225 protein-coding genes, 3 tRNA genes, 1 other RNA gene and 1 pseudogene (2 of these 230 cut by a window edge) are annotated in these 230,686 nt (G+C 53.7%); 96 read left to right on the plus strand and 134 right to left on the minus strand.

Translation table 11 applies throughout. From position 1 onward, the window contains the following. The 6 genes from MTHE_RS00635 to MTHE_RS00660 all read left to right on the plus strand — a co-directional run. Positions 1-369, plus strand: partial view of a DHHA1 domain-containing protein gene (locus MTHE_RS00635; RefSeq protein WP_011695320.1) — the 3' end only. Its footprint begins 915 nt before the window's first position; 369 of the gene's 1,284 nt are visible here — the last part of the coding sequence; its start codon lies off the left edge, out of view; it ends in the stop codon at positions 367-369. Next, positions 366-584 (plus strand): KEOPS complex subunit Pcc1, encoded by a 219-nt coding sequence (locus MTHE_RS00640; protein ID WP_011695321.1) that lies wholly within the window; start codon positions 366-368, stop codon positions 582-584. Before MTHE_RS00635 ends, MTHE_RS00640 begins: the two co-directional genes overlap by 4 nt. Position 585: 1 nt before the next feature. After that, positions 586-2,088, plus strand: coding sequence for a serine--tRNA ligase (locus MTHE_RS00645; RefSeq protein WP_011695322.1), 1,503 nt, complete (start codon positions 586-588; stop codon positions 2,086-2,088). Positions 2,089-2,414: 326 nt separating this feature from the next. After that, positions 2,415-3,023 carry a TIGR00296 family protein gene (locus MTHE_RS00650; RefSeq protein WP_175265644.1) on the plus strand — a complete coding sequence of 203 codons (609 nt, stop codon included), beginning with the start codon at positions 2,415-2,417 and terminating at the stop codon, positions 3,021-3,023. A 14-nt stretch (positions 3,024-3,037) separates the two neighbouring features. Beyond that, positions 3,038-3,796, plus strand: a complete 759-nt coding sequence (locus tag MTHE_RS00655) for a DUF1614 domain-containing protein (RefSeq protein WP_011695324.1) — start codon at positions 3,038-3,040, stop codon at positions 3,794-3,796. Positions 3,797-4,089: 293 nt separating this feature from the next. Then, entirely contained in the window at positions 4,090-4,764 is a 675-nt protein-coding gene (locus MTHE_RS00660; RefSeq protein ID WP_175265645.1) for a DUF116 domain-containing protein, read from the plus strand. A gap of 78 nt (positions 4,765-4,842) precedes the next feature. Here MTHE_RS00660 and MTHE_RS00665 read toward each other — a convergent pair whose 3' ends face one another. The 5 genes from MTHE_RS00665 to MTHE_RS00685 form a co-directional block, all read right to left on the minus strand. Next, positions 4,843-5,967 carry a DUF373 family protein gene (locus MTHE_RS00665; protein ID WP_011695326.1) on the minus strand — a complete coding sequence of 375 codons (1,125 nt, stop codon included), beginning with the start codon at positions 5,965-5,967 and terminating at the stop codon, positions 4,843-4,845. A gap of 88 nt (positions 5,968-6,055) precedes the next feature. Further along, the gene (locus MTHE_RS00670; protein WP_011695327.1) at positions 6,056-6,865 is read right to left on the minus strand and encodes a VUT family protein; all 810 of its coding nucleotides are present in this window, start codon (positions 6,863-6,865) and stop codon (positions 6,056-6,058) included. Beyond that, positions 6,846-8,060, minus strand: a complete 1,215-nt coding sequence (tgt, locus tag MTHE_RS00675; protein WP_011695328.1) for a tRNA guanosine(34) transglycosylase Tgt — start codon at positions 8,058-8,060, stop codon at positions 6,846-6,848. The genes MTHE_RS00670 and tgt overlap by 20 nt, the downstream gene beginning before the upstream one ends. Positions 8,061-8,481: 421 nt before the next feature. Further along, positions 8,482-9,156: a flavodoxin family protein gene (locus tag MTHE_RS00680; RefSeq protein ID WP_011695329.1), complete on the minus strand. Its 675-nt coding sequence runs from the start codon at positions 9,154-9,156 to the stop codon at positions 8,482-8,484. A 10-nt stretch (positions 9,157-9,166) separates the two neighbouring features. Next, entirely contained in the window at positions 9,167-9,625 is a 459-nt protein-coding gene (locus MTHE_RS00685; RefSeq protein WP_175265646.1) for a hypothetical protein, read from the minus strand. A gap of 404 nt (positions 9,626-10,029) precedes the next feature. On the opposite strand from MTHE_RS00685, the gene MTHE_RS00690 reads away from it, so the two are divergent. The 3 genes from MTHE_RS00690 (at position 10,030) to MTHE_RS00700 (ending at position 11,985) form a co-directional block, all read left to right on the plus strand. Next, on the plus strand, positions 10,030-10,500 hold the full coding sequence (locus tag MTHE_RS00690; RefSeq protein ID WP_011695331.1) for a DUF2240 family protein: 471 nt from the start codon (positions 10,030-10,032) through the stop codon (positions 10,498-10,500). Positions 10,501-10,509: 9 nt separating this feature from the next. Next, positions 10,510-11,616, plus strand: coding sequence for an NAD(P)/FAD-dependent oxidoreductase (locus tag MTHE_RS00695; protein WP_011695332.1), 1,107 nt, complete (start codon positions 10,510-10,512; stop codon positions 11,614-11,616). Between the two features lie 66 nt (positions 11,617-11,682). Further along, positions 11,683-11,985 (plus strand): hypothetical protein, encoded by a 303-nt coding sequence (locus MTHE_RS00700; protein WP_011695333.1) that lies wholly within the window; start codon positions 11,683-11,685, stop codon positions 11,983-11,985. Positions 11,986-12,123: 138 nt separating this feature from the next. Here MTHE_RS00700 and MTHE_RS00705 read toward each other — a convergent pair whose 3' ends face one another. Further along, complete coding sequence (locus MTHE_RS00705) at positions 12,124-13,302, minus strand: KamA family radical SAM protein (RefSeq protein ID WP_011695334.1); 1,179 nt, start codon at positions 13,300-13,302, stop codon at positions 12,124-12,126. A 439-nt stretch (positions 13,303-13,741) separates the two neighbouring features. Here MTHE_RS00705 and MTHE_RS00710 point away from each other — a divergent pair, with 439 nt between their 5' ends. Then, the gene (locus MTHE_RS00710; RefSeq protein WP_011695335.1) at positions 13,742-14,674 is read left to right on the plus strand and encodes an SDR family oxidoreductase; all 933 of its coding nucleotides are present in this window, start codon (positions 13,742-13,744) and stop codon (positions 14,672-14,674) included. Between the two features lie 149 nt (positions 14,675-14,823). Here the strand turns inward: MTHE_RS00710 and MTHE_RS00715 are convergent, their stop codons facing one another. From MTHE_RS00715 to MTHE_RS00770, 12 genes are all read right to left on the minus strand, one after another. Beyond that, on the minus strand, positions 14,824-15,192 hold the full coding sequence (locus MTHE_RS00715) for a helix-turn-helix transcriptional regulator (RefSeq protein WP_011695336.1): 369 nt from the start codon (positions 15,190-15,192) through the stop codon (positions 14,824-14,826). 19 nt (positions 15,193-15,211) lie between these two features. Then, positions 15,212-15,436: an LSM domain-containing protein gene (locus tag MTHE_RS00720; protein ID WP_011695337.1), complete on the minus strand. Its 225-nt coding sequence runs from the start codon at positions 15,434-15,436 to the stop codon at positions 15,212-15,214. A 66-nt stretch (positions 15,437-15,502) separates the two neighbouring features. After that, positions 15,503-15,721 carry a NifU family protein gene (locus MTHE_RS00725; protein ID WP_175265650.1) on the minus strand — a complete coding sequence of 73 codons (219 nt, stop codon included), beginning with the start codon at positions 15,719-15,721 and terminating at the stop codon, positions 15,503-15,505. A 14-nt stretch (positions 15,722-15,735) separates the two neighbouring features. Next, positions 15,736-16,062, minus strand: a complete 327-nt coding sequence (locus MTHE_RS00730; protein WP_175265651.1) for an MJ1244 family protein — start codon at positions 16,060-16,062, stop codon at positions 15,736-15,738. Between the two features lie 460 nt (positions 16,063-16,522). Then, positions 16,523-17,098, minus strand: coding sequence for a cobalt-precorrin-7 (C(5))-methyltransferase (locus MTHE_RS00735; protein WP_175265652.1), 576 nt, complete (start codon positions 17,096-17,098; stop codon positions 16,523-16,525). Positions 17,099-17,202: 104 nt separating this feature from the next. Further along, positions 17,203-18,201: a cobalt-precorrin-5B (C(1))-methyltransferase gene (locus MTHE_RS00740; RefSeq protein WP_175265653.1), complete on the minus strand. Its 999-nt coding sequence runs from the start codon at positions 18,199-18,201 to the stop codon at positions 17,203-17,205. 123 nt (positions 18,202-18,324) lie between these two features. Continuing rightward, on the minus strand, positions 18,325-18,954 hold the full coding sequence (locus MTHE_RS00745) for a precorrin-8X methylmutase (RefSeq protein WP_011695342.1): 630 nt from the start codon (positions 18,952-18,954) through the stop codon (positions 18,325-18,327). A gap of 22 nt (positions 18,955-18,976) precedes the next feature. Next, entirely contained in the window at positions 18,977-20,371 is a 1,395-nt protein-coding gene (locus MTHE_RS00750; RefSeq protein WP_011695343.1) for an SAM-dependent methyltransferase, read from the minus strand. Then, on the minus strand, positions 20,355-21,236 hold the full coding sequence (gene cbiG, locus MTHE_RS00755; protein WP_175265982.1) for a cobalt-precorrin 5A hydrolase: 882 nt from the start codon (positions 21,234-21,236) through the stop codon (positions 20,355-20,357). Before cbiG ends, MTHE_RS00750 begins: the two co-directional genes overlap by 17 nt. Then, the gene (gene cobM, locus MTHE_RS00760) at positions 21,221-21,958 is read right to left on the minus strand and encodes a precorrin-4 C(11)-methyltransferase (protein WP_011695345.1); all 738 of its coding nucleotides are present in this window, start codon (positions 21,956-21,958) and stop codon (positions 21,221-21,223) included. The genes cbiG and cobM overlap by 16 nt, the downstream gene beginning before the upstream one ends. 145 nt (positions 21,959-22,103) lie before the next feature. After that, positions 22,104-22,712 (minus strand): cobalt-factor II C(20)-methyltransferase, encoded by a 609-nt coding sequence (locus MTHE_RS00765; RefSeq protein ID WP_011695346.1) that lies wholly within the window; start codon positions 22,710-22,712, stop codon positions 22,104-22,106. Beyond that, entirely contained in the window at positions 22,713-23,228 is a 516-nt protein-coding gene (locus tag MTHE_RS00770; protein ID WP_011695347.1) for a methyltransferase domain-containing protein, read from the minus strand. A 648-nt stretch (positions 23,229-23,876) separates the two neighbouring features. On the opposite strand from MTHE_RS00770, the gene MTHE_RS00775 reads away from it, so the two are divergent. Further along, positions 23,877-27,218: an S-layer protein domain-containing protein gene (locus tag MTHE_RS00775; protein WP_011695348.1), complete on the plus strand. Its 3,342-nt coding sequence runs from the start codon at positions 23,877-23,879 to the stop codon at positions 27,216-27,218. A 211-nt stretch (positions 27,219-27,429) separates the two neighbouring features. On the opposite strand, the gene MTHE_RS00780 is transcribed toward MTHE_RS00775, so the two are convergent. From MTHE_RS00780 to MTHE_RS00795, 4 genes are all read right to left on the minus strand, one after another. After that, positions 27,430-28,299: a hypothetical protein gene (locus tag MTHE_RS00780; protein ID WP_175265655.1), complete on the minus strand. Its 870-nt coding sequence runs from the start codon at positions 28,297-28,299 to the stop codon at positions 27,430-27,432. Between the two features lie 170 nt (positions 28,300-28,469). Then, positions 28,470-29,333, minus strand: coding sequence for a Vms1/Ankzf1 family peptidyl-tRNA hydrolase (locus MTHE_RS00785; RefSeq protein WP_175265656.1), 864 nt, complete (start codon positions 29,331-29,333; stop codon positions 28,470-28,472). A 158-nt stretch (positions 29,334-29,491) separates the two neighbouring features. After that, entirely contained in the window at positions 29,492-30,043 is a 552-nt protein-coding gene (locus MTHE_RS00790) for a TATA-box-binding protein (RefSeq protein WP_011695351.1), read from the minus strand. Positions 30,044-30,265: 222 nt separating this feature from the next. Further along, positions 30,266-30,353 (minus strand) — tRNA-Arg (locus tag MTHE_RS00795). Positions 30,354-30,598: 245 nt separating this feature from the next. Here MTHE_RS00795 and MTHE_RS00800 point away from each other — a divergent pair. The 7 genes from MTHE_RS00800 (at position 30,599) to cofC (ending at position 39,743) form a co-directional block, all read left to right on the plus strand. Then, a complete protein-coding gene (locus MTHE_RS00800; protein WP_011695352.1) occupies positions 30,599-33,016 on the plus strand; it encodes a U32 family peptidase in 2,418 nt (805 codons plus the stop codon). 199 nt (positions 33,017-33,215) lie between these two features. Next, on the plus strand, positions 33,216-33,764 hold the full coding sequence (locus tag MTHE_RS00805; protein ID WP_011695353.1) for a helix-turn-helix domain-containing protein: 549 nt from the start codon (positions 33,216-33,218) through the stop codon (positions 33,762-33,764). Positions 33,765-33,778: 14 nt separating this feature from the next. Then, positions 33,779-35,662 carry an AMP-binding protein gene (locus MTHE_RS00810; RefSeq protein ID WP_011695354.1) on the plus strand — a complete coding sequence of 628 codons (1,884 nt, stop codon included), beginning with the start codon at positions 33,779-33,781 and terminating at the stop codon, positions 35,660-35,662. 4 nt (positions 35,663-35,666) lie between these two features. Continuing rightward, entirely contained in the window at positions 35,667-36,710 is a 1,044-nt protein-coding gene (locus MTHE_RS00815; protein WP_011695355.1) for a 3-methyl-2-oxobutanoate dehydrogenase subunit VorB, read from the plus strand. After that, positions 36,707-38,119 carry a 2-oxoacid:acceptor oxidoreductase family protein gene (locus MTHE_RS00820; protein WP_011695356.1) on the plus strand — a complete coding sequence of 471 codons (1,413 nt, stop codon included), beginning with the start codon at positions 36,707-36,709 and terminating at the stop codon, positions 38,117-38,119. The genes MTHE_RS00815 and MTHE_RS00820 overlap by 4 nt, the downstream gene beginning before the upstream one ends. Next, positions 38,116-38,850 carry a coenzyme F420-0:L-glutamate ligase gene (locus tag MTHE_RS00825; RefSeq protein ID WP_011695357.1) on the plus strand — a complete coding sequence of 245 codons (735 nt, stop codon included), beginning with the start codon at positions 38,116-38,118 and terminating at the stop codon, positions 38,848-38,850. The genes MTHE_RS00820 and MTHE_RS00825 overlap by 4 nt, the downstream gene beginning before the upstream one ends. 227 nt (positions 38,851-39,077) lie before the next feature. Continuing rightward, positions 39,078-39,743: a 2-phospho-L-lactate guanylyltransferase gene (gene cofC / locus MTHE_RS00830; protein WP_011695358.1), complete on the plus strand. Its 666-nt coding sequence runs from the start codon at positions 39,078-39,080 to the stop codon at positions 39,741-39,743. Positions 39,744-39,891: 148 nt separating this feature from the next. Here the strand turns inward: cofC and MTHE_RS00835 are convergent, their stop codons facing one another. The 8 genes from MTHE_RS00835 to MTHE_RS00865 form a co-directional block, all read right to left on the minus strand. After that, complete coding sequence (locus tag MTHE_RS00835) at positions 39,892-41,652, minus strand: molybdopterin biosynthesis protein (protein ID WP_011695359.1); 1,761 nt, start codon at positions 41,650-41,652, stop codon at positions 39,892-39,894. A 4-nt stretch (positions 41,653-41,656) separates the two neighbouring features. Beyond that, on the minus strand, positions 41,657-42,775 hold the full coding sequence (aroC, locus tag MTHE_RS00840) for a chorismate synthase (protein ID WP_175265657.1): 1,119 nt from the start codon (positions 42,773-42,775) through the stop codon (positions 41,657-41,659). Further along, positions 42,775-43,218, minus strand: coding sequence for a ribonuclease HI (gene rnhA / locus MTHE_RS00845; RefSeq protein WP_232840866.1), 444 nt, complete (start codon positions 43,216-43,218; stop codon positions 42,775-42,777). Before rnhA ends, aroC begins: the two co-directional genes overlap by 1 nt. Continuing rightward, positions 43,200-43,787 carry a flavodoxin family protein gene (locus tag MTHE_RS00850; protein WP_011695362.1) on the minus strand — a complete coding sequence of 196 codons (588 nt, stop codon included), beginning with the start codon at positions 43,785-43,787 and terminating at the stop codon, positions 43,200-43,202. The genes rnhA and MTHE_RS00850 overlap by 19 nt, the downstream gene beginning before the upstream one ends. Before the next feature lie 17 nt (positions 43,788-43,804). Beyond that, the gene (locus tag MTHE_RS09355; RefSeq protein WP_327036611.1) at positions 43,805-44,008 is read right to left on the minus strand and encodes a zinc ribbon domain-containing protein; all 204 of its coding nucleotides are present in this window, start codon (positions 44,006-44,008) and stop codon (positions 43,805-43,807) included. Beyond that, the gene (locus MTHE_RS09360; protein ID WP_327036615.1) at positions 43,977-44,228 is read right to left on the minus strand and encodes a zinc ribbon domain-containing protein; all 252 of its coding nucleotides are present in this window, start codon (positions 44,226-44,228) and stop codon (positions 43,977-43,979) included. Before MTHE_RS09360 ends, MTHE_RS09355 begins: the two co-directional genes overlap by 32 nt. A gap of 403 nt (positions 44,229-44,631) precedes the next feature. After that, positions 44,632-45,234 carry a YkgJ family cysteine cluster protein gene (locus MTHE_RS00860; RefSeq protein WP_011695363.1) on the minus strand — a complete coding sequence of 201 codons (603 nt, stop codon included), beginning with the start codon at positions 45,232-45,234 and terminating at the stop codon, positions 44,632-44,634. Then, positions 45,231-45,776, minus strand: a complete 546-nt coding sequence (locus tag MTHE_RS00865) for a GMP synthase subunit A (RefSeq protein WP_011695364.1) — start codon at positions 45,774-45,776, stop codon at positions 45,231-45,233. The genes MTHE_RS00860 and MTHE_RS00865 overlap by 4 nt, the downstream gene beginning before the upstream one ends. Before the next feature lie 205 nt (positions 45,777-45,981). Here MTHE_RS00865 and gpmI point away from each other — a divergent pair, with 205 nt between their 5' ends. After that, a complete protein-coding gene (gene gpmI, locus MTHE_RS00870) occupies positions 45,982-47,499 on the plus strand; it encodes a 2,3-bisphosphoglycerate-independent phosphoglycerate mutase (RefSeq protein ID WP_011695365.1) in 1,518 nt (505 codons plus the stop codon). 3 nt (positions 47,500-47,502) lie between these two features. Here gpmI and MTHE_RS00875 read toward each other — a convergent pair whose 3' ends face one another. Next, a complete protein-coding gene (locus MTHE_RS00875) occupies positions 47,503-48,144 on the minus strand; it encodes a hypothetical protein (protein ID WP_011695366.1) in 642 nt (213 codons plus the stop codon). A 494-nt stretch (positions 48,145-48,638) separates the two neighbouring features. Between MTHE_RS00875 and eif1A the strand changes: the two genes are divergently transcribed. From eif1A to MTHE_RS00895, 4 genes are read left to right on the plus strand one after another with little or no spacing between them, the layout of a single operon-like run. Then, the gene (eif1A, locus tag MTHE_RS00880) at positions 48,639-48,950 is read left to right on the plus strand and encodes a translation initiation factor eIF-1A (RefSeq protein ID WP_175265983.1); all 312 of its coding nucleotides are present in this window, start codon (positions 48,639-48,641) and stop codon (positions 48,948-48,950) included. Beyond that, complete coding sequence (locus MTHE_RS00885) at positions 48,947-49,744, plus strand: serine protein kinase RIO (protein ID WP_011695368.1); 798 nt, start codon at positions 48,947-48,949, stop codon at positions 49,742-49,744. The genes eif1A and MTHE_RS00885 overlap by 4 nt, the downstream gene beginning before the upstream one ends. Next, complete coding sequence (locus MTHE_RS00890) at positions 49,745-50,269, plus strand: KH domain-containing protein (RefSeq protein WP_011695369.1); 525 nt, start codon at positions 49,745-49,747, stop codon at positions 50,267-50,269. Between the two features lies 1 nt (position 50,270). Next, the gene (locus MTHE_RS00895; RefSeq protein ID WP_011695370.1) at positions 50,271-51,827 is read left to right on the plus strand and encodes a site-2 protease family protein; all 1,557 of its coding nucleotides are present in this window, start codon (positions 50,271-50,273) and stop codon (positions 51,825-51,827) included. Here the strand turns inward: MTHE_RS00895 and MTHE_RS00900 are convergent. Then, on the minus strand, positions 51,774-52,781 hold the full coding sequence (locus MTHE_RS00900) for a hydantoinase/oxoprolinase family protein (protein WP_011695371.1): 1,008 nt from the start codon (positions 52,779-52,781) through the stop codon (positions 51,774-51,776). The two genes, MTHE_RS00895 and MTHE_RS00900, sit on opposite strands and share 54 nt — an antisense overlap. Positions 52,782-52,850: 69 nt before the next feature. On the opposite strand from MTHE_RS00900, the gene MTHE_RS00905 reads away from it, so the two are divergent. After that, the gene (locus MTHE_RS00905) at positions 52,851-53,939 is read left to right on the plus strand and encodes a Coenzyme F420 hydrogenase/dehydrogenase, beta subunit C-terminal domain (RefSeq protein ID WP_011695372.1); all 1,089 of its coding nucleotides are present in this window, start codon (positions 52,851-52,853) and stop codon (positions 53,937-53,939) included. Between the two features lie 53 nt (positions 53,940-53,992). Further along, positions 53,993-55,165 carry a redox-regulated ATPase YchF gene (locus MTHE_RS00910; RefSeq protein WP_011695373.1) on the plus strand — a complete coding sequence of 391 codons (1,173 nt, stop codon included), beginning with the start codon at positions 53,993-53,995 and terminating at the stop codon, positions 55,163-55,165. Positions 55,166-55,373: 208 nt separating this feature from the next. On the opposite strand, the gene gatB is transcribed toward MTHE_RS00910, so the two are convergent. From gatB to MTHE_RS00950, 8 genes are all read right to left on the minus strand, one after another. Then, entirely contained in the window at positions 55,374-56,792 is a 1,419-nt protein-coding gene (gene gatB, locus MTHE_RS00915; RefSeq protein ID WP_011695374.1) for an Asp-tRNA(Asn)/Glu-tRNA(Gln) amidotransferase subunit GatB, read from the minus strand. Then, the gene (gene gatA / locus MTHE_RS00920) at positions 56,792-58,207 is read right to left on the minus strand and encodes an Asp-tRNA(Asn)/Glu-tRNA(Gln) amidotransferase subunit GatA (RefSeq protein WP_011695375.1); all 1,416 of its coding nucleotides are present in this window, start codon (positions 58,205-58,207) and stop codon (positions 56,792-56,794) included. Before gatA ends, gatB begins: the two co-directional genes overlap by 1 nt. Before the next feature lie 2 nt (positions 58,208-58,209). Further along, positions 58,210-58,491, minus strand: coding sequence for an Asp-tRNA(Asn)/Glu-tRNA(Gln) amidotransferase subunit GatC (gene gatC, locus MTHE_RS00925; RefSeq protein WP_011695376.1), 282 nt, complete (start codon positions 58,489-58,491; stop codon positions 58,210-58,212). A 217-nt stretch (positions 58,492-58,708) separates the two neighbouring features. After that, the gene (locus tag MTHE_RS00930; RefSeq protein WP_011695377.1) at positions 58,709-58,942 is read right to left on the minus strand and encodes a hypothetical protein; all 234 of its coding nucleotides are present in this window, start codon (positions 58,940-58,942) and stop codon (positions 58,709-58,711) included. Further along, positions 58,939-59,565, minus strand: a complete 627-nt coding sequence (locus MTHE_RS00935) for a translation initiation factor IF-2 subunit beta (RefSeq protein WP_011695378.1) — start codon at positions 59,563-59,565, stop codon at positions 58,939-58,941. The genes MTHE_RS00930 and MTHE_RS00935 overlap by 4 nt, the downstream gene beginning before the upstream one ends. Before the next feature lie 13 nt (positions 59,566-59,578). Then, positions 59,579-60,076: a 50S ribosomal protein L16 gene (locus MTHE_RS00940; protein WP_175265658.1), complete on the minus strand. Its 498-nt coding sequence runs from the start codon at positions 60,074-60,076 to the stop codon at positions 59,579-59,581. Positions 60,077-60,384: 308 nt separating this feature from the next. Then, positions 60,385-64,707, minus strand: a complete 4,323-nt coding sequence (locus MTHE_RS00945; protein WP_011695380.1) for a C25 family cysteine peptidase — start codon at positions 64,705-64,707, stop codon at positions 60,385-60,387. Further along, complete coding sequence (locus tag MTHE_RS00950) at positions 64,707-66,266, minus strand: hypothetical protein (protein WP_011695381.1); 1,560 nt, start codon at positions 66,264-66,266, stop codon at positions 64,707-64,709. The genes MTHE_RS00945 and MTHE_RS00950 overlap by 1 nt, the downstream gene beginning before the upstream one ends. 301 nt (positions 66,267-66,567) lie before the next feature. Between MTHE_RS00950 and MTHE_RS00955 the strand changes: the two genes are divergently transcribed. From MTHE_RS00955 to MTHE_RS00970, 4 genes are all read left to right on the plus strand, one after another. Continuing rightward, on the plus strand, positions 66,568-67,638 hold the full coding sequence (locus MTHE_RS00955; protein ID WP_011695382.1) for a formate--phosphoribosylaminoimidazolecarboxamide ligase: 1,071 nt from the start codon (positions 66,568-66,570) through the stop codon (positions 67,636-67,638). 282 nt (positions 67,639-67,920) lie between these two features. Next, positions 67,921-69,114, plus strand: a complete 1,194-nt coding sequence (locus MTHE_RS00960; protein WP_011695383.1) for a phosphoheptose isomerase family protein — start codon at positions 67,921-67,923, stop codon at positions 69,112-69,114. Positions 69,115-69,155: 41 nt separating this feature from the next. Continuing rightward, positions 69,156-69,695 (plus strand): metallophosphoesterase, encoded by a 540-nt coding sequence (locus MTHE_RS00965; protein WP_011695384.1) that lies wholly within the window; start codon positions 69,156-69,158, stop codon positions 69,693-69,695. A gap of 411 nt (positions 69,696-70,106) precedes the next feature. Then, complete coding sequence (locus tag MTHE_RS00970) at positions 70,107-70,373, plus strand: winged helix-turn-helix domain-containing protein (RefSeq protein WP_011695385.1); 267 nt, start codon at positions 70,107-70,109, stop codon at positions 70,371-70,373. A 207-nt stretch (positions 70,374-70,580) separates the two neighbouring features. Here MTHE_RS00970 and MTHE_RS00975 read toward each other — a convergent pair whose 3' ends face one another. The 8 genes from MTHE_RS00975 to MTHE_RS01010 all read right to left on the minus strand — a co-directional run bounded on the left by MTHE_RS00975 (position 70,581) and on the right by MTHE_RS01010 (position 77,146). Further along, positions 70,581-71,261 (minus strand): 16S rRNA methyltransferase, encoded by a 681-nt coding sequence (locus MTHE_RS00975; RefSeq protein ID WP_011695386.1) that lies wholly within the window; start codon positions 71,259-71,261, stop codon positions 70,581-70,583. A 239-nt stretch (positions 71,262-71,500) separates the two neighbouring features. Further along, positions 71,501-72,238, minus strand: a complete 738-nt coding sequence (locus MTHE_RS00980; protein WP_011695387.1) for an MBL fold metallo-hydrolase — start codon at positions 72,236-72,238, stop codon at positions 71,501-71,503. Next, positions 72,235-73,512, minus strand: coding sequence for an ATP-binding protein (locus MTHE_RS00985; protein WP_011695388.1), 1,278 nt, complete (start codon positions 73,510-73,512; stop codon positions 72,235-72,237). The genes MTHE_RS00980 and MTHE_RS00985 overlap by 4 nt, the downstream gene beginning before the upstream one ends. Before the next feature lie 135 nt (positions 73,513-73,647). Beyond that, positions 73,648-74,253, minus strand: coding sequence for an SGNH/GDSL hydrolase family protein (locus MTHE_RS00990; RefSeq protein ID WP_011695389.1), 606 nt, complete (start codon positions 74,251-74,253; stop codon positions 73,648-73,650). After that, positions 74,250-75,053 (minus strand): tryptophan synthase subunit alpha, encoded by an 804-nt coding sequence (trpA, locus tag MTHE_RS00995; RefSeq protein ID WP_011695390.1) that lies wholly within the window; start codon positions 75,051-75,053, stop codon positions 74,250-74,252. The genes MTHE_RS00990 and trpA overlap by 4 nt, the downstream gene beginning before the upstream one ends. Beyond that, positions 75,040-76,224, minus strand: coding sequence for a tryptophan synthase subunit beta (gene trpB, locus MTHE_RS01000; RefSeq protein ID WP_011695391.1), 1,185 nt, complete (start codon positions 76,222-76,224; stop codon positions 75,040-75,042). Before trpB ends, trpA begins: the two co-directional genes overlap by 14 nt. Before the next feature lie 272 nt (positions 76,225-76,496). Next, on the minus strand, positions 76,497-76,778 hold the full coding sequence (locus MTHE_RS01005) for a SemiSWEET family sugar transporter (protein ID WP_175265659.1): 282 nt from the start codon (positions 76,776-76,778) through the stop codon (positions 76,497-76,499). Positions 76,779-76,795: 17 nt separating this feature from the next. Beyond that, positions 76,796-77,146, minus strand: coding sequence for a hypothetical protein (locus MTHE_RS01010; RefSeq protein WP_011695393.1), 351 nt, complete (start codon positions 77,144-77,146; stop codon positions 76,796-76,798). 171 nt (positions 77,147-77,317) lie between these two features. Here MTHE_RS01010 and MTHE_RS01015 point away from each other — a divergent pair, with 171 nt between their 5' ends. The 4 genes from MTHE_RS01015 (at position 77,318) to MTHE_RS01030 (ending at position 85,172) form a co-directional block, all read left to right on the plus strand. Then, complete coding sequence (locus tag MTHE_RS01015) at positions 77,318-78,187, plus strand: IS5-like element ISMth3 family transposase (protein WP_011695394.1); 870 nt, start codon at positions 77,318-77,320, stop codon at positions 78,185-78,187. Positions 78,188-78,351: 164 nt separating this feature from the next. Further along, a complete protein-coding gene (locus tag MTHE_RS01020; protein ID WP_175265660.1) occupies positions 78,352-80,652 on the plus strand; it encodes a vWA domain-containing protein in 2,301 nt (766 codons plus the stop codon). Positions 80,653-81,300: 648 nt separating this feature from the next. Beyond that, positions 81,301-83,889 (plus strand): ABC transporter substrate binding protein, encoded by a 2,589-nt coding sequence (locus tag MTHE_RS01025; protein WP_011695396.1) that lies wholly within the window; start codon positions 81,301-81,303, stop codon positions 83,887-83,889. A gap of 86 nt (positions 83,890-83,975) precedes the next feature. Further along, on the plus strand, positions 83,976-85,172 hold the full coding sequence (locus MTHE_RS01030) for an Nre family DNA repair protein (protein ID WP_011695397.1): 1,197 nt from the start codon (positions 83,976-83,978) through the stop codon (positions 85,170-85,172). Between the two features lie 223 nt (positions 85,173-85,395). Here MTHE_RS01030 and MTHE_RS01035 read toward each other — a convergent pair whose 3' ends face one another. From MTHE_RS01035 to MTHE_RS01045, 3 genes are all read right to left on the minus strand, one after another. Beyond that, the gene (locus MTHE_RS01035; RefSeq protein WP_175265661.1) at positions 85,396-85,683 is read right to left on the minus strand and encodes a hypothetical protein; all 288 of its coding nucleotides are present in this window, start codon (positions 85,681-85,683) and stop codon (positions 85,396-85,398) included. A 185-nt stretch (positions 85,684-85,868) separates the two neighbouring features. Further along, positions 85,869-87,323 (minus strand): B12-binding domain-containing radical SAM protein, encoded by a 1,455-nt coding sequence (locus tag MTHE_RS01040; protein ID WP_011695398.1) that lies wholly within the window; start codon positions 87,321-87,323, stop codon positions 85,869-85,871. A 13-nt stretch (positions 87,324-87,336) separates the two neighbouring features. Further along, on the minus strand, positions 87,337-88,701 hold the full coding sequence (locus tag MTHE_RS01045; RefSeq protein WP_011695399.1) for a B12-binding domain-containing radical SAM protein: 1,365 nt from the start codon (positions 88,699-88,701) through the stop codon (positions 87,337-87,339). Between the two features lie 552 nt (positions 88,702-89,253). On the opposite strand from MTHE_RS01045, the gene MTHE_RS01050 reads away from it, so the two are divergent. From MTHE_RS01050 to MTHE_RS01070, 6 genes are all read left to right on the plus strand, one after another. Beyond that, complete coding sequence (locus tag MTHE_RS01050) at positions 89,254-89,871, plus strand: DUF2284 domain-containing protein (protein WP_011695400.1); 618 nt, start codon at positions 89,254-89,256, stop codon at positions 89,869-89,871. A gap of 76 nt (positions 89,872-89,947) precedes the next feature. After that, positions 89,948-90,721: an SAM hydrolase/SAM-dependent halogenase family protein gene (locus MTHE_RS09105; protein ID WP_232840868.1), complete on the plus strand. Its 774-nt coding sequence runs from the start codon at positions 89,948-89,950 to the stop codon at positions 90,719-90,721. Continuing rightward, positions 90,709-91,665 carry a 5,10-methylenetetrahydromethanopterin reductase gene (mer, locus tag MTHE_RS01055; protein ID WP_011695402.1) on the plus strand — a complete coding sequence of 319 codons (957 nt, stop codon included), beginning with the start codon at positions 90,709-90,711 and terminating at the stop codon, positions 91,663-91,665. Before MTHE_RS09105 ends, mer begins: the two co-directional genes overlap by 13 nt. Next, on the plus strand, positions 91,662-92,174 hold the full coding sequence (locus tag MTHE_RS01060; RefSeq protein WP_011695403.1) for a nicotinamide-nucleotide adenylyltransferase: 513 nt from the start codon (positions 91,662-91,664) through the stop codon (positions 92,172-92,174). Before mer ends, MTHE_RS01060 begins: the two co-directional genes overlap by 4 nt. A 96-nt stretch (positions 92,175-92,270) precedes the next feature. Beyond that, the gene (locus MTHE_RS01065) at positions 92,271-93,431 is read left to right on the plus strand and encodes an aconitase X (RefSeq protein WP_011695404.1); all 1,161 of its coding nucleotides are present in this window, start codon (positions 92,271-92,273) and stop codon (positions 93,429-93,431) included. Beyond that, entirely contained in the window at positions 93,432-93,845 is a 414-nt protein-coding gene (locus MTHE_RS01070) for a DUF126 domain-containing protein (protein WP_011695405.1), read from the plus strand. 141 nt (positions 93,846-93,986) lie between these two features. Here MTHE_RS01070 and MTHE_RS01075 read toward each other — a convergent pair whose 3' ends face one another. From MTHE_RS01075 to argS, 8 genes are all read right to left on the minus strand, one after another. After that, on the minus strand, positions 93,987-94,283 hold the full coding sequence (locus tag MTHE_RS01075) for a hypothetical protein (RefSeq protein WP_011695406.1): 297 nt from the start codon (positions 94,281-94,283) through the stop codon (positions 93,987-93,989). Positions 94,284-94,292: 9 nt separating this feature from the next. Continuing rightward, a complete protein-coding gene (locus MTHE_RS01080; RefSeq protein ID WP_011695407.1) occupies positions 94,293-94,484 on the minus strand; it encodes a hypothetical protein in 192 nt (63 codons plus the stop codon). A 166-nt stretch (positions 94,485-94,650) separates the two neighbouring features. Continuing rightward, positions 94,651-95,445, minus strand: a complete 795-nt coding sequence (locus MTHE_RS01085) for a GltB/FmdC/FwdC-like GXGXG domain-containing protein (RefSeq protein ID WP_011695408.1) — start codon at positions 95,443-95,445, stop codon at positions 94,651-94,653. Positions 95,446-95,452: 7 nt separating this feature from the next. Beyond that, on the minus strand, positions 95,453-96,946 hold the full coding sequence (locus MTHE_RS01090) for a glutamate synthase-related protein (protein WP_011695409.1): 1,494 nt from the start codon (positions 96,944-96,946) through the stop codon (positions 95,453-95,455). Then, complete coding sequence (locus tag MTHE_RS01095) at positions 96,924-98,060, minus strand: class II glutamine amidotransferase (protein ID WP_011695410.1); 1,137 nt, start codon at positions 98,058-98,060, stop codon at positions 96,924-96,926. The genes MTHE_RS01090 and MTHE_RS01095 overlap by 23 nt, the downstream gene beginning before the upstream one ends. Before the next feature lie 1,336 nt (positions 98,061-99,396). Continuing rightward, the gene (locus tag MTHE_RS01100; protein ID WP_011695411.1) at positions 99,397-99,705 is read right to left on the minus strand and encodes a DUF5611 family protein; all 309 of its coding nucleotides are present in this window, start codon (positions 99,703-99,705) and stop codon (positions 99,397-99,399) included. A gap of 40 nt (positions 99,706-99,745) precedes the next feature. Next, positions 99,746-100,099, minus strand: coding sequence for a B-box zinc finger protein (locus MTHE_RS01105; protein WP_232840870.1), 354 nt, complete (start codon positions 100,097-100,099; stop codon positions 99,746-99,748). Between the two features lie 414 nt (positions 100,100-100,513). Further along, on the minus strand, positions 100,514-102,190 hold the full coding sequence (argS, locus tag MTHE_RS01110; RefSeq protein WP_011695413.1) for an arginine--tRNA ligase: 1,677 nt from the start codon (positions 102,188-102,190) through the stop codon (positions 100,514-100,516). Positions 102,191-102,565: 375 nt separating this feature from the next. Here argS and MTHE_RS01115 point away from each other — a divergent pair, with 375 nt between their 5' ends. From MTHE_RS01115 to cofG, 5 genes are all read left to right on the plus strand, one after another. Next, positions 102,566-103,759 (plus strand): DUF4139 domain-containing protein, encoded by a 1,194-nt coding sequence (locus MTHE_RS01115; protein WP_011695414.1) that lies wholly within the window; start codon positions 102,566-102,568, stop codon positions 103,757-103,759. Positions 103,760-104,056: 297 nt separating this feature from the next. Beyond that, positions 104,057-104,812, plus strand: coding sequence for an ABC transporter ATP-binding protein (locus MTHE_RS01120; protein ID WP_011695415.1), 756 nt, complete (start codon positions 104,057-104,059; stop codon positions 104,810-104,812). A 9-nt stretch (positions 104,813-104,821) separates the two neighbouring features. Beyond that, positions 104,822-105,886 (plus strand): NAD(P)-dependent glycerol-1-phosphate dehydrogenase, encoded by a 1,065-nt coding sequence (locus tag MTHE_RS01125; protein WP_011695416.1) that lies wholly within the window; start codon positions 104,822-104,824, stop codon positions 105,884-105,886. Positions 105,887-105,915: 29 nt separating this feature from the next. After that, positions 105,916-106,365, plus strand: coding sequence for a UPF0179 family protein (locus MTHE_RS01130; RefSeq protein WP_011695417.1), 450 nt, complete (start codon positions 105,916-105,918; stop codon positions 106,363-106,365). Further along, on the plus strand, positions 106,320-107,300 hold the full coding sequence (gene cofG / locus MTHE_RS01135; protein ID WP_011695418.1) for a 7,8-didemethyl-8-hydroxy-5-deazariboflavin synthase subunit CofG: 981 nt from the start codon (positions 106,320-106,322) through the stop codon (positions 107,298-107,300). Before MTHE_RS01130 ends, cofG begins: the two co-directional genes overlap by 46 nt. Before the next feature lie 481 nt (positions 107,301-107,781). Here cofG and MTHE_RS01140 read toward each other — a convergent pair whose 3' ends face one another. Then, positions 107,782-108,267, minus strand: a complete 486-nt coding sequence (locus tag MTHE_RS01140) for a nitroreductase/quinone reductase family protein (protein WP_011695419.1) — start codon at positions 108,265-108,267, stop codon at positions 107,782-107,784. 9 nt (positions 108,268-108,276) lie between these two features. After that, positions 108,277-110,085 carry a PINc/VapC family ATPase gene (locus tag MTHE_RS01145; protein ID WP_011695420.1) on the minus strand — a complete coding sequence of 603 codons (1,809 nt, stop codon included), beginning with the start codon at positions 110,083-110,085 and terminating at the stop codon, positions 108,277-108,279. Positions 110,086-110,451: 366 nt separating this feature from the next. Here MTHE_RS01145 and MTHE_RS01150 point away from each other — a divergent pair, with 366 nt between their 5' ends. Then, entirely contained in the window at positions 110,452-110,988 is a 537-nt protein-coding gene (locus MTHE_RS01150) for a hypothetical protein (protein WP_011695421.1), read from the plus strand. Positions 110,989-111,113: 125 nt separating this feature from the next. Then, positions 111,114-111,755, plus strand: coding sequence for an MBL fold metallo-hydrolase (locus MTHE_RS01155; RefSeq protein WP_011695422.1), 642 nt, complete (start codon positions 111,114-111,116; stop codon positions 111,753-111,755). 97 nt (positions 111,756-111,852) lie between these two features. Here the strand turns inward: MTHE_RS01155 and guaA are convergent, their stop codons facing one another. After that, entirely contained in the window at positions 111,853-112,761 is a 909-nt protein-coding gene (gene guaA, locus MTHE_RS01160; protein WP_011695423.1) for a glutamine-hydrolyzing GMP synthase, read from the minus strand. Between the two features lie 482 nt (positions 112,762-113,243). Between guaA and MTHE_RS01165 the strand changes: the two genes are divergently transcribed. Together MTHE_RS01165 and MTHE_RS01170 are read left to right on the plus strand one after the other, a co-directional pair. Then, positions 113,244-114,050, plus strand: coding sequence for a mechanosensitive ion channel family protein (locus tag MTHE_RS01165; RefSeq protein ID WP_011695424.1), 807 nt, complete (start codon positions 113,244-113,246; stop codon positions 114,048-114,050). Between the two features lie 348 nt (positions 114,051-114,398). Continuing rightward, positions 114,399-116,648 (plus strand): DEAD/DEAH box helicase, encoded by a 2,250-nt coding sequence (locus MTHE_RS01170; RefSeq protein WP_011695425.1) that lies wholly within the window; start codon positions 114,399-114,401, stop codon positions 116,646-116,648. Between the two features lie 491 nt (positions 116,649-117,139). On the opposite strand, the gene purF is transcribed toward MTHE_RS01170, so the two are convergent. Genes purF through MTHE_RS01185 form a run of 3 tightly spaced genes read right to left on the minus strand, consistent with a single transcriptional unit; the run spans position 117,140 to position 118,965 of the window. Continuing rightward, a complete protein-coding gene (purF, locus tag MTHE_RS01175) occupies positions 117,140-118,564 on the minus strand; it encodes an amidophosphoribosyltransferase (protein WP_175265663.1) in 1,425 nt (474 codons plus the stop codon). A gap of 3 nt (positions 118,565-118,567) precedes the next feature. Next, positions 118,568-118,738: a 50S ribosomal protein L37e gene (locus tag MTHE_RS01180; protein ID WP_011695428.1), complete on the minus strand. Its 171-nt coding sequence runs from the start codon at positions 118,736-118,738 to the stop codon at positions 118,568-118,570. A gap of 11 nt (positions 118,739-118,749) precedes the next feature. Further along, complete coding sequence (locus tag MTHE_RS01185) at positions 118,750-118,965, minus strand: LSm family protein (protein ID WP_011695429.1); 216 nt, start codon at positions 118,963-118,965, stop codon at positions 118,750-118,752. Between the two features lie 93 nt (positions 118,966-119,058). Between MTHE_RS01185 and MTHE_RS01190 the strand changes: the two genes are divergently transcribed. The 3 genes from MTHE_RS01190 (at position 119,059) to MTHE_RS01200 (ending at position 120,749) form a co-directional block, all read left to right on the plus strand. After that, the gene (locus MTHE_RS01190; RefSeq protein ID WP_175265664.1) at positions 119,059-119,538 is read left to right on the plus strand and encodes an RNA-binding protein; all 480 of its coding nucleotides are present in this window, start codon (positions 119,059-119,061) and stop codon (positions 119,536-119,538) included. Between the two features lie 405 nt (positions 119,539-119,943). Further along, the gene (locus MTHE_RS01195; protein ID WP_011695431.1) at positions 119,944-120,243 is read left to right on the plus strand and encodes a hypothetical protein; all 300 of its coding nucleotides are present in this window, start codon (positions 119,944-119,946) and stop codon (positions 120,241-120,243) included. 119 nt (positions 120,244-120,362) lie between these two features. Further along, on the plus strand, positions 120,363-120,749 hold the full coding sequence (locus MTHE_RS01200; RefSeq protein ID WP_011695432.1) for a hypothetical protein: 387 nt from the start codon (positions 120,363-120,365) through the stop codon (positions 120,747-120,749). A 250-nt stretch (positions 120,750-120,999) separates the two neighbouring features. Here MTHE_RS01200 and MTHE_RS01205 read toward each other — a convergent pair whose 3' ends face one another. Then, a complete protein-coding gene (locus MTHE_RS01205) occupies positions 121,000-121,935 on the minus strand; it encodes a manganese-dependent inorganic pyrophosphatase (RefSeq protein WP_011695433.1) in 936 nt (311 codons plus the stop codon). Positions 121,936-122,256: 321 nt separating this feature from the next. Here MTHE_RS01205 and MTHE_RS09160 point away from each other — a divergent pair, with 321 nt between their 5' ends. Then, positions 122,257-122,601 carry a deoxyribodipyrimidine photo-lyase gene (locus MTHE_RS09160; protein WP_011695434.1) on the plus strand — a complete coding sequence of 115 codons (345 nt, stop codon included), beginning with the start codon at positions 122,257-122,259 and terminating at the stop codon, positions 122,599-122,601. A gap of 210 nt (positions 122,602-122,811) precedes the next feature. Further along, on the plus strand, positions 122,812-123,063 hold the full coding sequence (locus MTHE_RS09165; protein WP_235619471.1) for a hypothetical protein: 252 nt from the start codon (positions 122,812-122,814) through the stop codon (positions 123,061-123,063). A 387-nt stretch (positions 123,064-123,450) separates the two neighbouring features. On the opposite strand, the gene MTHE_RS01215 is transcribed toward MTHE_RS09165, so the two are convergent. The 3 genes from MTHE_RS01215 to nadC form a co-directional block, all read right to left on the minus strand. Next, positions 123,451-124,554 (minus strand): FtsZ/tubulin family protein, encoded by a 1,104-nt coding sequence (locus tag MTHE_RS01215; RefSeq protein ID WP_011695435.1) that lies wholly within the window; start codon positions 124,552-124,554, stop codon positions 123,451-123,453. 78 nt (positions 124,555-124,632) lie between these two features. Then, positions 124,633-125,781, minus strand: a complete 1,149-nt coding sequence (locus tag MTHE_RS01220) for a COG1361 S-layer family protein (protein WP_011695436.1) — start codon at positions 125,779-125,781, stop codon at positions 124,633-124,635. 17 nt (positions 125,782-125,798) lie between these two features. Then, entirely contained in the window at positions 125,799-126,617 is an 819-nt protein-coding gene (gene nadC, locus MTHE_RS01225) for a carboxylating nicotinate-nucleotide diphosphorylase (protein ID WP_011695437.1), read from the minus strand. Positions 126,618-126,657: 40 nt separating this feature from the next. On the opposite strand from nadC, the gene MTHE_RS01230 reads away from it, so the two are divergent. From MTHE_RS01230 to afpA, 4 genes are all read left to right on the plus strand, one after another. Next, complete coding sequence (locus tag MTHE_RS01230; RefSeq protein WP_011695438.1) at positions 126,658-127,467, plus strand: aspartate dehydrogenase; 810 nt, start codon at positions 126,658-126,660, stop codon at positions 127,465-127,467. Between the two features lie 10 nt (positions 127,468-127,477). Further along, positions 127,478-127,936 (plus strand): DUF1890 domain-containing protein, encoded by a 459-nt coding sequence (locus MTHE_RS01235; RefSeq protein ID WP_011695439.1) that lies wholly within the window; start codon positions 127,478-127,480, stop codon positions 127,934-127,936. Beyond that, complete coding sequence (locus MTHE_RS01240) at positions 127,924-128,232, plus strand: DUF1894 domain-containing protein (RefSeq protein ID WP_011695440.1); 309 nt, start codon at positions 127,924-127,926, stop codon at positions 128,230-128,232. The genes MTHE_RS01235 and MTHE_RS01240 overlap by 13 nt, the downstream gene beginning before the upstream one ends. A 142-nt stretch (positions 128,233-128,374) precedes the next feature. After that, entirely contained in the window at positions 128,375-128,944 is a 570-nt protein-coding gene (afpA, locus tag MTHE_RS01245) for an archaeoflavoprotein AfpA (protein WP_011695441.1), read from the plus strand. 4 nt (positions 128,945-128,948) lie between these two features. Here the strand turns inward: afpA and MTHE_RS01250 are convergent, their stop codons facing one another. From MTHE_RS01250 to purD, 3 genes are all read right to left on the minus strand, one after another. After that, entirely contained in the window at positions 128,949-129,410 is a 462-nt protein-coding gene (locus MTHE_RS01250; protein WP_175265665.1) for a hypothetical protein, read from the minus strand. 109 nt (positions 129,411-129,519) lie between these two features. Further along, entirely contained in the window at positions 129,520-130,494 is a 975-nt protein-coding gene (locus tag MTHE_RS01255) for a bifunctional N(6)-L-threonylcarbamoyladenine synthase/serine/threonine protein kinase (RefSeq protein ID WP_011695443.1), read from the minus strand. A 142-nt stretch (positions 130,495-130,636) separates the two neighbouring features. Beyond that, positions 130,637-132,043 carry a phosphoribosylamine--glycine ligase gene (gene purD, locus MTHE_RS01260; protein WP_011695444.1) on the minus strand — a complete coding sequence of 469 codons (1,407 nt, stop codon included), beginning with the start codon at positions 132,041-132,043 and terminating at the stop codon, positions 130,637-130,639. Positions 132,044-132,172: 129 nt separating this feature from the next. Here purD and MTHE_RS01265 point away from each other — a divergent pair, with 129 nt between their 5' ends. After that, complete coding sequence (locus tag MTHE_RS01265; protein WP_175265666.1) at positions 132,173-133,510, plus strand: glutamine synthetase family protein; 1,338 nt, start codon at positions 132,173-132,175, stop codon at positions 133,508-133,510. A gap of 41 nt (positions 133,511-133,551) precedes the next feature. Here the strand turns inward: MTHE_RS01265 and MTHE_RS01270 are convergent, their stop codons facing one another. The 6 genes from MTHE_RS01270 to MTHE_RS01295 all read right to left on the minus strand — a co-directional run bounded on the left by MTHE_RS01270 (position 133,552) and on the right by MTHE_RS01295 (position 140,856). Continuing rightward, complete coding sequence (locus MTHE_RS01270) at positions 133,552-133,929, minus strand: arsenate reductase ArsC (RefSeq protein ID WP_175265667.1); 378 nt, start codon at positions 133,927-133,929, stop codon at positions 133,552-133,554. Positions 133,930-134,259: 330 nt separating this feature from the next. Beyond that, a complete protein-coding gene (locus MTHE_RS01275; RefSeq protein WP_011695447.1) occupies positions 134,260-135,378 on the minus strand; it encodes a radical SAM protein in 1,119 nt (372 codons plus the stop codon). Positions 135,379-135,606: 228 nt separating this feature from the next. Next, the gene (gene mch / locus MTHE_RS01280) at positions 135,607-136,569 is read right to left on the minus strand and encodes a methenyltetrahydromethanopterin cyclohydrolase (RefSeq protein ID WP_175265668.1); all 963 of its coding nucleotides are present in this window, start codon (positions 136,567-136,569) and stop codon (positions 135,607-135,609) included. Positions 136,570-136,699: 130 nt separating this feature from the next. Continuing rightward, complete coding sequence (locus MTHE_RS01285; RefSeq protein ID WP_011695449.1) at positions 136,700-137,401, minus strand: TIGR00266 family protein; 702 nt, start codon at positions 137,399-137,401, stop codon at positions 136,700-136,702. Between the two features lie 112 nt (positions 137,402-137,513). After that, positions 137,514-139,346, minus strand: coding sequence for an amylo-alpha-1,6-glucosidase (locus MTHE_RS01290; RefSeq protein ID WP_011695450.1), 1,833 nt, complete (start codon positions 139,344-139,346; stop codon positions 137,514-137,516). Between the two features lie 34 nt (positions 139,347-139,380). Further along, positions 139,381-140,856, minus strand: a complete 1,476-nt coding sequence (locus tag MTHE_RS01295; protein ID WP_175265669.1) for a glycoside hydrolase family 57 protein — start codon at positions 140,854-140,856, stop codon at positions 139,381-139,383. 670 nt (positions 140,857-141,526) lie between these two features. Between MTHE_RS01295 and MTHE_RS01300 the strand changes: the two genes are divergently transcribed. Together MTHE_RS01300 and MTHE_RS01305 are read left to right on the plus strand one after the other, a co-directional pair. Further along, positions 141,527-142,345: a UbiA family prenyltransferase gene (locus tag MTHE_RS01300; protein WP_175265670.1), complete on the plus strand. Its 819-nt coding sequence runs from the start codon at positions 141,527-141,529 to the stop codon at positions 142,343-142,345. A 400-nt stretch (positions 142,346-142,745) separates the two neighbouring features. Next, entirely contained in the window at positions 142,746-143,180 is a 435-nt protein-coding gene (locus MTHE_RS01305; protein WP_011695453.1) for a deoxycytidylate deaminase, read from the plus strand. Positions 143,181-143,253: 73 nt separating this feature from the next. Here MTHE_RS01305 and MTHE_RS01310 read toward each other — a convergent pair whose 3' ends face one another. Further along, positions 143,254-144,531 carry a sugar phosphate nucleotidyltransferase gene (locus MTHE_RS01310; protein ID WP_011695454.1) on the minus strand — a complete coding sequence of 426 codons (1,278 nt, stop codon included), beginning with the start codon at positions 144,529-144,531 and terminating at the stop codon, positions 143,254-143,256. A gap of 189 nt (positions 144,532-144,720) precedes the next feature. Beyond that, the gene (locus MTHE_RS01315) at positions 144,721-146,790 is read right to left on the minus strand and encodes a minichromosome maintenance protein MCM (RefSeq protein WP_011695455.1); all 2,070 of its coding nucleotides are present in this window, start codon (positions 146,788-146,790) and stop codon (positions 144,721-144,723) included. 318 nt (positions 146,791-147,108) lie between these two features. Here MTHE_RS01315 and MTHE_RS01320 point away from each other — a divergent pair, with 318 nt between their 5' ends. Then, positions 147,109-148,413, plus strand: a complete 1,305-nt coding sequence (locus tag MTHE_RS01320) for a phenylacetate--CoA ligase family protein (RefSeq protein WP_011695456.1) — start codon at positions 147,109-147,111, stop codon at positions 148,411-148,413. A gap of 13 nt (positions 148,414-148,426) precedes the next feature. Continuing rightward, complete coding sequence (locus tag MTHE_RS01325) at positions 148,427-148,861, plus strand: ACT domain-containing protein (RefSeq protein WP_011695457.1); 435 nt, start codon at positions 148,427-148,429, stop codon at positions 148,859-148,861. 152 nt (positions 148,862-149,013) lie between these two features. Here the strand turns inward: MTHE_RS01325 and MTHE_RS01330 are convergent, their stop codons facing one another. Together MTHE_RS01330 and MTHE_RS01335 are read right to left on the minus strand one after the other, a co-directional pair. Next, positions 149,014-149,985 carry a replication factor C small subunit gene (locus tag MTHE_RS01330; protein WP_175265987.1) on the minus strand — a complete coding sequence of 324 codons (972 nt, stop codon included), beginning with the start codon at positions 149,983-149,985 and terminating at the stop codon, positions 149,014-149,016. Positions 149,986-150,205: 220 nt separating this feature from the next. Continuing rightward, on the minus strand, positions 150,206-150,805 hold the full coding sequence (locus MTHE_RS01335; protein WP_011695459.1) for an acetate uptake transporter: 600 nt from the start codon (positions 150,803-150,805) through the stop codon (positions 150,206-150,208). Between the two features lie 598 nt (positions 150,806-151,403). On the opposite strand from MTHE_RS01335, the gene MTHE_RS01340 reads away from it, so the two are divergent. Then, positions 151,404-152,231: a UDP-2,3-diacylglucosamine diphosphatase gene (locus tag MTHE_RS01340; protein ID WP_011695460.1), complete on the plus strand. Its 828-nt coding sequence runs from the start codon at positions 151,404-151,406 to the stop codon at positions 152,229-152,231. Between the two features lie 172 nt (positions 152,232-152,403). Here MTHE_RS01340 and MTHE_RS01345 read toward each other — a convergent pair whose 3' ends face one another. Both MTHE_RS01345 and MTHE_RS01350 read right to left on the minus strand, forming a co-directional pair. Next, entirely contained in the window at positions 152,404-153,417 is a 1,014-nt protein-coding gene (locus tag MTHE_RS01345; RefSeq protein WP_011695461.1) for a transcription initiation factor IIB, read from the minus strand. Further along, positions 153,405-153,662 (minus strand): H/ACA ribonucleoprotein complex subunit GAR1, encoded by a 258-nt coding sequence (locus MTHE_RS01350; protein WP_011695462.1) that lies wholly within the window; start codon positions 153,660-153,662, stop codon positions 153,405-153,407. Before MTHE_RS01350 ends, MTHE_RS01345 begins: the two co-directional genes overlap by 13 nt. A 68-nt stretch (positions 153,663-153,730) precedes the next feature. On the opposite strand from MTHE_RS01350, the gene MTHE_RS01355 reads away from it, so the two are divergent. Then, positions 153,731-154,672, plus strand: coding sequence for an NOG1 family protein (locus MTHE_RS01355; protein ID WP_232840871.1), 942 nt, complete (start codon positions 153,731-153,733; stop codon positions 154,670-154,672). Here MTHE_RS01355 and MTHE_RS01360 read toward each other — a convergent pair. From MTHE_RS01360 to MTHE_RS01385, 6 genes are all read right to left on the minus strand, one after another. Beyond that, entirely contained in the window at positions 154,647-155,051 is a 405-nt protein-coding gene (locus MTHE_RS01360) for a DUF1699 family protein (RefSeq protein WP_011695464.1), read from the minus strand. The genes MTHE_RS01355 and MTHE_RS01360 overlap by 26 nt on opposite strands. Before the next feature lie 216 nt (positions 155,052-155,267). After that, the gene (locus MTHE_RS01365; RefSeq protein WP_011695465.1) at positions 155,268-156,713 is read right to left on the minus strand and encodes a pentapeptide repeat-containing protein; all 1,446 of its coding nucleotides are present in this window, start codon (positions 156,711-156,713) and stop codon (positions 155,268-155,270) included. 308 nt (positions 156,714-157,021) lie between these two features. Then, positions 157,022-157,654 carry a diacylglycerol/polyprenol kinase family protein gene (locus tag MTHE_RS01370; RefSeq protein WP_011695466.1) on the minus strand — a complete coding sequence of 211 codons (633 nt, stop codon included), beginning with the start codon at positions 157,652-157,654 and terminating at the stop codon, positions 157,022-157,024. Continuing rightward, positions 157,651-159,384, minus strand: coding sequence for a glycine--tRNA ligase (gene glyS, locus MTHE_RS01375; RefSeq protein WP_011695467.1), 1,734 nt, complete (start codon positions 159,382-159,384; stop codon positions 157,651-157,653). Before glyS ends, MTHE_RS01370 begins: the two co-directional genes overlap by 4 nt. Positions 159,385-159,438: 54 nt before the next feature. Then, entirely contained in the window at positions 159,439-159,840 is a 402-nt protein-coding gene (locus MTHE_RS01380; RefSeq protein ID WP_175265671.1) for a hypothetical protein, read from the minus strand. 152 nt (positions 159,841-159,992) lie between these two features. Beyond that, entirely contained in the window at positions 159,993-160,193 is a 201-nt protein-coding gene (locus MTHE_RS01385; RefSeq protein ID WP_175265672.1) for a hypothetical protein, read from the minus strand. A gap of 204 nt (positions 160,194-160,397) precedes the next feature. On the opposite strand from MTHE_RS01385, the gene MTHE_RS01390 reads away from it, so the two are divergent. Beyond that, on the plus strand, positions 160,398-160,679 hold the full coding sequence (locus MTHE_RS01390; RefSeq protein ID WP_175265673.1) for a signal recognition particle protein Srp19: 282 nt from the start codon (positions 160,398-160,400) through the stop codon (positions 160,677-160,679). On the opposite strand, the gene MTHE_RS01395 is transcribed toward MTHE_RS01390, so the two are convergent. The 3 genes from MTHE_RS01395 to MTHE_RS01405 form a co-directional block, all read right to left on the minus strand. Then, a complete protein-coding gene (locus tag MTHE_RS01395; protein WP_175265674.1) occupies positions 160,676-160,960 on the minus strand; it encodes a DUF211 domain-containing protein in 285 nt (94 codons plus the stop codon). The two genes, MTHE_RS01390 and MTHE_RS01395, sit on opposite strands and share 4 nt — an antisense overlap. 230 nt (positions 160,961-161,190) lie before the next feature. After that, on the minus strand, positions 161,191-162,300 hold the full coding sequence (locus tag MTHE_RS01400) for an inositol-3-phosphate synthase (protein ID WP_011695472.1): 1,110 nt from the start codon (positions 162,298-162,300) through the stop codon (positions 161,191-161,193). A 205-nt stretch (positions 162,301-162,505) separates the two neighbouring features. After that, a complete protein-coding gene (locus MTHE_RS01405; protein ID WP_011695473.1) occupies positions 162,506-163,366 on the minus strand; it encodes a hypothetical protein in 861 nt (286 codons plus the stop codon). A 127-nt stretch (positions 163,367-163,493) separates the two neighbouring features. On the opposite strand from MTHE_RS01405, the gene MTHE_RS01410 reads away from it, so the two are divergent. From MTHE_RS01410 to MTHE_RS01420, 3 genes are all read left to right on the plus strand, one after another. Then, positions 163,494-163,988: a M48 metallopeptidase family protein gene (locus tag MTHE_RS01410; protein WP_011695474.1), complete on the plus strand. Its 495-nt coding sequence runs from the start codon at positions 163,494-163,496 to the stop codon at positions 163,986-163,988. Positions 163,989-164,025: 37 nt separating this feature from the next. Continuing rightward, a complete protein-coding gene (locus MTHE_RS01415) occupies positions 164,026-164,610 on the plus strand; it encodes a HemK2/MTQ2 family protein methyltransferase (RefSeq protein ID WP_217417063.1) in 585 nt (194 codons plus the stop codon). A gap of 120 nt (positions 164,611-164,730) precedes the next feature. Beyond that, positions 164,731-165,690, plus strand: coding sequence for an NAD-dependent epimerase/dehydratase family protein (locus tag MTHE_RS01420; protein WP_011695476.1), 960 nt, complete (start codon positions 164,731-164,733; stop codon positions 165,688-165,690). Positions 165,691-165,796: 106 nt separating this feature from the next. Here MTHE_RS01420 and MTHE_RS01425 read toward each other — a convergent pair whose 3' ends face one another. Continuing rightward, positions 165,797-166,033, minus strand: a complete 237-nt coding sequence (locus MTHE_RS01425) for a hypothetical protein (RefSeq protein ID WP_011695477.1) — start codon at positions 166,031-166,033, stop codon at positions 165,797-165,799. A 256-nt stretch (positions 166,034-166,289) separates the two neighbouring features. Between MTHE_RS01425 and MTHE_RS01430 the strand changes: the two genes are divergently transcribed. Genes MTHE_RS01430 through cofH form a run of 3 tightly spaced genes read left to right on the plus strand, consistent with a single transcriptional unit; the run spans position 166,290 to position 168,733 of the window. Then, complete coding sequence (locus MTHE_RS01430) at positions 166,290-167,198, plus strand: RsmB/NOP family class I SAM-dependent RNA methyltransferase (RefSeq protein ID WP_011695478.1); 909 nt, start codon at positions 166,290-166,292, stop codon at positions 167,196-167,198. After that, positions 167,191-167,673, plus strand: coding sequence for a methyltransferase RsmF C-terminal domain-like protein (locus MTHE_RS01435; RefSeq protein WP_011695479.1), 483 nt, complete (start codon positions 167,191-167,193; stop codon positions 167,671-167,673). Before MTHE_RS01430 ends, MTHE_RS01435 begins: the two co-directional genes overlap by 8 nt. After that, complete coding sequence (gene cofH, locus MTHE_RS01440; protein WP_232840872.1) at positions 167,600-168,733, plus strand: 5-amino-6-(D-ribitylamino)uracil--L-tyrosine 4-hydroxyphenyl transferase CofH; 1,134 nt, start codon at positions 167,600-167,602, stop codon at positions 168,731-168,733. Before MTHE_RS01435 ends, cofH begins: the two co-directional genes overlap by 74 nt. A 482-nt stretch (positions 168,734-169,215) precedes the next feature. On the opposite strand, the gene MTHE_RS01445 is transcribed toward cofH, so the two are convergent. The 10 genes from MTHE_RS01445 to cdhA all read right to left on the minus strand — a co-directional run bounded on the left by MTHE_RS01445 (position 169,216) and on the right by cdhA (position 180,701). After that, positions 169,216-171,156, minus strand: coding sequence for an aconitate hydratase (locus MTHE_RS01445; protein ID WP_011695481.1), 1,941 nt, complete (start codon positions 171,154-171,156; stop codon positions 169,216-169,218). 460 nt (positions 171,157-171,616) lie between these two features. Further along, a complete protein-coding gene (locus MTHE_RS01450; protein ID WP_175265676.1) occupies positions 171,617-172,039 on the minus strand; it encodes a PaaI family thioesterase in 423 nt (140 codons plus the stop codon). 219 nt (positions 172,040-172,258) lie between these two features. After that, complete coding sequence (acsC, locus tag MTHE_RS01455; RefSeq protein WP_011695483.1) at positions 172,259-173,671, minus strand: acetyl-CoA decarbonylase/synthase complex subunit gamma; 1,413 nt, start codon at positions 173,669-173,671, stop codon at positions 172,259-172,261. 5 nt (positions 173,672-173,676) lie between these two features. Then, on the minus strand, positions 173,677-175,035 hold the full coding sequence (gene cdhD, locus MTHE_RS01460) for a CO dehydrogenase/acetyl-CoA synthase subunit delta (protein WP_011695484.1): 1,359 nt from the start codon (positions 175,033-175,035) through the stop codon (positions 173,677-173,679). A 12-nt stretch (positions 175,036-175,047) separates the two neighbouring features. Beyond that, the gene (locus tag MTHE_RS01465; protein ID WP_011695485.1) at positions 175,048-175,809 is read right to left on the minus strand and encodes an ATP-binding protein; all 762 of its coding nucleotides are present in this window, start codon (positions 175,807-175,809) and stop codon (positions 175,048-175,050) included. Positions 175,810-175,822: 13 nt separating this feature from the next. Then, positions 175,823-176,011 carry a hypothetical protein gene (locus MTHE_RS01470; RefSeq protein ID WP_175265623.1) on the minus strand — a complete coding sequence of 63 codons (189 nt, stop codon included), beginning with the start codon at positions 176,009-176,011 and terminating at the stop codon, positions 175,823-175,825. Between the two features lie 56 nt (positions 176,012-176,067). Next, a complete protein-coding gene (locus MTHE_RS01475; RefSeq protein ID WP_175265624.1) occupies positions 176,068-176,253 on the minus strand; it encodes a hypothetical protein in 186 nt (61 codons plus the stop codon). Between the two features lie 16 nt (positions 176,254-176,269). Continuing rightward, on the minus strand, positions 176,270-177,679 hold the full coding sequence (cdhC, locus tag MTHE_RS01480; protein WP_011695486.1) for a CO dehydrogenase/CO-methylating acetyl-CoA synthase complex subunit beta: 1,410 nt from the start codon (positions 177,677-177,679) through the stop codon (positions 176,270-176,272). A 50-nt stretch (positions 177,680-177,729) separates the two neighbouring features. After that, positions 177,730-178,278: a CO dehydrogenase/acetyl-CoA synthase complex subunit epsilon gene (cdhB, locus tag MTHE_RS01485; RefSeq protein WP_011695487.1), complete on the minus strand. Its 549-nt coding sequence runs from the start codon at positions 178,276-178,278 to the stop codon at positions 177,730-177,732. A 5-nt stretch (positions 178,279-178,283) separates the two neighbouring features. Next, positions 178,284-180,701 carry a CO dehydrogenase/acetyl-CoA synthase complex subunit alpha gene (gene cdhA, locus MTHE_RS01490; RefSeq protein ID WP_011695488.1) on the minus strand — a complete coding sequence of 806 codons (2,418 nt, stop codon included), beginning with the start codon at positions 180,699-180,701 and terminating at the stop codon, positions 178,284-178,286. Between the two features lie 426 nt (positions 180,702-181,127). On the opposite strand from cdhA, the gene cobD reads away from it, so the two are divergent. From cobD to MTHE_RS01505, 3 genes are read left to right on the plus strand one after another with little or no spacing between them, the layout of a single operon-like run. Next, the gene (gene cobD, locus MTHE_RS01495) at positions 181,128-182,222 is read left to right on the plus strand and encodes a threonine-phosphate decarboxylase CobD (RefSeq protein ID WP_175265677.1); all 1,095 of its coding nucleotides are present in this window, start codon (positions 181,128-181,130) and stop codon (positions 182,220-182,222) included. Then, complete coding sequence (locus MTHE_RS01500; RefSeq protein ID WP_175265678.1) at positions 182,219-182,455, plus strand: cysteine-rich small domain-containing protein; 237 nt, start codon at positions 182,219-182,221, stop codon at positions 182,453-182,455. Before cobD ends, MTHE_RS01500 begins: the two co-directional genes overlap by 4 nt. Next, entirely contained in the window at positions 182,452-183,402 is a 951-nt protein-coding gene (locus MTHE_RS01505) for a cobalamin biosynthesis protein (RefSeq protein ID WP_011695489.1), read from the plus strand. The genes MTHE_RS01500 and MTHE_RS01505 overlap by 4 nt, the downstream gene beginning before the upstream one ends. A 60-nt stretch (positions 183,403-183,462) precedes the next feature. On the opposite strand, the gene MTHE_RS01510 is transcribed toward MTHE_RS01505, so the two are convergent. Next, complete coding sequence (locus MTHE_RS01510; RefSeq protein ID WP_011695490.1) at positions 183,463-185,115, minus strand: right-handed parallel beta-helix repeat-containing protein; 1,653 nt, start codon at positions 185,113-185,115, stop codon at positions 183,463-183,465. 582 nt (positions 185,116-185,697) lie between these two features. Here MTHE_RS01510 and MTHE_RS01515 point away from each other — a divergent pair. Continuing rightward, positions 185,698-186,342, plus strand: a complete 645-nt coding sequence (locus MTHE_RS01515) for a hypothetical protein (RefSeq protein WP_011695491.1) — start codon at positions 185,698-185,700, stop codon at positions 186,340-186,342. 219 nt (positions 186,343-186,561) lie between these two features. On the opposite strand, the gene MTHE_RS01520 is transcribed toward MTHE_RS01515, so the two are convergent. The 9 genes from MTHE_RS01520 to MTHE_RS01560 all read right to left on the minus strand — a co-directional run bounded on the left by MTHE_RS01520 (position 186,562) and on the right by MTHE_RS01560 (position 194,506). Further along, positions 186,562-187,290, minus strand: coding sequence for a DNA alkylation repair protein (locus MTHE_RS01520; RefSeq protein ID WP_235619474.1), 729 nt, complete (start codon positions 187,288-187,290; stop codon positions 186,562-186,564). 68 nt (positions 187,291-187,358) lie between these two features. Further along, a complete protein-coding gene (locus MTHE_RS01525) occupies positions 187,359-188,591 on the minus strand; it encodes an ornithine cyclodeaminase (protein ID WP_011695493.1) in 1,233 nt (410 codons plus the stop codon). 26 nt (positions 188,592-188,617) lie between these two features. Then, positions 188,618-189,739: an RNA ligase gene (locus MTHE_RS01530; protein ID WP_011695494.1), complete on the minus strand. Its 1,122-nt coding sequence runs from the start codon at positions 189,737-189,739 to the stop codon at positions 188,618-188,620. An 86-nt stretch (positions 189,740-189,825) separates the two neighbouring features. Further along, entirely contained in the window at positions 189,826-190,614 is a 789-nt protein-coding gene (locus tag MTHE_RS01535; RefSeq protein WP_011695495.1) for a CBS domain-containing protein, read from the minus strand. 3 nt (positions 190,615-190,617) lie between these two features. Further along, positions 190,618-191,466 carry a CBS domain-containing protein gene (locus MTHE_RS01540; protein WP_011695496.1) on the minus strand — a complete coding sequence of 283 codons (849 nt, stop codon included), beginning with the start codon at positions 191,464-191,466 and terminating at the stop codon, positions 190,618-190,620. Beyond that, complete coding sequence (locus tag MTHE_RS01545) at positions 191,463-192,425, minus strand: CBS domain-containing protein (RefSeq protein ID WP_011695497.1); 963 nt, start codon at positions 192,423-192,425, stop codon at positions 191,463-191,465. Before MTHE_RS01545 ends, MTHE_RS01540 begins: the two co-directional genes overlap by 4 nt. Then, on the minus strand, positions 192,426-193,211 hold the full coding sequence (locus tag MTHE_RS01550; RefSeq protein WP_011695498.1) for a CBS domain-containing protein: 786 nt from the start codon (positions 193,209-193,211) through the stop codon (positions 192,426-192,428). 48 nt (positions 193,212-193,259) lie between these two features. Then, positions 193,260-193,817 carry a CBS domain-containing protein gene (locus MTHE_RS01555; RefSeq protein ID WP_011695499.1) on the minus strand — a complete coding sequence of 186 codons (558 nt, stop codon included), beginning with the start codon at positions 193,815-193,817 and terminating at the stop codon, positions 193,260-193,262. Between the two features lie 200 nt (positions 193,818-194,017). Further along, the gene (locus MTHE_RS01560; protein ID WP_011695500.1) at positions 194,018-194,506 is read right to left on the minus strand and encodes a MogA/MoaB family molybdenum cofactor biosynthesis protein; all 489 of its coding nucleotides are present in this window, start codon (positions 194,504-194,506) and stop codon (positions 194,018-194,020) included. Positions 194,507-194,833: 327 nt separating this feature from the next. Here MTHE_RS01560 and MTHE_RS01565 point away from each other — a divergent pair, with 327 nt between their 5' ends. Then, the gene (locus MTHE_RS01565; RefSeq protein ID WP_011695501.1) at positions 194,834-195,079 is read left to right on the plus strand and encodes a hypothetical protein; all 246 of its coding nucleotides are present in this window, start codon (positions 194,834-194,836) and stop codon (positions 195,077-195,079) included. 123 nt (positions 195,080-195,202) lie between these two features. Here MTHE_RS01565 and MTHE_RS01570 read toward each other — a convergent pair whose 3' ends face one another. From MTHE_RS01570 to MTHE_RS01605, 8 genes are all read right to left on the minus strand, one after another. Next, positions 195,203-195,499 (minus strand): MTH1187 family thiamine-binding protein, encoded by a 297-nt coding sequence (locus MTHE_RS01570; RefSeq protein WP_011695502.1) that lies wholly within the window; start codon positions 195,497-195,499, stop codon positions 195,203-195,205. Positions 195,500-195,563: 64 nt separating this feature from the next. Next, positions 195,564-195,637 (minus strand) — tRNA-Val (locus MTHE_RS01575). 34 nt (positions 195,638-195,671) lie between these two features. Further along, the gene (locus MTHE_RS01580; RefSeq protein ID WP_011695503.1) at positions 195,672-197,204 is read right to left on the minus strand and encodes a sodium:solute symporter family protein; all 1,533 of its coding nucleotides are present in this window, start codon (positions 197,202-197,204) and stop codon (positions 195,672-195,674) included. A gap of 609 nt (positions 197,205-197,813) precedes the next feature. Further along, on the minus strand, positions 197,814-198,422 hold the full coding sequence (locus tag MTHE_RS01585) for a CDP-alcohol phosphatidyltransferase family protein (RefSeq protein WP_232840873.1): 609 nt from the start codon (positions 198,420-198,422) through the stop codon (positions 197,814-197,816). Further along, a complete protein-coding gene (locus MTHE_RS01590; protein ID WP_011695505.1) occupies positions 198,415-198,936 on the minus strand; it encodes an adenylate kinase family protein in 522 nt (173 codons plus the stop codon). The genes MTHE_RS01585 and MTHE_RS01590 overlap by 8 nt, the downstream gene beginning before the upstream one ends. After that, entirely contained in the window at positions 198,927-199,985 is a 1,059-nt protein-coding gene (gene hisC, locus MTHE_RS01595; RefSeq protein WP_011695506.1) for a histidinol-phosphate transaminase, read from the minus strand. Before hisC ends, MTHE_RS01590 begins: the two co-directional genes overlap by 10 nt. Then, a complete protein-coding gene (locus tag MTHE_RS01600) occupies positions 199,969-201,111 on the minus strand; it encodes an acetylornithine transaminase (protein WP_011695507.1) in 1,143 nt (380 codons plus the stop codon). The genes hisC and MTHE_RS01600 overlap by 17 nt, the downstream gene beginning before the upstream one ends. Further along, a complete protein-coding gene (locus MTHE_RS01605; RefSeq protein WP_011695508.1) occupies positions 201,108-201,752 on the minus strand; it encodes an MBL fold metallo-hydrolase in 645 nt (214 codons plus the stop codon). The genes MTHE_RS01600 and MTHE_RS01605 overlap by 4 nt, the downstream gene beginning before the upstream one ends. 45 nt (positions 201,753-201,797) lie before the next feature. On the opposite strand from MTHE_RS01605, the gene thiC reads away from it, so the two are divergent. Then, a complete protein-coding gene (gene thiC / locus MTHE_RS01610; RefSeq protein WP_011695509.1) occupies positions 201,798-203,078 on the plus strand; it encodes a phosphomethylpyrimidine synthase ThiC in 1,281 nt (426 codons plus the stop codon). Continuing rightward, positions 203,056-204,078: a DNA double-strand break repair nuclease NurA gene (locus MTHE_RS01615; protein WP_011695510.1), complete on the plus strand. Its 1,023-nt coding sequence runs from the start codon at positions 203,056-203,058 to the stop codon at positions 204,076-204,078. Before thiC ends, MTHE_RS01615 begins: the two co-directional genes overlap by 23 nt. A gap of 84 nt (positions 204,079-204,162) precedes the next feature. Here MTHE_RS01615 and MTHE_RS01620 read toward each other — a convergent pair whose 3' ends face one another. The 4 genes from MTHE_RS01620 to MTHE_RS01635 all read right to left on the minus strand — a co-directional run bounded on the left by MTHE_RS01620 (position 204,163) and on the right by MTHE_RS01635 (position 208,661). Next, entirely contained in the window at positions 204,163-205,371 is a 1,209-nt protein-coding gene (locus tag MTHE_RS01620) for a TraB/GumN family protein (protein ID WP_011695511.1), read from the minus strand. Next, on the minus strand, positions 205,372-206,484 hold the full coding sequence (locus MTHE_RS01625; RefSeq protein WP_011695512.1) for a CBS domain-containing protein: 1,113 nt from the start codon (positions 206,482-206,484) through the stop codon (positions 205,372-205,374). It abuts the gene before it with no gap. 296 nt (positions 206,485-206,780) lie between these two features. Further along, positions 206,781-207,428 (minus strand): N-glycosylase/DNA lyase, encoded by a 648-nt coding sequence (locus tag MTHE_RS01630; protein ID WP_011695513.1) that lies wholly within the window; start codon positions 207,426-207,428, stop codon positions 206,781-206,783. Between the two features lie 66 nt (positions 207,429-207,494). Next, complete coding sequence (locus MTHE_RS01635) at positions 207,495-208,661, minus strand: FprA family A-type flavoprotein (RefSeq protein WP_011695514.1); 1,167 nt, start codon at positions 208,659-208,661, stop codon at positions 207,495-207,497. Positions 208,662-208,939: 278 nt separating this feature from the next. On the opposite strand from MTHE_RS01635, the gene MTHE_RS01640 reads away from it, so the two are divergent. Next, positions 208,940-210,880 carry a right-handed parallel beta-helix repeat-containing protein gene (locus tag MTHE_RS01640; RefSeq protein ID WP_175265679.1) on the plus strand — a complete coding sequence of 647 codons (1,941 nt, stop codon included), beginning with the start codon at positions 208,940-208,942 and terminating at the stop codon, positions 210,878-210,880. A 295-nt stretch (positions 210,881-211,175) separates the two neighbouring features. Here the strand turns inward: MTHE_RS01640 and MTHE_RS01645 are convergent, their stop codons facing one another. Beyond that, positions 211,176-212,594: an MFS transporter gene (locus tag MTHE_RS01645; RefSeq protein WP_011695517.1), complete on the minus strand. Its 1,419-nt coding sequence runs from the start codon at positions 212,592-212,594 to the stop codon at positions 211,176-211,178. A 726-nt stretch (positions 212,595-213,320) separates the two neighbouring features. On the opposite strand from MTHE_RS01645, the gene MTHE_RS01650 reads away from it, so the two are divergent. Both MTHE_RS01650 and mobB read left to right on the plus strand, forming a co-directional pair. Further along, positions 213,321-214,544 (plus strand): M20 family metallopeptidase, encoded by a 1,224-nt coding sequence (locus MTHE_RS01650; RefSeq protein ID WP_175265680.1) that lies wholly within the window; start codon positions 213,321-213,323, stop codon positions 214,542-214,544. An 83-nt stretch (positions 214,545-214,627) separates the two neighbouring features. Then, the gene (gene mobB / locus MTHE_RS01655) at positions 214,628-215,023 is read left to right on the plus strand and encodes a molybdopterin-guanine dinucleotide biosynthesis protein B (RefSeq protein WP_232840907.1); all 396 of its coding nucleotides are present in this window, start codon (positions 214,628-214,630) and stop codon (positions 215,021-215,023) included. A gap of 607 nt (positions 215,024-215,630) precedes the next feature. On the opposite strand, the gene MTHE_RS01660 is transcribed toward mobB, so the two are convergent. The 3 genes from MTHE_RS01660 to MTHE_RS01670 all read right to left on the minus strand — a co-directional run bounded on the left by MTHE_RS01660 (position 215,631) and on the right by MTHE_RS01670 (position 218,045). Next, positions 215,631-216,185, minus strand: coding sequence for a TMEM165/GDT1 family protein (locus MTHE_RS01660; protein ID WP_175265681.1), 555 nt, complete (start codon positions 216,183-216,185; stop codon positions 215,631-215,633). Between the two features lie 405 nt (positions 216,186-216,590). Beyond that, positions 216,591-217,487 (minus strand): cation diffusion facilitator family transporter, encoded by an 897-nt coding sequence (locus MTHE_RS01665; protein WP_011695521.1) that lies wholly within the window; start codon positions 217,485-217,487, stop codon positions 216,591-216,593. Positions 217,488-217,583: 96 nt separating this feature from the next. After that, on the minus strand, positions 217,584-218,045 hold the full coding sequence (locus tag MTHE_RS01670; RefSeq protein ID WP_175265682.1) for a hypothetical protein: 462 nt from the start codon (positions 218,043-218,045) through the stop codon (positions 217,584-217,586). 219 nt (positions 218,046-218,264) lie between these two features. On the opposite strand from MTHE_RS01670, the gene MTHE_RS01675 reads away from it, so the two are divergent. The 6 genes from MTHE_RS01675 to MTHE_RS01700 all read left to right on the plus strand — a co-directional run bounded on the left by MTHE_RS01675 (position 218,265) and on the right by MTHE_RS01700 (position 221,319). Then, positions 218,265-219,140 (plus strand): hypothetical protein, encoded by an 876-nt coding sequence (locus MTHE_RS01675; RefSeq protein WP_011695523.1) that lies wholly within the window; start codon positions 218,265-218,267, stop codon positions 219,138-219,140. A 106-nt stretch (positions 219,141-219,246) separates the two neighbouring features. Continuing rightward, the gene (rpl7ae, locus tag MTHE_RS01680; RefSeq protein ID WP_011695524.1) at positions 219,247-219,615 is read left to right on the plus strand and encodes a 50S ribosomal protein L7Ae; all 369 of its coding nucleotides are present in this window, start codon (positions 219,247-219,249) and stop codon (positions 219,613-219,615) included. Positions 219,616-219,625: 10 nt separating this feature from the next. Continuing rightward, positions 219,626-219,838: a 30S ribosomal protein S28e gene (locus tag MTHE_RS01685; RefSeq protein WP_011695525.1), complete on the plus strand. Its 213-nt coding sequence runs from the start codon at positions 219,626-219,628 to the stop codon at positions 219,836-219,838. 4 nt (positions 219,839-219,842) lie between these two features. After that, a complete protein-coding gene (locus MTHE_RS01690; RefSeq protein ID WP_011695526.1) occupies positions 219,843-220,013 on the plus strand; it encodes a 50S ribosomal protein L24e in 171 nt (56 codons plus the stop codon). A gap of 3 nt (positions 220,014-220,016) precedes the next feature. After that, positions 220,017-220,466: a nucleoside-diphosphate kinase gene (gene ndk, locus MTHE_RS01695; protein ID WP_175265990.1), complete on the plus strand. Its 450-nt coding sequence runs from the start codon at positions 220,017-220,019 to the stop codon at positions 220,464-220,466. A gap of 199 nt (positions 220,467-220,665) precedes the next feature. Next, entirely contained in the window at positions 220,666-221,319 is a 654-nt protein-coding gene (locus MTHE_RS01700) for an endonuclease dU (protein ID WP_011695528.1), read from the plus strand. On the opposite strand, the gene rnpB is transcribed toward MTHE_RS01700, so the two are convergent. Next, positions 221,305-221,605, minus strand: an RNA gene (gene rnpB, locus MTHE_RS01705) — RNase P RNA component. The genes MTHE_RS01700 and rnpB overlap by 15 nt on opposite strands. A gap of 212 nt (positions 221,606-221,817) precedes the next feature. Continuing rightward, positions 221,818-222,951: pseudogene (locus tag MTHE_RS01710) on the minus strand (homocitrate synthase/isopropylmalate synthase family protein); the annotation flags it as partial. 90 nt (positions 222,952-223,041) lie between these two features. Here MTHE_RS01710 and MTHE_RS01715 point away from each other — a divergent pair. Together MTHE_RS01715 and MTHE_RS01720 are read left to right on the plus strand one after the other, a co-directional pair. Further along, positions 223,042-223,404: a hypothetical protein gene (locus MTHE_RS01715; RefSeq protein WP_175265683.1), complete on the plus strand. Its 363-nt coding sequence runs from the start codon at positions 223,042-223,044 to the stop codon at positions 223,402-223,404. Between the two features lie 41 nt (positions 223,405-223,445). Continuing rightward, positions 223,446-223,799 (plus strand): transposase, encoded by a 354-nt coding sequence (locus MTHE_RS01720; protein WP_175265684.1) that lies wholly within the window; start codon positions 223,446-223,448, stop codon positions 223,797-223,799. Here the strand turns inward: MTHE_RS01720 and MTHE_RS01725 are convergent. After that, positions 223,786-223,983, minus strand: a complete 198-nt coding sequence (locus tag MTHE_RS01725) for a hypothetical protein (RefSeq protein WP_175265685.1) — start codon at positions 223,981-223,983, stop codon at positions 223,786-223,788. The two genes, MTHE_RS01720 and MTHE_RS01725, sit on opposite strands and share 14 nt — an antisense overlap. Before the next feature lie 745 nt (positions 223,984-224,728). Between MTHE_RS01725 and MTHE_RS01730 the strand changes: the two genes are divergently transcribed. The 4 genes from MTHE_RS01730 (at position 224,729) to MTHE_RS01745 (ending at position 227,008) form a co-directional block, all read left to right on the plus strand. After that, positions 224,729-225,301 (plus strand): CBM96 family carbohydrate-binding protein, encoded by a 573-nt coding sequence (locus MTHE_RS01730; protein ID WP_175265686.1) that lies wholly within the window; start codon positions 224,729-224,731, stop codon positions 225,299-225,301. Positions 225,302-225,649: 348 nt separating this feature from the next. After that, positions 225,650-226,315: a metallophosphoesterase family protein gene (locus MTHE_RS01735; protein ID WP_011695532.1), complete on the plus strand. Its 666-nt coding sequence runs from the start codon at positions 225,650-225,652 to the stop codon at positions 226,313-226,315. A 48-nt stretch (positions 226,316-226,363) separates the two neighbouring features. Further along, on the plus strand, positions 226,364-226,750 hold the full coding sequence (locus tag MTHE_RS01740) for a CBS domain-containing protein (RefSeq protein ID WP_232840874.1): 387 nt from the start codon (positions 226,364-226,366) through the stop codon (positions 226,748-226,750). A gap of 173 nt (positions 226,751-226,923) precedes the next feature. Then, positions 226,924-227,008, plus strand: a tRNA-Ser gene (locus tag MTHE_RS01745). A gap of 207 nt (positions 227,009-227,215) precedes the next feature. Here the strand turns inward: MTHE_RS01745 and MTHE_RS01750 are convergent. Then, positions 227,216-228,130 carry a UDP-2,3-diacylglucosamine diphosphatase gene (locus MTHE_RS01750; RefSeq protein ID WP_011695534.1) on the minus strand — a complete coding sequence of 305 codons (915 nt, stop codon included), beginning with the start codon at positions 228,128-228,130 and terminating at the stop codon, positions 227,216-227,218. 769 nt (positions 228,131-228,899) lie between these two features. Here MTHE_RS01750 and MTHE_RS01755 point away from each other — a divergent pair. The 3 genes from MTHE_RS01755 to MTHE_RS01765 all read left to right on the plus strand — a co-directional run. Further along, complete coding sequence (locus tag MTHE_RS01755) at positions 228,900-229,703, plus strand: ABC transporter substrate-binding protein (protein ID WP_011695535.1); 804 nt, start codon at positions 228,900-228,902, stop codon at positions 229,701-229,703. 25 nt (positions 229,704-229,728) lie between these two features. Continuing rightward, positions 229,729-230,598 (plus strand): IS5-like element ISMth3 family transposase, encoded by an 870-nt coding sequence (locus MTHE_RS01760; protein WP_011695394.1) that lies wholly within the window; start codon positions 229,729-229,731, stop codon positions 230,596-230,598. 71 nt (positions 230,599-230,669) lie between these two features. Beyond that, a protein-coding gene (locus MTHE_RS01765; RefSeq protein ID WP_011695536.1) for a TroA family protein crosses the window boundary here: on the plus strand, positions 230,670-230,686 show its beginning. It continues 238 nt past the right edge of the window; only the first 17 of its 255 coding nucleotides appear in the window; it begins with the start codon at positions 230,670-230,672; the stop codon falls past the right edge of the window.

Raw genomic sequence — 230,686 nt, forward strand, 5'->3', positions numbered from 1 at the left:
GAGATTCTCGCAGGCATAGATCTGCTTCGCAGGAACAGTACAGAGATGGAGAACATAAGGTACCTGATAGCAGAGAACCTCCACGGCGGAGGGGTCATAGCGGGTCTCGGCATAAGGTATCTGTACACCGATAAACCGCTCATAGTTCTGAATAACAAAGACGGCACCGTCAGGGTCTCTGCGAGAGGTAACAGGCCGCTCATAAGGAGAGGGCTGGACCTGTCCATAGCTTTGAGAGCGGCCGCGGAAAGCGTTGGCGGAAAGGGCGGCGGGCACAGCATAGCAAGCGGCGCCTCAATACCGCCCGGCACTGAGAAGCAGTTTCTCCTGAAGCTGAATGAGATCATCGGTGGTCAGCTGAAGCGATGATATATGTAAAGCTCATATTCTCGGGCAGTGATGTGCAGGAGATATCAAAGGCACTGGAGCCGGACAACCTTCCCAGCATGAACGTTTCCGTGCAGGATGATGAGCTGATCATAGAGCTCCGTGCTGAGAGAATCGGCACCGTGCTCTCCACGGTCGATGATCTGCTCATGAACATCAAGGTGGCTGAGGAGGCCATTGGCTCCTCGGAGGTTTGAGATGAAATTCCATTTAGAGGTAAGCCTGAAGCTTAGCGGCGATGCCGCAAATGCTGAGGGCGATCTCGCTGAGTTCTTCGAAAAGCAGGCTGTGGACCTCCTTAAGAAGGGGGCGCCTGAGGGCATGGGCGCGAAGGTCGCTGGCTGGAGGATCACGGGGGACCAACTGGAGATAAAGATAGAGAGCGATAGATATGTAAGGGCGCATGATGCCCTTCTCAGGCTGAGAAAACCGCTGGCGAACCTGCTTGGCAGAAAACACAGGCTGGGGATCAGGGGTATAAACGTCAGCAGATTCGAGATACAGATCGAGTCCAATCGCCAGATAACCCACAGGATTCCCTATGTCAGGGAGTCGAGATACGAGGATGGTCTCCTCACGCTGATCTTGGGCGTCGAGGATCCGAAGCGCGGATGGACATGGATGCTAGAGAACCGCATCCCGGACAGGATTGTCAACCTCCTTGAGGAAAAGCTCCAGAGCTACGGCGGAAAGGCCGAGCACTGGGAGTTGCTGTGGGAGAGCCCGCCGAGGGAGTTCAAGTTCAGTGGCGATCCCACGCAGGAGATGGTGAAGAGAGGATGGATAAAGCACGGATCTGCGAGAGGTCAGTGGATACACGGCCCGCAGTCAACGCATCTCTTCAGGACGTTCGAGAGGATCGTGCTCGAGGAGATTCTTGTGCCCCTCGGATACAGGGAGATGATATTTCCCAAGCTCGACACATGGGATGTGTGGAAGAGGAGCGGGCATGCGCAGGGGGTCTACCCTGAGATATACTACGTGTGCCCGCCCAAGAGCAGGGACCCGGCGTTCTGGGAGGAGGTCATTGATTATTATAAGGTGACACATGAGATCCCGCTCGATCTGATAAAGGAGAAGATCGACTACCCGATCGGAGGCATGTGCTATGCTCAGTGCCCCACATTCTGGGTCTTCCTCCAGGGCGCCACGCTCCCGAATGACGAGCTCCCGATAAAGGTCTTCGACAGGTCCGGGACGAGCCACAGATATGAGTCAGGTGGCATTCATGGCATAGAGCGCGTCGACGAGTTCCACAGGATAGAGATCGTCTGGCTCGGCACAAAGCAGCAGGTCATGGAGGAGGCGGAGCGGCTCAAGGAGAGGTACAAGCACATCTTCGAGGAGATACTGGAGCTGCGTTGGCGCATGGCCTGGGTCACTCCATGGTTCATGGCGCAGGAAGGCAGAACAGGCCTCGCCGAGATGGAGGGCGCCGGCACCATAGATTACGAGGCGCTGCTTCCATACAGCGGCAACTGGATCGAGTTCCAGAACCTCTCCGTGAACGGCGAGAAGTACCCGAAGGGGTTCTCTGTGAAGGCGCAGAGCGGCGAGAGCCTGTGGAGCGGATGCAGCGGGGTTGGTCTGGAGAGATGGACCAGCGTCTTTCTGGGACAGAAAGGTCTGGATCCCGATAACTGGCCTGACGAGTTCCGGAAGAGGTTCGGGGAGATGCCCAGAGGCATCAGGTTCCTCTGACCTCTCCGCCTTTGTATTTGCATTACATCGCTCTCCCCTAGATCGATCTCCACGCAATCGTTTGTGCCACATGGGCATGCATTATTCCCGCAGGACCTGTCCGAATAAGCAAAAAGTAATTGTGGCAAACAAGATCTCTAAGGCACATTATTTTTGGCTTCCGCATCTTATTCAGATATGTTCTTCCTGCAGGACGTGTCCGAATAAGAGCTTAAGCCAGAAGCCGGGCCTTACTGCTTTTGGATGTCTGAGACACTAATCCTCATTCGGACAGGTCCTTCCTGCAATTCACAAGATTTTAATCCGATATGCATCAATTCTTATTTATGCTCACACTGGAGGAAGGAAGAAGGGCGGTCAGGCTGGCCAGGGATGCGCTGACAGCTTACGTCCACAGGAAAGAGATCATAAATCCGCATGATCTCCCTGGAGTCTTCAACGAGAGGCGGGGCGTTTTTGTGACCCTGGAGAAGGATGGAGAGCTGCGTGGGTGTATAGGATATCCCAGAGCAGTCCTCCCGCTCGGAAAGGCGATTGTCGATTCCGCGATTAATGCCGGCACGCGAGATCCCAGGTTCCCCAGGGTCCGTCCGGAGGAGCTCGATGAAATAACGATAGAGGTGACGGTCCTCACCGAGCCTCAGGTGATGGATGGCGATAAAAAAACGCTGCCCGAGAGGGTTCAGATCGGCAGGCATGGGCTGATCGTCACCAGGGGAATGTGCTCCGGTCTGCTCCTCCCGCAGGTTGCACCGGAGTACGGCTTCGACTCAGTGGACTTTCTCTGTCAGACGTGCCTCAAGGCTGGGCTTCCGGTTGATGCATGGCTCGACGATGATACGGTGATCGAGTGCTTCGAGGCACAGATCTTCTCCGAAACCAGCCCGAATGGCGATGTGATCGAGAAAAAGCTGCCTGCATGCGAGACGCGATGAGTGGTGGATGAGATATGCTGGAGTTGATGATCCCCTTCTTCCTACTCCTTGTTATTCTGCTGCTGGCCCTCCCGCTGATATTCATATACCTCTTCATACGCATCACAGAGGAGGCATTCGAACAGATCGGCTTCGGCCACTGGCACGCGAGCCTTATGGTCTTCGGCTCGATAATTGGGAGCATGATAGATATCCCGCTGCACAGTGGGGTTATAACAACATATCCTGCGTTCATGGTCGATCTGATGGGGACCATGGACGTTCCTGTGAGCTTCCATCCGGTGCGCCTGCTGGTCAACGTCGGCGGATGCATTGTGCCGGTTCTCGTGAGCATAGATCTCCTCAGGCGGCACAGAGCGCCGGTCTCGACAGCCCTGCTTGGAGCAGTGGTCGTGGCAATCCTCACGTACACAATGGCGGAGCCGGTGCCGAATGTGGGCATAACCCTTCCCGTGTACATCCCTCCGGTATCGGCTGCACTGGTGGCGGTCGTCCTCTGCAGGGGATACAGAACCGCGCCGGCGATCGCGTACATCAGCGGTTCGATCGGCACCCTGCTAGGCGCGGATGTGATGAACCTGCTCACGCCAGGGGTCCTGCCAGCGCTTGCCCCTCCATCTGCGTATCCCCGACCCCTTGCACTCTCGATCGGCGGCGCCGGCATATTCGACGGTATATTCCTGACGGGGGTGATGGCAGTCCTCCTCGCGTCTCTGGTTGTGTGTCTGCTGGGAGGCGGGAGCTGCAGATCTAGGAGGATCTCAGTATCATAGAGCAGATCTCAAAAACAGCAACCACTTCGACAGGCGCTCCCCTATCCCATGCACTGCCGGATCTCCTGTCGCACTGATAACGCTGTTTTCATTTTTTTAGTGTCTCTTCAGTCGCATGCGGGTTTGGGATGAGTTCAGGGACAAAATGGCAAGCAAATTGAGCAAACACGGATGCTTGGAGTCAGCATGTGATCGCAGGCATGCGTGGAGGCATGGTGAACACGGTCTTGAGGCAGGTTCTCGGAAATCCGCTCGAAGTAAGATTAATATCATCTATATCAAAGACTCAACCGATGAATTACGTCGATCAGGTTTACCTGTTTGTTGGAAAGGTCGTGGTGCTCGCTCTTCTCATATCATTTCTCCTCTCTCTCATCATCGCGCTGCTCGTCGGCGTCTCCTTCAAGACTAGGAGGTATTTCCTGGCCAGGCCGATGCTCATAGGCATAAGCCTTCTGGAGAGCTTCGTCAAAGCGATATTTTGGCTGGCCCGCGCAGACGACAAGATCGTTGACGATGTCGGGATATCTCTGATGAACTACATCAACAGGGGCAAGTTCTATGCCACTCCTGTCGGGGACAGGTTCGTGTTCATGCCCCAGTGCCTGCGGTCTGTCGAGTGTCCCGCGAAGCTCACGCCCGAGGGGATAAAATGCGTGGGGTGTGGCAGATGCGGGATAGGGGAGGCGAAAAAAATCGCCGAGTCGCGGGGGTACAGGTTCTTTGTTGTTCCGGGATCGAGCTTTATAAAACGCATCATTCAGAGATACCATCCGAAGGGAATAGTCGGCGTCGGGTGCGAGATGGAGATAAAGGAGGGGCTCATACTCTGTCACAGCCACGGCATACCGGCCATAGGCGTCCCCCTATCCACAGCAGGCTGCGTCTCCACAACCCTCGAATGGGAGCGGCTGTACGATGTGCTTCTCCAGAGGTCCAGCAGGGAGCCTGAGAGACATCAGACTTAATGCAAAAAGGCGGGTTTTAGGAATCCTCAGGGGTTTGCGTCTTGCTATCACCTGGATGGGAGCGAAATGCCTCTCGCATCAGCACTTCGTCTGCACGCCCTCCTTTAGGAGCTCCCTGCCAGCTCCATTCCTCTTGGCTATGTAGCTCTTGAGCTTTATACCGAGTAGGGCTGTGGCCATGGCCCCCATGGCGCAGACCGCAAAGTACTGGATCGAGCTGAGGGGTGACATACTGAAGTCCTGTGTGAAGTTCGCTAATATAACTATGCTCGCGCCCCAGAATATGAGACCTGTTGCGAAGAGGAAGAATGGATATGAGTATGTCCTGGGATCCTTTATGCCCTCCAGGTGCATATCTATGAGCTTCCCCACGTTGGCGCAGATGCCTGCTGCGACGTACCACCAGACGCTTGCGTTTATGAAGAGCATCAGCAGTGTGAGGTAGCCGTACCATATCGGTCCTTTGTAAGAGTACCAAACATTCGCTATTCCCTGGATCGTGGCTATTATTATCAGCATCCCTGCAAGTATGTATGTGACGAATGATATCTTGCCTGCGTACAGCGATCCTCTCAGCGTCTTCTTCGTCTCGTCCAGGAAATCGTCAAGCCCCAGGCCTCTGAAGAGCAGGTAGAGCCCTACGGAGCCTGTTATCGCTATGATCGCCCCGTTCGGGTAGTTCAGCAGGTAGAATATGGAGAACATCAGTAGCGCCAGGCCGGGTGGGATGAATATCGTGTGGCTTATCTTCGGGTCTGTGAATACCTGCTTCAGCAGGTAGTATGTGCTCTCGATGCTGGGATTCTGCTTAACCAGTATGCGTCTAACACCGTCGACCTTTATCCTGGACTGTATGATCGGAAGGATCGCCTCATCCTCTGCGCCGTCCGATACAACAATGACTGACTTAGGGTCCAGACGCTCTATGAGCTGCTCGAGCTGCTCTGCAAGCTTCCTGTCCGCGCTGAGCCCAACCTTCTCGTCGCCGGTTATCGTCGCAATCTCAACAGATCTCTCAGCAGCGAGCTCGTCATAAATCTTCAGCCCGCCGAAGATCGTGTTGGTGTCGGACTCCTCCGGATCGGCAAGCCCGAGTGTGAGAGCCGCGTTCAGGTTCTCCTCCCTTCCAACCACCGGGCTCTTGATGCCGGCCTTCCGGCCCAGATCGTCATCGCGGTCAATGCAGAGCACCAGTACGTCCATGATTCCACTTTGGGTAGAAATCTACTTAAATTATTCTATGTTCTGGAAGCGCGCTATCGCATAGCACTAAAAAATATTACTCACAAAATCAAATCTGTTCTGCATCATATTCATGCTGCTCGAATATCGGCCTCTCAGGCACCAGGTATATCGTCCAGAATGATAGAAGCGTGACGATTGTCTTCACAGCGATATTCGTCTGGAACATCTGGATCATCGCATCGAACCCGATTATTCCGGTGAATGCTATCAGCGGAAATAAAATGCTGTCCACGGGTATCGATATCGCGTTAGAAATTGCAACCCGGGCCCACTGTGGCCTGTTCCTGCCCCAGCCGGTGACCCAGAGGTGGTAGATCTCTGTGTCGGTGAGCTCTGCTATGACCATGGTTATCACTGAGCCGAGGACGATCCTGAGCTGGAGGGAGAAGATCGACTGCCACCATGGTCCGCCGGATGTCTCGAATATCCCGAATAGGAACTGCCACGCAGCCTGCCCGCCGTTTGCAGCCCAGTCAGGCTCCGCCGGCATCAGAACCACTATCTGGAAGTAAAGTGCTGCCAGGAGGTTTATTAACGCGCTGAGCCAGATCGTGGTTATGGCAGCCCGCATCCCGAGCTGCTTGTGTATCAGGTCCCTCCACGTGAACGTCATGGAGTATATGAAGCCAGCATCCATGACGAGTCTCCCGAAGTAGGTGACCTTCGTCGCGGCTATGTTGCCGGCCAGTGAGAAGAATATGTAAAGCCCGCAGAGGATTATCGCGGCCTGTGTTTTATCAATACGGAACCTCCTGCGAGCAGCCCCTCCGCCTTGACTGTAGTGGGGAGATCTTCCATAAGCGCTGCGACTGTCTGCCTGATCGCCATCGGTTCGCTCATCCTGGAGCCTGCTCACCCTTCATCCACCTTCTCTTTAGCGCGCTGAACTTCCCAGATCTTATTGATTTTCTTATCGACTCCATCAGCCTTAGCATGAAGTATACATTATGTACTGTGGCGGCTCTGAAGTATGAGAGCTCGTTCGAGATGTAGAGGTGTCTGAGATACGCCCTGCTGTACATCCTGCATGTTGGGCACCCGCATCTCGGGTCCACGGGCCTCTTGTCGTCCTTGAAAACCGAGGACTTTATGCTTATCCTGAACTTGTTTTCCAGGCACCCTCCAGATGCGGGAGATATGTACAGGTTGCCCCTGCGTGCGATTCTCGTCGGATGGACGCAGTCGAAGGTGTCGATGCCCCTCTCGACGCACTCGAAGATGTCCGGGATCTCCCCGATTCCCAGGAGGTGTCTCGGCCGCGCGTCCAGCCTCGGCACCACCCACTCCAGAACCTGATGCATATCTGCCTTGCAGTTCCCGAGAGAGCCCCCGATCGCGATCCCATCGAACGGCAGCGACTTTATGAAATCAGCGCTCTCCCTGCGCAGATCCTCGAACCATCCTCCCTGGATGATGCCGTATATCGCCTGTCTCCTGTCGTGGTATCTCAACGACTGCACAGCCCAGCGGTGAGTCCTCTCCATCGCCTCCCTGGTGTAATCGTAATCTGAGAGAGGAGACGTGCATTCATCGAATGCCATGACGATATCAGATCCAAGCCTGCTCTGGATCCTCATAGCGCTCCTGGGATCGATAAAGTGCCATCCGCCATCGACGAGCGACTTGAAGGCGACGCCCTCATCCGTGATCCTTGTCAGGTTCTCTCTCCTCTCTGCAGATCGTCTTCCGTGAGGAAATATGCTTCCTATCTTGCTGATGTTGTGCTCCCGCCCGAGCCCGAGGGAGAATGCCTGGAAGCCGCCAGAGTCTGTGAAGATTGGCCCATCAAACGACATGAACCTGTGAAGCCCGCCCATCCTCCTGATGAGATCCTCTCCTGTCCTCAGATGGAGGTGATATGTGTTTGCGAATATCGCCTGCACACCCAGAGCCCTGAGATCATCGGATCCGAGGGCTCTGACAGATGCCACGGTGGCGACTGGGATGAACTGGGGTGTCTCTATAATCCCCCTGCGCGTCCTGATCACCCCAAGCCTCGCAAGCGTCGTCCTCGACCGCTTCAGAACCTCAAATGAGAAATGCTCTGCCATCTGCAGCTCTTCCCTGTTGCTGAATGGAGATTGTTATCAGCTATTTAGCACTTCGGTTTGTGTGCCTGAATGCCAGCAGTACATACAGATGAGGATTCCTAAAAACCCGCCATTTTGATATAAAATATTAATGATACAAATATGCAGCAACCTCTACAGATCTAAGAAAGGGGTTAATAGGAATCCTCAGATGAGCAGACAGCAACAAAAATACCGGAGATAGAAAAATACCGGAGATAGCGCCACACTCTGTGGCTCCAGCGGCCCTCGTGCGCAACCAGCGCCAGATAAACCGACTGCATTCACCGGCAGAGTTACACCTTGCATCCCCTAGAGTCGGACAGCCCCAGCCCTTCCGGCGATTGCTGCGACCCCGAGATTTTCAACATTCAGTAAAAGGCTTCCAGATCCCCCGCGAGGCTCATGCATTTTTTCTGGCTTCCTCCAGAAACTTCTCCCCTGCCTTCATGTACTCATCCTCGCTCATCAGCGGTCTGCTCACCGTTTTGAGAAGGCTCTCTGGTATTCGTCCCGTCTTCACGAGCTCTCTGCCAGCCTCCCTCGCGGCATTGATCACATCATCCATCGCACCTTCGGGCATGTACCTCATCGCCTCCGCGCCCGGGCGCAGGAGCGCCGCGATGAACTCTGCATCATCCCTTGAATATATCGCCCTCATCTGTACAATGATCGGATCGAACGCCTCGATCTCCCATGCGCCGCAGGATGAGACCAGAACCACCTTCTGCTTCTTCTTCGGCGTCGTGCCTGGAACATGAAGCGGGAGCTGCCTGTCCATCAGGTTCTTGAGCGGACCGGTGACACCTGAGAAGTATACAGGCGTGGCCCAGACTATCACATCAGCATCCTCGAACTTCGGATATAACATCTGCATGTCGTCGTTCTGGCCACATTTTCCTGAGTTCCTGAACCAGCAGCTCATATCGCCGTTGCACGGCCCGATCTTGAGCTTCCTGGTGTGGAACAGCTCCACATCGGCTCCCGCCTCACGCATGCCGTCCAGGAAGGGATTCAGTATGCGAGCTGTGTTCCCATCATCCATCTTGGGGCTTCCGTTTATTGCGAGCACTTTCATGATATCTCCCCTATGTGAAGAAGACTCCTAAAAAGTATTTAAAGACATCCGCACTCGCCAGAACGAGCGCAAGCTTGAGCCGTGTTGTGAGCTTGGTGGCCTCTATCTTCACCTCTCCTCTGTCTTTCGCGTCCTTGAATGCTGCCACAGGGTCGCTAGACGAGGCTACCCTCTGGATCGTGCTCTCCGATGTCTCTATGGTTATCGTCGGATCATCTATTCCGCCGGGGTAAGAAGCCACTATGCGCCCTTTGGATGTTTCCAGTCCGAGCATGTAGAGCGTGCCGTTATTGAGGAGTATGTTGATCTCAACCCTCTCGCTTCCAAGCAGCTCCCTCAGCGCCTGGGGCGCCTGATCGATATTGCTGTTGTACCTATCAATATACATCTGCGGTGAGGTATTCTGAAAAAGCGCATCTGCCGTGCCCAGCACCAGCAGACATGCCAAGAGAAACAGGACGTATCGCATGATATGAACTCTAATTGCTGGAATAAATGCCTTCCGAGCGAGAAGACGCACCCGCTCGATCTTGGAGATACTGCTGGAGTCGTGTGTATGTACACGCACTGTCATGGGATAAGAGAGGACGATTGCCTTTGATCAAATCATCGGGACCCCGTCCCGTGGGCAATAGAAACCCCACTCGGGATAAGAGAGGGCGACTGCCTTTGATCAAATCATCCCCGAATTCATTGTGATGTGAGCACGCCTGATCGCCATGACGTATGCATGAGCGTTGCGAGAGTGTTATATACATGGGAAAGAGTCCATGGAGCTGGTGATCGTAGAAATTCATGCTGTATTATAAATCACCGCTTGAAGCTGTAGATCCTCCACAATCCCGCCCGGGTCGAGGCATCGCTAAAAAGAGGGTGTTTCATTTGGATCAGGAGAAGAGGTACCTTGTGGCCCTGCCGTTCAAGAAGCGTGGGAAGAGCAGCCTGAAGATAAGCGACTTCATATTTGCACTCTCGCTGGACATGAAGTGGGGGCCTCCAGAGAAGGTCAGGGCCCTTCTCATGGAAGCAGAAAATGAGGGGCTGGTTCGCATCGATGGGGACGTGGTGTATTCCAACGCGGATATCGAGATACCCGTTGGATTTAAACCCGCTCCCGTCGAGGGCATATTCGAAAGAGCGGTCAGAATGATATCCTCGAAAACAGGGATGAGCAGGAAGGAGATCATAGCGATGATAAACGAGCGGCAGGACTCGCTCCAGAGGCTGGTGGAGCTGGATGTAGTGGCGCTTCTGGTGGCGAGGGAGCTCGAGATCGATGTCTCTGATATGGCCCGGGAGGCGTACCAGAGCCTGATATCCTCAGCCTCCAGGAAGGCTGCCTAGCTCCTGCATATGTACGACCTGATAGTGATTGGTGGAGGGCCGGCGGGCGCATCTGCTGCTCTTGAAGGCGCCGGGCTCGGCCTGAGTGTACTTCTCATAGAGAAGGAGAAATTCCCGCGCTACAAGCCGTGCGGTGGTGCTCTATCAGAGAAGGCGAGGTCATACCTGAGATTCAGGATTCCAGATGAGGTTATTGATGCAGAGGTCTCCCGGATAAGGATATTTTTCAGGGATCGGTGTGCTGAGATCTCAAGGCCCGAAAGGCTCTCAACACTTGTCACAAGGAGCGTGTTCGATGATATTCTCGTGAGAAGAGCAGCGGACGCTGGAGCAGAGGTTCTCTTTGGCAAAAAGGCCACAGGGATATCAGAAGAAGATGGCTGCGTCCGTATAATGGCAGGGGAGAGTTATAAGGGAAGGCTTCTGGTGCTGGCGGATGGTCACACGGGGATGCTGAGCAGGAAGATATGCCCAGGAGATGGAATGAGGGGGGTGTGTCTTGTCTCAGAAGTAGCGGCCGAAGAGACCAATGACTGCATGGAGATACACTTCGGGGAGGTGGATAGGGGCTACGCCTGGGTGTTCCCACACGGAAGCTACCTCTCCGTCGGCGCTGGCGGTCTTGGATCATCAAACATAAGAGTTATCATGGACAGACTCATGAGGGCAAGGGGATTTCGCGGCAGGATCCATGGCCACACGATCCCTCTCTCGGGACCATCCAGATATCTTGGAGGCAGGAGAACGATGCTATGCGGCGATTCTGCTGGCATGGTGGATCCATTCACAGGAGAGGGAATTGCCTACGCTGTGCGGTCCGGCCAGATCGCCGCGCAGGTCGCCTCTGAACATCTCAGTGATGGATGCGATCTTGTGGAGTATCAACACAGGTGCAAAAGAGAGATCGGAGACGATCTAAGGGCGTCATTCCTTCTGGCCCGTATCATGCACCGCTTTCCAGATCAGCTTTTCAACATGTTCATGGACGACAGATCGCTTCTGGAAAGATACATAGACATACATTCGCACGGGCTTAGCTACAGGAGCTTTTTAAAATGGCTCGCGCCGAGAGCTCCGGCGAAGCTCATGGCATCGAAGATCTCGAAGATGGTTTGAGCACACAGCTCCCGAACGACGCGGTTCCTGAGAAACCTGTACGTGCCCCGAGATGAGCATGGAGCCATGAAATGCCTGAGATGCGGATGCTGCTGCATCCATCTTGACGTCGCCATTCCGAACCCGGATGCGATAAGGCCAGATGGCACTCTCGACAAAACTCACAGGATGCCTGTCATGTTCAAAAGGGCTGGTGAACCATGCCCACATCTCACATTTGCAGATGGAATTGCTGTATGCAGGATACACGAGATGGAATGCTACAGAGGATCTCCGTGCGAGCTCTTCGAGCAGGTTGGTTCTCAGGATGATGTCTGCGTGCTGAATGCGTATTTCAGGTGTATGCGCTTGAGTGAGGATGAGAATTGAGCGTGCTGCCCAATTCCCGGTATCCAGTCCAACGGTTCCGCCCAATCGGAGAGACTGGTGGATGCATATAGTCGGCAGGACAACACCAAAAGCGTTGGAAGATGCCGTTCATTCAGTTCTCGCCCTTGTAGAGACCCTCTAATCCATCGTGGTCGCTGCGTGTAGTTCACCGCCATCGTCTGATTGTGATATGTAAACATCTCCAGCGGCTCTCGTCTCCTCCGCATCCAGACGATGGTGATCTACGGGATCTGAATAGTCATCGAACCAGAAAGCAGCGGGATTCCTTTCGAAGACCATGAACATACCTATATTCTCCGGATCTGCAGCCTGCGCGTACTTCATGTAAACATACCTGTCTGTGAGCCCGACGACCTCGATCTTCCCTGTCGCATGTGACATTACGAACTTGGCTCGCTTGGCCAGACCCGAACACATCGACTTAGCCTTTTCAACGATCGCGTAGCTCGTCTCAACAGGAACCTGGAAATGGTAGTTTCCGATAGACGGCCTGCATTGGAATACATAGTAAGGCGATACACCAATGAAAGAGAGCTTCTTGAAGAGCTGTGCCAGCGTTTCTGGATTGTCGTTCACACCTCTCAGAAGCGGTGTCTGGCTCACGGTTATTGCGCCTGCCTCCTGTAGCTGGCTGACAGCTTTCAGGGTCTCACTCGAGATCTCCTTCGGGTGGTTGAACTGAATCACGAAATATATCCTCCGGTTTTCATGACTGTAGCGCTTCACAATCTCGAGAAGCGACGGATCCTCTGTAATTCTGAATGGATTGTAGACCGGAAGCTTTGTGCCGATGCGTATGATCTGCACGTGGTCGATATCCCGCAGCCTCCTCACGATCTCCTCAAGTCTTTCTGTGGATAGCATGAGGGGATCTCCACCGCTGAGAAGGACGTTTGTTATCTCCCTGTGCTCTCTTATGTAATCCAGCGCTCTGGGAAGATCGATGGCGGTCTCGTGATGGCTGTCTATGAATATCCTCTTCCGGAAGCAGAACCTGCACAGAGATCCACATGCATTGCTGACGAGCATAAGTGCAGTCTGTCTGTACTTGTGCTGAAGCCCAGGCAAAACCGTATATGACCTCTCCCTGGATGGGTCCTTCGTGCCCCAGTTGTACATCTCATTTGCATCTGGAATCACAATTTTTCGGAGGGGATCTTGGGGATCATTCCAGTCTATCAGCGACAGGTAGTAGCTGCTGGCTCTGAATGCGAAGTTCTCCGTTACACTGGATAGGTCCTTTCTCTCATCCTCCTTCAGCTGCATGACATCCATTATGTCTGTCACATATCTCATGTTGCACCTCCTTTTGTTTTTGTACAAAATTTTATTTGTACAAAAAACTGAGTGCTTGGATGTTATATAAAGGCAACGTCAATTCATATTATTAAAAATTCTATAAATTTTGAAGAAAATGCATGAAACTCAGCCTGCTCTCACCTATCTGATAACTACTCCTGAAATCATGCGATGCGCTCCTGGCGAATTAATGCTGATCCGTCCCGGTGATTCTGCAATCTCACAGAGGGGATGTATTGCTGGTTGGCGTTGGCTGGAGTGTCAGAACATCTTTAAGCCCCCATGTCGTGCTTTTCTGGTAAACAGGGTCACAGGTTAGATCTGGGAGGAACACAATAATACGCAAGACAGGTATACGAATGAAGACCGTCAGGCAAAGATAATGTGCTCAAAGGAGCATGTTGCTGTACGACCAGTCTTGCGAGGAAGGATCTCTTTGAGGAACAAGAAAATAGCGGTAACCGGCGGTGCAGGATTCATAGGATCGAACATCGTCCGGGCTCTATGTGATGAGAATGATGTCACTGTCATCGATAATATGAGCACAGGACGGCGCGAGAACCTGCGCGGTTTGGAGGGGCGCATCAGGTTTGTGGAATGTGATATAAATGATATCAAGATGCTGAAAAGAGAGTTCGAGTCTGTGGACTACGTGCTCCATCAGGCCGCCCTTCCATCGGTTCAGCGATCGATAATGGATCCCATGGCGACAAACAGGAGCAACATCGATGGGACGCTCTCTGTGCTCGTTGCGGCAATGGATTGTGGTGTGAAAAGAGTTGTGTTCGCATCATCCTCTGCCGTTTACGGAGATTCTCCGGAGCTCCCGAAGAGGGAGAGTCTGATTCCGAGGCCGATGAGCCCTTATGCTGTGACGAAGCTGGTGGGCGAGCATTACTGCAGGGTATTCTATGAGATATACGGGATCGAGTGCGTCTCCCTGAGATACTTCAACGTCTTCGGCCCCGGCCAGGACCCGGCATCTGAATATGCCGCCGTCATCCCGAAGTTCATTGATGCGGTTCTCTCAGGCAGCCAGCCTGTGGTCTATGGCGATGGCGAGCAGACGAGGGATTTTGTATACGTTGATGATGTCGTGCGGGCGAACATCCTCGCATGCCTGTCTCCCGGGGCGCCAGGTCTTGCGATCAACATCGGCACAGGATATGCCACAAGCCTGAACCGGTTGCTCGATGCAATAGGAAGAGTCCTGAAAAGGTATATCCACCCCATCTACACCGAACCGCGCCCTGGTGATGTGAGGGATTCTGTGGCCGACATCACCCTCGCCAGAGAGGTGCTTGGGTACGCGCCAGAATATGGGCTTGAGGATGGGCTGAATGAGATGCTGAAGTGCCGGCCTGCATGAAACAACAATATGCACCCCAGTGCAACAACCCTGCTGATTCAGCTGGATGGCAGATGATGGGGATGGAGCAATTCAGCATCTCATTCAATCCATCTCTCAGATGATGATACACATGAAGCTCTGGATCGCATGCACCGCTGCGTAAGGGCTCAGAGGCTTGCAGCAGCATGCGGTTTCTCTCCGGAGCTCTTGCTGAACGCCAGTGCGAAGAGCCACTCGCTCAGCTTTGGGCATCGCTCCGGAACGCACTCATCGGTGCATCCCGCGCATGGATCGAAGATATCAGATGCCATGAGCGGGGTGAATCGATCTGTGCACTCCGGCCGCTCGACTGCCCTGAGCCGATACGTCCTGACGCCGTCGGCGAGCTCCTCCTCCCGTGTTATCAGCCCATCCTTGAGCAGCTTTGCGACTATCCGGGAGCATTTTCGCGAGTCAATTCCAAGGGCCTTCCAGAGATCGCTCTGGAGAACTCCATCCGGATTGGACCTGATATACTCCAGTGCTTCCTCTATCATCACACCCTCCTCCCTGAGTCTACTCAGCCGGGCTGATCAGTATTATGTTGTTTCCTCTCAGAATCACAGACCCCAGAGACCTGGTTCTCTCTCCGTTGACGATCTCAACGGTCTCCAGGAGGTGCAGATTGAGATACTCATCCACGCTGTTGAGTATGCCCTCGAGGACATGCCTCTGAGAGCCCTTCATCTCAACCTGTATCTTGGTGCCTATAAGGGACTGGACCTTCTTATTCGGATACACAGATATTACCTCGTAGCAGTTCTAGTTTAGATCAGAATGCTTTAAGCAATTGATGGGGCAGTAGAGCTATACAGACTCTACAGCCTTAACGCCCGATACGTTCTTTTTAAGCTCACGCTCCACGAAGTTCCTGAGAGTCATCTGGGAAAATGGACATCCTGCGCAGCTCCCCGTGAGCTTCACATACACAACACCATCGTTTATATCCACAAGCTCTACATCCCCACCCTCTATTCTCAGCACATTCCTTATGGACTCGAGGGTGGACTCAACCTCTTCCTTCATGCTCTGCATTAAACTTAATCTCCTCTGACCTTTATCGATGTCACCGGTTGTATGATCACTGTGAACCTCTTTCCCTTTAAACCTTGCTCCAGACTCTGAACAAGACGCTCACATCTGTTTGAGCTGACAACGGTATTCACCATAACCCCTGGCTCTGAGAAGTTCCTGATCGCATCAAGCGTCATCTCCGGATCTTCCCTGAGACGAAAATCCTTCCAGACCCCGGGAGACATCCCCTTGTACTCATAGATGTAAAAGCCTGTAATTCCCACTTCTGTGAGGATGTTCATGACCTTGAGGAGATGTTCGTGGTCGATAAAAACCTTCACCATGCTCTTCATATTAAGATTGTTGGAGACGATTGCATAAATAGGTTGTCGTTTGTGCTGCTGTGTTGAACAATGTTTGAGAATCCGATAGCAGAGACTGAATTCATACAAATACCAATTCTGGCAAAAATCGATAGCATTCGACTCCAGAGCTATTAGTTAATCAACACAGCGCACAAACGTGCTGTGTTGAATAATTCGAAGCCTTGTGGCCAATAGCTATCGATTCTTACTAAAGTCTCATGTTATATGAATTAGCTCTCTGCTATCGGATTCTCAAACATTGTTCAACAAGCACGCTTGTGGAATGGACCGCTCCGAATAAAATTGATGGGCTCACACCCATGATTCGACAGACCAACCTGCAGAAAGATGTGAAGTCGATTGCAGCTGGTTGGGGTCGCCAGAAAAATCGCTACTCCGATGGTTCGACCACATTAGCCTACAGCAAATTCGGCACAATACCCTCACATCATCTAAGCTCGCCAATCACCACGCTGAAGAGACCTCTCGCTTCCGGAGGATCCCTGGTCGTGCCAACATTTATCCTCTCCTCCGGATATCCGAGATCTCTGAGAACGACAACATCTCTTTGTATTCCCCTATTCTCCAGATACCTGCAGAGCTCATCCAGATCTGTGGAATCGTCGGCGAGCAGAAACACGCATCTACCGTGCTCCAGCTCAAACGCAACTGCCTCAGGATCCATCTTGCGGCCGTGAAATGTTATCGGTACAACCCTCAAAAGGCTCAGGCCGAGGCGTGCGCATGCGACCTGCATGCTTGATATTCCAGGTATGACATCTCCTCCGAGATATCCGAGGCCGCTCAGCATGGGATCTCCAGTTGAGAGAACAACAGCATCATCCGGCAGGCTCCGCAGCGATCTGTAATCCCTTATAACCCTGACATCACAGCCAGGCGGTATGTGATCCGCTGCCAGGGCTACCGCCCGCTCCGATCCGTAGATCAGCTTCGCTGCTCTTATCGCCTCGATCGCCTCCAGCGTGATCATACCAGGACCTGCTCCAACACCTACGATCTTCATAGCACCTTCTTCATGTGCACATGACGCACGACTTCCTCTCCTGAAGATTGGAGTCTGCGTCCTGCTATTCTTATCACGGACGTGAGTGGCTGATGCCCACCCAATTACCCTGTATCCCTGTAGATACTCCCGTCTCTCTTTATCAGAACTATCCTTGTACCAGGAAACATCTTTTCGAGATGCTCAAGCGCTCTGTCGATCGCCGGGTGATCTGGCTCTTGCTCGATCATCTCAGCCACTGTCGCATAGCCTGTGCCATTGAGCATCTCAGGCTCCGCCCACCTGAGTATCAGCCCGGGAAGGCCGCAGAGCACGGTCTCTCCGGTGCGCATCCTGAGCAGATCGAGCTTAGAGCCAATGAGGACTGCTGTATGCTCCGGAAAGAGCATCCTGCTGTACCTGAGACCTGTTCTTCCGGTTGTGGCCACAACCCTGTCCAGTACATTGAGCGATTCGGATATGCAATCCTCAAGATGCTCATTCCAAGGCTCGACGAATCCCGTTGATCCCAGTATTGATATCCCGCCATCAACTCCAACGCTCGGGTTCAGGGTCTTGAGCGCGATTCTCCTTCCATCAGGAACAGAGAGGTGCACCCGGGCTCCGCCCAGGCCTGTCTCCCTCACACCCTCCTCGATCGCCCTCATTATCTGAGCACGCGCAGATCTGCTTATGGCGGGCTTGCCGATATCGGTGGAGAGCCCACTCCTTCCTATCCTCCCGATGCCATCTCCAGCGATCAGCTCTGAGCGCTCTGATGGAGATGCGCTTGCGACGATCATCATACCATGAGTGATATCGGAGCCGTGATCCCCCGCGTCCTTCCGAGCGGCGCATCTACCACAGGAGGCTTCCACCTTTACCCTGACCGTTATTCCAGATGGGGTCCAGACATCAACCTCCTCCACATCTCCCGCCAGGGATAGCACCGCGCCCTTGCATGCTGCTGATGCTGTAGTCCCCGTTGTCAAACCTCTGCGGAGCACCTGACCGTTCGAGAGGAGAACCCACAGACCGCTCTTTATCTTCTCCTCGATGTCATCCAGAGAAGATCTCCTGAGCCATTCATCTGGAATCCTAAAACCGGTAACGGGATCTATCATAACGCCATCCATCCGCAGAGGTGAGCGCTCAAGCACTGCATCTCAATACACCCGAGGAGCGAGATGCTCCTGGTCGGAGATGCAGAATCCGGAGATCGCAGCGCGCTCAGAACGCCGGTACAACTACCTGATCCCCCGGTGGTACATGTTGATTATCTCGTTCATCGCTGCAACAGCGATAGGCGTTCCGCCTCTTGTGCCCACGTTAGATATAGATGGTACCTCTATCCTTCGCAGCCTCTCCTTGCTCTCAGCCGCTCTCACAAATCCGACAGGAATACCTATGACCAGCGAGGGCATCGCCTCTCTTCTCTCCATTATATCGCAGAGCGCCAGCAAAGCTGTAGGCGCATTACCTATCACGACTACAGCGCCATCGAGCTCATCCTTCGCAGCGATGACACCTGCTGAAGCCCTGGTGACTCCAAGCCTGCTTGCAATCTCCTCGCCCATATCTATCAGCGTTCTTATTCTGGACCTGTGGCCCTTCTTGACAATGCCAGCCTCGACCATCCTGATGTCCACAAATATGTCCGCGGCATCATCGAGCGCCCTGAAGCCGGCCCTCACCGGATCCATAACAAACCTCAGGCTCTCTGCAATGCTCGGGTCGCCGGTTGCCATGACGCACCTCTGCTTTATCTTGTCCTCCAGGGTCTCATCGCCGACGATCCTGGCGATGAGCTCCCTGCTCGCCCTCGAAATCTCGAACGCCTCGGGCGTCATGGCGCCAAGATCTGAGTATCTCTCCATAACACCATCCCGTGCACAACACTCACACACAGTACTTTTTCTCATAGCCCCTGCTCGCCACGATCATCCCATCTCTAATTCTGGACCCCGGCCCTGATACAACCAACGTGTACCTAGATCCATCAAGCCGAAGATCCCCAAGCTCTGATGCCCTGCATACCTCCAGTATCTCGTCTCTCCGTGTCACGTCCCTGGCCACAGCGCAAGGTCTTGAGCCTGGCAGCCAGTCTGAGATGCTTTTTATCGTATATGCACTCGCATTATACAGAAACATGCTGAACCCTGCATCTGCAAGTGCAGACAGTTTTTCTGGTGGAACCGATCCGGATAGCAGCGCGAAATCGTTCGAGATCGGCGCGCCTGCTCTCGCTGCGGCCGCGGAGAACGCGCTCACGCCTGGAAGCATTCCCAGAGATCGCCCCATACCGATGTAGCGCCCGGCCGCGCTGAATATGCTTGGATCGCCACCAACAGTGATGACCGGTAATCCGCCATTCTCCAACTCACACACCGCCCTCTCAAGCCTCTGGACCTGTCTATCCTCGCGACTTCCCGCGCCTGTGAAAACCTCTCCGGCGATGATCTCCTTTATGCACTCAAGATGCATCTCAGCCCCCAGGACGAGTGTCGCGGATCGCACTTTCTCCACAACCTCATGCGTGAGATTCTCGATGCTTCCGGGACCCACCCCGGCTATCGATATCCCTCCATCAGACACATGCCCCTGCTCTCCTCCTATTATCAGGAGTGTGAGCATATCGATCTCTCCGGCATCGTGAAGCATCTCGTCCACAGTGCTTCTCCGTATCGACTCTCCCTTCCGGGAGACGTTCCTCGCGACGACGACCGTGCGCCCGCCTCTTCCTGCGTTTTTCAGGATCTCAAGAGCCTCAGAGAGCTGCCAGTCTCTACGGGAGCTTCTGGGGTTGTACAGGGCGAGCGGCATTCCCATGGACGCTGCGAGCCGGACCCTGCGCCAGATATCCTCCCAGGGAGTGAGAAGATCGCTCAGGCTCACAACAGCCAGAGAGTCTCTGAACACAACCCCTGCTCTGCAGGCTGCAGCTGAAAACGCAGTAACTCCGGGAACGACCTCGATCCTGGAGGGATCGACTGAGGTGAGGGCGATCTCAAGGGCGAGGCTCGCCATGCCGTACACATTAGGATCACCGCTGCTGATCAGCGCCACGGACCCATCATCGAGAAGCTCGACGGCGAGCCTCGCCCGCTCGACCTCTCCTCCCATTCTCCCCGGATATACCCTTTTATCTTTAAGAAGGGGCTGTATGAGATCGAGATACCTGCGGTAGCCAACAACGAAATCCGCATCCTTTATCATCCTCCTGGCGCGGAGTGTCATGGATCCCGGATTTCCAGGGCCGATACCGACGATGCTGAGCCTACTCTCCGAGGGCAACAGTCACCCTCCCGTAAACCTTCTTTGGCAGTATCATCCTCTGCGCCAGTGCCAGGACCGCCGGCTCTGCAACCCCTGAGAGGCCGAGCATGCTCGCCCTCGATGGCGTCAGGGGTTTCTGTGCGTTCAGAGCATCATCTGGGAGGTAAACAACAGATACGCCGAGCTTCGCGGCGGCCCTCGATATCTCCGGATCACAGCTCTTGATTTCAGACGTCGCTATCACCCTCACCTCTGATACATCCCGTCCGGCCTCTGCGGTCGCAGATCTTACCGCGCTCAGTATCTCATCTGCGGTTGCTCCTTTTCTGGCCCCGAGCCCTGCGATCAAGCCGCTGGATTTCAGGACGGCCACATCCTTATCTACGATCACAATCCTGGGGCCCCTGAGCCTCACGATGGGAACATCCTGATACAGAAAGGATGCATTGATATGTTTCGATGCATCTCTGTTCACGATCTCAGAGCCGAACGCGGATGCTATGCCCTCCAGGTTTGGCCTTCCCGATGAATCGGTCGCGGTTGTTATCGCGGGGTATATGCCCAGATGCTTGAAGAGGTAAAGCGCGAGATCATTTGCTCCATGATGGCCTCCAATGACCGGAACCGCTGTTTTGAGGGCTGAGTCCACAGCGACGACTGGCTTGTCCGTCCACTTATCCCTGAGCAGAGGGCATACCTGCCTGACGACTATGCCAACAGCCATCAGGGCGAGGATCATGTCGTATTCCCTGAAGAGCTCCTCCATTATGCCCTTCCTGTATGTGTGAAGATCCGCTCTGTATTTTGAGCACAGGCTGCCTGAGATCCGTTCTCCCTTCTTTATGTCCCTCGGAAAGACGAGAACTGCTACCGACTTCTGTATAGATGAGACCTCCTGAACCCCGCTCTCCTGACCACCCCGCCTATAAGTATAAGGGCGCTTTTATTTATTCCAGCCTCCTCGACCTTCTCCGCTATATCCCCAAGCGTTCCGGTCAGAACCTGCTGGTCGGGCCATGATGCGTGGTAGACCACGGCCACAGGGGTATCCGCTGGAAGTTTCACAGATGAGACGATCTCCCTTATCCGCTCCGCTCCAAGAAACACCGCCATCGTTGATCCGTGCTGCGAGAGCTCTCTGATCTCATCCCTCTCAAGGGTCGCTCCAGAGGGCCTCGTGATTATCAGCGACTCCGAGACGCCCTTGAGCGTGAGTTGTGTTTTCAGGGCAGCAGCCGCTGCGAACAGCGATGAGACTCCGGGGACGACCTCGACCTCAACACCGTTCTCCTCAAGCGGCCTCATCTGCTCCAGGATCGCCCCGTAAAGAGACGGATCCCCGCTGTGGAGCCTGACGACTTTCTTGCTAGCTCTTACACTGCTCAGGATCCTGTCAGTTATCTCCTCAAGAGATAGGTTGCTGCTATCGACAAGCTCCGACCTGAGACCCCTGAGAAGATCTCTGTTGACCAGCGAGCCTGTGTAGATCACGAGATCCGCTTCTTTGAGAAGCCTGTAACCCTTCAGTGTTATCAGATCCGGATCACCCGGGCCCGCGCCCACAAAGTAGACCTTCATGGGGGGCCAGTCATTTTTCTCAGCCATACGATCCCCTCCGCTCTCGTTCATTCGATAACTGCCGTAGGCGTACTGGATCCGTTCCGCACCGGACGAATGAATTTGTGCTTCTGGCAAACTCGCTCTGTGGAATCCAAGCTGCTAACATAAGAGCGATCTCCGTTGATCCGGATCAGCGCACGCGTCTGGCATAAAGCACGCTGAAGTAGCTGCTCCTTTCCGGCATCTTTCCTCTGAGTATTATCTCATCGGGCGTGTACAGCCTGCTTCCCAGGATGAATTCTGTGTATCCTTCTTCATGAAGCTCCGCAGCGATCGATGCTGGCCTTGTAGCCTTGAGCCTGAGAACCGCATCAGGTTCAGAGCCGTCAGAGACCAGAAACGACCTCTCAAAGCCTATGCCGAATCGAGCAGCGGCCGCGGGGATTATGCCTACCCCCGGGACTGTATCGATCTCGATCCCGGGATGCCTCCTCATCAGAACTCTCCTGAGATGTGAGAATGTCGAGAAGGTGTTAACATCGCCGAGACACGCGAACGATGTGAGGCATTTTTCAGCATAACTCGCAACAGTGTCCGCATTTCTCTCCCATATCTCCTCAAGCCTCTCGAGATCATCGGTCATCGGGAAATCCAGGATCTCCGGCTCGCAGTAGGGCCTGGCGAGCTCTGCTGCAAGCTCTCCCGGGGCGAAGACCTTCTCACTCGCCCTCAGCACCTCTATCGCCCGAAGCGTCAGCAGGCCAGGGTCGCCAGGCCCGAGGCTCACACCCACAAGCATTCAATCCCCTCTTCCTACTATCATGAAGATGGGATTCACAGGCTTTAAGGCTATGTCTCCTGCCAGCCTGTATCCTCTGAATATGTTTATCTGAATAACCTCCTCAAGCGTGAAATGATCCTCGACGAGCCTCACGATCTTTGATGTCATGCCTATCCTTGCGACATCGACGACAAGCCTGAAGCCGGGGGCTGCCCTTTCCCTCAGTGACGGAAGAAATCGCTCTATATCCCTTGTGCCGCCGATGAAGCACCTGTCGACATCAGGCAGTCCAGGTATGACATCAACCGCCTCCCCGCAAATGAAATTGCCACCCGGCACCAGGGATCTCGACGCCTCAACGGCTTCATGCCGTCTGTCTATTCCATAAATCCTGTCGGTGTATCGCGATGCTGCAAGCGACACCGCGCCTGAGCCGCAGCCGATATCGAGAAACAGCATGCCCTTTCCGATATCAAGCTTGCCCATCGCTATCTGTATATTCTCAGGCTGGGTTGCTGTGCCCGGAAGCTTCATCCATACTCCAGGTGCCAGGAGAGGATATAAGCTTAATCCACATTTGTTTCAAGAAAACAAATAAATTTTCAGAAGAGTGTGTTGTGGACTCTATATCCTATGGAATCAGAGATTGCGGTTGGTATGAAAATGATTCTCGTAAAGGTCCATTTTCATCCACATGGGTGACCTTGGGTCATGGGTGTTTTTTCAGCTGTATAACCTCCCTATTCGAAGAGTCCCGTTTAGACAGGACGTGTCCGAATAAGGATTAAGCGTATCAGACATCCAAAAGCAGTAATGCCCAAATCTCCGGATTCAGCTCTTATCCGGACAGGTTCGTCCTACATGGCCTGTCCGGATAAGCGAAGAGTATTTGTGGAAGTCGTCTCAAAATTCCCAGGCGTATTGATTTATGTGGATTGTATTTCCGCGCAGGATCAATGCAGATCCGCATCGTTGCTTAAATAGTTTCGAGACGAATTCATGACTAACAAGATCTGTAAGGCACACATTTTTGGATCCTGCCTCTTATTCGGACTGGTCCGTCCTACATGCCACAGAGTATAATAAGCAGTACGAAAAAGATACGCAGAAGCACCGTGTATGAAAACGCATTCGCATAAAATATATATGCGGTAAAGAAATGAATACTTATGGGAGGTGTTCATGTACTGCAAAAGTTTGATTGTCATCGCGCTCATCGTAATATCAGCTGGATTTTTATCGGGAGGTGTGGCGGAGAATGCAGATAATAGGTCGGCTGAGCAGTCAGTAACAAGTGCGGCTGCTCTACAGGATGATTTCTTCTCCACAGACACCTCCTCCAGCGGTATAACTGTGACATTCAAGAGGCTGGGAAATAACACAGCAAAAACCCCGGTCTCTCTGGGATCCAGAAACACCACCGTGAGCACGGTGGATCGTGATGCGGAAAAAAACGCAACATCCGGTGCAAATGCCACGACGGAGGGGAGGCCTGCAGGCGCTTCAGAGAATGTGAGCTCTGCAGTGGAGCAGAACCGCACCGCTCAGAGCGCAGCGCCAAGCATGGCCATAGCTTCTGGCGCAGCTCCTGCATCTAATGTGTCTGCAGTGGCCACCGAGGGGCTCACTGAGGGGAACCTGACATCAAATGCGACGTCTGAGAGCGGCGCATCAAACGCGACTGCCGCTCCGGGCATATCCACAAACCTCACAGCAGTCGTGACCCCAGAGGGTCTCGCTCCCGAGGGGAATCTGACATCAAATGTGACATCAGCAGTTGCAGAGAACGCAAGCCTGGCAGGCAACCAGAGCTCTAACCTGACCGCGGTTCTCGTACCTGCAAACATCTCTGCGGAGAACCTGACCGCGGAGAACGTAACAGAAGAGGAGAATGTAACTGCAGCTGAGAATGTGACCGAGGAAGTCACAGAGGAGGCTCCGGAGGAGGTTGGCGAGGAGGTCGCTGAGGAGGAGTTCACGGACAGGATCTGGAGAGAGGGAATGCCAGAGACATACACATGGACGCCACAGACGTTCTCAGGATTCTTCTATGATCTCGACGATATGGTTGGCACCGAGAAGCTGACCGTCAGCCTGAGTCGCTCAGGCGGCGGCTACAACAGGGCCATCGACACAGGGAATATAAGATACACCAGTGATGTCCAGGACATAAGCTTTGAGTTCGACGACTGGGGGAAGTATCAGGTACTCGGCTTCATGGCGGAGAAGTACTTCGCCGGATATTCTGGAACTGAAGTGGTTGATGATGTGAGCCTGATCAACGAGAACCAGCTCAGGCGCGTGCTGATAGACAGTGATGATGAGAAGACCATAACATCAGGCTCCGTGCTCCCGCTTGAAGAGGGATACGAGCTCAGGATCAAGGAGATAGATATCAACGGCAACAAGGTCCATCTCGCACTCGCAAAAGATGGCGATGAGATCGACAGCAAGGTGATATCTCCTGACGATCTGAAGAGCGCCACGTACATGTACGAAGAGGAGATCGGCGGCAAGGATGTTCCTCTCATAATGGCTCACGTCTCGAATGTCTTCGCGGGCGCGGAGTCGAGTCTGGTCACAATAGACGGACTCTTCCAGATATCAGATACATACGCCTCTGTCGAGGAGGGCGACAAATACGACAAGATGGAGGTGGTGTCGGTCTCTGACTCCGGAATCGAGCTGGAGAATGAGGACTCAGTGACTCTCAGAAAGGGCAGAACGATCCAGCTGATGGGCGGTGTTGGTCTGCAGGTGGCCGACTCTGATGTGCTCAGATTTGCGCCTGTTGTCGAGAGAACCGGATCCTACGAAGTCAGAGGAACTGTGGTAAATCCAAACAAGGTGGATAGCTTCACCTGGACCCCCTACAACTTCGAGGGCTTCTACTACGATATCGACGAGGATATCGGGACGGAGAAGCTTGTCGCGAGGTTCTCTGGAAGCAAGATCGATGATGGTGATCTGAAGTACGAGACCTCTCCGCAGCCTGTGGAGTTCGAGTTCAATGGCTGGGGTAAGTATGATGTCATCGGGTTCATGGCAGACAAGTACTTCGCTGGCTACAACAATGAGACACTGTTCACGGATGAGTTCAGCATCATAAACGATGGCGAGTTGAGAAAAGTCCTGATAGATAGCGATGAGGAGAGCACGATATCATCGGGATCTGTTCTGCCTCTCGAGGACGGCTACGAGCTCCAGATAAAAGAGGTGGATCTCGACGGTAACAAGGTCTGGCTCTCCCTGACGAAGGATGGGGATGAGGTGGACAGCAAGGTCGTCACACCGGTATCAGGAGACCTCGAGGCCTCAACATACACCTACAAGGTGCGTATCGGCTCCGAGGATGTCCCGATAATAGCAGCCCACATAAGCAATGTCTTCCGCGGCAGAGAGGCGGATCTGGCGACAGTCGACGGGATATTCCAGGTCTCGGACACGCCTGAGTCTGTGGAGGAGGGCGACAAGCACGGCAAGATGGAGGTGGAATCGCTCTCCGATGATGGCATAACGATGAAGAACGACGGCTCGATAAGCCTCGGGAGGGGCAAGGATGTTGAGATCATGGGCAACCTGAGGCTCAGGGTAGCCGACAATCCGGAAAGAAACCTCTGCCCGATAGCCCTGCGTGTGGGCAAGACAGAGCCACTCAGGCTCAACCTGACAGAGGCGATCGTTGGTAAGCCAATAATGATACAGGTCACATCCGGCGGGCAGGCTGTGAGCGGAGCAAAGGTGCTTGTTGACGGCAGGGAGATCGGCACGACAGATGCAGGCGGAATGATCAGATACACGCCGGAGAGAGCTGGAAGCGTTCAGGTCCAGGCGAAGCTATCTGGATACGAGGACGCGAGCGGGACGCTCCTGGTGAGAACTGAGGCCGAGTTGAGGAGGATTGTGATAACAGCACCCCCAGAGGTCATGAGGGGCGAGACCTTCGTGGTGACTGTCAGGGGAGGCGCAAATGCCACCCAGGCGATCGCGGGAGCTAATGTGAGCATAGACAACATGCCTGCTGGAGTGACCGACAGCAAGGGATCTGTCTCCGTATCGATAAACGATACTGGGGACCACACGATATCTGTGGAGGCAGCAGGCTACGACAGGGCGACGAAGAGCGTGAAGGTGCTCTCTCCGATCAGCATCGTCGGTATAAACGTCACGGGCGATGCGATCGCTGGTAAGCCGCTGAAGATCGTCGCCGAGGTCCAGAACACAGGAAAGGCGCCCGACTCCAGGCAGTTGCAGCTTCTGGTGAACAAGAACGTCACTGGCAACAAGAGCATCACTGTTGCGCCTGGAGAGACCGAGAAGGTCACATTTGAGTACAGGCCGAAGGAACCTGGCGTATACACCTTCGAGGTGGATGGCATCCAGAAGACTGTATCTGTCGAGGAGGCGAAGGGCGGATGGCTCGTGTGGGCCGTTGCCCTGCTGATAATCCTGCTCGCCGGAATCGGTGTGTATCTCTACAGGACCGGTGAGCTGAAGGAGCTGAAGAAGCGCCTCAAGATGTGAAGCTGCGCCCGCACGGGCGCCTCCACTATTTTTCTCAAAGTTCGATTGTTCGACAGCTCTCGCGTATCTGTATCTATTTGAGAGCCAACTTATCTCAGAAGCGACCCAGAGGCGTCTCACATTGCAGGATCACTACTGCAGTCGATTGCATCGCGGTTCTGAAAATGAGTTGAGGTAGTATGCGCACACACATGCTGCATGCGATGCATATTCACGCAGTGCGATCCCTCAGACGCTCTTTCGCTGCCTTCTGGACGCTCGGGTCCGGATCGCTGCTGAGCATCTTCATTATGGATATTGGCGTGGATCTGTTCTTTGCGACTGCCTCTCTCACCAAAAAAGACCAGTGCCCTGCAAGGGCCTCCAGAGCTTCCACAGGTGTGGAAGGGTTCTCAGCCACAGCGCACCTGACCTCGATCATTCTGTCCTTGGAAAGAGAGATCAGCGAATCAGGAGGCGATTTTACATTTGCTGCAACCGCAACCCTCACATCTGTGATCCGATCATCCGCCAGACGGCCGAGAACCTCCGGCGGAGTCACCGGATTCCGGGCGACTCTGAACCTGACCAGCCAGCTCTGATCCCGGGAGAGCTTTTCTGTGATGTACACCGGCACCTTCGGATTTGATGCAACCGCAGCTCTCACATCATCGCTTTGGCTGGCTGAGAGCCTGATGATATCATGCTCCGGCGTCCTCGGGTTCTTTGCCACCGCCTCCATGACTATGTAGCGCAGCCGCTCATTTGTGGCATCGAACTCGACCATCTCATCCTCTGAGAGCTCTGATAGGAGGCTATCCGGCGTCGCTGTGTTCAGGGCAACAGCAGACCTTACATAGCCATCCGGATCCCTGGCGAGCGCCTCCAGGACATCCAGAGGCGTCTTGGGGTTACCGGCGACCGCCTCCCTGACCCACTGAACCCTGTCCCTGGAGAGTACTTTCAGAACAGCGACGGGTGTTGACGGGTTCCACCCAACCGCACGCCTGACCCTCCATGAGATCGATCTCGAGAGCTCCTCGAGCACCTCAGGCTCTGTGTCATGCGACGATGCCCTGCGCTCCAGCTCTATCTCTTCCATGATCGTAAGTGTATGCACAGATTTTTGATCCTTACCACAGCGCTTCTGCATCGCGTACTCGCATCATCGAAGTCCATACAACTCCGCAGGCCCATCGACTTTGATCGGGTTTGTCTGGATCCGGCGATTAAAGAACAGACTATATCGAGACCAGATATATCGATTTTCAGCTACATCCTGAAGAGCGTGTATGTGTACAGCTCCTCGAGTGTTTTCTCTGGATTCCGTTCGTCATGCTTGCCCAACCTGGCTCGGATAACAGGCAGACTGAAGCACTGATTCACATATCTGATGAGATCTGGCTCACCGCTCACAGCCACGTATTTGACAAGAGGAGCGTATCGCTCAACGGCGCACTCCACCCTCTCCCTGAGATGCTCGCCATGCCTCCTTATGTCCTCCTCCCTCAGCCGCTCGAACCTGCGCTGCGACCATCCCCCTTTCGAGTGCTTCTCCTTCACAGGCGTCCTCACGATCTCAAAGCTCTCGATCTGATCCGCTCCAAGCGAGACCATGATCATGCTGTCGCCGGCATGTGCTGATATGAGGAGCACAGGAGTATCCACGATCTCCTGAATGGGGGATAGATCAAACCTGCGCCCCATGGTCACACCCTCAGAAACGAATGGCAGGGGTGGGACGATTATGAGCGTGAAGACATCGGGAAGGCTGAGAAGCGATATACCCCTCTCAGATGCCAGGGTCTTCAGGGATCTCGGCAGGATCGCCTCAGGAGCACCCTCCAGATTCCCACCGGGTGTGCGGTACTCGCTCAGGATGTCCTCCTCAGGTGATTCTATGTTATCGAGCCGCCGGAGCAGTCGCTTCATTATCCTTGGAGCGAGCTTCTGAACGCCAGGGGCCTCAGGGGTTTCATCAGAAGATCGCTCTGGGGTTCCTCTGAGCCTAAGCTCCGCCTCCTTCAGGGCGCGCCTGGTCTCCTGATAGGCGCTTGTGATCTTCTTCAGGCGCTCTTCGCGCTTTTCAAGTGTATGTTTGAGCTCCTCCTTCTCGCGAGTGAGATCCTGGAGCATGCCTTCCAGCTCAGATATCCGCTCTTGATGTCGCTTTTTCCCGAAGAGATCCAAAGAGCCACACCTTCCTGAGATACATGTCCCTCCGCGATCTGATGCATCACCATGATCTGAGATCAAACTGACATGTGCACCAAACCAAGGAGAGCTTATCAGTATCAAAGCAGTCCGAGGTTCTCGAGCTGCTGCCTCACGATCCTGACGCCCTCCTCGCACTCCTCAGGTGATTTTCCGCCGGTCACGACCAGCTTTCCGGAGCTGAATATCAGCACCACAACCTTGGGCTGCTTGATCCTGTAAACAAGCCCTGGAAACTGCTCGGGCTCGTACTCTATGTTCTCGAGCCCGAGGCCGAGGGCGATGGCGTTGAGGTTGAGATCCGTCTTGAGATCTGCGGAGGCCACAATATTCTGAACGTGGATCTCCGGCTCGAGGTTGATGTTATCAAACCCTATCGACTTCAGCGTCCGGGCCATGTTGGTGATGACGGTTCTGACATCCTCCACGTTCTTGGCCCCGGTGCAGACGACCTTGCCGGACGTGAAAATCAGAAAAGCCGCCTTTGGAGACTTGACCCTATAAACAAGCCCGGGAAACTTCTCCTTGTTGTACTCGGCGCCTTCAAGCTCGGACTCGATCTTGACAAGATCGAACTCATCAGCAAGCTTTGTGGATGCCACCACGTTCTCGATATTTATTGTGGACTCCATATCGCGCATCTCCTGGAGAGGTTTTTAAACGTAGGGGTATATAAAGATAGTATATAAAGGATATAAAGAGGGGCATCTGTCTTGACATTGCAGGAATGGAGCTGACTGCATCAGCAGCATGCTGGCGAACATAGTCCATAAGAAGAGGAGATTCAACCTGTACAGCAGCACCGAGTCCGAAGTCCCCATGCTTCTAGATCTGAGAGGAAGCATGTCGCAAAACGGACTCGCTGGGAATCGAACCCAGGTCAGCGGGTCTCCTCGATGAGATCTCCGAAGCCCGCTAGGATATCCTCTACCCCACGAGCCCGCGTGATCACCTCTTGCTCCCTCTGTTATTAACCTTTCCAGGCAGTGTATGAGGATCGTCAGTATTACGAAGATCGCTCTTATCAATATGATAACTTGCCCAATGGAGCACTGTCATGATATGGAGTCGAATGGATGAGCATGTTCACCAACCACATCACATGCCGTACAAGTTGCTGCGCACATAAGAGCGACGAAGATACGCAGGATACGCATATTAACGATGCCATGGCAGAGCTGATACGGATGCGTAGAAAGGATGAGATCCCTGAGCTTCTGGCCCCGGCCGGCTCCTGGGATGCGCTGGTTGCGGCTGTTGCAGCCGGAGCGGATGCTGTTTACCTTGGAGGAAAGCGTTTCAGCGCCCGGATGTTCGCCGAGAACTTCCCCAGCCTGGAGGAGGCTGTGGATTACGCTCATGCAAGGAACGTCAGGGTCTATGTAACCGTGAACACCCTCGTTCGTGATTGTGAGATCGACGAGCTGGAGGATTATCTGGTGGAGATCTGCGAGATTGGCGCAGACGCGATACTTGTGCAGGATACTGGAGTTGTTAGGCTGGCCAGGGATATCGTGCCGGAGCTGGAGCTCCATGCATCAACCCAGATGACGATACACAGCGCTGATGGAGTCAGATGGGCTGCGAGGAACGGCCTAAAGCGGGTGGTGCTCTCGAGAGAGCTTTCTGTTGATGATATTAAAAACATAAAAAATGTTTCCGATGATCTGGGCGTAGGGCTTGAGGTCTTTGTGCACGGCGCGCTCTGCTACTCTTACTCCGGACAGTGTCTTTTATCATCATCAATGGGTGGCAGAAGCGGAAACCGCGGGATGTGCGCCCAGCCGTGCAGGAAGCCATACACGCTGCTCAGAGGCACATCTGATGAATATGGAAGGCTGAAAGATCTGAGAAGGAGAGGAGGGGAATGCTATCTGCTCTCCACCCGTGATCTCTGCACGTACCCCAGCCTTGATAAGATCGTATCAGCTGGAGTCGACGCGCTCAAGATCGAGGGGCGGATGAAGTCTGCAGAGTACGTCGCCATTGTGACAAGGGTTTACAGAGATGCGCTTGATGCCATCGCGAGAGGTGATTGGGCGCAGGATGATGGAGAGATCCAGAGGCTCGCGCTCGCCTTCAACAGGGGGTTTACAGAGGGATACATCCTGGGCGCAGATGATATCATGGGAAGAGAGATGCCGGACAACAGGGGCGTCCTTGTGGGAAAGATCCTGAACTGCTCAGGGGGTTTTGCGGTCGTATCTCCCACCGGCGAGATCCTTCCAGAGCCCGGTGACGGGGCAGTGCTTCGCTCAGGAGCGGAGGAGATCGGATTCGTTGTGAGAGAGAGGGTCGATTTACAGAATGGCACGTTCGGGCTCAGGGTGCCTGATGGTGCCAGGACGGGAATGTATCTTTACATAACGCGATCCGCCCGCATGAGGGACGATGCTGAGAGGATCATCAGAAGAGGAAGAGATAGAATCCCAATCGACCTGCGGATATCCTTTGATAACGGGGTGCCGGTCGCAGATGTATATCTAGCTGGGCCGTCTGGGCGGATAGAGCTCTCTGTTAAGGGAGACTTTGTCATGGAGGCTGCGAGAACGCTTCCCCTCAGCCCCTCGCAAATAGAATCTCAGATGCGGAGAACCGGCGGAACCCAGTTCGTCTTCAGGGAGGTCGTCATCGATTATCCCGGGGGACTTTACACCACGCCAGCGAAGCTCAATCAGCTCAGAAGAGATATACTCAGAGCTGCGGAGAACGCTCTTGTGCACTCGTACAAAAGAGTGTGCACCAGAGGAAGATCGCCAGCTCTTGACAGAACTGAGAGAAAGGCTGACCGGCTCAGGGTATCGGTTTATGCCGATACTCTTGATGTGATTGATGGAGCGCTTGAGGGCGGCGCTGAGAGGGTGTACTTCGAGCCAACTACATATGAGCATGACCTTGCCTCTGCCCTGGAGAAGGCCCGCGATCTCTGTGAAGGGCGCGCAGAGCTGGTCTGGAAGTGGCCCCGGATAACAAGAGATCGTTTTCTGTATATGGCTGGGGATGTTCTCCGCGATTTCCGTCTCAACAAGATCATGGTCGAGAACCTGGGCGCTCTCGAGGCAGCAGAGCGATACGAATGCGAGATCTTCGGAGGACAGGGGCTGAACATATGGAACTCGCTGAGCGTGTGCATGCTCTCAGGAGCGAGAGCCCTGACGCTCTCACCGGAGCTCTCCGCAAGCCAGATCTCATCTATCGCATCTCTCCGTGACAGACCAGATCTTGAGGTGATCGCCCAGGGAAACATCGTGATCGCAGTGACCGAGGACAGGCTCATCTCAGAGGGAGATGTCTGCGCGATTCGGGACAGGAGACACATCTTTCCCGTCAGGAGAGATGCCGCGGGCGTCACGAATATACTGAACAGCGTGGAGACCTGCCTCCTGGATTACCTCCCTCAGATATCTTTGATGGGTGTGGATTCTGTGGCGATCGATGCCAGGTGGAGGACAAAAAAGTATGCCAGAGAGATGGCCGGGATATACTCGAGGGCTGTGGGGGAGCTTTCAGAGCTCCCGAAGCTCAAAAGCATGGTCAGGCGAATGGCCATGGGCGGGATCACAGCAGGACATTTTCTGAGGGGTGTTGCAGAGGCAAGCGATTGAACGGAGCACTGAAATTCCTGCCGTTAACGCGCCCGGATTTTGTGCGTAAGCACATGTGATATCATGCGTGCCTCTCCGCGATCTCAATTATGGCGCTGCTCCACCGAGGTCCCCAACCTGTGATATCGACAACGGTGGTCTGGAATCACATTCTCTAAGGCGACAGGTTCTATATACATGCAGATATTGGTTGACCACCATGAACGAGAAGCTTGAGGAGATCGGATCGCGGATACGTGAGCTTCGAGAGCTCTCAAAGATTTCGCCTGAGGAGATGGCCGGATACCTCAAAGTGCCGCTTGAGACATACTGCGGGTACGAGTCAGGCCATCTCGACATACCTGCGAGCCTGCTTTTCAAGATCGCGCAGCGCCTCGATGTCGACATGAGTCTCCTTCTAACAGGCCAGGAGCCGAAGATGAGCATCTTCACCGTGACCAGAAAGGGGGAGGGAGTGGAGGTCGAGAGGAGGAAGCAGTACAGGTACCAGAGCCTCGCGGGGCGGTTCGCACATAAGAAGGCAGAGCCATTCATAGTCACCGTCGAGCCGCGGTCTGAAAAGCCAGCGGTCTACAGCCATCCCGGCCAGGAGTTCGACTACATCCTGGAGGGGACCATAAAGATATACATCCACAACAACGAGATCGTCCTCAACGAGGGCGATTCGATATTCTTCGATTCGTCTTATGATCACGCTATGGAGGCTCTCAACAACAGACCTGCCAGGATGCTTGTCATTGTCATGTGAGGGAGGGGCTTTATTTGGCATCGCTTCTGCACAAGTTTGTGTCAAGGGTCGAGTTCGACTCATACGAGGATTTCAGGAACAACTTCAGAATAATTGTTCCGGAGAACTTCAACTTCGCCTACGATGTCGTCGATGTTTACGCTCAGGAGCAACCTGATAAGATCGCTCTGGTCTGGTGCAACGATCACGGTGAGGAGAGGATCTTCACATTCAAGGACATGAAGCACTGGAGCGACAGGGCGGCCAATCTCTTCAGTAGCTACGGAATCAGAAAAGGCGATACTGTGATGCTCACGCTGAAGAGCCGCTATGACTTCTGGATCTGCATGATAGGCCTCAACAAGATTGGGGCGGTGGCAATCCCGTCAACCCACATGCTCAAGGCGAAGGACATCGTCTACAGAATAAAAAAGGCTAACCTGAAGATGGTCGTCTGCATAATAGAGGATGGAGTGCCAGAGGAGGTAGATCTCGCTCATAAAGAGCTCGGCGATGTGAATCTCATAAAAGCATTTGTGGGCAGAGAGGATCAGGAGAGGGAGGGATGGATAAACTTCAGGCGCGCGCTCGCTGAGGCATCTCCTGATTTCACAAGACCTGTGGGGGAGGAGGCCACCAGGAACGAGGATGTTCTCATAGCCTACTTCACCTCCGGAACCACGGGCTACCCGAAGATGGTGAAACACGACCAAACATATCCGCTGGGACACATACTCACAGCGAAGTACTGGCAGAACGTCGCAGACGATGGACTGCACTACACGGTCGCGGATACAGGCTGGGCGAAGTGCGCCTGGGGCAAGATATACGGCCAGTGGATAGCTGGCTCGGCGGTCTTTGTCTACGACTACGACAGGTTTGACGCTGGAAGAATGATGGAGAAGCTATCAAAGTATAAGGTCACAACGTTCTGCGCCCCTCCGACGATCTACAGGTTCATGATCAAGGGGGACATGTCGAAGTACGATTTCTCCACATTAAAATACGCGGTCACTGCGGGCGAGCCGCTGAACCCATCTGTGTATGAGAGGTTCCTGGAGGTCACAGGCCTCAAGCTCATGGAGGGCTACGGCCAGACTGAGACTGTGGTGACGATAGCGAACTTCCCCTGGATGGAGCCGAAGCCTGGATCCATGGGCAAGCCCGCGCCCGGCTTCGATATAGTCCTCCTGAAGGACAGCAGGCAATGCGAGGTGGGCGAGGAGGGTGAGATCGTAATCCGCACGGATAAGGGAAAGCCGGTTGGGCTCTTCATAGACTACCACCTCGATCCAGACAGGGTGAGGAACACCTGGCACGATGGATACTATCACACGGGAGATACCGCGTGGGTCGACGAGGACGGGTACATATGGTTTGTTGGCAGGACAGACGACATGATAAAGACCTCCGGCTACAGGGTCGGGCCGTTTGAGGTCGAGAGCGCCCTGATGACTCATCCCGCAGTCCTGGAGTGTGCTATAACAGGCGTCCCCGATCCGATCAGAGGGCAGGTGATCAAGGCGACCGTGGTTCTTACAAAGGGCTACACGCCATCAGAGGAGCTGAAGAGAGAGCTGCAGGAGCATGTCAAGAGGGTAACAGCCCCCTACAAGTACCCCAGAATCGTGGAGTTTGTGGAGGAGCTCCCGAAGACGATAAGCGGAAAGATACGCAGGGTCGAGATCAGGGAGAAGGACAAGCCGTATCCGATTATAAACGCAATGGAGTGCAAGGGGTGTGAGCGGTGCATTCTCGCATGCCCTGTGAACGTGCTCAGGATGAGTGAGGAGCTGAACAGCAGGGGCTACAGGTATTCCGTGTACGCAGGAGATGGGTGCATAGGGTGCGGCGCGTGCTACTACACATGCCCCGAGCCGAACGCGCTTGCTGTTCACATACCATCAAAGGGCGAGTGAGACCATGCCATCAAAGCTGGTAGCGGGCAACACGGCTGTTGTGATAGGGGCGATGTATGCTGGATGCGACTGCTTCTTTGGCTACCCGATCACACCTGCGAGCGAGATCCTCCAGGAGGCGTCCCGGTACTTCCCGATGGTTGGGAGGAAGTTCGTCCAGGCTGAGTCTGAGGAGGCTGCGATCAACATGGTCTACGGGGCTGCAGCTGCAGGCCACAGGGTGCTGGCCGCCTCCTCCGGACCGGGAATGAGCCTCAAGCAGGAAGGGATAAGCTACCTGGCGGGTGCCGAGCTGCCGTGCGTCATAGTCGATATCAACAGAGCAGGCCCGGGTCTCGGAAACATAGGGCCAGAGCAGTCGGACTACAACCAGACCGTCAAGGGCGGGGGGCACGGGTGCTACAGGAACATCGTGCTCGCGCCGAACTCGGTGCAGGAGATGTGCGATCACACCATCAAAGCCTTCGAGCTCGCGTTCAAGTACAGGAATCCGGCTGTGGTGCTTGCGGATGGTGTTCTGGGGCACATGGTCGAGCCGCTGAGGTTCCCCGAGAGCGCGATCACTCCTGTGATAGACACATCATGGGCAGTCTGCGGCACAAAGGGGACCAGAGGGAATGTAATAACATCGATCTTTCTCAACTTCGATGAGCTTGAAAGACACAACATCAGGCTCCAGGAGAAATACAGGCGCATAAGGGAGAACGAGGCCGCATATGAGACATACAGGGTGGACGATGCAGAGGTTGTTCTCGTATCATATGGCATAAGCAGCAGGATCGCCAGATCTGCAGTGGATGCCGCCAGGCGTGATGGCATCAATGCAGGCCTGTTCAGGCCCATAACGCTCTTCCCGTTCCCGGATAAGGCGTTAAAGGAGATCGCGGAAAGGGGATGCAGGCTCATATCCGTGGAGATGAGCGACGGCCAGATGCGGGAGGACATAATCCTCGCCACAGGCGCTGATGTCGAGCTTGTCTCGAGGTATGGAGGCAATCTCATCACACGCGAGGAGATCATGAGAAAGATCAGGGAGGTGAGCAGATGAGAAAAGATCTCGGTGGGCATCCGGGCCTTTACAGCGAGTACCCGAGAAAGGGAGGAAGCGCACCTGGAGCGACGCACTACTGCCCCGGATGCGGTCATGGCATTTTGCACAAGCTCATAGGCGAGGCGATGGCGGATCTTGGGATACAGGACAGATGCGTCCTTCTGAGCCCTGTCGGATGTGCTGTCTTCGCCTACTACTACCTCGACTGCGGCCATGTCCAGGCAGCACATGGGAGAGCTCCTGCGATCGGCACTGGAATATCCAGAGCTGAGGACGATGCGATAGTGATCTCATACCAGGGAGATGGTGATCTCGCATCCATAGGTCTCAACGAGACGATACAGGCCGCGAACCGCGGGGAGAAGATGGCCGTATTCTTCATCAACAACACAGTCTACGGGATGACAGGCGGCCAGATGGCCCCGACCACCTTGGTTGGAGAGGTCACATCAACAACGCCAACCGGAAGAGACCCCAGAGAGGCAGGCTATCCGCTGCATGTCTGCGAGATCCTGGACACGCTCAAGGCGCCTGTATACATAGAGCGCGTATCTCTCTCTGACATAGAGCACATCAGAAAGGCCAGAAGGGCGGTGAGGAAGGCGCTGGAGATACAGCGGGATAAGAAGGGATACGCTTTTGTGGAGTTCCTCTCGCCCTGCCCGACGATACTGAGAATGGACGCGAAGGGCGTGGAGCGCTTCATAAACGAGGAGATGGAGAAGGAGTTTCCGCTGAAGCGTTTCAGGGACAGATCTGGAGAGGTCGAGCCAATAGTGCGGATGAAGAGCGATTTTTCAAAGGAATCACTGGATCGCATATTTGGCGTGGCGGGAGAGGAGTCGATAGAGCCGGTGCATGACCCAGAGTTTGGCACGATGAGCATCAGGATCTCCGGCTTTGGCGGACAGGGTGTTCTCAGCATGGGCCTCGCGCTCGCCCAGGCCGCGTACTTGTCACGCAGGTTCGTCTCATGGTACCCGGACTATGGGCCGGAGCAGAGGGGCGGCACATCAAACTGCACTGTGGTGATATCAGGAGAGCCGATATCATCGCCTGTCGTGGATGAGATCGATATCCTAGTGGCATTCAACCGGCCGTCGCTGGAGAAGTTCTCGTCCAGTGTCAGAGAGCTCATACTCTATGATATGCTCGCGGGCGAGTTTCAGGGAAGCGTGCGATCGATACCGGTAGCTGCAACGGAGATCGCCACGCAGAAGGGAGCGCAACAGGCTGCGAACACCGCGATGCTCGGCGCTCTCATGGCCACAGGTCGCCTCGGGCTTCCCGAGGATTCGTACGTGGGCGCGATAAAGGATGCGTTCTCGAAGAAGCCGAAGCTTGTGCCGCTGAACCTGGAGATATTCAGGGCAGGGGCAGACTGGGTACGGAAGATGGATCGATGATCGAGTCTGTGAGCCTGCATCTCGTCAGGGGTCTTCCTGTTATCAATAAAGGCGACAGCCTGGCGGATCTGATCCAGTCGAGATTCGAGCTCCTCGATGGAGATCTGATCTGCATCGCCAGCACCGTCGTCTCAAAATCCGAGGGCAGGGTCAGGGAGCTGAGCTCTTACACTCCATGTGAGAGGGCTTTAGCGATAGCAAAGAATCTCGGAAAGGATCCCAGGTTCGTTCAGGCGGTTCTCGAGGAGTCCTCTGAGATCCTCCTGGACCGCCCGTTTCTCCTGGTCGTCACCAGGTTCGGCCACGTCTGCGTAAACGCGGGCATAGACCAGTCGAACGTGCCTCCAGGGAAAATACTGCTCCTTCCGGAGAACCCATCGCTGAGCGCTGAGATGATTCGGAGAGAGCTGAACAGGGATTGCCCGGTCATAATAACAGATACGTGCGGCAGACCGTTCAGGTTCGGCGTCACCGGCGTGGCGATCGGCTGGTCCGGACTCTCCCCCATCAGGGACTGGAGAGAGGCCACTGATATTCATGGGAGGAAGCTCGAGATAACCCTGGAGGCTGTCGCAGACGAGATCGCTGGGATGGCGAACCTCCTGATGGGAGAGGCAGGAGATTCAACACCCGCAGTCGTCGTCCGCGGCCTGCCGCGATTCGATGGCGGAGGCAGCATGTTCATGCCCGAGGAGCAGGATGTGATACGGGCCATTCTCTCAAGCAAATGACCTACGATCCGGCCTGAAGCTCGGAGTTTGCGCCCCGCCACCTCTATCAATAACAACCCGCCAAGGGAGGGTACATGCGCCGTGAATTCCTCCATCCCACATTTCTTCGACGCCGCCTATTCAATAACAACCCGCCAGGGGAGGGTACATGCGCAGGCTTATGTTGCTGGAGCTGGAGGATCTGTGCGTGACGCAAATCATTTATTTCAATCATCTGAGATCAGCGTGTGCTCAGACCAGTGCACTGCGTGGTGCCATTCAAGTCGAGCGGGTGCAAGACACGGCTCTCCTCTGCGCTCTCCGGTGAGCAGAGATGGCAGCTGGCGGTGGCGATGCTGAGGGATGTGCTCAGGACACTGAGGTCGATCGGGATGGTGACCGTCCTGGCCCGCCCCGGGATGCGTGAAGATATCATTGCAGATCTCGATGCCACCCTGAGGTTCTCCGAGCTGGAGCTCGGTGATGCTTTGAACGGATTCATCGATGAGAATACAGCAGCAGGATGGCCTGCGGACATTCTCATTGTCATGGCAGATCTTCCCCTGATCAGGGAGGAGGATGTCCTCGAAATGATCCGTACTCCGGGCGGCGTCGTCCTGGCTCCTGGTCGTGGTGGCGGGACCAACATGATCCTGATAAGGGACAGTAGGTTCAGAACCAGATACAAAGGCCTAAGCTTTGCGAAGCATAAAAGAGAGGCTGAAGAGCTGGGGATCGAGGCGGGATACTGCTACTCATACAGGGCGGGATGTGACATAGACGAGCCCGGGGATCTGATCGAGATACTGCTGCACACCAACGGCGAGTCGAGGGCGCTGCTGGAGAGGTTCGGGTTACGCATATTGGAGAGCGACGGGAGGGGGAGGCTGGATCAGACTCAGTCTAATGAGTAGAGCCTGTGAGGTTTGGAGGTGTCCCCTGATCCCCAGCCGGAGGATGCCGATGCATCATGGATTCGATGCTGCCTGGAGTCAGGAGATCTGTGGAGGTCAGGGTGCAGTCGGAAGCGGAGGGCACGTCGACATTCACTGCAGAGATGAGTTATGTGCTCACTGCTGCGTCCTGTGATCGCTCTTTGAGCGCATCAGCGATGTCTTTTATGATATCCCTCGTATCATCCATTCTCGCAACGATCGAGATCCCATCATCAGCAAGATATCTGAAATGGAGACCCCACATCCCGGCAGCCTCTCTTGCTCCGAGCGCGAGATCTGCCTTTCCCTGAAGCACCGCCAGCGCCGCGCCTGTGTGCGTCCTGACCTCCACAGATCTCCTGACTCCAGGCAGCATCGAATCCATGATGCATCCGACTCCAGAATCTCTCCCCCACGCTGCGAATGCTGCACCATCTGAATTCAAAAGAAGATCCGGATTCCTGGAGATGAGCCCGAGCTCCCTTCTGTAGGATGCGACGACTCTGAGATCCTCCGGCAGCTCCTGTGTGGCGGTGATGCACGCGATATCCGCCAGACCATCCTGGAGATCTGTTAACGCTCTCATGGATCCCCTTACAAGGTACCTGAATCTGAGATTCATGCGATCCAGAGCAGCCTCCAGAACAGGGCAGCTCTCACCGCTAATGATGAGATCGAGATCATCGCCGGAAAGCGGATGCACGTCAAAAACCTCCCCTGCATGCAGGTACTCCCTATCCGCGGGGACGTCTATGATGCCATCCGATGCTCCAAGTGTTGTGACTGCGCCGCTCCCTCTGTCGAAAGGATACGCCTTACCTCTGTGAATGATAACAGGAAGCATCTGCCTCCTCGATTCTGATCTGAACGGCCTGGCGAGTGTTGCTTTTAAGGAGAAGTGGTGCGATCTCAGGCCCAGCGAGCGATGTACCAGTGGAGATACGAGCTGCCAGAAAACTGTCAGCGCGCTCGTCGGGTACCCCGGCAAACCGATCACATGCTTTCCTCCCACCCTGCCAAAGAGTGTGGGCTTGCCAGGCTTCAGGTTTATCCCGTGAAATACCAGCTCTCCCAGATCGCTCACGACCCTGTACAGCATATCGCCACGGCCTGCAGATGTCGATCCGCTCAGAATCATCATATCGCAATCGATCAGAGCGGTGGCGATCGACTCTGAGAGCGCATCGTAGCTGTCCGGAAATACGCCGTAAACCACAGGCTCTGCTCCAATCTGTGAGAGCGCTGATGAGATCGTGTATGTGTTCACATCGTAGATCTTGCACGGCATCAGATGCTCATCAGGCGATTGGATCTCATTTCCTGTCGATGCCACTCCCACCCTCAGTGATCTGATTTTCACCCTGCTCATGCCGAGTGCCGCTAGCATGCCTATCTCCCGCGGGCCGAGATGTGTGCCAGCGCTCAGCACCCTCTCTCCCAAAGAGAGATCAGCGCCCCTTCTCTGGACGTTCTCATATGGATGCACCGGCCGTCTTATCATAACATAACCATCAGCTGCATCCGCATACTCTACCATCACGACGGCATCAGCACCCTCAGGCATCGCAGATCCAGTCGAGACCTCGACAGCCTCGCCGGGGCCTGCAGATGCATCGGGAATACTGCCAGCTGAGACCGATCCCACGATCCTGAGCCTGACGGGCGATGATTCAGATGCGATGATGCAGTCCTCGGATCTCACAGCATACCCATCCATGGCAGCTCGATCGAAGTGTGGGACATCGATCTCCGCGATAACATTCTCGGCAAGGACCCGGCCGAGCGCGCTCTCGAGATTGACGATTCTCACTCTGGGCCTGGGAGCATCCCCAAGCGCGAGCTCAATCGCCTTATCCAGGCTTATGAGTCTGTGGAACTCCTTATGCACAGGATCACCTCAGCCTAGCAGATCTCTGGCGGAGGATATGGTCAGCAAGAACCAGCGCAACCATCGCCTCTGCTACAGGCACGATTCTCGGGGGGATTGAAGGATCGTGCCGCCCCCTGACAGAAATATCCACCGACTCTCCTGACACCATATCCACAGTTCTCTGGGACCTGGCGATGGAGGGGGTGGGCTTCACTGCCATCCTGCACAAAATCGGAGCGCCTGTCGATATGCCGCCGAGTATTCCGCCAGCGTTGTTCCTCTCGAATGATATCCTGCCGTTCTCATAAAATAGAGGGTCGTTCATCTCGCTTCCTCTGAGCCGGGCGCTCTCGAATCCTGCACCTATCTCGACTGCCTTCACCGCGCCTATGCTCATAAGGGCCTTTGCGAGATCGGCATCCAGCTTGTCGAAAACAGGCTCGCCAAGTCCTGGAGGTACGCCTATGGCAATAACCTCCACCACCCCGCCTATGCTATCGCCATCGGATCTCACCGAATCCAGCAGCGAGAGCATTCTGGATGACGCAGCTGCATCCGGACATCTAATGGGACTCGATTCCGCTCTCTCTCTGATATCCAGAAGCTCCTCACGCTCTATGCTGCCTCTCGAGGTCCATCTTGGCAGAGACGCACTGATTCCGCCGAGCTCGCTGACGTATCCTGCGATCTCCACGCCGAACTCTGAAAGGAGCTTCCTCGCCACGGCCCCGGCCGCGACCCTGCCCACAGTCTCTCTCGCAGATGCCCTTCCGCCGCCGCGGTGGTCCCTGATCCCGTACTTCACATGATATGTGTAATCTGCATGCCCCGGCCGCGGGGTGTGGCGTATGGAATCGTAGTGCGAGCTTCTCGCGTCCCTGTTCCACACCAGCATCGATATCGGTGTGCCTGTTGTGATCCCCTCAAAAATACCACTGAGGATCTCTACACTGTCTGCCTCATGCCGTTCCGTTGTGGCCGTGCTCTGCCCTGGGCGCCTTCTGTCGAGCTCTCTCTGCACGTCCATTTCGCTGAGCTCGATTCCTGCGGGACAGCCATCAACCACCACGCCGATCGCTCTGCCATGCGATTCGCCCCAGGTCGTCACCCTGAAGAGAGTTCCGAATGTGCTCCCGCTCATCATCCACTCCTTTGTCCTCTCCTGTAGATCTCGTACGCGTGTTTGGAGAGGGCATCTGCCTCAGCATTCTCCTCTCTTGGCACCCAGACGAACTCGTGTTCGATTCCCTCAAGCATGCTCTTTATAATCGGAACATATCGCTTTGATGTGTGCGATCTAACCCTCCACTCGCCGCTCATCTGCTTTATGACGAGATTGGAATCGCCCTTGAACACCACCCTCTCCCCAGGGGCGTTCTTCTGTATCCAGCGAATCGCAGCGAGCAGGGCCTCGTACTCTGCCACGTTGTTCGTCATGCCACTGCCCTCGCCCACAACCCCCCATCCTCTGTGAAGCAGCTCACCGTTGCGGTAGACGAGATAACCGTATGCTGCCACTCCGCCTGGATTTTTTGGACTGCAGAGGCCGTCGAAGAATACCGTGATCATTCGCTGCTCCAGCATCCGCCCTTCTTTTTGAGATCCAGCAGATCGCAGAGCTTGCTCGCGGTTGCCTCGACCGTTGAGATGCCGACGTCGTCGTTCTCAGCGGGCCTGACCGCGATCCCGCCGAAGTGGCTGTTATCGCCCACCACTATCATCCCGTGGATGTGCATCCATGCATGTATCGCCTCTATCGTCTTCTCCTGGCCGCCGTTCCTCGATCCGCCGACGGCTATTGCGCATCCGGCCTTGTCTCTGAGCCTGAAGCCCTGCCGGCGCAGGGGCAGTGTGCGATCGAAGATCGCCTTGAGCTGCGCTGTGACGGATCCGAAGTACACAGGAGATGCGACCACGATCCCATCCGCATTCTGGAGCAGCTCGTAGATCTTAACCATGTCATCATCGATCGGGCATGGCTTGCCCTTGCTACACTCACCGCAATCCGTGCAGAACCCGACTCTGAGCCGGGAACACAGCACACTCTCTGTTCTGTATCCCCTCTCCGAGGCCACCCTCAGCGCCCTCTGGAGGAGGTACTCGGTGTTCCTTCCGCTCTTCGGGCTTCCCGATATCCCAAGCACCATCGCCATCGTATCACCTCTGTGAACTACCCTACCCTGAAGGGTAGGGCTTCCCACTTCATCGCCAAAACTTGCATCACAGATATATGATGTAAAGGTTTTGACTCTATGGGCACTATGGGCTGTTCCATCCCTGCAATGAGTATGTTCATGGAAGCATTGTAGTCTCTATCGCATGAGAACCCACAATAAGGGCACTCATGAAATCTGTCCGATAACTCTTTCCTCACAATGCAAGCAAGCAAAACACCTTTGTGTAGTGTTCCTTGGATCTACCTTGATCAGCTTTCGACCAGCACTTTCAGACTTGTACGAAAGCATGAATATGAACTTAGACCAGGATGCATCATGGATGTTTCGATGTGTGCCTTTGTTGTAACCCTTCTCCACCTGAGACTCTACATGAGACTCTACATACTGCATCGGAACTAAATTGTTATCGTTGAGCATGTCAGAAGCAGGGAGGGCTTCGCTCTCATCCGAAGACTTCCCGCTGCGCCCTCTCCTCTCCCAAGAGAATGCGCATGCAGGCCACCTACTCTGGCATGAATAACCAGAGCTTGTGTCCCCCCGCTGTCCCTTATAAATACAGTTGGTATATATATTTTCCAGCACACAGGCGGAGCGCACACATATCTTTCATGTGGAGAAAGCTCCTGACACCCATGCGATCGCATTATGCATTTGAACGCAGACAGTAAACGCCTGATAAACTTCAATTTGATGGTGTCCCGTATAATAGGGATTAGGTGTTTCCCACCTGCAGAAGGCGTAAGCTCCGGACTCCTGGCCTCGGCTCTTATCCGGATAGGTCCACCCCTGGGCTCAGCCATTTGACCCAATGTTCCTGGTTTCATCCATCAGGTTCGCTTATGCCTAGCGGAACACGGTGAGCCCCCTCTCCATCGTGAACTACGCACACGCCTGTCGGTTTCTCCGGTCGATCTGCGACAACAAATTTGGAGAACCTCGATCTCGCCTCCCTCTCCTCCATTATCTCTGAGATGAGGCGTCTCTTCAGATCCTCAGCGATGCGCAGCGCCTCATCGTAATCCATTTCCAGCCCCAGACCTCTGCACTCTGATACACGGAGCACATCGCCATCAAGATAGAAAGGATAAGTCCTGCAGATATCCGGGCGTACGGGATATATCCTGCAAGATCCTGATGTAGCATCATAGTACGCGCATCCATTCTCAGAGCGCCTCAGCATCCACTCGAGTGTGTGGAAGTCCCCATCCACATCCCAGACACCGGTCTTCGGTGGCTCGACCACCTCCAGCCAGGTCAGGTTCGTGTAAGAGATTATCCTTCTCACCTCTGATGGGAAGACCAGGACCTCGGCATCCGGCCCCCTGCAGCAATCTCCACAGCGCCGACACCTGAAGCCTATCGCCTTTATCCTCTCCGCCAGGGCCTCAACCGATATATCTCTGGCCCCCTCCAGATCGATCATCTCCTGCAGATCTCCAGGAAGTTATCGAAGACCTCCTCCCCGTACTCTGTATGGGCAACCTCCGGATGCCACTGAACGCCATAAAGCGGCCTGCTCTCGTGACATATGGCCTCTATATCGCAGATTGACGAGCGCGCGATGACTCTGAACTCAGGAGGGCAGATGGTCACCTGATCCGCATGCGATGCCCATGCCATGAATCTGTGTGGCACTCCTCTCAGAATACCATCCTCTTCCAGGACCTCGATCTCGACGCTCGCATACCCGCCGACCTTGCCGGGCTCGACTTTACCCCCGAAAGTCACGGCCATTATCTGCAGTCCAAGACATATGCCCAGAACGGGAATATCCAGCGTTCTCAGATATTCTGAGCACCTTCCCGACCTATCCATCGACGGCCCACCGCCGAGAATCAGACCATCCGCGACGATATCCTCAACAGGCGTCTCGTTTGAGATCATCCTGGCCTCAACCCTGTCTTTTATGCTCCTGTATATCAGATGATTGAACTGGCCGTAGTTGTTGACCACGAGTATCTTCATCCGAGCTCCAATCTGAGGTTTTGAAGATAACCTTTGTGCTAGAGGGGCTGTCCGAATAAGAGCTGAATTCAGAAATCAGTAGCTTGTTGCTTTTGTATGTCGTAGGTACTTAATCATTGTTCGGACAGAGTAGTGCCAGACATCTCATCATGCCCGGATTTCGCCCGCAACCACTAAAAAGCCTGAGGATAACCCGGCTGGCATCATGAGACCGGTGGTTCTTATAATAATGGATGGCTATGGGCTCTCAGAGGAGACAGAGGGAAATGCAGTAGCAGGTGCCCATAAGCCAAACCTGGACAGGTTGAAGTCCCAGTACCCCCACACATCTCTTGGAGCGTCAGGGCTTGATGTAGGGCTTCCCAGGGGACAAATGGGGAACTCTGAGGTGGGGCACCTGAACCTGGGCGCAGGAAGGATCGTCTATCAGGATTACACACGCATAAGCCTGGCCATCGAGCAGGACAGGTTGAAGGATGCAAAGCAGCTTGTCGATGCGATGGTGAAAGCAAGGGATTCTGGGAGAAATCTGCACCTGATGGGCCTGCTCTCAGATGGCGGCGTTCACAGCCACATCACGCACCTCTTCGCGCTTCTCGACATGGCAAAGGAGCTTGGGGCGAAGAAGGTTTACGTCCATCCCATACTCGATGGAAGGGACGTCCCACCGAGGAGCGCACTGACCTATGTCACACAGCTCGAGGAGAAGCTCACCCGGATCGGTATCGGCAGAATCGCCACCATATCAGGGCGCTACTATGCGATGGACAGGGATAAGCGCTGGGACAGAACCGAGGCTGCCTACAGGGCCATGACTGAGGGTTTGGGGATTCACGCAGCCACTGCAGTGGAGGCGGTTCGTCTCGGCTACGATCGGGGCGAGACCGATGAGTTTCTCACGCCGACAGTGATCGATCCGAACGGGCTCGTCCGGGAGGGGGACAGCATAATCTTCTTCAACTTCAGGCCAGATCGCGCACGCCAGATAACCAGAGCTTTTGTGCAGCCTGATTTCAACGAGTTTGAGCGCAGGTACCTCAGACCGTTTTTCGTCTGCATGACACAGTATGATGAAAGTATCGATGCTCCGGTCGCGTTTCCGCCAGAGTACCTGAAGGAGACGCTGGGCGAGATTCTGAGCAAGGCTGGTCTCACACAGCTCAGGATAGCAGAGACCGAGAAGTACGCGCATGTAACATACTTCTTCAACGGCGGGAGGGAGGAGCCGTTTCCTGGCGAGGACAGGATCCTGATACCATCTCCGAAGATACCGACATATGATCTCAAACCTGAGATGTCCGCTCCAGAGGTCACATCCACGGTAGTGGAGCGCATCAAATCGGGGAAATATGATGTTGTGATCATGAACTACGCCAACCCTGACATGGTCGGGCATACAGGTATATATGAGGCTGCAGTGCGTGCTGTTGAGGCGGTCGATCGTGGTGTGGGCATGGTTGTCGACGAGGTTCTTTCCAGAAGAGGGATAGCCCTCATAACCGCAGATCATGGGAATGCTGAGAAGATGGTGGACCGGAGCACAGGCGAGCCGCATACAGCGCATACGACCAACCGGGTGCCGTTCATCCTGGTCGGCTGCGATCGTGGCATTGTGCTCAGAGACGATGGGATCCTCGCTGATGTCGCACCAACGATACTTGCGCTGCTCGGCATAGAAAAACCCGAATCGATGAGCGGCAGATCGCTCATAAAAAAGGATTGATTCTCACAGGTGCACGACATCAGTGACTGTGCCCGTATCGGTCACGATGGCGGCATCTCCGTTGGTGCCGAACCTGCTGTAGCTTCCCGATATCGTGTTGTTCTCCTGCACCAGGGTCAGCTTGTAAAGCACATCCTCTCTGTACCTCTCGCCATCAAACACCTGGATCAGGTCGAGGCGCACATCTTCTCCCACAGAGCCCCTAGCCTTGAGAGGGATCGTTGAATTTCCCTCGATCAGGGCGCCGGTACCGTAAAAGACCGTGCCCACAGGATACAGAAGAAGCTCCACGTGCCTGCCATCGGAGAGGTTCATGCTCCAGCTCCCGCTCAGGTTGATCTGCGCCCGCTGTTCCACAGCATCGATGCTCTCTGCAGTCGTGTTGCTCTCATTTGTTGCAGAGGCATTTCCTGCCGCGCTAGTCGTCTTGATCGGGCCTGGCTCAGGCATCGACATGTCTGGCTTTGTTACGGGATTCGGCATGCCCATATTCGGCCTCTCGAAGCCGACAGGCGTGCCCGTATCAGATCCGATCTCATATCCGCCGAGCCAGTTCACGCCGCCAGTCCCAGTGGGGCATCCAGCATGAGCAGCGCCAGCGAGCGCAAAAAGCAGGAGCAGAGCCAATATCACTGTTATGCGCATGCTCCTTAATCAAATCTCCAGGCTTTAAAGCTTGCCGTCGGCAGAGTGGACCTGTGCGAATAAGGATTGAGTGTCTTCTCCATCCACGTGAGCCGCAGATCTCTGAATTCATCTCTTATCCAGACATATCCGGCAGAGCGGACCTGTGCGAATAAGAAATGGCGCTGGAGATTCGGGCCATACTGCCTTTGTATGTCTAAGATGCTTAACCCCTATTCATACACGCCCTGCGAGCAGGGAAATCACCTCAATATCACATTTGACGCATAAGTGTGGAGACATCCTCTCCTGGATTATCCTGTTCACGAATCTCGATTCCAGCCGAATCATTCAGATATTCGTGCGTGCTACCATTACACACAGGCGTCGAAACATTCGAGGCAGACATCCAGGCGTGTCTAAACTATTTATATAGGATATCCTGATACATGGTGTGGGCTGATGAACTGGATAAATCTGCTCAGCGACTTTAAAAAATGTTTTGAGGTGATAGGCTGCATCAAAAGAATGATGATGAAGCTGTTGTAACGAGGGTGAGGGTCCCTCGCAAGCAGAACAGAGAGGTATTCGGGTATGTGGAAAGCCTTCTGGGCTCCAACCGTATTAAGGTACGGTGCATGGACGGCCAGACCAGGATTGCCAGGATACCGGGAAAGATGAAGAAGCGGATATGGATCCGCGAGGGAGATGTCGTAATAGTGGTTCCCTGGGAGTTTCAGGACGACAAGGCAGATGTGATATGGAGATACACAGGCCCTCAGGTCGACTGGCTTGAGCGCAAGGGCTACCTCAAATCAACACTATGAAGCGAAGGAAAGAGGAAGAGCTCGACGCGCGTATCGATCTCTTCCGCAGGCGTATAAAGGACGCTAACGATTTGAAGGTAAGGGATGATGTTTTTGATACGCGCACCCTCATGAACCTTTACTACCTCTCCAAGAAAGGCTACGTCGAGGCCCTCGGGGGATCGATCAGCCGGGGGAAGGAGGCCAACGTCTTCCACGCGCTCGGTCGCGGGGGCAAACATCTCGCCCTGAAGATCTACAGGGTCGCAACAAGCGACTTCAAGGCGATGCAGGACTACATCCTGGGGGATCCGAGGTTCAGAAGCGTGAAGGGCAACAAGCGCAGCCTGGTGAACGCCTGGACCAGGAAGGAGTACAGGAACCTCCTCAGGGCAGAGGAGGTCGGCGTGCGCGTTCCCCACCCTTACGCTGTAAGGGAGAACATCCTCGTCATGGACTTCGTCGGCACTGATGGAGCTGCCGCGCCACTTCTCAGAGAGGTCGCGCTTGAGGGTGAGGAGGCGGAGCGCGCCTACAGGAGGATCGCGGATTACATCGTGCTACTTCATAACCGCGCGGGACTCGTCCATGCGGATCTGAGCGAGTTCAACATACTCTATGATGGAGAGCCTGTGCTGATCGATATGGGCCAAGCTGTGACGCTCGACCATCCAAACGCGATGGAGTTCCTCAAAAGGGATATATCCAATCTGGTGAGATTCTTCAGGGAGCGCTACGGCATTGGCTCCGAGGACGATATATGGAGCAGGATAGCATCAGAGGAGAAAGATGCGCAGATGGAGAGAGGTTCTTAGATGAATATCAAGATTCCCAGTGACAGGATAGGCGCGGTAATAGGCCCGAATGGCGAGACGAAGCGGTATTTGGAGGAGAGGTGCAGTGTATCGCTTGACATAGATAGCGAGAGCGGCGCTGTCACGGTGACGTCTCAAGGAGACGCCCTGGACGCCATGAGAGCCATCGATGTTCTGAGGGCCATAGCTAGGGGTTTCTCGCCGGAGCGGGCGTTTGCATTGCTGGACGACGATATGCTGATGCTTGACATCCTTGATCTATCAAGTCTAGCTGCAACGAAGAACGACCTGATACGGATAAAGGGAAGGATCATTGGGAAGGATGGCAAGACCAGGGAACTGATGGAGAGCCTGACAGGGGCGAGAATTTCAGTTTATGGAAAGACCGTCTCCATCATCGGATATCCTGAGCAGATCAAGGTCGTGCGCTCTGCTCTTGAGATGCTCATAGACGGCGCGCCTCATGGCAACGTTTACAGCTTCCTTGAGAAGAAGCGGAGAGATCTCCTGGAGATGGAGCTCTGAAATGGATTTCAGCAGCGAGCAGTGGATAATTCTGATTGTACTGGCTCTAGGGCTGCTATCTCTCCTTGGTACAGCGCTCGGCGGTGGAAGGGGGATTAGCAGTTGGGGGCCGGTGATATTTGTGAGAACGACCAGGGGTCTGGGCCTCCTTGACAGGCTCGCAGGTGCGAGGAGTCTCTGGCGTTTAACAACAACGATCTTCATGCCTATCGTCATGGCAGGGATGATCTACTTTCTGCTCCTGCTGCTTCTGATGGTATACGTGATGTGGAGGGCGCCACCCGAGCCCGGGAGCTACAGCGCTCCACGGAACGTTCTGCTCATACCCGGTGTCAATCAGTACATACCACTTGTATGGGGATGGATCGCTCTATGCGTTACGATAGTGGTACATGAGCTCTCACACGGAATCCTTTGCAGGGTCGAGGGGATTCGGGTAAAATCGATGGGTTTGATATTCCTGCTCTTCCCCATAGGCGCATTTGTGGAGCCTGATGATTCCGAGCTGTTCGGGGACGAGAAGAACCCACCAAAAGCAACATGTCAGGCGAGGATAAGAATACTGTCAGCAGGAGTTATCGCGAACTTCCTGGTGGCTGCGCTGGCGCTCTCTCTGTTCTTCGGTCCTGTCATCAGCGCGCTCTCACCGGTCGACAGGGTTGTCGTTGTTGATGTCGATCCTGAAAGCAGATTTGCAGGTGATGTCCGTGCAGGGATGGTTGTTTCGGGTGCGAGCAGCCTGGAGGAGCTTTACAGGATCGCATCAGAGGGGAGGTCCCTTGAGCTCTTTGATGATACTTCCAGGGCAATAATCTCCGGAGAGCCTGTCCTCGGGGTGCAGGTCGTAGACACGTTCGACGGATCGCCGGCAAAGGACGCCGGAATGCCGGAGAGGTTCGTCATCACAGATATCAATGATACAAGAGTCGATTCACTCGAGAGCTTCAGGGACTACATGAACTCCACATACCCAGGGCAGATTCTAAAAATAAATACCACAAAGGGATCTTACAGCGTGAAACTTGCGCCAAAAGGCGATGGCACAGGCATGATAGGGGTTGCGATATCAGGCACAGCCCTATACCTCGATGGAGTTACCTTTCAGGAGTTACAGCCGGAGAGGTTCCTTGCGCTCATGAGATCGATCCCGTCAAGCGGATTGAAGGGTTTTAACACGCTCATGGGACTGCCGTTTACGGGCGTTGTAGGATTCACATCAGATGGATTCCAGGGCTTCAGCGGATCGATGCTCTACCTCTTCGAGCCAGCCGGATGGGCGGAGCCACTGGGTGGAAAAATATTCTGGATCGCAAACCTGCTGCTATGGATCGGCTGGATCAACATGTATGCGGGGCTCTTCAACTGCCTGCCGACGATACCGCTCGACGGCGGCCATATAGCTCGCGATATGATCAGGATGCTCCTAGATAAAGTGATGAGCGAGAGGAGCGCCGAGCGGTTCACGAGAGGCATCGTGGCCGCGCTCTCCTGGCTCGTGATATCCTCACTCATATTCACAGTTCTCGGCCCGTACCTGGCTCATGGGATACCTCTCTGAGAGCAGGCGGGCCACAGCAAATGCAGGAAACACATCAGACAGCCTCTCGGTGTAGATCTCTGACAGGCGGATGCATTCCAGACCTGCGCGCTCGCATGCATCCTCCACAATAAACTCGCCCACTCCGGCTGCAACGACCCTTCTGATCTTATGCCTCTCAGCTATTCTGGATATTCCAGTGGATACGATCGATATCTGGCGGGATTTTGCCTGCGCTGCGATCGAGAGCGCGCCGTCCTCCCCCAGCTCATCGAGGTCTGAGCACACGGTCCTCGCGAGCCTCCTGAGCGCCCCCTTAAGGCTCTTCGGCCCGCCGTCAGGAGTCTCACATGTATACGCATCCGGTTCTATATCTCCGAGAGCGAGATACACATCTGCTGTTATTGAGAAGAGCTCGGATGAGAGTGGAACAGAGCCACCAAAGAGCTCGACGCCCGGGAGCAACGCTGCAAGGTTTGTGCGCAGCAACCCTGTGTATAAAAGCTCACCGCGCAGGAGCCTTTCAAGATCCGTACAGCCGGAGAGCGGACGGTCCATCACAGGTATGATATCTGTGGTTGTCGAACCCATATCAGCTAGGATGCAACTCCCCACGTCTTTTAATAGGAGGGCTGCAGATGCAGACCAGTTTGCAGCAGCTAGATCCAGCGCCATCTCTCTCGAAACGCTCCGGTGAAACCCGCTCAGACCCCAAAAGTGCACGGGGCACTCAAACGCCCTTTCGACCTCAGATGCAATGAACAGCACTCCATCTCTCCGACACTCAAAGCAGTCCGCAAGCTCGCCGGTCATGACCACGCCCACAGCATCAGGTTCCAGCCTGGTACTCAGCTCCTCAAGATGCTCGCTAAGAGGTGCTTTCTTCCAGAGAGGAAGATACCGGATCTCTGAAAACCGCCCATCAGAACTCGCCGCCTTTGTGTTCGCCCCGCCAATATCGACTCCGAGAATCACAGTTCTGCAGGCATATCCTTACCATAAAAGCTTTAGGTATGGAGCCTATGGAGTTTCTGGAGATTCATCATGGCTGCTAAGGAGATGTACCCTGAGCCCACCTTTCTGGAATGCGGGTTCGCCGATCTGGACTACAAGGTGGTCCAGCGGGGGATCTGCTGCCTGTGCGGCACCTGTATAGCCCTCTGCCCCAGGATCGGGCAGCAGAATCGAAAGCCAACACTTATGGAGTACGATCCCCTTTGTGGTTTGTGCTACGCATACTGCCCGAGAAGCTTCTTCGACATGCCCTTCTTCGAAAAGAAGCTCTTCGGGAGATCGAGAGCGTCTGAAGAAGTCCTGGGAATATACCGGAGCGCGATGGCAGCAAGGGCGACGCCAGTTCGCGGCAAGGTTCAGGATGGAGGGGTGGTGACAGCTCTTCTGGTCCACGCGCTGGAGACCGGCGTGATCGATTGCGCTGTTGTGACCGATAGAAACTCGAGGTGGCAGACCACACCCAAAGTCGCGACCACTCCCGAGGAGATTATCGCAGCTGCAGGCACCAAGTACACCATAGCCCCAAGCATTGCTGGTGTTCAGATGGCCATCAATAGTGGCTTCACGAAGATCGGGTTCACGGGAACGCCCTGCCAGATACAGGCACTTCGGAAGGCCCAGCTGCTTGATGAGCCATACCAGTTCGGCCAGGAGAGGATCGCCCTGATGATAGGTCTGTTCTGTATGGAGAACTTCGATTACCAGAGGCTCATGACAGGCCTGGTGAAGGAGAAGATGAATCTACAGCCCACTGATGTCGAGAGGTTTGAGATACAGAGAGGCATGTTCAGGGTAATCTCGAAGGAGGGCACGAAGGAGGTGCCCCTCCAGGAGACAGATGAGTTCACATGGCCAGGATGCGGTCCTTGCTTCGATTTCACGGCTGAGCTTGCAGATGTGTCTGTAGGCAGCGTTGGATCCCCGGGCGGATGGTCCACGGTCCTCGTGAGGACCGATCCTGGGGAGAGCATCTACAGATCTGCTCTCTCTGCGGGCGTGATCGAGGAGAAGGCGCTGACTGATAAAGGCATGGCTCTCGTGAAGAGACTCGCATCGGAGAAGGTCTCGAGATTCGAGGATTATGCATCAAGATGCAAGCTGGATATAAGGAGGATCTGAGAAGGCTCTCTTGCAGGCTGGTGCGCAAAAGAGTTACAGGTTGATGGGAACGTATGCTGTCAATAGGGCTTGCTGGAAAGCCGAACGCGGGTAAATCGACGTTCTTCAAGGCCGCCACTCTGGCGGATGTCGAGATAGCGAACTATCCATTCACGACCATCGATGCCAACCATGGCGTCTCATACGTGAGAGTGAAGTGCCCGTGTGTGGAGCTCGGCATTGAAGGTGGATGCGGCAGATGCATCAATGGCAGCAGGTTTGTGCCTGTGGAGCTCATAGATGTTGCAGGGTTGGTGCCGGATGCGCATCTGGGGAGGGGCCTTGGAAATGAGTTTCTGGATAGCCTTCGCCTGGCTGAGGTCGTGATACATGTTCTGGATGCATCAGGTTCTACGGATGCTGAGGGGAACCCTGTTGGCATTGGAAACTACGATCCTCTGAAGGATGTGGAGTTTCTCAAGCGCGAGATAAGCATGTGGCTCTTCGGGATCCTGGAGAGAAACTGGACAAAGCTGATGCGCCAGTACACCTCTGAGAAGGCTAAGCCGGAGCAGATCATATACGAGCAGCTTGGCGGCGCTGGCGTGTCCGATAAAGATGTGCGCTGGGCCCTCTCCCGCATGGACTCTGATCCTGCAACATGGAGCGAGGACGATCTCAGGAGGTTTGCAGAGCTTCTCAGGCAGTCCAGCAAGCCCATGATCATAGCTGCCAATAAGATCGATCTCGCGCCCAGGGAGAACATCCGGAGGCTAATGGAGCTCGATGAGATCGTTGTGCCTGTGAGCGGTGCTGCGGAGATCGCGCTGAGAATGGCTGATAAGGCAGGTGTTATAAGATACCTCCCTGGGGATCCTGATTTTGAGATCGTGGGTGAGCTCAACAGGGCCCAGAAGGCCGGTCTGGATAAGATAAGGGTTCTCCTGAAGGAGTACGGCTCCACCGGAGTGCAGGAGTGCATCAACCGCGCGGTCTTCGATCTGCTCGACTACATAACCGTATACCCTGTGGAGGACGAGAACAAGTTCACCGACAGAGATGGGGTGGTCCTCCCAGATGCATTTCTCATGAAGAGAGGATCCACAGCACGCGATCTCGCCTACAGGGTTCATACAGAACTGGGCGAGAGCTTCCTCTTCGCGATAGACGCACGCAGGAAGCTGCGTGTTGGGGAGAAGTATGAGCTGAAGGACGGGGATGTCATAAAGATAGTGGCGACGAAATGAGATCCTGGCATACAGGCTCGCGATTCTACTGATCGTCGGTTAAGCAGCGAGGACTGTTAAGTCTGTTGTGCTGGTGATGCCAGGTTAAGTGGCTACTGAAGTAGCCACTGCTCTTATGTCAGATGGGTAACCAGAGTCAGGAAGCCCCGCCCTCGGGGCAGGGAGGAATATCACGGATAGGTCCTTAAAATATTCAAACTCGAGCGGATCAGCACATCTGCCGCTCGATCTCCTCTCTCACAAGCCTGTGTGCGACCGATGGATCGGCTCTGCCCTTTGTTCTCTTCATGACCTGACCGACGATGTAGTTTATCGCTCTGGTGTTGCCGCTGAGGTAGTCCCTGACCGCCTCCTGCGAATCTGCAATCGCCTCCCTGACAGCCTGAACAACATAATCATCATCCGCTCTCTTCAGGCCCATGCTCTCGACGAGCTCCCTGGGCGATCCGCCCCTGTCGAGTATTGTTCTTATCACGGTGACAGCGACCTCGTCAGTGATCTCCCTATCAGAGAGCATCCTGACAATTTCCAGCATGCTCTCTCTCTTGAAGCTGTCTATGGTCAAATTCCTGTAGTTCAGCTCTCCTTTGAGAACATCAGCGATCCACACAGCAGCAAGCCTGGGATCGGATCGAGCAGCAACCCACTCGTAGAAGTCTGCGACCTTTATCTCAGATGTGAGGGACTTCGCGTGATCATCGCTGATGCCATACTGCTCCCTGAACCGCTCCCTCTTCGCATCCGGAAGCTCTGGAAGCTCGGCTCTTACCCTGGGAACCCAGTCAGCGATCCGTAGAGGGACGAGATCCATCTCCGGGAAGTACCTGTAATCGTGAGCCTCCTCCTTTGTTCTTATCGACACGGTCACTCCGCGAAGCTCATCGTAGTGCCTGGTCTCCTGAACGACCTCGATCCCCCTCCGCTTCAGGTTCCTCTGTCTTGTTATCTCATACGATAACGCCTTCTCGACGCCCTTGTGGCTCGAGATGTTCTTCACCTCAACCCTGTCTCCGCCAGCAAGAGATATGTTCGAGTCCACCCTCAATGATCCCTCGAGATTGCCATCGAATACATCCAGGTACTCCAAAATCGTCCTGAGCTTGTCCAGGAACTGCCTAGCCTCTTTTGGAGATCTGAGATCCGGCTCTGTTACGACCTCAAGAAGCGGCATGCCGCAGCGATTGTAGTCGACCAGGGTGTACCTTGCCCTGTCTATGGTGCCCGCATGCACCAGTCTTCCGGGGTCTTCCTCCATGTGGACCCTGGTTATCCTTATCCTCCGCTCCTGCCCATCATCACCCTTGATGAGAACGTATCCGCCTGTGGCAAGCGGATAATCGTACTGGCTTATCTGGAACCCCTTGGGAAGATCCGGGTAGTAGTAGTTCTTCCTGTAGAACATCGTCTCCTCTGCGATGCTGCAGTTCAGCGCCAGTGCGACCTTTATACCGAACTCGACCGCTCTTCTGTTTATGACGGGAAGTGATCCGGGAAGGCCGAGACACACAGGGCAGGTGTGCGTGTTCGGAGGTGCATCATGATAGCCTGTAGAACAACCGCAGAACATCTTTGACCTGAGTTTGTTGAGCTGGACGTGTATCTCCAGCCCGATAATCACATCATCCATCAGACCACCTCCGGGGATCTGAGATGATATGGTGTTGCCTGTTCATAGGCGTTCGCGACCCTGAGAAGCAGTGCCTCGTCGAAAGGCCTCGCCATGAGCTGCAGTCCCACAGGAAGACCATCCGAGAAGCCGCATGGCACCGATATCGCGGGGATGCCCGCCAGGTTTATGGGCACCGTGAACACATCTGACATGTAAAGTGATAGCGGATCCGTTATCCTCTCGCCGATCTTGAAGGCGGGGAAGGGCATCGTGGGCGATGCTATTATATCAACCTTATTCAGCGCATGCTCGAAATCTCTTTTGATGAGAGTCCTGACCTTCAGAGCCTTCAGATAGTACCTTCCGTAGTACCCAGCAGAGAGGGCATACGTGCCGAGCAGTATTCTCCGCTTAGTCTCCTTCCCGAATCCCATCGCCCTGATCTCAGAGAAGGTCGTGTGCCAGTCCTTGTCCTCGCCAACCCTCAATCCATACCTCAATCCATCAAATCTGGCAAGGTTGGACGACGCCTCGGACATCGCTATTATGTAATACGCCGGAAGCGCGTACTTGGTGTGCGGAAGGCTTATCTTCCTCCAGCTCGCGCCCAGCCCCTCCAGGACTGAGACTGCGTCCCACACAGCCCGCTCAACTCCCGGATCTACGCCCTCGCCAAAGTATTCCTCCGGAACACCGATGCATATGCCTCTGATATCTCTGCCTATGCTGCTGAGATAATTCCCTTCAGATGCGATGGATGTGGAATCTCTTGGATCGTGACCTGCTATGACATCGAGGAGAAGAGCCGCATCCTCAACGGTCTTTGTGATCGGTCCGATCTGCTCCAGAGAGTTCGCATAGGCGATCAGCCCGTAGCGCGAGACCAATCCGTAGGTCGGCTTCATCCCAACAGTGCCGCAAAAAGATGCAGGGCATCTGACAGAACCTCCTGTGTCAGAGCCGAGTGCGCATGGCGCCTCGCCTGCTGCCACCGCGGCTGCAGATCCGCCGCTGGACCCTCCTGGCACCCTCTCCAGATCCCAGGGGTTTCTCGTCGGCCCGAAACAGCTCGTCTCTGTTGATGTCCCCATGGCGAACTCGTCCATGTTCGTCTTCCCGATGATTATGGCACCCTCGGCCCTGAGACGCTCTATCACATGGGCATCATACGGCGGGATGAACCCTTTGAGAATCCTTGAGCTGCATGTCGTCTCTATGCCCCTCGTGCAGATGTTGTCCTTGATCGCCACAGGAATTCCTGCGAGCGCGCCGCCCCAGGGCCTGGCATCGAACTCCCTCGCCGCTTCCAGGGCGCTCTCCTTCGCAAGCGTGGTGAATGCATTCAGCCTGCTGCGCTCTATCCTCTCGAAGAGCCTGTGGAGATATTCCTCAGCAGATCCTGACCTGATCTCATCCTTCAGCTGCAAGAGCATGCTCACACTATCCTCGGGCTTCTGAAGTATCCTTCCTCTCTTCTCGGCGCGTTTCTCAGAGCTTCATCCTGAGTGAGAGAGTCTCTGGGCACATCCTCCCTGAATACGTTTGCAAGATCCACGACCCTGTATGTCGGCTCGACGCCCTCTGTATCCACCTCATCCAACTGCTGGAAGTAATCCAAGATCGTGTTGAACTGCGCAACAAGCTCCTCCCTCTCCTCCTCGGAGACCCTTATGCTGGCAAGCCAGCTTATGTGCTCGACATCCTTGATGGTGATCATGGTATCCCCACATCTGAAGTGTAAAGACCACAGGCCATGCCGGCATGGTGAATCTACTGGGTAATATAACTATCCGGATGGTCCGAATCACTCGAGCTGCAGACGCTGTGGAGATGATGATCGAAGCCGAACGGCAGACTGAAGAGATGTGGAAATCATGCCCTCGGCGTGGGCTCTGCAGAGGTGCTGCAGATAACAGTAATGTCATTACCAGCAATCACCTGAACCGCTCTTCGAACGGCATGGATCTGAGGTAGAACTGCCTGGCATGGACCAGCAGGTCCAGGAGGTATGAGTAGTTCTCCGCGATGACAGAGATGTACTCATCGCCTATAGACCACTCAACACCCTCATAGACATCCGCAAGAGGCTTCCAGAACTCAGCCGGCTCGAACTCCATCCTGTACTTATGCCTGTCTGTGAAGCTCAGGTGGATCCTCTTATCACTCATGCCTTGCCCTTCCGCTCAACGATCTCCGCAAAAGCAAGCGTCCCGCTTATCTTCTTCACTTTGGCCTTTACGATCTCGCCCTTCGATGTGTTAGGCACGAAGATCAGATACTTGTCTACCTTGGCTATGCCGTCGCCCTTGCTCCCCACAGACTCGATTCTGAGCTCGTAGGTCTCGCCCTCCTCTATGACATCCCTGGCAACGACCGCCTTGGCCTTCCTCTTCTTGACCGGCCTGTGTGCCCCGCACGCGTCGCATTTCAGCATCAGAACGCGATCGCTCTTTATGAGGTGTGTATCCGGTAGCTTGCACTCTGAGCATATCACATACTCATCGACATAGGCCGCGATCTGGTTCTGAATCGCCTGCTCTGTGAACTTCCCCTGGAATACGCCACGATGCCCCTCGATCTTTCCAGCGGTGCCCAGCTCCTGGAGAAGGAACTTCATCAGGTGATCCGGGTCTCTGTTCAGAGCATCCGCTATGGCTGCGAAGTTATCGAGAACAGTCGTCTTGCCCTCATAGAATATCCTGGGCACAGGGATCTGAAACCTCTCCTTTGTACCCTTAGCGGCGGGCATGGATCTCATCGCCCGCTCGAGTCCTTCTAGATAGTCCTCCAAGCCTGGTCACCGTTCAGGAGCCTACGATGATCTGGACCGGCGAGGGCAGCTTATGTCCGGCCCTTCGCAGAGCTGTCTTGGCCTCCTCGATGTGCTCTGGGTGCACGCCCAGCGTGAATATCCGCTGCCCAGTGTATACCTGCGCCGCTGTGCCGACAGGCTTCCCGAATGCGCGACGCATACCACTGGAGACGCGGTCCGCGCCTGCGCCTGTAGCCTGCTTGTTCTCCCTTATGACATGATGCGGGTAGACCCTGAGCTTCAGGTGGAAATCGTTCCTGCCCAGCGTTTTAAGAAGATACCTATTCGCGGCGACCCTTGCCGCCTCAAGTGCAGTGTGTCTGATCTGGCATGGCTCTCTCACCACAAGAGAGAGCTTGACGGGAAATTCCTCTGTGAGATTTCCCATGTCATAGTGAACGACCTTGCTTCCAGGGACGCCTCCGATGTACTCCCTGCGCGTGTAAGGCCGCTCGATCCTTCTGTACATGCTTCCGGGTTTTCGCGCCAAATAATACTCCTCCAATGAGCTTGATACCTGCTACCTGCCACCCACTGGTTTATAAGTCTTAGTATCTGAGGTGTGCACCTGACTGATTGGAGCGCGTTTTGGGGGTGCTGCAAATCTATGTGATGCTGTGGGTTGCAGGCTCGGATCACCGAACAGCCTCAATCAGCATCCTTCTGCCACAGCATCTCAGAATTCTCCATACGCCGCAGAGCTCTGCGATTTCATCCAGGCCTGAAGACCAGAGGTTCTGCTGCACCTCTCCAGGAGGTAATTTCTGGAAAGATGCGGAGGCCACACTTTTGGAGCATTCAGCTGAACTCCAGTCTGCACTCCTTCGTGACCTCCATCAGGTACGCCCTTCCCGGCTCCATAGGCTCGTCCATTTTCAGCGGCTTCCATTCGCCATCCTCATACTTCCACATGAACGCTGATATCAATCCCTTCTCTACAGCCTCTGAGAAGCTGTAACGCCGGTGCTCTGTGTTGACGGTGATGTTCATGGGAGCAAGCGATTCGTTCACGGGCAGCCCGATCAGGTTCCAGCCAGCTGTGAGCTTGAGCCTGTACGGCCGCTCCACAGGCTTGCCCGGGATCTTAATGGTGAAATCATCATAGCTGTCGATTATATAGCCCATTCCTGGCTCAAAGGCAGTTATGTTCGTAATAGTCGAGTCCTTCAATGAGTAGCTCCACTCATCATCGGTCACCGTGAATATCCCGCGGTACGGCTTGCCCTTGAGGTACTTCTCCACGCGCGCATCCTTGGGATTGACGTAGATTGAGACCGCGTTCCAGCCTACGGTGATGTTTATGATCTGAAGCTCCTCAGGGATGACGCGGTATTCCACCGAGAAGCTCCTCGTCTCTCCGAGTCTCGGGTTGATGACAGGCCACATCACGCGCCTGTTCTCTCCGGCTACATCCTCCGCATGCCACACGACTCTGGATCCCTCTTTAACTACGACCTCCTCAGCATCCCTGGGAAGCAGCACCTCAGCTATGATCGCAGGAGGAGCGTTGAGGCTGACCTCCCCGTCGGTGCTGTCCACGCCGAGCCAATAGAGCCAGTCCGTGGCCTGCTCTGTGATGGGGGCGACGGAGACTGCAACAGTATCGTTGCCCGAGACCTCATCTACCCTATACGGAAGCTCCGGCGTCTCTGGGAGATATGGCCTGAACTCCGGATCGCCGAAGAGCATGAAGCTGCTCGCGGTCTGGTTCATCATCTCCTTCATGGAGTACTCCCACGGAGGCAGCATCTCCTCTATCCTCTCGAAGGATATCTTCTCCGCGCCCTTCATCTTCATGATGTAAAGGTTCTCGGCCTGGCTCAGGGCCTCGCCTGCGGTTGCATTCTCGAATACCAGCGCCTGGTAGAAGCGCTTGTTGTAGTCCTCTGAGACGTATATCCAAACAAGCGCGGATGAGCCCACATATCCCACAGCCCCAGCCCTGACGAACGCCAATGCTATCGAGTCGTCGAGCCTCATTGGTATGTACATCTCCGTCCCGCTCACATTGATGCTGAATCCCTTGAGTCGGGAGCTCAGACAGGAGTTGCTCGTCGTGAGCTGGGGAGCGAGGACGAACTGCTTGACCTGCGTCTCATCGAGGAACGAGTCTGTCATCGACCAGCTCGAGAGCGCCCAGCCCTTCTCTGAACCATGATGATCGAAGTGGACTATGCCCACGCCATTGTTCATGAATGCAGAGACCCTCTGGAAGGTCGCCTCCTCCCACCGCAGGTCTCTCGAGTTCAGGCCTGCGTCTGCAAGATACTCCTTTATCCTGATGGGCACAGGGCTCCATGGCCACTCCACCGGCGTGGCCACAACGAGCGATGTGTTCTTCCAATCGCCATGGAGCCTCTCGTAGCTCAGAGTCCTGGCGACCATCTGCGAGACGTCGTAAACGCTGAGCCCTATGAACCGACCGGTCGCGACCTCTGTGTAGTTGTCGTCATCCATCTCTATTCTGTAATCCCTGTAAACATCATAGGAGATGGGATCTCCCTCAAGCTCCTGCTTCACACCGGTCGTCGGGAATGGAAGTGATCCGGGGTCTCCGACCACCAGGAGGTACTCCGGTCTCAGCTTCTTCTCCCCAACACTCTCGCGGAGCCATTCCTCGACCTCACCAGGGTCCACATACTGCGGGTCCTTCGCCACGTCCATCACTATGGCGCGCTTTGCAGCTGCAACCTGCATCGATGCCAGCGACAGCTTCGGCACCTTCGTGTGGCTGAAAGCCGTAACGTTGTTAGGCGGCAGTGTCGACCTCACCTCTATGCTCATGTTCTTCGTCCGGTACTCCGTGCCACCACCGACCTCTATGTTGAATAACCATCTTCCAGGCTCAGGCATCGGAAGAACTGCGCGGTATCCGTCCGATCCTGCGCCGAACCGGACATAGCCTATCAGCCCGTGCGGGCTGAAGAGCCGGAGGGCTGTGTAGCTGTGCGGCTCAGAGACATTCCATGTGACTATTGCAGTTCCAACAGGCATCTCTCCTGGATACGTTATCTCAGAGACTGGTCCGTCGCTCTCCGTTTCCACCGTGACGTTCTCCGCCAGGCCGGTGTACCTGACCGTCATGCCCCTGTCGAGAGGCTGCACCCAGCCGGCATCCATGGGATGTAAAACCACGACCTCTAAATTCAGAGAGACCGATTCATCCGGGTCGAGCTTCTCTAGATCCCACGTGAGTATCGAGCCGTTGAAGAATGCGCCTGCCGGATCCGACGGCTCTTTGGATATCGGGTCTGTGATCGCGAGCTTTCCTTTGTAGTATATCGGCATCCTCACATACCGGCCGTTTGCGAACATGTCAACGAGGCTTACCCCCTCCAGAGGCTCTGTGCCAGTGTTTCTGAGCGTTATGTTCATCCGCACGACCTCCCCGGCCTCCTCAGAGGGTATGCTCGCGGGGATGGTCTCAACACTGATCCAGAGGTCTTTGACAAACGCTCTCTTTATCCTGCTCTCCGGCTTTGGAGGTATCAGAGAGATGTCGTGGCTGTTTGTCAGCACTATGGATCTGACAGAATCGTTTCGCGCCCTCATCTCTCCCAGGAGAAGATCCAGATCACCCCTGTGGACTGTGACGTTCATCTCCTCCAGCATCTTGACCACATCAGATGGCGCGTCCCCTGCGATGATCGCATCTCTGCAACCTAGCCTCTCGATCTCCGAGAGCGTGGTGTTCGATATGTTGGAGGAGAAGAAGAGAACTGGCCAGTTCAGGTACGAAGCTATTGTCGCCGCCTGGATCCCCGCGGTGTAGTTATCCCCGACCAGAACAACGCCAGGGGAGGAACTCCACCGGCTGCTCAAAAGCACCGCCAGCTCCTCGCTGCTGTTATATCTTATCGTATCATTGCATGCCCAGGAGACATCTCCTATGCCCAATGTCCTCATTCCGAGCTCCTTTATGAGCCACTGAGCTGCCTTCGAGGGGGGCTCGAGCTCAGACCATAGAGGTGTGTAAACGACGTTATACTCGAAGACCATGCCGTCGCATTCTGATTTGATGAGACTCTCAATGTAATTCAAAGCGCCCTCGACGTTCTGCGTGGAGAGCATGTACTCAACATAATCATCGCTGAGCCTCACGTATATCGGGGTATCAGTCACCCTGGCAGCCAACTCTGCATCCTGCACAGGCACAGAGGACACAACGACAAAATCTGATACGCTGGAGAGATCATAGAGGTTATAGCCCTTCGATTTGTCAAAGGGCTCGTCTATGGCGACGCCCAGCTCCACCGGTCCGAGGTTTCTTGTTATGTTCCGCGCCTCTCGCGCGATCTCCAGGACCTTCTGCTCCCTCCACGAGAGCCACTTCTGGTAGTTGTATCCTGATGACCTTATCCTCGTCAGGTCCAGCCCTGTATCTCTGTAGAACTCCTCCTTGCAGACGTCACAGAAGCAGTAGTCCTCTCCATCGAAGCCAAACCTGTAGAGCACTATGCCATCTACCTTGTACTCGTCTATGATCTCCTCGATCCTGGCGTAGAGATCCTCCCTGACATTTGGATTCACAGGACATAAGAGAGATCCACGATTTCCGTTTGCGTCCAGTGAGTATCCATCTATCTCTGTGTCGTTCCCTTCCTCCAGCCTCTTCCTGAGCTCGACACCTCTGAATGCATCACGAATCATCCCTGCCAGTGTCGAATCGTTCGCATTTACCAGTGTGGTTGATGTCCATCTCTCCTCATCGCTCTCAGGCTCCAGGGATACTGTCATGTACGTCTTCATTCCCTGCTTCTGAGCTGTTTTGACGAGGGTCTTGACGTCCTCGCCGGAGCCGTGGATTATCAGCGCGGAGACGTTGCCAGAGGTCATGGTCTGCAGGATCGCATCCATCCCGTACCTCTCGAGATCCGTGCCCTCCACCCACCCGAGCCGCCTTCCAGCATTCACCTCCCGCGGGAGTATCAGCATCGGCCTCACTACCGTGGTGTTCTCTTCACTCCACGTCGAGAGCGGCACGGATGCCACGACAGCATGCCAGTCCTGTTCGCCGACGAGTATCATCTCATCGGTATCTGATTTCACCCCTCTTTCAAACACAGCGCCCGCCTGAGATATCAGGAGCAAGAGGAGAGTTGCAATAAATATAGCGCGCATCACGACACCTCCACTGAGAGCCCCATCACTTTGAGAGATGTCACCACTGAATCACTCACGCCGCTTGCGATGATCGCCTTCTCCAGACCCTTCGCCATCATGCTCTTTATTGATGTCGTGATCGAATCAGTGAGCTCGTCACCACAAACGACCAGTGGCAGACCTGAACGCTTTGCGATCTGGTACGATCTGAAGACATCTATCTCGCTCGGCCCTGAGACGACAACTGCTGTCTGGTTAGACCACATCTTGTCTGCGAGAATCCAGGAGGTCTCGGCGAGATCCGAGCCTGCGATCCTGGAGACGTTGAAGCCGGATAGCTCAGACTCGATTTTACTGCTCACTTCTGATTCGCTGCCCAGTATGATCACATCACTGTAGGGTAGAAGCATGTCCATGATATCCTTACTCACCCTGTCCTCGACCTGGATCACAGGCACGGTCGTATTGTTTCCTGAAAGCAGAGAGGCAACGGCCATGTACCTCGGATCCGCCGAGGTGATTACCGCGAGCCCAGATGGCTCTACGGCCTCTAGATACACTACCTCAGGCGGGAATGGCACACCATTTGTATCTACCATCCTGAAGACTATTGCATATCCAGATGGCTCGGTCGCGATAAGCGTGAAGTTCGCCGATCCGAACTTGCCGTCGATGTCCAGAACCATGCTCGATGGCACGATGAGCAGGGATGGATCCGATATCGCATCTACCATCACCCTGACATTGTTCTCCAGGAAGAGCGTTATCCTCCCCTCGTAGCTCCTGTTCACGATCACCTGCTTCGGGATATCTATCCTGACATCATAACCCTTGACCACAACCCCGACATCGAGATTCACTGTAACACTGGCGTTCTTGGATCTGTTGCCCTGAGACTCCCCCACGATCCTCATCGACCCACTCCTCGCGTTCTCATTCACCTCAACCTTCAGGGTCAGATGATGGCTTGATCCGGATGGGAGAGCGAGCGAGTATGGCAGATCTATCTCCTCATCCCCATCGTATAGCCTCGGCTGCCAGCCCGCGGGGACCTCAGGGATGTACACCTCGATTAGATCCCTGAACCTGCCGGTGTTTCTCACCTCGAGATCGAACTCTACAGGCTCATCCGGTGTGACCTCCCCGCTCACCTCCTTTGCATCATTTATGTAAAGTCCAACGTTATAGCTGTCCTTCTCGATGACGTTGAGGTTGAAGCTTATCGCTATCGGGAGAGCAGGAGGCGCGGTCTCATCGAATATGTAGAAGAATCCTGTGTACAGCCCAGGCTTCGTCTCAGGAGGTGCCATGAAGAATATGTCCACATCCATATCATCGCCCGGATCGATTGCCTTTTTGGGTATATCGATCATTATCATATCCTTCGCGTCTCCACCCACAGCGGTAGTTCTTATCCTCGATACCGGCTCCTCGCCTGTGTTTGTCAGGGTCAGCACCTTGTGTATGACCTCTCCAGGATGGATCTCGATATCGAAACGCTCCCTATCCGGCTCCAGCTGGGCGGAAGCGATCCCGCTCAGAAGCAGCATGATGAGTATGAGGTAAATAGGCTTCATCAAGACCACACAGTGTCAATGAATCTCTTTGGGGAGAACTCTTTCCATCAAGGTATAAAACAGTATCTGGAGTCGTGGATGCCCTGAAGATCTTGGCTATGTGAATGCTGGAGAGATGCCATCCTCTGCACAGCGCTAGCTTCTTATTTCCTTTGATGGTGTCCTGCTGCCCCCTGCACTTCCAGAAGGTTGCTCTATGAGATGCCCCACCTGTCCTTGCATCCAAACGAAGAGATTATCTAGTGGGACGCCAACCTGCAGATTTCAAAGGATCGAATCGAGGGGAGAAAAGGTCGTAGTCATGATTTCGAAAGAGGAGATTTTGGAGATACTGAATGGGTATGATCTGAAGAACATCACAATAGCCACGGTCTGCTCCCACAGCAGCCTTCAGATATTTCACGGCGCGAAACAGGAGGGCTTCAGGACTCTCGGCATATGTATAGGTCCGCCCCCGAGGTTCTATGATGCCTTCCCTCTCGCAAAGCCGGATGCATTTATATCGCTGGACAGTTATAAAGCCATGCTGGATGAGAGCGACCGTCTGATCGATGAGAACGCCATAATAATACCACACGGCTCGATGGTCGAGTATCTCGGCATCCAGAACTTCGAAGCTCTGCCTGTGCCGACCTTTGGGAACAGAAGATGCCTCGCCTGGGAGAGCGACCGCGAGATGGAGCGAGAGTGGCTTCTCAGGGCTGGTGTGAACGTCCCCATGAGGTTCGAGAACGCCGAGCTGATAGACAGGCCTGTCATAGTCAAGTACCACGGCGCCAAGGGCGGAAAGGGGTTCTTCATAGCAAAGAATAAGGAAGAGTTCCAGTCGAAGATCCAGCAGGGACAGAAATACACCATACAGGAGTTCATCTTAGGAACAAGATACTACATACATTTCTTCTACTCTCCCATAAGGGAGAAGGGCTACCGTCTGAGGAAGGGCACACTCGACATGCTCGGGATCGACAGGCGTGTGGAATCAAATGCTGACGAGATATTCAGGATAGGATCGGTGAACGAGCTCGAGGCTGCAGGGATATACCCCAGCTTCGTCGTGACCGGGAACCTGCCGCTGGTTCTGCGAGAGTCGCTTCTTCCGAAGGTATTCGACCTCGGCGAGAGGGTCGTCGAGACGTCGATAGAGTTATTTGGCGGCATGGTGGGTCCGTTTAGCCTCGAGACGATAGTGACCGACGATCTGGACTTCAAGGTCTTCGAGATATCTGCAAGAATCGTTGCAGGTACAAACCTCTTCATAAGCGGATCGCCATATTCTGATCTCATTGAGAAGGGCCTCTCCACAGGAAGGAGAATCGCCCAGGAGATCGCGCTCGCGAGAAGCATGGGGGCGCTTGGAGAGGTCATAAGCTGAATGATGTACCACCTCACCCTGAATGGTGAAGCCGACTGCGCTTCGACTGCTTTCGACATTCGATGCTCGTCGATGCCTTTCGATGCTGTCGAGAGCGGTCGAAGATCTCTCGATCGGCCATCTGTAATACAGAAATAGAAATGTGTGTCTGATTGGGGATTGAGCGTCTCCGACATCCAATAGCAGCAATCCACAGAATTTCTGAATTCAGCTCTCATTCGGACTGCCCATGCTGAGCACAGGAAAAGCTTATCTTCAGACATCCTCATAGCAGGAGCCACCATGTCTGGCCTGTTTGAGATATTCCGGGAGGCAACACTCCTGCAATGCGGATTTCTGGAGAAGCTGCTTCGTCTCGATATGTCTGAGGTTGCGTCTTTCTCAGAGTCGCTGGCATCTTTCCTGAGCGATACCGAGAGGAACAAATTCGTCTATGGGCTTGCTGCAGGCAGAAGCGCCCTCTCGCTGTACAGCTTCCTTCAGCTCCTGCAGAACCACTTCGACAATATCTTCCCGTGCACGCTGGAGGATCCAGTCCAGAGGCACTTCAATCCGAGGAAGATGAATCTGGGGATAGCGGTCTCGGGCTCGGGAGAGACCCCATCTGTGAACAAGTACATCGAGGATGTCATGGGCCAGGGAGGCGAGATCAAACTGATCACAGCCAACAGAAACGGCACAGCGTACAGGCTCGTGGAGGATTACAAGAACGGCACCATACTTGTGATAGAGGGGAGGACGAAGTACAGCACCGACAAGGAGAGACGCTCTCGGCTATCGCCACTGGGCACGGAGTTCGAGCTCGAGGTCCTGGCGTTCCTCAACGCCCTCTTCAAGGATATCCAGGCGAGGCTTGATGGCCACCATGATGATCGATGTCCTGAGTACTGCTCCACGATCCAGGACTTCGAGGAGAACGGAAGGCTCATAGCTGATATGGATCAGGAGCATCTCGAGAGGTGGTTTGGCAGGCTCTTTCCGAGGTCGGGGCGCTATGTCATTGGAGGTGTCGGCAGATCCGGGCTTGTCGCGAGGGCATTCGAGATGAGGTTCACGCATCTGAACAAGATAAGCTACTGGGAGAGAGACTTCAACACGCCAAGCTTCCAGATAGGGGATGTGTACATACCGATAACAGGCGGGGGTAACACCTACGAGGCGCTTGAGGGCGCGAGGAACGCGTTCAGGAACGGCGCGGACGTGATGCCGATCACCGCGAACAGTGGGTCGAACCTGATGGCGCTTGTGAGGGAGAAAGGCAGGCTTGATGATGTTGTTTTCATACCTGTGAAGAAGGACTATGAGGGTCTCTTTAAGGGCAACAGAAGCACCACAAGCTGGCTGGTATCCGAGTTCACGAAGTACAGGTACCCGATATTCGAGATAAACACATCCATATTCACAAACAGTGTCGTCGCGGTGGGCGCTGAGTTCCTGGGCATAGTCGAGGCCGGGATGCGCAGGCTCCACGTTTAGCGGATGCTCCGGAGACGCTGCATCACCACGCTGGAGGCAGCATGAAGATACTCCTAATATCTGATACACATCTTGATCGCATTTCCGAGGAGCTTCTGAAAACCCTGTCCGGATACGATATGATACTGCATGCGGGCGATCTCGTCAGCATGGAGGTCTACACCGATCTTAAGACTCTCGGGGAGACGCATGCGGTGGCTGGAAACTCTGATCATCCGGATGTCAGGAGATCACTGCCAGAGCGTCTGAAGCTTGATATCGAGGGGCTGCGCGTGGGCATCATACACAGACCATCACACTCGCCCGATTCCCCTGGTATATCCCTGATGGCAAGAGAGATGGATGTGGATCTGCTCGTCTTTGGTCATTTCCACAAGCCGGTATTCGAGCGCGATGGAAGTCGGATGATGGTGTGTCCGGGGAGCCCCACATGCCCCAGGCTGTCTCCACCATCCGTCGCAGAGCTCCTCGTGGAGGGTGGAAGGGCATCGATCAGGATCGTGCCAGTGGGAAGGCCTATGTGCGGCTACCTCCGGTTTGCTGAGACGCTTTATCTGAATGGATCTTCTGGCCAATGTTGAGCGATGGTCGGATTTGGTAAGATCTCACAGGACGGGGGATGCTATTGGTGTGACTTCCTCTCCTGAAGATTGGAGCTTGTGCCCTGCTAACCCCTATGAGAGCCCTATGAGAGCATGTCCAGTTTGCTCAAGAGCGAAGCGATTAATTTATTCCAGACAACGACCAAGAGATGACCATACACTCATACCGAAAGCCTTCGCACCCCCTTTTAGGCACCTGCTCATCCCGTGTCCAGTAACGTCTGGCCTCAGCATAGGGAGATAAAATCTTATATAACATATGCCAGAGATGAGAGACACATTTATGATATTGTTAAATTGAGCTAATGGATGCGGGATGGCAGTGCTGAAGAGAGCCCAGGCTGTGCATGCTGAAGCATGTAGTGCTCATGAAGATCGGGTTATGGGATAATGACGCTGAAAAGAGACAAGCTGAGCATAATATCTGAGATACTTCAGAAATGCATTGGTGGTGCCACGAAAACCGCTATAGTCTACCAGGTAAACCTGAACTTCAAGACGGTTAATCCATACCTGGATCTTCTGATCGCCCGTGGTCTTATTGAGATCTCTCAGGGCTCGACTGTGACATACACAACGACCGAGAAGGGCATCAAGCTGCTTGAGGATCTGAAAAGAGTGCATGATGTTCTGAAAGAGACATCCGAGCAGGATTAACTGAGTTCTGCATGCATCAAACTGCGTCCTCTGAAGAAGACGATATGCGATCAACTCCGCGCATCTTTTTCTGCAGCAGATTCCAGAGGGCGCAGATTAGTGAAGTCTGCTCTGCTCGCAGCGTCATAGAGCGACCTTCTGGTGTCGGAGCAGTGGGAACTCCATTACATTCTATCCCGAAGCTTGGAGTTTGCGCCCTCCTCTTTATCAGGATGGAGCCGACGCCTCCAGAACATGATTCTCGTAGTTGACGAGTATCTCAGATGCCACGGTCCAGACCGAGAGGCTCTCTTCGTAGATCGATATCGTATCGTCCGCTTCTGAGAGAACATCGCTTATGAACTCCCCCTTCGGAAAGCCGCCGAGTATGAAGAGAGCGTTATCACACTCCTTCACGTAATCGCTGAGCCTGACCCTTCTGCCCTTCGGTGATAGAAGGATGACCTTTTCGTGCGGGATCTCACCTATGCATGCGCCGATATCACGATCCCTCTGCATCACAATGAGAGGCTCCCTTTCAGGAACACTGCCCTTCTCAAAGAGGCTCTCCATGAGACCCACAAACCGGGGATAGTTCTTGGGTATCCTTGTCGTTGGGTCTATGGTGATCATCTCGTTATTTCTGGTATGGATATAAACCCTGAGCTGACCCACCCTGTTCAGGACAGATTCCAGCGCCACAAGAAGAAAGACATGGACTATATCCGGCCTCCCGCGGCGATCTCCCATGGGGAGAGCCCGCATCGCTGAGTGATGAAGACTTGCATCAAGAATACTCTTCGCCGGTGATTTGTTCCGCTTCCTGGCGTTGAGCCGCACCGCCGGATACCCCACGATCTCTCTGGGCACGAGCTCCAGCTCAGAATCCGCAAGCAACATGCTAATCATAACTGTGACCTCCTCCCCGCCCTGAAGGGCAGGGCTTCCTCACTTCGACTGTGCCGAAGCTAGTCGAAGTCTTCACTGACGTATCTCCACAGGCTCTAGTCCGAGGGTGAGTATGTTCTTCGTTGCGTACGGGCTTACCCCAAAGATGGGAGCTTGCGCCCTGCTGCCTCTACAGCATCTCCAGAACGCCTGACCGGAACTCTTGCGTCTCCTGTGCCTGAATTCGAAGCGGCCTGCTGCTACAGCACTATTGACATCATGTCATGCGCAAGCGGCCATCTCTTTACAGCCTCATCGTGCGGCGGATAGAGATGGCTCAGGTGCGTCAGCACCGTCTGCCTGGCGTTCAGTCTGTGCGCCAGGGAGATAGCCTCATCAGCGTTCATGTGCTTGTTTAGTTTGTAGCCGGGTGGCATTATCGCATCCGCGATGAAGAGATCTGCATCTCTCATGATATCCAGGCTCTCCTCGGATAGCGCATCATTCGTATCACTTGTTATGACAACCCTCTTACCACCAGCGGAAACCAGCACCCCCATCGTCTCGACCGGTGGATGGTTCACCTCGAAGAGCGTGAATTCCATGCCGGCGATCTCGAAGGGCTCCAGGGGCTCCACATCATGCCGCTGGGGTCTCAGGAAATAGAGGTAACTGATTACGTAGTCCAGGGTGCTGCGGGTTGCGTATACGGGCACATGGTTCTGAACCCTGTGAAAGTCGCCGAAGCCGGCATAGTGATCGTAATGCGCATGCGTCCAGATGACTGCATCCACCTTGCTTATGCCCATCTTGATGAGCTGCCATCGAAGATCAGGGCTCGTATCAATAAGCACCCTTCCCTCGTCGTTCTCCAGAAGTATCGAGAACCTGAGCCGTCGGCTCCTCCCACCATTGAGTGCATCGACGCATGTGGGACATCTGCATCCTATCTTCGGCGTGCCTATCGCATCACCGGTTCCCAGCATCACGACTCTCATAAAGCCACTCTGCCTCTGTGCTCCCTGATCCTGTGCTCGAAGTCCTCTATGGCGCGCAGGAGATCGATGTGCTTGAGAGTTTTGCGGTCCTCCAGAAGTGCATTCAGCATAGCCTCGCGGACAACCAGGCGCAGATCCGAGCCGGAGTAACCATCGGTCAGGCTCGCGATCTCATCAATATCCACCTCTGCATCTATCTTTGAGAGGATCTTCTCTAGGATCCTGCGGCGCATGAGCTCATCAGGCAGCGGAAAGTCCAAGACCTTATCGAACCTGCGCCAGGCAGCATAGTCGAGAAGCTGTGGATGATTCGTTGCAGCTATGAACAGGACGCCATCCTCTACCAGGCTTATCTCATCGATCGCCTTCAGGAGCGTGTTGACCGCCCGCTTGATCGCGCCGTGCTCATCTGAGGTTCTCGTCTTCGCGACGAAGTCGAACTCATCCACAAAGAGGACGCATGGGCTGAGCCGCTTGGCCAGATCGAAGACCTTGTCGATGTTCTTTGAGGTCTCACCCAGGTACTGGCTGGTGATCATCGAGAGCCTGACCTCTATGAGGGGTAGGCCAAGCCACTCTGCAATCGCCCTCGCGGTCGTCGTCTTCCCCGTGCCGGGAGAGCCAACGAAGAGGCTCTTTCCGATCTCCCTCAGCCCAACCCTGCGAAGGTATTCCCTGTGCTCTATAGCCTTCTCTATCTTCGATATCTCGGCCCTCTGCTCATCTGTAAGCACCAGATCCCCGATGCGCTCTCTGATATCCTCAGGCGATTTTATCTGGACGAGCTTAAGCATATCCTCTGAGTCCTGTACAGACTCCTGAAGCTCCTTGATCCTAGCCTCGATCCACTCGCGGTCCGCGAATCTCGGCTTGTTTGCACGTCTTGCCTCTGCGTAGCTGACATCGAGATGATCGTAGTTCTCATAATAGTAAGCAAGAACAGGGTTCGATCTCACCCGCTCGATGCCCTCCCTGGCGAACCACCTCGCACCAAGATCAAACACTGTGAGCCTCAGCTGGGATCCGAACTCCTCTATATCGATGAACGGGAGGCGCTTCGCGATGCTTCTCACGTCATTTATGCTGTATATTTTCTCAACATCAGATATGGTGACGTAGATGGGGCGTTTCACTCCCCTGTGCTCCGGGTCGAAGTAGTGCTTTCTTATCCTTGATGGCAGGTCGTCCTCTGTGAGACTCTCAAACCTGTTGTATATCTCTGCTGTAAGCAGGAGCTCGGTCACCTCTACAGAACCGGGTATCTCGGAACCCATCTTCAGAACTCCGTTCAGAACTGGAGGTAACTGGTGGCCTATAAAAAGAGATAAACCTTTCCGTTCGCCTCAGGAATGCTCAAGGGCCTGCTAGATCAGCGACCGACCCACAGATATTTATTTCTCCACTGCAGATCAGAAAAGCTTCATAAGCTCCTCTGCTATTATTCTGTATCCGTCCTCGTTGGGGTGATCGAGGCCAGGCAGCACAAGCGATTCGAGCGGCATGCCGGATCTCACACGCACCATCCATGCTGCATAAACATCGACGAATCCCACGCCCATTGCAGCCGCGACCTCACCTATTGCACTGTAGTAATCGAGCACGAGCTTATCGTAATAGGGGGTGAGCAGGGGCTGTGAGCTCAGAAGGATTATCTCGCTGCAGCACTCCGAGAGAATTATCTCCACCATCCTCGAGAGATTCGCTCTGAACTCATCCAGACCGATTCCGTAGGCTGCGTCGTTGATGCCAAAGTTTATCGTGACCAGGTCGGGCCTGTGATAGAGGACAGAATGCTCCAGGCGCGCCAGGCCGTCTCTCGTTGTATCCCCTGAGACCCCCTCGTTGTGCATCTCTATCCTGGCATCAGGGTACTTCTCCTGCAGCGCCTGCTTCCAGAAGTACGGGAAGCCATGCCTCACCGCATACCCGGCTGTGATCGAGTCGCCGAATGCGACTATCACGACATCGCATCCAGATCTCAGTGCATTGACTGTGCGTCTGGTGAACTGACTCATGATTGGTGGATGGATGCTGCGGACTTAACACTTACCTCAGAGATCGCTTTCTTCATGCTCCTGATCAGATCCTCGAGCTGGTCAAGCTCTTTTTTACCAATGAGATCAACACATGCGGAGCCGACTATGACTCCGTCTGCGCCGGCCCGGACGAGCTCGGCAGCATGCTCTGGCCTCGAGACCCCGAAGCCAACGGCTCTTGGAATGACTGGAGGTACTCTCTCTACAAGATGCTTCGTCGACTCCTGCAGATCCGCGCGCGCGCCCGTGACCCCTGATCTGGCGACGAGGTACACAAAACCTGAGCTCGTGGAGACGATATCGCGGATGCGTTTATCAGGAGTGTTCGGAGCTATCATGTTTATGAGATCCACGCCATGGCGGCTTGTCACCTCTCGGAGGGGGCGCGATTCCTCCATCGGCAGATCCGGCACAATCATCCCACAGATCCCAGATGCTCTGCAGTCTGACACGAACCTCTCCAGGCCACGCCGATAAACCATGTTGTAGTATCCCATGAATACCTTCGGCACACCATCTATTTTCGATGCAACATCGAAGTACAGGTCTGTGTTCATGCCAGCGGCTATCGCCCTCTGTGACGCGGCCTGTATCACGGGCCCGTCCGCGATCGGATCTGAGTGTGGAAGGCCGAGCTCGAGCACATCAGCACCTGCGCGCACTATCCTATCCGCGATATCCACGGTCTCATCAGGGGAGGGGTCACCGGCGCAGATGTAGACGATGAGAGGTCTGCACCTCCTGAATACCTCGTACAGGCTCATATCAGACGGAGTCATGGGCCATCACCGTGTGCAGATCCTTGTCGCCTCTGCCGGAGATGTTTATCACGCTCAGTTCCCCCAGCACCTCAGGATGCTCTATCGCAAAGCCTACCGCGTGTGCAGATTCAAGCGCGGGTATTATGCCCTCCAGTCTGGAAAGTGCCTTGAACCCCATGATCGCGGTTTCGTCGCTCGCCATCGCCGTCTCGACCCGTCCCGTCTCGGCGAGATGGGCAAGCTCAGGCCCAACACCGGGATAATCCAGGCCCGCGGCTATCGAGTACGACTCCAGTATCTGGCCATATGGATCCTGCAGTATCTTTGTCATTGCTCCGTGAAGCACCCCTGGTTCCCCCAGTGCGAGCGATGCTCCGTGCTCCGCGCTCCGTGCCCCCCTGCCAGAGCCCCTCCCTCCAGCCTCGACTGCGATAAGTCTCACAGCATCTTCCAGGAACGAGGTGAATATGCCCATCGCATTCGATCCTCCGCCGACGCATGCGACGATCGAGTCTGGAAGCCTCTTCTCCTCCGCGAGGATCTGCGATCTAGTCTCGTCTCCAATCACCCTCTGGAACTCACGTACCATCGACGGATACGGATGAGGCCCGGCGACTGTTCCGAGCAGATAGTGAGTGCTCTCATAACTTGCAGCCCAGTCCCTTAGCGCCTCGTTTATCGCGTCCTTCAGTGTTCTCGAGCCAGATTTAACAGGTATGACTCTGGCGCCCAGAAGTTCCATTCTGAAGACGTTCATGCGCTGCCGCTCGATGTCCAACTCGCCCATGTATATCTCCGTCTCGAATCCCAGCAGTGCGCCCACGATCGCTGTGGCGACTCCATGCTGGCCGGCGCCAGTCTCGGCAATAAGCCTTCTCTTTTTCATGTATTTTGCCAGGAGTCCCTGCCCGAGGGTGTTGTTGATCTTGTGCGCGCCACCGTGAAGCAGATCCTCCCTCTTGAGGTACACAGTCCTTCCAAGCGCTCTGCTCAGATTCTCAGCCCTGTAGAGCGGAGTCGGCCTGCCGGCGAAATCTCTCATAAGCCTTGAGAGCTCCTCTGAAAAACCAGGATCCGCTCGCAGTCTCTCGAACGCCTCTGCAAGCTCGAGAAGCGGCTGCACCAGCGTCTCGGGAACGAACCTGCCACCATATCTGCCGAACCTGACCTCGCAGGATATCTCATCCATAAACCACGCCACCAGTTTGATGTATAACAAAGTACATTGTTGGACTTAATAGTACATTGTATTTAAAACTGCCGGCAGAGAGGAAGACGATGGCGGCCATGAGCGCCGCAGCTTCATTAAGAGCAGGTAACAGCACATGGGATCTGTCCGAATAAGCGAAAGGCCGAAAGGTAATTGTGAGAAACAAGAGGCTGTAAGGCCCATATTTTTGGCATCAACATCTTATTCGGAGATGTTCAGCGTAGGGGATACAAGCCCTTGCAGGACGCAGCTCATCTGTTGCTCAGCACCCTGTGACCAGCATTATATTTTAAATACAGTATAATTCCGCATAAAAAGCTTGCCAGCGACACAGCATTTGACACTATGAGGATGGTGTTCTCCAGGTATATGCCGTATAGCAGCCACAGGAAGATGCCTGTTGTATACTGGAGAAGCATCGGCAGGCTCAGATCTCCTACAAGCTTGGTCCTGTACATCTTGATGATCTGCGGGTAAAATCCGAACATCGTGATGGACCCCGCTGCGATGCCCACAATATCCCATGGCTCCATTGGACCAGCCACATGGATCAGAATGGAGGTATCCAGCTGCTCTCGTTGTACGCCATTGTGTATAAGCTGTCGGTTGTGCTCCCCAGCCAGTCTGAGCCGATCTGCGTCTGTGTCGAGTTTGTGTCCCTAACAAGCACGCCGTTGACGAGCTTCCATCCTCTCGGCACGCCACCCCAGCTCCAGAGGTCGCTGCTCGTGTTAACATTACTTGTTGTGTTTATGTTGCTCATCAGCCATGCCCTTCCAAAATCACCGCTGACGCTCTGGAATCTCTCTCCGTAGCTCGCATTTCCCTGGATCTCTGCAATGGCAGACTGGAGCGAGAAGAGGAGGAGCAGCGCAGCCGTAACTCTCCTGCATGCATTCATGTGCCTGAGGACGTAACAGGCAGGATAAAAGGATGTTGGCAGACATGCAAATAATATATAAAAAGATATTTTTTAAAACACAAATGGATTAAAATAGTTTGAAGTGATGTTTTTGCATAGAGTTGCTGTGTTGGATAACTATTTAAACTAGGAAAATATATAATATATTTCATGGCCTATGAGGATAACCGCAATTGGCGCGAATACAATGAGAAATTGGTTAGGCGAGGATGGTTTTACCTTAGCACTGACTTTGTGAATAATTGGGATGAAGAGCTACTGAAGATGAATAAGAACAAGAATGGCAGACCCTATCGCTATCCTGAGACATTTATTCAATTTTGTGGTTTAGCATACGCCTTTCTTCATTTACCATACAGGCAGCTCGAAGGATTTATTCAGGCGCTAAGCGGATTTGTTCCTGGGCTGTTGGCTGCCGATTATTCGACATTATGGCAGAGGATTACGAATTTGGAGTTGAATATTCCAATACCTGATAACGATTTAGTGGTCGCAGTTGACTCAACAGGAATGAAGGTTACGAATAGAGGCGACTGGATGAGAGAAAGTCATGGTGTTGAACGCAGAGGCTGGATAAAAGTGCATATCGCCGTAGATGTTGAAACAAGGAAGCCCGTAACCTTCGAGATAACCGATGAGACCGTCACTGATCATGAGATGGTAAAACCGCTGCTGGAAGATGTTAAGCTTGAAGATTCACTGATGGATGGAGCTTATGATAAGGAGGGGGTATTCGATTTCATGAAAGAGAAGGGCGTAGATATGCCTGGAATCAAGATCAGGAAGAATGCTATCGTCAAAGCAGGCTCGTCCAGAGCCGAACCAGTTCTTGAGTTTATGAAGTATGGATACCACAGTTGGAAAATTGTGCATGGATATGGAAGAAGGTGGGCGGCTGAAAGTGTATTCTCAGCAATTAAGAGGATATTTGGCGAGACTGTGAGGGCCACTTCGAAGGAAGGCATGATTCGCGAAGTACGCAGGATGTTCACATTTTATACTATAATTTTAAGCGTATAACATTATGACGAAGATTCTTGAAAGAATAAGAGAGAATATATGAATATAAAGCTACTTATCCAACACAGCACATAGAGTTGATAGTAGGAGGCAAAACCATCAGACTTGAAGCCATTTTGGTGATACTTTTTTTCGTCCTGACTGGTGGAGCATGTGCTTCAGCGGTGACTGCTGACCAGCACCTGAGCAGGGATGTCATCTCTCCCTCTGAGATCAGCACTGTGACCATAACACTTAGGGGAGGTGAGATACCCTGCGCCAGTCCGGTAGATGTCGTTCTCTCGATAGACAGCTCTGGCAGCATGACCACAAGCGACCCTGGAGATTTGAGGAAGTCCGCTGCCAAGGAGTTCGTCACCGGCCTTGATCTGAGCATGGACAGGGTCGGCGTGGTCAGCTGGAATACGTCAGCGATATCCTGGCCGCTAACGAACAATACTAAAGACATCGAATCCGCTATAGACAGCACAGGTGCCGACGGAAACACATGTCTGGATACTGGATTGAAGAGCGCGATCGATCTGCTCTCTGAGTGCAGCGGATCGAAGGTGATAGTACTTCTCACAGATGGCATCAGCACAGATGGTGGTCATTACACGCCTCCCGGCGTTCCAGGATCTCCAGTGGATGAGGCAAGATCAAAAGGGATATTGGTATTCACCATCGGTCTCGGTCCTGATGCTGACGCGAGAAACCTCACGGAGATAGCGCACAGCACCGGCGGGGAGTTCTACAGCGCCCCTGATGCGAACGCTCTGGCCGGCATATACAAGAGGATCAGGAGCAGCATCACAGGCATCGTGGCGAAGGATGTGACTGTGACATATGTGCTGCCATCATCTATGAATGTGAACCTCTCTCCATACAGTGGATCTCAGCCTGTGGCAACCGTGAGAAATGAGGGCGACTCGACCGTTCTGACCTGGCGGATGGGGACGATTCAGGCCAACCAGAGCAGGATGCTCTCGTTCGATGTGAGCTCACCGGATCCGGGCACGTTCATCCTGGGATCTGCTCCCGATACAGCGGTCAGCTACACCGGCTGCGATAACCTACGCTCAGCGGTTGCGATCCCTCCCGCAACTCTGAAGGTCAGCCCGCCCGGCGCGTTCGGCCTGGAGGGCAGCGGCATCGGCGGAAGCAATAGATCTGTCGTACAGAACATCAGCGTGCTGAGCGTGAGCAAGGAGGTTCTGCCAAATGGAAACGCTCCCTGTCCTGATTGCCCAATGCTGAAGATAACGCTTGATGCGCCTGAGAAATCATGCAGCGCGGATATCCTGTTTGTCATAGACAAATCCGGGAGCATGCGGGATCTCGATAAGAGCGGCCTTAAGAACTACGAGATCATGCAAGCTGCGCTTTATGAAATGCTCAATATGGCATCGAACACTCCTGAGCTCAGGAATGCGAGGATCGCCATCGTGAGCTGGGACGACTTGGATGGTACTGATGAGGACAGGATTACAACACTTGATCCACAGTGGCTGGCGGTTGGAGATCCAAGAATAAAGGCGACGATCCAGCAGTACAACGAAGAGACATGCAAGGAGACCGATCTGACGTTCTACGAGACGGGGCTGCAGAAAGCGATGCAGATCATGCACAGCCGCATACTCTCGCAGGCGAACGATCCTCTCAGCTGCGATACGCGGAGGTTCATAATATTCATAACGTGCCGCAGCGAGTTCAAGGGTATAACACCATCCAGCGTGCTCTACACGATCCCAAGGAATAACACACTGATCCGCGGAGGATTCGAGGGCATCTTCCCGTTCTACATCGGCAAGGATCTGAGTGAGTATCCTCTGGAGCAACAAAACCTGACACTCATTGCGCAGTACGGCGATCCCATGCAGCGCGGTGCAGTGAGACCTGAGAGCCTCACAGCCGAGAATCTGATATCCAGAGTACTGGAGAGAATGAATGGCTGTGGCCAGGGAGCATGGGTCATCAACGTCACTCTCACCGAGACGCTCTACCCGTATCTCAAATACACTGGCGCGGATCCTCTTCCCTCTGCGGTCACATATAACAGAGATGGATCGACGACGCTCAGATGGAACATCGGAACCCTGAACTCCGGAGAGCGGTGGAGCGCCACAATCGACACATCAGTACAGCTGAAGCTGCCTGTGGATGTGACAGAGAGCAGATCCGGCTTCGGCGGCAACATCAGCTCCAGCACGCCATACTCCAGAGTCGATTTCGACTGGCCGGCATTATCATGCGCGGCGCCGCTAAGGAGGCACTACGAGCTGCCTCTCGCAGAGGGCAGGATGTGGATAACCTGTGGCGCGCCATGCCAGGCATCAGCAGCAACCGAACAGAGTACACAGGTGAGAAAAGAGGCCAGCGAGGCAGAGGTACCGTTAGAGAGTCCGCCCAGGGCACAGCCTGGATTCGAGGGGGTGCTGGGTGTGCTCTCCCTGATAACAGGTTATCTCTGCATCAGACGTTCATGAGCCGGGATTGATTCCCGGCATTTTTTATCAGCGTTCTCGCCAGATTCGGGTTGCGTACTTGAACAGCTGAATGATCTGCTGGAATCGATAGCCCTAGGCGAGATATCCCATGAGTCTGGATGGATTGAAAGTTGCGGATTTCAGCGATACGAGTGCACGGGCCGGATTCGAGCATTCGCTGAGGCTCATCCAGGTGAATAGATCAGATCTTGCATAAGATGTAGAAAGCGATTGATGCTGGTTGTGCAGAGCCTGCCCCTCCGACGATTCGGATTCATGAGCCTGCACCAAAACCTTTTCCATCTCTTTTAGCCATGTGTCAAGCACCGGGACCTCCGACGATTCGGATTCATGAGCCTGCACCAAAACCCCGCATGAAGCGGTAGAGGCGTGCCAGAAGGATGAAAGCGTTTGTGATGCTGGGCGATCTCTTCCAAAAACGTGTCGATACATGAGGCTAAATCCTACACGTCGTGCTTTCATGGTTTAACCGCGGATCTGAAGATGTGATGAAAGCGGAGAATGTTTCTGAATCGATAATCGTACCAATTTCAGCATCTTCAAATGCTGAAACTGAAGAATTTCTGTTGCCCGGCTTGAGAAAGTCTTAATACCCGAATTTTGGTAATATTCACAAGGTGTTTGTGCATGAGGTTACATCTCCTGTTTGCTGTTCTTCTCATACTGCTCATAACAGCGGGTGGTGCACCTGCGAAAGAGGTGCTTCTTCTCAACTCCTACAATCCGGGGATGTCCTGGACAGATGATGTGATCGGCGGTGTGCGCCTCAGACTGGCGATCGACGCTCCGAATGCGAATCTCACTGTGGAGTACATGGACACAAAAAAGGTGCTGCTGAACGAGTCCAGAATGGAGTTTCTGAAGAGGCTGTACTCCGAGAGATATGGTGAAAGAAAATTCGATGTGATCATATCTTCAGACGATGACGCGTTCAGGTTTCTTCTGACAAACAGAGATGAGCTGTTCCCCGGAGTTCCTGTGGTCTTCTGCGGTGTGAAGGACTTCAGGCCTGAAATGCTGAGCAATGTCAGTGGATTCACAGGAGTTCTCCTTAACGTGAGCATCGAGGATACGATCGACCTCATGCTCAGGCTTCATCCAGATACGAACAAGATAGTGGTTGTGAACGACAACACCACCACAGGGATGGCAAACAGGAGGATACTCGAGGGCGTCATTCCGAAGTTCAACATCACATTTGATGTTCTTGATAATGTGACTGTGGATGAGCTGCGTGAGAATGTATCCAGGCTTGGCCCTGGTGTGCTCGTCCTCCTACTGACATTCAACAGAGACCGCGCTGGAGAGGTATTCACGTATGAGGAGAGCGCTGAGATTCTCAGGCAGGTCAGCCGCGTCCCTGTCTACGGCGTGTGGGAGATGTGCCTGGGGCATGGAATAGTCGGAGGATATCTCAGCAGCGGAGATGCGCAGGGAATGAAGGCCGCCGAGATCGCGGCGCGCATCCTCCACGGCGCGGATCCAGAGAGCATACCTATCGTCAGCCACAGCCCGAATGTATACATGTTCGATATGCTCGAGCTCCGCAGATTCAACATCTCCCGCGGATCTCTCCCCGCGGAGAGCGAGATAATAAACCGGCCGTATCATGACAGGGCTGATCTGAGCCACATGAACCTCAGCTGGCACGACCTGAGTGGTGCGAGCCTGAACCAGACGTACCTGAACGGCTCTGACCTGAGCAACGCCAATCTTACAGGCGCCTATCTGAGGTACAGCATGATCTACGATGCGAACCTGAGTCTCGCAGACCTCTCCGGTGCAGACATTGAGGGCGCTGATATCCATAACACAGATCTACGCGAGGCCAGGCTGAGAGGCGCAAAGCTCATCGGTGTGGACCTGACCAGAAGCGATCTCAGCCGCGCGGATCTCACAGGAGCTCACATGGAGATCGCCAGGCTCAGCGGCGCGTTGCTGACTGGCACGATGATGGACGGAGCGGATCTGAATGGCACCAAGATGGACGGATGTAATCTGAGCGGAGCGTATGTCAGGAGCGCATTCGTCTACCGTGCCAATCTCAGAGACGCGAATCTCTCAGGAGCGAACATGAGCGGCTCGGATCTCTCGGGCGTGGATCTCACACGCGCAGCTCTCATCTACTCAGACCTGAGAAACGCATCGATGCAGGACTCTGTAATCAGAGATGCGAATCTGACCGGTTCACAGCTTACAGGCGCCATTATGATGCAATCAAACATCTCAGGCGCGAACCTCTCATTCACGGATCTCTCAAACACTGATATGAGAAGATGCTGTATGCTATTTACAGATCTCGTAGGCGCGAGGTTGAACAACGCCAGGCTCGACTCGTCCATGCTCTTCAGGGCAAACCTCTCCCGGGCATCTCTGGTCTCCGCCAGCCTGCAGGGGGTGGATCTATCAGGATCGGATCTCTCGGAGGCGGATCTGAGGGGTGCTGACATGACAAATGCAAAGTTGACGGAGACCGTGCTGGAGGGTGCGGATATGAGCGGCGCCAGGCTCCTCGGCGCGGATCTGACCCAGGCGAGGATGCATGATTTGATCTTAACAAGAGCAAACATGCTCGGCGCCAGGGCGAACTGGGTGGATCTGAGCGGCGCCAGATTATCGAGAGCTCTGCTCACGAGAGCCGAGCTGTTCGGTGCGGATCTTAGCGGCACGGATCTGAGCGGTGCGGATCTCGTAAAGGCATATGCCCTGAGGGCAAACCTCTCGGGCGCGGACCTCACAGATGCAAAGCTAGATGACGCAGACTTCAGCGGGGCGATTCTCAGAGGTGCGAAAATGCCGGAGCTCGTGATTCGCAGCGTCAACTTCGGGCAGGCGGATCTCAGCGATGCCGATATGTCAGGATGCCGTTTTGAGGCGCTCTACGTATCAAACGCTGTGATGAGATCTGCGAATATGAGAAATGCCATTTTCAGAGGGGTGATGTTCGAGAACTGCGATCTGAGCATGGCGGATCTGAAGAGAATAAAGGCGACGGGTGTGTATCTCACCAACACAAGCCTCTCCGGAGCTGATCTGCGGGACTCTGAGCTTTACTCGGTAGGATTTACAAATGTCGATCTGCGCGGAGCCAGGCTCGATGGCATAAGGTACGACAGACCGACGCTCGAGAGCCTGGCGCAGCAGAACCTCGACGGGGTGAGCATGAGCGATGATCTCAGGAGGGATATCGAGAGGGTCAGGAACGAAGCATCCTGACCTATCATACAGAGAGCAGCAGAGCGCAAACTCCAATCTTCAGAGTCGCATGAGCTGACATCCAGAGCGCAAAAATCGGCGTTTTCATGTCGGTAAGATGTATCACGTGCAAGGGGCGCGGCCTCTGCGGCCGGCCTGTGTGTCCGCTGCTGATAAAGCTCGAGGAGCTTGCAGGCCTGCCGAGAATAGGGAATCGACTCGCAGGAGAGTCCCCGCCTGAGATCTTCGTCGGAAGGCACGGATACCCGCTTGTGAGAGCAGGTCCTCTTCTGCCGATTGGCAGCTCACCTGAGCAGCCTGCGCTTGATATCGTCAAAATAATATCTCACAGAACCAGGATGATCAGGTCGGAGCTTGAGATACACGTCCACGATGCAAAAGATCCTGGAAGGCTTCTGGAGAGCGCCCAGCAGATAGCGATGTCCAGCAGGCCTGTGGAGACCGAGGTCTCTTTCGTCAAACCCCCTGAGGGGAGAATGCTCTTCGATGGCGTCCTCTCCCCGATGGGCCCGGGCGGCAGGATCGAGGACATGGATATCACAGGCAACCCATTTGTCCCCAGGAAGGTCGATCAGATCGTGGGCGATACAGATGTAAAGGCGGCATCTGCAGTCTATGAGCTCTACAGCTCCTCGATCTGCATCGACCACATCTCACGTCTCCTCTCTATAGGTCTTCTTGGGCGCGACCGCAGGCTTGTTCCAACGCGATGGGCGATAACGGCATCAGACGACATCATAGGAAACGCTCTGCGCAGCCGTGTTCTTGATATGCCCGAGCTTGGGGGATACGAGCTCTACTCTGGGGGCATCCTCGGAAACCACTTCCAGATAATTCTAATGCCTGGGGCGTATTCTTTTGAGCTCATAGAGATTTGGCATCCGGGATCCGCATGGTCCCCAGAGCGTCTCTGGATAGGATCCGATCGAGAGGGAACCACTGAGAGACGATCGTACAGCCCGCTTGCAGGCGGGTATTACGCTGCACGCCTGCCGGTGCTCGAGCACCTTCTCCGGATGAAGAGACAGGCTGGTGTCCTGGCGCTCAGGGAGATCACGGAGGAGTACTGGGCGCCCCTGGGCGTATGGGTCGTGAGAGACACAGCTAGAGCAGCCCTGGCATCACGCCCCCTCAGGTTCGAGACCCTGGAGGAGGCGATCAGATCCGCGGAGAGCAGGATGAGGACTAAGTCGAGCGCATGGAAGCATCACTCGAAATCCTTCTCCCGCCAGACCACCCTATCATCCTTCTTCGCCGCACAGAGCGCGGAAGATCTGCGGTGATGAAAACTGGTAAGCTACTTTAAGACGTGTGGATACGCGCAAAATAATAACTTTAGGCAATCAGTAGATGGCTCATATTCGCGAATTATCGGAGATAGGACGGGATTTTCGGGATCGTTGGATCCATCAGTTCTGTGCTAATTCACTAATTCAAGAGATGAGACCAAACATATTTGGAGGAAGCCCGCCCATCCAAATCCACTCAATGCAGCTAACTGCTCAATTATTTACCACCTAGCTTAAAAGGTTTTGATCTCGCTCTGTAGGCCTGGATGCTCTCCCAAATGGGTTCGGGATCGGTACCATACTTGTCCATGTAATCCTGACGGCTAAGCTTATTTCCTTTGCCATCCACATAGAGAATCACGCCTGTCACCATATGAATTTTTCCAGCCGGTACAGCAGCAATTTCTGCCGGTAACGGCAGGCATGCCAGCCAGTCCTCTCCTACCTCAGTCTCGTTGATCTCAGAAACCGTGCCACAATTCGGGCAAACTACTATGCGTTTCATACACATGACTTCACATATCTATCTAAATAAATCTTCGCTATTATAGCAACATGGAGGTCATCTAGGCAGATTACTGATACCTTCATTCACTCGCCAGGAGCGCTTAGTAGACCATCGGCTCTACGGGCAGGTTATCATCTGGATAGAAATATACGGCAGTTATAACTCCAGAATGTTTTGGATCTTCACGCCACACCCTTGCACAGCTCCCCCCGCGCCAGGTCCTCCCGAAACATATCTCTTCTGCTCTTTATCCTCAGGAGGAGCTCGAGCTTTCTTTTCGCGTAGATCGGGGCGAGCCGCAGGGCCTCCCTCGCGAACCACCTCGGATAAAGCCTCTTGACCTTGTTGTACTTGAACCACTCCCAGTTGTAGTACCTGGCGTTCATCTCCCACGTGATATACTGCACCTCCTCAGCGCTCAAGTGCTTTGTGCGTACATTGGCGTGAAGACCATCGTAGAACCTGAAGTCGTTGTTCGTTATCAGCCCCATCCGCTCCAGTTCCTCGCGCATCGGGGTCTTGGGGTAAGGTGTGTTGATATAAAATATGGGAAAATCGACTTTTAGCTGTCTTGCGAGGTGGAAGTTCGCCCACATGTCCTCTGCAGTGTCATCTGGATTTCCGCCGATGAGCCCTGTGGATACGATGATGTCGTTATCGTGGAGGTATCTCACAGCACGCTCTGCATGATCCGACATCCTGCCCTTTCCGAAAAACTGGAGGTTCCTCTTGCTGGCGCTCTCAACGCCAAGGAATACACCATCGAAACCTGCCTCGCCCATCTTTTTAACGAGCCTCTCACTGGAGGCGATGCCTGATGCAGATGCCTGCGTCTTGTACCTGAGATGCGTTAGACCTGCGTCTATGATGGCATCGCATATCGCCTCCAATCTTTTCACATCAAGAGTGATGTTGTCATCGGGGAAGAATATCGAGCCTGCGCCGTGCTCCTCCGCATCCTGTATGTCCTCAATGACCCTCTTGATCTCAAACTTGCGGAAGCTCCTGCCGTACATGCTGTTTATCGAGCAGAACTTGCATCCCTGTGTGCACCCCCTGCTCGTCTCCACGGAGTCAACAGGGACATCAAACGCATAGAAACCATCTCTGATCAGGCGAGCATCCCTGTTTGGCATCTCGATCTCCTCAGGATTGAGCAGAGCTCTCGGAGGGTTGTGCTTCATCTCCGAGCCAAATCTGTAGGAGAGACCAGGAACATCATCGAGCTGGCTGCCCCTGATCAGAGCCTGCACCAGCTCCCTGAAGGTCCTCTCACCCTCACCGCGGACTATGTAGTCTATGAGCATCAAATCGCTGCTCGATCCTATCTCCCTGTAGAAGAGCGTGGGGTGGTATCCGCCGATCACGACCTCCGCCCCCGCATCCTTGGCTATCCTGGCGAGCTCGAGGGCCCTTGCATACTGAAAGCTCATCGCTGTGAGCCCTATCAGATCGTAGCGGTTCGCATGCCTTCTCACAAATTCATCCGGGTCTTTTATGCCGTGGAGATCTGCGACATGCACATCACACAGATCATCGATTGCGGCTGCAAGCGAGACCAGGCCGAGGTCGGGTATCCTCGCGATCCTGTCGAAGTCCGGCTGCACCACCGGCGAGGCAAGAAGCAGAACGCGCATGTACTTCACCACATCATACCAGAAGCCTGGGGACCTTCGTCTCGAAGTCAAAGCTGTTCGCTCTTGTTATGTATGAGAAGACCTCGCGGATTCCCTGCAATCCAGCGTACCGGTACGCATTCCTCCACACTCGCGCGGATGTTCTCAGCGGTGCTGTCCAGGGGTAGACGCGTTTGAGGGATCTGTCGAGGACCTCCTCCATCTCCTTTGGGGTTATATTGGGATGATTCCAGACCAGATGCTTTCCGTCGAAGTGATGGTAATCGTGATCGAATATGCCGTAGCGCTCCTGGATCTCGTTCCAGAGCTGCGTCTGAGGCAGCGGCGTGAGCACGCATATCTGGGTGATATCGAGCTTCAGATCCGCGACCCTCTTTACATCTTCGTCTATCGATCTCACGGTGTCATCCTCAAATCCGATCATGTAATAGCCTACAGTGCCCATGCCGTGGCTCTGAAGGAGCTTTATCGTCTCCACAATATCCTCGACGCCCTCGCGCTTCTTTATGTCATCCAGGCGCTCCTGGTGGAGGTTCTCGATCCCGATGGCAGCGCCTGCAAAGCCGCTCACCATCCTGCGCGCGCTGCCATCGCGCCTGGCCACGCGCCGCCTCATCGTCACCCACTCGTCTATCTTCTCTCTGAGGTAATCAGCCCTGGCCATGCATCCCCAGACCATGTCGTACTCATCCAGAATCTCAACGACCCTGTCCGCATGCCTCCTGTTCGCCCCGAAGTTCTCGTCCTCTATTATCACCACGTTGATGTTGTTCTTCTTGTAGTAGTTCACTACCCTCTCGATGCTCTCAAGGGGTATCGGCGTTGGCTTTGGCGCGAAGCATGGGGTCTGACAGAACTTGCATCCAACCCCACACCCCCTTGTTGTGAAGAGGATTCCGTAGATGTTGAGCTTCAGCCCGAAGGGTGTGGAGAGGTACTCGATCAGAGGAGGATGTACCACCTTCTCTATCCTTCTCCCGAAATACGGAGCCACCTGGTGCTCAGCGTATCCCACAAAGACCCTGTCGAATCTGTCCTGTATCTCAGGTGTCAGGGCGCCGTAGTTTCCGGCCCAAAGCTCGTTTATCCCCCTGGCCCTCGCGGCCTCGACCATCTCGAGAATCTCATGCGTCTCGTTGAGGTAAAATGAGAAGCCAACGACATCCCAGCCCTCATCAAGCTTGCGAAGATACTCCTCCCATGTCGGGTACTCCAGGATCTCCAGCTCGGGGATATTCTGCTTCAGAAACCTGAGTCCGAATGACTGTATCCTGGGCCAGTAGAATCTAAACCATCTGCTCCTGGAGTTGGAGCCTATGTAGTCATAGGGCTCGTCATCGTTCTTGTAGACGGTTGTGAAGAGCACCCTTGGGGCCATGGTGGCGAGGTCGCCCTTCCAGGGCTTTAACCTTTACGATGTGTGCGATGGACCTGTCCGAATAAGGATTAAGTGTTTCTGATATGCAGAAGTGGTAAGGTTCAAATTTCTGGTCGCGGCTCTTATCCGGACAGGTTCTGTGTGAGGACATGTCCGAATAAGCGAAGAGTAATTGTGATAAACATGAGCTATAAGGCGCATATTTTTGGCTCCCGCCTCTTATTCAAACACGTTCTGTGCGATGGACATGTCTGAATAAGAGCTGATATCGGAAATCTGTGGTTTGCTGCTTTTGGATGGCGGAGACACTTGATTCTTAATCGAACGGGTTCTGTGCGCTGGAGTCGTCGATGCGCTCAAATTACATTCTAAAGTGGAGACACTTGATTCTTAATCGAACGGGTTCTGTGCGATGGTGTTCCAGTCTCAGTAGCTCAGAGAATCAATGAACTCAATGCGTTTCTGAACCGGCTCAAGCTTCGATGCAGCAGTTCAGGAAGCAGTTCAGGAGTATCAAAGGGATTTATACACGAAAAACAATAATCGATTCACATGACAGACCGACAAAGCCTCAGGATCGATCTCGACGAAGTGCTCAGCAAACTCAAAGATATCCATCAGGACATCAGGCTGATCTCCACAGGAATCGTGGTCGTGGGCGAGTGGGTCAGGTGGAAGTGCAGGTACGGGTGCAGGGCGTACGGCAAGCATCTCTGCTGCCCGCCGTACGCTCCGTCTCCCGAGGAGACGAAGAGAATGCTCGAAGATTATGATTTCGCAGTGTTGGCAAGGTTCTTGCCCACGCCCACACCCGGCTATGAGCCCAGGAGGCTTCACCACTACCTCTGGAACTCACTCACATCGCTCCACAAAACCATATTCGAGCTTGAGCGCCAGGCATTTCTGATGGGCTGCTACAAGGCATTCGGCATGGGCGCGATGCCATGCACATTCTGCGAGACGTGTGTCGCGGAGGAGAAGATCGCCAAGGGAGAGTCGCCTGCACCCGCGGACGCGGTTCTATGCAGGCACAAGGAGATGATGCGACCGTCGCTTGAGGCCTGCGGCATAGATGTCTTCGCCACACTGAGAAACGCCGGCTACGATCTCAAGGTTCTGAGATCATATCAGGAGCGCTTCAGCCTCTTCGGGATGGTGCTCCTGGACTGAACGAGCATGCGGCCCCGGCACGGAGGATCTACTCTGTGACCGCGACCTGCACGGATAAGAGGTTCGTTCGCTCCAGATGGCTATGGAGATGGTATCGATGGGCAGGGTGATAACCTTCCTTACGGACTTCGGCTCATTCTATCTCTCACAGATGAAGGGAGTGATACTTCAGAGAACAAAAGATGTCGTCTTTGTGGAGATCTCCACGGATATACCACCGCAGGATGTCAGGAGCGGCGCGTTCGCGCTCATGGTCGCCTCCAGGTACTTCCCGCGGGGCACGATACACATCGCTGTTGTCGATCCTGGCGTCGGCACAGAGCGCGCTGCGATATGCGTGGAGAGCGGAGGTCATGTATTTATCGGCCCGGACAATGGGATTCTGATGCCAGCAGCTTATGCCCTCGGATCGCCTGTCGCCTGGGTGCTTGATGTACCAGAAGGGGCATCTCCGACATTCCACGGCAGGGACGTCTTCGCGCCTGCTGCCGCTGAAATAGCGTGCGGCACGCATCCAGAGGATATGGGCATACCATTCGAACCAAAAGACCTCGACCTCGGATCTCCCAGGGTTGTCGCGAACGGAGTCGAGACGACTGTCATCCACATAGACAACTTCGGAAATGTGGTACTCAATATGAAAAGCGTTCCTGATAGTGATATGCGCCTGATGGGCCGCAGACTCAAACGCGTCCGGACATATGGGGAAGCCGGATGGAACGAATCTCTTATAACTCTTGGAAGCCATGGGTTTGCAGAAATAGCGGTCAACGGCGGGAGTGCCGCGAAGCTCTTCGGCCTCTCCACCGGAGACAAAATCGTGCTGGAGGATGTGAGTTGTTCGGAATAGAGTTCGTCCCATCAGATCCCGCGCTGAAGATCGGGTATCTATCTAAACTCGCAGAGGATGTTGGCTTTGAGACTGTATGGATCACAGACCATTACAACAACAGAGATGTTTACTCAACGCTCGCGGTCTTATCGATGCTCACGAACAGGATCCGGCTGGGGACAGGAGTTACGAATCCGTACACCAGGAGCCCGATCATAACCGCCTCCAGCATAGCCTCGATCAACGAGCTCTCGGGCGGCAGGGCGATCCTCGGGATCGGTCCCGGAGATAAGGCGACGTTTGATGCGATGGGCATAGCGTGGGAGAAGCCGCTCACCAGGGTCAGGGAGAGCGTATCTGTGATAAGAGCCCTTCTCAGGAAGGAGAGGGTCACACAGGGCGGCATGAATGCTCAGCTATCCTTCTCCGCGGGAAACATACCGATATACATGGGAGCCCAGGGTCCGAAGATGCTCGAGCTCGCCGGCGAGATCGCGGATGGCGTTCTCATAAACGCCTCCCATCCTGAGGACTTCAGAGCAGCTATACCGCTGATAAGAAACGGTGTACAGCGGGCTGGAAGGGATCCAGAGGATGTGAAGGTCTGCGCGTACACCAGCTTCAGCGTCGACAGGGACCGATCGAAGGCTGCATCCGAGGCGAGGAAGGTCGTCGCATTCATAGCTGCAGGCTCTCCCGATGCTGTTCTGGAGAGGCATGGCATAGGCGTTCAGGAGAGGGATGCGATTTCAAAAGCGATCTCGAAGGGCGATTTCGCAAGCGCCATGAGCAGCGTGACCGATAAGATGCTGGATGTCTTCTCCGTGACAGGAACCCCTGATGACTGCAGGGCCAGGGTGGATGAGCTGCTCGCAACCGGCGTTAACCAGATAGTGGTGGGATCACCAATCGGCCCGGACAAGGAGCGCTCGATAAGGCTGATCGGCAAGAACATACTATGAGACGTGGCTTCTACATTGGCAGATTTCAGCCGTACCATATGGGACATCACCTCGTGCTGGAGCAGATCTCCCGGGAGGTTGACGAGATCATAGTCGGCATTGGCACGGCTCAGATCAGCCACACGGTGACAGATCCGTTCACAGCCGGCGAAAGGATCGCCATGATCTACGGCGCGCTCAGAGAGCTCGGGAGATGGTTCTATATCATACCCCTGCCTGATATCAACAGAAATGCCGTATGGGTATCGCATGTGAAGTCCATGACCCCGCCGTTCGAGGTGGTGTACTCGAACAATCCACTGGTCGTGGAGCTATTCATGGAGGCCGGGATGGAGGTGAGAAGGCCGCCGATGTACAGAAGGGAGGTGTACTCCGGCACGGTGATAAGAAGGCTCATGATTGAAGGCGGGGATTGGAGGCAGCTCGTTCCTGATGCTGTGGCAAAGGTGATTGATGAGATAAAGGGCGTGGAGAGGCTGAGGAACATAAGCAAGAAGGACTTTGCGTAGGTTGTATCAAGTGGTTATTTGTGTTTCAATACTCTCACAATCCACGCGAACGTATGAGAATATAGACCTTCCAGCGAAATTAAAACAGGTGGGCTGATGCATCTCACCAAGGATGAGGAGCTGCTGCTTCAGGGTGAGCGTGGGGATACGCTCAGGCGCGCGATGGAGATACTCGTCGCGCTTGGAGATATCTATGGAGCTGAGCAGCTCATCGAGATTAAAAGCGCGCAGATAGCCGGAGTCTCGTACAAGACCATAGGAGACGCTGGGCTTGAGTGGATATCGGATCTCGATGGAAAGGTCGCTGTTCCGAGCATACTGAACCCAGCGGGAATGGATCTCCTGAGATGGAGGGAGATGTCGATCGATGAGGATTTCGCGAGAAAGCAGCTGGAGATAATAAATGCGTACAGAAGGCTCGGCGTAACGATCGAATGCACATGCACACCATACCTGCTATACGAGAGCATCGCGTCCAGGGGGGATCACCTCGCCTGGTCCGAGTCGTCAGCTGTATCTTATGCAAACTCGGTCATCGGCGCCATGACGAACCGCGAGGGGGGGCCATCTGCGCTGGCAGCTGCGCTGGTCGGGAAGACTCCTCTGTACGGATACCATCTTGAGGAGAACCGCGTTCCGACTCATGTCATAAGAGTGGATGCGGACTTGAAGGAGTACGGAGCGCTGGGGTTTCTTGTCGGAAAGATCGTCGGTGATGGGGTTCCGCTGTTCGTGATGCGGTCCAGGCCTGACAGAGACGATCTGAAGGCTCTGGGAGCGGCGATGGCAGCGAGCGGCTCAGTGGCCCTCTATTACGTCAAGGATGTCACACAGGAGCCTCCGGAGCATGATGAGGATGCGTGTGAGTTCGTAGAGATAGAGGAAGAGGAGATCAGGTCTGTGTACGATTCCACTATAGATGTGGACATCGTCGCTCTGGGATGCCCTCACTGCTCCATGCAGGAGCTGGAGAGGATTGCTGATCTCCTCGAAGGGCGAAAGGTGAGCAGTGAGCTCTGGATCTGCACCGCCAGGAGGATTGCGGAATCTGCCCCCGAGCTCGTCAGAAGAATCGAGTCCACAGGAGCCAGGGTGATATGCGATACGTGCATGGTTGTATCGCCTGCGAGCGAGCGCTTCAAACACATGATGGTGAACTCCGGAAAGGCGCTCGCATACATACCTGGAATGTGTGGCATAAGTGCGTCCTTCGGATCGCTGGAGGAGTGCATAGATGCAGCAACCGGGGGTTCCTGAGTGGAGATAAAATGCCACAGGGTGTCGGGCGGCTGCGCCGAGGGGCCGGCTCTTGTCACTCGGGAACGCATATCATTCCTGGGCAATGTCGATCCTGAGACCGGCGTCGTCGTCGATCCCGCCCATGAGCTGTATGGAAGATCAATCGCAGGGGTTGTTCTCATATTTCCGGGAGGCAAGGGCTCCACAGTTGGATCTTATGTCATATACCAGCTCAGGAAGAGGGGCATGGCTCCGGCTGCGATGATAAATCTGAAATCAGAGCCGATAGTGGCGGTCGGCGCCATCATAAGCGACATCCCCCTCGTCGACAGGGTCCCGGAGTGGATTCTCGATGTGAAAGACGGCACACGGGTCGTCGTCGATGCAAGAAGGGAGGTAGTGGTGCTCCCCGATGGCTCGGTCAAGGTCTAACAGGCCTATCCTGAGAAATCGCACATAAGCCCTGGGCTGCAAACGTGGTGACTTCCTCTCCGGAAGATTGGAGTCTGCGCCCTGCTATCCACTATCAAGAGTCGATCACTTTAAGCAATACAAAAACAGGGGGCTGCAACTTCACCCGAAGAGCGTGCCCATCCCTGCCTCTGCAGACTCCTGCTCCTCCCTGAATGCATTTATGACAGACTCAGCCTCATCACCCTCGAGCAGCCTGGCGGGAGTGTCCGCGAGCAGCTTTCTGGCCTCCTCCACCAGATCATCTCTTGCCTTGATGTAAAGCAGGAAACCCTCTTTATCGAACCCCACAGACCTGGCATCGCGAACTATCGGCCCAAGCCTCTTGAAGAAGTCCTGATCCAGAATCTTTTTCATAGCAGCATTTCCAGCCATATCATAGTAGTAAGCAAGCTCCATTCAAACCACCTACAGGGCATCCATCGCCCTCTTGAGGCACTCTGTGCATCTGTCCATGAGAGATGCGGCCTCCTCGATCGCTTTAGCGGCCTCTGGGCTTATATCATTTATCTGTTTTGCTCGGTCCCTGAAGCTCCTGCTGTGGCTCTCATTGTGCTCTATCCAATGCTTCAAAAGGTGCTCTGCCTCGTGTCTCTCCATAACACCACCAACTCAGGCTCTGAGCAGACGGATTTAAAGGTTTGTGTGAATCTGTAAGCTCTGCAGTCAAATAACAGCGATCCTCAGTAGATGGCGGGACCCGAGGATCATTCCAGCGGAACTCTCTCGACTGTTCGGTCACACGACCGCGAAGCGCTTTATCATCTCACGCGTACAGCTTCCCGTAGGGGCGGCTCGATCTGGGAGAGAGCTTTGTCCAGTCGCCCTCGAGAACGTAATCCATGTCAAGCGAGAGATCCGGGAAGCGCTCGATGAAGTCGGAGATGCAATCGCCCAGGATCTCCATGTCGCTCTCGTCTGGTCTGGAGATGAGTACACTGCTATCGACCTGCTCCTCTCCGACCTCTCCCCTGATGTATATGGCACCGCCATGCATCCCGCTCCCGATGAAGCGGGCTGTGTGTGCTCTGTACAAGCCCAGAAGTATGACGATGCCGCCTGCCATGTACTCTCCGAGGAAGTCCTGGGATGTTCCACCCACAACTATCACGGGTTTCTTCAGACCGTGCTCCTTCATGTGAAGGGCTGCCCTGTAGCTGACATCACCCTTTACAAATATCCTGCCACCGCGCATTGACATTCCTGTGACATCGCCTGCCCGCCCGTTGATCACTATCTCTCCGGACTCCATCGTGTTCCCGACACCATCCTGTGCGTTGCCGTGGACCAGTATCCTGTGGCCGAAGAGAAATGCGCCGAGATCATTTCCGGGGGTACCATATATTTCTATGGTCATGACCCGCCGCTGTGGCGAGTAGAGCCGTGTGCCGATGTACCTCTGGCCGCACACGTTTCTGAGTACAACTTTCTCGTATCCGCAGAGCATAATCTCCCTGAGAAGGTTGTTCAGTTCCCTGGTCTCCATATGAGAAGCGTCTATCTCGATCATGCTTTCATTGAACGTGCGAATGCATGGGATCTCCATCTGTAATTCATCCATGTGCGAGTCACTCTCCTGCACCTTTTATCCCAAGGACGTCAAGCTCCCATTCGTGTAGTCCTATTCCCCTCAGCTGATCCCTGTTTCCTCTAAGGCTCTCTATGGCATTGATCCCCATTCCACCAAGCATCTCTTTGATCTCATGAGACCATGCTGAGAGAAGGTTTACGAGCCTCTGCGCAGCCTCTTCGACATTCAGCCTTCTCATCAGTCCTGGATCCTGGGTGCATATGCCCCAGCTGCACCTTCCCGTGTAGCATCTCTGGCAGAGCGTGCACCCCATCGCGATGAGCGCGGCTGTGCCGATGTAGACCGCATCAGCGCCAAGCGCGATCGCCTTCACCACATCAGCGCTGCATCTGATCCCACCGCCGGCTATTATCGAGCATCGCTCCCTGATCCCCTCATCTCTTAGGCGACGATCCACGGATGATACAGCGAGCTCTATGGGTATCCCCACGTTGTCCCTGATCGCCTTTGGCGCTGCCCCGGTGCCGCCGCGCATTCCGTCTATCGCGATTATATCCGCACCAGCTCTAACGATGCCTGATGCTATCGCGCTGATGTTGTGAACAGCAGCCACCTTCACTATGACCGGCTTCTCGTAGTTCGTCACCTCCTTTATCGCTGAGATCAGCATCTCCAGATCCTCTATGGAGTATATGTCGTGATGTGGGGCGGGAGATATTGCGTCCGTCCCCTCCGGGATCATCCGCGTGGCTGCAACATGCTGAGAGACCTTTTCGCCTGGGAGATGTCCGCCTATGCCCGGCTTCGCACCCTGACCGATCTTTATTTCAACAGCAGCACCGGAGTTCAGGTACTCCGCATCTATTCCAAACCGCCCGGATGCGACCTGAACGATGGTATGTTCTTTAAACTGAGATCTCATCTCAGCCGGCATACCCCCCTCGCCTGTGTTGAAGAAGGTGCCGGATCTGGATGCGGCGATCGCGAGCGCCTGAAATGCATTGTAGCTTATGGCTCCGTAGGACATCGCAGAGAAGAGCATCGGCGTCTCCAGCGTCAGGACCGGATCTGTGCCTGCCTCCATATCACTCAGCGAGAGACTCTCAGGCTTCGATCCCAGGAACGTCCGGAGCTCCATCGGCTCCCTGAGGGGGTCTATGGAAGGGTTTGTGACCTGAGAGGCGTTGAGAAGAATGTGATCCCAGTAGATCCTAAACGGCTTATCGCTCCCGCAGCCTGTCAGAATGACCCCGCCGGTCTCTGCCTGTCTCTTGATATCCTCGATCCTCTCGCGCGACCACGATGCATTCGGTCTGTAGAATGAAGGCGTGGGGCGTATCTCTATCGCTCCCTTTGGGCAGAAGACAGCGCACCTCTGACAGCCAGCGCATCTGTAGTTGTCGGATATCATCATATCCTGTGAGGCATCGTATGTGTGCACCCCGAAGGAGCACTGGTGCTCGCACGCCCTGCATCTATCGCAGCTGTCACTTCTGGATATAGTGAACTCAGGCAGGAGCAGCGATCTCATGCTTCAGCCTCCCATCAAGCTCGCAAATCACCGGCTCCCCGCCTCTTGGAGACCAGACAGAGTCGAGAGATGGCGATATGAGCCTCACAGACGCCTCCTCTGAGGAGATGTAGAACATCTCTCCTCTTGTGGCCACGGTGAGTGGGCGGAGCCTTATCCTGTCTGTTAGGCCTATCATCCTTCCACTCTGGGCTATGATCACCGCAAACGGGCCGTTCATGAGAAGCGGGCCGTAGATCCTTCTGAGAGTGGTGAGCAGTTCCCTCTCTCTCACATCCATCCTGTCTATGGTTTCCCATGTCGGCGGGGCGAGGATCTTCGCCACGACCTCCATGGGGAGATCCTGTCTTCTCATGAGAAGATCGACGGCATATGCCACGACCTCTGTATCGGTATGGAGGGTGCATTTGTATCCCAGCATCTCCAAGTACCACCGGTTCGTCCCGTATGAGGAGATCTCTCCGTTGTGCACCACAGTGGTATCAAGCAGCCCGAAGGGGTGCGCCCCTCCCCACCATGCCTGGCTGTTCGTCGGGAACCTGCCGTGGGCAGTCCAGAGATACCCCCTGTAAAGCCTGTCCAGCATGAAGTAGCGCCCGATCTCCTCAGGATATCCAACGCCCTTGAAGCAGCCCATGTTCTTTCCCGATGAGAAGATGTAGGCATTATCGATTGCTGAGTTAACATGAACCACCTTTCTCACAACATACTCATCATCCGGGAGATGGATATCCTCACCGTGCTTTGATGGCGAGAGGAAGTACCGCCAGAGAAGGGGCGGATCTCTGACATAGACGTCATCGCTATGGGGGATCTCCTCATCATGCACCACATCGAAGTTCCTGAAGAGAAACTCCTCAGCGGCTCTCTTCGCCTCCCTCTGGGCCCTGGCATCTCCTGTGAACATGAGATGAAATGCATAGTATTCCCTGAACTCAGGGTAGATGCCATAGGCTGCAAATCCCCCTCCAAGCCCGTTGCCCCGGTGATGCATATTTGCCATCGCCCGGATAACGCGCTCGCCTGTGAACCTCTCGCCGGTTCTGCTCATCGCCCCGAAGATGGAGCAGGCGCAGATCTCCTTACTGTAAAGTTTCTGTCTTCTGACAGACATGACAACCTCTCGCGAATCAAAATCCATCAATTAGCTGCGCCTGGAGGGGCTTTATAGCTATTTGAGAATATTTCATAACGTTTATGAACGTGTCTTATCACTGTGATTAAGTGGATCGGTAACTTGCAGAGAGAGGCGATGTCGACTGCAGATGTCGGAGGGTAACAAGATCTCGCCTCTCCGACGGTTTGACCATTTGAGCCATGAACAAAATGCAGAGTAGTTCCGCGACGCATTCTGACACCGCAGATTACCCAGCTCATCAGGGATGCGTGTGGGTGGATGGCGGAGAACCCCATGAGAGTTCAGCGTGACGGGGCTTCTGCGATCTGAAAAGGATTTAAAAGATGCGATCTGTTTGACTGACGTGCCCGAATAAGGATCAGATGTTTCTGACGTGCAGAAGGCGGTAACGTCCAGTAGTTCTGGCCTAAGCTCTTATCCGGACAGGTCCTGTTTGACAGCAGATCAGGAACAATTCAGATTGACGCTCTTATGTCTCTAGCAACTTGAAGGACATACAAGCTGGTTGCTGAAATCACCCATTCATTAGCCAGAAGTACATAGCAAGACCAGTATCTCTTCTGGCAAGTCATCATGTGGATAAGAGCGCAGATTGACGATTTACTTTGGGCACATCCCCCTGATTTCGGCGGATCAGCAATCTCGCATATGGGATAAAGGCGGTTGATGCGGGTTGTGCAGAGCTCACCATGCCGACGATTCGGCCTTATGAGCCTTACGGTGAAGAGCTGGAGATTAGGGGATGTATGAGCGGGTAGGAGAGTGGGGGTTCAGTGTGGATCACAAAACAGAACGGATACCCGCTCAGAGCGTAGAATATACTGGCAGTATTTATAGCTTGCTGTGTATTGGCAGTGCATGTCCGTTGTGAGAAAAATGTGCTCCTGATCGTCAAAGAGTGCTGTGGGTCTCATTGGTTCAGGCATACGGTCTTATGTGTTTAACAGCTTGGAAGTGACGCAAGCCAGTTGCTGGATATCCGCCTGGCAGGATGTCTTCTTTCTTTCCCACAATCATTTATACCACCGTGACGCACGCCAGTTGCTGGATATCCGCCTGGCAGGGGCGGCATAACCAAATACTGCTAAGTGCAGATTATCAAATGGATGAGAGAGCAGGCGTATGAGCTGCGCATCCGGATCTATGAGCAGTGGCACAGTCTCTTCGGAAAAAACACCCAAGATCACCCATGTGGATGAAAATGGACCTTTGCGAGAACTATTTTTATACCAAAGACATCAATTTTCACATTTTCGTCTCGCTTCCATCTCGCCTGAAGGAGAGGAGCTCAGGCTGGGAGCCATCGTGGGCTTCACTCTCCCTGTACTTCTTTCTTCGCCATCTGCACGCGCTGCTTGGCTGTATATCCTGTTGCCTTTTCTAGGAACTTCCGGAACCTGCGGTTTGTGTCCATGATGACATCATCAGGGGCGCCGAGAAGCGACTCGGTAATCACATTCAGCTTTTTCTTCTCTATCCAGATCTGACAGCTCTTCAGGGCGCCGTAGCTCAGTGTGATCCTATCGCCGTTTCTAGTGAATCCAGAGGAGAATACCTCCTTCAGTATCCCCTCTATCCTGTCCATGTCGGGAGCGTAGCCTCTCTTGAACGTGTACTCCATGCTTTGGGAGAGAACTCCTATGGTAATTAGATCTTGCCGTCTAACAGCATGGAGCCTGGTTTCCTCCGATCGTGAAGTACTCTGTCAGGACCTTCCTGAAGTCCACTATCACGTCCACCTTCCATGTGCCCGGAAGATTTGCCACGTCCTCTCCCTTTATCCTGAGCCCGCTCCATATGCAGGAGCCCCACATGCCAGCAGGTCCATCTATTGCAGGAATCACCCCGAAGCTTCTCTTGTACACGCGCATGTTCGGCGAGTACCATCTCCACTCCACAGTATGTGCTCTCTGATCCCTCCACACCTTGAGCCAACAAACTGCCTCCGCATCATCCTGCGTGAATGTGTAGGTCCTGGACTGCGGCACACCGCTTGAGCTCACCTCTGTGGTCATTGTATGCTCACTCAGAGGAAAATAGAGCGGATGCGCATGCACGCATGCTGTCAGGAGAGATGCCACCAACACGAACGCCACTAACACGATCAGGATACAAAACCTAATCGAACATCCGATCCCAGAATGGGTTTTGGATACACAGAACCTCATCACTTCATCCCCTTCATTGCCTAAAAAAAGTATAAACACACCAAGTATTTTAAAATTATGTTTTGAGTGATGTGAGACTTCAGATATCGCCACAGGATATCAGATTATCTGAGCAGGTGGTTGGGCTGTGGCTGCTCTGGCCCCAAAGTCCGGAGTTTACGCGCAGGTCCACTGCGTGCCTCCCTCACCGATCTTCGGGCAGGAGCGGCAGATGAGAGTCCACCTATGACTCTCGATATCCTCAGCCCTTATAAGAGGGGATCACATGCTCTCCGGCGCATCTATTCCCAGGGTGTCCAGGGTTGCGCTCAGAGCGTTCCTGGATGCCCTCACCAGACCGAGCCGTGCATTCCGGAGCTCCACAGGTTTTGCATCCAGCACCGGATCGTACCGGTAGAAGAGGTTGAACCTCTCCGCGAGCTCCCTCGCATAGGTAGCGAGCTGATGCGGCTTGAGCTCTCTGGCTGCCCTCTCTATTACCAGATCGAACTCCGCGATCTTCTTTATCAGCGCGATCTCGTAATCATCCCTCAGAAGCCCGGGATCAAACTCATCGAGCTCGCCTGCTTTATTTATGATGCTGCACGCCCTCGCATGCGAGTACTGTATGAACGGAGCAGAGAGCTTCTCGAAGTCGAGCGCAGTCTTCCAGTCGAAGGTGGTCGCCTTATCTGCTGATACCCTGACGATGTCGTACCTCACAGCACCAACCGCCACCTTTCCGGCCACATCCCTCCTGAATTCCTCGTCCATCTCCGGTCTTCTCTTCGTGACCTCGAGATACGCCTGCTTCTCAACCTCATCGAGCAGCTCATCAGCGGATATGAACTTCCCGCGGCGTGTTGACATCGAGCCATCGGGGAGAGATACAAACTCGAATATGACGACTTCAGGCTCCCCTATCCCGAGCATCCGCAGCGCTGTGCGAAGCTGAGCCGAGATAAGTTTGTGGTCTGCACCAAGCACCTCGACGACACGCTCATAGTTCTCCGCCTTCCATTTATGATACGCCAAATCTCTGGTCGTGTAGAGGGTTGTTCCATCTGCCCTTCTCAGCACCAGGCTCTTCTCGAATCCCTCCTCGCTCAGATCCAGCTGGAGAGCCCCATCCTTCAGCACGGTCCTTCCGGTCCTCTCCAGCATCTCCAGAATCTCATCGACTGAGCCATCCCACACGAACTCCGACTCCCACTTATAGGAGTCGTGGTGGATGTTCATCCTGTGGAGCGTTCTCTCAATGCCAGATATGGCGTACCTCGCGGCACGCTGGAACTTCTTCACGATCTCTGGATCTCTGGACTCGTATCGCCTCATGAGCTCGTCCACCTCTGCGGAAAGCTCCGGCTTCTCATTCATTATCTTATGAGCTGCGATGTAGACACGCGCTATCGCATGGTCCGGCTTGGAGTCGTCGAGATCGAGGTGATCGCATCCCCAGACCACCATTGCGGTCTGCCTTCCCATATCGTTCACATAGTACTGTGCCTCGACGTTGTATCCAGCACGGCGGAGTATCCTGACGATGGTATCTCCAATCACGGAGTTTCTTATGTGCCCGACATGGAGCGGCCCATCAGGGTTTGCAGATGTGTGCTCGACGACAACCGAGCCTGACCTTCTGCCCCACCAGGCATCCTCACCCTGGGCCTTCGTGACGACGTTGTCCAGAAAGTTGCGGCTCATATAGAAATTAATGTATGGTCCAACAAGCTCTGCGCGGTCAACCCAGCGGGAGGGAGAGCCCATGGAATTGTATATCTCAGCTGCGACATCCTTCGGATCCTTCCTCAGCACAGGTGAGAGCCTGAACGCAATAGTTGTGGAGAGATCCGCATGCGGACTCAGATCCAGACTGTTCTCAAGTGGCACGCTCAGGCCGCAGCGATCAAGACCCTCTTTCAGTATCCCCTCGACCTCGCTCATGAAATCCAGAAACATATGAACACCATCTAGCAAGAATCTTGGAGAACATTGCTAATGGATATAAGCATTCCGTCGCTTCAGGGCCTGATAAACAGAAGTACAAGTGCTTTAAAACGTGCTCTGCGTCATGCTTTAAGATTCACGTTGGATCATGCCCTTCAATCTGAGGTCGTGTACTTGATTCATTGAAATCTGGAGCGCTTGAGCCATCTAGATTCATGGGATATCCCGCCCATGGCTCTCGATCATAGCTAATTATTCAGTGATACGGGTCCACGACCCAATCTGGTTTTAGCGAAAAACCATCACTGCTCCATCTCATCAGAGTGCCGGTGCTTTTGGGGGAAGTTTATATCTGGAAGGAGCTCTCAGTAGTATGCGGGATTCGATATGAGATCATGGACACTTCTAGCCATACTCCTTCTCACAGTCATATCCTGCGCAAATGCAGGTGATGGCGCGAAGGAGGTCGTGGCCACAACCACGATAAACCTGCCTGTCGACTCTGTGACGATCTATCAGGACGGCCTTGTGTTTATAAAGCGGATGGGCAGCATGGATCTGACAGAGGGCACACATAAGTTCGTTATTGATATTCCAGAGAATGCCGACACCAGCTCTCTTCTGTTCCTTGTCACAAACTCCTCGCTAGAGCGGATCGTATATGATAAGATGCCTGTTTACACCATAAACGTCACATCGACTGCGAGACAGAGCTTTCTGCTAAGTTACCTCGTGAGGAATGGAGGTTACTGGGCTCCGAACTACTACATGCACCTCCTCAATGATTCGATGCTGCTGACCGCTAACGCTCTGATAAACGTCGATCTCAAGGAGGACCTGAAGAACGTCCAGATCAGGCTCGTGGCGATGCCGGAAAGGGAGATTCCGATTATGATGAGAGCCCCAGCACCGACCGCTGCCAAAGCTGAGGAGCTCTCCGTGTATGATATCGCAGCAGGCGCTCCGACAGGCGAGCTCGAGACGCTCTTCGTGTTCGTTCTCGAGAACAGAACGGATCTTGTTGCCGGAAAATCGATAGGGTTGCCGTTATTCGAGGATCTCGCACCGGCCTGGCGTGTATACACATGGGATGCATATTACAATCCCGACGGCCCTGCCAACGAGGAGATTAGGGCGAACAATACAGCTGATCATCCATGGCCCAACGGAAACGTGCAGGTGTTCAGGGATGGGGAGTATGTGACCACTCTGAGCATGCCCTACACTGCGAAAGGAGCCAATGCGTCTCTGAGCCTGGGGCCATCCGCTGATCTCAAGCTATCGAAGAAGCTCATGGACTACAACATCACCGAAAACGTCGTCTCGTTCGGGAACGGCACGGCAAAGGTGACCACGGAGAACTGGACATATCAGCTGGAGATCAAATCCAATACTGATAAGGAGATCGATCTGGAGGTTAAAGATACCATACCGATGGAGGCGAAGGTGATCGATGTCTCTCCTGAGCCATCGGAGATGACGGCAACTCTCCTCAAGTGGAACCTGAGCGTCGCACCGAGAGAGGAGATGAAAATAAGATACGCATACAGAGTTGTGACCGTGGAGACCATCGACAGGTGATGGGCTCACCCTATGTGAGTGTCACAGGGGACGACCCATCCTCTTTTGCCGCTGACGATCTGACGGATGGCATCGCCAGGACAAGCTGTGAGCGTCGCATGGGATGACCCATCTTTTTTTGCGGTTGTTTTATGGGTGATGGATCAGCTGCGGTCTCGTGTGCTGTATCATGCGCCGGAATCATGCTGAGGAAACCGGTCTGTAGCTGGATTCAATACAGTTTCTGTTCAACATCTGCATCCCAGCTGTGCACCCTACGGAAAGCTCTATACGATATGTGGAGGAACACCTGAGTGAATGTCCCTGCTGGAGGTCAGATCGGTATCAAAGGTCTTCGATGTCGATGGAAAGACCATAGAAGTGCTTCGAGAGATAAGCATGTCCGTGGATGAGGGCGAGTTCATATGCTTCATCGGGCCATCTGGATGTGGCAAGACAACGCTGCTCAGGATAATTGCAGGTCTCGAGTTCCCGTCGTCTGGAAGTGTGTTGCTTGATGGCACCCCCATAAAAGGCCCCGGTCCTGAGAGGGGCATGGTCTTCCAGGAGTACTCTCTATTTCCATGGCGTACTGTTCTGGACAACGTCGCGTTCGGCCCCGAGATTCAAGGGGTTCCGAAGGAAGAGCGGTACAGGATCGCAAGGGAGTACCTAAAGATGGTCGGGCTGGAGCGGTTTGAGAGCAGGTACCCGCATGAGCTCTCCGGAGGGATGAAGCAGAGGGTCGCGATTGCAAGAGCTCTCGTTAACAATCCAAAAGCACTGCTCATGGATGAGCCGTTCGGAGCGCTGGATGCACAGACAAGAAACGTGATGCAGTCAGAGCTCCTCAGGATATGGGAGCGGGAGAGAAAGACGATCATATTCGTCACGCACAGCGTCGATGAGGCGATATACCTGGGAGACAAAATCATCGTCTTCTCCGCCAGGCCGGGCAGGGTGAAGGAGGTCATAGGCATAGATCTTCCCAGGCCGAGGAAGAGGACGAGTCTTGAGGTCAACATGATCAGGGACAAGATACTCCAGGACCTCAAGACCGAGATCAAGATCTGATTTGAGCGGATGTTGAGAATGAGAACCAGAAGTGCAAGCTGGATGGAGCTCCCCAGAAGGGTCGTCGCAGGGGCTGGAGCTCTGGCGAATATCGGAGATGTCTGTGTGGATCTTCGCCTCTCCGGCAGGGCGCTTGTCATAACCGGCCCACAGACCCGATCCGTGGCTGGAGACAACCTGGCAGCATCTCTCACAGATTGCGGCTTTGAGGCAGATGTCGTGATCACAAGGGACCCCAGGCCAGCAGAGGTCGATCGCGTGAAATCATTCGCTCTTGACTACAAGGCGGATTTCCTGATAGGTGCTGGCGGCGGGAGATCGATAGACATAGCAAAGCTCGCCGCATACCATCTCGACATACCCTACCTCAGTGTTCCAACGGCCGCATCTCATGATGGGATAGCCTCAGCGATGGCATCGCTCAACATGGACGGCGAGACAAAGTCCATTCCAACCCGTGCGCCTCTGGCGATCATAGCCGACACGGGGATTATATCAAAAGCCCCTCCGAGGCTGATGTCAGCAGGATGTGGGGATATAATATCCAACTATACCGCGATCCTGGACTGGAGGCTCGCGAAGAGGCTCAAGTGTGAGGATTACAGCGAGTATGCAGCCGCGCTCTCGAGCATGACCGCCAAGATGGTAGTCGATATGGCTCCGAGCATCAAGCCAGGCCACGAGCCCTCGGCGAAGGTGGTGGTCCAGGCGCTGATATCCAGCGGCGTCGCAATGAGCATAGCAGGATCATCCAGACCTGCAAGCGGCTCGGAGCACATGTTCGCGCATGCCCTGAATAGAATCGCCCCTGGCCGCGGGCTCCATGGCGAGCTCTGTGGCATAGGAACGATCATAATGATGTACCTGCACGGCGGTGACTGGAGGATGATTCGCGAGGCCCTCAAGGTGCTGGGCGCGCCCGCATCCGCACACGAGTTGAACATACCTGAGGATGTGGTTGTCGAGGCCCTGACCCAAGCACATAAGATCAGGCCCGAGAGGTACACAATACTCGGAAATGGGCTGACAGAAGCTGCAGCAAGAGCGGCTGCAGAGACAACAAAAGTGATATAATAATATGAATATTATTCAGGAGGTAAAAAATGGCCGAACCGGCAACTCAGATCACCCTGATAGGAACGAAGCTTGCAACAATCGGTATGGAGTTCATATTCAACGGTCCCACGCCGGAGTGCGAGAGCTGCAAGCTGAGAAACACATGCATGAACCTCGAGCCTGGGAGGAGATACAGGATACTCGGAATAAAGGGAGAGCTGGTCCATGAGTGTCCGCTGCACGAAGAGGGGGTGCGTGCCGTCGAGGTTACGGAGAGCCCCACGATCGCGGCTATGGATGCACGCAAATCGTTTGCAGGATCGAAGATAATCTACGAGCCGATCAACTGTGATGTGACTGACTGCAGGATGTATGACATATGCCATCCTGCCGGGCTCAAGAGGGGCGACAGATGCACGATAGTGGAGGTCGTTGGAGAGGCTCCAGAGGAGTGTGCGCGGGGATACAAGCTGAAGCTCGTGGAGCTGAGGCGCTGAGGGCAACATTCTCGAGGAATGTATTCATACCGGTCACCGACCTCTGCAGAAATGCCTGCGGGTACTGCTCTTTCAGGCGTGATCCGGACCGCGCCAGGGTGATATCAAGAAGTGAGGCTCAGAGGTTGATGGAGCGCGCGCAGAGCGCAGGCTGCTCAGAGGCACTCTTCTCGATGGGAGACAGGCCCTGGGAGGTGCGTGGCGACCGGTTGGAACTCCTGGAGTATCTCGTTGAGCTCTGCGAACTCGCCCTGGAGATGGGGCTTCTTCCTCATACCAACGCCGGCATCCTCACGCGCGAGGAGCTGGAGCTTCTCGCCCCATACAACGCATCAATGGGCCTGATGCTTGAGAGCACAGCGCATCTCAAAATCCATGAGAGAAGCCCGGGAAAGAGACCGGAGGTGCGAATAAGAACAATATCAGACGCAGGCGCACTCAGGATACCGTTCACCACTGGCATACTGGTTGGAATAGGCGAAAGCTCTGAGGATAGGATCAGATCGCTTGAGGTTATCGCAGAACTTCACAGAAGGTATGGCCACATCCAGGAGGTCATAATCCAGCCGCTGGATCCCAAGCCCGGGACCGAGTCGGAGGGAATGCATCCTCCTGCCATGACTGATATGGTGAAGCTCGTCTCAATTGCCAGGAGGATCCTGCCGCTGGAGATATCCATTCAGGTGCCCCCAAACCTGATGGATCCAGTTCCGCTGTTGAGAGCCGGAGCGGATGATCTAGGTGGAATAAGCCCCGTGACACCGGACTGGATCAATCCGGAGAGGAGATGGCCTGAGATCGATGAGCTGAGGGGAGTTGTGCTGGTGGAGAGATTGCCGGTTTACCCCAGATACGTGAAGCTCGGCTGGTACGGCAGCAGAACAAAAGATCTCATAAAACGGCTCGCGGATGAGAGAGGGCTGAGAAGGACCTGAAGACCCATGCCCGCGTGCTGTGATCTCTCACGAACATGCTCAATACGTTGAGGTTAAATTGCCCGGTCCTGTCTGAATAAGAGCTGAGGCCAGAGATTTGGGCCTTACTGCTTTTGGGTGTCTGAGAACGCTTGATCCGTATTCGAACACGTCCAATTGCCCTCTTGGTAGATTTCTGGATGAAAGGGCATGCCCACTGATAGTGGATCCACTTGATCAGTAACTCGAGTATGCTCACAATATCGAGTACGCTCTTATCCATTTGATGACTTGCCCGAAGGAGCAGTGGTCATTCTATGCGTTCGTGTCGAATGAATGAGTGCTATCACTAACCACATCGCATGCCCTACAAGTTGCCACGCACATATGAGCGTATCGAGTAAATACGCTACTCCATATAACGAGAATGAGCTGCGATGACATTTTCGGACGAGGACATGCATGGTCGCATTCTCCTCTGATGAGAATCTCGGGCAATCGCTCAGCGATCGCGCGGGATCGGTGAGCTAGGAGTTATGCGAACGACCTTTACTCCCCTCATCCTCTCTCTGAGAACGCCCTCCTCAACAGTCCAGGGGTTGAAGCCGTAGACGAGTCCGCTCAGTCCACCGTTCTTCAATATCTTTCGCAGCGCTGTGAACTTCTCTTCTTCATCTGTGACCACCTCTGCACACCCTCTGATCCTCCCCTCTGGAAGCATGATCTCAAGACGGGGCTCTGCCAGGAGGTTGAGGTACCAGGCACCCCGCGACCTCCCGCCACGGTAGCAGTAGATCCTCCCGTTCATGGTGGCATAACCCACAGGCGTGTACCGCGTTCTTCCAGTCCTCCTTCCCTTCAGGATGAGCACCATGACCCTGCCAGTTACGGGATTTGAGACGATGCGCCCGAGGCCAGTCCTGAATGCAGGAAGAATGAAAAGGCTGTTCAGGAGCCTGAAGAAGAGCCTGTAGATCCTCGCGTTCATCTCTCCAGGCTATCCCTCCAACAGCCTGACCTCGACCCGCTCCCCTCTTCTGAGCCTGTTCAGCACGTGGCGTGCGATCTCCGATGACTTCGCGATCCTTATGTCGCCACGCCTGCCGATCGTAGCTGTGAACACAGGCTCGCTCCCCACGAAGACCTCCGCGCTCGCCCCAGCGCCGGCTCCCACCCAGAGTATGAGATGCCTGTTGCTCTCCTCTACTCTAGGAGTTATGACATCGGGTTCCTCCCTTTTCCCGCGGATGTCTATGTGCATTCCTAGCGCGCGCTCTATCTGCTCTATGTTCCGCCCTGCCTTTCCAATTACCCTCGGGATCTGAGACTCTGGAACGGTCACGACCATGCTGCTGTCAGAGATCATCTCGACCTCGAAAGGGCCCTTTACATGATGTGCCAGCTCCTTCTCAATCTCTTTGGAGGCGAGGCGCCATACCGGCTTCTTTCCTGGCTTTGTCACTGGCATAACAACGATCTGGTCGCCGTAGCTGTACATCTCGTACTCCACAGCCCCAGTCTCGAAGTCCTTCACGACCACAACAGGTCTGGCTAGATCTGCCTCGACCATGCCGGTCGGCACCTTGACGACGAACTCCACATCGAGAAGCTTTGTGACCTCGCCGCGCTCTATGAATACCACAGTATCGACGACCTGGGGTATCATGCCGAGCTCAACCCTGCCGAGGAGCCTCTGGAGGGCATCTATCGGCTTGTTGGCATGCACCACTCCAATCATTCCAACGCCGGCGAGCCGCATGTCGGCGAAGACCACGAAGTCCTGGGTCTTTCTGACCTCATCGTATATAGTGTAATCAGGCCTGACCAGAAGCAGTATCTCCGATGAGGCCTCCATCGATCCCTCAAGAGGGCCGTACTGTGTCACCTCAGGAGGTACCTGGAGGTCCCTGGGAGACTCCATGGTCTTGACGACGTAGTTGCACTTCAGCAGGTACTCGGCTATGCCTGCCGCAAGCGTCGACTTGCCCGAGCCGGGAGGGCCTGCAATCAGAATTCCTCTCTGCCCCTCGCTCAGCCTCGCCTTGAGCTCATCTGCGTGTTTGTAAGAGTCGAGATCCACCTTTGCGACAGGCCTGACCGCTGTTATCTCAAGACCATCTGAGAAGGGTGGTCTGGTTATTGCGATGCGCATGGGGCCGAGCTGCACAACCGTGGCCCCGTTCTTCTCTATCTCTATATACCCCTCGGGATCGAGCTTTGCGCGCTCGATGATCTCCCTGGCCATCTCGCGCAGGTCCTTCTCCCTGATGGGCTTGTCGTCGAGCTTGACAAGCTTGAACGCGCCCACCGCGCCGCGCTTGGCCATCGGAATTGCATCCTCTTTGAGGTGAACTGAAAGCGTATCATCTGTGAAGAACCGCTCTATGCTGAGCTTCTTTATCTCATCCCTCTCAGGTCTTATGTACTCCACATCCAGTCCCATGGCCTGAGCTACCTTGTACTGAATTGTGTCGCTTGTAAGAAACGATGCGCCCAGCTCCAGGGCGACATCCCTTATCATGGCATCGATCTCGCCGCCGCCAGCGAGCTTGATCTGATCCAGATCAGGCCTAACACCCACGTACTCGAGCTCAATCTTCCCGGCCTTTGCGAGCTCTGAGAGACGCCTCAGCTCCTCGAGCCCCTTTATCCCTATCTCGCGCCCGTGGTTCGCCTGAGCCTCGAGCTCTGCGACAACCGCCTCCGGTATCACGATTCTCCTGCCGGCGAGCGCGCCTGACTTGACCCTGGCCGAAACTCTGCCGTCGATAACGACGCTTGTATCAGGTACCACACAATCTTTCATCGTCCGAAACATCCTTCTTTTTATCAATCAGATTCTTTTCCGCTTTTATATCGGCGAAATTCAAATATATATTTTCTGCACTCGTAAGGCACCGAAATGCGGCCCGCATGATGCAGTTGCGGTTGCATCTCTGTTCTCCTGCATGTATAAAAGATAGAGAAATCGACATCCTGTGGGTTGTTCATGAAGTATAAATGGCCAATGGGCTTCATGTGGCTGAGCATCACGACGTTGTGGGGATCGATCCAGAGCACATCGAGTTCCTACACAGCTGCATGGACATGAACAGAGATCCTGTACGCCAGGTCATTCTGTGGTGTAGCTGGATAGCAACCTTTATCTCTCCATAACCCCTGGCTATAAACCATGATATCCAGATCCGTAACGATCATCTCCATCCTGTTAATTGCATTTGGTTTGGCGCATGCTGTAAGTGTCCCCACTGAGAATCTCCCCGCGGGATTCAAGCTGCTGGGCGTGATCGACACGAATACCACGGGAGTGAATGTATCAGAGGAGATAAACGATTTCTATGGCGCAAGGGACATCGGCATTGTGAAAGATGTATCCATCGGGAAATACATCTGGGGCGAGATGGGCGTGGACTACGACGCAAAGATTACAATACTCTCTTTGGAAAACGATGGATATGCAAGGGCAGCGTACGAGAACTACAGGAGCAGAGATGAGTTCAGGAACCCACCTATCAAGGGGATCGACAGGTTCGCAAATGTAACGATAAACGATCATGACGCTCTTGAGATAAGAGATAAGGTCATGGATCTCCGGGGCACATCGATAAGGTTCCTGTATCTTTGGACCAACAGCAGCCGCGTTGTGCTCGTTGAGGGCAACGACTCGCGCGAGAGCAGCATGGCGCTGGCATCCGCAACCGGCATGTGAGCTGCTCCTGGCAGAACTGCAAAACATAAAACATTTCTTTTTATACTGCGTATAACAGTTGAGACGGCAGGCTGTAATACTCCGTCTCATATGTGCAGAAGAATTGGCAGTGTGTGGTGATGAGCATGGATATAAAGTGGTTCGGGCATTCCTGCTTTCAGATAACCGATTCTATAGGAAGGACCGTGGTGACAGATCCCCCTGATGAAAGCGTCGGCTACACCCTTCCTCCGATCAGAGCGGATATCGTTCTAATAAGCCACGACCATTTCGATCACAACAACGCTGATGCTGTGCTGGGATCGCCTATCGTGATAAAGCATCCTGGAATTTATAAAGCAGCTGGCATCGAGGTGAAGGGCGTTGGGACATACCACGATGATGCAGGAGGTAAATTGCGGGGCACGAACACGGTCTTCTGCTTCACCATGGATGACATCAGGGTGTGCCACCTGGGCGACCTGGGGCATGTGCTCAATGATAACGACGCGAGGGCTATAGGCGATGTGGACATTCTTCTCATACCCGTTGGCGGGACATTCACAATAGACGCGCGCGGTGCTCTGGCCGTAATAGACAAACTCAAGCCGAATCTGGTGATTCCTATGCACTACAGGACGCCGGCTCTGGCATTTGATCTCGATCCCGTGGACAAGTTCATAAAGGCTGCCAGGGGGAGGAAGGTTCTCGGGCCTGAGAAGCTTCTTCATATATCGAGAGAGGATCTCGATCAGCAGAAGATAGTGCTCCTGGAGTACGTCTCGTAAGCCAGCATCGGGGGAGATCCCGTCTCTTTACAGCTGCTGGCGTTAAGCTTCGGACTAGCACCATATGGTCCCAAAAGTGGGTGTTTCAGGTGAGAGATCACTCGAACTCTATCGTGCCTGGCGGTTTCGGGGTGATGTCGTACACAACCCTGGAGACGCCGGGTATCTCGCCTGTTATCCTTGAGGATATCCGCCTCAATGCACCCCATGGGAGCTCGAGGACATCCGCCGTCATCGCATCCCTGGATGTCACAGCCCTCACTGCGACTACCCAGCCATAGACCCTGTTATCGCCCTTTACGCCGGTGGCCTTTCCGATTACAGCAGCGAACGCCTGCCATGGTTTGAATGACGATATCTCCTCCTCGACTATCGCGTTCGCGGTGCGCACGACCTCCAGCTTCTCTCTTGTTATCTCGCCCACGATTCGCACTGCGAGACCGGGGCCCGGATACGGCATCCTCTCGCTTATCTCCATCGGCAAGCCAAGCGCCCTTGCGACCTCCCTGACCTCATCTTTATAGAGATCACGCATCGGCTCTATTATCCCCTTGAACTCGATGTGCAGCGGCAGCCCGCCGACGTTGTGATGCGACTTTATCCCTCCCTCGGACTCGATCCTGTCAGGATAGATCGTGCCCTGGATCAGATACTCTGCGCCGACTTCGGATGCAACCTCCTCGAAAACCCTGATAAACGTCTCGCCGATGATCTTCCTCTTCTGCTCTGGATCTGTCACTCCCCTCAACGCGTTCAGGAATCTCTCTGATGCATCCACTTTCATGAGATTGAGATGGCTGAATAGCTCCACGATCCTCTCCGACTCGAAGCGCCTCATGAGACCGCTGTCGACGTAGACCGGTACAAGATTCTCTCCGAGAGCCCTGTGCGCAAGAACAGCGCAGACAGAGCTGTCGACGCCGCCTGAGAGAGCTATTATCGCCTTGCCCTTCACCTCACGCCGGATCTCATCTATCGCGTTGTCGATAAAGCGCTGAACATCCATAGTAAGGGCAGGATATCTCACCGGATAATAGGCTTGTGGTGGTTCACGAGGACCTGTCCGAATAGGGATCAGGTGTTTCTGACATGCAGTTGGAGAGATGGCCAAACACGCGTCTGGATTTGAACAGCTCTCCGAATAAGGATTAGGTGTTTCTGACATGCAGAAGCGGTTAGGTCCAAATTTCTGGCATCGGCTAATATCCGGACAGGTCCGTTCATGGGACCTATCCGAATGGGATGGAATGCTTATGACAAACAAGAGCTATAAGGCTCATATTTCTGGCTCCAACCTTTTATTCAAACAGATCCAAACTCCGTACCATAACCTTTATCACATACTTATCTCATCTTGCGGTCAGTGGTCACTTTACGCTCGAGAACATCGCCGCTTTCCCCCCTGCTGTCGTCAACGACACCATAGAGACCGTAGTCGCGCAGGGAAGCAACAGCTCTCTCACAATACTCTACGGTGCCCTAAGCCGGGTGGATCCCATAGCGCTCATCACAGACCTTGTGATAATATGTGTGATTCTTATCGGGACACAGATTGCTGCGAAGATCGCAGACAGGATGCTCCAGAAGTACTTTTTGAGCTTCGCGGAGAGGATGCTCAAGAACAACATACTTCAGGCGGAGCATGTCGAGGAGGAGCGGACCAGAACATTTCACATCATAATAAGAAGGATCGTGGTTGCGTCGATCTACGTGGCCGGTATAGCTCTGGTGGTACTCCAGATCCCACAGCTGTACAGGATAGCAATCGCACTGCTCGCCGGCGCCAGCCTGGCCGGCCTGGCGATAGGCTTCGCAGCGAAGGATGCCCTCTCCAACCTCATATCAGGAGTGTTCATAGCAGTCTTTCAGCCGATACGTGTTGGTGATTACGTCACATTCCGCAACGATTACGGATACGTGGAGGACATCACACTGAGACACACTGTCATATGCATATGGGATAAAAGGAGGATCGTTGTCCCTAACAGTGTTATCTCCACAGAGGTCATAGTGAACTGGTCCATGCGGGATCCTGTGTCGGTATGGACGGTCGATTTCCTGATACAGGATGCATCAAATATAGACAGAGCGAAGTCGATAATCCTGGAGATCGCGAGAAGCCAGCCACACGTTCTTAAGGAGATGGAGATCAAGGTTCTTCTTGTGGAGAGCACCAAGGACGGCAACAAGCTCCGTCTCTACTTCAACTCCCTCAACAGGGATCTTGCATTCGACACAGGCTGCCATATACTGGAGGAGGCGAAGAAGGCCTTCATGAGGGAGAGGATAAGCTGATCTCCGAGGGTGTGTATGGGGATAAGTGATGCGAGGAAGGCCGAGTATATGCTCGTATCGTTATATCCCAAAGGACCTGTCCAAATAAGGCTCGAGCATCTCCTCCATCCAAAAGCATCCAGCCACACGTTCTGAATTCAGCTCTTATTCGGACACATCCTATCCCAATGATACAAGCAATTCAGTGATACGAACACTCAACCCGGAAAGAGGACGTGTCCGAATGATGATTAGGTGTTTCAACCTGCAGAATGCAGTGGGGCCAGATTTCTGGCCTCCGCTCATATCCGGACAGGTCCCGGAAAGATTCCAAAAAAAAGATATTGTTACATGCCCAACTGAGGTCTGATGTCCTACCTGGTCCATCCGCTCCTCAAGCCGGAGGCCGTTGAGAAAAGGCTCTTTCAGATAGATTTGGCTGCCAGGGCGCTGCGTGGATCGACGCTGGTTGTGATGCCTACCGGTCTTGGAAAGACCATCGTGGCGCTTATGGTCATGCTTGCACGCCTCGAGAAGGGCAGGGTGTTATTCCTGGCGCCGACACGCCCGCTGGTGGAGCAGCATGCAGCGTTTCTCCGCAGGGTTCTCACATCCCCGGATCTAGTCGCCTCTGTGACAGGGGAGACGGATCCCGAGAGCAGGGCTGAGATCTGGAGGAGCTGCAGGATAGCAGTCTCAACTCCTCAGGTCGTGGAGAACGACCTCCTCTCAGGCAGGATGGATCTCAGGGATGTATCACTTGTGATATTCGACGAGGCGCACAGGGCGGCGGGCAACTACGCTTATGTCTACATAGCAGAACGCTACAGGAGGGAGGCAAGGGATCCGCTTGTTCTGGGAATGACAGCGAGCCCTGGAAGTGAAGCAGAGCGGATAGCTGAGATCTGCGCCAACCTCGGGATCGAGAGCATCGAGATGAAGAGCGAGAGCGATCCCGATGTCGCGCCCTTCGTCCACCACAGGGAGATAGAGTGGATAAAAGTGGAGGTGCCGGAGCAGCTCCAGAAGATACGTGGCGTGATAGACGGCCTTGTAAGCGAGCGGATGGAGGAGATCAACAGCCTGGGGATGTGCAGGATAGATCCCAGGACATCAAAGGGGGAACTCCTGGACCTGCAGAAGCGGTTCAGCAGCGCGCTTGCACGTGGACCGAATCAGAACATCTTCAGGGGAATCTCTCTGCTCGCAGAGATCATGAAGCTCAAGCATGCAGTCGAGCTCGCGGAGACCCAGGGAGTGAGCGCTCTGAGACAGTACCTGGAGCGCCTGGCTCAGGAGGCGAGGTCGAGGGGCGGATCGAAGGCGTCCCGCAGGCTAATTGAGGATCCCAGGATACAGCATGTTCTCTCAGTGCTGAAGGATATTGATCTGGAGCACCCGAAGCTCAGCAGGGCGCTCGAGATCATCGAGGATCAGCTTGAGACATCTCCGGAGTCGAGGATAATCGTGTTCACAAACTACCGCGACACAGCGACAGCGCTTCTCAGGTTTCTTCAAGCGAACGCCTCTGATGCTGTGAAACCCGTTCGCTTTGTCGGCCAGGCGAGCAGGGAGAATGATGAGGGGCTGAGCCAGAGAAAGCAGTCAGAGATCCTGGAGAAGTTCAGAGCAGGAGAGTACAACGTCCTCATAGCGACCTCTGTTGGAGAGGAGGGCATAGACATACCATCCACAGATATGGTCCTGTTCTACGAGCCGGTACCCTCTGAGATAAGAAGCATACAGCGCAAGGGCAGAACCGGGCGTGCAAGGACCGGCCGGGTAGTTGTGCTGATAGCGAAGGGAACAAGGGACGAGGCATACTACTGGATAAGCGATCGAAAGGAACGGACCATGAGGAGGCAGCTCCAGGGCATGGCAGAGCCGCTGCCAGTAGACTCTGCTGTACCTGATACAGCTCCAATCTCATCGAGAGCCTCGAGGCAGATCAGCATCACCGAGATATGCGAGCCGGATGAGCTGCCTCTGATTATCGTCGATTCCCGTGAGCGCGATATGGCCAGGCTTCTCGAGAAGACCGGGCTCAGAATAGTCCTGAGGTCTCTTGAGGTTGGTGATTACGTCCTCTCAGAGCGGCTCGGAATAGAGAGGAAGACTGCGGACGATCTCATCGATTCTATCATAGATCCTGAGCGGGATCTCTTCAGGCAGATAGGAGATCTTGCAAGAACATACGATCGGCCGCTGCTGATCATAGAGGGCCAGAACCTCTACGCCCGACAGGTCCATCCGAACTCTGTCAGGGGAATTCTGGCCACAATAGCGGTGGATTTCGGCGTCCCGATCGTGCCCACCGGGAGCATTGAGGAGACTGCAGCTCTGATAGCACTGATGGCGAGAAGGGAGCATGAGGCCGGCTACAGGGACGTGAAGCTGCACGGGAGGAAGACGTCCAGAACGCTGAAGGAACAACAGGAGTACCTCATATCCGCACTTCCCGGAGTCGGGCCGTCAGTGGCGCGCAACCTCCTGCGCCACTTCGGATCTGTGGAGAGGATCATGACAGCGAGCGAGGGGGAGCTGATGTCTGTGGACAAGGTCGGCCCAAAGACTGCTGCCAGGATCAGGGAGATAGTGTCAGGCGAGTACAAGGGGTGAACTACCCTACCCTGAAGGGTAGGGCTTCCCACTTCATCGCCAAAACTTGCATCACAGATATATGATGTAGAGGTTTTGACTCTATGGGCACTACGGGCTGTTCCATCCCTGCAATGAGTATGTTCATGGAAGCATATGTCAGAAGCAGGGAGGGCTTCGCTCTCCTCTGGGGACTTCCCGCTGCGCCCTCTCCTCTCCCAAGAGTTAAATTCCTCAGATGGACTTTGAGGTCTCAGTGAATAGCACGGCCCTTCACATGAGCTGTGTTCGAGCCGCGCGACCCATGAAGCTCCGCTCATCGGGCTGATAGAGATTGGGAGGCATAAACTCTGGTCTTCGGGGCGGAGAGAGGATCATCGGCATACAGATATGGAGAAATCGACCAATTCCAAAATCCCGGCCCTGTCCAATGAACTGTCCTGAGCAGTTTGTAAAATCACAGCGAACTCGGCAGGCACCCTCATGCCTGCTCCGCCTCGCCATCGTTCTCATCATCCCCCACCATCATTGGGAGGGAAGTCTGTCAACCGCCTTTGTGAGCTCATGGACCTCTCACCAGGTATATCCAAAGGGTATATCCCCGTTAGGCAGCCTGTGCAGAAGTGATCCTCCGGAAGGCCTATAGCTCTAATCAACCCCTCCAGGCTCACATATCCCAGAGAGTCCGCGTCTATGACGGTCTCCACGCCTGCCACCGTCTTGTGCGCTGCTATGAGCTCGTCCCTGCTGGCCATGTCGATTCCTAGATAGCAGGGCGCTATTATCGGCGGGCTTCCAATTCTCACATGGACCTTCTGCGCTCCAGCGTCCTTCACCATCTTCACGATCCTGCGGCTGGTCGTGCCTCTTACTATGCTGTCGTCCACCAGAACTATGCGCTGTCCCTCGATGTTCGGCCTGATGGTGTTCATCTTCATGCGTACCGCCGCCTCTCTCATCGATTGATCCGGCATGATGAACGTCCTCCCCACGTAGCGGTTCTTCATGAGGCACTCCTTGTACCGTATACCGGATCGCTGGTGGTATCCTACAGCCATCGTGATCCCGGAGTCGGGAATCGGAGAGACGATATCCGCATCAGCCGGATGCTCATCCGCGAGGATGGAGCCTATGTTCACCCTGACGTCGTATATGAGCTTTGTATCCATGATGCTGTCAGGCCTCGCGAAGTAGACATACTCAAATATGCAGTGCGCAGGCCTCGGAGAGTTCACGAGCCTGATGCAATTCATCTCCCCGTCTCTCAGCACGACCATCTCGCCGGGCGCGACGTCTCTTATGAGCCTGCCGTTTAGTGCATCTATGGCAACGCTCTCAGATGCCACCACAATCCCATCATCGATCGCCCCGATGCACAGCGGCTTTATCCCAAGCGGATCCCTGAGTCCTATAACCGTGTCGTTGCACATAATCGCCAGAGAATAGGAGCCGACTAGCCGGCGCATGACAGCTCTCACCGCATCTGCGAGATCGTATCTCTGTATCTCCTTCACGAGAAGATGGGCTATGACTTCTGTATCAGATGTCGTGGAAAATATATCGCCAGCGCCCTCAAGCTCGGATCTCAGCTCTCCTGAGTTCACTAGGTTGCCGTTGTGAGCTACGGCGATGGTCTTATCCCTGTATTTCACAAGAATCGGCTGGCTGTTCTCCAGGGTGTGCGCGCCTGATGTCGGATAGCGGACATGCCCTATACCCACGGCCCCGGGCAGAAGGGCTATCTGTGTCTCGGTGAAGACCTCCGCGACCAGGCCGATCCCCCGGTAACTGTGGATGGACTTTCCGTCATGGACACAGATGCCAGCCGCCTCCTGGCCGCGATGCTGCAATGCGTGCAGGGCGTAGTAGATCATCCTCGCCACGTTTTTGTTCGTGTCCCCCAACGAGATCCCAACGACCCCGCATGCATCTCGCATATCTCAGTATCCAGCCTTACGCATCCACTTGTAACTTCTGAGCCTCTTCGACCTGCCGAACCCACACGCGACGCATGTCTTTCTGTTGAAGTTGTATGAGAGCCTGCCGCATCTCCTGCACCTTACATGCGTCCTCTTGTGACATTTGCCCATAGAGGGCGTTCCTTTACTCATCTAAATCCACCTCATGGCGATATGTAGACTACGTTATCTCCGCGCACTATCACAGCGCCGATCTTGCGCGCTGTGCCCTCTGCGATCTCCTCGGTGTTCTCCAGGACCAGGTTCATGTGGATATCGTATCCCTGGAGCTCTCCGCGAAATGCCCTTCCGTCCTTGAGTCTAACTATCACGGGCGAATTTAGCGATTCATTCAAAATATCAAGCGGCCTCTGTGCCATCAACTCCTCTCCACGCTGATGTACCAGCAAAATGCATATCTGCAAGTGACTGTTTCGTTGCATATTTAAATTTGTCGGGAATACCTGGTGGCCATGAGGATCAAATCCAGGCACCATCTGAAGGGCAGCGAGGTAAAAAGGATACTGAGTGCAATCGAGGAGCGGATCGAGGATCCAGATGGTCTGAGAAAAGCCTCGATGGAGCTCGCAGAGACGGATGAGGGGTTTGAGATAATAATCGTTAACGGTAGACCTCTTCTGATGATAATAGACGGAGAGCCCTTCTTCACCGTCCTGGGGGCCATCGAGCTATCCCCCAGGGGGAGAACTGTGGTGGTTGATTCGGGCGCTGTTCGCTTCATAGCCAACGGTGCTGATGTGATGGGGCCGGGGATTGTGCAAGCAGATCCCGAGATCCAGACTGGAGATCTCGTCGTGGTCGTGGAAGAGCGGCACAGGAAGCCGCTTGCTGTGGGGAGGGCGCTCAGGGCCGGTCCGGAGATGAAAGGCGAGGGAAAGGCCGTCGAGTCTATACATCATGTTGGCGACAGGATCTGGAAGAGCATCTGCTGAGAGACCAAGCGACAAAAATTTGTGCCGCTGTTACACGCCTGGTGCAAGTCACAGCATCTGCTTCTCAGATCGCATGCGTCTCACATCGGGTTGTGGGGATCGATTCGCCGAGTGGCATATTAGGAATCATCAGACAATGTAGAATACCTCATGATCCTGCAAAATCCACACGCTCAGATCTCAAGTGAACGAGTGCACTGTCCTATGAGTATAGCCGCAGCAAAAACTTAGATCGCCCCCAGGCCACGTTGCCAATGCCCGCGGTATCACCAACGTTACCTCAGGCTGCCAGGGCAGCTGTTCTAGCTCAGCACCGAAGAAACAAAATAACACGATTATAATAGATAAAATTCATCCAAAAAGTCTATAAGCCAGTATTAGCAATATAAAAAATAGGTGTTAGATATGTTCGGAAAAAGATATATATGCGGTTGCTGTGGCGCTGAGATCGATGTGAAGAGGACGAAGAAGGTTGACCTCGGGAAGGGCTGGGTGGAGTGCCTTCCGCCTGCTGGCAGAGACTGGAGGGCTCCGACAGCGAAAAAGGAGCTGTCAGATGGAAATGTGTACTACATCGATGTTCTGAACAACCTCCATAAGAGGGAGGAGTTCATAGAGCTCTTCGGGGTGGATCCTGAGAGGGCGATAAAGTACATGCGCGAACACATAATGCTGAGCAGCAGGAGGAATGATGGAAATAAATGACGCAAGAAAGAATTCGTGACAATTACATACCCATCTGATAGAAATGTGAATAGATATAAAACATAAGTTATATATACATGAGACCAGAACAGAACTAATATAGTGTGGGTGATGTGATAATGATTAAAAAGCTCATCTGTCATCACTGCGGTTCTGTGAACCTCCTCGACACACAGCAGCTTGAGCAGGATGTCACCGACAGCGAGGACTGGCTTGAGTGCTCTGAGCCGGATGATTTTCAGTGGAGGCTGCCAGCAGGAAAGATTACCCCTGTGATAGGAGACCCGATATACATCACCGGTGGGGGGATGCGGCTGACCAGAGGGCAGTACATAGAGCAGTACGGGATAGATCCTGAGATAGCGCTGACCATGATGAGAGGTATGGGCAGAGCTGTGAGGGCGACCATTAATACCGCTGCTGAGATCGGCAAGACAGACTCCAGGGTTCCGGGATCGATAAGAAAGCTCATGGAGAAGCTCAGCAAGACCAAAGGGGATCTGTGAGGACGCTAGTGCATCCTCTCAGCACCCGCAGATCGCTGTGGCCCGATCGCTGGAGATCCAGACCGGGCTTGGCATTCCGTGAGCGTCGGCTAATCCTCACAACTTTTGGTCTCACATAGCTGTGCCGCAGCAGAATGAAATAACAAGAATGAATCGCACCGGTGATCCAACGACGGCTGCTGGGTGCAAGTGAATGGCACATAGGAACAGAAGCACAGAACCTGGAAGTAAAAAGTGATGAAAAGGGCTCTCACTTCTTGAATGCGGACTCGAGCGGCGGGATGACCTGCTTCTTTCTTGAGAGCACCTTCTCCTTGTAGATGGAGTTGTTGGTGACCTTTCCGCCGAATGCCTTCTCGAACCCCTCTTTTGCGGCAGCTGTGCCGACGAAGAGCAGATCCGATGCCTCCTTGATGACATCTGTGAGCATCAGAACAATCATATCCAGCTTCTCGGACTCCAGGGCCTTTCTCATCTCCGCAAGGATCTCCTCGCGCTTCGGAGCGAGGTCCGCGAGATCCATGACCTCTATCTGGCCGACGCCTGCCTTGACCCCACTGAAGTCGAACTTCTTGAAGTCGCCAAAGAGTATGTCCTTCGCCGTCTTCGACTTTATATCGCTCTTCGCCTTGAGCATCTCCATCCCGAACTTCTGCGGGTCCTCTCCGCAGATCTTCGAGAGCTTCTCAACTGTTGCCTTGTCCTTGTCAGTGCATGTGGGTGACTTGAATAGAACCGTATCGCTCAGAATCGCGGCCATCATCAGGCCAGCCATCTCCTTCGATATCGCGACCCCGTTCAGCTCATACATGCTGGCGATGATCGTTCCAGTCGCGCCCACAGGCTCGTTGTGGAAGAATATCGGTTTGCCAGTCTGTATGTCCCCTATCTTGTGGTGGTCGATGATCTCCAGGATGTCGGCCTTCATGATGTTATCCACAGCCTGGCCGACCTCGTTATGATCGACCAGGATCACCTTCTTATCGGTCGCGTCATTCAGCACAACAGGTGGAGCTATCTTGAAGTACTCAAGCACGTACTTCGTCTCGTTATTGATCTCACCTGCAGCTGCGGGGACGACATCCTTCATTCCAAGCTGGTTCTTCAGATTCGCGTATGTTATCGCAGAGGTCACGGAATCCGTATCCGGACTCTTATGCCCGACCACATAGATATTATCTGCCAAACCCAACACCTCGGGGCTGTTGATAGATGGACTGCATGGCGAAGAGAATCACAGGACATATCACTGCCCGAGATGCATCATAAACACAGATGCATCAGCTCAATGGGTGCGCGATCTCTTCCCTCCCAGCAGTCGTCTTACAAGCAACCGTAAGACAAAATAATCAGTAAAGAATCATAATATTTAACGGTTATCGGCCATGCATGTAAACCCTGCGAGGATAAGAGCGATTCGCAGAGGCGATGCTCGCGGGCCTCTGATCTACTAGATGAGCCGCGACCAGCGCACAGAGATAACTGGGCGCTGCTGTACTCCCTCGGGATGGCCTGGAGGCTGAACGCGTCCCTGGCAGTTGTCTTCTGCCTGGCGCCACAGTTCCCAGGCGCAGGAGATCGCTCTTACAGATTCATGCTTGATGGACTGAGAGAGCTCGAGCAGCGCCTCTCCAGCCTTGGTATCGCGTTCATATTCACACATGGAGATCCTGGCAATGTGATACCTGAGATCATCGATGATTCCGGAGCGGGAATGCTGATAGCAGACTTCAGCCCCCTAAGGATCGCGAACCTGGAAGTCGATGGTCGCAGATCGTATAGAAATACCGTTTCACGAGGTGAACGTGCACAACATAGTCCCTTTAGTCCCTTGCTGGATCGCGTCGCATAAACAGCAGTGGTCTGCCCGCACATTCAGGTTGAAGATCAAAAAGCATCTCGCAGAGTTCCTGGAGGAGTTTCCGGATCCCACCCCATCGCTCAGACCGTGGAGGGAGGGCGTGGAGAACAGGTGGAGGAATACTGAGATCAGAATCTTTAGGGCAGGAGGATCCGCTCTGGCGAGCGAGCCGCAGCGGAGCAGTTCAAGCGTTTCATTTCAGTGTGCCTGGACAGGTACGCAGATCAGCGCAACGACCCGACAAAAGACGCTCAGTCCGGCCTCTCTCCTTATCTCCACTTCGGCCAGATCTCTGCTCAGATGACAGCCCTGAGGATAATGGCTCTCAGCGGGAATCATACAGAGTTTCTCGATGAGCTGATCGTGCGCAGGGAGCTCTCCGACAACTTCTGCTATTACAACGAACACTATGACTCCATGGAGGAATGCCTGAATGGGCGCGCAGGACTTTAGAGGAACACAGCCATGACAGTCGCGATTACATATATTCGCATGACGAGCTTGAGGGTGCGAGGACGCACGACGACCTGTGGAATGCAGCCCAGCTTGAGATGCTTTTGAGGGGAAAGATGCATGGATATCTCAGAATGTACTGGGCGAAGATGATAATGGAGTGGTCGGAATCTCCAGAGGATGCACTCAGGATAGCTATAAGCCTAAACGACAGATACGAGCTTGACGGCCGTGACCCGAACGGCTATACCGGATGCGGATGGTGCATCGGAGGCCTGCACGACCGGCCATTCAAAGAGAGGCCGGTTTTCGGAAACATGAGCTGCGAGGGGATGCGAAGAAAGTTTGATGTCCAAAATACATTAATCACATCTTCCGGATGGCTGATCAGTAGATCTCCTCGAGATCGTTTATCTGCTCGAACGCCTCGTACAGCTCGCTTCTGGCCCTGTCCTTCCGCTCGCGCTCCTCCTGGATGGCCCACTTCGCCTTCTCGTACAGCTCCACCAGGCCCGGCGCCCTCTCAAGTGATAGCACGGAGAGCACCCGTGGCTCGCCCTTCTTTATCACTATGCCCTTGAAGACGTGGCCTATGGTCTCCGTCAGAGACTCGATCTCCTTTGTGATCTCATCAACATTCAGATATTCTCTGGAGCCCTGTATCACTATCATGGCCCTGCCAGCCTCTCCCGCGTCTACGTTGGCAGGATAGAGAAGACCCACCTCGCGAAGGCTGTTCTTTATCGCTGCTCTGATCGACGGACTCTTCTTGTCCGCCTGGTAGTATCCCAGCGTGCCCATCCGCAGGCCACCGTTCATCACGGTCTTGAAGTCGCCGAGGTCTGTGACGGATAGCATCTCGCTGTCCAGAGCCTCGATGAGAAACAGGAGCCTCTGGGCGACCATTGTGTTGATCCTGTCATACGCGGATGCGATATCTCCGCTGAAACGCTTGAGGTACTGGTTGTCCACGAGTATCATGCCGTCTGCCTCGACCTCAATCATCTCTCTGAGACAGAATGCGGCGTTCTGCAGGTATATCGTGCCCTCCTCCCGGAAGGGAAGTACAGCGATTGGCACTATAGTGGCATTCTTGTACCTTTTCTTGAGCTCATGGATCATGAGAGGAGAGAATGACGATCCCGTGCCTCCGGAGACAGAGGTCATTACGAATATCAGATCAAAATCACCCCGCTTCTCTATCTCCTCCAGGATCATCTCCTGGTTTTCCCAGAAGCCCTGCTTACCCTTGCTTCTGTTCGCGCCAACACCATGGAGGTTCGGCACGTGAAGCCTGTCCTTCGCGGCGGTGAACTTGAGCTCCTTGAGATCGTTTATGGCGGTGTTTATGGCGATGGTCTCAACCCGGCTTGGAAACCTCTGCTTGGAGTAGTACTTCGCCAACCTGGAGCCACCAAAGGCCTGCCTGTTCACGGCATCCAGAATCCGGTTACCGCACTGACCTACACCCAACATGAGTACATTTAACATGATCTCGAACCCGTCCTTGGGCTTTTACATCTACGGATTTTCATCTCAGCAGCACCATTCATATGATTACTATAACTGTTAGTATTTATATTCCTTGTATCTTTTGTACACCCATAACCCCACTATCATCAATGGTAGAACGAGTAGGTAATACAGATATTTATACTCTTGTTCGATCACGCGTACATTCGCAGCTGTCTTGGTGATTGACATAGCGTCTCCGCTGCGGTAGCTTACGGTCAGGGAGATGGTGTAGTTACCGCTTCTCTCCCCCCGCATCTCGCCGGTGTAAATCTTTGCACTCCCAGGGGGTATCTCAGGAATCAGCTGATCCAGGCCAGTGCATCTGAGCCCTTCTGGCGGCTTTACCTCAGAGCTCACCTCCACCATCGTTGCAGTCGCCTGCCCGGTATTCTCTATGCGTACCTCTATCGGGGCTGTCTCTCCGGATGTGACATTTGTGACGTTTATCCTCGCAACGAGATTCGGCCTCTTTGGGGGCGCCACTATTATCTCAAGAGGCTCTGTCGTGTTCGTCTTGATCCTGTCCTTCGCGTCCCTGTACCTGACCTCTATCTGGGGGACCTTGACGAGGCCCTCCTTTACGGCGCGCATGACATAGACCGCGGAATCGGTCTCTCCAGGACCGAGCTCGCTCTTTATCTTTGGCGGATATCCTGCTATGTATGCGAACTCAGCCAGCGGCGGTATGTCGTAGACCTCTATATTTCTGGCAGCCTCGGTCCCGATGTTTTTCACTGTTACTGTCACCTTCACCTCATCGCCGTAGTTCACGGTGGTCTTATCGAAGCTCTTCTCCACCACCAGATTCGGAGCTGCCCTTGGCTCGCGCCTCTCAGCCACCCTCTTCCTGGGCGTGCCCAGGCTCTCTCTGTACTCGACCCTGAGCTTGGCCGACTCCTCATCGAATATGTCTGTTATTGTGAGGGTCAGGCCCCCCTCCTCCGCGCCTCCGTTGAAGCTGTTCGGGCTGCCCTCTATCACAACCCTCTGCTCTTCGAACTTGCTGCCCTGGGTGACGCGGAGCACCACAAGCCCGTCCTTGAGGGACTGTATGTCCACCAGCTCGGCCCTGTAATCGCCGATCTCCACACGGTCTCCGATGCTCATGGTGAACTCCTGGAATCTCACGCCCTGATCCTCATTATCCCCTATTGCCAGGGACACATACGCTGCGAGAAGGAGAAGCAGAAAGATATATCGCATAAAAGCTCACCGCTTTTTCATCTATTGCGGACCTCCATGCTGAAGTCCATCCACCTCGCGCCTCGTGTAAGTGCACCCATCGATATCACATCCACACCTGTCGATGCGTACGCCTCGAGGTTGCCGGGATTTATTCCTCCTGAGGCCTCCAGTATGACTCCCGATCTTACACCCATCTCCTCGAGCATCGCGACCCCCCTCTTTATCTCCTCAGGGTTCATGTTGTCGAACATTATTATATCGGCTCCGAGCTCTGCGGCTCTGATCATTGTATCCAGATCCTCCACCTCGACCTCGATCATCTTGGTGAAGCTGGCGCGTTTCCTCGCCTCTTTTATCGCATCCTCCAGGCCCATTATCGCTATGTGGTTGTCCTTTATCATGACAGCGCCCGAGAGGTTGAACCTGTGTGTGTCCCCTCCTCCTATCAGGACAGCCTTCTTCTCGAAGTACCTGAATCCTGGCGTGGTCTTTCTCGTGCATGCCACCCTCACCTTCTGTGCCCTGAGCACGCATTCCCTTGTCAGGGTCGCTATGCCACTCATCCTCCCGAGGATGTTCAGAGCCACCCTCTCGCCCCTCAGTATGTTCCGCGCGCTGCCCTGTATGGACATGACCTCAGCCCCGGCAGTCGCATACTCTCCATCATCGAATAAGGGCTCCGAATTGACATCAAGGTATTCAAAGAGCTCCGAGACCTCCTCGAGGCCAGCAAGTATACAATCTTCCTTTGAGATTATCGCCGCATCAACATTCAGGTCTGGAACTATGCTAGTGGAATCATCCCACTCTCCGAGATCCTCTTCAAGAAATCTCTCAATATGAGACCGTAGCATACCGCAAAGGCTTTGATCTCCAATTGATTTATAGCCTTTGATGCCCATAAAAGTTGGCCTTGTAGGCTGCGGAGCCATTGGATTTGAGATCGCATCTGCGATAGATCGTGGAGATGTCAATGCAGATCTTGCAGCTGTCTTTGACAGGAACCCAAAGAACATGAACAGGCTCATCGAGGCCATGAGGAATAAGCCAGAGGTCGTGGAGCTAGAGGAGCTCGCGGAACTCTCAGATATCGTGGTCGAGGCCGCATCTCAGGCTGCAGTTCCCCAGGTCGCAGAGGCTGCACTCAAGCGCGGGAAGGATATCATGATCATGTCCGTGGGCGCGCTCATGGACAGAGAGCTTTACAGAAGGATATGCTCGATGGCCGAGTCGAGTGGGGGGAGGGTGTACATACCCTCAGGTGCAATAACCGGTCTCGATGGGCTCAAGTCCGCATCAGTTGGTCGTTTGAAAAGGGTGGTTCTCACCAGCACAAAGCCGCCTGCCAGCCTTGAGGGTGCGCCGTATGTGGTCGAGAAGAATATGGATCTCAGATCATTCAGAGAGCCGACTTTGATCTATGAGGGGCCTGCCTCAGAGGCCGTCAGGGCGTTCCCTGCAAATGTCAATGTCGCAGCGACCCTGAGCCTCACATACGGGCAGGATGCATGGGTAAGGATAGTGGTGGATCCAAAAGCTACAGTAAATGTCCATGAAGTAGTTGCAGAGGGAGATTTCGGCAGGATGGTGACCAGGGTTGAGAACGTCCCATCCCCAAGGAATCCCCGGACGAGTTATCTCGCCGCCCTCTCAGCGATAGCGACTCTGAGAAACGCGACGCTGAACGTCAGGATCGGGACTTAATGGAGGATGCATGAGCAACCCCGATGCGCTTCTTCTGATGGGGTGCCCTGAGGTACCGGTACAGATGAGCCTTGTGCTCTACCTCTCAGGGGCGCTCAGGGATAAAGGATTGAAGGTATTCATCGCTGGAAATCCCGCAGCGCTCAACCTCGCGAGGGTCGCAGACAGGAAGAGATGCTATCTGGGAAGGTTGATAGAGCTCGAGAGAACCATCGCAGATATTGTTGAGGGAAGAAGATCATTCGGCATCTGCTTCGCCTTCGCTCACAACGATGCGGGGATCACATACGCCGCCACTGTCAGGGCGCTTCTTCCAGAGGCAAGGTTCTTCGTGATAATCTTCGGCAGGAATGCAGAGGAGCTTGCCGGCACAGTTGATTTCGATGCAGAGAAGATCGCGGAGAGGGCAGTCCACAACCCTCTCGGGCTGAAGAAAAAGATCGACGAGGTTCTGACATGGGCTGTATAGAGATGCTCAAACCCCAGATTCTGCTGCGGGGGATATCGTTCAGAGAGGCCAGGGAGTACATAGAGTCGAGCTGCGACGAGTGCTATCACTTCCAGCCAGGGTTCAGGCTGTTCGGCGAATATATAATCGGAGCTCCGCCGATAGCGGTTGGCATCATGAAGGATGGGAGCATAGTCTTCCCCTACACAAAGCCATGCCATGGCACTTTTGTGTTGAAGCACAGGGACGAGGCTGAGGCTGAGCGGGTCAGAAAGCTTGGAAGGGAGGAGGTCATGAGATCCCTGAAGAGGCGTTGACGTCAGCCACAGCAGTTCGGCTATGTCCTCTGCACACCTCTTCTGTCACATGAGTCGTTTTGAGCTGGCCGGGCTCACCATATGAGGTCTCTATCACATTAGCTTCGAAAATTTTATTCAGATCATTGGCATCTTGTATATCATGTCCGACAGAAAACCAAAGGTGGCGTGGGGGATAACCGGAAGCGGTGACAGGCTCCCGGAGATTGTGGACATGATGAAGAACGTGCAGGAGATGTACAGGGATGCTGTGGATATCAGGGTCTACATATCAAGGGCTGGGGACCAGGTTGTCAAGTACTACAAGCTCTTCAACGAGCTGGAGGCAAGCTTCGACAAGATATGGGTGGAGGCGAATGCGAACGCGCCGTTCCTGGCCGGACAGCTGCAGCTCGGAAAGTTTGCTTTCCTCATCATAGCACCTGCAACATCCAACACCGTCGCCAAGATCTCCCTTCGTCTGGCCGACACACTCCTGACCAATGCTGCGATAATGGCGCAGAAGGCATATGTACCGTTGTACATAATGCCATCCGACTACGAAGAGGGTGTCACCATCACAAAGCTGCCTGACGGAAGGGATCTGAAGCTGAGAATCCGGCGTGAGGACGTGGAGCACGTGAGGCGCCTGGAGGCAATGGATGGGACATTTGTTCTGAGGGGAGTCGATGAGATTCCTGGGGTATTCGAGAAGCATTTCGGCAGACCGTGACTGTTTAGTTCTGCCATAAAGATGCAAGAGCTCCCAGGCTCAGCGCGAGGAGCATCTCCAGAGAGCCGAAACCTGGAGCAGCATTCACCTTTTTTGCCTCATCTGCATCTTCATAGCTGGCATTCCTGAGAACCCCTGTCGGGCTTGCAAGAATGCCCTCTATCACATCCAGGACAACCAGGTCTCGATCTCCTCCGGCGTAGATGTTGATGACCTGGAGATCCATGCGTTTTACTCCATAGAAAACAAAATGATCCCCAATGCCCAGCACGGATGATGCGACCGGTGAGCCACTGGTGTAAAGCGATAGCCACACCCTGCCGGCCTGTGGGTCCACATCCTCCACCACAAGCGTCAGGTTCCCGGCGAACTGGAGAGATTCTCCGGTGGTCAGCATGACGGTCACACCGCCGGATCCCGTATGCATGCACGCGCACAAAATAATCGCAAGCTGTATTGCTCTCAAGGGCGACCTCATACCAGCTCTCCCCTGCCATGTGCAGATCTATGTGTGAATAGGTGTGCAGACACCAAATCAATCTCCTGCATAAGCGAATACATTCTGACAGCGGGTCTCAGGCCCATCTCACCTCGACCTCATCTGTCCTGTAATTAGGCCTGACGCCTGAGCTCTCAATCGGCGTGCTCACGCCGCTCTTGAGCATCACCAGCCCTGTATATGCTATCATCGATCCGTTATCGCCCATGAAACGCCTTTCAGGGAGATAAAATCTCGCGCCGCGCTCCTCACACATCAGCCTAAGCATCTCTCCGAGCCGCCGGTTCGCCCCGACTCCACCGACAAGCATTGCCTCCTTCTTCTCAGCATGTGCCATCGCGCGCTCTGTGACCTCGACGAGCATCGCGAATGCGGTCTCCTGGAGGCTGTAGCAGACGTCCTCCAGATCGTATCTCCTGGCGGCCTCTGCTGCAGCGGTCGCAAGCCCTGAGAAGGAGAAGTCCATTCCCTTGACGGTGTAGGGAAGCGGTATGTATTCCTTTGCATTCCTGGCGAGCTCCTCTATCCGCGGCCCTCCAGGGTGCGGAAGACCGACTGAGCGTGCGAACTTGTCAAGCATGTTCCCGACGCTGATGTCCAGGGTCTCGCCAAAGATCCTGTAGCGACCGCGCCTGAGGGCGAGAACCTGGGAGTTTCCGCCGCTCACGTAGAGCACCGCAGGATCCCTGGCTCCGGTCTTCCATTTCCCAATCTCGATATGAGCTATGCAGTGGTTCACGCCGACGAGAGGGACATTGAGCTTCAAAGCGAGAACCCTGGCCGCAGTCGCGACCGTCCTCAGGCACGGCCCGAGTCCGGGCCCCTGAGAGAACGCGACTCCGTCGATCTTTATTCCGAGATCTCTGGCGCCCTGGATCACCTCTCTCAGCAGCGGGCCGATGTGCTCTGAGTGGTGCTGCGCCGCCTCTCTTGGGTGAATACCTCCCCTTGCAGGCGTGTATGTTGCAGCCCTCTCTATGATCACATCATCCTCATTCACGATCGCTGCACTGAGATTCCAGGCAGTGCCCTCAATACCAAGGACGTACATGGCACACCACATTTCCTTTGAAAGAGATGATCTCACGCTCTGATGTTATCTTTATGACCACCGCGCCCTTCATGCGCAGGGCCTCCCATGCTATTCACATACTTTGACAAATGGTTTGTACTGCAAATCATGCTGTGAGAACTCATAGGTAGTCGAGACCTATATCCTTTCGGTACCGCATCCCGTTGAACCTTATTCTCCTTATGTTGTCGTATGCCTTCGATCTCGCCTCTGCAAGCGACGATCCCTTTGCGACCAGTGTCAGGACCCTTCCTCCGGTTGTGTAGATCTTTCCGGAATCACCAAATGCTGTGCCGTTGTGATACACCAGAACATCTGGATCAACCTTATCGAGGCCCCTTATCGGGATATTGGTATAGTGTGCTCCGGGATAGCCTGGCCGCTCCTCAGATCCGCTGGAGACAGGCTTGACAACCCGACCGCTGACAGCGCATACTCCAAGGTGATACTCAGGGTTCCACTCCAGCTCGATCTCGTTGAGCCTCTGGTCGAGAACAGCGCGCGACAGCCTGTACATATCCGTTCTGAGCCTGGGTAAGATCACCTCTGCCTCAGGATCCCCCAGACGGACGTTGATCTCCAGGACGTATGGCTCCCGCTCGCCATCGCGCTCCATGATCATCAGGCCGAAGTAGATGAAGCCCCTGTACCTTAGACCCATATCGTAGATCCTCCGCATCGTCGGCCTAGCTATCCTAGACATGATCGTCTCTCTGAGATCATCATCCAGCCAGGGATGCGGTGAGAAGCCACCCATGCCCCCGGTGTTCGGGTTGTTCTCGAGGTTCGGATTGCCTGAGAGCCTGTTGAAGAGCCTTATCGCTGTGATCTCATCGGGCGCGAAGGCCTGCTTGTAGTCCATCGCCGACTCGAGCGGAAGTATGTTTTTGCCATCCGCGATGGCAAAGAACATCAGCTCCCTCCCCTCAAGCCTCCTCTCGATCTCGATCCTGTTTCCAGCATCCCCGAAGATCCTGGGCTCGACCATGATCCTCTCGACCGTGGAGAGGGCCTCATCTCTTGAGGAACATACCACAGAGCCCTTGCCTGCTGCGAGCCCGTCCGCTTTTATTACAAGGTTCTCCCCGGGGTGGGTATCATAGAACTGATCGACGAACTCCTTTGCCTCATCAGGATCATCGAAATTCCTGTAAGGCGGCACCGGCACCCCTATCTCGCTCAGCAGATCCTTCGTCCAGCATTTGGATCCCTCCAGCAGGGCAGCCCGCCTCTCCGGCCCGACGATATCAAGGCCGCGCTCCTCAAAAGCGTCTACTATTCCCGCCGAGAGATACCCCTCTGGGCCCACGAATGTGAGATCGATTCTGTTCCTCTCCGCGAATGATAACATTTCATCGATGCTCTTGATCTGGGCGCCATCTGCCTGGGAGCATTTCTGCAGGAGACTGCTCCCCGCATTTCCCGGAGCCACGAAGACCTTCTCAACAGAAGGGCTCCTTGAAAAGGCGTGGGCTATCGCATTGCCCCTTCCCCCTGCATCGACAACAAGAATCCTTGCGCCAGCCATCTATACCCAACTCGATCGGGAAAGGCGTGCAGATAATATTTATAAGCCATCCCCCAATCATGCCACAGATCAGGCGACTCTGAGCGCCGCGAAATCATGTAAAACCTCACGCTCAGAAATTGTGCCACTATGGTGGTGTTGTATTTGCAGACTCAGGAGAGGCTGTTGGAGATAATACGCGACAGAAATGTCGAGTTCATAAGGCTGCAGTTTACTGATATTCAGGGCATAGTTAAAAACGTCGCGATTCCTGTAACGCAGCTCGGGAAGGCGTTCAAGACCGGCATATCGTTCGATGGATCCTCGATCGAGGGCTTCGCGAGGATCCAGGAATCTGATATGGTACTGAAGCCGGATCTGGACACCTTCTGCATACTGCCCTGGAGATCGATGGGCGGGACGAACGAGGCCAGGCTCATATGTGATGTTTACACCTCTAAAGGAGTTCCCTTCGAAGGTGATCCCAGGTATGTTCTGAAGAGAAATCTCGAGGTCGCCGCGAAGATGGGCTACACGATGAACGTCGGCCCGGAGCTAGAGTTCTTCCTTTTTGAGAGGGAGAACGGATCCGGCACAAAGCCACATGACTTCGGCGGCTATTTCGACCTCGGCCCCGTGGATCTGGCGGAGGATGTAAAGAGGGAGATCGTTCGGGTGCTCATAGAGATGGGGTTCACCGTGGAGGCTGCGCATCACGAGGTTGCAAGGGGCCAGCATGAGATAGACTTTGTTTATGATGAGGCTCTCCGCAACGCCGACAAGGTCGTCACATTCAAGTACGTCACAAAGACGATCGCGCTGAAGAACAATCTGCGCGCGACGTTCATGCCCAAGCCGATATATGGCCAGGCCGGATCCGGGATGCACGTCAACATATCTCTCTTCAGAAAGGGGGAGAACACGTTCTTCGATCCAGAGAGGCCGTACAATCTCAGCGACGTGGGGCGGTACTTCGTGGGAGGACTGCTCGAGCATGCTCCGGCCATAACTGCAGTCGCAAATCCACTGATAAACTCGTACAAACGTCTTGTCTCCGGATTTGAAGCACCAGTATACATCAGCTGGTCCGGTCCGAACAGATCCTCCCTCATAAGAGTTCCTGCGGCGCGGGGCCTCTCGACCCGCATAGAGTTCAGGTCTCCAGATCCGTCATGCAATCCGTATCTGGCGTTTGCGGCAATACTTGCAGCCGGTCTGGATGGAATACGGAAAGGCATAGACCCAGGAGAGCCGCTTGATCTCAACCTGTATGGGCTATCACAGGCTGAGCTGGACCAGCTCGGGGTCAGAATGCTGCCGTCAAACCTGCATGAGGCGCTTGTCGCGCTCGAGGAGGATAAAGTAATAAGAGATGCACTGGGCGAGCATGTCGTCAACAACCTGCTCAGGCTCGGAAAACTCGAGTGGAGGAACTACAACACATATGTCCATCAGTGGGAGATCGATCGGTACATCAACATAATCTGAGCCCAGCCGCACCCTTTTCCGGGGCGGACAGCTCAGCCCTCTCAGAACGTATCCTCGATCCATCTTTTTATATCATCACGCACGCGCCTGAAAGCGTTAATCCCACCACCCGCTGGATCCGGGAAGGCTCTGTGCATGTGAACTCCTGGAATGTAGGGACACGAATCCGCGGCATCACAGAGTGTTACGATTGTATCGAAATGGATATCCCTCATGCTATCAAGCCCTTTCGATCGCTGCTCTGATATATCAATGCCGATCTCTGCCATCGCGCTCACAGCGTTCGGATCCACCTCTGTGGGCTCGATGCCTGCGCTGTACGCCTCATAATTATCTCCTTTGAGCGCCCTGAGAAGGGCCTCTGCCATCTGGGATCTGGCGGAGTTGTGGACGCAAACGAAAAGCACCCTCTTCTTCATGAGAGATTGTGTGGAGAACACACTGTTAAACACCTTCCGGCATGAGGTAATGTACTCATGATCTCCAATAAAAGAACGATGCGATAACAAATCTCCTGTCAGCCGCTGTCTCCGCGTAATGTACTCGTATCAAAATCTCCAAGAAAGCGTTTAGGTCGCGTACCCAGATTACTGAATAGCGCTAACGGGTGAAGCAATGGGTGTTTGGCGTCAAATAAGTCCCTTGCATTCGATTCTAGTGATGATTTTCAGTAAAGCGAGTACGCGACCAGCGTTTATTGCCGATCGATAAGTTCTGCAGCTCCATGCCCCAGATCAGCTGCAACCAGTTCATAAGAGCCTCTTCTGCACCCATCCGTTTATCTTCAGGTACGGTATCGCCTTCCTCTTGATGCCGAGCCTGATGAGATCTGATGGACTCTCTATCCTCTCCCTCCTCCTGTATGAGATGATCCTGCGTGCGCTCTCCGGCCCTATGCCAGGCACTCGTATCAGGCTCTGAAAATCGGCCTCATTCACATCGAGTGGCAGGTCGAGCGATTCTCCGGCCAGAATGACCTTTGGATCCTGATTGATGAGAAATCCATAATCGTCGAAGACATTTTTGATCTGCTCGGGGGAGAGTCTGTAGACCCTATAAAGCCAGTCGAGCTGGTATAGCCTGCTCTCACGCCATCTCAGCTGCGGTTGTTTTCCTTCAAAGATCGTCCCTTTGATAGGGACAAATGCGCTGTAATAGACCCTGCTCACCCCAATCTCCCTGTACTCCTTTACAACCCTCTGGAATATTTCGAGGTCTGTCTCACCTGCTGCGCCGACCACAAGCTGTGTCGTCTGGGAGCCTCTGGAGCGTCTCGCCAGGATGTCACGTATGTACATCTGCCTGTCCAGTATGTCCCTTTCGTAATCCTTCGTCGGGCTGAGCTCATGCATCACATCCATCGATGGTGCCTCGATGTTGATGCTCACCCTGTCAGCGAGCTCCACAGCCTCTTCTATCAGGTGCCTGGATGTCCCAGGGAGAATCTTGAGGTGGATGTATCCTGAGAACCCGTGCCTCTCCCTGAGAATCCGCACAGTCTCGAGCATCTCCTCCATCGTGGAATCCTCATCCCTGCCCGCGCCGGAGCTCAGGAAGAGGCCGTCAATGAGCCCTTCTCTTCTCAGACTGCTCACTATATTGGAAAGCTCCTCTGGAGTGTAGGAGCATCCATTTGATGTCCCTGCATTGGGGCAGTAGCCACATTGATGATAGCACTCGTTGGTGAAGAGAGTCTTGAAGAGGCGCACATGGCAGCCATTGCGTCCTGAGGCACTGTAGATCAGCGAGTCATCATTCCGTCTGTGGCAGCACCTGTCGTATCTGGTGCTTCTGCTGAGCGCCTGAACCTTAATATCAACGTCCTCGAGATCGAAGCTCGCACCACGTGCCAGGATCGACCGTTCCATCGTGCCGTTCTTCTACCCTCACAGTAAATACCATCTGCCCATGCGGGGCGAAAGTGATCTCGGGTGTATCCGAGTTTACCATAAAAGCACGACACTCAGCGTCAACCCCCTTGATCCATTTTGGAGAGAGCATCTCGAACGCTTTCATCTTTTGGCACGCCTTTTTATTGCATATGGAGTTTCTGTGCAGATTTGCAGCGCACTGACAGGGCCCAATAATTGGTGGGATCAGAGTACCTGGATCCCGAATGATTCCATCAGGACATCATGGTTCAGCCTTCCGCTCACGATAGTTGTCCTAGATATCAGCTCGTTCATCACGACCCTCGCTGGAGCGAAGATATTGTGGTCGACCTTGAAGAAGTCGAAGCCTGCTGCTTTGAATGCACTGTAAAACGGCACGCCATAGTCCCTGGAAGCAGATGATGGCATCTTTCTCACATAATCTTTGAGCTCCTCTAGGTTCTCATACTCAATTGTGTAATACGTATCGCCGCCGTAGATTATGGCATCGTTGGACGCGCCCATGCACATCGTGGCGTCGCCGGCCACCGGCGCGATCGGAGCCACGCCCCAGCCGCTTTTTATCTTTGTTATATCGAAACCCATGGTGAAGAGCTTGTGCATACCTGTCTCGACAATCCTGGCAGATACCTGGACCATGCCCGCCACAGAGTCGGTCGGAGCCACAGCGATTCTCAGGTCAGATGGCTCTATTCCGCACATCTCAGCTATTCGAGCAGCCACAGCCGCATCTGGAATCCTGCTCGCCTCCAGAACAATTGCCCCGACATCCGAGTATTCATCAAACCCGATCCTCTCGTAAAGATCCTTCGTCTTCCGGGCAAGAGCCCTCGCAGGTCCGCTGCCCATCGCGAAGTACTTGTCGACCTTGATCTGCCACATCGCGCACTGCGACCCCATGCAAGATATCGCGGGATGGTCTGTGGTGACCTGTATTCCCGGGACTGATATGCCTTTGAGACCGTACGGCACGATCTGGATGTCGGCCAGGTCTGCCATGCATATCCTGCTGATGAATATGCCTGCCCAGAGGCCGCCGGGCGCCTTAACGCCAGCATCTATAACAACCGCGCCGTTCTCCAGCTCTATCACATCGACTCTGAGATCATCGGCCAGATCGAGCATCTCCTCGAAGACCTCAAAGCCCATCTCGTTTATGCTCATCAAACATGATCACCTTTCCCGAGCGAGGAGTGCGAGATTGGATATAAACAAATCGTCCAGATCTGCATGGGAGGACCACGAAGATTCCCCGTCTTCAGGCCTGCGACGAGTCGTGCTTCTCATTTCCATGAATTCATTCTGTGTTATTTGAGCTGACCACTCTCCCCTGGAGGATTCGATCCGCGAGCCTGGAGAGCGGAAGGCTCTGCAGGTAAACCCTCCCAGGCCCTTTGAGCCTCGCCAGGAAAATTCCCTCACCGCCGAAGAGCGCGTTTCTTATTCCGCCTACAAAACGTATATCGTAATCCACGTCTCTCGAGAAGGCGACGAGGCATCCTGTATCAACATTTATCACCTCTTCCTCCTGGAGATCTCTAGTGATCAGAGCACCTCCGGCATGGATGAACACCATACCCCTGCCCCTCAGTCTTTGAAGGACAAAACCCTCGCCACCGAAGAAGCCCGCACCAAGACGCTTTGTGAATGCCAACTCAATCTCCACACCGCTCTCCCCGCAGAGGAAGGCTCCCCTCTGGCATAGAAGCTGTCCTCCAAACTCATCAAGATTGAGTGGCAGTATCTTTCCCGGAAAGGGCGCGGAGAACGCCATCCTTTTCATATCATCAGATCGGTTGGTAAAGCTCGTTATGAACAAACCCTCCCCTGCCACTGCTCTCTTCAACCCCTTTATGATGCCTCCTGTGGACGCGCTCATATCTATCTCATCATCCATGAAGAGCATCGCGCCCGCCTCTGATCTTATGCTCTCACCCGGAGCCATCTGGACCTCCAGGACCTGGAGATCATCTCCAAGAATGGTGTATCTAAGACTCATTCCAAAACCCCATGTAATGCACTGCTCTCTGGACCATTGGATATCTCTCTTCCCACGGCCGAACGGATGGTTTCCACATGCTGTTCGCTTATCTCCAAATTCAACATCTCCTCTAGATTCCGTCCCTCGCCTCGAGGAACGCGCGTATCACCTCGGCCACAGACCATGCCTGTGATATGCATCCGCCAGGCCTGTGCGGCGGATCGCCATCGTACACCTCTGCGATGGTTCCAATGCCGTAGCGGCGCTCCTCGAGGAGAGGTCTGAGGAGAGAGATCGCGTGCATCCTGCTCCTCTTGCTGTACCTGCTCGCTCGGAGGTAAGCGGTGATGTACGGCCCGATCAGCCACGGCCAGACGGTGCCCTGATGGTATGCCTGATCCCTCTCTCTGGGGGAGCCCTCGTAGCGCCCGATGTAGGCCGGATCTCTGGGAGATAAGGTTCTGAGACCATAGGGGGTGAGAAGCTCCTCAGTCGCATTTCTCACAACCGCACGCGTCCGTTCCAGCGATAAAAGCCCGTGGGAGAACGCGACAGCTACGACCTGATTCGGTCTCACCGACCCATCATATGGATCTATTGTATCGTAAAGATAACCCGCAGGGTTCCAGAACCGCCTGAATGAGCGCCTGACGCGTTCTGCCAGGCCGTGCCACCTCCACTCCAGGCCTGCGGCTTCGCTGAGCTCCTCCAGAGACCTCAAGGCCTCGTACCAGAGCGCATTCACTTCGACGCACTTTCCAGCCCTGGGAGTAACGCACCGGCCATCAACTCGCGCGTCCATCCAGGTCGCGCCCTCTGAGGATGATATGAGACAATCGGAGTCCATGTATCCCACAGGCGTCATGGTGGTGTAGCATTCGATGATGCCCATCAGCGTGGGCCAGAGCTCTCTGATAAAAGATGAATCCGAGGAGAACCTGTGGTACTCACACACAGCTCTTATGAAGAGCAGTGACGCATCCACCGTGTTGTAAGAGCCTGCCCCCAGATCGTTTGGAATCAGGCCATCCTGCATCTGTTCTGAGAATGTTCTGAGCACCGCTCTGGCATCATCAAACCTGCCAGTGCAGAGGAGAAGACCAGGAAGGGCGATCATGGCATCCCTCCCCCAGTCGTCGAACCAGTGGTACCCAGCGATGATGCTCATGCCGCTGCCGCGACGGACCAGAAAGCTATCTGCAGCGATAGCGAGCGACCTCATCTCCTCAGGAAGTGTGGAAAGGAGTTTGCTCTGTCTTTTCAGCTCATCCGTTAATACCGAGTCGTCTGCATCAACCATCCTCGTGGATGCGGTAATGCAGAGATCCAGCTCGTTCTCCACATCAGCCTCAAACCACCCCGGGCAGAGGAGGTCTTCCACCCAGCCCAGCCCGCGCACCCTCTCGATCTCATACTCAAAGTTGTGGTACCAGACCTCGTTTCTCACGTACCTCGCGCGGTCTGAGAAAAGGTGGAGATTGCATCTCGATCTAAGAAGGGTGCCCCTCTCCATAATCTCCTGGCGTATCTCTGGCCTGCCCGAAACAGCATGGAAGCACCTCGATGTGACAAGGGGCATGATCCTGATATGAGAATCTCCAGAGATGTGGTACTTCACAACAGTCGTGTTCTCCCCATGGACCATGAAGATCTGCTTTACGACCTCGATACCGTTCGCTCTGTATAGATATGTGGGCACAGGCTCTGCAGTGAATGATTCAAGATACATGAACCCTCGTGGGTGCACCACACCTGGATACTGATGGTTTGCCAGCTCGATACCGTTAACGGTCTCATCAAGAGAGGAGAGCAGAAGCCATCTGTCCACCGGCGGACTGAGCGATGCTATCAGAAGGCCGTGATACGCCCTGGTGTTTGCACCAATGGATGTGGACGATGCATATCCTCCAATTCCATTTGTCACAATCCATTCCCTGGATATCCCATCACTGTAGGGAATCATTTCTTCACCCTCTGAAGATGTCACTTCGCCATCATCACGATTTTTTTGCAGACCTCTTCATTCTCCTGTTGAGTGCATCCAGCAGAGCACCCCTGAGATCCTCGCCCTTCAGCTTTGATGCTTTTCTCAGTGCTCTGGCAAGGCGCTCGTCACCTAGGCTCTGGGATGCCCATGTGGCGAAGCTTCCGAGCGATGCGTGATGCTCCAGAGTATCCGTATCCGCTCTGCTGAGCATATTCACCATTCCCTGTGTGCTCCAGGCGGTTCCGATCTCTGCGCCATCCTTTGTGGAGAGCACGAATGGATGATCTGCCATGTCCAGGATCTCTGACAGGCGACGGTGAAGGTCTGAGAGGACGCTGAAGTATGTAACAGCAGCATCATACGGATTCCCGTAGGGGCTGAAGTAGCTGTGCACCTCCCCCGGGCCGCCGCCATGTGTGAATATGTAGTAGAGGTGATCGCTCAGGCTGAGGAGCCTCCATATTCTGAGCGTATCCTCTCCGGCCTCCCGCGACGGTCCCTGGAGATTCTGGAGGTATGTGTAACAGGCCCACTGGAGGGCGTTCCCGAGCCAGCAGCTTGTGTCCCTCTCCAGATCCGCCCATGATCTGGCGCTCCTGACGCTCACGGTGCGCGAGGGCTCCACTCTCTCAACGATCTCAGCTGGCGTGGAGAATCTCAGATTCTTCCATTTCAGGATCTCTCCGGGAAGGCATCTCAGAAACTCGAATATCCCCGTCTCAGGCCAGTGGTGCTCCCCAAAGGTCTCGTAGTCCATGAAGAGGTTTATGCATCTCCCAGGGGTTGCTGCGAGCCATGCTGCATACTTGTCCGCTGTGAGCGGGAACTCCTCCCAGTTCCTCGATGAGAACCTGAACCCTATGTCATCGGTGAGCTGGTAATTCCTGAGAAGCAGTGAGATGCTCCTACACCCTTCAGGCCTGTAAACGTGATTCGGATCAGCAATGACGCCCTCTGCGAATATCCCCCTGTAGCCCATATCCTCAGCCATCGCCGCGATCTCATCATTGTAGATCAGCTCTGTGTTCTCGAATATTGTGGGCTTAACGCCAAAGATGTCCCACATGAGTTCTCTGTGCATCCTCACCTGCTCGCGAAACTCCTTTCTGTCGAAGAGGCTTGTGAGTGAATGATAGTACGTCTGGTCGAGTATCTCCACATTGCCGGTATCCACCATCTCTATGAAAGTATCCAGTACATCCGGTCTGTACCTTCTGCACTGCTCCACGAACACACCTGAGAGGCTGTATGCGACCTTGAACGGGCGATCTGTATCAGAGAAACGTTTTATGAGCTCCAGCATGATCCTGTTCGCGGGAAGGTAGCACTTCTCTGCCACCCTCTCGAATACGTTGCGATTCTCTATATCATCAAAGTAGAAATCATGATGCGGCCTGGTCCTCCGGAAGATGCTGCCTGACCAAAAGAATTCCTTTTTGAGCCTGAATGGCTGATGGACTTCGAAGCTGATGGAGATATCTGTCATATGCTCGAACATCTGTTGTTTATGAATATACTGCTTTGCCCATGGATCTACCACAGTCTGTGGGATCTAAAGAGAGGGAGGCGCCGTCCTGGAAATAGGATGTCAGATCCTCAATCTCATGTGCAGGCGTGTCAACTACTCCGGCCTGAAGACTGGAGCTCGTCCAAATCTCCCGCCTGCTCCAAATGCGCCGGCGTTCACGAATGTCAACTACTCCGGCCTGAAGACTGGAGCTTGTCTCTGGCGCCGTGCAGATAATTCAACATGCTTCTACTTGGCTTCGGCTCCAGAGATGCTGCACCCTAAGTCGAACAGCCTCGCGAATCTCCAGGATCGAGGGGGTTCCGAAGGAAAGGGCACCGGGTCACAAAATTCTGTGAAAATATAACAATAACTGAGCTGCGAATTTCTCAGTTCTCGTAATTATAAACAGTACAGGCAACACGAAGAAAAACTTAAATTCGGGCTTAATCAACATAACGCGGCATTTATTACCAATTTTTGCTCAAATAATGCAATTTAGCTATCTTCAAGCAAAATTTACCGATTAAAAGAGACAATTTTCAAATTCGGGCCAATTTCACATCGATTTATGACATGGAGCAACCAGTTTCGAGAGGTAATACCATTTAAGTATTTTTATCTGGTTTGCAGAGATGCGATAGATGCTGTGGAGAGGCTGCTTGCCTTTTTGGCTGTGACCTCTCTCTTCATCGGAGGAACAGGCTTCTTCAAGACGTACATGGCAAGCCTTCTGCTTGGAATCCAGCCGAGCATGATGATCTGCTTCGCTGTATTTCTTGTGTCGTTCAGTGTTTACACGCTGGACAAGCTCGTTGATCTCGATCGGGACATCTCAAACATGCCGGCAAGGAAGCAGTTTCTGTATTCGCGGAGGCGATTCTTCCTGGTCCTGGCGCTCTCCGCGTACCTTGCAGCCGCCCTCATCATGGTTTACGTGAGACCTGCAGCTCTTCCGCTGGTATTCGTGCCGGTGATTGCAAACGCATTTTACGGTATGCGTCTCCTCCCATGGATCCCGAGGCTGAAGGACATACCGGTGATGAAGAACGTCGTAGTTGGCTCCGCATGGGCACTGGTAACTGTGCTCATTCCGGTGTTTCATAGCGGTTACGGCAGTCCATGGGCCCTGGTACTGTACTTCATATTCATCAAGACGTTCATCGACACAGTTCTCTACGACATACGAGATGTTGCTGGCGACAGAATCAGTGGTGTGCGCACGATGCCTGTAATTCTTGGAGAGACGCCGACGGTTCTGGTGCTGCTCATCCTGAACACAACGATCCTGCCGGTCTCGCTGTTTCTTCCAGGAGGGAGCAGAGAGATCGCGCTGGCTCTCACACTCTACGGATACGCATACATCGCGTATCTGAGGAGGAGACGAAATCCAGTGGTTCTGGATATGCTCGTCGAGGGGGAATGGATGATGGCATGTGTGGCGCTGTACCTGCTGAATGCTCTATAGCCCTGCGAATCCGTATGGCTATCGAATTTCAGAATTGAGATTCACACCAGACTCTCTGAGAGAGCTGTGTTCGGTCCCTGACATACAAGTGGAAGCAGGAAAATTCCACTAAATAAATATTTTTCATATATCAGAATCAGATTCTTCAAATAAGGATAGAATGTCTGTGAAGAACAGGGGCAGTAAGGCGCACATTTTTGGATCAATTATCTTATTCGGAGAGATCCTCAGAATCTTTTGTCTTAATGGTGATGTGCGTTATGGGAGCTTGGTGCATCCTTTCGTGTGGACCAGATGTTGCATGGATCCGTGTATACTTAATGGTGATGTGCGTCATGGGAGCTTGGTGCATCCCTGCGACCGGAAGCAATATCAATTTTCTCCGCTCAACTTCAGAGCAATGGACAGACCAGGCCTGGACGAGTACTTCATGGAAATAGCATCGGTTGTGGCAAAGCGATCCACCTGTCTCAGAAACAGGGTGGGAGCGGTGATTGTGCGGGACAAGCGCATCCTCTCGACAGGCTACAACGGAGCCCCAACAGGACTGGAGCACTGTGATGTCGCTGGCTGTCTGAGAGAGAAGGTGGAGAGCGGAACCAGGCACGAGCTCTGCCGCGCGGTCCATGCCGAGCAGAACGCCATAATCCAGGCTGCCCTTCACGGAGTGAGCATCGAGGGCGCGACGCTCTATTGCACACACCAGCCATGCATACTCTGCGCAAAGATGATGATAAACGCGAGAATACGGAGGGTCGTTTACAGAAATCAGTACCCGGACGAGGGGGCGCTGAGGTTCCTGGAGCAGGCTGGGATAGAGGTCGTCAGGATCTGATTGGAGAGATAATTCAGTCAGCCGCTGCCTCTGCAAAGCAGACGCATGGGCGAGGATCACTCAAACCCTGTATTCATGCTGGAGTTTGCGGTCTCTGCGTGAAGTATATGTTTCTCTCATCTGAGCCGAGCTCCAGGAACTTGCCGGTGGCGAGGATCATGTGGCTGTACCTCAGAGGCGCCACTCTGGTGCCAGGACCGACAACAGATTCCTTCTGGAGCCTCACGTTATCGCCGACCACAGGTATGCCCTTTCGCCCGTTAAACTGATCCGCATCCAGCACGCTGTGCGCCTCGATTGTGGAGTACCTGCCAACTATCGCCCGGTTCAGCCGGACGCCATGCATTATGTTGGAGATGCTCATGACCGCGCTGTTTCTTATTTCAACATTCCTCTCGATCATGCATGTGTGTCCGACATGTGAGTTCTCTATGACGACCCCGGGCTCAATGCGACAGTCTCTTCCTATGAAGACGCTGCCCCTGAGCTCGATATCGCCGCGCTCCAGCAGGGGGCCTATGCGTTTAAGAGTCGATGGGTGTATCCACTGGCTCTCCCTGTAAGGATGTCTGAATTTGAAATGCCTCACCTTCCCTGCGAGGACGTTCATGGTGGCCTGAAGAAGCCTCTCGGGAGTACCGATGTCTATCCAGTAGCCTTTGAGCGGATAGCCGCAAACGTCGTAGCCGTTCTCCGTGAGATAGGGTATGAGATCCCCTCCGATATCTCGGGATTTGTCTCCCATCTCTGCGAGGACATCTCGTATCTCAGGGGAGAAAAGATAGAACGCGGTGTTGATCATCCTGCTTGGCTCTGTGCCTGCCTTGGGCTTCTCCACGAATCGGCGTATGCGCATATCGCTCTCCAGCTCCGCCACCCCATACTGGGAGACGCTCTCCTCTCTAGGAAGCTCCTTGAGTGCCACAGTAAGAATCGGATTCCTGCGCCTGTGATACGCTATGAATTCCTCAAGGTCGATATCTATGAGATTATCGCCGGAGACGACCAAAACATCATCGTTGAGGTTGAAGTAATTTATGCAATATCTGAGGGAGTCTGCGCTGCCATGGTCCTCGTACTGCGGCTGGTAGCTGAACTCCTCGTGTTCATCTATGCCAAGACGCTTGAAGAATCCCTCTCCTGCCTTGAAGTAGTTCGATAAAGCAAGCGTGTTCTCAAATCCCTTGCTGCCCAGTATGAACCTCCTGCACCCCTGGATGGCGAGAACTCTGAATAGGACTGCTATTATCGCAGTGTCGCATACCTCCACCAGGGGCTTCGGCTGGCAGAGCGTGAGAGGGTATAACCGTGTGCCCCCTCCGCCGACAGTTGCTATGACTGGCGGTGGCATGAAATCGGGTAGCACTTCGTAAATATTAAGACTATCGCTCAGATGTCTCGCTCGCAGCAGCCCACTGAATGAAGGAGCTGAGCGCAAGGCTTACCGGTACAGAGAGTTGGTGCGTCGCCCTCGTAGGTCGCTAAGAGCAGCTGAGACCAGATTTTGAGCATGTCCTGACCACCCTCCGACCTTTCCATCTCACACCGCCTTCAGCGTACCCCTGCTTGTCTGTATGAGGGACCCCTCCTGCCTCAGGCGCGAGATGATCTCCTCTGCTCTATCCCTATCTATTCCCTCCGCCTCAGCTCTATCGAGGACATCATCGATATGGGCTCCATCCTTCCCTCCAAGCTCCTTGATTATGTTCAACATCTGTTTTGTCTTGTCTCTGGTGCTCTTGCTGATCCCTATGCTGATCACGTCTGCATCCAGCATGCCCGTCTCCGGATCGACACCCACCTTCTTCAGGCACGACTCGACGATTTTTATAACCCGATCGACATCCTCCTCTGTGATCCAGTTGCTGAGCCTCAGCCTGGCGCTCGCCTCTCCGAGACGTATGAGCGCCTCGAGCTGTCTCGCTGTAACAGGCACAGGCTTGTTTCCATCCTGCCCCTGGCTTCTGAGGTTGATGTAGTACTCCTTGAACCTCTCCATCGCCACCCTTGTGAGCATCGGGAATACGTTCTTCCTGGCATAGGCCACATACTTCCTGAGCAGCTCAGGCTCTATCTCCGGCTTTATGACCTCCGTGGCGTTCTCGATCTCCTCTTCGTTTATTGATGAATTATGCTTATTACTCGTGAGCTCTCCAGCGTAGTTGCTCTTCAGAATATGTGTGGCTATGTGCGAATCTCTCTCAACATTCGGCTCGTCCGTGAGCACGAATATCAGGTCGAACCTGGACATCAGGGCCGGGGTGAGGTTTATCTGAGGCGCTATCGGCTCGTACCTGTCAAACCTCCCCATCTTCGGGTTCGCCGCTGCGAGAAGTGCACATCTCGATTTCAGCGTTGCCATGACACCCGCTTTTGCAACGCTGATCGTCTGCTGCTCCATGGCCTCGTGGAGCGCAGAGCGGTCGTCCGGGCTCATCTTGTCCATCTCATCCACTGCTGCGATGCCCTTATCAGCGAGCACCAGCGCCCCGGCCTCTATGGTCCACCTCCCATCACCGAGCTCGTCCTTTATCGCAGTCGCTGTGAGGCCTGCAGATGTCGAGCTCTTTCCTGATGTGTATATGCCCCTAGGCGAGAGCTTTGCCATGTACCTCAGAAGCTGCGATTTCGCAACCCCTGGGTCCCCCACCAGAAGTATGTGGATATCCCCTCGGATCCTTGCCCCGTCGGGAAGCCGCTTTGAGAATCCAGAGACAAGCTGCAGGGCCAGGGCCTCCTTCACATCCTCATAGCCGTAGATGGATGGGGCGATCGATCTCACGATCTTCTCATAAATATTAGGATCTCTGCTCAGCTCCAGAATTCGCTTCTCATCCTCCGGGGAGATCTCGATCTCCTCGAACTCCTGCTCCATCATCTCGATACTTATTCCATCGAGAAACAGATCGAAGTACGTGCTTTTTCCACTTTGTGTCGTCCTCTGGTATGATCTCAGGATCCCGTTGATTATCACCCTGTCCCCCGGGAAGATCCTGCCCACGAGATCGTCACCGAGCTCCACATCCAGTGTCTGGGGCTGCTCCCCTCCCCTGAGATCCTCCGGAGATTCCTGAACGCGGACCTTCTGCGCGTCGACAAACTGCGATCTCTTCGGAAGCAGTCTGAACGGCCCTCTTCTGTCGCAGGCCTCGTTCGGGCACTCATAGGGCTCGATGAACTTCGTCCCGGACTGATCAACATAAAAAACATGCCCGCACCTCTGGCACTCGTATGCAGCCCTGACTATCTTCGGCCTGACCTCTGTCGCTGTTCTGACCTGGCCCTCGATGGCTATTAGCTTCCCGATGTGATCACTTCTCAGATCCCTGGTCTTGAGGTGCTGCGGCAGGTTCACAATCCTAACATGAGCTCCGCTCAGATCCACATCCACAGGAAGCACTATCTCCTGAAGGGCGGTGTGAGCGGCATCCAGCATCACATCAGGGTTCTCGAGAAGATCGTCCGCGAACTCTGTGTCGTATCTGTCGAGATCCGCAAAATCCACGATCAGGCTTCTTGTTGATGGATACGACTCCGCAAGCTTCAGGAGATCGTCCCAGTACCTGGAGCGGATGAACTCCTCCCATTTTGAAACAGGATCGTACGACAACAGGGTGCCCCCACTGAGAGATGCACAGGATGGTATAAACACTTCTCCTCACCTGAGGGATGTATCCGATTGAGAGTTGAAACCAGCCATAAAACACAGTGCCTCGCTCCCGATTTGAGTCTTACCTGCAGGAAGTGTCCAGATAAGAGCTGAAGCCAGAAGTTTGGGCCATACTGCTTTTGGAGGTATGAGACACTTAATCTGTATTCGGACACGTCCCACATCGCGAGGAGATGTTAATGCTGCCCGGACAGGTCCATCCAGCTCATCGATTCTTTTTTATCATAGATGCACATCATAGCACGCAGGTAGATACCGATGTCAGGATACTGGGATCCGCATATGGAGCGCATGCCTGCTGAGGATCTTTATGCGCTCCAGCTTGACCGTCTGAAGGCTGTAACGAGATACGTCTACGATCACTCATCTTTTTACAGACAGCGCTTCGCTGAGGCCGGCGTCACGCCTGATGATGTGAAGGAGCTGGATGACATAACGAAGCTTCCTTTCACAAGAAAGGTCGATCTTAGAAATACATATCCGACAGGAATGTTCTGCCTCCCGAAGAACTGGGTCGTGAGATACCACGTCTCCAGCGGCACAACCGGCAAGCCGACTGTTGTCGGATACACGAAGGGCGATATTGAGGCATGGACAGAGTCGCTCGCGAGAGCCCTGACATCCATAGGGCTGGGCAGAAACGATGTCATCCAGGTCGGCTATGGCTACGGGCTCTTCACAGGCGGTCTCGGGCTCCATTACGGGGCGGAGAGGATCGGTGCTACAGTTCTCCCCACAAGCACTGGAAACACGGAGCGTCAGATCGAGCTGATGCAGGACCTGGAGAGCACTGCAATAGCATGCACACCATCATACTTCCTGCATATAGCAGAGGTCGCTGAGAGGATGGGGGTCTCCATAAGAGATGACACCAAACTCAGGGTGGGCATATTCGGCGCAGAGCCATGGTCTATTGAGACGAGGAGGAGAATAGAAGATATAACAGGCATCAAGGCCTACGACATATACGGGACGAGCGAGATAAGCGGACCGCTATTCACAGAGTGCCAGCACCAGAATGGGATCCATGTATGGGCTGACATGTTCCTCATAGAGATCGTCGATCCGAAGACAGGGGAGCAGGTCGAGGATGGAGAGCAGGGAGAGCTGGTTGTGACCACGCTGAACAAGTGGGCAATGCCTCTCATAAGATACAGAATCGGTGATCTCACGATCAAGGAATCCGAGCCGTGTGAATGCGGCCGCACGCATCCGAGAATAATGAGGATTCTCGGAAGAACAGATGACATGCTGGTGATCCGCGGTATAAACGTCTTCCCGAGCCAGATCGAATCTGTGCTGATGAACATACCAGAGGTAGGGCCACACTATCAGATTATTGTCAGCAGAGAGGGCGCGCTTGACGTGATGAAAGTCAGGGTGGAGCTCACTGACAGGGGCTTCAGCGACAGAATAGGCGATCTCATGGCGCTGAACAGGAGGATCTCCAAGGAGCTGAAGAACGTACTTAATATTTTCGCAGAGGTTGAGCTGGTGGAGCCGGGTGTCATACCGCGCTCTGAGGGAAAGGCAAAAAGGGTCATAGATACCCGTAAGGTGTAAGGGAGTGGTTTTGATGAGCGAGATAAAGCAGATATCACTTTTTGTGGAGAACAGGCCTGGCAGGATGGCCAAGGTCTCGAAGACGCTCTCCGATGCTGGAGTCAACATAAGAGCGATGACCATCGCAGAGGCCGGCGATTTTGGTGTTATAAGAATGGTTGTCGACGACCCGCAGAAGGGTTATGATGTTCTGCGTGACTCCGGATTCACAGTCTCTATGACAGACGTGCTGGCGGTCGAGATGCGTGATACGCCAGGCGGTCTCTATGAGATAGTCAGCGCCCTGGGGGAGAACAACATCAACATCGATTACGCATATGCATTCGTCACCGCAAAATCTGAGAAGGCGATGCTGATAATGCGTGTCGATGATATAGATGCTGCGAGGAGAACCCTGAGCTCGAGGGGCGTCAAGATAGCAACACCTGAGGAGATACAGAAGATCTGATGGGCGACGCGTCAGGGATGGCAGGAGAGGATCAGAGTTTATGGGGAGAGACCTGTACAGGCTCAGATCTGTGCAGGTTTCCATCCCTATAGAGGTTCCTGCTATATATACATTCAAGAGCGCGAACGTCTGTTTGGATCCTCCTGCGGATATCACGTGGCAGTCGACTTTGACAGCCCTGTGAGGGCCATGTAGGCTATCAGCGCCTCAAGCTGTATCCTCTCGTTCGCCCCCTCTGTTATCCTGAAGTCGATCTCTCCAATCCGGTTGATCATCCTGACCTTATCTGCATCAGGCACATCCAGATCGAGCATCTCACGGTGGATCTGGACCACCACATCCTGGCCTGAGAGCCCCTGTACAAGGAGAAGATCGTCGAGCTCGTTTCTCGCGCCCGCAAAATCCCCGGATATCGCCATTTTTATCAGATTCCTGATCTGCTCAGGCCTCGCCATCGATGTTATCTGATAGATAGTGTTCATGTCCACCTTATCGCTTATCAGGGCCGCGGCCTGGAGCGCGTTTATCGCCTTCCGCATATCCCCCCTCGCCACATAGTTTATGGCCTCGATGCCGTCTTCCGTTACCTCCACACCCTCCTGCTCCGCGATATACCTTATTCTCTTCTCGATGGCATCAGGGGTAAGAGCCCTGAAGCGGTATACAGCGCACCTCGACTGTATCGGCTCTATGATCTTCGAGGAGTAGTTGCAGGAGAGGATGAATCTGCATGTCGCGCTGTATCTCTCCATGGTTCTCCTGAGAGCGGACTGTGCATCGCTTGTCAGTGCGTCCGCCTCATCCAGAAATATCACCTTGAACTCAGCCCCTCCCAGAGGCGCCATCCGGGCGAAGTCCTTGACCTTCGTGCGGACGACATCTATGCCGCGCTCGTCGGATGCATTTAGCTCGATGAAGTTATCCCTCCATCCCTCGCCGAATATCTCGCGCACTATGCTGATCGCAGCCGCTGTCTTCCCGACACCCGGCGGCCCTGAGAAGAGGAGATGGGGCAGGTTTCTCGTGGCCACGTACGACTTGAGGCGCCTGACTATCTCCGGCTGGCCCACAATCTCATCCAGGCTCGTGGGCCTGTACTTCTCAATCCAGATCTCCTCTTTGATCGGAACCCCTCCAAGAACTCATTCCGCAGATCGATATATCAAGATTCCCTCACTGTGTGCGTGCGGCATGCGAGGCAGCTGGATTCATGAGGTGTTATGCCTGTGCGCGCTGATCCCGACTGCCCCCAGCGGCCGGGTCAACAGCCGAATGCCTCAGTAATCGGATGTTACGTCAATCGCTGTACGATTCGGGGTGCAGAGAAAAATGTGGACAGTGTGATCATTTCACCTGTCCGAGTGGGAGTATGACCCTTCCGTGCGCCTCGTTCAGAACCTGGGCAAGGGCTGTGTATATCGCGGAGAGGCCGCAGATGATTCCCTCATAGCCAGCCAGCGTCCCTATTGCAGCGCTGCCTGTTGCATCTCTGGCCGCGAGGAGGAAGAACAGAATCGCCAGCGATAGGAAGACGAACTGCAGTGCCCTGTTCGCTCTCAGCGTCCCGAAGAACATGACTGCAGTGAACAATCCCCACATGAAGAGGTATGCTGTCATCGCGGGAAGAGATGTCTTCTCTCCGAGATTCATGCCAGGTATCATTATAAGACCGACCAGCGTGAGCCAGAAGAGGCCGTAAGAGGTGAACGCTGTGGTTCCGAAGGTGTTCCCTTTCTTCCACTCCATGATTCCGGCTATTATCTGTGCGATGCCTCCATAGAAGATGCCCATTGCCAGTATCATCGAGCCAAGCTCGAAGTAACCCGCGTTGTGCAGATTCAGGAGCACTGTGGTCATGCCGAAGCCCATGAGTCCGAGGGGGGCCGGATTCGCAGTGGTGTCGAGCACCTTGATGGTGGAGTCCAGCGCCTTATTTGTCGCCAAGTATAAATCCCTCCTTCATTTGTGATCTTGGTGGAATCATAATATTAATTTGTTACCCTAAAGATATAAATTAAAAATAATGCGGTTTGTTTATTTCATGACATGTTTAAATACGAAATTGGCCAATTAGAATGATAAATTATTTCAAATAATCTATTTCAGAGGCGAACATCGCGACATCCAACGCTGACTCGAGCTGCTGGACGAGTGCTCCGATCTGGTACGTAAATGGGCAGTTGGTCGTGTACTTGATTCATCGAAATCCGGGCGCTCAAGCCGGTCCGGATTCATGGAGTACCCAGCCATAGCTCTCGATTCCAGCATAATCATTTAGTGCCACGAGCATACAAACCGGGTAGTTCGCCCCAGATTATCTCGCGCCCCCCTGTGTTAGCAATGAACAAAAAGTGTATATTCCACTCAGTATCACCTTGGTTGTCTCAAATTGCTTCGAAAATCTGACCCGGAGCTCGATTGCGCGGATCGGTGGTGCTGAAGCGCAGTACTCAAGTGATGCATCATCTGACATCTCGGGACAGGTTCCGCGGTAACTAACAGACATGACCAAGTTTAATAAGCAGTGTGCAAATTATCATCTATGATAATCGCAGTCTCCGATGTACACATGGCCGAGCGGCCCAGTGACCGCCAGGTGAAGGCAGACGATGCCAGATTTTTGGAGTTTTTGGACTGCACAGCATCAGACCAGCTCAGCAGCGGTGGGCACCTTGTCCTTTTGGGGGACATCGTCGATCTGTGGAGAAGAGATTTTGTGAGGGCGCTTATTGAAAGCGAGCCGGCACTCTCAAGGCTTATAGAGATCAGCAGAAAGGCCACAGTCCACTACATTGCAGGAAACCACGACTTCCATATGCTCAGAATGTGGGAGCTGGCGAACAATCGCTTTCCATTCGAAGTGACAAAGCCCCTCCGGCTCGAGGATGGTATGACCAAGCTGTTCTTCATACACGGCTACCAGCTGGAGGTGCTGGCGAACCCTTACTGCAAGTCCGTGAGTGCCTACGAGACATTCTCGGAGGGGCTCTGCATAGCTGGCGACGATACAGGTAATGCTGCTGACAAGCTGTGGGATACCTTCAATGTGGCCAAGTCGGCGCTTGATGGCATCAAGCGTCTGCCCTCTGATTTGAAAGGCGCTATTGACTCTATGATGCAGTCACAGGGGATCAGAATGACTGGCCCCCATAATACGAGAGCAATGGCAGAGCAGCTTGCATCATCAATGGCGCGGGTCGTCTATCTCGGAATGGAGCCTGATGAGTTCCTGATATCCGGACATACCCACCGCCCATTTTGCAATCCGGAGGAACGAATTGCGAACACAGGCTCGTGGAATAAAGAACCATGCGATCATTACAGCTTCATCGAGATCGATGACGGGCGCGTCGCGCTCAGAAAGTTCTAGCTTTCAATTAACTTTCTGCGTGATTCGCTCTCAACAGACTGAGATTGATATTTGGTGATCAAGAGTCAGATCTTCGCTATTTGAAATACCAAAAGACCCATTCACTGCACATACATGCTTGTATTGGTGGGGTACGCATACCCGACCTGGGGGCCGGGATCTCCGCTACCCCTCAGAGGATGATCTCTATGTTCAGCTCCTCTGCAAGCTCCTTGTACCTGTTCCTTATGGTGACCTCTGTCACGCCGGCGACGTCAGCCACCTCCCTCTGGGTACGCCTGTCGTTGCACAGGATCGAGGCTATGTATATGGCTGCAGCCGCAACGCCGGTCGGGCCGCGTCCTGAGGTGAGCTCCTTCTCTGCGGCCTGCCTCAGTATCTCTATGCCCTTCGCCTGGACATCGCCCTTGAGGTTGAGCCCGGAGCAGAATCTGGGTATGTAGTCTATTGGGCTTGTCGGCATGAGCTTGAGCGAGAGCTCGCGCGATACGAACCTATATGTCCTTCCGATCTCCTTCCTGCTCACCCTGGAGACCTCGGCGATCTCATCGAGCGTTCTGGGCACGTTGCACTGCCTGCACGCAGCATAAAGCGCAGCAGCCGCGACGCCCTCTATGCTCCTGCCGCGGATCAGATTCTTCTCGACAGCTCTCCTGTAGATAACAGCTGCGGTCTCTCTCACGTTTCTGGAGAGGCCAAGAGCGGATGCCATCCGATCCAGCTCTGACAGTGCGAACGCAAGATTGCGCTCTGTTGCGTTGCTCACCCTTATGCGCCTCTGCCACTTCCTCAGGCGGTAGAGCTGCGCACGGTTCTTAGATGATATCGTCTTACCGTATGAGTCCCTGTTTCTCCAGTCGATCATCGTGGATAGGCCCTTGTCATGTATTGTGTATGTCATCGGGGCACCAACCCTCGATCTCTTCATCCTCTGATCGTGATCGAAGGCCCTCCACTCAGGACCCTGATCGATGAAGTTCTCGTCTATGACCAGGCCACACTCAGAGCATACAAGCTCCGCTCTCTCATAGTCCCTGACCAGAGCACGACTTCCACACTCGGGACATTCTACAGTATACTTATCAAGCTCCTCTTCCTTCTCCTTCTCGCGCTGGAGCTTGATGCGCTCTTTTATCTTCTCCTGCTCTGTGCGCTCTATCTCTCTAATTCTCTCTATCTCTTCCACTTATCATCTCTCCTGGGAGATTTCACATAGAGCATGCTTCCGACGTGAACTGTCGCATCGACTCCTCTGGCGGGTCTGACGATAACATACGGCCTCTCCAGAGGACCGAATATATCCGAGACCTTACCAACCTTTGTGCTCTTTCGATCAACAACCACAGATCCTATCCTTGGAGGATCTGCTGCATCCCTGCGAACAATAAGTTTATTCTGAACTACATGGAGTGCTGTTCCCAGCCTTTTCAATAATCCACCTCAACAAAAGTAAGGCACCACTAGTATATAAAGCTTTCGAAAACCATTTATCTTATTAGGTGAATCTCCTGGCACCAGGAATGTTCGAAAGATTATCTACGGTTCCGGATGCACAGGAGCTCCTCGAGAGGGCCTTCAGGCGTGGTTCTAAGGCGGTTAAAGCCGCGGGGGATGATGCGGCATTTGTCGGCACAGCTGGCGGAGTCCTTGCCACCGCTCTGTCATCGATCGTCAGGAGGTTTCCAACATTCGAGAAACTGCCTGAGTTCTACTACGATCTGGTGGACGCAGTTGTTGGTGTTGATCAGCTCCGCATATCACTCTCCAGGGTGGGATGGGCCGCAAAGCAGATACGCAGGATATCAAGAGAATACATGCGGAGCCCCAGAGGTGCTGGTGAGAGGAGATCTGCTCTCGGGAGAATGGCATCCGTTGTCAAATCAATCGATGAAGATCTCGCATTTCTGAACGAGGCGTCCGCGCGTCTCAGAGAGATCCCAGGCATCGATCCCTCCCTCCCCACAATCATAATCGCAGGATATCCAAATGTCGGGAAGTCCAGCTTTCTCGCCATGGTCACCAGGGCCAGGCCGGAGATCGCAAGCTATCCATTCACGACACAGGGCCTGATCGTGGGTCACATCACCATGAAGGATAAGAGGTACCAGATATTAGACACACCAGGCCTTCTCGACAGGCCGCTCTCCGAGAGGAACGAGATCGAGAGGCAGGCGATCGCTGCCATGCGGCACCTCAGGGGCGTCGTGCTGTTCCTCATAGATCCAACAGGCCACTGCGGCTACCCGCTTGATGCGCAGCATAGGCTGCTGGAGGAAATAAAGAGCTGGCTGGAGCTGCCTGTCGTCGTGGCGTACAACAAATCTGATATACCATCTGACCATCCCCGGGATGGCATCAGGATATCTACGCTCACCGGAGATGGCGTGCAGGAGACGCTCGAGATCTGTCTATCTATTATGAGCGCCGAGTCTCGCCTATAAACCTCACCAGTCCGGGTGAGACCTTCATATCATCACAAAGGCTCTCTGCGATATCCTCCGGGCTCATACCGGAGCTGAGGAGCTCTGATATCCTCCGCAGGTCCTGCTCCTCTATTATCAGATACTCGCTCAGATCCTTTCTGTGACCCCATACATCCCCCTCTATCAGGGTGACGCCGTGGATCTGCAGAAACATCTTGCCTGCCTGTGATAGTGTTCGATAGTAAGATGCAGGCACCTGTATCGCCTTGAGCTGAGGGCATCTCTGGAGAAGTCTGAAGATGTCTGCATTCGATGCCCTGAATGCGAGATGCACGAACATCTCATCCCTGTTAAGCCGTTCTATCTCGCTCTTGGTGCTTACTACTCTTATCCTCAACATGGCTCACCCGGGTTGCATTTGATATGCAATGAGCCATTCCTGGATATAAATTTGGTGATCAAAGCAATATTGCTCACATCGAGCAATAAGAAAGGATTCTCCCCGTAACCGCACCAGGCGGGTTACATGGTCCTGTGAGCAGAAGATCAGAACGCTGCTTGTGGTTTTGCGACTTGATCCAGAATCCCCGCCCGCATGGCTATTCGGAGGAGATTACCTGATCATCACCCTCCCGAGGCATACCAGAAAGAGTGATAGGAATAGCCACCCGAGGATTCCCTCCAGGATCACAAGGTACCTGTAGATGCCAGATGGCCTGAACTCAACCGGACCTGCATACAGATATATGAGCGCACTGAAGTACATGCTCTCGTGGAGTGATGCGGGGATCTCTTCGGCTGGGAAATCCTCCTTAAGGCGCTCTGGATTTTCGTTCGGAGCTGCAGACTGCCTGTGGATCCCCTTCCCGAGATAGAAGATCAATCCAAACAATGGTATCAGCACGATCGACCAGACGAACGGATAGCTCGGCCTTACGCCGTAGCCGCATGTTATCCATGCCAGATAGTCGATGATCTTTCCCCAGCCGAGAGGCTTTCTTAGCTGCGCCTCCCTCCTGTAATCATAGTAGCAGTCATCTGCATCCTCAAACCACTCCAGCTCCTGGTAGTTCTTGACCAGGGCAAGATATGTTGCACCATCGTAGAGGATGTGATCCCTTATGTGGGGCCAAGGCGCTGTGAGCCTCCTGAACTCAGCGCCCTTCAGGTTTATCCCCGATGCACGCCCGAATGTTGTGTTGTCCAGAACAAACGCATCGATCCGCGCGCTGTTTAGGTTGAGATCCTCTGCGAAATATGTGCCTGCGAAGTTTGCGAGGCCCTCGAACTCTGTCAACCCGAAGATCGCATCGCCCTCGAATCGAATGTCACCAAAGTAAACGGCCTTATCAAACCTTGCAAGCGCGAAGTTCGCATCACCCCTGAATACAGAGCCATCAAAAGATGTGTATCCTGCGAAGCTCGACATGCCGAAGTTCGCGTCTCCGTCGAACTCCGTGCTCATGAAGCCAGCCCCGTCTCCGAACTTCGTGTTCAGGCAGATGAAATCTCCGGAGATGCATACCCCATAAAAATCTGCAAACCCCTGGAAGGAGGAGCTTGAAATGTGCAGGTCGCCAAGAAATGCGCTGTCAGCAAAGTACCCATAGCCGTCAAAGGCTGTGAAGTTCATCTCAGCATCTCCCAAGAACCTGGATCCGGAGAAGCTCACATCTTGCTTAAAGTGAGCGCCCTCGAAGCTTGCATCGCCGGAGACCACGATCCGATCGAAGAACGCGCCATCAGAGAAGACAGCAGATGCGAAATTCATACCATCGAACTTTGTGCTGGTGAGGTCCACAGCATCCTCAAACACCAGTCCGCTGAGGTCTACATCGCCCATCTCAGAGTTCGTTATTACAAACGCCCTTCTCACGATCTGCGGCTCTATTCGGGAGAGGTTAAGGGATCCCGAGATGGAGACTCCATCGAGAATGACAGGCTCTCCCGATACCACCTTCTGCATAATCTCATCAGCACTGATTGTAACCGCAGAGGAGTCTGATGTTATGCTGATCAGCAGAAGCAGAAGAAACGAACTCCTGAGCCGGCAGATCATCTTTTGTAGAGAGACCGGCTACCTATCTAAATCTGCCGGAATGTGCAGAGAACATGTCCGAATAAGAGGCGGGAGCCAAAAGTATGCGCCTTACAGCTCTTATTTATCAAAATTACTCTTCGCTTATTGGACCTGCCAGATATGGATTAGGTATTTCTGACATGCAGAATGCAGGAATGTCCAGGTTCCTGGCCACAGCTCTTATTCGGACAGATCCTGTGCAGCGGACGTCGCAGTTCCTTCACTTGCGTCGTGCTGTGTAACAAAGGACGCACACGAAGATGTGTTTACGCATCGGACATGTCCCCTCAGATCACCGATGCTGCAGTCATCAATGCGCCAGATACCAGCGGTATCGCGAAGTTGTCGTCCACTGATCTCCCTTTTATGAAAAGCGGCACCGAGTCCGCAAGAGTCGCACCTGCAGCACCTGCCAGGTATACATGTGGTGGAAGGTGCGTGAAGCCGGAAGTGAGGAAGCCGAGAAGCACGCATACAGAGAGCATGGCAGCTGCAACAACCCGCGGCTTTCTCTTTCGTGTGCTATTGAGCTGTGTGTTATCTATATCGCGCACGTTTGATCCCACAACCACAGATCCGACGATGCCACTGGCTGCATCGCCTATGCAGAGCATGAGTATGGCGAGAGCTGCAACCATCTCGCTGAAAAGAATCACCGCTAAAAGACATCCTGAGATGTAGAAGAAATATCCTGCCACACGCCCCTGCTCGCTCTGCCTGACCTCAGGAAGGTGTATCATACCTCTGAGCCTGAGCGCTTCCAGAACGACTGCAACAAGCAGAGCTGTGGCGACGAATCCAACCGTTACGTACCAGCCGGCCTTGAGGAGGATGATTGGCACGGACAGGCCGGTGAGATGTATGGACTTCCTTCTGATCTCCTTGATCAGAGAGGAGCGCCAGTTCTCGGCGGCCATCATGATTTTACAGGCATACCGGCTTCGGAGAAGCAGAGCGCGCCGGACATGAGATCCCTAATGATATCAACCGCTCTATCAGCTTCAATCCTGATCTGCTGCATCGTGTCCCTGTCCCGCACAGTGACCGTTCCGTCCTCGAGCGTTTGGTAATCCACAGTGATGCAGTACGGAGTCCCGATCTCATCATTCCGCCTGTACCTCCGACCGATGGATCCGGATGTGTCGAACTCCGCAAGCATTCCGCATCTTCTGAACTCATCGAAGATCCTCCTGGCGGGCTCGACCAGCTCATCCTTGTCCATGAGTGGGAGAATTGCCACATCTATAGGAGATATGCCTGGCAGGAACCTCAGGACCACCCTCATCTCATCCTCGACAGGCTCTTCGTGGTAGGAATGCTCAAGTACTGTGTACAGGATTCTGTCTATACCAAATGAGGGCTCGATGACATGAGGCACCACATACTCGCCGCGTATCTCCTCCTCGATCTCCTCCACAGATACAAGACGCCTCTCGATCTCGTACGTCTCGCCGTCGACTGTGATCTTTATCGTATCGCCTTTGAGATCTGCAACGCTCATAGCCTGTAGAGCATCTGCTATCGCCTTCGCTCTGCCCTTGAACCTGGGCCCCAGCACCTTCATATCAGGCTTTACAGCAACCCTTTTGCGCCTCACTGGCTCAGGGTAATGGACGAAGACGCTCAGGTTCGCCTTGCTCAGCGCCATATGCGACCTGAGATCGTAGTCGGTGCGGTCTGCTATGCCAACGATCTCTATCCAGCCGAGACGGTCGAGCAGAACCTCCGCATCCCAGCAGTCAGCTGCGTAATGAGCCATCTCATCCGCCTTGTGCTGCCTGAACCGAAGGCGCTCCCTGTCAACACCTACAGCCAGCAGATACTCATATGTCCTTGCGACGAAGTACGCCAGGATCTCGTGTGCTATGATGCCGCGTTCCACTGCCTCTCCAACGCTCATCTCCTCGACCTGGCCCCGCTCCTGTGCCTCCCTGGAGTAAAGTCTCAGCCGGAGATCCTTCACCTCTGAAAATCGCGGATGCTGCTTATTCCTTGGATCTATGAAGACCTCTGCCTCTGCCTGGCTGAACTCTCTTAGCCTTATCACCCCCTGCCTGGGGGATATCTCATTCCTGTAGGACCTTCCGATCTGGACCGCGCCGAACGGCAGAGAATCGCGGTAGTATCTGAGAAGCCTCTGGAAGTTTATGAACATGCCCTGCGCTGTCTCAGGCCTGAGGTATCCAGGATGTCTGTTGCCGGGGCCGATCGCAGTCCTGAACATCAGGTTGAACTCGTACACCTCAGAGAGCTCCCCACCGCACTCCGGGCAGGTGATATCGTTCTCCTTAATCATCCTGTATATCTCTTCAGCTGAGAGCGCGTCGGGAACCTCCACAATGTGCTTTATGAGATGATCCGCTCTGTATATCTCCTTGCACTCCTTGCACTCCGTGAGCGGATCGGAGAAGCCGCTAAGATGGCCTGATGCCCTGAAGACCTCCTCAATGCCTATTGTCGGGCACTCGATCTCCGCAAACCCCTCTCCTATGACGAAGAACCTCCTCCAGATGTCCTCTATCCTCCTCTTCAGCCTGGCTCCGAGAGGACCGTAGTCGTAGAAGCCTGCTGCACCACCGTAGAGCTCGAAGGACGGCCACATGAAGCCACGTCTTCTCGCCAGCTCGGTCACCTGCTCGTACCTGTCCATACCAAAATCCTCCGATGGTAGGAGCGCACGTGATAATTTAACCTTTATCCTGGGCTAGAGGTTCTCCAGGCTGTTTCCGAGAACAGCGGTCCACCACCATCTCGCCATGTCCACGAGATCCTTGCTGAAAGCTCCTGAGAGCCTGTACTCGCCCCCTCTTATAGATATCAGACCCGCACCCAGAAGCTTGTTCCTCATGGCATAGAATGCAGACCTGCTTATGCCCAGCTCCCTGATCAAGCTCTCCCACTCGTTTGTTTTCAGCGGATTCCCCTCCCGCATCCTATCCTCGACGATACCCAGAAACCTTCTGCCCCTCATCGCGGTCGTCTCATCCTTGAATAAACGCAGCATCAGCTCGTGATACGGATCCCTGGATCTGCTTATCATGTACTCCGGCTTCGATCTCACCTTGATCGTGGTCGCAGTCCTCGGCGCGTTCTTGATGGTGGTCATGATTCGAACATCCATTATATGCATCCAAATATCCTGCGGTTATGCAGCGTCTTGGTCTCGCCATTGAGAGCATCTATCCCCCTATTCATGCAACGAATACGCCAGTGAACGCCAATCTTCAGTACGTTCTGTTACGAGTCCGCTGTCCGCGCTCATCTCCTCCTCGGCCTGTACCTTCTCGTGACGAACCTGCGTGCTCTGTAGTCGCTGCCTACAGAATCCCCGACGAACCTCTCGACTCGCATCTCCCTCTCTCTCCTGCTTCTGGCCATGTAAACAACCACCAGGTAGTTCAGGACAAAGAACACAGGCAGCATCAGGAGACATATCAGCAGGATCTTCCACATCTCCATGGCATGATGTATACAGCTACCACTATAAAGATGCATGTCACTACACGTGAATGACCGCGATCTCCGTCGATCCCACAACAAAAGAGCCAGACATCCTTTAGAGATCGCATCCTGTAACCAAGAGGCATTGGAAGAGTCATCGCAATGGATAGCGATGAGTGGACCTCCCAAAAGCTTAAGTGGATACTGAAGAGAGAGATTCACATGCCTGAAGATCGGCTCGTAATATGGCCGGCATACTTCGATCTGGAACGGAGCCGGGGTCAGGGCAGAAGGGTCGCCACAGCCAATGCAGTGCGCAACCCGAAGCTGGAGGATATAATCCGCGCCTCCAAGGATCTAGGCCTGGACCCTGTGGTGGAGACGGAGAAGTGCTATCCAAAGAACTGGTACGAGCAACCCGGGAGGGTGCTCGTCCTGAAGAAGGGCAGCAAAACTAAGACTCTGAGGAGCATAGCGAGGGCGCTGAAGAAGAGAAGATCCTAGGGCTCCTGGCAGGTATCGATCTCCTCCACCATCTCCCTGCCAGCGACAACCTGATCTATACTGTGAACTGCGCCGCCGAACTCCTGGATGAGCCTCTCCACCGCGTGGTAGTCTATGTTGTCCCCCTCTATGGTGACCTTCACAGTCTCTGTCTGCCTGTCGACCTCGAAGAGGCTCATGTTGACCCCCTTCACTCCCTTGAGATCGCTGAGCACGTTCGCAAGCTCTATGATCGTGGGCTTGTGCGGCTTCAGCACATCGAGAACTATGCGTCTTATCATGTTACCTCCTAGACAGTAATGAATCAGATACATTAAAAACGTTGCACACTCAGATTTGTAATCGTATGATCGCTCCCATAAACCTCCTGTTCAATAGCAGCGTGTTGTTGCATGCCAATATCTACAAAATTTATATCAGGAGGGGGCTTTAAAGACCTTGCTCAAATCATGTTCAGTACAGTCGTGCTCTTGTACATGTTCCAGGACGGAGAAGCGCACAGCATGAAATGCTAAACTTTTGCTTCGATCACGTTCTTCGATTCTGCTATGAACCGCTCGACGAGCTCCTTCGCCACCTCGTCCGGGTACTGAACAGGGGGGTGCTTCATCGTGTACGATGAGATCTCCAGAAGGGGCCCACCGATGCCTCTCTCGATCGCAAGCTTGCACACCCTTATCGCATCGATTGTGCAGCCTGCGCTGTTGGGCGAGTCCTCGACAGACAGCCTGAGCTCAAGGTTAATGGGGACGTCCCCGAAGATCCTCCCCTCCATCCTCAGGAAGCAGACCTTGTTGTCCTTCTGCCATGGTATGTAATCACATGGACCTATGTGTATGTTCTCCGGGTCAAGAGGTGCATCCAGAACAGACTGAACTGCCTCCGTCTTTGATATCTTCTTTGATCTAAGCCGATCCCTGCTGAGCATGTTCAAAAAGTCTGTGTTTCCTCCGACGTTGAGCTGGTAGGTCCTGTCGAGACGACAACCGCGGTCCATGAAGAGCTTCGCCAGCGTCCTGTGGACTATTGTGGCGCCTATCTGCGATTTTATGTCATCTCCGACCACAGGAATGCCCCTCTCCTGAAACTTCGTCGCCCATTCCCTGTCGGATGCTATGAAGACGGGCATGCAGTTGATGAAGGCCACGCCAGCATCCAGGGCAGCCTGCGCATAGAACCTCGTCGCTCTCTCCGATCCCACTGGCATGTAGTTTATCAGTATCTCGGCGCCGCTGTCTTCGAGCTCCTTTCGGACATCACATGGCGGCTGATCAGCAACAACGAACGTGCTCTCCTCCGGATAATCCACCATGTGCGGTGCCACGCCATCGAGCACCGGACCCATCCTGACCTCTACACCCTTGTATGGAACATGTGGATAGAATATTTTGGTGCAGTTCGGTTTTGCAAATATGGCCTCGCTGATATCATGCCCCACCTTTCTGGCATCGATATCAAAAGCCGCCACGACATCTATGTCGCCTGGTCTGTAACCACAGATGTCGTAGTGCATGAGACCCACGCAATCCTCTGCGCTTCTGTCTTTGTAATACTCAATGCCCTGGATCAGAGAGCTCGCGCAGTTGCCCACCCCTGCTACTGCCAATCTAATCTTTTTCAATACCTATTCCCCTCCTGGAATCCCTGGAAGCTGGAACTCTGAGACCGGTTCACGCTATTTAGGTAGACATATATAACACTATATGGTGTAGCTTGTGAACCTGTCCAAATAAGAGATGAGGCCGGAAATCCGGACCTTCCCGCCTTCTGCATGTCAGAAACCCAATCCTTATTCGGACACGTCCTAGCTTGTATCAGAGATCCTTTTATAGGTTGAGGATCGGCCCCAGAAGATCGTTCAGCGCCCTCTCGAGATTCGCCCTCATGGATTGCATATCAGATGGGCTGTAGGGGAGCTTACGCCCAGGAAACGCCACACCCTCACCCTCCACATGGATTATCAGAGCGGGTTTTCCAACAGCGTGCGCCATCCCCAGGCCGTACATGACATCCGCATCTCTCTCTGTGAGGTCTGCGATGACCAGTCTCGAACTGCATATCACACGCCATGCCTGCCTGAGAGAGAGCTCCGTTCTTGTTATGTTTCTGAGCATGATCGGCTCGACTCTGAGATTTTCGAGTGTTGCCGAGATCACATCGTATACATCCTGTCCTCCCTTCGGAGAGAGGACCGCGCAGCTGTTCTCCAGCACATATGGCGCAGGCCCGAAGGCAGGCCTCAATCTGAGCATGCTCAGCATGCCCATGAATCGGAGAAACTCGGAATCAACATGATCTTCTGCCATCTTTCTGAGGGCATCTGCGCGGTCCGCAGCTGGCGTATCAAGCAGATCCGCAGGGAACTGGAGGAGAAATGGATCCTCGAAGCCGAACTCCCAGCTGGCCTTGGAAAGCGCCTGGTCTGCGGCAAGCTCGAGGTGCTCTGCCGAGATATACATCGATGAGAGGTTGCTCGGCCTGAACTGCGCGATGACGAGAAGCTTGCTGCGGTCCAGAATGACCACAATGCTGCATGGCAGAGACGATCGCGCTATCCCTCGCTGCAGATGTCTTGAATCAGAGATCTCATTGACGAAGCTGACGAACTCATCGAGAAGAGCATCAATCTTCTCCTGCGTCTCGAGCGGCATCGTGCCGCCTTTCGTTCTTATGCCCCTGTGGATCATAACTCCTAGCAGAGCATTTTAGGTATATGAAGCTGCCACACAAATGCCGGAAATGTTGGATACCAGGATGAGTTCTCATGGGAATGTGAGTTCGCAGCTGCAAATCGCAAAACCGGGGTGATCGATATTGGATGTTGAGATCAGGCGCTCAAAACGCAGAAAGAAGACCATCGAGATAAGGTTGAGAGAAGATAAGATAGAGGTCCTGGCCCCGGCGGATATCTCCGATGGAGACCTCAACGCGCACATCGCCAGGTTCAGGAGCAGGATGGAGATGAGGAAATCGAGAGACGACAGCTATCTGGAGCAGAGGGCAATGCGGCTCAACATGAAGTACCTCGGAGGCGTCATCTCCTGGAAAAGCATCTCTTATTCCGATAAAATGGAGAGGAGATATGGGTCCTGCACGCCATCCAATGGCACGATAAGGATAAGCCCCCGGCTCAGGAGCATGCCTGTCTGGGTGGAAGATTACGTGATCGTGCATGAGCTCGCGCACATGATCGAGCCAAACCACGGGCCACGCTTCTGGTCGCTTGTGAACAGGTATCCTCTGGCGGAGAGGGCTCGAGGATTCCTGATGGCGATGGATATGTGCAGGAGAAATACGATGCGAAAATGAATATTTATCCAGATGATCGGATAGATCACTTGGGAAAATGTACAGAAAAGAGAGAGGATGCGGAATGGTGGATGTGTACCCCCCATCTGAGGACACGTATCTCCTCATGCGTGCTGCGATCTCTGAAGCCAGTGCCGGCGACTCCGTCATAGAGATCGGCTGCGGCTCAGGGGTGATATCTGCATCTCTTATTGGCAAGGTCAGAAGCATACTGGCCACGGATATCAATCCCCACGCTGTCAGGGCGGCAGCATCTCTGGGCATACCTGCTGTGAGAGCTGATCTCTTTCACGGGATAAACTCGAAGTTTGACCTCATTCTCTTCAACCCGCCGTACCTGCCCACAGAGGATGGGCTGGATCTGAATCCTGAGGACGACCGCTGGCTGTCAACGGCGCTCGACGGCGGTGCGGATGGAAGAGAGGTGATAGAACGATTTCTAAAGGGCGTGAAGAATATCATGAGCCCGCGAGGAAGGTTACTTCTGCTCATCTCCTCGCTCACAGGTCTCGATGAAGTGCAGGAGCTGGCCCGAAGATCCGGATTCAACACAGAGATCGTGGCCATGGAGAGGTACTTCTTCGAGGAGCTGTATGTCCTGAAGCTCAGAAGGGCAGAGTGACGATCTGCCTCGGGTCAGCAAAGAACATAGTCTCCTGCGGTGGGGCTCAGGTAACACCTGAACTTAACCGAACATAACTCTCCAAAAGGTATATCATATCTTCCATGTACCCCACAGATCATGCCCATACTCAGAGACATGTCGATTCTGGTAACCGGAGGTGCAGGGTTCATAGGATCTCATCTGGTAGATGCGCTGATAAAGCACAATGATGTTACAGTCATAGATAATTTGAGCACAGGGAAGCGGGAGTACCTCAGGGCGCACGAACCCAATCCGCGCTTCAGGCTCATAGAAGCTGATCTGCTCGACAGGCTAGAGGTCTATGATGCCGTGAAGGACAAGGACATTGTATTTCATCTGGCTGCCAACCCATCTGTAGCAGTGGGGGAGACCGATACGAGGGTCCACCTCGAGCAGAACGCCCTCACCACATACAACCTTCTCGAGGCGATGCGCCGGGCCAGAGTCAGGAGAATCGCATTCACATCCACCTCGACCGTTTATGGAGAGGCGAAGATCATACCGACGCCAGAGGATTATGGCCCGCTGAAGCCGATATCGCTCTACGGGGCCTCGAAGCTTGCATGCGAGGCGATGATCTCATCTTACTGCCACACATTTGATATGCAGGCCTGGATATACCGCTTCGCGAACATAGTGGGAGAGCGCGGGAACCACGGGGTGATCGTGGATTTCATAAGAAAGCTCAGGGCAAACCCGAACGAGCTCGAGATCCTCGGATCGGGTGCGCAGCGGAAGTCCTACCTCGATGTCAGAGACTGCGTGGATGCGATGATACACTGTGTCGAGCACGCGGACGAGCAGGTGAACATATACAACATAGGCTCTCAGGACACCATCGATGTCAGGGAGATTGCGGATATAGTTGTCAAAACGATGGGCCTGGACGGTGTGAGGTACAGATTCACAGGCGGGATCGATGGAAGGGGCTGGAAGGGAGACGTGAAGCTGATGTGCCTCTCAACGGATGCGATAAGAGCGCTGGGCTGGAGGCCAAGGCTGAGCTCGAGGGAGGCAGTGGCCAGGGCCACAGAATCGCTGCTCAAGGAGATCTGAGGCAGAGGCCACCATCAGAGGCATCTGCCGCCAGACAGGCGTGATCAACAGATGTGATTGCCTGCCAGCCATCAAGGGCAGGCGACTGAATGAAGACTGAATGGATTTACCAGATCCTCTCCCAGCCGCCATCCTTCGGCCTTATCCTGTAGGTCTTCCCTTTTGCCAGAAGATAATTGTGAAGATCCGCCACGTCCCTGAAGAAGCGCTTGTCGTGGAGGTTGTTGTATATGTCCTCTGATGTGAAACCGCTCAGCTTGCCCCTTCCGTATACGATCCTCTCGATCGTGTAGTATATGTCATCAAACTTCCTGATCGGCCGGGTCCACTCCTTGAACTTCATCAGACCACCATGCGTGATGGGTCGCGGCTGAATATCAAACTTTCGTCCCGTGCGGCGCCATTGCCTGGACAATCTCTTTCTCAGAAAGTGCTCGAATCACTTGAAGAGTCCGGGCCGAGTCAGACTCTTGGTGCTTTACAAAAAGTTATGATCATATGTGTATCATGTGCTGGAGGTCACATGTCCAAATGATCAAAACCAGCATCCGATCTGCGAAGGCCAAGATATTTTGCCGATAAGCATTCACCACCTGCACATGGGATCCGAGCACCTGGAGAGGTATCGCGATATCATACCTGATTTCGATGCATTCCTGGATTTCATGAGCAGGCCGCTGCCGGTGACCATTAGAATAAATACACTGAAGACCTCAGTCCCGGAGCTGCTCTCCAGGCTGGACCGCCTGGGGATCGGGTACGAGCGCATGCGATGGTATCCACTCGGGTTGAGGCTGGATGCGGAGAAGCCGGGAAGGCTCATGGAGTTTCACATGGGCCTGATTCACGTGCAGGAGGAGCTATCCATGCTACCGCCAGTAGTTCTCGATCCGCAGCCCGGAGAGAGGATACTGGACCTGTGTGCGGCTCCAGGCGGGAAGGCCGCGCAGATAAGCATGCAGATGTCAAACAAGGGGCTTGTGGTCGCGAATGACAGCTCTTCAGCACGCATCGTCCCGCTCAGGGCAAATCTTGAGAGGCTCGGCGCGGTCAATGTCGTCGTCACCTCCTATGATGGGAGGCGATTTCCACAGTACAACTTCGACAGAGCGCTTGTAGATGCGCCATGCTCGAGCGAGGGCACCGCTCGAAGATATCCTGAGGTGATCGCGAGATGCTCTGCGAAGAGAAGCGCTGATCTGCAGAACCTCCAGGTATCGCTCCTGCGGAGGGCGATCCAGCTGACAAAGCCCGGAGGGGTCGTGGTGTACTCCACGTGCACTTTCGCCCCGGAGGAGAACGAGGGGGTTGTATCCAGAGTGCTCGATCTCGCTGATCTGGAGAGCTTCACAATCCAAGGCCTCAGATCAAGCCAGGGTATAGCGTCGTGGAACAGCATCGATTACGGCGAGGAGCTCGTGAAATGCAGAAGGTATTATCCACATGAGAATGACACGGGGGGATTCTTTGTCGCGAAGCTCCGCAGAAGGCTTTCAGCTGGTGAATAAAGATGCAGTGGTATCTTTGTGGAATGAGAGGTTCGGCATCCCTGAGAAGGTCTTCGAGAGAATCAGCTTCTTCAGGCGCGGAAGGATGATATGGGCGTTCAGCCTTCCCGAGATCCCGCCGTTCAGGTGCGAGAGCGTTGGGATGAGGGTCATATCGATGCGCGAGAGCCCGTGGAAGCCGACGACCTACGCGCTCCAGCTCTGGGGGAGATATGCGAGAAAGAACGTCATCGATCTGGATGATGAGATGGCGAGACGCTTCTTCGCGGGCGAGAGCCTGGAGCTGAGGGCCCCGGTGGAGAGGGGTTATGTGGTTGTAACTCACATGGGCTCTGTGATAGGCTGTGGCCTATACACCCCCGGAAGGCTGATCTCGCAGCTTCCCAGGGAGCGCAGGATTCTTGAGATTGAGGATCAACCGGCGTGTCAGGATAACACCCATCCTGGAGACGCACATCATGAAGGCGCTGAGTGATTCGACCTGTGAAGACATGCTGAACGATTCCGGGGATCGTGCGGAGCTGAATCGCGATCTCATGCGGTTCCTCTGGCGAAACCCGATGAGGCTATTCTCCCTCTCCCGCAGGCTCCAGGAGAGCTGCTGCGGGAGGGAGGTGACATACGTCATAAACAGGAACATCAACTTCACCAATATCTGTGTAGGAAGATGCAGGTTCTGCGCGTTCAGGAAGAGCGATGGTTACATCCTGACACATGAGGAGATCGTTCAGAGGGCGAAGGAGGCCGAGCAGCTGGGCGCCACCGAGATATGCCTCCAGGGCGGTCTGGCGCCAGGGCTCACTGTGGAAGACTACTGTGAAATTCTTGAAGTACTCAAATCAAACTTCCCCCGGATGCATCTCCACGCCTACTCTCCAATGGAGGTGATGCACATGTCGAGATGCTCCGGGGTAGATGTCCATGAGGCCCTTCGCTCCTTGAGGGATTCGGGTCTCGATTCGATGCCCGGGACGGCAGCAGAGCTGCTGGTCGATTCTGTGAGAAAAGTGATATGTCCGGAGAAGCTCAGCACCTCAGAATGGTCTTTCATCATAAAAGCTGCGCACGCGATGGGCATACCAACGACCTCGACGATGCTCTACGGTCACATCGAGAGCTTCGAGGACAGGCTGAGTCATTTAGAGGTCATCAGATCGATACAGCTGGAGACCGGAGGGTTCACGGAGTTTGTGCTTCTCCCATTCGTCCCCGGGAACACAGAGCTCGGGAGGATCTCATCGCCTCCAGACATCCTTGAGAACCTGAAGATGCACGCGCTCGCAAGAGTTGCGCTTCACCCGTACATAACAAACATCCAGGCGAGCTGGGTGAAGCTCGGAAGGGAGGTTGCAGGCGCAGCTATAGAATGGGGCGCAAACGATCTCGGCGGGACGCTCATGGAGGAGAACATATCGAGATGCGCAGGCTCAAAAGAGGGACAGTACATGTCTCCGGATGAGTTTCAGGATCTCATAAAGAAACACGGGAGAGTACCGACGCAGAGGGACACGCTGTACAGAAGGATACTCCGATAGGAAGTAGCAGAGCGTAAACTTCGGTCGCTCTTGTGGTTTCAACAACTTAGAGGACATGCAATCTGGTCGCTAGAGGCACTCATTCCTTCTCCAAGAACGCATAGCAGGATCGGTGTCTTTCCGGAAAAGATCATGTGGATAAGAGCGACTTCGGTTTTTCAGGCCGGTAAGTCACTCGCAATTTGAGCGTACTTTGGGTCTGATGATCCTCCAAACATGCCTCCAGCAGCTAGTGCTGCAGGATGTTCTATGGTCCCAGCGGGCGCTGCCCTCCGGGCTCAGTATCCACGCATGATCTTGAGTATGATCCTGGCGATCATGTAGGCGATCAGGAACACTATGACATAGAACAGTATCTCAGCTGCCTCCACACATCAAGCCTCCTCGTGCATGACACCTGTGTAGAATTCATCTGCTCCTCACGCTGGACTGGCTGGAAGGCCGCTCCAATTTGGCGTGCGTGCATGACACCTGTGTAGAATTCATCTGCTCCTCACCGTGTATGGAAGCAATCCTCCTGCAAGCAGTATCTCCCGCTGCCGCCTGCTCAGCTCCATCCTCAGAGGTATCTCGCGATCCCCGGCGATCGCCTTCACCTGAGACTCCCCGCTCTCCAGGGCATTTCTGATATCAGGTATTGTCATGCTCATGCCCTGCTCGATGATATCATAATCGGACTCCCTGACGAAGTAGAGCGGGAGTATCCCGAAGTTCACGAGGTTTGCGGCATGTATCCTCTCTATAGATTTCGCTACGACCGCCTTCACCCCCAGATACATCGGGCACATCGCAGCGTGCTCCCTGGAGGATCCCTGGCCATAGCTCACACCCGCGACGATGAAGTTGTGCAGCCCCTTATCACGGAGCTCAGCTGCTCTTCTCGAGAACTCAGGATCCAGCGGCTCGAAGACAAACGTCGAGTACTTCGGCACGTTCGACCTGTACTTGAGCCGAGAGCCAGCAGGCATTATGTGATCAGTCGTTATATTGTCCTCGACCTTTATGGCGACTATCCCCTTTATGCTCCCGGGCATCGGCGTGTTCCTCGGCGGCTCACCGATGTTCGGACCCCTGAATATCTCAACTCTTGCTCTCTCCGCAGCTGGTTTTGGTGGAATGATCATGCTGTCGTCTATCTCGAACCTATCCGGCATCTCCACCCTTGGAAACTCCATCTTCAGATCTGCGGGGTCAACAAACTCCCCCTTTATCGCGGCCGCTGCTGCGACCACAGGGCTCGTCAGGTAGACATTTGCGCTCGGAGTCCCGGATCTGCCCTTGAAGTTCCTGTTGCTCGTCCTTATCGAGACGGCATCAGTACCGGGAGACATGCTGTTGCCTATGCAGAAGCCACACGCGCTCTCGAGGATCCTTGCGCCGAATGCTATTAGATCGTCGAGCGCCCCACTCCTGGCCATCATCCTCAAAACCTGTCTCGATCCTGGAGCGACACCGAAGCTTACATTTGGAGGAAGATGCTTGCCTTTAACCATACTCGCAACAGTCATCATATCCGTGTACGACGAGTTGGTGCAGGAGCCCACAAGTACCTGGTCCACAGGAGTGCCTACCACCCTGCTCAGCGGGATGACGTTTCCGGGGCTGTGGGGTGCTGCAACGAGGGGCTCCAGCTCCGAGAGATCGATCTCGATACTTTTATCGTATGTAGCATCCCTGTCAGGCGCAAGCGGCACCCAGTGCTCTGCCCGGCCCTGGGCCGCGAGAAACCTTCTGGTCTGCTCATCGCTCGGAAATATCGAGGTCGTGACACCTGTCTCAGCACCCATGTTCGTGATCGTCGCCCTGTCAGGCACTGTGAGACCCGCAACTCCATCCCCCGTGTACTCGCAGACCCAGCCAATGTTTCCCTTCGTTGTGAGGATCTGCAGGACCTTGAGTATGACGTCCTTCGGGGTGACCCAGGGCTGGAGCTCTCCTGTCAGATGAACCTCCATCACCTTCGGAGCCGTCAGATAGTACGGCCCGCCGCCCATGGCCACCGCCACATCGAGCCCGCCGGCGCCTATTGCTATCATTCCCAGGCCGCCGCCTGTCGGAGTATGGCTGTCGGATCCGAGCAGCGTCTTTCCCGGGCGCCCGAACCGCTCAAGATGTACCTGATGGCATATGCCGTTTCCCGGGCGCGAGAAGTATATGCCATATCGCTCAGCGACCGACTGGAGGTACCTGTGATCGTCCGCGTTCTCGAACCCGACCTGTATCGTGTTGTGATCCACATAGCTCACAGAGAGCTCCGTGGCTATCCCCTCAAGACCCATCGACTCGAACTGAAGGTAGGCCATGGTGCCGGTCGCATCCTGTGTTAGGGTCTGGTCTATCCTTATGCCGATCTCGCTACCCGGCTCATACTTTCCATCAACGAGATGATCCCTCAGGATCCTCTCCGTCAGGGTGTATCCCATCCAAGTGACCTCCAAGATATGAGATGCATCCATCCTTCTGCGCGATCTGCCGGAGATCCCTCCAGCATCATTGCATACCTGCACGCAGCACAGCAGTTATAACCTTGAACACACCACGATCAACCACTGAATCCAGCACGCTGCGATGCGCATCACTCATCAAAGATGCACTGGTATGCAGGATGAATGGCAATCACTGCAGAAACATTCATTCAGCACTCGCAGAGGTATCTATCGCATGCCAGGGTGCATCTGGAAACTGCTTCTACAAATCACATCCAAATGATATACAGTTTTCTGTGGCGAGGAGGGACGTGTCCGAAAGAGGTTGGAGCCAGAAATTATGAGCCATACCGCTCTTGTTTGTCATAAGCGCTCTATCCTTATTCGGACAGGTCCGCGAAGAGACCAGAAGATACGCGCTAAACCTCCGGATGCGCTGCACATGTTTGACCCTGCATCACTCAAACTGGATCCTCTCATCCCTTCTGTATGCCATCGCGAGGCATGTGGCCTTCAGCTGCCCTTCCTGATTTCTGACCTCGATGTTGTATGTTGAGATCCTCCTGGTTCTGCTGACCTCTCTGGCCTCTGCATAAAGCGTCTCATCAGGACTTGCGGGACGGAGGTAGTCCACGGTCACGCTTATCGCCACCGCGACAGCCCCATGAGAGTTTGCCGCCGCACCAAATGCCTGGTCTATCAGAGAGAATATTGCACCGCCGTGAACGGTCCCAAAGAAGTTTCTGTTCTCCCAAGATGGCTCCATCACGACCTTCGAGTATCCCTCATCAAGCTCAACAAGCCTCATCCCAAGCCTTCGTGCGAACGGCTGCTCGTCGACCTTTGAGCGAAGCATCTCCAACATCCCGGTTGATTCCATGAGAATTTCTTGTTCAAGGATCTAAATAAAACCCATGTTCTGGAGTTCACGCTCCTCCAGATCATCGTTTGCGGAGGGCAGACTGGCACAGCACCGAGATAATATCTGCTGCAGTCGGAAGACAGGCAGAATCGGCACCGCGAGATGATCAAGCGGACAGAATAACCAGCTGGAATGTGTTTGAATTAAAAACATCAGGGGGCTTCAAACCCCCGGGCTTCACTTCGGCGGCCAGTAGCTCTTCATCCACTCGACTATGCGCCCAGAATCCTCTGGTCCCACCAGGATCTTCACCTTTCCGCCAAAGAGGTCCTCGAGCTCGCCGCTGAACTTCGCTGCCATCCCTGGCAGGACGATCGACGGATACTTCATCTTCGTGAAATCGAAGTCCGCCTCCTTGAACGCCTCGACGATCTTCTGTGGGTTCAGCTGTCCGCCTGCGACCGATGCCTGCACACCAATACCATCTGTGTTGATGGACATTATGTAGGCATCAATGTTGTTCGAGGCGACATCCGACTCCACAGTGTAGTAAGTGAGGGCGAAGTTCGTCGTGACGAAGACAGGCGATTCCTCTGTCGGATTGCCGACCTTGTAGATGCCGGGCTTGACCTGGACAGGTCTCCTCGGGTCTGTGTAGATGTTGTACCTGAGGTGCATGTCAGGCATCACGCAGTGCGGCTCGATGCAGTGCTTGATCATTATCGAGGCGCCGCGTATGACGAACGTCGCTGTAAGGACAGACTCCCAGTAGGCGGCCCTCACCGGATCCTTGGTGGTGAACCATGCGTTGATCGGCAGGGCGATCGTCGGGTAGGCGATGTCCTTCTGGCCCTCCTCGAGCGCCGCCCTTCTGAGCTTGAGAAGGTTGTGCAGCGACTCCTGGAGCTTCTTGCCGTTGGGCGCTGTTCCGAAGTCGAGAATCAGATCATGGATACCCATCTGCTCGAACGTAAGCGCCATCGACTTGAGTCCATCGAGATCGAATGGCACGCTGAGAACGACCGGCACGTTGAACTCGTGGACGAGCTTCGCGACCTCCTGCCAGTTGTCCTTGTTTGCTGCGTACACCAGTGGTCTGGTCTTGGCTGCGACCTCAAGACCAGCGCGGAGAACCTTTGGATCGAAGGAGCAGAGTATCATCGGGTAATCTGTGGTCTCCATGACCTTCTTCACGCACGCGGCGAACTTTGCGGGATCGCCTGAGGTTGACCTGACAGCGATCATCTCCACGCGCTCCCACTTGCCTATGTAGAACTTCTTCCACGTGCTGATCTTCTTCACACGCTCGACGAGCGCTGCCTCCTCCATCGTGTCTGTGACGTCGTAGGCAAATGGCGGCTTGTTGAAGAACGTCATCTGGTGGCGGTACATGACATCCTCGCCGCCGACCTTCTGCTCCTTCTCGCCTGTTCCGACGTAGACAAGCCTGATCTCAGGAGCAACTATCGCCTTGAGGGTCTCGTACTTCTTCGCGTACTTCTTCTCCTCGGCCAGCGGTGTGCACTCCTCGACGCGCTTGGACCTGTCGATCAGAGCAGCTGCAAATGCCATGCAGGTCTGGAATCCACATTTGCCACAGTTGGTCTGAGGCAGATGCTTGTAAAGGTTTAGGGGGCTCTTTTCCTTCATCGCTATCAGACCTCCATCTTGACCCAGTTGGTTATATCAGGAGTCTCCGCATCTATCAGTCCCATGAGAGTCTGTGTGATCTCCTGGAGGTAGGCGACCGCAAGAGGATGCATCATCATGAATATATCCACGCCCGCCATCGCAAGCGAGAATCCGGTGATGATCTCCCAGATCGGGCCTCTGAGCATCCTGTCGCCCCAGTCGGAGTCCTCCTTGTTGGGCGAGCGGACCATCCAGGCCTCCCTGACGCCCCATGCGTTTGTCGTGCCTGAGGACATCGGGAATGTAAGCTCCTCGTCTCCCTTAAGCGCTCCAAGCCTTATGCGCTCCATGTTGGTGTACGCGAAGTCGAGACCATAGGCGAGAGCAGCCGTTGTTGGATCCATCACTATGGACTCCCTCGGCACGCCTGCGACCTTCATGAGCTTCCTGTTGAGCTCCTTCTGGGAGTTGATCTCGAGCTGCGTCCATGCCAGGCAGACATGACCGTTGTCCACGCATGCCCTCCCTATCTTCTCCCAGTCCATGTTCAGGTTGGCGCTTGCGATCAGCGCGCGTTCGCCCTGTGCGACTTCTGCAGCAGCTTTGAGAACCTCAGGATCCTTGTCCGGATTGCCGGAGCCACCGATGCATATCGGGACATCCACAGCCTGGAGAACCTCCTCCACAGTCTTCGCTGCCTCTCTGGGAGGAGTATCCTTCAGGAGGGGATCTGTGCTTATGAGGTGTATCGTGACGAGATCGGCACCGAACTTTGTGACTGCCTTCTTCGCCCACTCGCCGGGATCGTTGATGACATCCTCGTAGTGCATCTTCACAGCCTTTGCCATGCCGATGGGCATATCGAAGACGTCCATTGTGACCACGGGCCTGTGCGGCATTGGCGCATCATAGAAGAACGGCAGCGCCTTCTCCCCTCCTATCTTGATCGTGTGGCCTCTGCTTCCGCCATCTGCCTTAGTGGCCCCAAGCGTCACCTCCTGGATTGGATACTTCCACGTCTCATCGATTCCAACCTGGAACTTCGCCTGGACCAGGCTGGTGGCGACCTTCCACTCTGGGACCTTGGCCGCCGCCTCAACAACCTCAGCAGGGGCTGGAGATATAGCATGCGCAACTGCAGCAGGCTGGAGCAGAGCATCTACCGGATACCCCATGCTCCTGGCGAACTTGACGAGCTGCACCGCGATCTGGGCAACCTCCTGGCCGAAGTAGTAGGCGAAGAGCGGCCCTATGCCGGCAGCCCCGGTATCTATCTCGATCTCTATATCGCCCTCGATGGATACACCCTCAAGGGCCTCCACGCCGTATTGCGCCAAAGTCTTGTTCAGATCTGATAACTTGATCTTCTTCTCCTCTGCCATATAAATCACCCTTCAAATACCCAGAGCCTTGACGACATGCTCCTCGATCTCCTTCACAGAAGGCGCATCGTCAGGCAGGTTTATCAATGGGTCTCCCACTAGATCGAAGTTGGCTAACCTCTCATCGTAGGGGATTGTTCCGATAACATTGAGGCTGACGGACCTGGCGTTCTCGATGATCTTCTCTTTATTGTTTTCAGTCACTTTGTTGGCGATGACGTAGAGGTTGTTGTACTTCAGGCCGAGCTCCGAGGCCAGCTCCCTTATCCTCTCTCCCGTGGTAAGACCACGCCTGGAGGAGTCTGTGACCACGATCAACGAGTCCAGGTCAGGGATAACCTTTCTGCTGAAGTGCTCCAGACCCGCAGCGGTATCTATGATTGTGATGTCATACTGATCTATCAGCCTGTCCATTATGCCCCTGAGAAGATTGTTGACAAAACAGTAACATCCTGATCCCTCGGGTTTGCCCATGACCAGAAGATCGTAGCCGTTCTCCTCCACGAGTATCTCGAAGATCTTCGCCTCGAAGAGCCTCTCTTTGTCAGTCTCCGGCGGTGTGGTGTATCTGGCCTCCTGCATGAACTCCCGCATATCGCCAACGGTCTTTGTCACCTCCACGCCAAGAGCATCGGCGAGGTTTGAATCCGGATCGGCATCGATCACCAGAACGCGGTATTTCCTGCCGCTCTTGATCAGATATCTGACGAGAAGAGCGGCGACTGCAGTCTTGCCAGTGCCACCCTTTCCTGTTATCGCTATTACTCTCCCCAAGATCTAGCCTTCCTTACTTCTTCTGCTTGATGACTACTTCCTGAATGTGTACAGTCGCACCTCTGAGCTCCAGGACGATTCCCTGAGAACCAGCAGCGGGCGCAAACATCGGTGCAGCAGGTGCCGCCGCAGATGCGGGAGCAGCAGCGGGCGCAGCCGCAGGTGCAGCAGCTTCCTTCTTCTTGAGCACTAACTTGGCCATATACCAAAACCTCCCTCTCAATCTCCCTCAGCAAAAATATAGAGGAGACAGGTGTTCTACTTCGCCAGAACCACCTTGTCTATGGTTATCTTCGCGTCCTTCAGCACCAGCTTTATGCCAGCACCGCCGGCCGCGGGCATGGCGAATGCCGGAGCTCCAGCAGGTGCGGCAGCCGCGGGGGCTGCAGCAGGAGCGGCCGCTGGTGCAGCCGCCGCCTTCTTCTTCAATACCAGCTTGGCCATTTCAAAACCCTCCAATTCACTCTAGCACGCCATCGGCCTGGAGTGCCTCGACAACCTGCATGAACTGCCCCTCACTCATGAGAAGCTCGTTCTTCACGTTGTCTGTATCGATCTCTCCTTCATACTTCTCGATGAAGGCGATGACCTGCTCCTTGAGCTCGTCTGTGATCTCCTCGAACTTCCATCCCTCGGTTATCTTCTTGTTGTCAACAGGCCTCACAACACCTGTGACGACAGGATGATCGACCTTGAGCAGGAACCTCTTCAGGGACTCGAGATCTGTGGCATCGTCCTCTGTGGCGATCTTGTCGTACATCTCCGCGGGTATTCCTTCCTTCACCCTCTCCTTGAGCCTCTTGGACATCCAGACGATCCTGCGCCAGCCGCCGTCTGCCTGGAGGAACTTCGGGGAGAAGTAATACAGCACACCCATTCCGAGGAAGCCAACGACCTGCTTGCCACCGCCTGTCTGTCCGGCCATGGTCGAGAACGGCAGGCCGTTCGGAGCATTGCCCTTGTATTCGCGATCACAGATCCCTATTCCGTCGACCTCAGGCATGTAGAAACCGATCGTCTCGAAGCAGCCGCAGGATGTGTGTGGCGCATCGAAGAAGGTGTACAGCTTCATCACCGTGTACTCGCCGCCGGATCTCTTCGCAGCCATCTGGTTGATGCTCTCGTACTCGCCAGTGATCGGATCCTTCAGTCCCTCCTTCGGTATCGGGAACTGCGGGCCCTCCGGGTCGACCTTAGCCGCAGCACGGCCATCGAACCATGTGATAGCGCCGCAGAGCGAAGGCCTGTCGGGCGTCACGACGCATGCGCTTGTGGGGGCGAACGCCTGGCAGAGTGTGCATCCGTAGAAGACATCCACATCCTCGTCATGCAGACCCTTCGCCCTCTCGTCTCTCGCCCTGTAGACCTGCATCGCCTTCTCCAGCTCTTCCTTGACCTTCGCCGGATCCGTGACGATTGTAACCTCCATCTTCTCGATGAAGGGCATCTCGGCCTTGTAGAGGTTGATGACAGGCTTGAATATCTGCTCCCAGGATGTAACGCCCTTCTTCTGCAGGCTCTTGCCTAGCCTCATCCAGATATCATACCTCTGGTTAAGGTGCATGAGGCCGCTGATGTAGGAGAGCAGAGCATGGTTGCGCCTCTCTATGATCGACTCCAGGTCCTTCTCGATCTTCTCGCCTGCGACCTTGAAGATCATGCCGAAGGGGATTGTTGAGCCCTCCTTGACATCCTTCAGGTCAGGCCCGATGATCGTGACCTTCCCGTCCTCTACCTCGTCCATTGAGGCGGCCAGTGTCAGCTCGAATCCGTCTGCCTTCGGTCCACCCATCTCTACCCACAGGTCGTCCTTCCTTATGCGCTCCCCTTCGTACATCGGGGATATGTCCAGTTGGATCTCTTCAGCCATTTCTACACCTCTCCTAATACCAAAATAAATTTTGGAATTATTATCTCACATCACTTCTTCAGTATTGCAATCAGCTCATCGATCGCCTCGTGGTATCCTGCAGAGTCGAACGCCAGGTTCCCGAATGTCATATCAGCGTTGACATGGTAGTACCTGTCGATGGAGACGCGCTTGATATCCCTGTTGAAGTGCTTCAGCGCAGAGAACATGGCGTTTGCGAACTTGTAGAAGATACCCATGAAGATGACCACATCGTAGTGGCCCTGCCCATCCAGACCCTTCCAGTCCTTGAATCGCAGGTAGTTGGTCAGCGGATGCAGCCCGATCTGATAGACGTTCGTCGTGTACCCTCTCTCGATGAAGCCCTTGATCGTGTGAGCTGTCGCAGCGATCGTCATGTTCTTAGCCTTGGCGATCTCTATCGCCTTATCGAACATGACCGGGTCGTCGAAGAGCTCTGCTCCCACGACCAGCAGCGGCCTCTTTGCCTTCTTTATGATGGCGCCTATGACCTTCACAGGATAGGCCTTTGCCATCTCAGGCCCGGGGATCTGGGCCATCTCAAAAGGTATGGGGTTTTTGGTTGTGTCGACTGCCATTTCCCTCACTTCCTGACCCTGATCTTCCTCTCGATGTTGGTCGGATCGAAGCTCACATCTGCCGGCCTGATCGGACCCTCGACGATCTTCTTCGCCTTCCAGTCGATCTTCCAGCCGTACTTCTCCTCGAGCTCCTTCATCATCTGGTCCTTCCAGGCGAGCGGAAGCTCAGATGCATGCCTCACATAGACAGGCCAGTCATCCGGCAGCTTGCCGAAGTACTTCATGGATATATCGCAGTAGTGGGTCAGCTTGATCATACGGCCAATCGAGTTATCACTGGGTCTGAAGCATAGCTTGGCCATCATCAGCATGGCCTCCTCCTTTGTTTCCGCAACGTACAGCATGTGCTCAGGAGCAGGCTCGATCCTCACCTTGGAGCCATCTCTTGCATCTATAACCATCCAGTCCTCTGGCAGATCGGCCCTTCCCAGGAACGCCCTGCGGTATATCACAGAATGTGGCTGCACCACAACAGGTACACCAATCCTGTTAACACCAGTCGCAATTGAGGCTGCCTTCTGCGAGTATGCGCCCCAGGCTATGCCGCACGCTCCGACCTTGGAGAGTATGTAATCTGCAATATCATCGTAGTTTGCACGATGGTTCCTGTGAGCGAATATCGTGGCGACCTTTATCGCAGCTCCATGTATGTGGGCATTTGCAACACATGATCCGACGTTACATATATTTCTGCCATCGAATGCACCTGGATACTGCTCCCAGATCGTCTTGCCCTCTGCATCAGTGTAGAGGGACATATCCATCGCCATGCAGCCCGTTGTGACAACAATATACCCTCTATCGACGAACTCCTTGGCGATGTCATAGCACTCCTTGGTGCCGTTTGGATAGTTGCTGCATCCGACAAGCGCTATCACGCCGGGGATTGTGCCGAGAACTATGGGCGCGCCGACCGCCCTGATCTCTGTATCCCTGATCGGCCCTCTGCCAGCCCTCATCTTGAACTTCTGGTTCCTGATGTACTCCCTGTTGGCATACTCATACATCTTAAGTATCGGGATGTTCTGCCTGCAGACCTGCTCGCATCTGCCACATCCAACGCAAACCTCATATGTCGAGGAGAACGGCTCCAGGTTGCCCTTCGCGGCTTCTTCCATGAGATTGCTTATCCTGATGTGCGGCGGGCAGACGAATGCGCACTCATTGCACTTGGTACAGCTCGAGACCAGCTTCTTGAACTCATCCTCTGTGAGGACGATCCTGTTCCTGATATCTGCGCGCTTCGGCTTTACTGCAATGGCGGTCTTGACGCCCACCTCTCCAGCCTTCACCGGATCCAGTATGACAACACCTGGCACCCGGAAGTTAACCAGATCATCCACAATCTCATCGACCGGGTCATTTGTCCTATCCTTGAGACCATATAAGATTTTGTCATTGGTGGCGATCAGTGGTATCTTGCGCTCCTCGCAGTCCTTCAGGGCATCGCACCATACGCACTGCTCATCAACCATCACTGTGTCCATGATCCCTGCCCTGACCATCTTCCTCCACCAGCCGACTGCGCCTGCGACCTTCGCCTTGGTTCCGATCATGTCAGGAACCTTCTTCTCACCCATGCCCTCGCCGATCCTGGTGAGATCGATGGCCGTGCAGCATACGCCACCTATATCGACTTTGTCCCAAAGGTTGTTCGTCTCAGTGTAGAACATAGCCTCGGCGCCGGCTGCGAGGTTGTGGCCATATGCGATAAGAACGGCCTTGTTCTGGTCCAGCGTACCCATGCCGATCTCGACTAGCGGAGCGTTCGGATCGCCGCGTGGCATGTTGTAGGCCACGATCTGCAGCATATCGCAGATCTCCTTGCCGAGCGAATCTATCATGCCCGCATGAAGGGCCTTGGACTCGAAATCGACATAGCTGCCCTCCTGACCTGTATGCGTTGCCGCCAGAAGCTGCGTGATCTGCTCCTCGCAGTACTCAAGAGCCTTGCCGAAGTCCTTCAGCGATTTCGGCCTGATGCCGATTATGGTCTCAGTCAGGGGTGCTGTCACAAGTATATCTGTGCCCATATCGAACTTCATATCTCCGAACTTGTCGAGAGTCCAGTGGTACAGATGACGCCCATGGGCTGTGTGAGCGCATGTGCCCATCAGGCATGCGACAAGAACGATCTTTCCGCACGTCCCTGCCATATCTATGCCGCATGCTCCGCGCTTGTTGCCGGTGAGATCACATGGACCAAATGTACAGAGTGTACAGGTATCGTCTGCAGGCGCGTAGAATATTCTGTAACGATTCAAAATCTTGAAGTCCCAGTCGCGCAGGGTTGCGATCTGCGGCTTCGGGAACGGACCCATCGGCTGGTCCCATTCCTCCTCCTCCTTAACGACAGCCCCTATGTTGATCTGGACATTCTTCATGTCCTCAACTGTAAAGCTGCCCTCGAGCTTTGCCATTGGGTTCTTGGCCTCCTTTCCTGTATATGCAGCTCACCCTTTGCGCGAAGTACATAAAACCCTTTCGGCGGGCTGTTGTTTTATAAAATTGATAACACTGTTTAATATATTTTAAATATTATTTGATAATAAAAATGGTAATAAACAGTGCATTAAATATGATTATGATATGGATATACAGATAAAGCATTCAAATTTCTTGATTTAGATCCAATTCACATGTTCATATACGAGTGGCTCACACCATCACTTTTCGTAGAAGATACCTGTAAGGAGATGCTGCATAACATCCACGACTCTCTCTGTGGATATGAGGTATACAGTGATACATATCAGTATCGCGAGTTGAGCCGCTCCTCAGGGCGTGCGCCGAAGTTCATTGACGCATCCGCCAGGTTAAAATCCGTGGGATCAGACGGACTCTGGATGAGAGTTCGCAGAAGCTTTGCGGCGACCGGGCCGTGCCAGCACGGTGGCAGGGTTCGTGAGATGTCCAGAATACTTGGCATGGAGATCCTGGATTTCAGCGCCAGCATCAACCCCCTCGGCTCCCCTCCCCTGGAGGACGTCGTGCTGAGTGAGCTGAAGAACATCTGCCATTATCCGGACATCACATACAGCGATTTCAGGGAGGCTGCAGCATCATTCGTCGGTGTGGAACCTGAGAATGTGGTTCCCGGAAACGGCTCATCAGAGATAATAAGGATATTCTCAGAGGTATGTATAGATGATGGCGAGGTTGCGCTCATACCGTCTCCCACGTTCGGCGAGTACGAGACCCAGTCGAGACTTGCGGGCGCACAGATCGTTAAAACAGATATTGGTCTAGAGGAGCCAAAAGATCTGGATTCGGTATTCGATGAAGCTCTTTTAAGAGATGCGAAAGCAGCATTCTTCTGCAACCCGAACAATCCCACGGGAATTCTCACAGAAAGGAAGGATCTCATGAGGCTTGCTGAACGCTGCGAGGAGCACGGGGTGTTCCTTCTCGTCGATGAAGCATTCATAGAGCTCTCCGATCCTGATCAAAGCGTGGCGGATCTCGCTCCTGATATGGATGGATTGGTGGTCATGAGATCCCTCACGAAATCATTCGGCGTCCCCGGACTGCGTCTCGGGTTCGCTGTCACGAACGGTGAGCTTGCAGAGATCATGAACATGGCACGGATACCGTGGTCGATAAGCTCGATAGCATCTGCAGCAGCTGTTCATCTTTTGAAGAACAAGGAGTTTCTGGAGAGGAGCAGGCAGTTTGTCATCGAAGAGCTTGGCTGGCTGAGAGATGCTCTGAGAAGCATCGGATTGAGACCGCTAAGAAGCAGCACGAACTTCATGCTCGTTGATGTGAGGGGCACAGGCATGGAATCGGGCGAGCTCGCAGAGAGGATGCTGCACGAGGGCGTTCTCATAAGGGACTGCAAATCTTTCGGTCTTGATGGATACGTCAGGGTCGCGGTGCGAAGGAGAGAGGAGAACGAGAGGCTGGTCCTCGCCTTCAAGAAGATCCTGGAGGGAAGATGAGGGAGAGTTGCGATCGCTATCCCTGCCACTTCGAGGGGCAGGACTGCACATTCTGCTTCTGCCCCTTCTACCCATGCCTCGACGAATCGCTCGGATGCATGGTAGATGGGAGATGGAGATGTGATGGCTGCACCATCCTTCACAGACCTGATGTTGCAGCCGAGGTTGTTGAGGAGCTGCTCAGAGGGGAGGAGCTGGAGATCGTCTGGAGGAGGGTCAGATCGCAGCCATGATAACAGAGATATTCCCATTTTCGGTTCTGATCCTCGCACTCCTGATAGATATCGTCCTGGGAGAGCCGCCAGCTGCGCTTCATCCTGTAGTCATAATTGGAACGGCGGTGGACCGTCTCAGGCGGATGATGCCGCGGAGGAAGATCTCCGGGATGATCATCTCTGTGCTTGTGATCTCCGGAGCCGTGCTCGCTGGCTTTGCTCTCATCCGTATCGCATATGCCACTGGATCTCTTGCAGGATCCTCTGAGATGGGAGATATCCTGGCTCTTATCATCTCCTCCTACCTTTTGAAATCCACATTTGCCTTCAAGAGTCTGATCATGACCTCCAGAGAGATAGGCAATCTCATTGATGAGGATCTCGATGCCGCAAAACATCTCCTTCCAGCTCTGGTGAGCAGGAACCCCCTGAATCTCACACACGCACAGGCCAGGTCCGCAGTCATCGAGTCGCTCTCCGAGAACTACGTCGATACGATCGTCTCTCCGCTCTTCTACTACGTGCTGTTCTCCTGTGCAGGCCTCGGCGTGGAGGCTGCGCTTGCGTTCAAGGCTGTGAGCACGATGGACAGCATGTTGGGTTACAAGAGCGATGATCTCAGAGAGATCGGATATGTCCCCGCCCGCCTCGACGACATCCTCAACTGGATCCCGGCCAGGCTGAGCCTGCCCCTGATCATGATCGCCTCCCCCCGGAAGTCCATGGATATCCTTAAAGCATGCATGCGATACCACTCAGTCACCCCGAGCCCTAACTCGGGCTGGCCAATGGCAGCGGCTGCGGGCGCTCTGGGCACGAGAATGGCGAAGCCCGGGGTTTACACGATACTTGATGAGGGGAGGGATCCGGAGAGCGAGGATGTCTCCTCGGCCATTTCGCTAATCGGAAGGGCGATGGTTCTGGCCGCTCTGTTATCAGCACTGCTGCTCATCCTGCTGAGATGACGCAGCGATCCTTCAGTGGCGCGATAATAAAAAGAGCGGATCTGCAGCTGCTACAGATCCCTACCATCCTGCCCTGAACGAATATGGCGGTTTGAGCCAGGCCCTGAACGATGTGTAGTATCCTCCGAAGTCCGGCCTCCACGCCGTGAACGAGTATCCTTTCTGTATTGTGAAGTCTCCGTCGCTCGTGTCGGATGCCTCAGCTCCGGTCTCGTAGATCACCGTGACCTTGACGCGCGCCTGTGTTGTGGCTATGTTCGGCGGTCTCCATGTGAAGCTCGTCGCTGGTCCCATTATACTCGCGATTGTGTGCGGGTATGTCTTTCCTCCGTCCGTCGAGTACGAAAGCACCACACCTGAGACAGATGCTGATGAAGGCATCGTCCAGGTTATCGTGACCGGGATCTGCCTCTTCAGGACCTCGCCACCGTTGGGCGTTATGAGTCTTACCAGATTGGTGTCCATGGATTTGACGAACAGCCAGGTCTCTGTGATATTTGGCGCACCGGCTCTTGTGAACCTGAAGGTTATGACGTGGCTGCCAGGTCCGAGGCTGGCCCATTCATCATCCGTAATTGACCACCCAGGATAGTACCAGCTCTTGGCATATATTCCTGTGCTTATTATGTTCCAGTCACCACCGTCGATCCTGTACTCTGCTGTGAGCAGATCCCATATCGACTCCACCTGGAGCGTCGTGAGGACGGGCTTGGTCGCATACGGAACAGGGCTCGACGCTGGCTCTATTGTGACACTGTAATCCTTGCCTGCAAGAGCAATCGGAGATCCTGTGAGCAGAGATGCTGAGAACTTCCCGCTCACGCGATTCTCAGCTGCGTTTACAGCTGTATCAGTGGCCGCGATCCAGTTGCTTCCATCCCAGACATAGAGGTTGAGCGAGTTCTCGGCAACATATGCGAGATCAGCATCAGCATAGGTTGCGGTTATGGTGGCCTCGCCGCCCGGATTGCCTGTCAATATGACATCTAAGTATCTGATCGGTATCGCAGGCAGCTTTGAGGCATCATACGGCTCCTCTCCAGGCATGTAAGCAGCGCTGCCCATTATCGTCCCGCTGTAGACGATTCCGCTCAGCTCGACCCTGATACCTGCATCAGGATTGTCGAAGACCACAGGAGATGCTTTCGTTATCTTTCCGTTTATGGTTCTGGCTGTGAGCCACGGGGCATAATCCACAGAGCCGAGCACAATGTTGTTCGGGCTCACAGGCTTGCCCTTATCCATTCCAACTCCACCCTCGCCCCAGAAGCATACCCTCGAGAGAATCGTTGACGTCAGTGTGTTTCTGAGGCCTACACCATTGCCCTCTATGTTGTTATAGAATATCAGCGGGCTTGTATTTGAGACGTCTATGCCATTGCCAGTCGATGCTCCTGTGATTGTGAAGCCGGTTAGAACGACACCGGAGCCGGTGATCGATACAGCATTCCCTGATGGATTGGCTGCGTTAATTGTGGGATTGTTGATGCCCACCAGCTTCAGAGTCTTGTCCACCACCACATTCTCGTTATAGGTTCCAGAGTACACCACAATGGTATCTCCCGGGCTGGCATTGTTGATTGCATCCTGTATGCTGCTCTTGCTGCAACCAGATGGGCATACAGTATAAGTGGCAGCATCCGCTGATGCAATCAGGATCAGAACCGCCAGCCAGAGAGGCAGGATTGAGCTTACCCCCCTTCTCGAAATCATCGCTACTCACCACATTTGCTTATTGAGTAATGATTATTAGCATGTCATATATATACCTTCCTGCTCAGCATGCGTATAATTGTTTTTTACTGGAATAATTGATTTAAAAGTTATTAATATTATTATTTAATTTCTCCGATGGCTTTTCCGCTTGTGAGCGCAGACGGTTTGTGGTCTCGTGTATATCCTGTAATGGATCGCCATGCCATTCTCCAAATGCCCTATGCGCCCTGAAGGAGTATGCTGTTGATTCAATTCAGATGCACATCAGCCTGCAAGCCTCTGTGCTGATGGATGACTGAAAAAACGGATTCTGCCTGTAAGGACCAGTCCAAATAAGAGATGATTTAAGAAATCTGTGGCTCACAGCTTTTGGATGGAGGAAATACTTAATCCAGATGGGTCCGCCTATAAGAACCTGCCCGAATAAGAGCTTAAGCCAGAAATCCGGGTTTTACTGCCTTTGGATGCTGAGACACTAATCCTTATTCGGACAGATTCGCCTGTAAATACACAACCTTTATCACCGAGGTGTGCAGAGAGTCTGAGCTGCATAAACAGCTTGACTTGGGAGTTGCCCTGATGGAAACCATGGGAGATCTGATCCGCGGGCTGCGGGAGATTTCGCGCGCGGAACCAGCCGCTGAAGACGTGGAGCGGATACTGGGATGGCGCCCTGAGTTCATACGGTTTTTCACGCCGTCTGAGGACGAGAGTATAATGGTGATGGTCTTTGAGAGGGGAGTTGTGCTCGAAGTCAGGTACTTTCTAAACGATAACCTGAGAGCCCTGGGGGACGATCTGGAGATACGCCTTATGCTCAAGATAGATATCACCTCCAGGGTGGGATACAGCGTCTTCTACTCGAAATACATCCACGGGCAGGGATACATAAGGGTATCACTGAGGGATGTTGAGAACAAGATGGTCCAGAAGATCCTGGAGGACTACTACCTTCCGAGGCTCAAAAGCATATACAAGCCTGTGATCATGGAGTTCAGAGGTTTCTCTGACAGGGACTTCTTCGGCGTCGAGGCCGGAAGAGAGCACGGCTACATCTACTACTCCCCCGTGAGGCCAAAAAGCGGAGAGAATGAGGTGAGAATCCTCGACGTCATAGCCAGGCTCTACCATCTGGAATCGATACTAAAGAACAGGGACGTACCGCACCAGCTTGCAGAGCTCGAGCTGCAGATGAGCCTGCTTCCAAGCGTGATGTGGATGTGATCTGCTGGAGCGCTCTTGGCTCATCATATGCGCGAAGGTGAACGAATATCGACGTGGCGCCTGAGTATTCCTATAAACCCTTATTTTTACAATGGCGGATTCTCGCTGAATCGTATTTGGCTCACATTTGCCTCAAAACCAGAGGTTTTAGGAATACTCGCCTGCCTGTGCCCCTGCGATCTGCGCCACGTCGATGCCATTGGCTCTTTTGGGGCGTGTCTACCTCTCCATCGCCATCCTTCTCATATCATGCGGCATCTTCTCGATGGCATACCGCAGAACGATCCTGGCCATCTCGCCCTTTCGGGACATTATGTAACTGAAGACCTCCTGCTGGTGGCATCTGCTGGCCTCCTTGAGAAGCCAGCCGCAGCCCTTCTGTACGATGTCCTCGGGATCTCCGAGCAGCAGATCCACGATCTCCAGCATCTCGCCCAGAAACCGCCCCCGCCGCGCTGAAGGTACCATGGTCACGGCCGCGGCCCTGCGCACCCACCGGTTCTCTGATGTGGCCCAGCCCTTCAGATTCTGGATATACGCAGGGTACATCTCAACGAATGTCCCAAGAGAGCGGCTGCAGAAGGTGTCACACTTGACCCAGTTGTTTATGTACGATGCTACCCACCGCTCAAAGACCTGAAAATCCCGAGGCGCGTAGCTCCTCCGGAGTGCGTACGACCAGTCGAACGCCACGATCGCATCCTCGTTGTAATCCGTCTTGAGTAGTGCCTCACAGAGCTCGAAGATTTCTGTCTTCTCCAAGTGGCGGATACTCCTGAAATGACGCCTGGCGATCTCCCTGACCACGGGCGTCCTCACGCCGTAGAGCCTCACGGGCTCTCTGAAGAAGCGCTGCGCAGACTCCTGTGTCTGAGCGTCAGCATTCTGCAGCAGTTCAGCTCTTATTAGAGATACGAGATCCTCGCACATCTCCGTCTCTGCAGACAAGTTCTGGTGTCTTGAGAGGTGCTCCCCATATTGACGATTAGTTTGCGCCCTGCTATCCCCCATCAAAACTACTGGATCCGGGATCCGCTGCCAGCCTTCCTGATCTCCTCGGCGAGCATCGGCAGGAAGGTCCCGACATCTGTGACAAGGCCTATCGCCTGGGCCGTGCCCCTGTCCATGAGCTTCGTGACGGTTGCAGGGTTGATATCAACACAGAGCGTTTTGACGTACGAAGGCAGAAGGTTCCCGGTCGCGATCGAGTGGAGCATCGTCGCCATCATCAGCGCCATGTCCACTCCTTTTAACGCCTCTGCCATCGCATCCTTCGCCTTGACGGTGTCTGTTATGACCTCAGGAAGCGGCCCGTCATCTCTTATCGAGCCAGCGAGTACGAATGGTATTCCTTTTTTAATGCACTCGTACATTATGCCGCCCCTGATCTTGCCCTCATTTATCGCATTCTCTATCGAGCCGCTGGCGATGATCTCGCTTATCGCATACAGATGGTTTCTGTGACCCCCTGAGGTCACGTTCCCCTTCATGTCCATTCCAAGACTGGTGCCGAAGAGCTGTCTTTCTATATCATGAACAGCGAGCGCGTTTCCTGAGAGGAGAACATCGATGTATCCATCCCGGATCAGCTGGGCAAGCGCAGGTGCTGCGCCGGTGTGGACGACCGCGGGTCCGCAGATCGCAGCGATCCTTCCGCCCTTTCCCTTCGTCGCCACGATCTCCTCGGCGATCTGCCTCACTATCTCCACGCTCGGGCGCTCCGAGGAGACCTCGTTCCTCATGAAGCCGAAGAAAGACTTCTCGCGTGGCCGCTCAGGCGGCACGACCTTTACGCCGGTGGTTCCCACGACGACCATGTCGCCTTTTTTAATATGGTGTATCGGAGTGCACCTCGCGCTGCTGCCCGAGACCACAATAAGACAGTCCATTCGGCTCCCATCAACAGGGATCCACGTTCCGCGAAGCCTGATATATGTTGGATGGTTCGTGGTCGAGTAGAACCCCCTTGGGACCACCATGTCGCTGGGTGCCGGCTCGAGCCTGACATCCTCTGAGTCCACGAGCCTCGCACCCAGCGCGTTCAGCTCATCCAGGATCTGGTTGAGATGCGCCGGGTCCTTGCCGATAAGCGTGAGCCTTACATGACTCGGCTCGTCCTTTCTCTTGCCCACTGTGAACTCCTTTATCTCGAACTCGCCTCCCATATCCATGATCTTGTCGAGCGCCTTTGTCAGGATCAGCGAGTCGATCAGATGCCCCTCCATCTCTATATCGCATATCTCACTCATACAAACAACAGCTCCAAAAACTCCGCTCACCAGGGCTGACCCTCGATGACCGCGAGGGTTTTGTCGTTAGTGGACATCACCTGCTTCAGGATCCTGACCACGTACCTGTCTCCGTCCTGCTCTGGTATATCAAATATCGCCTTTGTCCCCATCCGTCTGAGATGCTGCTCGAAGTCACGCGCAGTCTGGATCGATCTCACCCTTATCTGCACCTGCTGCATGATCTGCTCGCCCTGCATCCTTCTCCTGATGGTATCGGTGAGCGGCACCAGTATGCTCTCCCCAAGCCTTAAAGCTCTTTCTCTCAGTGCCGCTTCATCCTCATTCCACTCGACCGACTGAAATCCCTCCCGAACGACCCTTGAGAAGAAGAAGTCCTGGGCGTAGTCATTGTAGTACCTGAAGGCGAACTCCAGGTCGCTGCAGTTGCTCTCCGAGGCTGTGTACTTCAACGGGCTCGTTCGGTTCTCAGGATCCTTTATGACGACGCCTTCTCTTCCCGACCTCCCCAGCCTTTTTATTATGCGAAATATCTCCTCTGCAGCCCTCTCCACCGGGAACTCGCCGAAGAAGGGCACAACCTTTATGCTGTACTCCTCTGCCAGGGCATGCGTGGCATGAACGCCCATCATCGATCGGCAGTTCTTCTTTGATATATCGAAGAGGTAGAAGTCTATGCTCTCAACTGGATAGACGTCCTTCGGCACGTAGGGATTCTCAGGGCCGACCATCTCCCCGCACAGGACTATATCCGGATGATCCTCAAAGAGATCAGGACTTATTCTCTCACGAACAATCTCCGTCGAGAACGGGCATATGTAGCCCCCCCTGGTCAGAGCGTATACATCACCGTCGACGGAGACAGCTCTTATGTTGTAGCCATTCATCTTCTCCTCAACGGCCACCCTGTCGATAAAGTTCCTCCTGATCGCAGGGCCGAGCATCATGGCCCGTCTTATCTTCGGGTAGCCATGAACGACATCGCCATTCTCGAATATCACAGTCCCGGGCTCGACCCCGGATGTGCCCTTATCGAATCGCAGCAGGCGGGGCTCGGGCCATCTGGAGAGCTTCAGGATGCCCTCCATAAGAGATTCAAGCCTCTCAACAGGCAAGCCCAGACTCCTCGCTGCCCTGCTCAGGTTCATAGAACCCCCTGGGGCTCAGGGGTAGCGGAAACTGCAGATTTCAAGCTGGAGTGGCTGATCATCAAGAGCCCCTGAAAAAAAAAGTATCATGCGGCCAGGGCCTTGGTCCTGACCAGGTAGTCTATGAGGCACCTCCTAGTTATCATGCCAGCAAGGGTCCCGTCGCTATTGAGCACCGGAAGACCTCCACGGTTCTCCTCCAGGATGATCCTGCGGACCTCCTCAAGCGGCGTGTCCACATAGACGTACTTCACATCATGCGTCATCACATCAGATACCAGAAGGTTCTTTATCCTGGTCTCCTGCTGCCGCCATGAGACGAGATCGCGGAATGCTCTTAGAGCTCTTGCTATATCCCTCTCTGTGAGTATCCCCACGAGCTTTCCGCCATCGAGAACCGGAAGCCTTCCGATATCCCTGTCCATCATCATTCGTCTGGCGTGTATCAGCCTGTCTCGTGGGGAGACTGTCAGAGCGGAGCGCATTGCGTCCTTCGAGACCCCTGTGAGCTTGACGTTAGCAAGGATCTCCCTTGGTCTCACCCATCCAAGGATCTCGTCGTTCTGAGTGACCACAAGGACAGAGGTCTTCTGGAGCAGCAGTATCGCCTCCTCTACGCCCATCTCAGGGTGTACGGGAATCACAGCATCAAGTGTCGCAGCGGCCACGTGCAGTGAGGAAGCCGGCATTCCAAGCCGCCTTCTCGTGCCCAGAACCCTGGCGATCTGTCTCATCGTTATTATGCCGCCGAGCTTCCCGTTATTTGTCACGAGCAGCCTTCTGGTGCCATGCTTCTCCATCAAATCGAGCGCATGTCCCAGACGCTCAGATTTATCTATCGTTATCGGCGGGGTCATTATATCCTTGACCTGCATGCCTCACCATCTCCCTATCTCCGCGACGATCTCTCTGGTGGAGAAGAAACCAACCATGCTATCGTTCTCGATTACAGGCATGCCGCATATGCTCTTCTCCACGAGAACCTTTGCATCGTCGACAGCTTTGTCATCAACACGCGCCGCAATGATCGGAGACGACATGATGTCCTCTGCGACAAGCGGCACCTGCTTTATGTACCTGTACTGCTTCCGTCCGGCTGTGCTCTCCTTCCTGGTCATCTTTATGCTCTTCATCTTCGGCTGGTCGAACGAATCGAAGATGCCCGCAAATGTCAGGTTAGACCTTGTTATGACTCCCACAGGCCGCATGTTGTCCTCGTAGACCAGAACCCTGCTCACCCCATGAAGATTCATCTGCTCAACGACATGCGCTATTGTGTGATGTCTGTGAACGCTGACCATGCCCTCAGCCATGAGATCCCCGACCTTCGAATCGAGGTTCTGCTGTGCAAAATACTTGAGCAGATCCCTGGAGGTTATTATGCCCACGAGCTCTCCGTCCTTTTCCACGGGGAGACCATCAATCTCGTTCTCCATCATGAGCTCCGCAGCCTGGGTGAGTGTTGCATCCGGGTATATCGTTATCGGGTTCTCGGTCATCACAAGCTGCACAGGGATTCTGTCGATCGGCCTCCTCCTCCATTCAGGTGCTGCCTGGGCGAGCCTGTTCGATATGTCGTACTTCGTGACTATTCCGACAAGCTTCCCCTTGTCCATAACAGGAAGCCTGCTTATGTCATGCTTGAACATCAGGTTCCTGGCCCTCTGGATGGGCTCATTCCTCTCCACCACCCAAACGGGTGTTGCCATGTAATCCTTAACTCTCATCTCGCAACTCCCCTATGCTCCGCCAAAGCCCTCAGGAAATCCCTCTCTGTTATGATCCCCACCATGGATCCGCCCTCCATCACAGGCAGGGAGCCAACATCCTTCTCCACCATCAGGTTCGCAGCGTCCTTCAGCCTGGTCCTCGGGTCAGTCATTATTAAAGATCTCTTTATCAGACTCTTTATCGGCTGCTCCATCACTTCTCTTATATCTCCCGTTATGATCTTGCTGAACGCCTCTCCCGAGGCCATGTACTTCATGATGTCTGAGGCGGTTATGATCCCTGTCAGAATGCCATCCTGAATTATCGGAAGGCGCCTGAACCCCTTCTGCACTATCATCCTGGAGGTCTTCTCTATTGACATGCTGGCGGGGGCTGTAACCACATTCGGGCTCATGTAGTCGCTCACAGTCGTATCTATGTCGGTGTTTCTAACAACTTCAACGAAGTCCTCCTCTGTCACGATCGCCTTTATCCTCGACCTCTCATCCACGATCGGAAGACCGCCCACGTTGCGCTCGTACATGATCCTCAGCGCCTCATCCACCGAAGCGGTATCCGGAGCCGAGATCAACTTCGTGCTCATGATCTCCCGTATCTCAGCATTGATGGCCGCCAGAATGTTGCCCTCGTACTTCTTTCTCACCAGGTTGTGCCTTATGCCCCCTCCAAGAAAGTCCACGATATCCACGCACGTCACGAATCCTAGAAGCCGGTTCGTGCCTGCGTCCGCTATCGGCAGCCTCCTGAAGCCGTAGCTGTTCATTATCTTGATCGCGCCGATTATCGTTGTCGTGGGTGGGGCAGTGACAACCTCTGTGCTCGCTATGCTCAGAATATCCCCCTGGCGTCTCGCCACCCTCGAATCGAACTCAACCGGTCCTCTGTCCATGCTGCCCGGAGGGACTGGTATCCCCTCGACCCTCTGATCCCCAATCCTGTGATCAACTCTCTTCATTCAAACATCACCAAGGACCGCTTTAATAAGATCATACCTATCGACTATACCTACCAGCACATCATTCTCCACCACAGAGATGCGTCCGATGTCGTGCTTCAGCATCACCTCCACCGCCTGCCTGAGCGGGGCGTCTCTCTTGATGCTGTACAGAGGAGTGCTCATCAGCTTCTCCACCCTGATCTTGGCGGTGTCCTTAGACCTGTACATGTCCTCCTTGCCCAGCCTGGCCCACCCCCTTTTCAGTATATCAAACCTGGTGATGATCCCGATGGGCCTCCCGGACTCATTCACCACCGGCAGACCCGTAATGTCCTCTTCAAGCATCCTGTCCCATACCTTCGATATCGGGTCGTCGGGCCTGGCGGTGATCACATCTCTGGACATGATGGCATCGACCGGCTTATCCGGAACCCTGCTGAGGTCGAGGTGTTTGAATATGTCCAGAAGGCTCACAACACCCCTGAGCATCCTGCTGGAAGGCGAGTCCACTACCGGGAGAAGCGTCACCTTCTCCTGGAACATCAGCCTGGCCGCGTCCATCATATCCATCTCCTCGGTGATGAGAGGCACGCTGACAGTGAATCCCGCCACAGTGACGTTCGACCTTGTGGAGGTTATCCTGAGCATATCCTGGTTTGTCACGATGCCGATGACGCGACCCTCTGGGTCTATGACGGGAAGTCCGCGCACATGGTTATCCCTTATGAGCTGGCGCGCCCTGGTCGCAAAATCTGTCTTCTCCACATAAAGTGGATCCCTGGACATAATATCAGCTACTATCATTGTCGCTCCCCATCCAGAATGCCTGACAATAATCCGAAGCAGAGAATATCATCTGCTGATATCTCGACAGCTCCAACAGAGCATCTCCCCATCAACAGAGACCAGAGAGTCTGAAAGCTGACCACATCGCTCGCATATCCCCCTGACCATCTCGCTTGGCTCCTGAAAATGCACACTTTCCCTGTGCATCTCTATAAGATCCGCCAGAATATCATTCAATCCGAGAGATGCACCGGAGACAAGATCCGTGTCGGTGATTATTCCCACAAGTTTGCCATCATCGGAGATGACCGGGAGCCGCTTTACGCCGGATTTCAGCATGAGCTCGGCAGCATCACGGAGGCTTGCGTCCGGGTGGATCTTGATGAGCGGTGAGTTCATGACGTCCCCCACCCTCGACTTTCTGGGATCCTCAGCTCTGGCGACTACTTTCTTCACGAGATCCCGCTCGGTTATAATTCCTATGGGTTTTGCACCCTGAACCACAATCAGACTGCCAACATTGGCAGAGATCATCCTGTTTGCAGCATCAAGCACATCTGTATCTGCATCGACTGTCAGCACCGGGCGGCTCATGATCTCTCGCACACGCATCGTAGTCTCCATCGCCTTAACCTCCGTTTCTTCATACTCTATAATTCCACATCCAAATTCTTAGCGATCTCAACCTATAAAAGAGTCTCTGTGTATCAGCAGATGTGATACATATGGCTCTGCTGTGACGGTCGAAACCATCTGCTCCTCTAGGCCACCTACCTCTCCCAAAAACTGCGCACCATGGATGCTGCGGCATCTCTGCTATGAGATCATCTGCCACGCACATGCTGCAATATATGCTCAAGCTCCTGAAGGATGAGCTCGATCCCGAGGGACGCAGCTGCCGGGGATCCCGGTATGGCGAACACCGGTACGCCGCTGATGATGCCTGCTGATGCCCTTGTGAGCATCACCCGCGTGCCGACCTGCTCCATGCTCTTAAGCCTGAAGATCTCTCCGAAACCTGGAATGCTCTTCTCAACAAGCGGCTCGATCGCCTCTATTGTGAGATCGCTCGGAGACAGGCCGGTGCCCCCACAGAATATCACAGCGTCGCTCTTCCTCTCGATGCTCTCGAGCAGAGCAATGCGTACAGGCATAACACCATCTGGGATCAGCCTGTACCTGAAATCGTGACCTGATGCGGTTATCTTTTCGACTATCGCTTTCCCTGAAACATCCTCAGCATCATCCGGCCCGGACACAGCACCGTACTGCATGAAGCGCGAGGTGCTGACTGTGATCGAATCGATGATCATCAGATGGAGGCAGATGTGAAACCATAAATCCGTTTCGATACGCTCGACGGACGTGTCCGAATGAGGATAGGTGTATCCGACCTGCAGAATGCAGTAGGTCCAAATTTCTGGCCTCGACTCTAATCCGGACAGGTCCCGCTCGACATATGGTTTAACAGGACCGACGACAACCTCCGGGAACCGATTTGGTATCTGCCACCTATGTGCATCTCTGGCGTGAAAACGTAGATGTATGATCGCCGCTCACCGGCCACCACATACGATGCGCTACCAACCCTGGCCCGTCGAGTGAAAACGTAGATATACGATCGCTCCGCAGCGAATCTCATGATTAGCCAGATAGAGCAGGCCATTGAAGGATTTGAAAAGATGAGCGCTGATAAGAGAAGTGCCATGCGCGGGATTCTGCAGAGGTACGTCGAGGGGGATATGGGGCTCGATGAGGCATATTACGAGCTTCTGGACACGGGTCTGATCCCCATGCCGAGCAGGTGTGCCATGAAGCCGAAGGTCGCGTCTGAGGGCGATGAGGCCAGGCTGAAGGATATGATAAAAGCAAGGATACTGCAGTGAGAGGATAGAGGTATGGTATTCTCCCAGAGCGAAGGCGCGGGAGCCTTCCACTCCAAAGCTGCCCGAAGCGCGACCATCCTCTCACGCCTCTAAATCTATGAACATGCGCCGGGGATTACGCTCTTACGCACCCCCTTCCAGGGCCTTCAGCTTCGTGTCTATCGATATCACCTTGTCCAGTCTGTAGTCTATTGTCACAGTGGTTATCACCCTCTGCACCTCCATGTCGGTCAGTATCTTGTTCGCCCTCTCGACGATCATGCAGACCTGCTCGATCGATTCTGCCTCTATTGTTGTGGACATCGCCCCCGGCACGAATCTGATGCCCGAATTTCTCAACATCTCATGCACCGCACGGATGTACCTACCGGCGCTTGTGCCCGCGCCCATGGGTATCACGCTGAATTCAGCAACTATCATGATAATAAACAGGATGCCATCCTATAGAAATATTTTGAGATGCCGGATGATATGATTGTGACGATGGGCCCGACGCGATTCGAACGCGTGATCCCCGCCGTGTAAGGGCGATGTCATGACCACCTAGACCACGGGCCCTACCGCCACCTCATATACATTTTGGTATTAGACACTATCGCTTGCTCTTCGTGCGAATGTACATGCCGGTCATTGTCTCATCCAGCACATCCGCAGGAGGTGATCTGGTCAGAAGGCTCACCACCACCATGGCTGCTATCGAGAGAAGAAATCCATAGAAGCTGAAGTGCACTGGAAGAGGTGAGACGAACCAGTGGTACCACCCTGCCACAAGCGCCCCGATGAGTCCCAGAGACATGGAGGCTATCGCACCCTCCCTTGTCGCCCTCCTCCAGTAGAGACCTGAAAGTATCGGCACCACGAACGTGGCGAGCATTATGCCTATCCCCATCCATATCAGGAATGCCAAAAGCTCCGGTGGCTTCCTCCAGGCCAGGATCAGCGTCAGTATCACAGAGAAGACTATCGCCAGTCTGCTAACCAGAGTTATGCTTCTATCCGAGGCTTTTTTGTTGAAGAACATCTTATAGATGTCCCATCCAACATAGCTGCCTATGGTGAGCATGAGCCTGTCAGTGGTGGACATCACAGCAGAGAGCACGATCACAGCGACCAGCGGGCCTGCGGTATGGGGGAATATGTGCATCGCTGCAACAACGAATGCGTAATCCTGTGCGTTGGATACGTTTGTGGGAAGCGCAATCATCCCCTCCTCCACCATCACCCTCGACGCAAAACCTGAGATCTTGATGAGGTACATCACGATGAGGTACAGAACAAACGCAGCAAGCGGTGACCACTTGAAGAAGCTTCGACTTCTGGCCGATAGGACGTTGTTTATAACATGGGGAGCACTCGCGAGCCCGAACGTGAGCAGGAAGAAGAATGATACCAGGTACATCGGTGTCAGAAAGGCGTATTTCGCATATGGTGGGTGCATCTGCGGGTACCATATCTTCACGTAGTTTGGATCTATGCCTGCAAGGACGTTGTTGACATGTGTGAGACCTCCAGCTGACTGGATGATGAAGGGTGATACGATAAGGACTCCAATCAGTATCATCAACCCCTGTACAAGCGAGATCCAGGCGATAGCGTAGAGCCCGCCCAGGATCGTGTATATCATCACTATTATGGCGCCGATAAGCAGCGCATCAGTGTATGAGATCTTGAGCATCCAGCTCAGGACCATGCTTATGGCGACGTACTGCCCCACCAGGTAAATCAGCGATACAAGTATCCCAGCCACAGCGGAAAGCCCGCGCAGACCGCGCTGGCTGTAGAACCTCTGCGCCAGGTAGTCCTGTATGGTGATGTATCCCATCCGCTCGGAGATGGCATGGAGCTTCGTCCCGTACACCAGAATGACAAATGCCGCGCTCAACGGCACGAAGATCTGCTCCCAGATCGTGGGCCATCCTCCTATGTATCCCAATCCGCTTGTCCCGAGTATCGTCATTCCACTGCATATGCTTGCCACTATCATCAGTGTGAGCAACCAGAAGCCGAGGTTCCTTCCCGCAACTATGAAGTCCTCAGAGGATTTGACCTTCTTGGATGCCCATGCTCCTATGGCGAGAAGACCCACCAGATACAGGCCGAGAATGATTGCCATATTGAAGTCCATCAGCTCCACCTCAACGCCCAGCCCAGGAGAACGAGAGTTATGATGCCAGGCACCATTGTTACTGCGATAAGAGTCTCAGTTGGCAGACCGAACAAAGATATCTCCTCCCTCTGATGCATGATAGCGTGCTTCATTGTGGCATATAAAGGTGGCGTGTGAAGCACGCAGCATTTGAATGTATGCTGTGGTTTGCAGTAAAAACCATGATAAATGATCGATTTATTGATGGACGTTTTATTATTAGTATTGATGTATTATCTTGATCTTCAATGTGCTATTTCATCGGTGATCGGGTAGCGCATAACAATAAAATACATACTGGTGCATGAGGTCGGCGGCTGTGCTGTATCGTTGGGCACAGGGCAGTGTGACGAATTCGCTGTAAATGATGTCGTCTCAAAATTCCCATGCGTATTGATTTATGTGGATTGTTATTTCCGCGCAGAATCGATGCAGATCAGTATCGTTGCTCAAATAGTTTCGAGACGATCTCAATTAAAAACCGATCGGTATGCATTGCACCAGCATGAGGTCAATTTACAGCAAATTAAACACACCACCGAGCTCAGCCAGATATGACCCTTGTGAGGTCACGTGGCATTCTGCCTGTTATCTCCCAAGTCTCGTCCAGATGTATACGAAGCGCTGTACTGCTGTGATGTGGCTGAGTATCATAGTGATGAGCACCATCCAGCCGAGTATCTGGAGACCTTCTATCCTGTGGGGGTACAGGGCATTTGCAAGCGTTGCGATGATCAGGAAAACAAGCCTGTCAGCCCTGCCGAGCATACCCCCGTAGCATCTCCTGAGATTCACAGCCTGCGCCTGTGTACCGATGTAGCTGGTCACGAGAACACCTACGACCGCTAGATAGCCTATCTCCCACCCGATATAGCCTGCGAAGATTATTCCTGATAGCAGCAGCACATCAGAGTACCTGTCGATCACATGGTCGAGAAAATCCCCTCTCTGATCCGCGTGCCCCATCCTGCGGGCCAGAGCGCCATCCACGGCGTCCGCGAGCCCGTTGAGCATGACCATGATCGCTGCTCCAAGAAGCATTCTCTGATCTGAGGCGGAGATGTAGTAAAAGACGAACGCGAGAAATGAGAAGCAGAGGGAGAGGACTGAGAGCATATTGGGGGTGAGGCCCAGCCTCTCGACGATCTCAGCCATAGGCTCTGTGACCGATCTCGATACCCCTCTGAGATCATCCAAGGTCAATCTCCGGATCCCCCAGCCAGTCGATGCCTCCAGGGGGCATCTCGATCTCTCTTTTTAGTATAGCGGTTATGATCGATGCAACCTCCTCCGGGCTCAGATCGGTGGTGTCGATCTCATGTACCCTGGAGCAGAGCTCAAGCGCCTCAACCAGTATGAGATCGATCGCCTCTGCCTCGACGTTCTCCCTGATCTTGCTCGCACTGTATCCACGGGCCTCCAGGCGCCTGCGAAGAACGTTCGGATGTAGCCTCAAGACTATCGCCTCATCTGCAAAATGATGCGCGAAATGCCCCTCGATGATCAGCACATCATCCCCACATGATCTCTCGATCTCTTCGATCTTTTCTTCGAGAGCATCCATGTCGGCTTCCAGGCATTCCCTCTCAGGGTCGAAGCCTGCGCTCATCCCATCCCTTATCAAATCATTGAGATTCACGACCCTGAACGGAAGGAGACCCGAGACCGTTGTCTTTCCCGTCCCCGGGGTGCCGGTCAGTGCTATCCGCATATCTCCCTGTAGGCCTCCAGAAACCGCGCGTTCTGCTCAGGAGTTCCAACGGTGACTCTAATGTGATGATCTCCAGCATCTCTGAAGGATCTGCAGTCCCTGACTATGATCCCCTTCCGCAGCATTCTCTCAGTGATGACATCAGACCTCTCCGAGGTCTCTATGTATAGAAAGTTCCCCCACGATGGGCTCGCCTCTACGATCTCTGAGAGCAGCAGCTCCCTCTCTCTCTTTATCATCTCCACGGATCTGCGCATGTGCTCCAAGTCGCTCAATGCTGCAATCCCTGCAGCAACCGCAGGGGTTGTGACCCCGAAGAAAGGAGGTGCAGCCATTCTGTAAGCCTCAGCGATCCATTCTGGCGCGAGCGCATAGCCCAGGCGAACTCCTGCAAGGCCGAACGCCTTCGACATGGTCCTACCAACAACAAGATTCTCGTACTCATTCACCAGATCCACCATGCTCCTCTCCGCGAACTCCACATATGCCTCGTCCAGGAAGACCACAGCATCTGTGGACTCGATTATCGATCTCAACAGCTCCTCATCCACGACCTCTCCGGTGGGATTGTTAGGAGAGCATATGAAGACCATCCCAATGCTCTTATCTCTCAAACGCTCGATCATCTCACCCGGCTCGGTTCGCCTGACGAACACCGGATCCGCGCCGCACAGGATCGTGACGATCTCGTAGTAGCTGAATGTCGGGGTGGGGATCAGCGCGCGAACCCCGTGATCCAGGAAGAGACGGGAAAGAGTATCGATCACGCCATCCATTCCGGAGCCAATGAGCACCTGGCCCTCAGGAAAGTTTGTGTAACGGGCGATCGATTCTATGAGATCCACTGTCTCGGGGTAGAGGTTCAGTGGAGCTTCGGCTATAGCCCTCCGCACTGCCGGGCTTGGCCCGTACGGGTTCTCGTTGCTGCCCAACTTCACGATCCTCTCAGGGGGTATCCCGTAGGTCCTGGAGATCTCCTCAATCCCCCGCCCGGCGACGTACGGCCTGAGTCTGGAAAGCACAGGTCTAAGCCTATAGTCTCTCTCCAATTACATCCACCACGCGATCGATCTCTTCCTTTGTGACGACAAGAGGCGGTACCAGACGGAGCGTATGCTCACCTGTGCTGTTCAGCAACACACCATCCGCACGGGCTGCATCCACCACAGCCCTCGCATCCTTATCTATATCGACACCGACCATGAGACCGAGCCCGCGAGCACTGACGGGCAGCCTGCTCAGCTCTCTCAGGAGGTAAGAACCCATCTCCTCCGATCTCCTCACAAGATTCTCATCCCTTATTGCAGATATAGATGCCAGTGCTGCTGCGCATACCAGAGGTCCGCCGCCAAAGGTGGATGCATGATCTCCGCGCTGGAAGCAGCCTGAGATGTTCTCGTTGGAGAGCATCGCGCCCATTGGAAGCCCGCCGGCGATCGCCTTCGCCAGGGTCATGATGTCAGGCATCACACCACTGTGCTCCTTCGCAAACCATCTCCCTGTCCGCCCGAAACCGGTCTGTACCTCGTCAAAGATCAGGAGAGCCCCTCTGTCATCACATATCTCCCTGGCAGCCCGGAGGTACTCGTTCGATGCAGGATAGACCCCTGCCTCGCCCTGGACCGGCTCGAGTATGACAGCGGCGGTTTCTTTTGTGACGGCTGATTTCAGCGCCTCTAGATCGTTGTACGGCACGAACGTAGCCTCATTGAGGGGGCGGAACGGCTCTCTGTAGCTCTGCTTGTACGTCAGCCCGAGAGCGCCAAGCGTCCTCCCGTGAAAGCTGCCTGTCGCAGCGACGATCTCGATTCTTCCTGTGGCCCTCCGCGTGAGCTTCAGTGCAGCCTCCACGCTCTCTGTGCCTGAGTTGCAGAAGAAGACCTTGTCCATGCCGCTGAGGGACTTCAGCTCCTCTGCGAGCCTGACCTGGTTCTCAGTGTAGTAGAGATTGGATGTGTGTATGAGAAGCTCACACTGCCTCTTTATCGCCTCGACCACCCTCGGATGGCAGTGGCCAACGTTGTTCACGGCTATACCTGCAACGAAGTCTATGTACTCCCTGCCGTCTTGATCCCAGACCCTCGCGCCAGAGCCGCGTGCTATTAACACGGGCTGTCTTGTGTATGTCTGGAATATCGCCCGCGATTCTCTTTTAATGATATCATCAATGCTCATAGGAATCTCCTCGCAAACCTCAGGCTATCCCTTATCTGCGCCATGACATTATTGCATGTTATCCCCATGTGCCCCGGATACATGCAGCTCACATCATCCAGCTCCAGCAGTCTCTCTATTGATCTCACGAGATCCTCTGTGGAGCCTCCAAACAGATCTGTCCTTCCTATATTCCCGTCCGGAAATACGGTATCTCCTGAGAAGAGCATGCCCTCGCGCCGCTCATAAAAACACATGCTCCCTGGGGAGTGGCCCGGTGTGTGGATGACCTCAAGCCTCAGATCGCCGAGATCCAAGACCATGCCATCCTCAAGAGGCATATCCACCTCGAACTCAGGCGCTGTGTCGCCGAAAAGGTACGCCACCGTCGCCAGATCATCGCCCACCAGACCAATCTCCTCTTTTGACAGCATGATCTTAGCACCAGTTCTCTCCTTTATCGCAGGCGCAGCTGCAGAGTGATCGTGATGGCAGTGTGTGAGAATTATCATCTCGAGTTCCTCGGGATCGATGAACCTTCTGATATTCCTGATTGTGGGCTCGGCGAACATCCCGGCATCGATCAGGACCGGCCGCTCGGCCATGACCAGGTATGCATTTCCGTCGTAGGCCGCACCGCTAACCTTATGCACCTCAACCATCTAAACACCTTCTGGCCAGATAACGTCTGAATATATAATGGTAACATGACTCTGATGGAAGATGCAAAGAACGGGAGGATTCCCGATGCGCTCAGGAGTGCCGCTGAGATCGAGGGAGTGGATCCGGAAGCGCTGAGGAGGCTCCTGGCGGCAGGGCGTGTGGTGGTACCCATGAACGCCCGGCGGATGAGAGAGAGGGCTGTGGGCATAGGAGAGCTTCTCTGTACAAAGGTCAACGTCAATGTCGGCACATCCCCATCGCTTTCCAACATTGAGGAGGAGGTTGAGAAGGCGCTGGCTGCAGTGAACGCGGGAGCTGATACGATCATGGACCTCTCGACTGGAGGGGATCTCGATGAGATCAGGAGATCGATCCTCAAGAAGGTCGATGTGCCAGTTGGAACCGTCCCGATATACCAGGCGGCTGTTGAGGAGAATCTCACGTCGCAGGGCATGTTCAACGCTCTTGAGAAGCATGCAAAAGATGGTGTCGATTTCGTCACGGTCCATGTCGGCGTGAACAAAGAGTCGATGAGACGCCTGTGCAGGGATCCGAGGCTCATGGGCGTTGTCTCACGCGGCGGCTCTCTGACAATGAAGTACATAACCGAGACCGGAGAGGAGAACCCATACTACGAGGAGTTCGATTACCTGCTGGAGATAGCGAAGGAGCACGACCTGACGCTGAGCCTGGGCGATGGCCTCAGGCCTGGGTGCATAGAGGATGCGAGCGACCGGGCGAAGTATATGGAGTTCATACTGCTTGGAGAGATGGTTGCGCGCGCCAGGGAGGCAGGCGTCCAGGCGATGGTGGAGGGGCCAGGCCACGTGCCCGCGGACGAGATAGAGACCAGCGTGCGCGCGATGAAGCACCTCACTGACGGCGCCCCGCTATATCTTCTGGGTCCCATTGTCACAGATGTTGCGCCAGGATACGATCACATCACGGCTGCGATGGGCGGGCTGATCGCCGGCATGGCAGGTGCCGACTTCCTTTGCGCCACAACGCCAAGCGAGCACCTAGATCTGCCCACTTTAGAGGATATCATCGAGGGTACGGTGGTGACGAAGATCGCAGCTCATGCAGCCGATCTCACAAAACCCGGAGTCAGGGAGCGCGCGAGGGCATGGGACCGGAGGATGGCAGATGCCAGGGCGAACCTCGACTGGGAGGCGCAGTTCAGAGAGGCGATAGATCCCACAAAGGCGAGAAGAATCCGCCACAGAAGGGGAATCGATGTGGAGACCTGCACGATGTGCAGCGAACTCTGCGCGATAAGGATCGCGAGAGAGGCCCTGAAGCATGAGCGCTCAGACGAATCTTGAGAGGGCCGCAGACTCCTTGATAAAGTATCTCACTGTGAGACCCGAGGAGCTCATGCGCCAAACGGGGATAAAGGAAAAGGACTTCGCGCCCATCGAGCCGCAGCCGTTTGAGGGAAGGATATTCGCAGTCGACGGCTCCAACGTCAAGGTCTGCGATCTCTCCGTGGTCAAGGCGAACCACATCCGCGCTGGGTATGTGGTTTACAGAGGGAGGCGGTGGGAGAGAACCGCTGTGACCTATGATGATCTCTTTGTTGCTGATAGAAGGGACTACATGGAGTGGTTCAGGGAGCCGCTGGAGAGGCTCGAGATGGGGGAGATCGATCTGAGCGGCCTCCGGGGGAGCGAGCTCGACAGGATCTCGACCTATTTCAGAGAGCTACAGGAGTATGTGGCGCTTGACGCTGCGCTTTCCGAATCCGAGGAGGGGGATCTCATTCTTTATGATGGCGGCTTCGCCATATGGAAGGACCGCCCCTTCGGCAGGGTCGTAGATGAGATCATAAAGAGGGCAGCGAAGCGCGGCGTGGATTTGCTAGGCGTGAGCAAGTCCACCACGATATCATGGGGAGAGATTTCAATGCCTCTCGTGTATCACGTCTCCAGGCTCGGAAAGAACCTGCTGCCCGGAATGGCATGGTGTGTGGATCTAGGAGGAAAGAATGTCCATCCGGATCTGCAGGAAGGGCGCTGGGAGGGGAGCATTTACATGGTGCTGTTCCATCCAGAGGCAGACCGAGCCTTCAGGGTGGATGTTCCTTCTTACATGAATGGACGTGTCACCTCTGCCCTCTCAAAAGCAGCCGCTTTCTCCGGATCATCGGAATCTCCCGGATATCCCCATGCCTTATTCAGAGCACACCATGACCTGAAGCTATCCTCACATGATGGTAATATGAGCTGGTTCAGGATGATCGACACGATGGCAAAACGCCACAGTGTGAGCATGAAGGATCTCAGAAGCGCGATGGATTACCACGAGATCCTGGACATATTTTGATCTGATGCGCAGCTCATGATATACTGTTCCGGTGGATGCCGGTCCCTCACAGACCAAGGGTCTGGGCCGGCAGCTCATATTATCTCATATTATATGACTAATAATGGCATGCGGATCTATGAGGCCCATCCGCTGCCATATTATGTATATTCCGAGAAACGTGCCCAGGGTTGCGCCGAGGTTTGCGAGGGCTGCAACAAGCACCACACGGAAGAAGCGGTTCTCCATCATCTCATCCATGCTCTCAGCACTTGCCAGCCTCTTCACATCCCCCATCGTCGGCTTCCGCTTCCATGCCTCGACCATCCCGGCGAACCATCCTGCAGCCACCAGAGGGTTCAGAGTCGTCATCCAGGCGATCATGAATGCTGTGAGGACGGACAGAGGATGACCTCTTGCAGCCACGACTCCCAGCGCTGCAAGTCCGCCGGTCACCAGGAACCATATGCCAAACGCCAGGAGCACGACACCGCTCGAGTATCCTGCGACCAGGATGTATACAAACGTGAGGATGATTAGCAGTGTAACAATGATGCCAAACGCCTTGCCCAGGCTGAATCTCTTTTCAGGAGGCGCGTCGAAGATTTGCGTGTCCGGTATTCTCGATGGATCTGAGAGGTAGCGCATTATGCCCTCACGGTGGCCGGCGCCCACGACCGCGAGGACCTTTCCGTATCTCGACAGGTCATAAAGATTCCTGGCTATGTATGCATCCCGTTCGTCGACCAGCGCCCTGGCAGCGGACGGCGCGATCTTCCTGAACTCGGCCATGAGCTGGGATACCACATCCGAGTCCGTGACGCTGTCTATATCGAGATCCTCCTTTCCAAAGCCCAGGGCAGCCACAACAAGGCTCCAGAGCATCTTCAGCTTCTCCCAGATGCTCATCGCCGACCAGAACCGCTGAATGGTTATGCTGATATCCCTGTCGACCAGGGCGACTCTCGCGTTGACCACTCTGGCAGCCTCTATGGCAGCAAGCATCTCAGCTCCTGGCCTGACACCCATCTCAGAGCCTATCTGCCTCTGGATGTATGCGAGGAGCCACTGGACCAGAACTAGATAGATCCTCCCGCCGCTCAGAAGCTCGCTTACCTTTATATCCTCATCTCTGTCCTGGCCTGTCAGCGCGAGATACCGCCTCTGGCAGAGCTCTACCGCCACGATATCCGGCCTGGTCTGCTCTATGGCCTCTCTGACCTCGGCAACGCTTTTTTCTGATACGTGTGCGGTGCCTATGACCAAGATCTCGTTTCTTGCATCCGTCGATGATCCTTCTGTTATATCTGCCATTTACAGCCTCACATCCGAGCACAGCTCGATGGCCCTGAGGAGATCCTCTCTTGATATTATACCCACCAGCCTGCCATCCTCGATGACGGGGAGCCTTCTTATCTTCTTATCGCCCATGATCTTTATGGCCGCGGTCGCCTCATCATCCGGCCCTATGACATATATGTTTCTGGTCATGACATCTCCGACACGGGTTGTCTCGCGCAGATGCTCAGGAACACGCTGCAGATCTGTGATCGTCACTATTCCCACAAGCTCATCGTTGACCATCACAGGATATCCCCTGTGTTTCTCATAAAACATCAGCCGCATCAGCTCCGCGAGAGTCATCTCCGGAGGCACAACCCGCACATCCTTAGACATTATGTGCCTCACCTTTATGCCCCGCAGGCTGTCTTCTATTGTGGTGCTCCTGTCCTCCTCAGAAGCAGCTATGTATAGGAATATACCTATGATCAGCGTGAGAAAGTTCAGCGTGAAGAGTCCGAGAAATATGAGGAACACAGCAAAGATCTTTCCAAGAGCGGCTGCGTTCTTTGTTGCAACCACATACGGCATCCTTGTGGAGAACCATGCCCTGAGCACCCGCCCGCCGTCCATGGGGAAGGCGGGGATGAGGTTGAATATCATGAGAATTATATTCATTATGCCCAGAGTCCAGAGGAGTATCGAGAAGGGATGGCCTTCTCCCAAAATCGATTCCGATTGTGTGTAAAGAAGTATCGACATTACGCCGAGAGCCGCGCTGACAGCAGGTCCGGCTATCGCCATCCTGAGCTCCATCGATGGGTTCCTGGGGATCTCCTCCATCGAGGCGACGCCGCCGAAGAAGTAGAGGGTGATGCTTCTTATCTCTATTCCATACCTTTTTGCAACGTACGAGTGGCCGAGCTCGTGAAGACCCACGCATATGAAGAGCAACACCGCGAAGAGGAGGGAGTAAATCCATCTGACTAGAGGGGGCTCGACCGCGCCGAAGCCGTAGAGCTTGCCGAAAACAGTGGCGCTGACGCTTCCAAAGAGATATGCAACCCATGGGATGATCAGAAGAAATGTCACATGAAGCCGTATCGGTATGCCCATGACCCTGCCGAGCTGGATGGAGTTTTCCATGGTACAGAGTTGTCGAATGAAGTTAATATCTTTTGGCTCCTGCAACACATATGCGGTGTATGTGTGGAGAATTGTGCCCAGAGGTACACAACGACTCCCGCAGACTACGGCAGTCGTCTCAAATTGCCTCGAAAAACTGGCCCAGCGGCTCGATTTGTGCTGATCAGCAGTCCCAAGCGTTCCCATTATACAATGTAATGTATCAATCATGTGAGATAAAATCAAAAACGCCCACAAAGGAGGCCCAAAAGTTCCCATTATATGTATCGATAGCATCAGATATTTCGAGATGACTTCTACTTGAATACCTCCCCCGCACCCATGTACCATAGAACCATATCGAGGTGCGCCATCGGTATATCGATACTGCGCGCGAAGTCCGACATCTCAGACTCTATCTTAAGATACCTGCTTCGGCTCAGTGATCTCGGATAATCAGGTACGACTCCATACCGGACCAGGCTCTTCAGGATATGCCTGTCGAGTATGGCAAGATCCCTTCCAAGCCCGATGTTTCTCAGGAAATGGCTCGCCTCCTTGTATCCCATCCCCTTCACGTTTCCGACAAGCCACTCGCGCGTCTGAAACAGATTCTCTGGATCGATGCGAGCTCTCACAGAGAGCATTCCATCCAGCATGAAGAGATCCCTCGCCATGCATATGTACTCAGCCTTCCTGCGGCTGAACCGCACCCCTTTGAGCTCCATCTGTATTCTAGCCGGGACAGGGCAGCGCAGCTCACCCATGGAGGAGAGCTTCTCGACAGCCGCCCAGCATGACCTTGCTCTGGACTGTGGCGTCAGGAGACAGAAGACAAGCTCCTCGAAGAGCCGCTCCTCATCGGCATCCAGCCAGAGCTGATCAAACTCCCTCAGCCTGGCCTCTACGACATCCTCAAGCTTCCTGTGCAGCTCCTTCAGCTGCTCGATCTCATGTGTGCTCATGATTCCAGCATCTCATCTTGATCTCTGGCATCAAATCGTGAGGCTCTCAGAGGTGAACCACGGAGATCAAAGCAGCCCGAGCTCCCTGTGTCTCCTGAGGATCTCATCTGCAAGCCTCTCGATCGCCCTGAGGTCATCTTCCTTTGGGTAGCCCTTCACGATGACAGGCTCTATGATCTCCATCTTCAGGTTCGGCATAAGCGACCTCATCTCCTCAACGATCCTGGCGCCCCAGCCGTATGACCCGATGATGGATGCGAATCTGGCCTTCGGCCTCAGCGCATTCGCGAGGATCGCGGCATATGCGATCAGCGGATGTGGCCTTGTTATGAACGCAGGGGTCCCGAAGACTACGGTGGCTGCATCGACAAGCGATGCCGCAAGCGCGCCAGTATCAGTTTTTGTGAGATCGAATCTTTCCACTGATACTCCTCGATCGATCAGGGCATCGACAAGATGGCTCACCATCTTCTCAGTGGAGCCGTGCATCGATACAAACGGGACCACGACCAGGTTCTTCACATCATCTGAGGTCCACTCCGAATATGCATTCAGCACGACCTCTGGCCTTTTGTGCAGAGGCCCGTGGCTCGGCGCGATGATCTCAGGCCCAAGCGCACGTATGCGCTCGAGATGCCTCCGCGCATTCGCCCTGAAAGGCATCATTATCTCAGCGTAGTACCTCTTTGCGCTCTCAGGATTCCACGCGAAGAGATCGCTGGTCGCGAGATGTGCCCCGAGGAAATCGCATGTGAACAGCATCCGCCTCTCCCGGAGATACGTGAATATCGTATCAGGCCAGTGGACCCATGGCGCGCTGATGAACTCGAGCGTCATATCTCCGAGAGAGAGAAGCTCATTATCGCTCACAGCGCGCGTGCGATCCTTTGAGACTATGCCGAAATCGAGGAGAAGCTCGATGCACTTCTGCGATCCGAGGACTGTTGAATCATACCTCTCGAGGAGGAACTTTATCGCGCCTGAGTGGTCCTGCTCGGCATGCTGGGAGATTATGTAATCAATGCGATCTATACGGAGCGAATCGAGGTTATCGATCAGCACATCCTTCTTGCCCGGATCGACCGCATCTATCAGCGCGGTCTTTTCACTGCCCTTTATGAGATACGAGTTGTAGCTGGTGCCATCCGGCAGAGGTATGAGCGCATCGAAGAGACGTCTGTCCCAGTCGATCGCGCCCACATGGAAGACATTTTTACATATCTCTCGGATCATATCCATCCCAACCTTTTGTATATGTGAAGAGTGTAGGCATCCGACTTAACGTTAGCCATTGAGTGAATGAAAAATGAAAACATACAAGCTCCGTTCGCATGCGCGAGATCGATCACATTGTGACCATTCACAGCCTCATGCTCCGCACCCGGTGCCCTCCAGATACTTGCGGGCATTATCCCTCGACCGGGCTTTGCAAATGCGAATTGGATGTTCTGTATCCCCATTGATGCACCGATACTCTTTATATCCGGACGTCCTCCCCGTAACCTATGCACATGCGATACGCTCTTTGTCTTCTGATGCTCATTCAGATCTCGCTGGCAGACGCGGGGACGATCGTGGTAACGCCCGGCGGCAGCATCCAGGCGGCGATAGACTCGGCTTCATCTGGCGATGCCATAGAGATTCAGGGTGGCATCTACTCAGAGAGAATCGTGGTCGATAAGAGTTTGATCATAAGGGGCAATACGACATCCGGCTACCCTGTGGTGAACGCAGGAGGATCAGGAACCGCTGTTACGATCTCTGGAGATGATATACAGATCACAGGAATCAGGGCGATTGGCTCGGGAATGGCCCCAAGAGATGCTGGTATTTTCGTAACGGGAAGGAACAACCGCGTGATGGACTGCCAGGTCTCAGGCAACAGATACGGGATCGTGCTCTCCTTCGCAGAGGGCTGTACGCTTGAGAACATACTGGCTGAGGCCAGCAGCGAGGCAGGCATGCTCCTCGACAACTCCACGAAAAACAGCATCATCGGATGCAAACTTGAAAACAACATCCACGGTATCAGGCTGGTATCATCGGAGTCAAACACGATACGTGGAAATATCATATCGAATACCACATTCGAAGCTCTCTCTCTAGAGAGATCTAGCAACAGGAATCTCATCGAGGACAACATCATCAGGTTCAACCAGATAGGCATCTCCCTGGAGACCTCACGGGGCAACAATATAACCAGGAATCTCGCGAGCAACAACAGTGTGGGGATAAAAATAGCAAACCACAACGACACCGAGTCGATCAGCCCCATCGAGAACCCGGGCAAGTACGGCGGAGTCTCGATAAAGTACAAGCCTAACAGCGATATCAAGAGCTACGACGTCAGGGACAAGGATCTGAGCTCGTACACGACAAACACGATCTACAACAACACCCTGATCAATAACGAAGAGAACGCCATCGATGATGGAAACAATCAGTGGGATAACGGCACACTCGGAAACCATTACAGCGATTTCGATGAGCCTGAGGAGGGATGCAGGGACAGAAACCGCGACGGCATCTGCGATTCAGCCCACGAGATCGAGGGCGGGATGTCCACCGACAGGCACCCACTCTCGCCGAAGGATCCGATGAAGGCGAGGTTCATGTCCAAGAAGAATGGCGCATACCTCGGCCTGGACAGGATGGTCTTCATGCCAGGGGAGAGGATCGATATGAGGCTGTCCGTTCCAGAGAACATCACCGCGTGGATAGGGGTACTGCCTGCAGGCGAGCCACACGGCGCTCTCGACAGGACAAAGGCGATATCGTACACCACTGTAAACAGCAGCATCAGGGAGGTTGCGCTCGAGGCACCGAGGATGGTGGGATCATATGAGATACGGATGTACTCAACCGAGGAGATGGTGTATCTCCCGATAAGCGTGGAGGTACCCGAGATCCATATCTCTCCTGCTGAGGTCAAGGCGTGTGAGCCGATCAACGTGACGTACTCAGGGGCTCCGGGCTACGAGGGTGACTGGATAGGGATGTTCTCCACAGGCGCGGGAGATCGCTCGCCGCTCTCCAGAAAATATCTCGACGGGAGCACGAACGGCTCGCTTGTGCTGTACACACCAAGCACACCGGGAACATATAACGTGCGGATGTTCGCGGACGATGGATACAGGCTGCTTGCGGTCAGCGAGCCGGTCACGGTGAAGCAGAATGCCGGCGTGAGGATAGTCGCGGAGCCTGAGACCGTCTCGCCAGGCCAGGCGATATATGTTCACTTCTGGGGCGCGATGCCGGACAGCGTCATAGGCATGTACGGGGTGACGAGACCTGATAAGTTCTGGATAAGCATGCAGCCGACTGGCGGGCCGTCATGCGGCACCCTGACGTTCAGGGCTCCATACGGCGGGGGCAACTACGACTTCAGGCTCTTTGAGAACAACGTCTACAGAAAGCACATGGGCGCCAGCAACGTCGTGCGGGTTGTGTAGAGGGCAAGATCCTGCCCTCACACATACTTTTGTCATGCTCACATTTATTTTGGCACGCCTCTTCTCCAGTATGCAGGGTTTTGATTCTACTTTGTCAAATGGTCAGGAGCTTGAATCGCTGAAAGCCTGACTGGAATCGTCTTCATCGGCATACAGATCATGAATCCTACGACGTCATGTGCTGTTGATCTCAATGATATGGGTACACAACTGTCAAATGATACCAAAGCACTGATATGCGGTGAAGTTTACAGCAAAACTGATGGGCTGCATCATCTTGCAGTCCATCAGGAATCTACTTTTCCAGTTCAGTTGCCGCTGAACCGCCACGAAGCTCTCCCCTCGCCAGCGATGCGAATATGCCGATGAAGCAGAGCACAGAGAATATCGCAAAGGCGATCCTGCTGCTCTCTATGAGGCTGGAGTATGTATCAGGGGTTATCTCGACCCTTCCGATATAGATCGCGAAGATCACCATCGCCAGACTCATACTCAGCATCTGGCCCAGGAGACGCATCGTTCCGAGTGTCGCAGACGCTATCCCGTAGTATTTTCTCTCAACCGAGCTCATTATCGCATTTGTGTTTGGTGGCGTGAAAAGGGCCAGCCCAAATCCCAGAAGGAGGAGCACGGCGCCGATGAACCACACAGGTGTTCGCTCATCAAGAAACACAAACGGCACAATGCTGAGCAGAGTGATGGCCATGCCAGCAGAGGCAACAAGCCTGGGCTCCATCCTGTCGGAGAGCCTGCCGGTGAGGGGGGAGAGGATCGTCATCATCAGCGGCTGTGCGAGGAGCACCAGGCCCGCACTCCTGGGATCCAGGGCCTTTATATACTGCAGGTAAAGGCTCAGCAGGAATCCTGTCGCGAAGGTTGCGCTGTAGTTTATGAGCGCCGCGAGGTTTGATAATGCAAAGACACGGTTGGATTTGAAGAGATCGACCTCGATAACAGGGTTCTCAGCTTTCGTCTCCAGATACAAAAACAGGACGAGCCCGGCCAGGCCTGCAACTGTCACAAAACGTCCGGCGCTGGAGGGGAGCAGCGACATGCCGTATACAAGAGCCATAATGGAGATGCCGTAGACCAGAGATCCGCTGAGGTCAAACCGCTCGCCCCTCGCATCTGCCCACTCTCCTCTAAGATTCATCAGCAGTGCAAGCGCCAGAGCTCCGATCGGAACCGTTGCCACGAACAGGCTCCTCCAGCCAAGATACTGGGTGAGAATCCCGCCGAGGACGGGGCCAAGTGATAGTCCTAGATAAACAGAGGCCGCATTGATCCCGATAACCCTGCCGCGCTTTCTCAGAGGAAAGACAGACGTCAGTATCGCGACCGCGGTGCCGAAGATCATCGCAGCTCCAACCCCCTGCACAAATCTCGCAGCTATTATCATGCTGGCGGATCGCGAAACGGGCGCGAGTATCGAGGCCAGGGTGAAGAGCGCTATCCCGTAGCCGAATATCCTCTTCCTCCCGTATATATCGGCCAGGCGTCCGAACGGCACCAGGAAAACGGCAGCTGCCAGAAGAAAGGCGGTCGAGATCCAGCTGAGCATCACCGCATCCATTGAGAGCTCACTGCCAATAGCTGGCAGTGCAATGTTTATGGATGATGACATGAATGCTGTGAGGAATGATCCAATCACAGAGACAACAAGAGCACAGCTCTGTATGCGTTCTGCATCACTATTTTCGTGGGGGTCACACATGACGATACCCTGTTGGAATGCCATTGCATTTGCAAGGATGTATCGCTTTCGGTAATGTGGATGATGCAGAATGAAATGTCATGCAGCTGTTAAATCATACAGAGATAAACTTCAGTGTGAATCGCCATTGTGACATCAAGCTCCCCTAGGTGAACTACCCTGAAGAGCAGGGCTTCTTACCTCATAGCCAAATCACAGAAATGTGATGTAGAAGTTGACTCCATGGGCGCTACGGGCTGTCCCATCCCTGCGATGTGTGTTCATGGAAGCATTGCAGTCTATATCACTGAGAATCCACAGTGAGGACACTCATGAACCCTGTCCGATAACTCTTGGTAAGAAAATGGTTTTCGCAAAGGTCCATTTTCATCCACATGGGTGACCTTGGGTCATGGGTGTTTTCTACAATGCTTCCACAGGCAGAACACCTTTGAGTGGTGTTCATGGGATTTGATCAGCCTTCGACCAGCACATTCAGCCTCGTACGAATGCATGAACATGAACCTGGACCAGAATGCATCATGGATGTCACGATGCATGCATCAGGATTGCTTTGATGACTCCTTGAACCTTGCGATGTATTCTGAGGACGTGTCCGAATAAGGATTAGGTGTTTATGATGTGCAGAAGAGGGGAAGATCCAGATTTCCGGCCACAGCTCTTATCCGGGCACATCCCCACTCCCCCAGAGTTAAAACTTTAAACAGCGTCGGCATAGCAACATACATGAGCGCAGCTGACGAGATGTTCGACCCTGAATACATGCTGGATCTCCTCAGAGATCTCATAGCCTTCAGGACGGTTGCACCACCTGGGAGCTTCTACCATGAGATAGTGGATTACCTCGTACCGGTGCTCAATGATATGGGATTTGCGACGAAGAAGCTTGTGATGCCTGCAGAGGTCTTCGAGTCAAAGTGCACCGATCCCAGACTCTCAGGGGATAGAGTCAACCTGATCGCAGATATGGATCTCAGGAGGCCAGAGTGGCTAGTGATATATACACACCTCGACGTCGTACCTCCAGGCGACGGATGGTCCACAGATCCATTCTCGCTCACGATCAGGGATGGCAGAGCATACGGCAGGGGAGTCTCGGACTCGAAGGGGGCTGTCGCGGCGATGATCGCCGCCCTCAGGGGCATTCTCAGAGAAAGAAAGCCGAAGTACAACCTTCGCCTGCTTCTGACGACCGATGAGGAGGTTGGCGGCTACTCCGGGCTGTGCTATCTTGCAGATTCCGGAATGGTGAAGGGGGACAAGATGCTCTGCATGGATGGGTTCTCCGATGATGTTGTGATCGGCTCGAATGGCATTATCACATGGGAGGTCACGGTGAATGGGAGAGCGGCGCACAGCGGATCCAGCTTTCTCGGAGATAACGCGATCGAGAAGTCGCTTCCTGTGATCGACGCAATACTCCGACACAAGAGGGAGGTTGAAAAGAAAAGCTCCTCGCTTCCAGCCAGCTCTGTGCTAAGGGATAAAGGGATCGCACACATGATGCCGATATTGAACATAAATGTGATACATGGCGGCATTAAGGAGAACATAGTCCCCGACAGATGCGTCTTCCGAGGAGACAGGCGGGTGATCCCGGAGGAGAGGATGGAGGATGCCATGAGTGAGCTTGAGGAGATAGTCAAACGCTTCGGCTCCGACATCGACATAAGAATGTGGCCTGGGTATCCTCCCATGAGGATGGACCCGGAGCATCCGTGGGTTCTTGAGGTGAAGGAGGCTGTGAGAAGAGCAACGGGAACGGAGCCTCATCTGTCCGGGACGCAGGGGAGCCTGGACCAGGCGTATGCAACAGAGATCACAAAGATCCCTGCAGCGGTCTACGGTGTCGGGAGGCAGCTCGAGAGCAATGCACATGGAATCGATGAGAACGTGAGTGTCGAGGATCTCGTGAGCTACATGCGGTTCGTCGGGGAGCTTCTGCTCTAGGCGATCTTCAAGATGGTGTCTCTCAATCAGAGAACCTTAGCGGAATTTGTGGAATTTGCCTGGGTGATGATGGTTTGAAGGTAGTGGCTGTTGTGGGTCACCACAAGTCGGGGAAGACCACGCTGATCGAGGCTCTGGTAAAATCCCTCAAGAGGCACGGCCGCGTCGGGACGGTGAAGCACATGCCGGGGCACCATGTCGACCAGGGCGACACGCACAGACACCTCATGGCAGGTGCGGATGTCGTCATCGGCTTAGGCCTAGGCCAGATCGTGGTGACCCCCAAGGGGAGCCTCGAGTCTGCTCTGGAGGAGATGAGATCCCGAGGCATCGATTTTGTCATACTCGAGGGGTTCAAGAGCAGCCAGTACCCGAAGATAGTTATCGGCGGAATAGATGTACAAAACAAGATATGCGATGTGCATGATGTGAATGATGCCGCAGTGGAACATCTTGTGGAAATGATTCTCTCGCTCTGAGGATAAAGAGCTGCATCGGTCGGTCTTACCTTCAGTCTTGGCTCATCTGGTCGAATCGTCAGAGCAGCGATTTTTACGAGCCCAACTAGCAGCAATCGACTCAGCCTCTCTAGAAGGTTACTGACCGCCAAATCACAGGGATTAGCCTCAGTTTAGCCTCAGTTTATGCGCAATCATCAGTACTCAGACTGCATTACGCCGGCGCGGTCTCAGAACTTATTTGAAATTAGTTATATGTTAGTAGAATAAAGGGTTTGGCCTTCCTGGCGAAAGAGGGATCAGTGGAGTATTTCTAAAAACCTCTGGTTTTGAGTGCTGTGTTGAATAATATTTGGAAATCCAATAGCAGAGAGCTAATTCATATAACATGAGACTTTAGGAGGAATCGATAGCTATTGGCCACAAGGTTTCGAATTATACAACACAGCACATTTGGGAGCTCATGCAATACATGAGTTCGTCTCGAAACTATTTAAACAAAGATGCAGATCTGCATCGATCCTGCGCGGAAATACAATCCACATAAATCAATACGCCTGGGAATTTTGAGACGACTTCCATCGATTGCATCTGGCGTTTTAGAAGGGACTCTGTGTGGAGTCCCGGGCTAAAGCAGCAGAAGCACGATGCCCATTGCCATAAAGATCAGCCCAGCTGCCAGTGTGATGGTTCTCCGGTTTATGTATCCCAGTATGAACCTTCCGAGGTAAATGGCGCTAATTGAGAGTATGAACAGCGCAAGCATTGTGCCACCGAGAACCAACCATGGGTTGTACTGTGTCGCGAATACCGCAGATGCGATCTGTGTCTTATCCCCCCACTCAGCCAGAAATATGACCAGAAAGCCTGATAAAAAGGGGCTCTCATCAAACTTCCTGCCATCACCTTCATCTCCATCAAGATCCCTCAGCGTGATTATCCCGAAGAGCAGGAAGATCCCTCCCGAGATTATCTTCAGAATGCTTGCAGGAACGACCTCTGTTATCCATGCGCCGAGGAGTATGGCGAATCCATCGACGATGAGAAAGGCAGACATCACCCCAATCAGCAGCTTGAAATGCTCCTTTGTTCTGGTGGATAGCAGCAGAACAGAGAGCTGTGTTTTATCGCCGAGCTCTGCGATGGCAATTGTGATAAAAGGGATGAACAAGTCTACAAACATCCATGTTCGGTTGCTCATCTTATTTTATAGCTGTTTCTCCCTGAGGCAAATAAGCACCACTCATGCGAGACCGTCGTGATGCATGCTCATAATGATGTCATTTTCTCGACTGGCCGAACCCGCTCTCAGTAATCGGATACGTTGAATTCTTCTCGAAACTATTTAAAGCAACGATGCGGATCTGCATCGATCCTGTGCGGAAATACAATCCACATAAATCAATACGCTTGGGAAATTTTGAGACGACTTCGTTGGTAAGATGCTGCACGATCTCCACGAGGTCGCATGCATCTGACTTAATGCGAGAACACGACCAAGAAAACATGCAACCATTGAAGATCTATACGGAGATATTTTGTGAGGATATCTCCAGGCCAGAGCCGCCGACTCGATGATCGGTTTCTGTCAGTCCACCCGTTTCTGAAATACCACCCTGCCCTGGCCACAGTACTCGTTCTCAAGCTGTATTGTGGCATGCTCTATCCCGAAGATCGAGCTAAGCTTATCTCGTATCTCACTGAGCGTCCTTTGATGGTCTGATTCCGGAGAGACCACCACATGTGCGCTGAGCAAGATGTTCGAGGAGCAGACGCCCCATATGTGAAGATCATGGACCTGAATTACCCCTGACGCGGTGGAGATCTGGTCCACGACCTCATCGGTCCTGATGCATTCTGGTACGCCCTCCATGATCAGCCGGAACGAGTCTTTGATGAGTCTGTAGGAGCCGGCAAATATCATGACAGAAATGAGCAGGCTGATGATCGGATCCGCGGGGTACCAGCCCGTCCTCCAGATGACAAGCGCTGCTGCGATCACGCCGAGAGATGCTGCTGCATCACCAAGGACGTGGAGGATCGCGGACCTCAGGTTAAGATCATCCATGTGGCCATCCCTGCTCAGAACAAATGCGACGATTAGGTTCACGATGAGCCCGAAGGTTGCGATGAGAAGCAGGTCCAAGCCCTTCACAGGCTCCGGCTGGAGAAGTCTCCTGTATGCCTCAATGAGAATGACCAGGGCCACGAACCCAAGGGTTAGTCCGTTTGCAAGCGCCGCAATTACCTCGAAGCGGTGGAAGCCATAGCTGTACCGTTCGCTGGCCGGAAGCGCCGAGATCCTGATCGCGAACCAGCTCAGACCGAGCGCGAAGAGATCGAGGAATACGTGTGCTGCATCCGAGAGAAGCGCCAGGCTGCCAGTCCACCAGCTCCCCAGAAGCTCAGCTATCAGTATGGATATTGTGAGGATCATGGCCAGCGAGAAGCGCCGCTCAATAACTCTGACCTCGTGTGCTATCATGGATGATGACCTATAGATGCGGTTTTTCAGCTGGAATCTTGATCGCCCAGCAGTCTTTGCCTACTGTTTTGTATACAGTGTGAATGAATCTCTGAGTCATGAATAACGCAGGTCTATGTAAACCCCGCTCAGGCATCCGTCACTGTCCACAATGGCGATTACAGGATACGCGCCCCTCTTTGCGTGAATCTTGATCACGCCAATTGGGTTCTGGGTGTCGGCATCGAGCAGGCTCAGTACGCCGCTATCGACTGTGACGTATCCCAGAACGACTCCCTCCCTGAGAGGTATTCGTTCGAGCGAGCTGTACCTCCTGTCACGGTACTCTGCTGCCAGCCCTCCGAATGGATCATAGAACATGTAGCTGAAGCCGCGAGCAGGCATTGTGATACATCCGTAGAGCCACGGAGCATGCTCGCTTATCAGCCAGGGCCTTCCAATGCCCATATTGAAGAGAACCTCCGCCCTCCTCTCACCAGGGGCATATTCAACCTGTGCATTTACCGAAGCGACTAAGAGCAGCGTAAGGAACAGAAGGCATATTCCCAGTTTTCTCATAGAATTTATTCTGATGGAATTGTAGTTATCTCTTTTGCAGGGATCCAGGAGGTCGCTGGATCGATAAGGACCTGTCCGGATGGATGCAGGATAGATGCCTATACTGGAAATCCGGACCTTACCACCTTCTGTAGGTCAGAAACACATAATCCTTGATCGGAACAGTCCATTGATAATATCCCAAAGATTAAATAACATCGCCGGATACCAGGGGGCTGAATGAACCAGAAGGAGTTTGCCAAGGCATTTGCGATATTTGTGGGAGCTGTGATGGTGCTCTCCGCGTTTGCGGGATTTGTTCTGCGGAGCGGGGATGTGGAAACCCCCTCCAGTCCGGAATCTGTTGAGACTGCACCGCTCTCAGCCTTTGGGGTGAGGGGAAATCTTGTGGACATGAGCTTCTCCAGCATGCAGGACCTGCTTGAGATGTGTCCGGAAAACACAACATTCGCTTACTGGATCGATCTTGAGGCATCGCAGAACATAACAGATGCAGCAGCCTCTGTGATCCCAGAGATATATCCACCTGCTGCTGGGTTGATGTACAGAGACAAGATGTACCCCACTGAGATCAGGCGAGGGGCATCGGTATTCTTCAACGGCACATGGGCTGAGTTCCATTGGATCATGCCCTTCACCTACAACTACCAGGGGCTTGTGATCCCCTATAATGATTTCATGATCGTGCCGGCGACCGGGGATCTCGGAAGGGTGTTCGGCAGGCCGACGCTGTTCGGCCCCGAGGGCGCGCTGAAGCAGATCCTGGATGTTATTCTTGGCGGATTCCCGACTGATCGGCTGACCCTGGCGTATGACGAGATCGCGGATCTCCAGATTGCAGGTGTAGGTGGCATCGAGAACGCACCACTCGGCGGCGAGTATGAGGAGTTCTATGCAGGCATCACGCAGAGGGAAAACGATGTTTATGTTCGCTGCAGGTTCCTGTCTCCGGCTGGGAATACACTGACAAGAATACAGGCGTTCGCATCCAAATACAACATGAGCATCTCGCGCGACGGCAGCATTTTGCGACTCGATGGAACCATCGCACCGGAGGAGATCAGGGGCGTGATCGCGGATCTGCTTGCGCCCTGATAGCGTAAACTTTTTAGATAGGGAGATGGAGCTGGATCTGTTCATTCGAGTGAGGCAATTTTCCGATGAATGATGATGGGCTGGTGCCCTGAAGGAGATGTGTGATATGGCTAGACCGATATACGTGAGGTTTGATGTTCCACCCGAGCTGGCATCAAAGTCGCTTGAAGCGCTTGAGCTGGCTCGCGACACCGGAAGAATAAAGAAGGGAACGAACGAAGCTACCAAGGCCGTGGAGCGAGGGGTTGCGAAGCTCGTGATAATTGGAGAGGATGTGGAGCCACCTGAGATAGTGGCACATCTGCCCCCGCTCTGCGAGGAGAAGAACACCCCCTACGTGTACGTGAAGAAACAGAGCGACGTGGGGGCGGCTGCCGGTCTGAGTGTGAAGAGCGCGGCAGCTGCGATAATAGAGCCGGGAAAGGGAAAGGAGCTGTTGGAGGAGATAATCCAGAAACTCCAGGCTCTGAAGTAGGTGATAAATAGTGGTTGAGGAGAACGGCGTCCCCGCAGAAGTCATAGAAGTCATAGGGGTCACCGGAATGCACGGAGAGGCCACCCAGATAAAGTGCAGGATACTGGAGGGCTCGAACAAGGGCAGGATCATAACCAGGAACTGCATGGGACCTGTGAGGGTTGGCGATGTCCTGATGCTTCTGGAGACCGCGCGCGAGGCCAAGAAGCTGACAGGCAGGTGATCCAATGGAAGAGAGAAGATGCTCATTCTGCAACACCAGGATCACCCCTGGCACGGGGAAGCTGTATGCAAAGAAGGACGGGACTGTATACTACTTCTGCTCGTCCAAGTGTGAAAAGAACATGCGGCTTGGCCGCGTTTCCAGGAAGATAAAGTGGGCTCGAAAGGGGGCGTAGAGGCTGGAGCGCACATTTGTCATGATAAAGCCTGATGGTGTGCAGAGGGGGCTTGTTGGCAGGATAATCCAGCGGATCGAGGAGAAGGGCTTCAAGATAGTGGCGATGCGCCTCTCGGTCATGGACAAAGAGCGTGCTGAGAAGCACTATGCAGAGCACGCTGGAAAGCCCTTCTACGGAGACCTCGTCGAATTCATAACCTCTGGCCCATCTGTGCAGATGGTCGTTGAGGGAAAGGGAGTCATATCTGCCATAAGAAAGATGAATGGCGCGACCAACCCCGCCGAGGCAGCACCTGGCACAATCAGAGGCGACTTCGGGATAGAGACCGGTCGTAATGTGATCCACGGCTCTGACTCTCCTGAGTCTGCAGCCCGCGAGATAGCCCTTCACTTCAGCGACTCAGAGATATTCGAGTACAAACGCATCGATGAGCCCTGGCTTTACGAGTGAGCTGGGCTCAGGCGCATCTCTCTTTTATTGCAGTGGACTCTGCTGAGGAGCCCGGGATGTAGCATATTTGCTGTATTTGCAGCAATTTTGATAACAGCACACAAAACTCGATGGCCATCTCTGGAGGAGTTGGATGAACCAAAACCACGGGGAATTCGACTGTGATCTGCACAGCCGAAAGGCCCCGGTAGATTGTGGGATGGGTCAGCATCTTCGATCCAAGCTGGAGAATCGAAGCGATGAAAATCCATCTGTTCGTGGTGGTAATAAGCAGGCCATACGCGTCAGCAAACCAGGGATAAGGGCGCTTGGTATCGCAGAGAGCTTCGTGCGCTCGGATTCTTTATCCACGCTGGCAGGCCTGGTGATGCGGGGGGATATGCGCATCGATGGTGTTGCGCTTGCTGAGATCACAGTGGGCGGGATGGATGCGACTGATGGAGTGCTGTCGATATACAGAAAGCTCGGAAGAGAAGATATCAATATTTTAATGCTGAGCGGAAATGTGATCAGCTGGTTCAACATAATAGACCCAGAGAGGATACACAGAGAGACAGGGCTGCCGGTGATCAGCGTCACTTACGAGGAGTCTGACGGGCTTGAGAGGTACATAGAGGAGTACTTCCCTGGCGATGTGGAGCGGCTGATGAAATACAGGGCGCTTGGCGAGCGAAGCGCCATCAGGCTGAAAACAGGATACGATCTGTTTGTTAGAGCTCATGGCATCTCTCTGAAGGAGACCAGGGCTGTGCTGAACAGATTTACAATCGAGGGAAGGATACCTGAGCCGGTAAGGGTTGCAAGGCTCGTCGCAAGAGCTGCAATGAGGATTGGGCGCGAGTCAGGAGAGTAAGCCCCCTTCTGTTTCGGCGGCATTCAGCTTAGCGCCATACCCGGGCAAGGGGCTGGACACCCCCAGAGCTGCCCTATTTTGGCTTGCACCCACAGGGTTTCGCCGTTTCATCTGCATTCCGTGAGACCTCCGCCTTTCGGCATCATCGCATTATCACGGCGCAGTCCCGTTTCTGTGCCAGAGCCGGAGCTCTCGCCCCGCATCATCTCGATGCCTGTGTGTCCAGAGGTGGGGGGACTTTCCACACCGGCCGATACCGGCCAGCGGCAGCCGCCCTTCCTCTCTCGCGCCCGCGTTCGATCATCCCTGGAGATCTGCATCATGAGGCAACAGCTTCAAGCGATCTGCAGTCTCGCCTTTCCATCCAGGAATGGGTTTCGTGAATCTCAGAGCCATTCTGGCCATGAGATCCGGAATACATGCACTGCATTCCAAGCTAGATATAGTTTTTCGATCGTCAGTCTTAGATGCAGAACGCTGCATGCCCTGAGCAATCGCTCAGTCCGAGATGGGTTCTCCACTTGTATGGCTCTCATCCTCGAATATCGACTCGAAGAGGAAGTACTTCTCAACGTAAGCCTTCAGCTCCTCATCTGATATGCATGACCTCCTCTTCTCCTCATCGTATAGCCTCTTTATCTCAGAGTGTATGAGATTGAGCCTCCAGTCGTCCTTGTTTATGGTGACGTCCATGTCGATGAGATCTCTCAGAGCCTCCTCCACCTTGATCTTCAGGACCTCTCTGCCGGATGTTGGGCCTATCATCAGGCTCCTGCTGGCTCCAACGATCTCCGGTGGATACGGCTCATAGGTGAATGGATTCTTGATCACGCCAGCTGTGTGTATGCCGCTCTCGTGTGAGAATATGTTTCTGCCAACCACTGCCTTGTTCCTTGGAACCCTTATGCCCACATGCTCCTCCATGAACTGGGCGAACTCTGTCAGGCATGAGAGGTCGTACTTCTCGAAACCCTCAACCCTGGTTTTCAGAAACAGGAGAACCTTCTCGAGCTCTGCATTGCCTGCCCTCTCCCCTATGCCCAGAAATGTGAGGTTCGACCAGTTCGCTCCATACCAGTAACCCACAATGGAGTTCACCGTGCCAAATCCGAAATCATCGTGGATGTGCGTCTCTATGTTCTTCACCCCGATCTCGCGCAGCCTCCGGACCATGTTTGGTATGGAGTACGGATCGTTCATACCCTCAAACGGCAGCCCGTACCCGAGGGTATCGCAGATGCGGATGGTGCAATCCCTATCTATATCAATTATCTCCCTCACAAGGGGGTATACAAAGCCCTCCAGATCAGCACGCGTGATATCCTCCAGATGCGCCCTGGTTCTCAGACCATGATCGACAGCGTACTGGAGTGCGTCAAGATACATCTCCCGTGCAGCCTCCCTGCCGGGAAGACCCATCTTTATCAGTATGTGCGGATCCGAGATCGACATCAGTATGCCTGTCTCCCTGATACCATCCATCTCCAGCACGAGATCTATGTCATTCGTGTTCGCCCTGCTCCAGCCTGTGACCTCCGGGTTACAGCCCATGTCCAGCATCTCTCTTGCGGCCCTCTTATCGGCTTTGCTGAACAGGAATACCTCCAGCTTCTCTATGCCTATCCTGTGAAGGGGTGTGTCTAATATGCTAATATTAGAATATGCTGTATTCCAAAGTTAAGCTAAGATAAATTTTAATATACCATAAAACAAGCAAATAACATGCTTAAGAGATGGGATACAAGATTATACGATATTAAGTTAATATTAGAAGTATTTGATTCGTTATCGTTAGATTTGCGATCAATAAATGCTCCAAAACCAAAAGTTTATGATTTGGAGACCATAATTAAGGCACTTTTGATAAAAGAGTTTGAGGGGCATTCTTTAAGATCAGCAGAAGTTAGGATTAAAGAAGTGCTTGGAATAAGAATTGATCATTCAGTTTTGCATTTCTGGGAAAAGAATTTATCTTCAAATATTGAAGAGATATTAAATAAAGTTCTTGAAAGGTTACAATCAATAGATTATACAGATAGTTTCATTGATTCCACTAAATTCGCAAATAAAAAAAGGATATCATAAAGATACAAGCAATAACCAGGAAAAATGAAACGATATTCCCTGTGGAAACGAGGATAAAATCGGAACTAACAGTGCCTGAGGGATCAGGCTATTTATTTGGTGACGGTGAATATGATTCCAGGAAATTTTTGAATGATGTTGTAGATAAAGGTTACATGCCTGTTATTAAACCGAGAAAAATAAGTGCCGGTGGTTTTGGATCCAGAATCAGAGATCGGATCTTTAATAGAGAAATATACAAACACAGATCAGTTTGTGAAGGATTCTTTGGTGCTTTGACCAATTGGTTTGGAGATAGAATACCATGTTTCCTCGAAGAGACAACTATTACAAGGATGCTTCTGAGAGTACTGGCTTATGCATTGAGAATTCTATCAAGATTTAGTATAAAATAAATTTGAATGATAGACACACCCTCCTGTGAAGGTACTCATATATTCTCAGCCTGTCCCTCAGATTTATGACGATTCCGGGCATCTGGGCTCCATCGCGAAGCGTGGAGTCGCTTATGAACACATCATTCCCGTTGGGCAATCTTATCTTTGGAAGATCCTCATAGGACATGAACTGCATACGCATCAACCTCCAGCCAGGGTCTCTGTGCTTGACATGGTGTGGTTGAAAGGAATAACTCCAAAAGCATGCTCAAAGCAGAGTCCACACATACACAAAGAAGCAGGCCCTGTGCCAAATTAAGTGGTCATTGGTGATATTTATAATTTTTGTCGGATTTCATATGGTTAAATAAAATAATATTAAAACATTGAGTATTCCTATAAACCCTTATTTTTACAATGGCGGATTCTCGCTGATATCGTATTTGACTTGAATTTTCCTCAAAACTGCTGTGTTGAATAATTCGAAGCCTTGTGGCCAATAGCTATCGATTCCTACTAAAGTCTCATGTTATATGAATTAGCTCTCTGCTATTGGATTTCCAAACATTATTCAACGCAGCACCCAAATGCGTCGCATAAATTGCATTGCTGGTGGAGTTTTGGAGACGCTTTCTAATCCAAGTCCCGCACCATGTGTCATCGAGTTCAAACGCGATACTGCATATTGCGTGACACTCTCTCCTGAATGTTGGAGTTGCGCCCTGCTACTCTAATAGTACATGTCGACTCCTGAAAGCCCATACAACTGATTCGATGCAGTCTCTCTCATGATGCATTGATCGCGCAACAACTGAGTATGAGCGAACATATCTATATTTGTCGATATCGCATGCCATCTAAATAATGTCTGGTGGTCGTGTAGATCTCATCTAGGTTCAAGATGAACACAAATCTTTTTAATTTATAGGAGTCATCAGGGGGTGGAGGTGTTTGGTTTGAAGTCTGTCTATGCAACACTGATGCTTTTCCTGCTGCTGGGGTTAGCCTGTGCAGGCACTTTCACGGCAGGTCTTGATGTTGATACGTATGTGGACAGGGATAACCCGAACGATACATTTGGAGATGCGACCACGCTGTGGGTGGCATCAGCTGCGGGTGAGCCCGTGAAGATCGCATACATCGGATTTATAAATGCATTCGGCAACCAGGGCATATTCTCTCCCGATCAGGTCTCCACAGCAACCCTGAAGCTGACGGTCTCAGATGTGGAGAAGCCTGGTATCATAAAGGTTTACTTTGTCTATGGATACATCAGCCCTGAGCTCACATGGGAAGATGCCCCTGAGGCTGTGGAGAATGCTTCCGCAGAGATTGAGATCGACTCCCCTGGAGAGTACACACTGGATGCCACTGACATCATCAAGGAGGCTGTAAGGACGTGCACAGAGGGCTGTCCGTATGGTCTGAAGATCGTCGCTGAAGGTGATGCATCAGTCGGCCTTGCCTCCTCAGAGGTATCAAAAGGCTCAACTGAGCTCAAGTACATCGCCGAAATGTAGCTCAGCGGTTTGAGCTGCACGTTCTCTTTTTGTGGATATCATTCGACGACCAGCTATGTAGAGGGTTCATTTGGGGGGGCACAAGTCGTCTCGATATCCACATGCAATAGATGTGAATCTGGATCCATAAGCTGCATACGATATATCAAATGGCATCTGGTTGGTCCGAAAATAGCATTGAATGTTGACCATTTCACCCACATGGGTGACCTTGCATCGTGAGCGTTTTTTTGGTCAAGTTCGCCGTGACCTCCAGAGGGCATGGCACTCTCAGATGACAACAGAAACCTCCAAATCCCATACCAATATCATGATCTACTGTGATTTATTTCGTGATGGAGGTTTCTTATGCGGCTGATCTGCATAGCTGATGTTCATGATGCACCCTCGCGACTGTGGTTTCTGGAAGGACGGTCTGCGGATCTGATGGTGATAGCAGGAGATCTTCATAATGATGGAACGCCAGATACTGCGGTACGTGTTCTCGATCAGCTCTCCCGGTTTCCGCAGATGAAACTCATAATCCCAGGCAACATGGATCCCAGGACATTTGCAGAGGATCTCTGGCGAAGCCACGGTCTCATACCGATTCACCGATCCACGTTCGTGATTGGGAAAGTGGGGTTTGTGGGCATGGGCGGGATGGTGGCGAGGAATCCGAAGAGGATCGGAGATCCGGCAAGGTATTACCACAGCGATGAGGACCTGTACAGAACACTGACAGATCTGCTTCGCTCTATTCGCGATCTTGATCGACGGGTTGTGGTGGTTCACCAGCCACCGAGAGGGGTGAGGGATCGTCTGTACAACGGAGAGCTCTCTGGAAGTTCTGGTCTGCGTAGGGTGATTGAAGAACTGCAGCCTGATCTGGTGATATGCGGCCACATACACGAGGACCGCGGCGCCTTAAACCTCGGAGGCACACTGGTGGTGAACGTGGGGGAAGCGCGCATGGGATACGCTGCTCTGATAGATCTTGATGATCTGGATGTGGAGTGGCTGACTGCAGAATAGGTTCAGTATTTATAGGCCTATCACCAAGATACACCTGAAGTGGGTGAGATGCCTGTAAGGGTTATGGATTTGATGAGCTATCCGGTGCTCACAGTGCCACCAAACGCAAAGGTTATAGATGCGATAAAGCTGATGGCCAGCGGACCGAAGGGGTGTGTGATCGTCGCAGAGGGTGGTCTTCTCAAGGAGGTAGAGGGCATCGTCACAACAAGTCGTATATTCAAGAAGGTCTTCGCAGCCGGCCTGGACCCTGCGAACGTGAGCGTGGCAGACATCATGACACCAGCACCACTTGTCACAATCTCCCCAGAAGCAACCACCCGCGAGGCTGCTGAGCTCATGGTGCGCCACAACATACGCCGTCTTCCAGTGGTCAAGGACGGCGTGCTTGTAGGCATCATCACCAGCAAGGACCTCCTGCAGTGCGTGAAGTGATGGGGGATAGCAGGGCGCAAACTCCAACCTTCAGGAGAGGAGGCACAACGATAGCTATTTATGGTAAGGTGGAGACGCATACTCCTGTAGCGGGCGCTTCTGTCCTGCGCGTCGGCGCGGGGTCAGTGCGCGAGATGCTGCATAAGATGTATGGCTGACAGACATAATCCTGTGTCGAGGTAGCCTAGCCAGGTAGGGCGCAGGTTTGCTAAACCTGTTCCCCTTCGGGGATCGAGGGTTCGAATCCCTCCCTCGGCGCTCAATTTTACGGAATTCCATACCGACCGATTTCCGTACTGCGTGATGGGGGTTAGCAGGACGCTTATTCCGGTGTTCAGGCCGAAGAGGAAGTCACATGACAGAATTCAGAGTGCACATGAAGGCGCCGTGTTTTTATGCCCGTGAGCAATCTGACCGAATGACTTAGTCCGTGCTTGCAGAACAGAATGAGACCAGAATGGTGCCTCAAACATACATTTTCATCAGCGGTTCCTGCCTGCCGAATCCCCTCAGCTGGATCTCGTCGTCTGTGAGTATGAGATATGTGTTATCACCACCATCCGCGAGCGAGCCAGCATTGGCGACCAGCAGGTCCTCATTTCTCCTGTAAATGGCTGCCTGGTGCGTGTCGCCATAGATGAAGCAGTCAACCTTGCCGGGATGTCGTTCTCGGATGAATTTAATGATTGCATCGTACTGTGACTCGACAGGGCTGTACCTCAGCGTCCTGAGCACTCCAGATCTCACCTTATCGAATATGCTTGTGACCCTCCAGAGCGACTCCTCGATCTCCACGGCCTCACCCAGATAGCAGGACCTGTAGATGCTTTCATATGCATATGCCATCATCCTCTCGAGATCCGCGGGAAGAACGGGCTCACCCGATAGTCTGCGTATGCCCTCGAAGATCTGCACAGGTAGTGATTTAATGCCATCGAGATGATGGCCGTGTGTGAACATAAAGCGTCTGCTCCCAATCTCCATCTCATATGTAGGGTAATGGAATGTCATCCTAAGTCCTGCAAGATTCATCGCCCACCTCAGGTTCGGAAGGTAAACGCTGAACAGTTCACCCCTCGCCGCCCTCTCGAGAAGTGAGAGCTCCTGGCATATGACCGTCATGTGGTGATCGTGATTGCCCACCACATAGCTCACCCCCAGGCCCAGCTCGTCCAGCCGCCTGAAGAAATAGCTTGCATCGCGAATGGCGCTCTCCATCCGGACCCTCCAGAGATCGAGGATATCGCCAAGAAGCACAACCTCATCGATGCCGTCTCCGTACCTCCAGAGTTCCCATATGAAGTAATCGACATTATCACGCCTTGAAAGAACAGAGGACTTCAAGCCGAAATGCGTATCGGAGATCACAGCAATTGACATCAGGACTACACCCCTTCAGCCACCCCACTTCAGCGACAAAACATGATTATGATTCAAACTCAGTAATACTTTAACTTATTGGTGGGAAGGGTGGATTGTTTAGTCCCGAAACCTTTGACCTTATCTAGTCGGCGTTTTGAGTTGTGGTTCAACATGGTTCACGCTCCATTCGATCGATGAATAATCTGAGGATGCATACGGGTGGTAGTCTGGCCCAGACGACACCATCTCACTGCCAGTAGCCGGGTGGTTTCGAGATGACTTAAAATTAATTCGTGGGCCTTGCTGTGTTGAATACGCTGCCTTGTGGCAATAGCTATCGATTCTTACTAAAGTCTCATGTTATATGAATTAGCTCTCTGCTATTGGATTTCCAAACATTATTCAACACAGCAGTGGGCCTGGATATATATCCAATGCTGAGCCTTGCTCTCGATGAGGTCATCTCAAAATATGTGGATACATCACCTTGAGTACTGCTCTTCGGCATCATTGAGCAGCACAACCGGGCTCTGGGCCAGATTTTCGATGTAATTTTGAGAAAACCTCAATCTGTTCTCAGAGTCTCCTCGTAGGTCTGGAATGCTTCTCCCCGGTCCAAGTGCTGAAGGCTCTCGTTTGTACACAAATCACGTGGCCATGCAAATGCCGATACATCGGTTATCTGATGTAATAAGATTGATCTGATTTAATCAAAATTTATTTAACCTAGACTCAACACAGAATGATTTTAGAAAATTAAAACCAATTTGAGTTAAGGGTGATACAGATGAGATGCTTTATCCTGCTTGTAATGCTGGCTCTTCTAGTTGTACCATCAATGGCACAGCAAGAGCAGCCGATCACCATCAGAGATGAAGATGGGCGAGACGTGGTGATTCCTGCAACTCCTGAAAAGATTGTATGCCTCTCCCCTGCTGCAGCCGAGGTGCTCTGCGCTCTGGGCATGTCTGACAAGATTGCCGCAGTCACCGAGGATTGCATTATACCCTCACTATGTCGCTGCCTTCAGGAGAAGGAACGTGTGGGTACATCCGGCAGGAATGCAGATCTTGAGAGGATACTGGAGCTGAAGCCGGATCTGGTAATAGCCAAGACCGGCTCTTTATTCCCGGAGGAGAGCGAAAAGGTTCTCGTCAGTTGTGGGATCCCCGTTCTCAGATATCGCGCGTTGCATATCGACGCTCTTATTCCGATGATCAACGATCTGGGTAGGATAGTAAATGCAGAGGATAAATCACATGAGATCATTGGCTGGATCACCAAATACTACAACACTATTCTGGAGCGAGTAAGCTTGGTTCCTGAGAGCGAGAGACCCACGGTATACTTCATGTCCATGGGGCACTTCGATTGGACCGCAGGGAACCAATCAGCTGGTGATATAAGAATTTCAGAGGCTGGTGGCAGGAATATCGCTGGAAATCTCACTGAAACGGTCCCGCATGTGGACATGGAGTGGGTCATCCAGCAGAATCCACAGATAATAATATTCTCAATGGCATCGAATCAGTACAAGGGAGATACACCAACAGAGGACGAGATGAGAGTGCTGTGTTGGATAACTATTTAAACTAGGAAAATATATAATATATTTCATGGCCTATGAGGATAACCGCAATTGGCGCGAATACAATGAGAAATTGGTTAGGCGAGGATGGTTTTACCTTAGCACTGACTTTGTGAATAATTGGGATGAAGAGCTACTGAAGATGAATAAGAACAAGAATGGCAGACCCTATCGCTATCCTGAGACATTTATTCAATTTTGTGGTTTAGCATACGCCTTTCTTCATTTACCATACAGGCAGCTCGAAGGATTTATTCAGGCGCTAAGCGGATTTGTTCCTGGGCTGTTGGCTGCCGATTATTCGACATTATGGCAGAGGATTACGAATTTGGAGTTGAATATTCCAATACCTGATAACGATTTAGTGGTCGCAGTTGACTCAACAGGAATGAAGGTTACGAATAGAGGCGACTGGATGAGAGAAAGTCATGGTGTTGAACGCAGAGGCTGGATAAAAGTGCATATCGCCGTAGATGTTGAAACAAGGAAGCCCGTAACCTTCGAGATAACCGATGAGACCGTCACTGATCATGAGATGGTAAAACCGCTGCTGGAAGATGTTAAGCTTGAAGATTCACTGATGGATGGAGCTTATGATAAGGAGGGGGTATTCGATTTCATGAAAGAGAAGGGCGTAGATATGCCTGGAATCAAGATCAGGAAGAATGCTATCGTCAAAGCAGGCTCGTCCAGAGCCGAACCAGTTCTTGAGTTTATGAAGTATGGATACCACAGTTGGAAAATTGTGCATGGATATGGAAGAAGGTGGGCGGCTGAAAGTGTATTCTCAGCAATTAAGAGGATATTTGGCGAGACTGTGAGGGCCACTTCGAAGGAAGGCATGATTCGCGAAGTACGCAGGATGTTCACATTTTATACTATAATTTTAAGCGTATAACATTATGACGAAGATTCTTGAAAGAATAAGAGAGAATATATGAATATAAAGCTACTTATCCAACACAGCAGATGAGAGCGAAAAGAGA

Origin of the sequence: Methanothrix thermoacetophila PT (assembly GCF_000014945.1) — an archaeon.
Lineage (GTDB): Archaea > Halobacteriota > Methanosarcinia > Methanotrichales > Methanotrichaceae > Methanothrix_B > Methanothrix_B thermoacetophila.

Excerpts from the sequence above, each read along its gene's own strand:
- MTHE_RS00640 (WP_011695321.1), top strand. The coding sequence starts at position 366 with ATGATATATGTAAAGCTCATATTCTCGGGCAGTGATGTGCAGGAGATA.
- MTHE_RS00645 (WP_011695322.1), top strand. The coding sequence starts at position 586 with ATGAAATTCCATTTAGAGGTAAGCCTGAAGCTTAGCGGCGATGCCGCA.
- MTHE_RS00650 (WP_175265644.1), top strand. The coding sequence starts at position 2,415 with ATGCTCACACTGGAGGAAGGAAGAAGGGCGGTCAGGCTGGCCAGGGAT.
- MTHE_RS00655 (WP_011695324.1), top strand. The coding sequence starts at position 3,038 with ATGCTGGAGTTGATGATCCCCTTCTTCCTACTCCTTGTTATTCTGCTG.
- MTHE_RS00660 (WP_175265645.1), top strand. The coding sequence starts at position 4,090 with ATGAATTACGTCGATCAGGTTTACCTGTTTGTTGGAAAGGTCGTGGTG.
- MTHE_RS00665 (WP_011695326.1), bottom strand. The coding sequence starts at position 5,967 with ATGGACGTACTGGTGCTCTGCATTGACCGCGATGACGATCTGGGCCGG.
- tgt (WP_011695328.1), bottom strand. The coding sequence starts at position 8,060 with ATGGCAGAGCATTTCTCATTTGAGGTTCTGAAGCGGTCGAGGACGACG.
- MTHE_RS00680 (WP_011695329.1), bottom strand. The coding sequence starts at position 9,156 with ATGAAAGTGCTCGCAATAAACGGAAGCCCCAAGATGGATGATGGGAAC.
- MTHE_RS00685 (WP_175265646.1), bottom strand. The coding sequence starts at position 9,625 with ATGCGATACGTCCTGTTTCTCTTGGCATGTCTGCTGGTGCTGGGCACG.
- MTHE_RS00695 (WP_011695332.1), top strand. The coding sequence starts at position 10,510 with ATGTACGACCTGATAGTGATTGGTGGAGGGCCGGCGGGCGCATCTGCT.
- MTHE_RS00700 (WP_011695333.1), top strand. The coding sequence starts at position 11,683 with ATGAAATGCCTGAGATGCGGATGCTGCTGCATCCATCTTGACGTCGCC.
- MTHE_RS00705 (WP_011695334.1), bottom strand. The coding sequence starts at position 13,302 with ATGAGATATGTGACAGACATAATGGATGTCATGCAGCTGAAGGAGGAT.
- MTHE_RS00715 (WP_011695336.1), bottom strand. The coding sequence starts at position 15,192 with ATGATAGAGGAAGCACTGGAGTATATCAGGTCCAATCCGGATGGAGTT.
- MTHE_RS00725 (WP_175265650.1), bottom strand. The coding sequence starts at position 15,721 with ATGAAGGAAGAGGTTGAGTCCACCCTCGAGTCCATAAGGAATGTGCTG.
- MTHE_RS00730 (WP_175265651.1), bottom strand. The coding sequence starts at position 16,062 with ATGAAGAGCATGGTGAAGGTTTTTATCGACCACGAACATCTCCTCAAG.
- MTHE_RS00735 (WP_175265652.1), bottom strand. The coding sequence starts at position 17,098 with ATGAAGATCGTAGGTGTTGGAGCAGGTCCTGGTATGATCACGCTGGAG.
- MTHE_RS00740 (WP_175265653.1), bottom strand. The coding sequence starts at position 18,201 with ATGATAGATCCCGTTACCGGTTTTAGGATTCCAGATGAATGGCTCAGG.
- MTHE_RS00745 (WP_011695342.1), bottom strand. The coding sequence starts at position 18,954 with ATGGAGAGATACTCAGATCTTGGCGCCATGACGCCCGAGGCGTTCGAG.
- cobM (WP_011695345.1), bottom strand. The coding sequence starts at position 21,958 with ATGGCTGAGAAAAATGACTGGCCCCCCATGAAGGTCTACTTTGTGGGC.
- MTHE_RS00765 (WP_011695346.1), bottom strand. The coding sequence starts at position 22,712 with ATGCTTGTGGGTGTGAGCCTCGGGCCTGGCGACCCTGGCCTGCTGACG.
- MTHE_RS00770 (WP_011695347.1), bottom strand. The coding sequence starts at position 23,228 with ATGAAGCTTCCGGGCACAGCAACCCAGCCTGAGAATATACAGATAGCG.
- MTHE_RS00775 (WP_011695348.1), top strand. The coding sequence starts at position 23,877 with ATGTACTGCAAAAGTTTGATTGTCATCGCGCTCATCGTAATATCAGCT.
- MTHE_RS00780 (WP_175265655.1), bottom strand. The coding sequence starts at position 28,299 with ATGGAAGAGATAGAGCTGGAGCGCAGGGCATCGTCGCATGACACAGAG.
- MTHE_RS00785 (WP_175265656.1), bottom strand. The coding sequence starts at position 29,333 with ATGCTCCAGGATCTCACTCGCGAGAAGGAGGAGCTCAAACATACACTT.
- MTHE_RS00790 (WP_011695351.1), bottom strand. The coding sequence starts at position 30,043 with ATGGAGTCCACAATAAATATCGAGAACGTGGTGGCATCCACAAAGCTT.
- MTHE_RS00800 (WP_011695352.1), top strand. The coding sequence starts at position 30,599 with ATGCGTAGAAAGGATGAGATCCCTGAGCTTCTGGCCCCGGCCGGCTCC.
- MTHE_RS00805 (WP_011695353.1), top strand. The coding sequence starts at position 33,216 with ATGAACGAGAAGCTTGAGGAGATCGGATCGCGGATACGTGAGCTTCGA.
- MTHE_RS00815 (WP_011695355.1), top strand. The coding sequence starts at position 35,667 with ATGCCATCAAAGCTGGTAGCGGGCAACACGGCTGTTGTGATAGGGGCG.
- MTHE_RS00820 (WP_011695356.1), top strand. The coding sequence starts at position 36,707 with ATGAGAAAAGATCTCGGTGGGCATCCGGGCCTTTACAGCGAGTACCCG.
- MTHE_RS00825 (WP_011695357.1), top strand. The coding sequence starts at position 38,116 with ATGATCGAGTCTGTGAGCCTGCATCTCGTCAGGGGTCTTCCTGTTATC.
- aroC (WP_175265657.1), bottom strand. The coding sequence starts at position 42,775 with ATGAGCGGGAGCACATTCGGAACTCTCTTCAGGGTGACGACCTGGGGC.
- rnhA (WP_232840866.1), bottom strand. The coding sequence starts at position 43,218 with ATGCTGGAGCAGCGAATGATCACGGTATTCTTCGACGGCCTCTGCAGT.
- MTHE_RS00850 (WP_011695362.1), bottom strand. The coding sequence starts at position 43,787 with ATGGCGATGGTGCTTGGGATATCGGGAAGCCCGAAGAGCGGAAGGAAC.
- MTHE_RS09360 (WP_327036615.1), bottom strand. The coding sequence starts at position 44,228 with ATGCTCAACGATAACAATTTAGTTCCGATGCAGTATGTAGAGTCTCAT.
- MTHE_RS00860 (WP_011695363.1), bottom strand. The coding sequence starts at position 45,234 with ATGATCGATCTGGAGGGGGCCAGAGATATATCGGTTGAGGCCCTGGCG.
- MTHE_RS00865 (WP_011695364.1), bottom strand. The coding sequence starts at position 45,776 with ATGAAGATACTCGTGGTCAACAACTACGGCCAGTTCAATCATCTGATA.
- gpmI (WP_011695365.1), top strand. The coding sequence starts at position 45,982 with ATGAGACCGGTGGTTCTTATAATAATGGATGGCTATGGGCTCTCAGAG.
- MTHE_RS00875 (WP_011695366.1), bottom strand. The coding sequence starts at position 48,144 with ATGCGCATAACAGTGATATTGGCTCTGCTCCTGCTTTTTGCGCTCGCT.
- MTHE_RS00885 (WP_011695368.1), top strand. The coding sequence starts at position 48,947 with ATGAAGCGAAGGAAAGAGGAAGAGCTCGACGCGCGTATCGATCTCTTC.
- MTHE_RS00890 (WP_011695369.1), top strand. The coding sequence starts at position 49,745 with ATGAATATCAAGATTCCCAGTGACAGGATAGGCGCGGTAATAGGCCCG.
- MTHE_RS00895 (WP_011695370.1), top strand. The coding sequence starts at position 50,271 with ATGGATTTCAGCAGCGAGCAGTGGATAATTCTGATTGTACTGGCTCTA.
- MTHE_RS00905 (WP_011695372.1), top strand. The coding sequence starts at position 52,851 with ATGGCTGCTAAGGAGATGTACCCTGAGCCCACCTTTCTGGAATGCGGG.
- MTHE_RS00910 (WP_011695373.1), top strand. The coding sequence starts at position 53,993 with ATGCTGTCAATAGGGCTTGCTGGAAAGCCGAACGCGGGTAAATCGACG.
- gatB (WP_011695374.1), bottom strand. The coding sequence starts at position 56,792 with ATGGATGATGTGATTATCGGGCTGGAGATACACGTCCAGCTCAACAAA.
- gatA (WP_011695375.1), bottom strand. The coding sequence starts at position 58,207 with ATGCTCTTGCAGCTGAAGGATGAGATCAGGTCAGGATCTGCTGAGGAA.
- gatC (WP_011695376.1), bottom strand. The coding sequence starts at position 58,491 with ATGATCACCATCAAGGATGTCGAGCACATAAGCTGGCTTGCCAGCATA.
- MTHE_RS00930 (WP_011695377.1), bottom strand. The coding sequence starts at position 58,942 with ATGAGTGATAAGAGGATCCACCTGAGCTTCACAGACAGGCATAAGTAC.
- MTHE_RS00945 (WP_011695380.1), bottom strand. The coding sequence starts at position 64,707 with ATGCGCGCTATATTTATTGCAACTCTCCTCTTGCTCCTGATATCTCAG.
- MTHE_RS00950 (WP_011695381.1), bottom strand. The coding sequence starts at position 66,266 with ATGAAGCCTATTTACCTCATACTCATCATGCTGCTTCTGAGCGGGATC.
- MTHE_RS00955 (WP_011695382.1), top strand. The coding sequence starts at position 66,568 with ATGATTTCGAAAGAGGAGATTTTGGAGATACTGAATGGGTATGATCTG.
- MTHE_RS00960 (WP_011695383.1), top strand. The coding sequence starts at position 67,921 with ATGTCTGGCCTGTTTGAGATATTCCGGGAGGCAACACTCCTGCAATGC.
- MTHE_RS00965 (WP_011695384.1), top strand. The coding sequence starts at position 69,156 with ATGAAGATACTCCTAATATCTGATACACATCTTGATCGCATTTCCGAG.
- MTHE_RS00970 (WP_011695385.1), top strand. The coding sequence starts at position 70,107 with ATGACGCTGAAAAGAGACAAGCTGAGCATAATATCTGAGATACTTCAG.
- MTHE_RS00975 (WP_011695386.1), bottom strand. The coding sequence starts at position 71,261 with ATGATTAGCATGTTGCTTGCGGATTCTGAGCTGGAGCTCGTGCCCAGA.
- MTHE_RS00980 (WP_011695387.1), bottom strand. The coding sequence starts at position 72,238 with ATGAGAGTCGTGATGCTGGGAACCGGTGATGCGATAGGCACGCCGAAG.
- MTHE_RS00985 (WP_011695388.1), bottom strand. The coding sequence starts at position 73,512 with ATGGGTTCCGAGATACCCGGTTCTGTAGAGGTGACCGAGCTCCTGCTT.
- MTHE_RS00990 (WP_011695389.1), bottom strand. The coding sequence starts at position 74,253 with ATGAGTCAGTTCACCAGACGCACAGTCAATGCACTGAGATCTGGATGC.
- trpA (WP_011695390.1), bottom strand. The coding sequence starts at position 75,053 with ATGACTCCGTCTGATATGAGCCTGTACGAGGTATTCAGGAGGTGCAGA.
- trpB (WP_011695391.1), bottom strand. The coding sequence starts at position 76,224 with ATGGATGAGATATCCTGCGAGGTCAGGTTCGGCAGATATGGTGGCAGG.
- MTHE_RS01005 (WP_175265659.1), bottom strand. The coding sequence starts at position 76,778 with ATGGAGCCATGGGATATTGTGGGCATCGCAGCGGGGTCCATCACGATG.
- MTHE_RS01010 (WP_011695393.1), bottom strand. The coding sequence starts at position 77,146 with ATGAATGCATGCAGGAGAGTTACGGCTGCGCTGCTCCTCCTCTTCTCG.
- MTHE_RS01015 (WP_011695394.1), top strand. The coding sequence starts at position 77,318 with ATGGCCTATGAGGATAACCGCAATTGGCGCGAATACAATGAGAAATTG.
- MTHE_RS01025 (WP_011695396.1), top strand. The coding sequence starts at position 81,301 with ATGAGGTTACATCTCCTGTTTGCTGTTCTTCTCATACTGCTCATAACA.
- MTHE_RS01030 (WP_011695397.1), top strand. The coding sequence starts at position 83,976 with ATGTCGGTAAGATGTATCACGTGCAAGGGGCGCGGCCTCTGCGGCCGG.
- MTHE_RS01035 (WP_175265661.1), bottom strand. The coding sequence starts at position 85,683 with ATGAAACGCATAGTAGTTTGCCCGAATTGTGGCACGGTTTCTGAGATC.
- MTHE_RS01040 (WP_011695398.1), bottom strand. The coding sequence starts at position 87,323 with ATGCGCGTTCTGCTTCTTGCCTCGCCGGTGGTGCAGCCGGACTTCGAC.
- MTHE_RS01045 (WP_011695399.1), bottom strand. The coding sequence starts at position 88,701 with ATGGCCCCAAGGGTGCTCTTCACAACCGTCTACAAGAACGATGACGAG.
- MTHE_RS01050 (WP_011695400.1), top strand. The coding sequence starts at position 89,254 with ATGACAGACCGACAAAGCCTCAGGATCGATCTCGACGAAGTGCTCAGC.
- MTHE_RS09105 (WP_232840868.1), top strand. The coding sequence starts at position 89,948 with ATGGCTATGGAGATGGTATCGATGGGCAGGGTGATAACCTTCCTTACG.
- MTHE_RS01060 (WP_011695403.1), top strand. The coding sequence starts at position 91,662 with ATGAGACGTGGCTTCTACATTGGCAGATTTCAGCCGTACCATATGGGA.
- MTHE_RS01065 (WP_011695404.1), top strand. The coding sequence starts at position 92,271 with ATGCATCTCACCAAGGATGAGGAGCTGCTGCTTCAGGGTGAGCGTGGG.
- MTHE_RS01075 (WP_011695406.1), bottom strand. The coding sequence starts at position 94,283 with ATGGAGCTTGCTTACTACTATGATATGGCTGGAAATGCTGCTATGAAA.
- MTHE_RS01080 (WP_011695407.1), bottom strand. The coding sequence starts at position 94,484 with ATGGAGAGACACGAGGCAGAGCACCTTTTGAAGCATTGGATAGAGCAC.
- MTHE_RS01085 (WP_011695408.1), bottom strand. The coding sequence starts at position 95,445 with ATGGATGAATTACAGATGGAGATCCCATGCATTCGCACGTTCAATGAA.
- MTHE_RS01090 (WP_011695409.1), bottom strand. The coding sequence starts at position 96,946 with ATGAGATCGCTGCTCCTGCCTGAGTTCACTATATCCAGAAGTGACAGC.
- MTHE_RS01095 (WP_011695410.1), bottom strand. The coding sequence starts at position 98,060 with ATGTCTGTCAGAAGACAGAAACTTTACAGTAAGGAGATCTGCGCCTGC.
- MTHE_RS01100 (WP_011695411.1), bottom strand. The coding sequence starts at position 99,705 with ATGGAGTACACGTTCAAGAGAGGCTACGCTCCCGACATGGACAGGATA.
- MTHE_RS01105 (WP_232840870.1), bottom strand. The coding sequence starts at position 100,099 with ATGACCACAGAGGTGAGCTCAAGCGGTGTGCCGCAGTCCAGGACCTAC.
- argS (WP_011695413.1), bottom strand. The coding sequence starts at position 102,190 with ATGTTTCTGGATTTCATGAGCGAGGTCGAGGGGATACTGAAAGAGGGT.
- MTHE_RS01115 (WP_011695414.1), top strand. The coding sequence starts at position 102,566 with ATGAGATCATGGACACTTCTAGCCATACTCCTTCTCACAGTCATATCC.
- MTHE_RS01120 (WP_011695415.1), top strand. The coding sequence starts at position 104,057 with ATGTCCCTGCTGGAGGTCAGATCGGTATCAAAGGTCTTCGATGTCGAT.
- MTHE_RS01125 (WP_011695416.1), top strand. The coding sequence starts at position 104,822 with ATGTTGAGAATGAGAACCAGAAGTGCAAGCTGGATGGAGCTCCCCAGA.
- MTHE_RS01130 (WP_011695417.1), top strand. The coding sequence starts at position 105,916 with ATGGCCGAACCGGCAACTCAGATCACCCTGATAGGAACGAAGCTTGCA.
- MTHE_RS01140 (WP_011695419.1), bottom strand. The coding sequence starts at position 108,267 with ATGAACGCGAGGATCTACAGGCTCTTCTTCAGGCTCCTGAACAGCCTT.
- MTHE_RS01145 (WP_011695420.1), bottom strand. The coding sequence starts at position 110,085 with ATGAAAGATTGTGTGGTACCTGATACAAGCGTCGTTATCGACGGCAGA.
- MTHE_RS01150 (WP_011695421.1), top strand. The coding sequence starts at position 110,452 with ATGATATCCAGATCCGTAACGATCATCTCCATCCTGTTAATTGCATTT.
- MTHE_RS01155 (WP_011695422.1), top strand. The coding sequence starts at position 111,114 with ATGGATATAAAGTGGTTCGGGCATTCCTGCTTTCAGATAACCGATTCT.
- guaA (WP_011695423.1), bottom strand. The coding sequence starts at position 112,761 with ATGGATGTTCAGCGCTTTATCGACAACGCGATAGATGAGATCCGGCGT.
- MTHE_RS01170 (WP_011695425.1), top strand. The coding sequence starts at position 114,399 with ATGTCCTACCTGGTCCATCCGCTCCTCAAGCCGGAGGCCGTTGAGAAA.
- purF (WP_175265663.1), bottom strand. The coding sequence starts at position 118,564 with ATGCGAGATGCATGCGGGGTCGTTGGGATCTCGTTGGGGGACACGAAC.
- MTHE_RS01180 (WP_011695428.1), bottom strand. The coding sequence starts at position 118,738 with ATGAGTAAAGGAACGCCCTCTATGGGCAAATGTCACAAGAGGACGCAT.
- MTHE_RS01185 (WP_011695429.1), bottom strand. The coding sequence starts at position 118,965 with ATGGCACAGAGGCCGCTTGATATTTTGAATGAATCGCTAAATTCGCCC.
- MTHE_RS01190 (WP_175265664.1), top strand. The coding sequence starts at position 119,059 with ATGAGGATCAAATCCAGGCACCATCTGAAGGGCAGCGAGGTAAAAAGG.
- MTHE_RS01195 (WP_011695431.1), top strand. The coding sequence starts at position 119,944 with ATGTTCGGAAAAAGATATATATGCGGTTGCTGTGGCGCTGAGATCGAT.
- MTHE_RS01200 (WP_011695432.1), top strand. The coding sequence starts at position 120,363 with ATGATTAAAAAGCTCATCTGTCATCACTGCGGTTCTGTGAACCTCCTC.
- MTHE_RS09160 (WP_011695434.1), top strand. The coding sequence starts at position 122,257 with ATGGCCTGGAGGCTGAACGCGTCCCTGGCAGTTGTCTTCTGCCTGGCG.
- MTHE_RS01215 (WP_011695435.1), bottom strand. The coding sequence starts at position 124,554 with ATGTTAAATGTACTCATGTTGGGTGTAGGTCAGTGCGGTAACCGGATT.
- MTHE_RS01220 (WP_011695436.1), bottom strand. The coding sequence starts at position 125,781 with ATGCGATATATCTTTCTGCTTCTCCTTCTCGCAGCGTATGTGTCCCTG.
- nadC (WP_011695437.1), bottom strand. The coding sequence starts at position 126,617 with ATGCTACGGTCTCATATTGAGAGATTTCTTGAAGAGGATCTCGGAGAG.
- MTHE_RS01230 (WP_011695438.1), top strand. The coding sequence starts at position 126,658 with ATGCCCATAAAAGTTGGCCTTGTAGGCTGCGGAGCCATTGGATTTGAG.
- MTHE_RS01235 (WP_011695439.1), top strand. The coding sequence starts at position 127,478 with ATGAGCAACCCCGATGCGCTTCTTCTGATGGGGTGCCCTGAGGTACCG.
- MTHE_RS01240 (WP_011695440.1), top strand. The coding sequence starts at position 127,924 with ATGGGCTGTATAGAGATGCTCAAACCCCAGATTCTGCTGCGGGGGATA.
- afpA (WP_011695441.1), top strand. The coding sequence starts at position 128,375 with ATGTCCGACAGAAAACCAAAGGTGGCGTGGGGGATAACCGGAAGCGGT.
- MTHE_RS01255 (WP_011695443.1), bottom strand. The coding sequence starts at position 130,494 with ATGTACGTCCTTGGTATTGAGGGCACTGCCTGGAATCTCAGTGCAGCG.
- purD (WP_011695444.1), bottom strand. The coding sequence starts at position 132,043 with ATGGCTGGCGCAAGGATTCTTGTTGTCGATGCAGGGGGAAGGGGCAAT.
- MTHE_RS01265 (WP_175265666.1), top strand. The coding sequence starts at position 132,173 with ATGGTGGTGTTGTATTTGCAGACTCAGGAGAGGCTGTTGGAGATAATA.
- MTHE_RS01270 (WP_175265667.1), bottom strand. The coding sequence starts at position 133,929 with ATGAAGAAGAGGGTGCTTTTCGTTTGCGTCCACAACTCCGCCAGATCC.
- MTHE_RS01275 (WP_011695447.1), bottom strand. The coding sequence starts at position 135,378 with ATGGAACGGTCGATCCTGGCACGTGGTGCGAGCTTCGATCTCGAGGAC.
- MTHE_RS01285 (WP_011695449.1), bottom strand. The coding sequence starts at position 137,401 with ATGAGTCTTAGATACACCATTCTTGGAGATGATCTCCAGGTCCTGGAG.
- MTHE_RS01290 (WP_011695450.1), bottom strand. The coding sequence starts at position 139,346 with ATGATTCCCTACAGTGATGGGATATCCAGGGAATGGATTGTGACAAAT.
- MTHE_RS01295 (WP_175265669.1), bottom strand. The coding sequence starts at position 140,856 with ATGACAGATATCTCCATCAGCTTCGAAGTCCATCAGCCATTCAGGCTC.
- MTHE_RS01305 (WP_011695453.1), top strand. The coding sequence starts at position 142,746 with ATGGACAGACCAGGCCTGGACGAGTACTTCATGGAAATAGCATCGGTT.
- MTHE_RS01310 (WP_011695454.1), bottom strand. The coding sequence starts at position 144,531 with ATGCCACCGCCAGTCATAGCAACTGTCGGCGGAGGGGGCACACGGTTA.
- MTHE_RS01320 (WP_011695456.1), top strand. The coding sequence starts at position 147,109 with ATGTCAGGATACTGGGATCCGCATATGGAGCGCATGCCTGCTGAGGAT.
- MTHE_RS01325 (WP_011695457.1), top strand. The coding sequence starts at position 148,427 with ATGAGCGAGATAAAGCAGATATCACTTTTTGTGGAGAACAGGCCTGGC.
- MTHE_RS01340 (WP_011695460.1), top strand. The coding sequence starts at position 151,404 with ATGATAATCGCAGTCTCCGATGTACACATGGCCGAGCGGCCCAGTGAC.
- MTHE_RS01365 (WP_011695465.1), bottom strand. The coding sequence starts at position 156,713 with ATGATCTGCCGGCTCAGGAGTTCGTTTCTTCTGCTTCTGCTGATCAGC.
- MTHE_RS01370 (WP_011695466.1), bottom strand. The coding sequence starts at position 157,654 with ATGATGGCCGCCGAGAACTGGCGCTCCTCTCTGATCAAGGAGATCAGA.
- glyS (WP_011695467.1), bottom strand. The coding sequence starts at position 159,384 with ATGGACAGGTACGAGCAGGTGACCGAGCTGGCGAGAAGACGTGGCTTC.
- MTHE_RS01380 (WP_175265671.1), bottom strand. The coding sequence starts at position 159,840 with ATGACCACCATCAAGAACGCGCCGAGGACTGCGACCACGATCAAGGTG.
- MTHE_RS01385 (WP_175265672.1), bottom strand. The coding sequence starts at position 160,193 with ATGGAGATGTGGAAGATCCTGCTGATATGTCTCCTGATGCTGCCTGTG.
- MTHE_RS01390 (WP_175265673.1), top strand. The coding sequence starts at position 160,398 with ATGCCTGAAGATCGGCTCGTAATATGGCCGGCATACTTCGATCTGGAA.
- MTHE_RS01395 (WP_175265674.1), bottom strand. The coding sequence starts at position 160,960 with ATGATAAGACGCATAGTTCTCGATGTGCTGAAGCCGCACAAGCCCACG.
- MTHE_RS01405 (WP_011695473.1), bottom strand. The coding sequence starts at position 163,366 with ATGATCCACAGGGGCATAAGAACGAAAGGCGGCACGATGCCGCTCGAG.
- MTHE_RS01415 (WP_217417063.1), top strand. The coding sequence starts at position 164,026 with ATGTACAGAAAAGAGAGAGGATGCGGAATGGTGGATGTGTACCCCCCA.
- MTHE_RS01420 (WP_011695476.1), top strand. The coding sequence starts at position 164,731 with ATGCCCATACTCAGAGACATGTCGATTCTGGTAACCGGAGGTGCAGGG.
- MTHE_RS01425 (WP_011695477.1), bottom strand. The coding sequence starts at position 166,033 with ATGAAGTTCAAGGAGTGGACCCGGCCGATCAGGAAGTTTGATGACATA.
- MTHE_RS01430 (WP_011695478.1), top strand. The coding sequence starts at position 166,290 with ATGGGATCCGAGCACCTGGAGAGGTATCGCGATATCATACCTGATTTC.
- MTHE_RS01445 (WP_011695481.1), bottom strand. The coding sequence starts at position 171,156 with ATGGGATACACCCTGACGGAGAGGATCCTGAGGGATCATCTCGTTGAT.
- MTHE_RS01450 (WP_175265676.1), bottom strand. The coding sequence starts at position 172,039 with ATGGAATCAACCGGGATGTTGGAGATGCTTCGCTCAAAGGTCGACGAG.
- acsC (WP_011695483.1), bottom strand. The coding sequence starts at position 173,671 with ATGAAGGAAAAGAGCCCCCTAAACCTTTACAAGCATCTGCCTCAGACC.
- cdhD (WP_011695484.1), bottom strand. The coding sequence starts at position 175,035 with ATGGCAGAGGAGAAGAAGATCAAGTTATCAGATCTGAACAAGACTTTG.
- MTHE_RS01470 (WP_175265623.1), bottom strand. The coding sequence starts at position 176,011 with ATGGCCAAGTTAGTGCTCAAGAAGAAGGAAGCTGCTGCACCTGCGGCT.
- MTHE_RS01475 (WP_175265624.1), bottom strand. The coding sequence starts at position 176,253 with ATGGCCAAGCTGGTATTGAAGAAGAAGGCGGCGGCTGCACCAGCGGCC.
- cdhC (WP_011695486.1), bottom strand. The coding sequence starts at position 177,679 with ATGGCTGAAGAGATCCAACTGGACATATCCCCGATGTACGAAGGGGAG.
- cdhB (WP_011695487.1), bottom strand. The coding sequence starts at position 178,278 with ATGGCAGTCGACACAACCAAAAACCCCATACCTTTTGAGATGGCCCAG.
- cdhA (WP_011695488.1), bottom strand. The coding sequence starts at position 180,701 with ATGGCAAAGCTCGAGGGCAGCTTTACAGTTGAGGACATGAAGAATGTC.
- cobD (WP_175265677.1), top strand. The coding sequence starts at position 181,128 with ATGAGAGTTCGCAGAAGCTTTGCGGCGACCGGGCCGTGCCAGCACGGT.
- MTHE_RS01500 (WP_175265678.1), top strand. The coding sequence starts at position 182,219 with ATGAGGGAGAGTTGCGATCGCTATCCCTGCCACTTCGAGGGGCAGGAC.
- MTHE_RS01505 (WP_011695489.1), top strand. The coding sequence starts at position 182,452 with ATGATAACAGAGATATTCCCATTTTCGGTTCTGATCCTCGCACTCCTG.
- MTHE_RS01510 (WP_011695490.1), bottom strand. The coding sequence starts at position 185,115 with ATGATTTCGAGAAGGGGGGTAAGCTCAATCCTGCCTCTCTGGCTGGCG.
- MTHE_RS01515 (WP_011695491.1), top strand. The coding sequence starts at position 185,698 with ATGGAAACCATGGGAGATCTGATCCGCGGGCTGCGGGAGATTTCGCGC.
- MTHE_RS01525 (WP_011695493.1), bottom strand. The coding sequence starts at position 188,591 with ATGAGTGAGATATGCGATATAGAGATGGAGGGGCATCTGATCGACTCG.
- MTHE_RS01530 (WP_011695494.1), bottom strand. The coding sequence starts at position 189,739 with ATGAACCTGAGCAGGGCAGCGAGGAGTCTGGGCTTGCCTGTTGAGAGG.
- MTHE_RS01535 (WP_011695495.1), bottom strand. The coding sequence starts at position 190,614 with ATGCAGGTCAAGGATATAATGACCCCGCCGATAACGATAGATAAATCT.
- MTHE_RS01540 (WP_011695496.1), bottom strand. The coding sequence starts at position 191,466 with ATGAGAGTTAAGGATTACATGGCAACACCCGTTTGGGTGGTGGAGAGG.
- MTHE_RS01545 (WP_011695497.1), bottom strand. The coding sequence starts at position 192,425 with ATGAAGAGAGTTGATCACAGGATTGGGGATCAGAGGGTCGAGGGGATA.
- MTHE_RS01550 (WP_011695498.1), bottom strand. The coding sequence starts at position 193,211 with ATGATAGTAGCTGATATTATGTCCAGGGATCCACTTTATGTGGAGAAG.
- MTHE_RS01555 (WP_011695499.1), bottom strand. The coding sequence starts at position 193,817 with ATGGAGACTACGATGCGTGTGCGAGAGATCATGAGCCGCCCGGTGCTG.
- MTHE_RS01560 (WP_011695500.1), bottom strand. The coding sequence starts at position 194,506 with ATGATCATCGATTCGATCACAGTCAGCACCTCGCGCTTCATGCAGTAC.
- MTHE_RS01565 (WP_011695501.1), top strand. The coding sequence starts at position 194,834 with ATGATTAGCCAGATAGAGCAGGCCATTGAAGGATTTGAAAAGATGAGC.
- MTHE_RS01570 (WP_011695502.1), bottom strand. The coding sequence starts at position 195,499 with ATGATAGTTGCTGAATTCAGCGTGATACCCATGGGCGCGGGCACAAGC.
- MTHE_RS01580 (WP_011695503.1), bottom strand. The coding sequence starts at position 197,204 with ATGGACTTCAATATGGCAATCATTCTCGGCCTGTATCTGGTGGGTCTT.
- MTHE_RS01590 (WP_011695505.1), bottom strand. The coding sequence starts at position 198,936 with ATGCGGATAGCACTGACCGGCACCCCGGGGACGGGAAAGACAACGGTC.
- MTHE_RS01600 (WP_011695507.1), bottom strand. The coding sequence starts at position 201,111 with ATGAGCATTGATGATATCATTAAAAGAGAATCGCGGGCGATATTCCAG.
- MTHE_RS01605 (WP_011695508.1), bottom strand. The coding sequence starts at position 201,752 with ATGGTTGAGGTGCATAAGGTTAGCGGTGCGGCCTACGACGGAAATGCA.
- thiC (WP_011695509.1), top strand. The coding sequence starts at position 201,798 with ATGACTCTGATGGAAGATGCAAAGAACGGGAGGATTCCCGATGCGCTC.
- MTHE_RS01615 (WP_011695510.1), top strand. The coding sequence starts at position 203,056 with ATGAGCGCTCAGACGAATCTTGAGAGGGCCGCAGACTCCTTGATAAAG.
- MTHE_RS01620 (WP_011695511.1), bottom strand. The coding sequence starts at position 205,371 with ATGGCAGATATAACAGAAGGATCATCGACGGATGCAAGAAACGAGATC.
- MTHE_RS01625 (WP_011695512.1), bottom strand. The coding sequence starts at position 206,484 with ATGGAAAACTCCATCCAGCTCGGCAGGGTCATGGGCATACCGATACGG.
- MTHE_RS01630 (WP_011695513.1), bottom strand. The coding sequence starts at position 207,428 with ATGAGCACACATGAGATCGAGCAGCTGAAGGAGCTGCACAGGAAGCTT.
- MTHE_RS01635 (WP_011695514.1), bottom strand. The coding sequence starts at position 208,661 with ATGATCCGAGAGATATGTAAAAATGTCTTCCATGTGGGCGCGATCGAC.
- MTHE_RS01640 (WP_175265679.1), top strand. The coding sequence starts at position 208,940 with ATGCGATACGCTCTTTGTCTTCTGATGCTCATTCAGATCTCGCTGGCA.
- MTHE_RS01645 (WP_011695517.1), bottom strand. The coding sequence starts at position 212,594 with ATGTGTGACCCCCACGAAAATAGTGATGCAGAACGCATACAGAGCTGT.
- MTHE_RS01650 (WP_175265680.1), top strand. The coding sequence starts at position 213,321 with ATGAGCGCAGCTGACGAGATGTTCGACCCTGAATACATGCTGGATCTC.
- MTHE_RS01660 (WP_175265681.1), bottom strand. The coding sequence starts at position 216,185 with ATGTTTGTAGACTTGTTCATCCCTTTTATCACAATTGCCATCGCAGAG.
- MTHE_RS01665 (WP_011695521.1), bottom strand. The coding sequence starts at position 217,487 with ATGATAGCACACGAGGTCAGAGTTATTGAGCGGCGCTTCTCGCTGGCC.
- MTHE_RS01670 (WP_175265682.1), bottom strand. The coding sequence starts at position 218,045 with ATGAGAAAACTGGGAATATGCCTTCTGTTCCTTACGCTGCTCTTAGTC.
- MTHE_RS01675 (WP_011695523.1), top strand. The coding sequence starts at position 218,265 with ATGAACCAGAAGGAGTTTGCCAAGGCATTTGCGATATTTGTGGGAGCT.
- rpl7ae (WP_011695524.1), top strand. The coding sequence starts at position 219,247 with ATGGCTAGACCGATATACGTGAGGTTTGATGTTCCACCCGAGCTGGCA.
- MTHE_RS01690 (WP_011695526.1), top strand. The coding sequence starts at position 219,843 with ATGGAAGAGAGAAGATGCTCATTCTGCAACACCAGGATCACCCCTGGC.
- MTHE_RS01700 (WP_011695528.1), top strand. The coding sequence starts at position 220,666 with ATGGGTCAGCATCTTCGATCCAAGCTGGAGAATCGAAGCGATGAAAAT.
- MTHE_RS01715 (WP_175265683.1), top strand. The coding sequence starts at position 223,042 with ATGCTTAAGAGATGGGATACAAGATTATACGATATTAAGTTAATATTA.
- MTHE_RS01725 (WP_175265685.1), bottom strand. The coding sequence starts at position 223,983 with ATGCGTATGCAGTTCATGTCCTATGAGGATCTTCCAAAGATAAGATTG.
- MTHE_RS01735 (WP_011695532.1), top strand. The coding sequence starts at position 225,650 with ATGCGGCTGATCTGCATAGCTGATGTTCATGATGCACCCTCGCGACTG.
- MTHE_RS01740 (WP_232840874.1), top strand. The coding sequence starts at position 226,364 with ATGCCTGTAAGGGTTATGGATTTGATGAGCTATCCGGTGCTCACAGTG.
- MTHE_RS01750 (WP_011695534.1), bottom strand. The coding sequence starts at position 228,130 with ATGTCAATTGCTGTGATCTCCGATACGCATTTCGGCTTGAAGTCCTCT.
- MTHE_RS01755 (WP_011695535.1), top strand. The coding sequence starts at position 228,900 with ATGAGATGCTTTATCCTGCTTGTAATGCTGGCTCTTCTAGTTGTACCA.
- MTHE_RS01760 (WP_011695394.1), top strand. The coding sequence starts at position 229,729 with ATGGCCTATGAGGATAACCGCAATTGGCGCGAATACAATGAGAAATTG.